This window comes from Herbidospora daliensis, from assembly GCF_001570585.1.
In the GTDB taxonomy this organism is placed as follows: domain Bacteria; phylum Actinomycetota; class Actinomycetes; order Streptosporangiales; family Streptosporangiaceae; genus Herbidospora; species Herbidospora daliensis.
The window spans coordinates 335,275-565,960 of the sequence record NZ_BBXF01000005.1 but is presented as its reverse complement, the minus strand read 5'-3'; the positions used below and the strand labels follow the sequence as shown (position 1 = coordinate 565,960).

The 230,686-nt window shown below is 70.7% G+C and carries 201 protein-coding genes and 1 pseudogene (2 of these 202 running past the window's edge); 112 read left to right on the top strand and 90 right to left on the bottom strand.

All coding sequences use genetic code 11. The annotated features are described in order from the left end of the window. The 4 genes in view from AW274_RS25815 to AW274_RS25800 are tightly spaced (at most 20 nt apart) and all read right to left on the bottom strand, a layout consistent with a single transcriptional unit that may run on beyond the window. Positions 1-890, bottom strand: the 5' portion of a protein-coding gene (locus AW274_RS25815) for a 2-hydroxymuconic semialdehyde dehydrogenase (RefSeq protein WP_062437101.1). It extends 580 nt beyond the left edge of the window; the window shows 890 of its 1,470 coding nt (coding positions 1-890); its start codon is at positions 888-890; its stop codon lies off the left edge, out of view. Positions 891-910: 20 nt separating this feature from the next. Next, positions 911-2,236, bottom strand: a complete 1,326-nt coding sequence (locus tag AW274_RS25810) for an FAD-dependent oxidoreductase (RefSeq protein ID WP_062437099.1) — start codon at positions 2,234-2,236, stop codon at positions 911-913. Continuing rightward, positions 2,233-3,468 carry a kynureninase gene (kynU, locus tag AW274_RS25805; protein ID WP_062437097.1) on the bottom strand — a complete coding sequence of 412 codons (1,236 nt, stop codon included), beginning with the start codon at positions 3,466-3,468 and terminating at the stop codon, positions 2,233-2,235. Before kynU ends, AW274_RS25810 begins: the two co-directional genes overlap by 4 nt. 11 nt (positions 3,469-3,479) lie before the next feature. Further along, the gene (locus tag AW274_RS25800; protein ID WP_062437094.1) at positions 3,480-4,337 is read right to left on the bottom strand and encodes a tryptophan 2,3-dioxygenase; all 858 of its coding nucleotides are present in this window, start codon (positions 4,335-4,337) and stop codon (positions 3,480-3,482) included. A 120-nt stretch (positions 4,338-4,457) separates the two neighbouring features. On the opposite strand from AW274_RS25800, the gene AW274_RS25795 reads away from it, so the two are divergent. Further along, on the top strand, positions 4,458-4,907 hold the full coding sequence (locus tag AW274_RS25795) for an Lrp/AsnC family transcriptional regulator (protein WP_062437092.1): 450 nt from the start codon (positions 4,458-4,460) through the stop codon (positions 4,905-4,907). Here the strand turns inward: AW274_RS25795 and AW274_RS25790 are convergent. The 3 genes from AW274_RS25790 to AW274_RS25780 are packed head-to-tail and all read right to left on the bottom strand — an operon-like array spanning position 4,904 to position 6,788. Next, positions 4,904-5,920: an LLM class flavin-dependent oxidoreductase gene (locus AW274_RS25790; RefSeq protein WP_062437090.1), complete on the bottom strand. Its 1,017-nt coding sequence runs from the start codon at positions 5,918-5,920 to the stop codon at positions 4,904-4,906. The genes AW274_RS25795 and AW274_RS25790 overlap by 4 nt on opposite strands. Next, positions 5,917-6,237: a TIGR04076 family protein gene (locus tag AW274_RS25785; protein ID WP_062437086.1), complete on the bottom strand. Its 321-nt coding sequence runs from the start codon at positions 6,235-6,237 to the stop codon at positions 5,917-5,919. The genes AW274_RS25790 and AW274_RS25785 overlap by 4 nt, the downstream gene beginning before the upstream one ends. A 14-nt stretch (positions 6,238-6,251) precedes the next feature. Then, positions 6,252-6,788: a helix-turn-helix domain-containing protein gene (locus tag AW274_RS25780; RefSeq protein WP_062437084.1), complete on the bottom strand. Its 537-nt coding sequence runs from the start codon at positions 6,786-6,788 to the stop codon at positions 6,252-6,254. Positions 6,789-7,035: 247 nt separating this feature from the next. On the opposite strand from AW274_RS25780, the gene AW274_RS25775 reads away from it, so the two are divergent. The 16 genes from AW274_RS25775 (at position 7,036) to AW274_RS25695 (ending at position 28,450) form a co-directional block, all read left to right on the top strand. Next, positions 7,036-8,622, top strand: a complete 1,587-nt coding sequence (locus AW274_RS25775; protein ID WP_062437082.1) for an ABC transporter substrate-binding protein — start codon at positions 7,036-7,038, stop codon at positions 8,620-8,622. Then, a complete protein-coding gene (locus tag AW274_RS25770; protein WP_083974799.1) occupies positions 8,609-9,691 on the top strand; it encodes an ABC transporter permease in 1,083 nt (360 codons plus the stop codon). The genes AW274_RS25775 and AW274_RS25770 overlap by 14 nt, the downstream gene beginning before the upstream one ends. After that, positions 9,688-10,524, top strand: coding sequence for an ABC transporter permease (locus tag AW274_RS25765; protein ID WP_062437078.1), 837 nt, complete (start codon positions 9,688-9,690; stop codon positions 10,522-10,524). The genes AW274_RS25770 and AW274_RS25765 overlap by 4 nt, the downstream gene beginning before the upstream one ends. Positions 10,525-10,526: 2 nt before the next feature. Next, positions 10,527-11,501 carry an ABC transporter ATP-binding protein gene (locus AW274_RS25760; RefSeq protein ID WP_062437968.1) on the top strand — a complete coding sequence of 325 codons (975 nt, stop codon included), beginning with the start codon at positions 10,527-10,529 and terminating at the stop codon, positions 11,499-11,501. Beyond that, positions 11,498-12,439 (top strand): ABC transporter ATP-binding protein, encoded by a 942-nt coding sequence (locus AW274_RS25755; RefSeq protein ID WP_062437076.1) that lies wholly within the window; start codon positions 11,498-11,500, stop codon positions 12,437-12,439. Before AW274_RS25760 ends, AW274_RS25755 begins: the two co-directional genes overlap by 4 nt. A 3-nt stretch (positions 12,440-12,442) precedes the next feature. Continuing rightward, positions 12,443-14,797 carry a DUF885 family protein gene (locus AW274_RS39545; RefSeq protein WP_198169413.1) on the top strand — a complete coding sequence of 785 codons (2,355 nt, stop codon included), beginning with the start codon at positions 12,443-12,445 and terminating at the stop codon, positions 14,795-14,797. Next, a complete protein-coding gene (locus tag AW274_RS25740) occupies positions 14,794-15,783 on the top strand; it encodes an LLM class flavin-dependent oxidoreductase (protein WP_062437075.1) in 990 nt (329 codons plus the stop codon). Before AW274_RS39545 ends, AW274_RS25740 begins: the two co-directional genes overlap by 4 nt. A gap of 188 nt (positions 15,784-15,971) precedes the next feature. Then, a complete protein-coding gene (locus AW274_RS25735; protein WP_198169412.1) occupies positions 15,972-17,567 on the top strand; it encodes an ABC transporter substrate-binding protein in 1,596 nt (531 codons plus the stop codon). A gap of 1 nt (position 17,568) precedes the next feature. Further along, positions 17,569-18,579 carry an ABC transporter permease gene (locus AW274_RS25730; RefSeq protein WP_062437071.1) on the top strand — a complete coding sequence of 337 codons (1,011 nt, stop codon included), beginning with the start codon at positions 17,569-17,571 and terminating at the stop codon, positions 18,577-18,579. 12 nt (positions 18,580-18,591) lie between these two features. Next, positions 18,592-19,440: an ABC transporter permease gene (locus AW274_RS25725; RefSeq protein WP_062437962.1), complete on the top strand. Its 849-nt coding sequence runs from the start codon at positions 18,592-18,594 to the stop codon at positions 19,438-19,440. A gap of 5 nt (positions 19,441-19,445) precedes the next feature. Further along, positions 19,446-21,449, top strand: coding sequence for an ABC transporter ATP-binding protein (locus AW274_RS25720; protein WP_198169411.1), 2,004 nt, complete (start codon positions 19,446-19,448; stop codon positions 21,447-21,449). Beyond that, positions 21,442-23,484, top strand: a complete 2,043-nt coding sequence (locus AW274_RS25715) for a hydantoinase/oxoprolinase family protein (RefSeq protein ID WP_062437069.1) — start codon at positions 21,442-21,444, stop codon at positions 23,482-23,484. Before AW274_RS25720 ends, AW274_RS25715 begins: the two co-directional genes overlap by 8 nt. Further along, a complete protein-coding gene (locus AW274_RS25710) occupies positions 23,484-25,148 on the top strand; it encodes a hydantoinase B/oxoprolinase family protein (RefSeq protein WP_062437067.1) in 1,665 nt (554 codons plus the stop codon). Before AW274_RS25715 ends, AW274_RS25710 begins: the two co-directional genes overlap by 1 nt. Then, positions 25,141-26,796, top strand: a complete 1,656-nt coding sequence (locus AW274_RS25705) for a hydantoinase B/oxoprolinase family protein (RefSeq protein WP_062437064.1) — start codon at positions 25,141-25,143, stop codon at positions 26,794-26,796. Before AW274_RS25710 ends, AW274_RS25705 begins: the two co-directional genes overlap by 8 nt. Further along, positions 26,793-28,031, top strand: coding sequence for an amidohydrolase family protein (locus AW274_RS25700; protein WP_062437062.1), 1,239 nt, complete (start codon positions 26,793-26,795; stop codon positions 28,029-28,031). Before AW274_RS25705 ends, AW274_RS25700 begins: the two co-directional genes overlap by 4 nt. Beyond that, on the top strand, positions 28,028-28,450 hold the full coding sequence (locus AW274_RS25695; protein WP_198169410.1) for a nuclear transport factor 2 family protein: 423 nt from the start codon (positions 28,028-28,030) through the stop codon (positions 28,448-28,450). Before AW274_RS25700 ends, AW274_RS25695 begins: the two co-directional genes overlap by 4 nt. Positions 28,451-28,461: 11 nt before the next feature. Here AW274_RS25695 and AW274_RS25690 read toward each other — a convergent pair whose 3' ends face one another. Next, the gene (locus tag AW274_RS25690; RefSeq protein WP_062437059.1) at positions 28,462-29,073 is read right to left on the bottom strand and encodes a helix-turn-helix domain-containing protein; all 612 of its coding nucleotides are present in this window, start codon (positions 29,071-29,073) and stop codon (positions 28,462-28,464) included. Between the two features lie 103 nt (positions 29,074-29,176). On the opposite strand from AW274_RS25690, the gene AW274_RS25685 reads away from it, so the two are divergent. After that, complete coding sequence (locus AW274_RS25685) at positions 29,177-29,983, top strand: hypothetical protein (RefSeq protein ID WP_157520720.1); 807 nt, start codon at positions 29,177-29,179, stop codon at positions 29,981-29,983. Here AW274_RS25685 and AW274_RS41500 read toward each other — a convergent pair. Beyond that, positions 29,973-30,554 carry a hypothetical protein gene (locus AW274_RS41500; RefSeq protein ID WP_198169409.1) on the bottom strand — a complete coding sequence of 194 codons (582 nt, stop codon included), beginning with the start codon at positions 30,552-30,554 and terminating at the stop codon, positions 29,973-29,975. The genes AW274_RS25685 and AW274_RS41500 overlap by 11 nt on opposite strands. A 112-nt stretch (positions 30,555-30,666) precedes the next feature. Here AW274_RS41500 and AW274_RS25675 point away from each other — a divergent pair, with 112 nt between their 5' ends. Next, positions 30,667-30,870 carry a hypothetical protein gene (locus AW274_RS25675; protein WP_062339263.1) on the top strand — a complete coding sequence of 68 codons (204 nt, stop codon included), beginning with the start codon at positions 30,667-30,669 and terminating at the stop codon, positions 30,868-30,870. Positions 30,871-30,930: 60 nt separating this feature from the next. Here the strand turns inward: AW274_RS25675 and AW274_RS25670 are convergent, their stop codons facing one another. Continuing rightward, a complete protein-coding gene (locus tag AW274_RS25670; RefSeq protein ID WP_157520719.1) occupies positions 30,931-32,058 on the bottom strand; it encodes an FGLLP motif-containing membrane protein in 1,128 nt (375 codons plus the stop codon). 641 nt (positions 32,059-32,699) lie between these two features. Here AW274_RS25670 and AW274_RS25665 point away from each other — a divergent pair. Then, entirely contained in the window at positions 32,700-33,680 is a 981-nt protein-coding gene (locus AW274_RS25665; protein ID WP_062437052.1) for a hypothetical protein, read from the top strand. On the opposite strand, the gene AW274_RS25660 is transcribed toward AW274_RS25665, so the two are convergent. Beyond that, the gene (locus AW274_RS25660; RefSeq protein ID WP_062437048.1) at positions 33,655-34,140 is read right to left on the bottom strand and encodes a winged helix-turn-helix transcriptional regulator; all 486 of its coding nucleotides are present in this window, start codon (positions 34,138-34,140) and stop codon (positions 33,655-33,657) included. The genes AW274_RS25665 and AW274_RS25660 overlap by 26 nt on opposite strands. Before the next feature lie 76 nt (positions 34,141-34,216). On the opposite strand from AW274_RS25660, the gene AW274_RS25655 reads away from it, so the two are divergent. Both AW274_RS25655 and AW274_RS25650 read left to right on the top strand, forming a co-directional pair. Next, complete coding sequence (locus tag AW274_RS25655; protein ID WP_062437046.1) at positions 34,217-34,807, top strand: dihydrofolate reductase family protein; 591 nt, start codon at positions 34,217-34,219, stop codon at positions 34,805-34,807. Further along, a complete protein-coding gene (locus tag AW274_RS25650; RefSeq protein ID WP_062437044.1) occupies positions 34,807-35,598 on the top strand; it encodes an MBL fold metallo-hydrolase in 792 nt (263 codons plus the stop codon). Before AW274_RS25655 ends, AW274_RS25650 begins: the two co-directional genes overlap by 1 nt. On the opposite strand, the gene AW274_RS25645 is transcribed toward AW274_RS25650, so the two are convergent. After that, positions 35,595-35,990, bottom strand: a complete 396-nt coding sequence (locus AW274_RS25645) for a hypothetical protein (protein ID WP_062437042.1) — start codon at positions 35,988-35,990, stop codon at positions 35,595-35,597. The genes AW274_RS25650 and AW274_RS25645 overlap by 4 nt on opposite strands. Positions 35,991-36,083: 93 nt before the next feature. Here AW274_RS25645 and AW274_RS25640 point away from each other — a divergent pair, with 93 nt between their 5' ends. Further along, positions 36,084-37,160, top strand: coding sequence for a serine hydrolase domain-containing protein (locus tag AW274_RS25640; protein ID WP_062437040.1), 1,077 nt, complete (start codon positions 36,084-36,086; stop codon positions 37,158-37,160). Here the strand turns inward: AW274_RS25640 and AW274_RS25635 are convergent. Then, positions 37,137-37,520: a PPOX class F420-dependent oxidoreductase gene (locus AW274_RS25635; RefSeq protein ID WP_062437038.1), complete on the bottom strand. Its 384-nt coding sequence runs from the start codon at positions 37,518-37,520 to the stop codon at positions 37,137-37,139. The genes AW274_RS25640 and AW274_RS25635 overlap by 24 nt on opposite strands. A gap of 139 nt (positions 37,521-37,659) precedes the next feature. On the opposite strand from AW274_RS25635, the gene AW274_RS25630 reads away from it, so the two are divergent. Continuing rightward, complete coding sequence (locus AW274_RS25630) at positions 37,660-38,109, top strand: winged helix-turn-helix transcriptional regulator (protein WP_062437036.1); 450 nt, start codon at positions 37,660-37,662, stop codon at positions 38,107-38,109. On the opposite strand, the gene AW274_RS25625 is transcribed toward AW274_RS25630, so the two are convergent. After that, positions 38,084-38,737: a maleylpyruvate isomerase family mycothiol-dependent enzyme gene (locus AW274_RS25625; RefSeq protein ID WP_232320369.1), complete on the bottom strand. Its 654-nt coding sequence runs from the start codon at positions 38,735-38,737 to the stop codon at positions 38,084-38,086. The two genes, AW274_RS25630 and AW274_RS25625, sit on opposite strands and share 26 nt — an antisense overlap. Before the next feature lie 55 nt (positions 38,738-38,792). On the opposite strand from AW274_RS25625, the gene AW274_RS25620 reads away from it, so the two are divergent. Continuing rightward, a complete protein-coding gene (locus tag AW274_RS25620) occupies positions 38,793-39,761 on the top strand; it encodes a sigma-70 family RNA polymerase sigma factor (protein WP_062437032.1) in 969 nt (322 codons plus the stop codon). On the opposite strand, the gene AW274_RS25615 is transcribed toward AW274_RS25620, so the two are convergent. Continuing rightward, positions 39,712-40,680 (bottom strand): aldo/keto reductase, encoded by a 969-nt coding sequence (locus AW274_RS25615; protein ID WP_062437030.1) that lies wholly within the window; start codon positions 40,678-40,680, stop codon positions 39,712-39,714. The genes AW274_RS25620 and AW274_RS25615 overlap by 50 nt on opposite strands. Further along, positions 40,677-41,081, bottom strand: a complete 405-nt coding sequence (locus AW274_RS25610; RefSeq protein ID WP_062437028.1) for a MerR family transcriptional regulator — start codon at positions 41,079-41,081, stop codon at positions 40,677-40,679. Before AW274_RS25610 ends, AW274_RS25615 begins: the two co-directional genes overlap by 4 nt. A 75-nt stretch (positions 41,082-41,156) precedes the next feature. Between AW274_RS25610 and AW274_RS25605 the strand changes: the two genes are divergently transcribed. Further along, complete coding sequence (locus AW274_RS25605) at positions 41,157-42,524, top strand: glycosyltransferase family protein (protein ID WP_062437025.1); 1,368 nt, start codon at positions 41,157-41,159, stop codon at positions 42,522-42,524. Here AW274_RS25605 and AW274_RS25600 read toward each other — a convergent pair whose 3' ends face one another. Then, positions 42,525-42,890: a DoxX family protein gene (locus AW274_RS25600; RefSeq protein ID WP_062437023.1), complete on the bottom strand. Its 366-nt coding sequence runs from the start codon at positions 42,888-42,890 to the stop codon at positions 42,525-42,527. Between the two features lie 94 nt (positions 42,891-42,984). Here AW274_RS25600 and AW274_RS25595 point away from each other — a divergent pair, with 94 nt between their 5' ends. Continuing rightward, positions 42,985-43,365, top strand: coding sequence for a winged helix-turn-helix transcriptional regulator (locus AW274_RS25595; RefSeq protein ID WP_062437021.1), 381 nt, complete (start codon positions 42,985-42,987; stop codon positions 43,363-43,365). On the opposite strand, the gene AW274_RS25590 is transcribed toward AW274_RS25595, so the two are convergent. Together AW274_RS25590 and AW274_RS25585 are read right to left on the bottom strand one after the other, a co-directional pair. Continuing rightward, positions 43,350-45,032: a glycoside hydrolase family 6 protein gene (locus tag AW274_RS25590; RefSeq protein WP_062437019.1), complete on the bottom strand. Its 1,683-nt coding sequence runs from the start codon at positions 45,030-45,032 to the stop codon at positions 43,350-43,352. The genes AW274_RS25595 and AW274_RS25590 overlap by 16 nt on opposite strands. A gap of 103 nt (positions 45,033-45,135) precedes the next feature. Next, positions 45,136-46,296 carry an FAD-dependent oxidoreductase gene (locus tag AW274_RS25585; RefSeq protein WP_062437017.1) on the bottom strand — a complete coding sequence of 387 codons (1,161 nt, stop codon included), beginning with the start codon at positions 46,294-46,296 and terminating at the stop codon, positions 45,136-45,138. A gap of 43 nt (positions 46,297-46,339) precedes the next feature. On the opposite strand from AW274_RS25585, the gene AW274_RS25580 reads away from it, so the two are divergent. The 3 genes from AW274_RS25580 (at position 46,340) to AW274_RS25570 (ending at position 49,001) form a co-directional block, all read left to right on the top strand. Beyond that, positions 46,340-46,900 (top strand): PadR family transcriptional regulator, encoded by a 561-nt coding sequence (locus tag AW274_RS25580; RefSeq protein WP_232320367.1) that lies wholly within the window; start codon positions 46,340-46,342, stop codon positions 46,898-46,900. A 26-nt stretch (positions 46,901-46,926) separates the two neighbouring features. Continuing rightward, positions 46,927-48,165 (top strand): NAD(P)/FAD-dependent oxidoreductase, encoded by a 1,239-nt coding sequence (locus AW274_RS25575; RefSeq protein WP_062437014.1) that lies wholly within the window; start codon positions 46,927-46,929, stop codon positions 48,163-48,165. Positions 48,166-48,233: 68 nt separating this feature from the next. Further along, positions 48,234-49,001, top strand: coding sequence for a hypothetical protein (locus AW274_RS25570; RefSeq protein ID WP_062437012.1), 768 nt, complete (start codon positions 48,234-48,236; stop codon positions 48,999-49,001). Between the two features lie 47 nt (positions 49,002-49,048). Here the strand turns inward: AW274_RS25570 and AW274_RS25565 are convergent, their stop codons facing one another. Together AW274_RS25565 and AW274_RS25560 are read right to left on the bottom strand one after the other, a co-directional pair. After that, positions 49,049-50,881, bottom strand: a complete 1,833-nt coding sequence (locus tag AW274_RS25565) for a pectate lyase-like domain-containing protein (protein WP_062437010.1) — start codon at positions 50,879-50,881, stop codon at positions 49,049-49,051. A gap of 91 nt (positions 50,882-50,972) precedes the next feature. Further along, positions 50,973-52,016 carry a LacI family DNA-binding transcriptional regulator gene (locus tag AW274_RS25560; protein WP_062437009.1) on the bottom strand — a complete coding sequence of 348 codons (1,044 nt, stop codon included), beginning with the start codon at positions 52,014-52,016 and terminating at the stop codon, positions 50,973-50,975. A gap of 164 nt (positions 52,017-52,180) precedes the next feature. On the opposite strand from AW274_RS25560, the gene AW274_RS25555 reads away from it, so the two are divergent. Beyond that, positions 52,181-54,502, top strand: a complete 2,322-nt coding sequence (locus tag AW274_RS25555; protein ID WP_198169407.1) for a glycoside hydrolase family 9 protein — start codon at positions 52,181-52,183, stop codon at positions 54,500-54,502. A 323-nt stretch (positions 54,503-54,825) separates the two neighbouring features. Here the strand turns inward: AW274_RS25555 and AW274_RS25550 are convergent, their stop codons facing one another. Beyond that, positions 54,826-56,175: a ricin-type beta-trefoil lectin domain protein gene (locus AW274_RS25550; RefSeq protein WP_062437007.1), complete on the bottom strand. Its 1,350-nt coding sequence runs from the start codon at positions 56,173-56,175 to the stop codon at positions 54,826-54,828. Between the two features lie 554 nt (positions 56,176-56,729). On the opposite strand from AW274_RS25550, the gene AW274_RS25545 reads away from it, so the two are divergent. Beyond that, positions 56,730-57,992 (top strand): FAD-dependent oxidoreductase, encoded by a 1,263-nt coding sequence (locus AW274_RS25545; protein ID WP_198169406.1) that lies wholly within the window; start codon positions 56,730-56,732, stop codon positions 57,990-57,992. Further along, positions 57,985-58,401 (top strand): MarR family winged helix-turn-helix transcriptional regulator, encoded by a 417-nt coding sequence (locus AW274_RS25540; RefSeq protein WP_083974791.1) that lies wholly within the window; start codon positions 57,985-57,987, stop codon positions 58,399-58,401. Before AW274_RS25545 ends, AW274_RS25540 begins: the two co-directional genes overlap by 8 nt. A 397-nt stretch (positions 58,402-58,798) precedes the next feature. Here the strand turns inward: AW274_RS25540 and AW274_RS25535 are convergent, their stop codons facing one another. After that, the gene (locus AW274_RS25535; RefSeq protein WP_232320365.1) at positions 58,799-60,115 is read right to left on the bottom strand and encodes a glycoside hydrolase family 10 protein; all 1,317 of its coding nucleotides are present in this window, start codon (positions 60,113-60,115) and stop codon (positions 58,799-58,801) included. A gap of 836 nt (positions 60,116-60,951) precedes the next feature. Next, complete coding sequence (locus tag AW274_RS25530; RefSeq protein WP_062436998.1) at positions 60,952-61,899, bottom strand: helix-turn-helix transcriptional regulator; 948 nt, start codon at positions 61,897-61,899, stop codon at positions 60,952-60,954. Between the two features lie 141 nt (positions 61,900-62,040). On the opposite strand from AW274_RS25530, the gene AW274_RS25525 reads away from it, so the two are divergent. The 3 genes from AW274_RS25525 to AW274_RS25520 all read left to right on the top strand — a co-directional run bounded on the left by AW274_RS25525 (position 62,041) and on the right by AW274_RS25520 (position 63,753). Beyond that, a complete protein-coding gene (locus tag AW274_RS25525; RefSeq protein ID WP_062436996.1) occupies positions 62,041-62,985 on the top strand; it encodes an alpha/beta fold hydrolase in 945 nt (314 codons plus the stop codon). A gap of 109 nt (positions 62,986-63,094) precedes the next feature. Then, the gene (locus tag AW274_RS40595) at positions 63,095-63,454 is read left to right on the top strand and encodes a hypothetical protein (RefSeq protein ID WP_157520718.1); all 360 of its coding nucleotides are present in this window, start codon (positions 63,095-63,097) and stop codon (positions 63,452-63,454) included. After that, positions 63,451-63,753, top strand: coding sequence for a helix-turn-helix domain-containing protein (locus AW274_RS25520; protein ID WP_232320363.1), 303 nt, complete (start codon positions 63,451-63,453; stop codon positions 63,751-63,753). The genes AW274_RS40595 and AW274_RS25520 overlap by 4 nt, the downstream gene beginning before the upstream one ends. Before the next feature lie 76 nt (positions 63,754-63,829). Here the strand turns inward: AW274_RS25520 and AW274_RS25515 are convergent, their stop codons facing one another. Further along, positions 63,830-64,426 carry a ClpP family protease gene (locus AW274_RS25515; RefSeq protein ID WP_062436992.1) on the bottom strand — a complete coding sequence of 199 codons (597 nt, stop codon included), beginning with the start codon at positions 64,424-64,426 and terminating at the stop codon, positions 63,830-63,832. Further along, positions 64,423-65,049 (bottom strand): ClpP family protease, encoded by a 627-nt coding sequence (locus AW274_RS25510; RefSeq protein WP_062436990.1) that lies wholly within the window; start codon positions 65,047-65,049, stop codon positions 64,423-64,425. Before AW274_RS25510 ends, AW274_RS25515 begins: the two co-directional genes overlap by 4 nt. 1,602 nt (positions 65,050-66,651) lie before the next feature. Between AW274_RS25510 and AW274_RS40585 the strand changes: the two genes are divergently transcribed. Beyond that, the gene (locus tag AW274_RS40585) at positions 66,652-67,227 is read left to right on the top strand and encodes a class I SAM-dependent methyltransferase (RefSeq protein WP_198169405.1); all 576 of its coding nucleotides are present in this window, start codon (positions 66,652-66,654) and stop codon (positions 67,225-67,227) included. 4 nt (positions 67,228-67,231) lie between these two features. On the opposite strand, the gene AW274_RS25500 is transcribed toward AW274_RS40585, so the two are convergent. The 4 genes from AW274_RS25500 to AW274_RS25485 form a co-directional block, all read right to left on the bottom strand. Further along, the gene (locus AW274_RS25500; protein WP_232320361.1) at positions 67,232-68,677 is read right to left on the bottom strand and encodes a sensor histidine kinase; all 1,446 of its coding nucleotides are present in this window, start codon (positions 68,675-68,677) and stop codon (positions 67,232-67,234) included. 156 nt (positions 68,678-68,833) lie between these two features. Next, complete coding sequence (locus AW274_RS25495) at positions 68,834-69,508, bottom strand: DUF2306 domain-containing protein (RefSeq protein ID WP_062436988.1); 675 nt, start codon at positions 69,506-69,508, stop codon at positions 68,834-68,836. Further along, the gene (locus AW274_RS25490; RefSeq protein WP_062436986.1) at positions 69,505-69,897 is read right to left on the bottom strand and encodes an SRPBCC family protein; all 393 of its coding nucleotides are present in this window, start codon (positions 69,895-69,897) and stop codon (positions 69,505-69,507) included. The genes AW274_RS25495 and AW274_RS25490 overlap by 4 nt, the downstream gene beginning before the upstream one ends. 59 nt (positions 69,898-69,956) lie before the next feature. Next, positions 69,957-70,835, bottom strand: a complete 879-nt coding sequence (locus AW274_RS25485) for an AraC family transcriptional regulator (protein ID WP_062436984.1) — start codon at positions 70,833-70,835, stop codon at positions 69,957-69,959. Positions 70,836-70,909: 74 nt separating this feature from the next. Between AW274_RS25485 and AW274_RS25480 the strand changes: the two genes are divergently transcribed. Then, complete coding sequence (locus AW274_RS25480; RefSeq protein ID WP_062436982.1) at positions 70,910-72,097, top strand: cytochrome P450; 1,188 nt, start codon at positions 70,910-70,912, stop codon at positions 72,095-72,097. A gap of 16 nt (positions 72,098-72,113) precedes the next feature. On the opposite strand, the gene AW274_RS25475 is transcribed toward AW274_RS25480, so the two are convergent. Together AW274_RS25475 and AW274_RS25470 are read right to left on the bottom strand one after the other, a co-directional pair. Continuing rightward, on the bottom strand, positions 72,114-73,289 hold the full coding sequence (locus tag AW274_RS25475; protein WP_062436980.1) for a cytochrome P450: 1,176 nt from the start codon (positions 73,287-73,289) through the stop codon (positions 72,114-72,116). 150 nt (positions 73,290-73,439) lie between these two features. After that, positions 73,440-74,030: a TetR/AcrR family transcriptional regulator gene (locus AW274_RS25470; RefSeq protein ID WP_062436978.1), complete on the bottom strand. Its 591-nt coding sequence runs from the start codon at positions 74,028-74,030 to the stop codon at positions 73,440-73,442. A gap of 92 nt (positions 74,031-74,122) precedes the next feature. On the opposite strand from AW274_RS25470, the gene AW274_RS25465 reads away from it, so the two are divergent. Then, positions 74,123-75,547: an FAD-dependent monooxygenase gene (locus AW274_RS25465; RefSeq protein ID WP_062436976.1), complete on the top strand. Its 1,425-nt coding sequence runs from the start codon at positions 74,123-74,125 to the stop codon at positions 75,545-75,547. A 1,075-nt stretch (positions 75,548-76,622) separates the two neighbouring features. After that, complete coding sequence (locus tag AW274_RS25460) at positions 76,623-77,705, top strand: ligand-binding sensor domain-containing protein (RefSeq protein WP_062436974.1); 1,083 nt, start codon at positions 76,623-76,625, stop codon at positions 77,703-77,705. Positions 77,706-77,870: 165 nt separating this feature from the next. On the opposite strand, the gene AW274_RS25455 is transcribed toward AW274_RS25460, so the two are convergent. Continuing rightward, entirely contained in the window at positions 77,871-78,617 is a 747-nt protein-coding gene (locus AW274_RS25455) for a hypothetical protein (protein ID WP_157520717.1), read from the bottom strand. A 59-nt stretch (positions 78,618-78,676) separates the two neighbouring features. On the opposite strand from AW274_RS25455, the gene AW274_RS25450 reads away from it, so the two are divergent. Then, complete coding sequence (locus AW274_RS25450; protein WP_062436969.1) at positions 78,677-79,573, top strand: aminoglycoside phosphotransferase family protein; 897 nt, start codon at positions 78,677-78,679, stop codon at positions 79,571-79,573. A 1,102-nt stretch (positions 79,574-80,675) separates the two neighbouring features. After that, entirely contained in the window at positions 80,676-81,881 is a 1,206-nt protein-coding gene (locus AW274_RS25445; RefSeq protein ID WP_062436966.1) for a cysteine desulfurase-like protein, read from the top strand. Between the two features lie 5 nt (positions 81,882-81,886). On the opposite strand, the gene AW274_RS25440 is transcribed toward AW274_RS25445, so the two are convergent. The 5 genes from AW274_RS25440 to AW274_RS25420 are packed head-to-tail and all read right to left on the bottom strand — an operon-like array spanning position 81,887 to position 86,873. After that, positions 81,887-82,198, bottom strand: a complete 312-nt coding sequence (locus AW274_RS25440) for a hypothetical protein (protein WP_062436963.1) — start codon at positions 82,196-82,198, stop codon at positions 81,887-81,889. A gap of 38 nt (positions 82,199-82,236) precedes the next feature. Further along, positions 82,237-82,680: a GNAT family N-acetyltransferase gene (locus AW274_RS25435; protein WP_062436961.1), complete on the bottom strand. Its 444-nt coding sequence runs from the start codon at positions 82,678-82,680 to the stop codon at positions 82,237-82,239. After that, positions 82,677-83,153 (bottom strand): hypothetical protein, encoded by a 477-nt coding sequence (locus AW274_RS25430; RefSeq protein WP_063813599.1) that lies wholly within the window; start codon positions 83,151-83,153, stop codon positions 82,677-82,679. Before AW274_RS25430 ends, AW274_RS25435 begins: the two co-directional genes overlap by 4 nt. Beyond that, positions 83,143-83,571 (bottom strand): MarR family winged helix-turn-helix transcriptional regulator, encoded by a 429-nt coding sequence (locus AW274_RS25425; protein ID WP_062436955.1) that lies wholly within the window; start codon positions 83,569-83,571, stop codon positions 83,143-83,145. The genes AW274_RS25430 and AW274_RS25425 overlap by 11 nt, the downstream gene beginning before the upstream one ends. Positions 83,572-83,618: 47 nt before the next feature. Beyond that, positions 83,619-86,873, bottom strand: a complete 3,255-nt coding sequence (locus AW274_RS25420; protein ID WP_157520716.1) for a S8 family serine peptidase — start codon at positions 86,871-86,873, stop codon at positions 83,619-83,621. Between the two features lie 90 nt (positions 86,874-86,963). Here AW274_RS25420 and AW274_RS25415 point away from each other — a divergent pair, with 90 nt between their 5' ends. Further along, the gene (locus AW274_RS25415) at positions 86,964-87,941 is read left to right on the top strand and encodes a TrmB family transcriptional regulator (protein ID WP_062436950.1); all 978 of its coding nucleotides are present in this window, start codon (positions 86,964-86,966) and stop codon (positions 87,939-87,941) included. 2 nt (positions 87,942-87,943) lie between these two features. Here the strand turns inward: AW274_RS25415 and AW274_RS25410 are convergent, their stop codons facing one another. The 5 genes from AW274_RS25410 to AW274_RS25390 form a co-directional block, all read right to left on the bottom strand. Then, positions 87,944-88,585 carry a response regulator gene (locus AW274_RS25410; protein WP_062436948.1) on the bottom strand — a complete coding sequence of 214 codons (642 nt, stop codon included), beginning with the start codon at positions 88,583-88,585 and terminating at the stop codon, positions 87,944-87,946. Further along, positions 88,582-89,649, bottom strand: a complete 1,068-nt coding sequence (locus tag AW274_RS25405; protein WP_062436946.1) for a sensor histidine kinase — start codon at positions 89,647-89,649, stop codon at positions 88,582-88,584. The genes AW274_RS25410 and AW274_RS25405 overlap by 4 nt, the downstream gene beginning before the upstream one ends. A gap of 10 nt (positions 89,650-89,659) precedes the next feature. Further along, entirely contained in the window at positions 89,660-90,217 is a 558-nt protein-coding gene (locus tag AW274_RS25400) for a hypothetical protein (protein WP_062436944.1), read from the bottom strand. Positions 90,218-90,317: 100 nt separating this feature from the next. Beyond that, positions 90,318-91,028, bottom strand: a complete 711-nt coding sequence (locus tag AW274_RS25395; RefSeq protein WP_062436942.1) for a DUF6348 family protein — start codon at positions 91,026-91,028, stop codon at positions 90,318-90,320. 176 nt (positions 91,029-91,204) lie between these two features. Continuing rightward, positions 91,205-91,954 (bottom strand): hypothetical protein, encoded by a 750-nt coding sequence (locus AW274_RS25390; RefSeq protein WP_062436939.1) that lies wholly within the window; start codon positions 91,952-91,954, stop codon positions 91,205-91,207. Between the two features lie 260 nt (positions 91,955-92,214). Between AW274_RS25390 and AW274_RS25385 the strand changes: the two genes are divergently transcribed. Further along, a complete protein-coding gene (locus tag AW274_RS25385) occupies positions 92,215-92,679 on the top strand; it encodes a hypothetical protein (protein WP_062436937.1) in 465 nt (154 codons plus the stop codon). Positions 92,680-92,813: 134 nt separating this feature from the next. On the opposite strand, the gene AW274_RS25380 is transcribed toward AW274_RS25385, so the two are convergent. From AW274_RS25380 to AW274_RS41495, 3 genes are all read right to left on the bottom strand, one after another. Continuing rightward, the gene (locus AW274_RS25380; protein ID WP_062436935.1) at positions 92,814-93,770 is read right to left on the bottom strand and encodes a ferritin-like domain-containing protein; all 957 of its coding nucleotides are present in this window, start codon (positions 93,768-93,770) and stop codon (positions 92,814-92,816) included. A 104-nt stretch (positions 93,771-93,874) separates the two neighbouring features. Next, positions 93,875-94,717 (bottom strand): alpha/beta fold hydrolase, encoded by an 843-nt coding sequence (locus AW274_RS25375; RefSeq protein WP_062436933.1) that lies wholly within the window; start codon positions 94,715-94,717, stop codon positions 93,875-93,877. A 136-nt stretch (positions 94,718-94,853) separates the two neighbouring features. Then, on the bottom strand, positions 94,854-95,672 hold the full coding sequence (locus AW274_RS41495; protein WP_062436931.1) for a class I SAM-dependent methyltransferase: 819 nt from the start codon (positions 95,670-95,672) through the stop codon (positions 94,854-94,856). Between the two features lie 163 nt (positions 95,673-95,835). Between AW274_RS41495 and AW274_RS25365 the strand changes: the two genes are divergently transcribed. The 3 genes from AW274_RS25365 to AW274_RS25355 all read left to right on the top strand — a co-directional run bounded on the left by AW274_RS25365 (position 95,836) and on the right by AW274_RS25355 (position 99,562). After that, positions 95,836-96,189: a hypothetical protein gene (locus AW274_RS25365; RefSeq protein ID WP_062436929.1), complete on the top strand. Its 354-nt coding sequence runs from the start codon at positions 95,836-95,838 to the stop codon at positions 96,187-96,189. A 54-nt stretch (positions 96,190-96,243) separates the two neighbouring features. Then, a complete protein-coding gene (locus AW274_RS25360) occupies positions 96,244-98,940 on the top strand; it encodes a helix-turn-helix transcriptional regulator (RefSeq protein WP_157520714.1) in 2,697 nt (898 codons plus the stop codon). 82 nt (positions 98,941-99,022) lie between these two features. Then, on the top strand, positions 99,023-99,562 hold the full coding sequence (locus tag AW274_RS25355; RefSeq protein WP_062436925.1) for a hypothetical protein: 540 nt from the start codon (positions 99,023-99,025) through the stop codon (positions 99,560-99,562). On the opposite strand, the gene AW274_RS25350 is transcribed toward AW274_RS25355, so the two are convergent. The 7 genes from AW274_RS25350 to AW274_RS25320 all read right to left on the bottom strand — a co-directional run bounded on the left by AW274_RS25350 (position 99,541) and on the right by AW274_RS25320 (position 105,051). After that, entirely contained in the window at positions 99,541-100,482 is a 942-nt protein-coding gene (locus AW274_RS25350; protein WP_062436923.1) for a CPBP family intramembrane glutamic endopeptidase, read from the bottom strand. The genes AW274_RS25355 and AW274_RS25350 overlap by 22 nt on opposite strands. Then, positions 100,479-101,042, bottom strand: coding sequence for a DUF3887 domain-containing protein (locus AW274_RS25345; RefSeq protein ID WP_062436921.1), 564 nt, complete (start codon positions 101,040-101,042; stop codon positions 100,479-100,481). Before AW274_RS25345 ends, AW274_RS25350 begins: the two co-directional genes overlap by 4 nt. A 107-nt stretch (positions 101,043-101,149) precedes the next feature. Continuing rightward, a complete protein-coding gene (locus AW274_RS25340; protein WP_062436918.1) occupies positions 101,150-102,268 on the bottom strand; it encodes a hypothetical protein in 1,119 nt (372 codons plus the stop codon). After that, the gene (locus AW274_RS25335; protein WP_062436916.1) at positions 102,265-102,756 is read right to left on the bottom strand and encodes a SigE family RNA polymerase sigma factor; all 492 of its coding nucleotides are present in this window, start codon (positions 102,754-102,756) and stop codon (positions 102,265-102,267) included. Before AW274_RS25335 ends, AW274_RS25340 begins: the two co-directional genes overlap by 4 nt. Before the next feature lie 70 nt (positions 102,757-102,826). Continuing rightward, positions 102,827-103,639: an alpha/beta fold hydrolase gene (locus tag AW274_RS25330; RefSeq protein WP_062437953.1), complete on the bottom strand. Its 813-nt coding sequence runs from the start codon at positions 103,637-103,639 to the stop codon at positions 102,827-102,829. Positions 103,640-103,659: 20 nt separating this feature from the next. Further along, positions 103,660-104,220 (bottom strand): DJ-1/PfpI family protein, encoded by a 561-nt coding sequence (locus AW274_RS25325; protein ID WP_062436914.1) that lies wholly within the window; start codon positions 104,218-104,220, stop codon positions 103,660-103,662. An 87-nt stretch (positions 104,221-104,307) separates the two neighbouring features. Beyond that, on the bottom strand, positions 104,308-105,051 hold the full coding sequence (locus AW274_RS25320) for a GntR family transcriptional regulator (protein WP_062436911.1): 744 nt from the start codon (positions 105,049-105,051) through the stop codon (positions 104,308-104,310). Between the two features lie 390 nt (positions 105,052-105,441). Here AW274_RS25320 and AW274_RS25315 point away from each other — a divergent pair, with 390 nt between their 5' ends. From AW274_RS25315 to AW274_RS25265, 11 genes are all read left to right on the top strand, one after another. Beyond that, positions 105,442-106,839, top strand: coding sequence for an extracellular solute-binding protein (locus tag AW274_RS25315; protein ID WP_062436909.1), 1,398 nt, complete (start codon positions 105,442-105,444; stop codon positions 106,837-106,839). 29 nt (positions 106,840-106,868) lie between these two features. Further along, complete coding sequence (locus AW274_RS25310; RefSeq protein ID WP_063813597.1) at positions 106,869-107,783, top strand: carbohydrate ABC transporter permease; 915 nt, start codon at positions 106,869-106,871, stop codon at positions 107,781-107,783. Beyond that, complete coding sequence (locus tag AW274_RS25305; protein WP_062436905.1) at positions 107,783-108,694, top strand: carbohydrate ABC transporter permease; 912 nt, start codon at positions 107,783-107,785, stop codon at positions 108,692-108,694. The genes AW274_RS25310 and AW274_RS25305 overlap by 1 nt, the downstream gene beginning before the upstream one ends. Then, complete coding sequence (locus AW274_RS25300) at positions 108,694-109,761, top strand: ABC transporter ATP-binding protein (RefSeq protein ID WP_062436903.1); 1,068 nt, start codon at positions 108,694-108,696, stop codon at positions 109,759-109,761. Before AW274_RS25305 ends, AW274_RS25300 begins: the two co-directional genes overlap by 1 nt. Then, positions 109,761-110,837: an ABC transporter ATP-binding protein gene (locus tag AW274_RS25295; RefSeq protein WP_062436901.1), complete on the top strand. Its 1,077-nt coding sequence runs from the start codon at positions 109,761-109,763 to the stop codon at positions 110,835-110,837. Before AW274_RS25300 ends, AW274_RS25295 begins: the two co-directional genes overlap by 1 nt. A 77-nt stretch (positions 110,838-110,914) precedes the next feature. Then, positions 110,915-112,375, top strand: coding sequence for an NAD-dependent succinate-semialdehyde dehydrogenase (locus AW274_RS25290; RefSeq protein ID WP_062436899.1), 1,461 nt, complete (start codon positions 110,915-110,917; stop codon positions 112,373-112,375). Between the two features lie 42 nt (positions 112,376-112,417). Beyond that, positions 112,418-113,653 carry an iron-containing alcohol dehydrogenase gene (locus AW274_RS25285; protein WP_062436897.1) on the top strand — a complete coding sequence of 412 codons (1,236 nt, stop codon included), beginning with the start codon at positions 112,418-112,420 and terminating at the stop codon, positions 113,651-113,653. 304 nt (positions 113,654-113,957) lie between these two features. Next, a complete protein-coding gene (locus AW274_RS41490; RefSeq protein ID WP_062436895.1) occupies positions 113,958-114,497 on the top strand; it encodes an RICIN domain-containing protein in 540 nt (179 codons plus the stop codon). Positions 114,498-114,724: 227 nt separating this feature from the next. After that, positions 114,725-115,981 carry a hypothetical protein gene (locus AW274_RS25275; protein ID WP_157520713.1) on the top strand — a complete coding sequence of 419 codons (1,257 nt, stop codon included), beginning with the start codon at positions 114,725-114,727 and terminating at the stop codon, positions 115,979-115,981. 195 nt (positions 115,982-116,176) lie between these two features. Then, the gene (locus tag AW274_RS25270; RefSeq protein ID WP_269750627.1) at positions 116,177-117,514 is read left to right on the top strand and encodes a substrate-binding domain-containing protein; all 1,338 of its coding nucleotides are present in this window, start codon (positions 116,177-116,179) and stop codon (positions 117,512-117,514) included. Next, complete coding sequence (locus tag AW274_RS25265; RefSeq protein WP_062436891.1) at positions 117,507-118,286, top strand: hypothetical protein; 780 nt, start codon at positions 117,507-117,509, stop codon at positions 118,284-118,286. The genes AW274_RS25270 and AW274_RS25265 overlap by 8 nt, the downstream gene beginning before the upstream one ends. A gap of 27 nt (positions 118,287-118,313) precedes the next feature. Here AW274_RS25265 and AW274_RS25260 read toward each other — a convergent pair whose 3' ends face one another. The 3 genes from AW274_RS25260 to AW274_RS25250 form a co-directional block, all read right to left on the bottom strand. After that, positions 118,314-120,386, bottom strand: coding sequence for a terpene synthase family protein (locus AW274_RS25260; protein ID WP_232320359.1), 2,073 nt, complete (start codon positions 120,384-120,386; stop codon positions 118,314-118,316). A 62-nt stretch (positions 120,387-120,448) separates the two neighbouring features. Then, complete coding sequence (locus AW274_RS25255; protein ID WP_157520712.1) at positions 120,449-121,513, bottom strand: beta propeller repeat protein; 1,065 nt, start codon at positions 121,511-121,513, stop codon at positions 120,449-120,451. A gap of 74 nt (positions 121,514-121,587) precedes the next feature. Beyond that, the gene (locus tag AW274_RS25250) at positions 121,588-122,460 is read right to left on the bottom strand and encodes a GAF domain-containing protein (protein ID WP_157520711.1); all 873 of its coding nucleotides are present in this window, start codon (positions 122,458-122,460) and stop codon (positions 121,588-121,590) included. Between the two features lie 335 nt (positions 122,461-122,795). Here AW274_RS25250 and AW274_RS25245 point away from each other — a divergent pair, with 335 nt between their 5' ends. Further along, entirely contained in the window at positions 122,796-123,983 is a 1,188-nt protein-coding gene (locus tag AW274_RS25245) for an acetamidase/formamidase family protein (RefSeq protein WP_062436884.1), read from the top strand. Between the two features lie 33 nt (positions 123,984-124,016). Here AW274_RS25245 and AW274_RS25240 read toward each other — a convergent pair whose 3' ends face one another. Genes AW274_RS25240 through AW274_RS25225 form a run of 4 tightly spaced genes read right to left on the bottom strand, consistent with a single transcriptional unit; the run spans position 124,017 to position 127,565 of the window. After that, entirely contained in the window at positions 124,017-125,171 is a 1,155-nt protein-coding gene (locus tag AW274_RS25240; RefSeq protein WP_062436883.1) for a GDSL-type esterase/lipase family protein, read from the bottom strand. Next, positions 125,168-125,755: a TetR/AcrR family transcriptional regulator gene (locus AW274_RS25235; RefSeq protein ID WP_062436881.1), complete on the bottom strand. Its 588-nt coding sequence runs from the start codon at positions 125,753-125,755 to the stop codon at positions 125,168-125,170. Before AW274_RS25235 ends, AW274_RS25240 begins: the two co-directional genes overlap by 4 nt. Before the next feature lie 53 nt (positions 125,756-125,808). Beyond that, complete coding sequence (locus AW274_RS25230) at positions 125,809-126,414, bottom strand: response regulator transcription factor (protein WP_062436879.1); 606 nt, start codon at positions 126,412-126,414, stop codon at positions 125,809-125,811. Next, positions 126,411-127,565 carry a sensor histidine kinase gene (locus AW274_RS25225; RefSeq protein ID WP_062436877.1) on the bottom strand — a complete coding sequence of 385 codons (1,155 nt, stop codon included), beginning with the start codon at positions 127,563-127,565 and terminating at the stop codon, positions 126,411-126,413. Before AW274_RS25225 ends, AW274_RS25230 begins: the two co-directional genes overlap by 4 nt. Before the next feature lie 163 nt (positions 127,566-127,728). On the opposite strand from AW274_RS25225, the gene AW274_RS25220 reads away from it, so the two are divergent. Next, positions 127,729-128,298: a hypothetical protein gene (locus AW274_RS25220; RefSeq protein WP_062436875.1), complete on the top strand. Its 570-nt coding sequence runs from the start codon at positions 127,729-127,731 to the stop codon at positions 128,296-128,298. Between the two features lie 600 nt (positions 128,299-128,898). Continuing rightward, positions 128,899-129,228, top strand: coding sequence for a hypothetical protein (locus AW274_RS25215; RefSeq protein ID WP_157520710.1), 330 nt, complete (start codon positions 128,899-128,901; stop codon positions 129,226-129,228). Positions 129,229-129,779: 551 nt separating this feature from the next. Here AW274_RS25215 and AW274_RS42710 read toward each other — a convergent pair. Together AW274_RS42710 and AW274_RS25205 are read right to left on the bottom strand one after the other, a co-directional pair. Beyond that, positions 129,780-131,462 carry a lamin tail domain-containing protein gene (locus AW274_RS42710; protein ID WP_062437951.1) on the bottom strand — a complete coding sequence of 561 codons (1,683 nt, stop codon included), beginning with the start codon at positions 131,460-131,462 and terminating at the stop codon, positions 129,780-129,782. A gap of 414 nt (positions 131,463-131,876) precedes the next feature. Then, complete coding sequence (locus tag AW274_RS25205; RefSeq protein ID WP_083974783.1) at positions 131,877-133,439, bottom strand: helix-turn-helix domain-containing protein; 1,563 nt, start codon at positions 133,437-133,439, stop codon at positions 131,877-131,879. 126 nt (positions 133,440-133,565) lie between these two features. On the opposite strand from AW274_RS25205, the gene AW274_RS25200 reads away from it, so the two are divergent. The 15 genes from AW274_RS25200 to AW274_RS25130 all read left to right on the top strand — a co-directional run bounded on the left by AW274_RS25200 (position 133,566) and on the right by AW274_RS25130 (position 149,679). Then, entirely contained in the window at positions 133,566-135,422 is a 1,857-nt protein-coding gene (locus tag AW274_RS25200) for a siderophore-interacting protein (protein ID WP_062437947.1), read from the top strand. After that, a complete protein-coding gene (locus AW274_RS25195; RefSeq protein ID WP_062436872.1) occupies positions 135,419-136,429 on the top strand; it encodes an ABC transporter substrate-binding protein in 1,011 nt (336 codons plus the stop codon). Before AW274_RS25200 ends, AW274_RS25195 begins: the two co-directional genes overlap by 4 nt. After that, positions 136,426-137,469 carry a FecCD family ABC transporter permease gene (locus AW274_RS25190; RefSeq protein ID WP_232320357.1) on the top strand — a complete coding sequence of 348 codons (1,044 nt, stop codon included), beginning with the start codon at positions 136,426-136,428 and terminating at the stop codon, positions 137,467-137,469. Before AW274_RS25195 ends, AW274_RS25190 begins: the two co-directional genes overlap by 4 nt. Next, entirely contained in the window at positions 137,466-138,515 is a 1,050-nt protein-coding gene (locus AW274_RS25185) for a FecCD family ABC transporter permease (RefSeq protein ID WP_062436870.1), read from the top strand. The genes AW274_RS25190 and AW274_RS25185 overlap by 4 nt, the downstream gene beginning before the upstream one ends. Beyond that, entirely contained in the window at positions 138,512-139,339 is an 828-nt protein-coding gene (locus tag AW274_RS25180; protein ID WP_062436868.1) for an ABC transporter ATP-binding protein, read from the top strand. Before AW274_RS25185 ends, AW274_RS25180 begins: the two co-directional genes overlap by 4 nt. Then, a complete protein-coding gene (locus AW274_RS25175; protein WP_062436866.1) occupies positions 139,332-140,486 on the top strand; it encodes an alpha/beta hydrolase in 1,155 nt (384 codons plus the stop codon). Before AW274_RS25180 ends, AW274_RS25175 begins: the two co-directional genes overlap by 8 nt. Further along, the gene (locus tag AW274_RS25170) at positions 140,483-142,216 is read left to right on the top strand and encodes an ABC transporter ATP-binding protein (protein WP_198169402.1); all 1,734 of its coding nucleotides are present in this window, start codon (positions 140,483-140,485) and stop codon (positions 142,214-142,216) included. The genes AW274_RS25175 and AW274_RS25170 overlap by 4 nt, the downstream gene beginning before the upstream one ends. Next, positions 142,213-143,904, top strand: coding sequence for an ABC transporter ATP-binding protein (locus AW274_RS25165; protein WP_062436862.1), 1,692 nt, complete (start codon positions 142,213-142,215; stop codon positions 143,902-143,904). Before AW274_RS25170 ends, AW274_RS25165 begins: the two co-directional genes overlap by 4 nt. A gap of 82 nt (positions 143,905-143,986) precedes the next feature. Further along, on the top strand, positions 143,987-145,639 hold the full coding sequence (locus AW274_RS41485; protein WP_062436860.1) for an ABC transporter substrate-binding protein: 1,653 nt from the start codon (positions 143,987-143,989) through the stop codon (positions 145,637-145,639). Further along, positions 145,621-146,595, top strand: a complete 975-nt coding sequence (locus AW274_RS41480) for an ABC transporter permease (RefSeq protein ID WP_198169401.1) — start codon at positions 145,621-145,623, stop codon at positions 146,593-146,595. Before AW274_RS41485 ends, AW274_RS41480 begins: the two co-directional genes overlap by 19 nt. Beyond that, on the top strand, positions 146,592-147,431 hold the full coding sequence (locus AW274_RS25150; RefSeq protein WP_062436858.1) for an ABC transporter permease: 840 nt from the start codon (positions 146,592-146,594) through the stop codon (positions 147,429-147,431). Before AW274_RS41480 ends, AW274_RS25150 begins: the two co-directional genes overlap by 4 nt. 7 nt (positions 147,432-147,438) lie before the next feature. Beyond that, positions 147,439-148,233, top strand: coding sequence for an ATP-binding cassette domain-containing protein (locus AW274_RS25145; protein ID WP_062436856.1), 795 nt, complete (start codon positions 147,439-147,441; stop codon positions 148,231-148,233). Next, positions 148,230-148,835 (top strand): ABC transporter ATP-binding protein, encoded by a 606-nt coding sequence (locus AW274_RS25140; RefSeq protein ID WP_062436853.1) that lies wholly within the window; start codon positions 148,230-148,232, stop codon positions 148,833-148,835. The genes AW274_RS25145 and AW274_RS25140 overlap by 4 nt, the downstream gene beginning before the upstream one ends. A 109-nt stretch (positions 148,836-148,944) precedes the next feature. After that, positions 148,945-149,253: an ArsR/SmtB family transcription factor gene (locus AW274_RS25135; protein WP_232320354.1), complete on the top strand. Its 309-nt coding sequence runs from the start codon at positions 148,945-148,947 to the stop codon at positions 149,251-149,253. A 123-nt stretch (positions 149,254-149,376) separates the two neighbouring features. Further along, on the top strand, positions 149,377-149,679 hold the full coding sequence (locus tag AW274_RS25130) for a hypothetical protein (protein WP_062436850.1): 303 nt from the start codon (positions 149,377-149,379) through the stop codon (positions 149,677-149,679). A gap of 335 nt (positions 149,680-150,014) precedes the next feature. Here AW274_RS25130 and AW274_RS25125 read toward each other — a convergent pair whose 3' ends face one another. Next, positions 150,015-150,893 carry a hypothetical protein gene (locus AW274_RS25125; RefSeq protein WP_062436849.1) on the bottom strand — a complete coding sequence of 293 codons (879 nt, stop codon included), beginning with the start codon at positions 150,891-150,893 and terminating at the stop codon, positions 150,015-150,017. A gap of 202 nt (positions 150,894-151,095) precedes the next feature. Continuing rightward, a complete protein-coding gene (locus tag AW274_RS25120) occupies positions 151,096-153,342 on the bottom strand; it encodes a fibronectin type III domain-containing protein (protein WP_157520709.1) in 2,247 nt (748 codons plus the stop codon). Positions 153,343-153,530: 188 nt separating this feature from the next. Here AW274_RS25120 and AW274_RS25115 point away from each other — a divergent pair, with 188 nt between their 5' ends. The 3 genes from AW274_RS25115 to AW274_RS25105 all read left to right on the top strand — a co-directional run bounded on the left by AW274_RS25115 (position 153,531) and on the right by AW274_RS25105 (position 157,217). Further along, complete coding sequence (locus AW274_RS25115; protein WP_198169400.1) at positions 153,531-154,955, top strand: serine hydrolase domain-containing protein; 1,425 nt, start codon at positions 153,531-153,533, stop codon at positions 154,953-154,955. A gap of 24 nt (positions 154,956-154,979) precedes the next feature. After that, a complete protein-coding gene (locus AW274_RS25110; protein ID WP_062437940.1) occupies positions 154,980-155,702 on the top strand; it encodes a MerR family transcriptional regulator in 723 nt (240 codons plus the stop codon). A gap of 123 nt (positions 155,703-155,825) precedes the next feature. Then, positions 155,826-157,217, top strand: coding sequence for a sensor histidine kinase (locus tag AW274_RS25105; protein WP_062436845.1), 1,392 nt, complete (start codon positions 155,826-155,828; stop codon positions 157,215-157,217). A gap of 15 nt (positions 157,218-157,232) precedes the next feature. Here the strand turns inward: AW274_RS25105 and AW274_RS25100 are convergent, their stop codons facing one another. From AW274_RS25100 to AW274_RS25070, 8 genes are all read right to left on the bottom strand, one after another. Next, a complete protein-coding gene (locus AW274_RS25100; protein WP_062436843.1) occupies positions 157,233-158,966 on the bottom strand; it encodes a hypothetical protein in 1,734 nt (577 codons plus the stop codon). Beyond that, a complete protein-coding gene (locus AW274_RS25095) occupies positions 158,959-163,344 on the bottom strand; it encodes a DUF6603 domain-containing protein (protein ID WP_062436841.1) in 4,386 nt (1,461 codons plus the stop codon). Before AW274_RS25095 ends, AW274_RS25100 begins: the two co-directional genes overlap by 8 nt. 2 nt (positions 163,345-163,346) lie before the next feature. Further along, positions 163,347-164,843: a ComEC/Rec2 family competence protein gene (locus AW274_RS25090; RefSeq protein ID WP_062436839.1), complete on the bottom strand. Its 1,497-nt coding sequence runs from the start codon at positions 164,841-164,843 to the stop codon at positions 163,347-163,349. Positions 164,844-164,857: 14 nt separating this feature from the next. Next, positions 164,858-167,212, bottom strand: a complete 2,355-nt coding sequence (locus tag AW274_RS25085; RefSeq protein WP_062436837.1) for a LamG domain-containing protein — start codon at positions 167,210-167,212, stop codon at positions 164,858-164,860. Next, on the bottom strand, positions 167,209-167,394 hold the full coding sequence (locus tag AW274_RS40575; RefSeq protein WP_157520708.1) for a hypothetical protein: 186 nt from the start codon (positions 167,392-167,394) through the stop codon (positions 167,209-167,211). The genes AW274_RS25085 and AW274_RS40575 overlap by 4 nt, the downstream gene beginning before the upstream one ends. Beyond that, positions 167,391-170,726, bottom strand: coding sequence for a hypothetical protein (locus AW274_RS25080; RefSeq protein WP_157520707.1), 3,336 nt, complete (start codon positions 170,724-170,726; stop codon positions 167,391-167,393). Before AW274_RS25080 ends, AW274_RS40575 begins: the two co-directional genes overlap by 4 nt. A 213-nt stretch (positions 170,727-170,939) precedes the next feature. Continuing rightward, positions 170,940-171,587, bottom strand: a complete 648-nt coding sequence (locus AW274_RS25075; protein ID WP_198169399.1) for a response regulator transcription factor — start codon at positions 171,585-171,587, stop codon at positions 170,940-170,942. After that, positions 171,584-173,608 carry a sensor histidine kinase gene (locus AW274_RS25070; RefSeq protein ID WP_062436835.1) on the bottom strand — a complete coding sequence of 675 codons (2,025 nt, stop codon included), beginning with the start codon at positions 173,606-173,608 and terminating at the stop codon, positions 171,584-171,586. The genes AW274_RS25075 and AW274_RS25070 overlap by 4 nt, the downstream gene beginning before the upstream one ends. A gap of 122 nt (positions 173,609-173,730) precedes the next feature. Between AW274_RS25070 and AW274_RS25065 the strand changes: the two genes are divergently transcribed. Beyond that, positions 173,731-174,300, top strand: a complete 570-nt coding sequence (locus tag AW274_RS25065; RefSeq protein WP_062436834.1) for a hypothetical protein — start codon at positions 173,731-173,733, stop codon at positions 174,298-174,300. Positions 174,301-174,345: 45 nt separating this feature from the next. Here AW274_RS25065 and AW274_RS25060 read toward each other — a convergent pair whose 3' ends face one another. After that, positions 174,346-175,947: an FAD-dependent oxidoreductase gene (locus AW274_RS25060; RefSeq protein WP_062436833.1), complete on the bottom strand. Its 1,602-nt coding sequence runs from the start codon at positions 175,945-175,947 to the stop codon at positions 174,346-174,348. Between the two features lie 67 nt (positions 175,948-176,014). Between AW274_RS25060 and AW274_RS25055 the strand changes: the two genes are divergently transcribed. Then, positions 176,015-176,533 (top strand): MarR family winged helix-turn-helix transcriptional regulator, encoded by a 519-nt coding sequence (locus tag AW274_RS25055; protein ID WP_062436831.1) that lies wholly within the window; start codon positions 176,015-176,017, stop codon positions 176,531-176,533. Between the two features lie 104 nt (positions 176,534-176,637). On the opposite strand, the gene AW274_RS25050 is transcribed toward AW274_RS25055, so the two are convergent. The 8 genes from AW274_RS25050 to kduI form a co-directional block, all read right to left on the bottom strand. Further along, complete coding sequence (locus tag AW274_RS25050; protein ID WP_198169397.1) at positions 176,638-180,840, bottom strand: LamG-like jellyroll fold domain-containing protein; 4,203 nt, start codon at positions 180,838-180,840, stop codon at positions 176,638-176,640. A 649-nt stretch (positions 180,841-181,489) separates the two neighbouring features. Further along, the gene (locus tag AW274_RS25045) at positions 181,490-182,986 is read right to left on the bottom strand and encodes an aldehyde dehydrogenase family protein (RefSeq protein WP_062436830.1); all 1,497 of its coding nucleotides are present in this window, start codon (positions 182,984-182,986) and stop codon (positions 181,490-181,492) included. 25 nt (positions 182,987-183,011) lie between these two features. Continuing rightward, on the bottom strand, positions 183,012-183,989 hold the full coding sequence (locus AW274_RS25040; RefSeq protein WP_198169396.1) for an ABC transporter permease: 978 nt from the start codon (positions 183,987-183,989) through the stop codon (positions 183,012-183,014). 14 nt (positions 183,990-184,003) lie between these two features. Continuing rightward, a complete protein-coding gene (locus AW274_RS25035; RefSeq protein ID WP_062436826.1) occupies positions 184,004-185,533 on the bottom strand; it encodes a sugar ABC transporter ATP-binding protein in 1,530 nt (509 codons plus the stop codon). Further along, a complete protein-coding gene (locus AW274_RS25030) occupies positions 185,530-186,426 on the bottom strand; it encodes an ABC transporter permease (RefSeq protein WP_062437936.1) in 897 nt (298 codons plus the stop codon). Before AW274_RS25030 ends, AW274_RS25035 begins: the two co-directional genes overlap by 4 nt. A gap of 101 nt (positions 186,427-186,527) precedes the next feature. Further along, the gene (locus AW274_RS25025) at positions 186,528-187,610 is read right to left on the bottom strand and encodes a sugar ABC transporter substrate-binding protein (protein ID WP_062436824.1); all 1,083 of its coding nucleotides are present in this window, start codon (positions 187,608-187,610) and stop codon (positions 186,528-186,530) included. A gap of 131 nt (positions 187,611-187,741) precedes the next feature. Continuing rightward, positions 187,742-188,497, bottom strand: a complete 756-nt coding sequence (kduD, locus tag AW274_RS25020; RefSeq protein ID WP_062436822.1) for a 2-dehydro-3-deoxy-D-gluconate 5-dehydrogenase KduD — start codon at positions 188,495-188,497, stop codon at positions 187,742-187,744. Further along, entirely contained in the window at positions 188,494-189,309 is an 816-nt protein-coding gene (gene kduI, locus AW274_RS25015) for a 5-dehydro-4-deoxy-D-glucuronate isomerase (RefSeq protein WP_062436821.1), read from the bottom strand. The genes kduD and kduI overlap by 4 nt, the downstream gene beginning before the upstream one ends. A gap of 174 nt (positions 189,310-189,483) precedes the next feature. On the opposite strand from kduI, the gene AW274_RS25010 reads away from it, so the two are divergent. Further along, positions 189,484-190,272 (top strand): IclR family transcriptional regulator, encoded by a 789-nt coding sequence (locus AW274_RS25010; protein WP_062436819.1) that lies wholly within the window; start codon positions 189,484-189,486, stop codon positions 190,270-190,272. A gap of 98 nt (positions 190,273-190,370) precedes the next feature. On the opposite strand, the gene AW274_RS25005 is transcribed toward AW274_RS25010, so the two are convergent. Next, positions 190,371-190,595, bottom strand: a complete 225-nt coding sequence (locus AW274_RS25005; protein WP_062436817.1) for a tautomerase family protein — start codon at positions 190,593-190,595, stop codon at positions 190,371-190,373. Between the two features lie 272 nt (positions 190,596-190,867). Between AW274_RS25005 and AW274_RS25000 the strand changes: the two genes are divergently transcribed. The 4 genes from AW274_RS25000 (at position 190,868) to AW274_RS42145 (ending at position 193,827) form a co-directional block, all read left to right on the top strand. After that, positions 190,868-191,464 (top strand): YcnI family copper-binding membrane protein, encoded by a 597-nt coding sequence (locus AW274_RS25000; protein ID WP_198169392.1) that lies wholly within the window; start codon positions 190,868-190,870, stop codon positions 191,462-191,464. Continuing rightward, positions 191,461-193,137: a copper resistance CopC/CopD family protein gene (locus AW274_RS24995; RefSeq protein WP_083974775.1), complete on the top strand. Its 1,677-nt coding sequence runs from the start codon at positions 191,461-191,463 to the stop codon at positions 193,135-193,137. Before AW274_RS25000 ends, AW274_RS24995 begins: the two co-directional genes overlap by 4 nt. 135 nt (positions 193,138-193,272) lie before the next feature. Beyond that, a complete protein-coding gene (locus AW274_RS42150) occupies positions 193,273-193,575 on the top strand; it encodes an RICIN domain-containing protein (protein ID WP_062436813.1) in 303 nt (100 codons plus the stop codon). 24 nt (positions 193,576-193,599) lie between these two features. Further along, entirely contained in the window at positions 193,600-193,827 is a 228-nt protein-coding gene (locus AW274_RS42145; protein ID WP_269750626.1) for a ricin-type beta-trefoil lectin domain protein, read from the top strand. A 411-nt stretch (positions 193,828-194,238) separates the two neighbouring features. On the opposite strand, the gene AW274_RS24985 is transcribed toward AW274_RS42145, so the two are convergent. Then, positions 194,239-194,985, bottom strand: a complete 747-nt coding sequence (locus AW274_RS24985; protein ID WP_062436811.1) for an SAM-dependent methyltransferase — start codon at positions 194,983-194,985, stop codon at positions 194,239-194,241. A gap of 718 nt (positions 194,986-195,703) precedes the next feature. Here AW274_RS24985 and AW274_RS24980 point away from each other — a divergent pair. The 7 genes from AW274_RS24980 (at position 195,704) to AW274_RS24955 (ending at position 201,992) form a co-directional block, all read left to right on the top strand. Further along, on the top strand, positions 195,704-196,429 hold the full coding sequence (locus AW274_RS24980; RefSeq protein WP_198169391.1) for a DinB family protein: 726 nt from the start codon (positions 195,704-195,706) through the stop codon (positions 196,427-196,429). 415 nt (positions 196,430-196,844) lie between these two features. After that, positions 196,845-197,363: an MmcQ/YjbR family DNA-binding protein gene (locus AW274_RS24975; RefSeq protein ID WP_198169390.1), complete on the top strand. Its 519-nt coding sequence runs from the start codon at positions 196,845-196,847 to the stop codon at positions 197,361-197,363. Between the two features lie 548 nt (positions 197,364-197,911). Next, positions 197,912-198,208: a hypothetical protein gene (locus tag AW274_RS24970; RefSeq protein ID WP_062436805.1), complete on the top strand. Its 297-nt coding sequence runs from the start codon at positions 197,912-197,914 to the stop codon at positions 198,206-198,208. Between the two features lie 78 nt (positions 198,209-198,286). Continuing rightward, positions 198,287-198,466 (top strand): hypothetical protein, encoded by a 180-nt coding sequence (locus AW274_RS40570; RefSeq protein WP_157520706.1) that lies wholly within the window; start codon positions 198,287-198,289, stop codon positions 198,464-198,466. A 355-nt stretch (positions 198,467-198,821) separates the two neighbouring features. Further along, on the top strand, positions 198,822-199,952 hold the full coding sequence (locus tag AW274_RS24965) for an acyl-CoA dehydrogenase family protein (protein ID WP_439648788.1): 1,131 nt from the start codon (positions 198,822-198,824) through the stop codon (positions 199,950-199,952). 13 nt (positions 199,953-199,965) lie between these two features. Then, positions 199,966-200,805 (top strand): phosphate/phosphite/phosphonate ABC transporter substrate-binding protein, encoded by an 840-nt coding sequence (locus AW274_RS24960; RefSeq protein WP_062436803.1) that lies wholly within the window; start codon positions 199,966-199,968, stop codon positions 200,803-200,805. After that, positions 200,802-201,992 carry a ferritin-like domain-containing protein gene (locus AW274_RS24955; RefSeq protein ID WP_062436801.1) on the top strand — a complete coding sequence of 397 codons (1,191 nt, stop codon included), beginning with the start codon at positions 200,802-200,804 and terminating at the stop codon, positions 201,990-201,992. The genes AW274_RS24960 and AW274_RS24955 overlap by 4 nt, the downstream gene beginning before the upstream one ends. Here the strand turns inward: AW274_RS24955 and AW274_RS24950 are convergent. The 5 genes from AW274_RS24950 to AW274_RS24930 form a co-directional block, all read right to left on the bottom strand. Next, the gene (locus AW274_RS24950; protein WP_062436799.1) at positions 201,985-202,440 is read right to left on the bottom strand and encodes a TorD/DmsD family molecular chaperone; all 456 of its coding nucleotides are present in this window, start codon (positions 202,438-202,440) and stop codon (positions 201,985-201,987) included. The two genes, AW274_RS24955 and AW274_RS24950, sit on opposite strands and share 8 nt — an antisense overlap. Further along, entirely contained in the window at positions 202,437-204,932 is a 2,496-nt protein-coding gene (locus AW274_RS24945; RefSeq protein WP_062436797.1) for a molybdopterin-containing oxidoreductase family protein, read from the bottom strand. The genes AW274_RS24950 and AW274_RS24945 overlap by 4 nt, the downstream gene beginning before the upstream one ends. 11 nt (positions 204,933-204,943) lie before the next feature. Further along, positions 204,944-205,744, bottom strand: a complete 801-nt coding sequence (gene nrfD, locus AW274_RS24940; RefSeq protein ID WP_062436795.1) for an NrfD/PsrC family molybdoenzyme membrane anchor subunit — start codon at positions 205,742-205,744, stop codon at positions 204,944-204,946. Further along, on the bottom strand, positions 205,741-206,361 hold the full coding sequence (locus tag AW274_RS24935) for a 4Fe-4S dicluster domain-containing protein (RefSeq protein ID WP_063813593.1): 621 nt from the start codon (positions 206,359-206,361) through the stop codon (positions 205,741-205,743). Before AW274_RS24935 ends, nrfD begins: the two co-directional genes overlap by 4 nt. 99 nt (positions 206,362-206,460) lie before the next feature. Next, complete coding sequence (locus tag AW274_RS24930; RefSeq protein ID WP_062436793.1) at positions 206,461-207,144, bottom strand: ArsR/SmtB family transcription factor; 684 nt, start codon at positions 207,142-207,144, stop codon at positions 206,461-206,463. A 130-nt stretch (positions 207,145-207,274) separates the two neighbouring features. On the opposite strand from AW274_RS24930, the gene AW274_RS24925 reads away from it, so the two are divergent. From AW274_RS24925 to AW274_RS24870, 12 genes are all read left to right on the top strand, one after another. After that, on the top strand, positions 207,275-208,414 hold the full coding sequence (locus AW274_RS24925; RefSeq protein ID WP_062436791.1) for an NAD(P)/FAD-dependent oxidoreductase: 1,140 nt from the start codon (positions 207,275-207,277) through the stop codon (positions 208,412-208,414). A gap of 38 nt (positions 208,415-208,452) precedes the next feature. Further along, entirely contained in the window at positions 208,453-209,184 is a 732-nt protein-coding gene (locus tag AW274_RS24920) for an ArsR/SmtB family transcription factor (RefSeq protein WP_063813591.1), read from the top strand. A gap of 88 nt (positions 209,185-209,272) precedes the next feature. Further along, the gene (locus AW274_RS24915) at positions 209,273-209,608 is read left to right on the top strand and encodes an ArsR/SmtB family transcription factor (RefSeq protein WP_062436787.1); all 336 of its coding nucleotides are present in this window, start codon (positions 209,273-209,275) and stop codon (positions 209,606-209,608) included. Between the two features lie 52 nt (positions 209,609-209,660). After that, positions 209,661-210,122, top strand: coding sequence for an SRPBCC domain-containing protein (locus AW274_RS24910; protein ID WP_062436785.1), 462 nt, complete (start codon positions 209,661-209,663; stop codon positions 210,120-210,122). A 133-nt stretch (positions 210,123-210,255) separates the two neighbouring features. Then, positions 210,256-211,200, top strand: coding sequence for a DUF1702 family protein (locus tag AW274_RS24905; protein WP_062436783.1), 945 nt, complete (start codon positions 210,256-210,258; stop codon positions 211,198-211,200). After that, on the top strand, positions 211,197-213,059 hold the full coding sequence (locus AW274_RS24900) for an FG-GAP repeat domain-containing protein (protein WP_062436781.1): 1,863 nt from the start codon (positions 211,197-211,199) through the stop codon (positions 213,057-213,059). Before AW274_RS24905 ends, AW274_RS24900 begins: the two co-directional genes overlap by 4 nt. Further along, positions 213,056-213,970, top strand: a complete 915-nt coding sequence (locus AW274_RS24895) for a hypothetical protein (protein ID WP_062436779.1) — start codon at positions 213,056-213,058, stop codon at positions 213,968-213,970. Before AW274_RS24900 ends, AW274_RS24895 begins: the two co-directional genes overlap by 4 nt. 4 nt (positions 213,971-213,974) lie before the next feature. Then, positions 213,975-219,362, top strand: a complete 5,388-nt coding sequence (locus AW274_RS24890; protein WP_062436777.1) for a type I polyketide synthase — start codon at positions 213,975-213,977, stop codon at positions 219,360-219,362. After that, positions 219,359-219,799, top strand: coding sequence for an acyl-CoA thioesterase (locus AW274_RS24885; RefSeq protein ID WP_062436776.1), 441 nt, complete (start codon positions 219,359-219,361; stop codon positions 219,797-219,799). The genes AW274_RS24890 and AW274_RS24885 overlap by 4 nt, the downstream gene beginning before the upstream one ends. Then, positions 219,796-220,443, top strand: coding sequence for an NADPH-dependent F420 reductase (locus tag AW274_RS24880; RefSeq protein ID WP_157520703.1), 648 nt, complete (start codon positions 219,796-219,798; stop codon positions 220,441-220,443). Before AW274_RS24885 ends, AW274_RS24880 begins: the two co-directional genes overlap by 4 nt. Further along, positions 220,440-221,381, top strand: a complete 942-nt coding sequence (locus AW274_RS24875; RefSeq protein WP_062436772.1) for a hypothetical protein — start codon at positions 220,440-220,442, stop codon at positions 221,379-221,381. Before AW274_RS24880 ends, AW274_RS24875 begins: the two co-directional genes overlap by 4 nt. Positions 221,382-221,393: 12 nt before the next feature. After that, the gene (locus AW274_RS24870) at positions 221,394-221,933 is read left to right on the top strand and encodes a hypothetical protein (protein WP_062436770.1); all 540 of its coding nucleotides are present in this window, start codon (positions 221,394-221,396) and stop codon (positions 221,931-221,933) included. Positions 221,934-221,938: 5 nt separating this feature from the next. Here AW274_RS24870 and AW274_RS24865 read toward each other — a convergent pair whose 3' ends face one another. After that, the gene (locus tag AW274_RS24865) at positions 221,939-223,327 is read right to left on the bottom strand and encodes an LVIVD repeat-containing protein (RefSeq protein WP_062436769.1); all 1,389 of its coding nucleotides are present in this window, start codon (positions 223,325-223,327) and stop codon (positions 221,939-221,941) included. A 221-nt stretch (positions 223,328-223,548) separates the two neighbouring features. On the opposite strand from AW274_RS24865, the gene AW274_RS24860 reads away from it, so the two are divergent. From AW274_RS24860 to AW274_RS24850, 4 genes and pseudogenes are all read left to right on the top strand, one after another. Beyond that, positions 223,549-224,976 carry a DHA2 family efflux MFS transporter permease subunit gene (locus tag AW274_RS24860; RefSeq protein WP_062436768.1) on the top strand — a complete coding sequence of 476 codons (1,428 nt, stop codon included), beginning with the start codon at positions 223,549-223,551 and terminating at the stop codon, positions 224,974-224,976. Between the two features lie 16 nt (positions 224,977-224,992). Next, positions 224,993-225,340: a VOC family protein gene (locus tag AW274_RS24855; RefSeq protein WP_062436766.1), complete on the top strand. Its 348-nt coding sequence runs from the start codon at positions 224,993-224,995 to the stop codon at positions 225,338-225,340. 7 nt (positions 225,341-225,347) lie between these two features. Further along, positions 225,348-225,602, top strand: a pseudogene (locus tag AW274_RS43045) (ArsR/SmtB family transcription factor); the annotation flags it as partial. A 116-nt stretch (positions 225,603-225,718) separates the two neighbouring features. Next, the gene (locus AW274_RS24850; protein ID WP_062437933.1) at positions 225,719-227,962 is read left to right on the top strand and encodes an ATP-dependent Clp protease ATP-binding subunit; all 2,244 of its coding nucleotides are present in this window, start codon (positions 225,719-225,721) and stop codon (positions 227,960-227,962) included. Here AW274_RS24850 and AW274_RS24845 read toward each other — a convergent pair. Beyond that, the gene (locus AW274_RS24845) at positions 227,949-228,539 is read right to left on the bottom strand and encodes a carboxymuconolactone decarboxylase family protein (protein ID WP_062436764.1); all 591 of its coding nucleotides are present in this window, start codon (positions 228,537-228,539) and stop codon (positions 227,949-227,951) included. The genes AW274_RS24850 and AW274_RS24845 overlap by 14 nt on opposite strands. Positions 228,540-228,618: 79 nt before the next feature. On the opposite strand from AW274_RS24845, the gene AW274_RS24840 reads away from it, so the two are divergent. From AW274_RS24840 to selD, 3 genes are all read left to right on the top strand, one after another. Beyond that, complete coding sequence (locus AW274_RS24840) at positions 228,619-229,278, top strand: winged helix-turn-helix transcriptional regulator (RefSeq protein ID WP_062436762.1); 660 nt, start codon at positions 228,619-228,621, stop codon at positions 229,276-229,278. 165 nt (positions 229,279-229,443) lie between these two features. After that, complete coding sequence (locus tag AW274_RS24835) at positions 229,444-229,995, top strand: carboxymuconolactone decarboxylase family protein (RefSeq protein WP_062436760.1); 552 nt, start codon at positions 229,444-229,446, stop codon at positions 229,993-229,995. An 84-nt stretch (positions 229,996-230,079) separates the two neighbouring features. Next, positions 230,080-230,686, top strand: partial view of a selenide, water dikinase SelD gene (selD, locus tag AW274_RS24830; RefSeq protein WP_062436758.1) — the 5' portion only. The gene runs 455 nt beyond the window's last position; 607 of the gene's 1,062 nt are visible here — the first part of the coding sequence; its start codon is at positions 230,080-230,082; its stop codon lies off the right edge, out of view.

The window sequence follows — 230,686 nt, the reverse complement described above, 5'->3', positions numbered from 1 at the left end:
TAGAGCCGTTCGGTGCACAGGCAGACCTGGCCGCCGTTGGTGAAGCTGGAGCGCACCGAGCCCTCGACGGCGGCGTCGAGGTCGGCGTCGGCGAAGACGAGCCCGGCGTTCTTGCCGCCCAGCTCGAACGACACGGCCTTCACCCCGTCGGCGGCGGCCCGCATGATCGCGCTGCCGGTGGCCGACTCGCCGGTGAAGGTGATCGCGTCGACCTCCGGATGCGTGGTGAGGAACTCGCCCGCCGAGCCGGGCCCGAAGCCGTGGACGACGTTGAACACCCCGTCGGGCACGCCGACCGCCGCCATCACCTCGGCCAGCAGCGTGGCCGAGGCGGGCGTCTCCTCCGACGGCTTGACGATCACGGCGTTGCCGCAGGCCAGCGCCGGGGCGACCTTCCAGGTCAGCAGGAGCAGCGGCAGGTTCCACGGCACGATGACCGCCACCACGCCGACCGGCTTGCGCACGGCGTAGTTGAGCGCCCGCCCGCCGGTGACGAACGACTCGGTGGGGGCGGTGGCGACGATCTCGGCGAAGGCCCGGAAGTTGGCCGCGCCGCGCGGGACGTCCAGCGTCCGCGCCTGCGAGATCGGCTTGCCGGTGTCGGCGACCTCGGCGGTGACCAGGTCGTCGAAGCGCCGGTCGAGCTCGTCGGCGATCGCGTTCAGCATCCTCGCGCGCTCGCGCTCGTCCATCCGGCCCCACGGGCCGCGCATCGCCCGGCGGGCCGCCCGCACCGCCGCGTCGACGGTGTCGGGCCCGGCCTCGGCGACCTCGAAGACGGTCTGCCCGGTGACCGGGCTGACCTTGGGGAACCGCTTCCCGTCGGCGACGAACCGGCCGTCGACGAAGTTGCGCAGCAGCCCCGGTTCACCGGCGGGTCGTCCGGACATCAGGTCCGGCGTCCATGACGTCACGCGCTCCGCCTCCCTCTGAGGATCGCCGCGCCGAGCGCCAGCGCGCCCGCGCCCACGGCCGCCCCGAGCACCCGGTGCTGGCGGCGCACCCGCCGCCACACCTGCGCGTAGGGCACGGTCGAGAAGGACACCAGCTCGTAGCGGGAGACGTACCGGCCGGGCAGCGCCCGCTCCAGCGCGTGCTCCACCTTCTTCTGGAGCTGGAAGACGGGGGAGGCGACCTTGTCGCGCATCTCGACGAAGTTGGCCAGGGCCATCCGGGCGATGGCCTCGGTGTTGTCCCTGCGCCGCTCCTCGTAGAGGGGCAGCGCGCGGGCCCAGTCGCCGCCGGTCTCCTCCAGGCAGCGGTCGAGCTCGACGACGTCCTCGAAGGCGCAGTTGGCGCCCTGCCCGTAGAAGGGCACGATCGCGTGGGCGGCGTCGCCGATCAGCGCGGCGGTGCCGCCGACGTGCCAGGGGGTGCAGCGCACGGTGCCGAGCAGGCCGACGGGGTTGTGCCGGTAGTCCTCGACGAGGGTCGGGGCCAGCTCGATCAGGTCGGGGTAGTGCTCGGCGAAGTGGCGTTCGATCGCCGCCGGGCTGCCGATCGAGGCGAAGCTGCTGGTGCCGCTGTTGGGCCAGAACAGCGTGCAGGTGAACGAGCGGTCGGGGTTGGGCAGCGCGATCATCATGGAGGTGCCGCGCGGCCAGATGTGCAGGGCGTCCGGGGCCAGCGCGAACGCGCCGTCGCGCGGCGGGATGCGCAGCTCCTTGTAGCCGTAGTCGAGGAAGTCGAGGCTCTCGGTCAGCCCGGCGTGCGCGAGCAGCTGGGCCCGCACCGCCGATCCCGCGCCGTCGGCCCCGAGCACCACGGCCGCCCTGGCCTGCCACACGCCATCGGGGGTCTCGTACGTCATCTCGCCCGTGCGCGGGTCGAGGGCGGTCAGCCGGTGGTCGAACACGATGCGCACGCCGGGCTGCTCGGCCGCCGCGGTGAGCAGGGCGTTGTTCAGGGCCGAGCGGCTGATCGAGTTGATCGCCCGCTGCCCGTCGTGGCTGTAGGGCTGGAAGTCGAGCTCGCCCCGCACCGGGTGGATGACCCGCCCGCGCATCGGCAGCGCGTCGGCCATGACCTGCTTGTCGAGCCCGATGCGGCGCAGCGCGTCGAGGCCGCGCTCCGACAGGGCGAGGTTGATCGACCGGCCCCGCTCGACCGTGCCGGTCCGGGGGTCGGGACGCCGTTCGTACAGGGCGACCCGCAGGCCGCGCCGGGCCAGGAAACAGGCGAGCAGGCAGCCGGCCAGACCGGCGCCGACCACCGCTATCTCGTCCGGGTCGCTCATCGGACCTCCTCGATGACGTGCGCGAGGGCGTCGGCCAGACGCCAGCAGTCGTGGTAGGTGCAGTACAGGGGCACCGGGGCGGCCCGGACGATGTCCGGCTCCCGGGCGTCGGTGATGACGCCGAACTCGTGGCGCAGCCGTTTGGCCAGCTCGTGGGCGCTGCCGGGACCGATGCGCAACGACAGCTGGCTGCCCCGCCGGTCGGGGTCGCGCGGGGTGACCAGGGTGACCGGCAGCTCGTCGAGCAGCGACTCCAGGTAGCCGGTCAGGCGGCGGCTCCGGGCCCGCAGCTCGGCCATGCCGACCCGGTCGAAGATCTCCAGGGAGGTGCGGACCGGGCCCATGGCGTAGATCGGCGGGTTGGAGATCTGCCAGGCGTCGGCCGTCGCCGGGGGACGGGAGACCGGCGCCATCTCGAAGCGGGTGGCCGGTTCGGTGCTCCACCAGCCCTCGAACCTCGGCACGGCCGGGTCGCCGAGGTGCCGCTCGTGCACGAACACGCCGCCGAGCGCGCCCGGCCCCGCGTTCAGGTACTTGTACGAGCACCACGCGGCGAAGTCGGGCCCCCACTCGTGCAGCTCCAGCGGGACGTTCCCGGCGGCGTGCGCCAGGTCCCAGCCGACCAGCGCGCCGGCCTCGTGGCCCGCCCGGGTGATCGCCGGGATGTCCATGAGCTCGCCGGTGAGGTAGTTGACCCCGCCGAGCAGCACCAGCGCGACCTCGTGGCCCTCGCGGGCCAGGTAGCTGAGCACGTCGGCGGGGTCGAGCCGGACCACCGTCGCGTCGGGGTCCAGATCGTGGAAGCGGGCCTGGCTGCGGACCGCGTAGCTGTCGGACGGGAAGGCGGTGTCCTCGATGACGATCTTGGTGCGGGTGCCCACGGGCCGGTAGAAGGACACCATCAGCAGGTGCAGGTTGACCGTCAGCGAGTTCATCACCACGGTCTCCGCCGGCAGCGCGCCGACCAGCCGGGCCGCGGTGCCGGTGAGGAACTCGTGGTAGGGGAGCCACGGGCGGGCCGCGTCGAGATGGCCCTCGACGCCGAGCCGGGCCCAGGCGTCGAGGTCGTCGAGCAGGTCGCCCCTGGTCGCCCGGGGCTGCAGGCCCAGCGAGTTGCCGGCCAGGTAGGCGGCCTCGGCGTAGCGGCCGCCCTCGGCCGGGGGGACGTGGAAGAGGTCGCGGTGGCCGGGGTCGGCCGCGTCGCGTTCGAGGGCGTCTGCCTCGGTGAACATCGCCGCGCCTCTCAGACCAGGGTCCTGGCGGACCAGAGTTCGGGGAAGACCACGCGGGCCATGCTGCGGCGCAGCCAGTTGGCCCCGGCGGAGCCGCCGCTGCCGGCCTTCTCGCCCATGGTCCGCTGCACCGCCTTGAGGTGCTGCCAGCGCCAGTCGCCGAAGCCGTCGGCCAGGGCGGTGAGCGCCTCGCCGAGCGCCCACAGGCGGTCGCCGGGGGCGTGCTCCCGGTAGATCTCGACCCAGGCGGCCTCGACGGCCGGATGGCCCTCGTGCTCGATCGTCACGTCGCGGCCGAGCAGGTCGGCGGGGATGCCGAAGCCCTGCCGGGCCAGCGCCGCGATCACGTCGTCCCACAGGCTGGGCTCGCGCAGGGTGGCCTGGAGGGCGGCGTACACCTCGGGCTGGCGGTGGAAGGGCCGCAGCAGCGACGCGCTGCGCAGGCCCAGGAGGAACTCCAGGTGCCGGTACATGGCCGACTGGAAGCCCGACGCCTCGCCCAGCTGGTCGCGGAAGCGGTTGAAGTCGGCCGGGGTCATCCAGTCGAGGCCGCGCCAGGCGGCGTTGAGGCCCTCGACGTCGAGGGTGGCGCGCCTGAGCGGGGCGATCGCGCCCCAGACGTCGTCCTCACGCAGCAGCCGCTGGGCCTCGCGCAGTTCGAAGCAGGTCAGGCCGAAATAGAGCTCCATGATCTGGCTGACCATGAGGAAGGACATCTCGCCGGGGTCCTTGCTGATGGTCTGCTGGAGCGAGTGCAGGGTGTCGGCGTGCACGTACACGTCGTAGGGCAGGCCGTCGGCGAATTCCAGCGTGGGGTTCCCGCCGTTGGCGACGGCCCGGGCCGCGCGGGTGCTGTTCGTGCTCTCCACAAGACCTCATGCTCCACCAATCGGTCATATACCGAGAAGGAGCACTTAAAGGTACTATGCGCCCCTGGCCTGTTGTTTTACGGCCAAACCGCTCAACCGCTTAAAGAACCGAAGGTCGCCATGGACGATATGGATTGGGCGCTGCTGCGCGAGTTGCAGGTCGACGCGCGGTTGTCCTTCAGCGAGTTGTCCCGCCGGGTCCACCTGTCGCCGCCCGCCGTGGCCGAGCGGGTGCGGCGGCTGGAGGAGACCGGCGTCATCTCCGGCTACCACGCCCGGGTCGACCTGACCCGGACCGGCTGGCCGGTGATGGCGATCATCCGGATGTCCTGCTACGGCCCCCGCTGCATGTTGCGCGACCCGTCGGTGGCCGAGTGGCCCGAGGTGCTGGAGATCCACCGCATCACCGGCGACGCCTGCTGCATCCTCAAGGTCGCCGCCGAGACGATGGACGCCTTCGAGCACGTCATCGACCGGCTCGCGCCCTACGGCCAGCCGTCGAGCACGATGGTGCTCTCGACCCCGCTGCCGTGGCACTCGGTCACCCCGCCGCGCACCCGGCCGGCCTAGGAACGCCGCAACGACGGCAGCACCGCCGAGCCCAGCAGCTCCACGCCGCGCCGGTCGCTCAGCCCGTGGGGGGTGCCGAACTCGACCCGGCGCACCCCCGCGTCGATCAGCGCCTGCGCCTGGGCGGCGACGTGGTCGGGGGTGCCCGCGAACGCGAACAGGTCGAGCAGGTCGCCGGGGATGAGCCGGCCCGCCTCCTCGTGGCGTTCGGCGTCGACCAGCTCCTTCACCCGGGTCACCAGGTCGGCCGGGATCTCGACGGTGGGGTCGAGCTCGGCCACGACCGCCAGGTACATGGCCACCTCCGCGCGGGCGCGGGCCCGCGCCGCCGCGCCGTCGGTGTCGACGACCGTGACCGCGCCGAGCACGATCCCGACGTCCTCGGCCGCGCGGCCGGCGGCCTCCGCGCCCGGCCGCAGCCGCTCGCGGATCACCTTCACCATCGCCGGGTTGGCGCTGCCGCCCACCTTGATCTCGTCGGCGACGCGCCCGGCCAGCGCCGCGCCCTTCGCGCCCCACGCGCCCAGCAGCAGCGGCGGGTCGGGGCGGTGGACGGGGTAACGCAGCGTGGTGCCCGGGGCCAGCCGGAACACCCGGCCCTCGTAGCCGTCGGCGTCGCCGCGCAGCAGCCGGTAGACGACCTGCGCCGACTCCTCCAGCGTGGTCAGCGGGCGCGACTGGTCGATGCCTACCGCGCCGAGCCAGGTTCCCCTGGCCAGGCCCAGGTAGGCCCGGCCCTTCGAGGCCAGGTCGAGCGCGGCGATCTGCCCCGCGATCTCGTAGGGCGCGAGGGAGTAGGGGTTGAGGCAGGCCACGCCCAGGCGCACCCGCTCGGTGGCGGCGGCCATCTCCAGCAGCGGGAAGATCGGCGGCTGGAACATCAGGTCGCCGAAGACGGTCAGCACGTCGAAGCCGTGCGCCTCGGCGCTGCGCGCCAGTTCGGCGTAGTCGCCCGCGCCCTTGTCGCTCTGCAGACCGAGGCCGATCTCGACCCTGTCCGTACGGGTGGTCACGTCAGGTCCGCCGAGTTCATCCGCCGCCGGCAGGTGCGCGAGACCTGCATGATCAGGCGCTCCTCCGGGTCGGGGCAGGCGAACAGGGTGTCCTGGGCCAGCCAGTCGCCCGCCGCCAGGTCGCGCTGCTTGGCGGCGAGGAAGGGGAGCACGGAGGCCAGGGCGTACACGCAGAAGTGCTTGCCGTCGGGGAGCTTCAGGTGGGCGCTGTCGGTCAGGTCGAAGTGGTCGCCGACGTTCATCCCGCAGACCGACCGGCCTTCGATGCGTTCGACGGTGACCCGGAGGTCGTAGATCTCCATGTCGGTTTCGTCCATGGGGCCGGTCTCCTTCAAGGAGTCGGGGGGTTTATGGCCAGAACGATCTCCGTCTCGGTGTCGGAGGTGTTCAGGTAGCGGTGGGGGCGGTTGGAGTCGAGCGTCAGGCTCTCGCCGGCGGCGACCGTGTAGACCGACCGCTCGACCTGGACGGTCAGGGTGCCGGACACGACGTACACGCACTCCAGGGACGGGTGGCTCCACAACTCGTCGCTGGAGACCTCGCCGGGCGCCAGCACGGCGTGCAGGACCTCAAGTTGCCCGTTGCCGGGCGTCAGGCGTTCGTAGCGGATCTGGCCGTTGGGCGCGCCGAGGGTGGAGCGCTCACCGGGCCTGCTGATCCACACCGCGGGCGCGGCGGGGTCCTCGAACAACGAGGCGATGGACGCGCCGAACACCCCGGCCAGGCGGCGCAGGGTCGACAGGCTGGGCTCGGTGACGCCCCGCTCGATCTGGCTGAGCAACGTGGGGGAGACGCCGGCCTGCTCGGCCAGGGCCCGCAGGCTCATCCCCCGCTCGGTGCGCAGCTCGTGCAAGCGATCTCCGATCACCCGCGCCGTCCTTCCTACCATCGCACTGTCACGTGCAGGTTAACTACACGCGTGGGCAGCACCGTAGGGCTGCGGGCATTCGCCGTCAACAGACAGTCGTGAGCAGGTGATCAGCGGTGACGACTCTTGACGTGGTCCCTGCCCACGGCCTAGCGTGCGCGGTCAACGTGCAGTAAGGCTGCACGAGAGTCATGACATCGCCCCATATTTCTGAGCGGGCCCCCGTAGCCCGGCCTTGGAGTCCCTCATGAAGATCCGCCGGTCTGCCGGTGCGCTCACCGCCGCAGTGGCGCTGAGCCTGCTCACCGCCTGCGGCGGTGGCAACGCCGCCGCCCCGTCCTCGCCCGGCGGGCAGGGCGGCAAGACGCTGGTCATCGACACCGCGTTCCAGCTCAAGACCACCGACCCGGCCCGCATGTACGAGCCGTCGGGGCTGCTGATCGACCAGACGATCTACGACACGCTGCTCACCTTCAAGGGCGGCGACGTCACCAAGCCGATCCCGGCGCTCGCGGAGTCGTTCACCGCCTCCGACGACGCCAAGACCTACACGTTCAAGCTGCGGCAGGACGCGAAGTTCTCCGACGGCACCCCGCTCACCTCGGCCGACGTCGCCTTCTCGCTCAACCGCGTGAAGAACGTCAAGGGCAACCCGTCGTTCCTGATGGCGGGCCTCACGGTCACCGCGCCCGACCCCGCCACCGTCGTGATCGCCAGCGAGGAGCCGAACACCGCCATCCCGTTCATCCTGCCCAACCCCGCGCTGGGCGTCGTCAACTCGGCCGTCGCCAAGCAGAACGGCGCCACCGACGCCGAGGACGCCGACAAGACCGACACCGCCGAGGCGTTCTTCAACAAGCAGTCGCTCGGCAGCGGCCCGTACGTCCTGGAGAGCTACAGCACCACCTCGCAGGTCGTGCTGAAGGTGAACGAGAAGTACTGGGGCACCAAGCCCGCCTACTCCAAGGTCGTCGTCCGCAACACGCAGGCCAACGTGCAGCGGCTCAACGTCCAGAAGGGCGAGTCGCAGATCGCGGTCGACCTGTCGCCCGAGCAGGCCAAGAACATGGGCGACCTCCAGGTCGTCAACGGCGCCTCGCCGAACGTGTTCTTCCTGTTCAGCAACAACAACCCGGAGATCTCCAAGATCTCCTCCAACCCCAAGTTCCAGGAGGCCGTGCGCTACGGCGTCGACTACCAGGGGCTCGTCGACCTGGCCGGCGAAGGAGCCCTCCAGGCGCCCGGCATCGTCCCGTCGCTCTTCCTCGGCGCGCTCCCGGCCGCCGACGGCGTCAAGCGCGACGTCGCCAAGGCCAAGGCCGCGCTCGCCGAGTCGGGCCTGCAGAACCCGACCGTCAAGCTGAACTACCCGAGCGACGTGCAGGTCAACGGCCTCAACTTCGGCGACCTCGCCGCCCGCGTGCAGGCCAACCTCAAGGAGGTCGGCATCAACGTCGAGCTCGCCCCCGCGTCGGTGCAGACCGCGCTGGAGTCCTACCGGGGCGGCACCGAGGAGATGGGCCTGTGGCAGTGGGGCCCCGACTTCCCCGACCCCAGCAACTACCTCAACTTCCTGCCCGGCCAGCTCGTCGGCCTGCGCGCCGGATGGGCCGAGGGCGCCAACCCCGCACTGGAGGAGCTGGGCGCCAAGGCCCGCACCACCGTCGACGACGCCGCCCGCTCGGCGCTGTACGTCGACATCCAGCACAAGATGAACGAGGGCGGCCCGATCGTGCCGCTGATCCAGCCGGCGCAGATCCTGGTCGCCGCCAAGTCGGTGACCAACCTGCAGTCGAACGCCCTCTGGCTGGTCAACGTCCGTGAGCTCGGCTAAGCCGAAGAGCGGTGCCCCCGGGACGGGTCGCAGGGCGGCCCGTCCCGGCGGGGTGCTGCTGCGGTTCCTGGCCCGGCGGCTGGCGGCCGCCCTGCTGCTGAGCGTGGGCATCACCCTCGTGGCCTTCACCCTGACCCAATTGGTCCCGGGCGATCCCGCCGCCGCCAACCTGGGGCAGTCGGCGATCGGCGACCCGGCGGCGGTGGCCGCGTTCCGCGCCAAGTACGGGCTCGACCAGCCCCTTCCGGTGCAGTATCTGACGTACATCGGCAACGTGGCCCAGGGGAACCTGGGCGTCTCGCAGCAGAGCCACCGGCCGGTGGCCGAGGACCTGGCCGAGTTCGTGCCCGCCACCATCGAGCTCGCGCTGTTCGCGATCGTGTTGTCGCTGGTCGTCGGCGTCGCCCTCGGCGTGATCGCGGCCGTCAACCGCGACCGCTGGCCCGACCAGGTGCTCCGGGTGGTGAGCCTGGGCGGGGTGTCCATGCCCACGTTCTGGGTCGCGCTGGTCGCCTTCTACCTGCTGTCGTTCAAGTTCGACCTGCTGCCCGGCACGGGACGACTCGATCCGGTGCTGAGCCCGCCGCCGTACACGACCGGCTTCTACTCCGTGGACGCGGCGCTGGCCGGGCAGTGGGACGTCATGTGGTCGGCGCTCGGCCACCTGGTGCTGCCCTCGCTGGTGCTGGCCGTCTACACGGTCGGCATGCTGATGCGCTTCAGCCGCGCCTCGGTGCTGGAGATCCTCGGCAACGACTACGTGCGCGCGGCCCGCGCCAAGGGCCTCCCCGAGCGGGTCGTCATCGTGCGCCACGTGCTGCGCCCCGCGATGGTCGCGATCATCACCGTGGCGGGCGTCGCCTTCGGCAGCCTGCTGTCGGGCGCGGTGCTGGTGGAGAAGATCTTCTCCTGGCCCGGCGTCGGCCAGTACGCCTACCGCAGCGCCGTCAACCTCGACCTGCCCGGCATCATGGGCGTCAGCATCGTCGTGGCCGGCGTGTACATCCTCATCAACCTGCTCGTGGACCTGCTGTACGGGGTCATCGACCCGAGGATCAGGCTCACATGACGACTGGATCCCGCACCCCGTGGCGGCAACCCCTGGCCCTGGTCGGCGCGGCCTTCGTCGTGTTGTGGGTGCTGGTCGCGGTGCTCGCCCCCGTGCTGGCCCCCTACGGCCCCGTCGACCAGATCGCCGACAAGCTGCTCGAACCCTCGGCGCAGCACCTGTTCGGCACCGACCAGCTCGGCCGCGACGTGCTCAGCCGCGTCATCTACGGCGCGCAGGTGTCGCTGCCGCTGGCCTTCCTGCTCGTCGCCCTTTCGGCGGTGATCGGCTCGATCGTCGGCGCCGTCGCCGGCTTCTTCGGCGGCTGGGTCGACGGCACCCTCATGCGGCTGGCCGACCTGGTGTTCGCCTTCCCCGGCATCATCCTGGCCATGGCGGTCGCCGCCGCCCTCGGCCCCGAACTGCGCAACGCCGTGCTCGCGGTCGTCGTAGTGTCGTGGCCGTCGTACGCGCGGCTGGTGCGCGGCCTGGTCATGTCGGCCCGCAACTCCGAGTACGTCGCCGCCGGCCGGCTGCTCGGCTCGTCGTCGGTCCGCACGATGATCGTGGACCTGCGGCCGAACGTCGCCGGGCCCGTGCTGGTCATGGCGGCGCTCGACGTCGGCAACGCCGTGCTGCTGCTGTCGGGCCTGTCGTTCCTGGGCCTCGGCGCGCAGCCGCCCATGGCCGAGTGGGGCTCGATGGTGGTGTCCGGCATGGACTACTTCGACCTGTGGTGGTTGTGGCTCTATCCGGGCCTGTCGATCCTCACCGTCGTGCTCGCCTTCAACTTCGTCGGAGACACGCTGCGGGACGCCCTCGATCCGCGCACCGCGCGTGCGATCAGGGGGTGACCGTGGCAACGCTACTGGAGGTCGAGGACCTCACCGTGTGGCTCGCCACCAGGAACGGCCCCCGCAAGGCCGTCGACGGCCTGTCGTTCCGGGTCGACTCCGGCGAGGTGTTCGGCATCGCGGGGGAGAGCGGCAGCGGCAAGACCATGACCGCGATGGCGCTGCTCGGCCTGCTGCCGCACGCCGCCAAGACCAGCGGCCGGGCCGTCTTCGAGGGCCGCGACCTGCTGGCCATGAAGCCGCGCGCCCTGCGTGACGTGCGCGGGCGCAGCATCGCGATGGTGTCGCAGGACCCGTCGACGAGCCTGCACCCGATGCTCAGCATCGAGACCCAGGTGACCGAGCACATGCGCCACCACCTGGGGATCGGCAAGTCGGAGGCGCGCGGGCGGGCGGTCGAGCTGCTGTCGACCGTGCGCATCCCCGACCCCGAGCGGGCGCTGAAGGCGCACCCGGCGCAGTTCTCCGGCGGCATGCGCCAGCGCATCGCCATCGCCGTGGCGCTGGCGTGCGAGCCCCGGCTGCTGCTGGCCGACGAGCCGACGACCGCGCTCGACGTCACCGTGCAGGCGGGCATCCTGCGGCTGCTCGACCGGCTGCGCCGCGAGCGCGACCTGGCCGTCGTGGTGATCACCCACGACCTGGGCGTGATGTCGGCCGTGGCCGACCGCATCTGCGTCATGTACGGCGGCCGCACCGCCGAGGTCGGCCCGCGCGAGACCGTGCTGACCAGGCCCCGGCACCCCTACACGCGGGGCCTGCTCGACGCGCTGCCGCACCCGGAGGGCGGGGCGGCGACGCTGCGGCCGATCACGGGCAGCCCGCCGTCGCTGGGCGCGGTGCCCGACGGGTGCCCGTTCCACCCCCGGTGCGCGTTCGCCGTCGACTCCTGCCGGGAGCGGCGCCCCGAGCCGGTCCTCGTCGAAACCGGGCACCTGTCGGCCTGCCCGCCCGATCCGCTGGGAGGCGCCGCGTGAGCGCGCTGCTGGAGGCGACCGGGGTCGCCGTCGAATACCACCGGACGGGCGCGCCGCCGCTGCGCGCCGTCGACCACGCCGACCTGACCCTCGCCCGGGGCGAGATCCTCGGGCTGGTCGGCGAGTCGGGCTGCGGCAAGTCGACGCTGGGCCGGGCGATCGTCGGCCTCCAGGGCACCACGTCCGGCGAGATCCGCTTCGACGGCCGCCCGGTCGCGCCGCTGGGGCTGCGCCGCCGCCCGGCCGAGCTGCGCGGGCTGCAGATGGTCTTCCAGGATCCGTACGCCTCCCTCAACCCCCGCCGCCTGGTCGGCGACCAGGTGGGCGACGGGTATCTGCTCGGCGGCACGTCCAAGACGGAGGCCCGCCGCCGGGCCGGGGAGCTGCTCGAACGCGTCGGCCTCCCGGCCGACGCGGTGAAGCGCTACCCGCACGAGTTCAGCGGCGGCCAGCGCCAGCGCATCGCCATCGCGCGCACGCTGGCGGCCGAGCCGAGCTGCATCATCGCCGACGAGCCGATCAGCGCGCTCGACGCCTCGGCGCAGGCGTCGGTGGCGAACCTGCTGGTGGAGCTGGTCCGCGAGCTCGACATGGGCCTGGTGTTCATCTCGCACGACCTGTCGGTGGTGCGGCAGATCGCCGACCGCACGGCGGTCATGTACCTGGGGCGGGTCGTCGAGGTCGGGCCGACCCGGCAGGTGTGGTCGGAGCCCGCCCATCCGTACACGAAGGCGCTCATCTCGGCGGTGCCCCGGGCCGACGGCGCGGGTGTGCTGCCGGTCGAGCTGCCGGGAGACGTGCCCGACCCGTCGCGGCCGCCCGGGGGGTGCCGGTTCCATCCGCGCTGCCCGGTGGCGCTGGCGTCGTGCGCGCACGACGACCCGCCGCTGACGATCCTGCGCGACGGCCGTTCGGCCGCCTGCGTGCTGGCCGAATGACTGATGAGAGGACATGAGGTGCTCGCGGAGCTGACCGAGCGGTTCTGGGCCTGGCGGCTGGCCACCACGCCGCGGACGCGCGACGACATCCCCCGGGTGGTCCGGCCCGCCGGGTGGCGGCCGGAGTGGGACGCCCTCACGGTCGAGGAGGACCTGCGGTTCCTGGCCGCGATCGAAAGCGACCTGGCGGCCGTCGCGCCGTCGGCCGACCCGGCGGTCGAGGTGCCGCGCCGGCTGCTCGCCTCGGCGACCGCGCGGGTGCGGTGGGAGCTCGACGTCGTGCGGAGCTGGCGGCGCGACCCCTGGTTCTACCTCGACCAGACGGTCGGCCACGTCTACGACGCGCTGCTGCCGCCCGGCCCGTTCGACGCGGCCCGCAGCGCCGACCTGGTCGAGCGGCTGCGCTGGATCCCCGGCACCCTCGACACCGCCAGGGACAACCTCGACGGCACCGCCACCCGCGAGTTCGCCGAACTCGCCCTGAACGACAGCCGCGAGGTGGCCGACCAGCTCAGGACCGCCGTCGCCCTGCTGCTGCCGCACCTCGACCCGGCCTGCCGCGACGCCGCCGCGAAGGCGGCCGAGGTGGCGGCCGAGGCGCTGGCCGGCTGGCTGGCCTGGCTGACCGAGCGGTTGCCGGGCTTCGCCCCGCACCGGCCCGTCGGCGCGGAGGCGTTCGGCTTCTTCCTGCACCGGGTCGCCCTGCTGCCCTGGTCGACGGCCGAGATCCTCGCCCTGGCCGCCCAGGAGCGCGACCGGGCCGAGGCGTTCGAGCTGTTCGAGCGGGCCAGGTCGGGCCCGCCCGCGTGGCCGGCGCCGCCGGAGAGCGCCGAGGCGCAGAGCGCGGCCGAGCGGGCCGCCGAGCTGGAGGTGCGCGCCTTCTACGAGGAGCGCGGCCTGCTGTCGCAACCGGCGGAGCTGCGGCACTACCGGAACCTGCCCCGGCCCGACTACCTGGAGCCGCTGCGCTGGCTGGGCGTCAGCGACGACCTCACCGACGAGCACCGGCTCGACCAGGACGGCGTCAGCTACGTCCCGGTGCCCGGCCCCGACCTGCCCTACTTCTACAAGGCCAACGCGGCCGACCCGCGCGCCGGGATCATCCACGAGGGCGTGCACTACCAGCAGCTCGCGCTGACCTGGCGGCACCCCGATCCGGCCCACCGCCGGTTCTACGACTCCGTGCCCAACGAGGGCATCGCCTTCTACAACGAGGAGATGATGCTCCAGGCCGGCCTGTTCGAGGACGCGCCGCTCAGCCGGGCCATCGTCTACAACTTCATGCGGCTGCGGGCGATCCGGGTCGAGGTCGACGTGCGCCTGGCGCTCGGCGAGATCGACATCGACGGCGCGGCCCGCATGCTGCACGAGCTCGTGCCGGTCGACCTGGAGACCGCCCGCGAGGAGGCCGCGTTCTTCGCCGCGACCCCGGGCCAGGGGTTGTCGTACCAGGTGGGCAAGGTGCAGGTGACCCGGCTGCTGGCCGACGCCGCCCGGCGCGACCGCGACGGCTTCGACCTGCGCGCCTTCCACGACGCGTTGTGGGCCGACGGCAACGTGCCGCTGGCCGTGCAGCGCCTGCAACTGCTGGGCGACGCGAGTGAACTGGAGAAGGCCGACGCCCTGGCGGGCGACATGCGCGCCTTCGCGGCCGAGCTCCTCGACGCCATCACCTCCGGCGACGTCGCCCGGCTCGACCGCCTGTACGCCGACGACATCCGCGTCTGGCACAACTACGACGGCATCGACCGCGACAAGGTCGAGAGCCTCGACGCGATCCGCCTCATCGACGCCGGGATCGAGGGCTTCCACGCCACCGACGTGCGCGTCGACCCGGTGCCCGGCGGCTACGTGCAGCGCTGCGTCTACCGGGGCCGCGACCGCGACGAGGGCACCGAGATGGCGGTCGACGCGATGATGCGCGTCGAGGTGCGCGACGGCCGGGTCACCCGGATCGAGGAGTACACCGACCCGGCGCAGGGCGGCGTCCCGTCGGTCACCCGGGTCAAGGACGGCTCCGGCTGGGAGGAGCAGGCCGGCTACTCCCGCGCCGCCCGGCAGGGCGACCTCATCGCGGTGAGCGGCACCACGGCCGACGGCCCCGACGCCTACGCCCAGACCCTCGACGCGCTCCGGCGGGGCGTCGCGGCGGTGGAGGCGCTGGGCGGCAGGCGGGAGACCGTGTTCCGCACCCGGCTGCTGCTGACCCCCGACGCCGACTGGGAGCAGGCCGCGCGGGCCCACGCCGAGGTGCTCGGCGACGTGGCCCCCGCCAACAGCACCTACGTGGTCAACGCCCTCATCGGCGAGGGTTTCCTGGTCGAGGTCGAGATCGACGCGAAGGCGGTCCGGGCATGACGTTCTCCCTGCGGGTCAACAACGACCTGGACATCCCGACCCTGGTCGACCTGGCGCAGCGGGCCGAGAAACACGGCTTCGACCAGTTGTGGGTCTCCAACGACCTGTTCCTGCGCTCGGCCCCGGTGCTGCTCGGCTACCTGGCCGCCAAGACCGAGCGCATCAAGCTCGGCGTCGGCATCATGAACCCCTACTCCGTGCACGTCTCGGAGATCGCCATGATGGCCGCGACCATGCGCGAGGCCACCGGCGGCCGGTTCCTGCTCGGGGTCGCCGCCGGGTCGGCCGAGTTCCTCGGCTGGGCCGGGATCGAGCGCCCGCGCCCGCTGTCGCGGACCGCCGAGGCGGTCACGGTGCTGCGCGCCCTGCTCGGCGCGGAGGAGGTCAGGGGAGAGTTGCCCGCGTGGTTCGGGCCGCTGTCGGAGCTGCGCCTGCCGCCGGGCGATCCGGTGCCGGTGTACGTCGGCGCGATGAGCCCCAAGATGCTCCAGATGGCCGGGCGGCTGGCCGACGGCGTGCTGCCGCTGCTCTATCCGCCGGAACACTTCACCACCGCGCGGGCCGAGGTGGCGAAGGGCGCCGAGGAGGCCGGGCGCTCGGTCGACGAGCTCGACGTCCCGGCCTGCTTCTGGGTCTCGACCGGCGGCGACGACGAGCAGGCCCGGCTCGCCATGGCCGCCAAGATCGCCTATTACGGGCCGTCGTTCGCGCCCTACCTGCTGAGCCGGGCCGGGCTCGCGGTCGAGGACTTCGCCCCGATCACGGCCGTGCTGGAGCGCGACGGCCTGGACGCCGCCGCGCGGCTGGTCGACGACCGCATGTTGTCGCTCGGCATCACCGGCGGCACGGCCGACGTGGTCGAGCGGTGCCGCTCGCTGCGCGCGGCCGGGGCGGCCCACCTGTCGTTCGGGCCCCCGCTCGGCCCCGACCTGCGGGAGGCCGTCGAGAAGCTCGGCAGCGAGGTCCTGCCCGCGATTTCGCGTTAACTGAACAGCGATGAACATGCTTCTGCAGGTCAGCGTGGACATGTTTACTCAGATGAAACAGCTTTCCCTCTTGTTCACGGAAGTTTCGCCTTGGTAGAACGGTGTGAGTGCGGGCGATCCCCAGCCCGCGCACACCTGTTCGTGGAAGGCGAGCTATGGCTGGTTCTCCCGCTTTCTCTCGTCGGTCGGTGCTCCAGCTCGGCGGCGGCGTCGCCCTGCTGCTGGCCACCGGCTGCGCCGCCGGCTCGAAGCCCCAGGGCGCGACCGCCCCTTCCGGCACCGCCCCCGCCGCCGCGTCGTCGCTGCGCATCGCCGTCTCCAGCTACCTCAGCAGCTGGGACCAGGACTTCGTCGGTTTCGACCTCACCGCGCTGATGCTCTACAAGAACGTCTACCCCTACCTGATCGACTACGGCGTGACCGACGTGAACGGGGCGCAGATCCTCGACACCACGAACATCACGCCCACGTTCGCCGAGTCCTTCACCCCCAGTGCCGACCAGAAGGTCTGGACCCTCAAGCTGCGCAAGGGCGTGACGTTCGCGAGCGGCAACGAGATGAAGGCCGCCGACGTCAAGTGGTCGAAGGACCGCGCCTTCGCCGCCCAGGCCAACGTGGCCGGCATCTACCGCGTCATCGGCCTCACCGAGCCCGACCAGGTCAAGGTCGTCGACGACTACACCGTCGAGTTCACCCAGGCCTTCCCCAGCGCGCTCACCCCGCAGATCCAGGCCATCTCCCTGTACGTCTTCGACTCCGTCGAAGCCAAGAAGCACGCCACCGACGCCGACCCGTGGGCCAAGGAGTGGTTCGCCAAGAACCCGCCCACCGGCGGTTACTTCAACGTCGAGAAGGCCACCCAGGGCCAGGAGATCGTGCTGGCGGCCAACGCCGGCTACCCCGGCCCCGACCCGGCCAGGACCCCGACGATCCGCGTCTCGGTCGTGCCGGCCGCCTCCAACCAGCGGCTCCAGCTCCAGAACGGCGACATCGACATCGCCCTCGGCGTGAGCAAGCGCGACGTCGCCGACCTGAAGAAGGTCCCGGGCGTCAAGGTCATCTCCGCGCCGAGCAACCAGCAGGTCACCCTCCAGATGTCGGTGACCACCGCCCCGTTCGACGACGTGAACGTGCGCAAGGCGCTGGCGTACGCGGTGCCGTACGAGCAGATCATCGCCAACATCTACGGCGGCGACGCCCGGCCGGCCAAGAGCCCGGTGCCGCTCGACATGCCCGGCTACGACGAGCGCGGCTACCCCTACGCCTACGACCTGGAGAAGGCCAAGGCCGCGCTGGCCGCCGCCGGGAAGACGTCGGTCGCCTCCGAGCTGGTCTTCGAGGCCGACAACGAGGAGCAGCAGCAGCTCGCCGTGCTGGTGCAGAGCGAGGCCCGCAAGGCCGGCATCGAGCTCACGCTCGCCCCGCTCGACCCGGCCACGCTGGCCGAACGCCGCCAGAAGCGCAGCGTGCCGCTCCAGATCACCTCGGGCCAGCTCTGGGTCAACGACGTCGAGTACATGCTCGCCACCAGCCTGGTGAAGGGCGCGAACCTCAACTACTCCAACTACTCCAACCCGGAGATCGAGAAGATCTACGAGGAGTCGCACACCACGGTCGACGCCGCCGCGCGCGGCGAGTTGTGGGCCAAGGTGCAGGACGTCCTGGCCGCCGACGTGCCGTGGGTGGTCGTCTGCCAGCCCAACTTCAACCTGCCCGTGCGCGAGGACGTGGCCGGCTGGGTGCAGCCGATGGACGGCCTGGCCCGCCTGCGGTTCCTGGCGTGACATGAGGATCGTCCGCTTCCTCGTCAGGCGGCTGCTCCAGCTCATCCCGGTGCTGCTCGGAGTGGTCGTCCTGACCTTCCTGCTGGTCCGGGTGCTGCCCGGCGACCCGATCCGGACCATCCTCGGCCCGAACGCCACACCCGAGGACGCCGCCGCCGCGCGGGCCCGCTACGGCCTCGACCAGCCCGTCGTGAAGCAGTTCCTCGACTACCTCGGCGGGCTGGTCACCGGCGACCTCGGCACCTCCATCCAGAGCGGCACCTCGGTCGGCGCGGAGATCGGGCTGCGCATCGGCCCGACCTTCGAACTGGTCGTGCTGGCGCTCGCGGTGGCCCTGGTGGTCGCCGTGCTGCTGGGCGTCTGGTCGGCGCGCCGCGCCGACCGGGCGGGCGACCACGGGGTGCGGCTGCTGGCCCTGGTCGGCAACTCGATGCCGGAGTTCTGGCTCGGGCTGGTGCTGATCCTGGTCGGCTACAGCGTGCTCGGCTGGTTCCCCGCCCCCAGCGGGCGGGTCGACCCCGACACGAACCTGACCCCGCTCACCGGGGCCGACCTGCTCGACGCCGCGCTGACGCTCAACGGCCCGGCGTTCGGGTCGGCGCTGGCGCACCTGATCCTGCCGGTGGCGACGCTGGCGATCGTGGTCGTCGCGCCGCTGCTGCGCAGCGTGCGGGCCTCGGCGCTGGAGGTGCTGCACTCCGAGCCGTACATCGCGGCCACCGCCCACGGCCTGGGCGGGCGCACGCTGCTGCGCGGCTACCTGCTGCGGGCGACGCTGGCCCGGCTGCCGTCGCTGGCCGCGCTGGTGTTCGGCACCTCGATCGGCTCGACCGTGCTGGTCGAGTACGTGTTCTCGTGGCAGGGCTTCGGCCAGTGGGCGCTGCGCGGCCTGCTCTACCGCGACTACCCGGTCGTGCAGGCGTCGGTCCTGGTGATCGCGTTCTGCTACGTCGTGGTCTTCCTCATCGCCGACGTGGCGCAGGCCGCCCTCGACCCGCGCGTGCAGATCTGAGAGGTGGTCGTCATGGCTGAGACCGTCGTCGTCGGCACGGCCCGTCCGGGCCGCTTCGCCACCGTCCTCATCGTCACCGGCTCGGTGATCCTGGCCGTCGTCGCGCTGGCGGCGATCCTCGCGCCGCTGCTCACCGGCTGGGGGCCGACCGAGATCGACCCCCTCGGCACGCTCGTGCCGCCCGGCCCCGGCCACCCGCTCGGCACCGACGCCAACGGCATGGACGTCTGGAGCAGGCTCCTGCACGCCGGCCGCCTCGACCTCGGGATCGCGGTCGCCGGGGTCGCCGTGGCCGTCGTCGCCGGGACCGCGCTCGGCCTGGTCGCCGGTTACCTCGGCGGCTGGGTCGACGACGTGCTGATGCGCGTGGTCGACGTCTTCCAGGCGTTCCCCACCTTCATCCTCGCGCTGGCGGTCGCGGCGCTGGTCGGCAACGGCACCGGCAACCTGATCGCGGTGATCGCGGCGGTGAACGCGCCCGCCTACGCCCGGCTGGTCCGGGCCGAGGTGCGCACCGTGCGCGAGTCGGCGTTCGTGGCCGCGGCCGTCACCTCGGGCGCCTCGACCTTCGGGGTGGTGTGGCGGCACGTGCTGCCCAACAGCCTGACCCCGGTCAGGGTGATCGCGCCGCTGAACGCCGGGTGGGCGATGCTCACCCTCGCCGGGCTCTCGTTCCTCGGGCTGGGCGTGACCGTCCCGGCCGCCGAGTGGGGCGCGATGATCAGCCTCGGCAGCCCCGACGTGGTGGCCGGGCGCTGGTGGACCTCGGTCCCGCCCGGCCTTGTCCTGCTCATTTGCGTGCTCGGCTTCAGCCTCCTCGGCGAGGGCCTCCAGGAGCGCGCCGAAGCGAAGCGGCGGTGAGCCCCGTGGATCCAGACCTGCTCTCGATCGAGGATCTGTCGGTCGTCATCCGCCGGCCCGGCCGCGAGGTGGCCGCGCTCAGCGGCGTCTCGCTGCGGGTCGGCCGGGGCGAGGTGGTCGGCCTGGTGGGGGAGAGCGGCGGCGGCAAGAGCATGGTCGCCCGCTCGATCGTCGGGCTGCTCCCCGGCGGGTCGCACGCCACCGGCGCGGTCCGCTTCGAGGGCGACGACGTGCTCCGCATGGACGCCGGCGCGCTGCGCCGCCACCGGGGGCACGGCGCGGCCATCTGCTTCCAGAACCCGCGCGGCGCGCTGAGCCCGACCCGGACCGTGGGCCGCCAGCTCACCGACCGGCTGACCACCCACCGGCGGCTCACCGAGGCCGAGGCGCGGCAGGCGGCCGAGGAGCAGTTCGCGGCGGTCGGCATCCGCTCGCCGCGGCGGCGGCTGGGCGCCTACCCGCACGAACTGTCGGGCGGCATGGCGCAGCGGGTGATGATCTCGCTGGCCACCGGCTGCGCCCCCGGCCTGCTCATCGCCGACGAGCCCACCACCGGCCTCGACGTGACGCTGACCAAGGAGATCCTGCGCCAGTTCCGGCACGCCGCCGACGCCGACGGCCGGGGCGTGCTGCTCATCTCCCACGATCTGGCCTCCGTCGCCGGGGTGTGCGACCGGGTCGTGGTGCTCTACGCGGGCACCGTGGTGGAGAGCGGCCCGGCCGCGCGGGTGCTGGGGCGGCCCGCCCATCCGTACACGCGGGCGTTGTTGCGGTCGGTGCCCGACGTCGACGGCCGCGCGGTCGTCGCCACCCCGGGCGCGATGCCGCTGCTGACGGCGGCCCCGCGCGAGTGCCCGTTCGCGCCGCGCTGCGCGCACGCCACCGCCGAGTGCACCGCCGACCGGCCCTCTTCGCGTCCGGTGCCCGGGGCCGCCGACGACTGGACGCTGGCCTGTTTCCACCCCCGTACCGACGAACTCGCCGTTTCGGAACCCGCCGAGACGCCCGAGCGGGTGACGGCGGCGGCCGAGACCGTGCTGGAGGTCGACGACGCGCACGTGGTCTACCGCAGCCGCTTCGGCAAAGGCGGTCACGCCGCGCTGCGCGGGGTCAGCCTGCGGGTGGCGGCGGGCGAGACGCTCGGCGTCGTGGGGGAGAGCGGCTGCGGCAAGAGCACCCTCGCCAAGCTGCTGCTCGGCCTGGTGCCGCCCGCGCGCGGCGACGTGAAGGTCGCCGGGGCGCGCATGTCCGACCTGCGCGGGCGTGAGCTGCGCCAGTTGCGGACCCGCGTCCAGATGGTGTTCCAGGACCCGATCGGCTCTCTCAGCCCGCGCCGCACCGTCGCCGACGCCATCGGCGAACCGCTGCGCGCCCTCGGCCTGCCGGCGGCCCAGCGGGCCGAGCGCGTCGAGGCCGTGGTCGACCGGCTGGAGCTCGACCGCTCGATGCTCACCCGCCACCCCCACGAACTCTCCGGCGGGCAGGCGCAGCGGGTGTGCATCGCCCGCGCGCTGGCCGGCGAACCCGACGTGCTCGTCTTCGACGAACCGACCTCGGCGCTCGACGTCACCGTGCAGGCGCAGATCCTCGAAGTGATCGCCGGCGTGGTGCGCGACCCGACGCGGGGCTCGGTCTTCATCTCCCACGACCTGGCCACCGTGCGCGGCTTCGCCGACCGCGTGATCGTGCTCTACCTCGGCCGCATCGTCGAGGAGGGCCCGGTCGAGGAGGTCTTCGGCAACCCCCGCCACCCCTACACCCGGGCGCTGCTGGCGAGCGCGCCCAGCCTCGGCGCCGGCTTCGCCGGCCCGAAGGTGACGCTCACCGACGACCTCGACGACACCGAGGCCGACGCCACGGGGTGCCCGCTGGCCGCGCGCTGCCCGTTCGCCGACGACCGCTGCCGGGCCGAGGAGCAGGAGCTGCGGTCCTACGGGGCCGCCCGCGCGGCCTGCCGCCGGGTGCCCGAGATCCCCGATCTGCTGAAAGGTAGTGACATCCGTGTCTGATCGCACCATCCGGCTGGCCGTCGACATCGGGGGCACCTTCGTCGACGCGATGGAGCTCGACTCGCGCACCGGCCGGGTCAGGTTCCGCAAGGCGTCCACCACCCCGGCGCGGCCGTGGGAGGGGGTGCTCAACGCGATCGAGGCGCTCGGCACCGACCTGTCCCGGGTGGAGCTGTTCATCCACGGCACCACCCTCGGCCTGAACGCCGTGCTGGAGCGCCGGGGCGGTCCGACCGGCATCATCACCAACGAGGGCTTCCGCGACGTCTTCCTCATCGGCCGGGGCAACGTGCCGCCCGACCACATGTACGACTTCCAGTACGAACGCCCGCGGAGCCTGGTCAAGCGCCGCCACACGGCGGGCGTGAAGGGCCGGCTCGACTACCGGGGCCGCGTGGTGGAGGACCTCGACCCCGACAGCGTGCGCGCGGCGGCCCGCACCCTGGTCGAGGAGCACGGCGTGCACGGCATCGCCGTCTGCTTCCTGCACTCCTACCTCAACCCGGCCCACGAGCGGCAGGCGGCCGACCTCATCCGCGAGGCGTATCCGCAGGTCAGCCTGTCACTCTCGACCGACATCGTGCGCGAGTACCGCGAGTACGAACGCACCAGCACCACGGTGCTGGAGGCCTACATCCGGCCCATCTTCGAGAGCTACGTCGACGAGTTGGAGGCCGGGCTGGCCGCGCGCGGCTTCGGCGGCCGGTTCCTCATCATGCGCTCGGGCGGCGGCTCGATGACGTCGGCGGTGGCCAAGACCTCGCCCACGCACACGGTGTTGTCCGGCCCGGCCGGGGGCATCGTCGGCGCGGCCTACCTGGCCGACGCCCTCAAGCGCGACTACCTGCTGACCTTCGACATCGGCGGCACCTCGCTCGACGCGTGCGTCATCGAGCGCGGCTCGGCGGTGGCCGCGTACGAGGCCCAGCTCGAACACTTCCCGCTGCTCATCCCGACGTACGACATCCGCACCATCGGCGCGGGCGGCGGCTCGATCGCCTGGCTCGACCGGGGCCTGCTCAAGGTCGGCCCCGAGAGCGCCGGGGCCGACCCCGGCCCGGTCTCCTACGGCCGGGGCGGCACCCGGCCCACGGTCACCGACGCCGCCGTCGTGCTCGGCTACGTCGACCCCGACCGGTTCCTCGGCGGCGAGATGGGCCTGCACGCCGACGCCGCCCGCGCGGCGCTGGCGGAGCAGATCGCCGGGCCGCTCGGTTTGCCGGTCGAGTCGGCCGCCGCCGGGGTGTTCGACGTGCTGCTGGCCAAGACGGTCGGCGCGGTCCGGCAGATCACCGTGGAGCGCGGCCACGACCCGCGCGTCTTCTCGCTGCTCGCGTTCGGCGGGGCCGGGCCGCTGCTGGCCCCGCTGCTGGCCAGGGAGATGGGCATCCGCGAGGTCGTGGTGCCGTTCGCGCCCTCGGGCTTCTCGGCCTGGGGCATGTTGTCGGCCGACATCGTCGGCGACTTCTCCCGGACCGTCATGGCGACCCTCGACGACCTCGACCTCGCCGACCTGGACGACCGTTTCCGCGAGGTCGAGGCCGAGGCGGTGGCCTCGCTGACGGAGCAGGGCATCCCCGCCGAGCTGGCGATCCTGGAGCGGCAGCTCGAACTGCGCTACCTGGGCCAGGAACACACACTCACCGTCCCGGTCGGCCGCGACCTCGACGCGGAGACCGTCCGGGTCGCGTTCGAGGAGCTGCACCGCGCCCGCTACGGCCACGCGATGGACAACCGGCTCCAGATCCTCAACCTGCGGGTCCGCGGCGTCGGCCGGGCCGACCGCCCCGAACTGACCCGCCCGCCGCGCGGTGAGAAGGCCCCCGTGCCGACGTACCGGCGGGCCTACGACTTCGGCACCCGGGCGCTGACCTCGTTCGCGGTCTACGACCGGGCCGACCTCGCGCCCGGCGACGCCTTCGCCGGTCCGGCCCTGGTCGACGAGGGCACGTCCACGACCGTGGTGCCCAGCGGCCAGCGGGTCGAGGTCGACGAATACGGCCACCTGCTGGTGACCCTCGACGGGGAGGCGTGATGACCACGCTCGACGGCGCGACCGTGGAGGTCGTGCGCAGCTACCTGCTGTCGGCGGCCGAGGAGATGCGCGCCACGCTGGTGCGCACCTCGTTCAACCCGGTGATCTACGAGGTGCACGACTTCGGCATGTCGATGTACGACGCCGGCCTGCGCCTGATCGCCGAGGCCACCGGCCTCACCTTCTTCCTCGGCGCGAACGACTTCGCCCTCCGCAAGGGCGTCGAGTACGTCGGCCGCGACAACCTGCACCCCGGCGACGTGGTGCTGATGAACTATCCGTACTGGAACTCCGCGCACGCCTACGACGCGACCCTGTTCGCGCCGGTCTTCGAGGGCGCCGACCTGGTCGGCTTCCTGTGCGTGCGGGCCCACTGGATGGACCTGGGCGCGAAAGACCCCGGCTACGTGCTCGACTCGACCGACATGCACCAGGAAGGGCTCATCTTCCCCGGGACGAAGGTCGTCTCCCGGGGCGAGCCGGTGCACGAGATCCACGAGCTGATCCGGTTCAACTCGCGCATGCCGAACGAGGTGCTCGGCGACCTGCACGCCCAGATCGCCGCCCTGCGTACCGGCGAACGGCGGTTCCTGGAGATCCTCGCCAAGTTCGGCCGCCCGACCGTCGAGGCCGCCGTCGAGCGCATCATCGCCGACGGGGAGGCGCGCACCCGCGCGGCGCTGGCCGCGCTGCCGCAGGGGTCGTGGACGGCGGTCGACTGGGTCGACGACGACGGCATCACCGACGACCCGGTGAAGATGCAGGTCACCGTCACGATCGACGACGGCGGCTTCACCGTCGACTTCGCCGGGTCGGCCCCGGCGACGGCCGGGCCGATCAACATGCCCTACGGCGCGACCGAGGCGATCTGCAAGGTCGTGCTCAAGTCGCTCACCTCGGCCGACCAGCCGTCGAACGAGGGCACCGTCGCGCCGCTGACGGTGAAGGCCGAGCCGGGCACGCTGTTCCACGCCGTCTACCCGCAGCCGACGTTCACCCTGTGGACCGGCATCGTCGCCGTCGAGCTGATCCTCAAGGCGCTGGCCCAGGGCATGCCCGACCGGCTGGCGGCCTCCTCGGGCGGCGACGTGCCGGGCTTCATGATGGTCGGCGTCCACCCCGACACCGGGAAGTTGTTCGCGGTCAGCAACAACGACCCGGTCGGCTGGGGCGCGACCCCCGGCCACGACGGCATGCACGCCGCCACCCACGTCTCCGGCAGCACCGGCCGCACCACCCCGATCGAGGTGCTGGAGGCCAAGACCGGCATGTTCTTCGAGCGGGTCGAGATCCGCACCGACTCCGGCGGCGCGGGCCGGCACCGGGGCGGCGCGGGCCTGCGGCGGGACATCCGCTTCGTCACCGAGGGCGAGTTCCTGTCGGTGATCAAGAAGACCCGATCCCGCCCGTGGGCGCTCGACGGCGGGCACGAGCCCGACCCCAACCAGGTGATCGTCTTCCCGGGCACCGACCGGGAGGAGCGCGTCAGCACCCGCCGCACCGCCGTGTCGCCGGGCGACCGCGTCACCCTGCTCACCGCGGGCGGCGGCGGCCACGGCGACCCGCGCGACCGCGACCCCGAAGCCGTCCGCGACGACGTCGCCGAGGGGTACGTCTCCCCGCAGGCGGCCCGCGACCTCTACGGAGTGGACGCCGATGACTGACGGCACCACCGTCGAGGTCGTGCGCAGCCACCTGGTCTCGGTCGCCGAGGAGATGCGCGCCACGCTGGTGCGCACCTCGTTCAACCCCGTCATCTACGAGGTGCACGACTTCGGCATCTCGATCTACGACCCCGCGTTGCGCCTGGTCGCCGAGTCGACCGGCCTGAGCCGGTTCCTGGGCGCCAACGACTACTCGATCCGCAAGGGCGTCGAGTACGTCGGCCGCGACAACCTGCACCCCGGCGACGTGGTGCTGCTCAACTATCCGTACTGGAACGCCGCCCACTCCTACGACGCGACCCTGTTCGCCCCCGTCTTCGACGGCGAGCTGATCGGCTTCGTGTGCGTGCGCGCCCACTGGATGGACCTGGGCGCGAAGGACCCGGGCTACGTGCTCGACTCGACCGACATGCACCAGGAAGGCGTCATCTTCCCCGGGACGAAGGTCGTCTCGCGCGGCGAGCCGGTGCACGAGATCCACGAGCTGATCAGGTTCAACTCGCGCATGCCCGACGAGGTGCTCGGCGACCTGCACGCCCAGATCGCCGCCCTGCGCACCGGTGAGCGCCGCCTGGTCGAGCTCGACCGGCGTTACGGCCGTGCCACCGTCGCCGGGGCGATCGACACCGTGATCGCGGTGGCCGAGGCGTCCACCGCCGACGCCCTGGCCGCGCTGCCGCAGGGGTCGTGGACGGCCGAGGACCTGCTCGACGACGACGGCGTCACCGACGACCCCGTGAAGATGCGGGTCACCGTGACCATCGCCGACGGGACCTGCGTCGTCGACTTCGCCGGTTCCTCGCCCGCCGTCGCCGGCCCGGTGAACCTGCCGCTCGGGGCGACCATCGCCACCGCGCGGGTCGCGTTCAAGGCGATCACCACGCCGGGCGAGGCCGCGAACGCGGGCCACTTCACCGCCCTGACCGTGCGGGCCGAGCCCGGCACGCTCTTCCACGCGGTCTACCCGGCGGCCACCTTCACCCAGTGGACCGGCACGGTCGCGCTCGAACTCATCTACAAGGCCCTCGCGCAGGGCATGCCCGACCGGCTGCCCGCCTCCTCGGGCGGCGACGTGCCGGGTTTCATGATGGTGGGCGTCCACCCCGACACCGGGAGGTTGTTCGCGGTCAGCAACAACGAGCCGGTCGGCTGGGGCGGCGCCCCGCACCACGACGGCATCGGCCCGGCCAACCACCTCGCCCAGACCCAGGCCCGCATCACCCCGATCGAGGTGCTGGAGGCCCGGACCGGGATGTTCGTCGAGCGCCTGGAGATCCGCACCGACTCCGGCGGGCCCGGACGGCACCGGGGCGGCCCCGGCCTGCGCCGGGACATCCGCTTCGTCACCGGGGGCGAGTTCCTGTCGGTCGTCAAGAAGACCCGATCGCGCCCGTGGGCGCTCGACGGCGGGCACGAGCCCGAGCCCAACCAGGTGATCGTCTTCCCCGGCACCGACCGGGAGGAGCGGGTGAGCACCCGCCGCACCGCCGTCTCGCCCGGTGATCGCGTCACCGTGCTGACGGCCGGCGGCGGCGGCCACGGCGACCCCCGCGACCGCGACCCGGCCGCCGTCCGCGACGACCTCGCCGAGGGGTACGTCTCCCCGCAGGCGGCCCGTGACCTGTACGAAAGGAAGAACCCTTCATGAACTCGACCGTGCTGACCGGCTGCACGGTGGTCGACGCCCGCGTGCTCGACGGCGTCGGCCCCCTGCGCGACGCGGCGGTGTGGGTGCGCGGCGACCGCATCGCCGCCGTCGGCCCCGCCGGCGACGTCCTGGCCGAGGCCGGGCGAGACCACCGCCGCGTCGACCTGGGCGGCGCCTACCTGACGCCCGGCCTGGCCAACATGCACACCCACCTGTCCCTGTCGCTGCCCGGCCAGGGCGGCGACGCGGTCAAGGGCCTGAGCCCCCACGACCTGGCCTTCTACATGGCCGACGGCGCCCGCCGCACCCTCATGTGCGGGGTCACCACCGTCCGCTGCGTCGCCGAGAAGGACCACGCCGACTTCGCGCTGCGCCGCGCCGTCACCGCCGGCCGCGCGACCGGCCCGCGCATCTTCACCGCCGGACGCGCGCTGGTCTCCACCGGCGGCCACGGCCACGAGGGCACCGACACCCTGGAGTGCGACGGCGCCGACGGCTTCCGCCAGGGGGTGCGCAGCCAGGTCAAGGCCGGGGCCGACCTCATCAAGGTGATGATCTCAGGCGGCATCGCCGGCGAGCACGAGGACATCCACACCCGCCAGCTCTTCACCGACGAGCTGACCGCCGTCATCGAGACCGCGCACGCCTGGGGCCGCAAGGTCACCGCCCACGCGGGCCCCGCCCCCGTCATCGCCGAGGCCGTCGAGCTGGGCCTCGACTGCGTCGAGCACGGCTACCAGCTCACCCCCGAGGTGGTCGCCGCGATGGCCGCCCAGGGCACCGCGCTGGTGCCGACCCTGCTGGTCACCCGCTGCAAGGCGTTCTTCGACGAGCTCGGCGTACCGGAGTGGATGCAGCAGCGCTCGCTCGGCGCGGGCCCCCGCCACCTGGAGAGCTACGCCCTGGCCCTGGCGGCGGGCGTGGAGGTGCTGCTCGGCAGCGACATGCCCCCGTTCTGGGACTTCGAGGGCACCAACGCCACGGTCCGCGAACTGGAGCACATGTCGGACGCCGGCCTCGGCCCCGCCCGCGCCCTCTACGCCGGCACCCTCGGCCCGATCCGCTGGCTCGACGCCGAGGCCGACCTCGGCACCGTCGAGACCGGCAAGTACGCCGACCTCGTCGCCATGGACGCCGACCCGCTGGAGTCGGCGTCGGCGTTCCGCGGCGTGCGCTGGGTGATGTCCGGCGGCCGGATCGTGCGCGACGACCGGAACGGCGGGTCGGCCCTGTGACCGGCTTCGACGTCACCACCCGCGGCACCTCGGCGGCCGACGTCGCCGCCGCCATCGACGACATGTACGACGCCTTCCTGGCGGGCGACCGCCCCCGGTTCGACAGCCACCTCCACCCCGAGGTGACCACCTGGGAGAGCCACCTGCCCGGCCCGCTGCGCACCCGCGCCGAACTCGACGCCTACCGCGCCGAACGGGACGCCGCCGGAGCCCGCCCGTCGCTCGACTCGCTGCGCGCCAGGGAGATGCGGGTGGACGTGTGGGGCGACACCGCCGTGGCCCGTTACGTGCTCGTCGCGGTCGCGCCGGGCGGCCCGCCGGAGCACACCCGGGTCACCGACGTGCTGCGCCGCACGGCCGCGGGCTGGGCCATCGTGCACCACCACGCGGAACTCGTCCGCGATGTTACGTGGGAGTGAACAGGGCCTCGTCAGAACAGCCGGGGGGTGACCACGGACACCACCGTGGTCACCTCGTCGGTGTCGTTGTAGAGCCGGTGCGGCACGCTCGACCGCAGGTGCACGCTGTCTCCCGGCAGCAGCCGGTGCTCGACCCCGTCGACCTCGTAGAGCAGCTCGCCGTGCACCACGTAGGCGAACTCCTCGCCCCGGTGGCCGTAGGACTCCTCGCGCTTCCCGCCCGGCGCGATGTGCACCAGCATCGGCTCCAGCACCAGGTCAGGACCCCGGTCGGAGAGCATGCGGTAGGTGGTCTGGCCCGAGACGTACTGCGTCGCGCCGTCGTCGCGGCGGGTCAGCGTGAAGTGCAGCGGCGGCGCGGCCGGCTCCGACCGGGGCTCCGGATCGTCGGCGCTGAAGAACTCCGGCACCGGCCGGTCGAGCGCCTTGGCCAGGCTGTTGAGCGCGGTCAGCCCGATGGAGGAGACACCCCGCTCGACCTGCGACAGAAACCCGATCGACAGCCCCGACTGGGCGGACAGCCCGCGCAGGGTCAGCCCCCGCTCGGTGCGGAACTGCCGCACCCGCGCGCCGACCAGCACCTGCTGGCCGTCGTCGTCGGCACGCCGCTCACTCCTGGCCACCTGAACTCCCCATGACTCACGACGGAACTGTTCGATGGTATCGAACAATACGAAGGTCGGCTATGTGATCATGCTGTGACCTGGGCTTGTGAGACTTCCCCGGGTGAAGCGAGTGATGGCCGTGACGCTGGTGGCGGCGGGTGCCCTGGTGGCGCCCGCGCAGCCGGCGTCGGCGGCGAATGTCGATCCGATCAGGGCGCTGACGGCGCAGTTCGTCACCGGCAAGGGCGTCAAGCTCAAGACGGTGCTGCAGGTGCGGCCGAAGGGCGGCAAGGGGAGCGTCACCCAGGAGCTGGGCTCGATCCAGTTCGGCCCGAAGGGCCCGATCGCGTCCGACCTCAACGAGAAGACGCGCTACGACAAGGGCTTCTTCGACGACGCCGACAACGACGAACGCGGCGTCCGCAAGGCCGCCGAGACCCCCGGCCGGGTGATCTCCCTGCCGAAGGCCACCTACGTGCAGGGACCGCGCGCCGGACAGGGGCTGCCGGAGGGCAAGTACTGGGTGCGCAAGCGCCCCCTCCCGCCGGTCCCGGCCGGCGTCATCGTCGACGTGTTCGAGCCGAACACGGTCAAGACGCTGATCGCCAAGGCGAGCTCCAACCGCGGCGGCGTGGTGAAGGGCACCACCACGAGCGCGAAGATGGCGGCGCTCTCCCCGGTGTTCCGCAAGCAGTTCGGCCCCGGCGGCAAAAGCGAGAGCGGCCGGATCTCCACGATCGCCTACACGTTCTCCTTCGGCAAGGACGGCCTGATCACCCGCCTCAGCGTCAAGATGCGCACGCCCGTCGGCGGCGGAACCGTCGTCGACTACACCTCCGACACCCGCCTCTACAACTGGGGCACGAAGGTCGCCGTCGTCGCCCCCCGCGCCGAAGCGGTGATCGACGAGAAGGACGTCAAGAGGTGAACGTGAAGACCGTGTCGGAGAACCCCTCCGACGCGGTCCAGACTAGCCTGGCCCGGACATGCGTGGCGTTGCGGACGAAGGTCACCTTCCGCCCGCCGTCGGAGACGGCGGCCCGCGCCCAGCCGTCGAACTTCCGGGTCAGGTGGTGCCGCCACTCGGAGAGGTCCTCGACGGCCACCGCGGCGATCGACTCGGTCGGCGGCTCGCCGTCGGAGCAGTAACGCCCGAAGTTCGCGATCGCCGTGACCGTGCCGCTCTTCTCCTGGAGCTTGATGCTCTGACAGGGATCGGTTTTGGTCTTGTAGACGAGACGTGATCGCGACCACGCGCCCGTCTTCGGATCGAAGTGCTGCTCGAACAGCCCCCGGCCGCTCTCGTAGCGCATCGCGACCCGGCGCCCGTCGGGCAGCGCCAACTCCTCCGAGGGCCGTTCGGGCAGCGCCTCGACGGGCAGCGCCTCGACGGTCGGGGCCGGGGTGACGGCCGGCCGGGCGACGGGCGGGTCGTCGCCGCAGCCCGTCGCGGCCACGAGCAGCGTCAGGCCGACCAGGGCGCCCGCTGCTCGCATCATGCCTTCAGGCTAGCGGTGAACCTTTCAGCCACGACGGGGGACCGGTCCAGGTCACCGTACAAAGGAGATCGGCACGCTGGTCGAGCCGACGCCGGGATGCGACTCTCGCGCCATGCGCAAACTGATGGTCTCCGCACTGCTCGCATTCGGCTTCGTGCTGTCCGTGGGCGCCGCGCCCGCGCAGGCGGCCACACTCCGCAACGTCTACTACTACAACTGGGACTGCAACCGGGTCGGCAACCTCGGCATCACCGAGGGCTGGTGGACGTCCTACCAGTGCGTCCCGGAACACGGCTACTGGTTCCTCTACGCGTAGCCCCGGGCGCCACAGTCGGGCCGCGCACCTGCCAGTGCGTGGCCCCGACCGACACGCGTCTCACCGTGCACGACGGGCCAGGACGGCGCAGACCGCCCAGAACAGCCCGGTGAACAGCAGGAAGGCCCCGAACAACCAGCAGGCTCTGGCCAGTTCGGCGCCGTTGAACGGCTGGGGATCCCTGGTCAGCGCGCTGAACGCGAACCCGCAGCCCGCCACGACGACCACCCCGGCGTACGCCGCCTTACGCCAGCGAAGCAGCTTCGGGCCGTCCATGAAGGCGAGCGGCGTCATCAGGAACAGCACCGCCTGGACTCCGGCGGTCCACACCGTCGCCACCACGAGATCCGTGACGTACAGGCCGATCGTGGCAGGGGTGCCCACGTCGATGGACGACCAGATCACGAACGCTCCGCCGCTGACGACGAGCAGGGACACACAGCCGGTCAGCACCGCCCGGCCCGCGTCGTCGCGGTCGAGTTCCGTGCGCCCCGACGCGAGGAAGACGGCGAACACGCCGTACAGGTAGGCGGGTGAGAACGCCAGCCACCATGACAACCCCGCGCAGACCAGTGCGACGAACAACGCCCCCGGCACCGCCTTGAGCACGCCCGCGCCGTTGCCCTTCTCGCGGTGACGCAACTCGATCGGCACCTCGTAGGCGAGCGTGGTGACGAGGAAGGCGACCGCGTAGGCGGCGACCGACCCGAACAGCTGATCAGGCTGCCTGACGTCGCCGGCCAGGGTGAACAGCACCCCGGCGGCGGTCACCGACCCGAGCAGGAGCAGCGGCCGCGGCAACCGCAGGGGCGGCAGGCTCCACCGCTTCGACCGCAGCCGGTCACGGTGCGTCTCGTACAGCTTGTTGAAGTACTCCGCGGGGAACCCGATGAGCACCATGCCCAGCGCCAGCAGAACGGCCAGCACCACAGCCTGGGCCAAGGCGGCCCAGGTGTAATCGGCCACCGGCCGCAGCCCGGCGGGCAACGGAGCCCTCGGCAGCGGTGAGGTGACCGTTTGCGGGGGAGGGGGCGAGGAGATCTCAGGGCCGGGCGACGGGCTGGGGGAGAGGGCCGGGCGCTCGGTCATGGGCTGGCCGGTCGACACCTGATCGTCGGCGGGTTCGGAAACCGGCGGACTCTGGGTGATCGTCACGGTGCCCGCGGGTGGCGCGGGCGTCGTGGTCACCGGCTCCGGATCCACCTGGCCCGGCGGAACGGAGCCGTCTGGTGGATCCGGGCCCTCTGGTGGATCCGGGCCGTCCGGTGGATCCGGGCTGTCTGGTGGATCCGGGCTGTCCGGGGGATCCGTGACGTTGAAGACGACCGCCTCAACCTGCGGACACAGCTCATTCGTCGGATCGTGCCGGACGGACACCGATAGATCCCCGCTGGGAACGTTCGCGGGCACCTCGAAGGTGGTGATCACGACGTGGGTCTCGTCAGCGGCCCGATACTCGTGCCGCCACTCCCCGGGTAGCTCCGTTTCCCCGAGCATCGCCCGGCCGGGATCGCCGCAGTACTCGCCGGCATCGTGCATGGTGAGTGTGATGACGTCGCCCGCCTGTCCTCGTGGCGGGGTCACCTCCAGATGAGCCGACGGTCCCGGGCTGAGGAATCCGGAGATCGTCAGGGCCAGTGCGACCAGCTGCATACCAGCACGATGACCGTGAGCCCTGCCCGGCCGCCTCGGGGAAATCCCCTGACATTCCGGACAGGCGGGCTCCCGCTGAGACGGTTTCGCCGGCGGCGACATCCACGCCCACGTCAGGAGTGCAGGACCGTCCGTACGCGCCGGCGGGCCAGCGCTCTGTGGGAAGATGCGGACCCGTGAAATCAAAGATCGCGGGGATCGGCGTCGCCGTCCTTGCCTCCGTCGTGGTCGTACCCTTACCCGCCCAGGCCGCCGCCCCCAATCCCGTCGTGGCCGTGAAGCGGCTGCTGGCGCAGAAGCGGACGGCGAAGGTCGTCGAATGGGGCACGGTCATGCTGGGCGGCCGGGGCCGCAAGATCAACAGCATGATGCACCTGTTCGACTACCACTTCGAGCGCAAGGGCTGGCTTCAGCTGGGCCCGGCCGGGGTGGTCGGCTCCCACCTGACCCGCAAGGTCATGTTCAAGCGCGACGGCACGCTCGCCATCGCCAAGGAGGACGCGGCCGGCGGCGACCTCCAGGCGAAGAGCCTGCTGGCGCAGACCTCGCTGCACCGGTCGGTCGCGGCGAACGGGCGCCACTATTCGGCCGGGAGGCTCTACTCCCCGGGCCTGCCCAAGGGGCGGCCGTGGGCCTACCGAGGCAAGGCGGTGAGCGGCGGTGCGTTCTCCGACCAGATCGTGAACATCTTCGAGCCGACGACGCTGCAGCGGCTGCTCTCCGACACCTACGAGAAGAAGTACATCTCCGGCCCGGTGTTCATCGACCCGCTGGGCCGCTCACAGACGAACCTCTATTCGTGGCGGGGCAAGCTCACCTTCGCCGACCTCTACGCGGTCTCGCCGACCTTCCGGGCGCTCGCCCAGGCCAAGCCCGACGAGTCCTACGGCCCGGCGCTGGTGTGGTGGGACCTGCTGACCGACCGGGCCGGGGTGCCGGTGCGGTTCAACATCATGTGGGACACCGCCTACCAGGGCTACTACTCGCTGAAGGAGCGCGCCGAGGGCAGCACGATCACCGACTTCGTCGGCTGGCGGTCGGGCCTTCCCGTCAAGCCGCCCCACTCCACGACGGTGGCGGCGCTGCCGGCTCCGGCCGCCGGGTTGCCGGAGTTCGACGACGTCATGGAGGTCATCCGGGGGCGGCGCCCTCGGTGACGGCCTCCAGGCGGTCGAACGCGCCTGGACCGTCGTGGGGTTTCGGCGGGGCGTCGAGGTGGCGGACGCGGAGTTCGTCCATCAGCTCCTCGACGAACGCCGGGCCGCCCTCCCGGATGAGCCGCTGGCGGTCCCGGAGCGTGTCGTCGCCCGGTCGCCAGTCGAGGCCCCAGTCGCCCAGGGCGCAGATGATCGGCAGCGTCCGGATGCCCGCTTCGGTCAGGCTGTAGCGGGCGCGCTGGCCCCGGGCCGCCGTGCCGCGGGTGAGGAGGCCGGCCTCGACGAGGCGGACGAGGCGGTCGCTGAGGATGTTCGAGGCGATGCCCTCGGACGAGCCGAGGAGCAGCGCGCGGAAGTGGCGGCGGTCGCCGAACATGACGTCGCGCAGCACCAGCAGCGACCACCGGTCGCCGAGCACCTCGACGGCGGCGTTGATCGGGCACCCCGACCGTGGGTCCACGTTTCCCTCCTTGACAGGCGTTTCGCCGTCCCGATAGTAGTTGCAGAATACAAGCACTTTCGGAGAGGAGGAACCGATGGGGCGTTTCGTCTACGCGATGCAGGTCTCCCTCGACCTGCGGATCGAGCAGGTTCCCGGCGACAACGGCGCCGGGGAGTGGCTGCGCATCCACGAGGAGCTGCACCGCGAGGCCAACGAGCGCACGCGGGAGCTCGCGCTGCTGGTCCACGGCCGCGTCTACTACGAGGTCATGGAGGAGTTCTGGCCGCACGCGCACGCCGACGCCTCCCTGCCCGACTACCTGCGCGAATACGGCGAGATCTGGACGTCCAAGCCCAAAGTGCTGGTCTCCCGCACCCGGCGTGGTGCTGGCCACAACACCCGGATCATCGGCGGCGACGACGCGATCGAGCGGCTCGCCGCGCTGCGGGCCGAGACCGACGGCGCCATCGGGGTGGGCGGCGCGGCGCTGGCGACCCAGCTGCTCCGCGCGGGGCTGCTCGACGAGCTGCTGCTCTTCACCCACCCCTCGATCCTCGGCTTCGGCCGGTCGTTGTTCGACGACTACGACCGGCCGGTCGACCTCGACCTGATCGAGCAGCGGTCGTTCCAGCAGGGCGTCACCCTGCACCACTACGCGGTCGTGGACGCCAAGGAGGCGGGCTGATGCTGACCCAGGCCGCCGAGGGGGTGTGGGTCCACGAGAGCGTGTTCGTGCAGACCAACACGATCGTGGTGCGGGGGGACGGCGGCGTGCTGCTCGTCGACCCGGGGCTGACCCGCGCCGAGCTCGACTGTCTCGCGGGCGACCTCGCCGAGCTGGGGCAGCCCGTGGTGGCGGGCTTCTCGACCCATCCCCACTGGGACCACGTGCTCTGGGACGCCCGGTTCGGCGACGTTCCCCGTTACGGCACCGCCCGCTGCGCGGCCGCCATGGAAGAGGAGCTGTCGCACGCGGGCGCGAAGGACGACATCGCCGACCACCTCCTGGAGACGGAGATCGCCGGGCAGGTGCCGCTCGACCTCCTCGGCCTCGTCACCGGCCTTCCTCCCGGCGCCACGCGAATCCCCTGGGACGGTCCCGCCGTCCGGATCGTCGAGCATCAGGCGCACGCGCCCGGCCACGCCGCGCTGCTGATCGAGGACCGTGGTGTGCTGATCGCGGGGGACATGCTGTCCGACGTCCTGATCCCGATGCTGGAGTCCGGCGGCGTCGCCGACTACCTCGCCGCGCTCGACCTGATCGAGGACGTCGCGGGCCAGGCCGGCGTGGTCATCCCGGGCCACGGGTCGGTCGGCGGACCGGGTCAGGCGCGGGAGCGGATCGACCTGGACCGCGCCTACGTGCTCGCGCTGCGCGACGGCCGGGCGCCCGCCGACCCCCGGATCGGCCCGTCGGCCAAGCCGGGCTGGGAGTGGGTGGGCGACGTCCACGAAGGGCAGTTCCGGCAGTTCTAGCCGAGCACCTCCACGACCTCCTCCTCGTCCTGGACGACGGCCACCAGGGCGGCGGCGACCACCGCCCACCAGGGGCGGCGTGGCGGTTCCGGCGGCAGGCCGCCCAGGTCGAGCCGGGTCCGCGCGGCGTTCCACGCCTCGGCCGCCTGCAGGTCGAGGCCGCACCCGAGGACGAACGCGGTGAGCGCCTCCCGGCGGGGCAGCGTGTCGCGCTTGAGCATGCCCGCGGCGGTCGAATAGGGCAGATGGTGACCGGCCCGCTGCGCGTGCAGCTGGATGTCGCGGTAGCTGCGTCCCGACCAGACCTTGAGTCGTCGCAGCTGGGCTGCGAACTCGGCGTCGGTGCGCGCGGCGGCCGGGTCGGGACGGGCCGACTGTCCATCGGGGCTCATAACCCGGCAGTACAACGGACTCGCACGGATCCGCACAAGCCGGAACAGCACAATCGTTGCCCCCGGCGAGCGGGATCGGCCAGCGTCGATCGCATGATCTCTCCCTGGTTGCCCGCCGCCCTCGCCGGCGTCCTGCTGTCTCCGGTCCATCCGGGAATCGACGCGTTCCTCGACCGGACGGTGCCGCACGGCCCCGGCGGCACCGTCGCGGTGGCCCGGCACGGCACGCTCGTGCACTGCGCCGGATTCGGCCTGGCCGACCGTGAGAAGAAGACCCCGGCCGGGTGCGACACGGCCTACGACGTCATGTCGATCACCAAGCAGTTCACCGCCGCCGCGATCATGAAGCTGCAGATGGCGGGAAAGCTGCGCACCACCGACCCGATCTCCGTCCACCTCGGCCGGGTGCCGGCCGACAAACGGCGTATCACCCTGCGCCATCTGCTGACCCACACCTCCGGCCTGACCGACCTCGGCGACGACTACGACCCGGTCGGCCGCGACACCATGGTCCGGCGCGCCCTGGCCTCTCCGTTGCGGTCGGCGCCCGGCGCCGCGTTCCACTACTCCAATCTGGGCTACAGCCTGCTCGCCGCCGTCGTGGAGCGGGTCTCCGGCTCGTCCTACGAACGGTTCCTGGACGACCACCTGTTCGCCCCCGCCGGCATGAGGAGCACCGGCTACGTGCTGCCCCGCTGGGCGCCGGGCCAGATCGCGGTCGAGTACGACCGCCAGGGCAGGCGACAGGGACGGCCCACTGATCACCCGTGGGCGGCCGACGGCCCCCACTGGTACCTGAGGGGCAATGGCGGCATGCTCTCCACCGCCCGCGACCTCTACCGCTGGCACCGCGCGCTGAACGGGGACGTGATCCTGTCGCGCCGGGCCAAGGCGGAGATGTTCCGGGCGCGGGTGCTCGTCGACCGGACGGCGAAGCTCTCCTACGGCTACGGCTGGGGTGTGTTCCCGCGCACCGAGTTCGGCCGGGTCGTCGAGCACGACGGCGGCAACGACTGGTCGTACGGCGACCTCGCCCGCTCTCTCGACAAGGGAACGATGGTCTTTTGGATCACCAACCACGCCTACCGGAAGGGGAGGTGGAACCTGGAGGACCTCAACGGCGCCCTCACGAAGGGTCTGCTCCGCTTAGCCGACGCCGATCCGCTGTAGCTCGGGCTCGATCACGGCCACCACGCGGTCCTGGTCACGGCCGTAGGGCTGCCCGGTGTACTTCAGGGCCAGCCGGTCGATGATCTCCCACCCGGCGTCGCCGTCGATCCACTCGACGACCCGCCCGCGGATGACGACGGGCTCGAACGGGTTGTCGGCGGGCGCGATCGAGATCGCCAGCCGGGGGTCGCGGCGCAGGTTGCGCGCCTTGCGGGACCCCGGGCCGGTGAAGACGACGACGTGGTCGCCGTGGGCGCCGATGAAGACCGGCACGTTGTGCGGCGAGCCGTCGGCCAGGAGGGTGGCGAGGTGGGCGATCGAGGTGCCGTCGAGGACGCGGCGGACGTCGGGGTCGATCATCGGGTCACCTCGTAGCGCAGGTGGCTCAGGCTGGTCGCGTCCGGTCATCTGTCCACGTCCTTTCGGGGTTCCTTGAGGAGACTCTGTAACCGTAACAGCTTAAGTTCCTTCAGGGAACCCCGATGGCTAGGATGGCGGCATGCAACGCACCCAGTTCGGTGAGATGGCCTGCTCCATCGCGCGCACCCTCGACGTCATCGGAGAACCGTGGTCACCGCTGATCCTGCGCGACGTCTGGGTCGGCCTGAACCGCTTCGACCAGCTCCAGGCCGACCTCGGCATCTCCCGCAAGGTGCTGACCGAACGGCTCGGCCACCTCGTCGAGCAGGGCGTGCTCGACCGCCACCCCTACGACAACCGGCCGCGCTACGAGTACCGCCTGACCGCCAAGGGGACCGAGCTGGTCGACCTGCTCATGGTCATGACCGCGTGGGGCGACCGGTGGCTCGCGGGTGAGGCGGGCCCGCCGGTGCTCTACCGCCACCACGCGTGCGGCGAGATCAGCGGCGTCGACCTGCGCTGCGCCCACTGCGGCGAGCCGATGCACGCCGGCGACGTCGACCTCATGCCGGGGCCCGGCGCGCGGTGAACCGGCCGGCGGCGTCCCCTTCGAGGTGACCCGGCGGCAGGCGCCGCCCGCAGACCACCAGCAGCAGGTCCTGGGCCCGGCCGGTGACCGGCGATCCCTCCCCGAGCGTCCAGTCGAGGTCGGTCGCCCGCAGCCGCACGCCGGTGAGGTCGGCGCCGAAGAAGGCGACGTTCCTCGGTGTCATCCCGGCGAAGACCATCGCGATCCGGTCGGGCGGCACGATCCGGCCCAGCCCGAGGGCGACCGTGATGTCGAGGCCGTGGATGACGTCGTGCGACAACGCCCCGGCCGGGCCGCCGCCGGGCGGCGTCCAGGGATGGGCGAGGTTGGCCCGGAGCAGGGCGAGGAGGTCGGCGGCGCTCATGCGGTCGCCGTCGCGGCGGGCCAGCCGGTCGGCCATCCGGTTGAAGCTTCCGCCCGATCGTGCCAGTTCCAGGAGCATGCGCCCGGCCGACTGCCGGAACGGCAGCGTCGTGTGGGCCACCACGTCCCTGACCCGCCACCCGTCGCACAGGGTCGGGGCGTCCCACTGGTCGGGCCGGAGTGCGGCCAGCGTCTCGGCCTGCTCGCGGCGTTCGGCGCGGATCGCCGCGCGTACCGTCTCTTCTGTCGTGTCTGCATTCGTCACACCGGACATACGGACCGGAGGCCGCGAACTCATCGGCCGGCCCTAAAGTCGACGCATGGTGGAACGTCTGGAGCGGCACCGGACCGAGCTCACCGGCTACTGCTACCGGATGCTGGGGTCCGGCTTCGAGGCCGAGGACGCCGTCCAGGAGACCCTCGTCAGGGCCTGGCGGGCCTACGACAGCTACGACGAGCGGCGCGGTTCGTTGCGTGCCTGGCTCTACCGCATCGCCACCAACGTCTGCCTCGACATGCTGCGCGGCGCGCAGCGCCGGGCCCTGGCGATCGACCTCGGCCCGGCCGCGCGGGCGGGCGCGCCGCTGGGGCCGCCGATCGCCGGTGACCGGTGGATCCACCCGATCCCCGACGCCCGCGCCCTCCCGGCGACCGACGACCCCGGCGAACTGGCGGTCCGGCGCGAGACGATCCGCCTGGCGTTCGTCGCCGCCCTCCAGCACCTGCCGGCCCGCCAGCGCGCGGCGCTGATCCTGTGCGACGTCCTGTGCTGGACGGCCAGGGAGACCGCCGACCTGCTCGACACCACCGTCGCCTCGGTCAACAGCGCGTTGCAGCGGGCCCGCGCGACGCTGAGGGCCAGGGCCCCAGAGGAGGCCCGGCCTCGCGACGCCGCCCATCGGGACCTGCTCGACCGCTACTGCGCCGCGTTCGAACGCCACGACGTCGACACCCTGGTGTCGCTGCTGCACGAGGACGTCACGATGTCGATGCCGCCGTTCGCCTGGTGGTTGCGCGGCCGCGACCAGATCCGGCTGGCCCTGTCGGCCCCCGGAGCGTCGTGCGCGGGGGCCCGGTTGCGGCCGGCCGAGGCGAACGGGTCAGCCGCCTTCTGGCAGACCCGCCCGGACGCCGACGGCGTCCATCACCCGTTCGCCCTGGTCGTGCTGGAGGTCGCCGACGGCGCGATCACCGACATCGTGACCTTCCTCGACGCCGAACGGCTGCTTCCGCTGTTCGTCACAGATGGTTCCTGGCCAGACCCGCGGGGGTGTCCCGCGCTCCCGTGACCGCCCCGGCCGGGACCGCCTCGTCGAGCGCCGTGAGCTCCTCGGGGGTGAGGGTGATCGCCATCGCGGCCGCGTTCTCCTCCAGGTAGCGCCGCCGCTTGGTGCCGGGGATGGCGACCGCGCCCTGCGCGGCGACCCAGGCCAGCGAGATCTGCGCGGGCGTCGCGCCCCGGCCGGCCGCCACGGCGGTGACCCGCTCGACCAGGTGCCGGTTGGCGGCGATGTTCTCCGGGCTGAACCAGGGGAGGGTGCGGCGGGCGTCGTCGGCGTCGAGGTCGTCCACCTTGCCGATCGCGCCGCCCAGCAGGCCGCGGCCGATGGGGGAGAAGGCCACCAGGCCGACGCCCAGCTCGTCGAGGACGTCCTTCACCCCGTTGTGCAGCACGTCGGGGGCGAACAGCGACAACTCCGACTGCACCGCCGCGATGGGGTGGGTGGCGTGGGCCCGGCGGATGGTGGCCGGCGCGGCCTCCGACAGGCCCAGGTGGCGCACCTTCCCGGCCGTGACGAGCTCGGCCATCGCGCCGACGGTCTCCTCGATGGGCACGTCCGGGTCGACGCGGTGCAGGTAGTAGAGGTCGATCACGTCGACGTCCAGGTGGCGGAGGGAACGTTCCACCGCGCGGCGCACGTGGGCGGGGCCGCCGTCCATGACCGCGCCGTTCTCGAAATCGAGGGCGAACTTGGTGGCGATGGTGATCTCGTCGCGGCGCGCCCCCAGCGCCCTGGTGATCAGCTTCTCGTTCTCGTAGGGGCCGTAGGCCTCGGCGGTGTCGATGTGGGTGACCCCGAGGTCGACGGCCCGGTTCAGGGTGGCGATGGCCTCGGCCTCGTCGCGGGCGCCGTAGAAGGCGCTCATGCCCATGGCCCCGAGGCCCTGGCGGGAGACGCGGAGTGCGCCGAGACTGACGTCGTTCATGTGGTGACTGCCTCGTAACTGGTGATCTTCGCTTCGATGGCGTGCAGGTGGCGCTGGGTGCGCCGGAGCTCGGCGAGCACGCGTTCCCGGTGCCGGGTCAGCAGCTCCAGGCGTTCTCTCTCGGTGCCCTCGCGGCGGCACAGGTCGGCCATGAGCCGGATGTCGGCGATCGACATGCCGGTCTCGCGGAGCATGACCAGGCCGCCGATCCAGGCCAGGTCGCCCTCGCGGTAGCGCCGGCGGCCGCCGGCGTCACGCGGCGTGGGGTCCAGGAGCAGCCCTTCGCGCTCGTAGTAACGCAGCGCCTCGACGCCGATCCCGGTCGCCCGGGACACCTCGGTGATCGACAGGCCCTCGGGCGGAACCTCCACGGTGACCTCGGGAAGCAGAACCTCGCTCATGCGTCCACAGTGCCACCTGTAGCGCACTACAGGTCAAACGGGTGTACCCGGCCGCCTGGAGGTCAGGGGGACGTCATGGTCATCGTCCGGCGAGAGGTCACCGCGTCCCCCGCAGTCCTGCTCGCGGGGGTGGCGGCGCTCTACTTCACCGCCCAGCTCCTCGTCCCCACTCTCGGCATGGGGATCGGCTGGGACGAGGCGGTCTACGCCTCCCAGTACGCCGCCCACGCCCCGCCCGCCGTCTACTCCGCCCCCCGCGCCCAAGGGGTGCCGCTGCTCGTCGCGCCGATCGTGGCGATCACCGACGAGGTGGTCGTCCTGCGGATCTGGCTGACCCTGGTCTCCTCCGTCGCCCTCTTCGGCGCCTTCGCCGTCTGGTTGCGGGTCAGGAACCACTGGGTCGTGCCGCTGGCCGCCCTGCTGCTGGCCGGGTGCTGGTTGTCGCTCTTCTACGGCAACCAGGCGATGCCCAACCTGTACGTCGCCCTCGGCGCGGTCGCCGCCACCGGCTTCCTGCTGACCGGGAGCCCGCTCGGCCTGGGCGCGTCGATGGTGCTCGTCTCGCTCATGCGGCCCACCGACGCGCTGGTGCTGGCGGCGCCGCTGGTCGCGTACGCCCTGTGGCAGCGGAGGTTCCGGGAGACGGCGGCGCTGGCCGCGGGGCTGGCCGTCGGCTGGGGCCAGTGGGCGGTCGAGGCGGTCGCCCGGTTCGGCGGGGTCGCCGAACGTCTCGGCGCGGCGGGGGAGCACAACGACACCGGGCTGACCAGCACCCTGGGCGACCAGGCCCGAGCGCTCGACGGCCCGGCGTTGTGCCGCTTCGGGGTCGAGTGCGGCGGCGTGCCGCCGGTGCTGCTCGTCTGGTGGATCGCGATCCCGCTGGCGGCGGGCGCCGGGCTCTGGGCGGCCAGGCGCACCGAATGGTTCCGCCCGCTCGTGCTGACGACGGCGACGGCCGTGGCAATGGCGCTGCCCTACTTCTTCTACGTCGACTACGCCGCCCCCCGGTTCCTGCTTCCGGCGTACGCCCTGCTGGCCCTCCCCGTCGCGACCGCCGCCCTGCACGCCCCCCGGCTCGGCCTGGCCGGGGTGACGGCCCACCTGGTCCTCCAGACCGTGGTCGCCGTCGGCCTGTCGTCGGGCGTGCGCGCCGACCGCGACGTCATGAACGCCGCCGCCGAGGAGCTCCGCCCCCGGATCGACGGGCCCTGCGTGATCTACGGACAGGGCGGCGCCCAGCTCGGCTACCTGCTGGGATGCGAGTCGCAGGCCATCGCCCAGCGGTTCGGCGACACCATGCCCCGGCGCGTCGAGGGGTTCCGCGAACGCGGCCACGACGTCATCGTGACCCACCGGGGCGTCCGGCCCCCGGCCTACACCGACGGCTGGGACCGGCAGGACCTGGCCGGGCCGTGGCGGGCCCGGTTCGGCGCGACCCCCTGATCAGAGCCAAATCGTCGCGAGCCAGACCTCGGCCGCCGCGAGCACGATCAGGGTGACGTTCAGCCCGGTCTCCTTGACCTCGCCGCGTGACAGGTGCAGCCCGGTCGCGAGCACCTGGAGCACCGTGAACGCGATCGCGGCGGCCAGCGCCAGGCCGGGCAGAATGCCGGTTGCGGGCGGCAGCACCAGCCCGGCCGCGCCCAGCACCTCCAGCACCCCGATGACCCGGACCATCGGCATCGGGACGGTGTCGACCCAGCCCATCATGGGCCGCAGCCGCTCCTGGCTCTGGAAGACCTTCTTACCACCGGCGTAGAGGTAGAACAGGCCCAGCAGGCCGGCGATGATCCAATAGGCGACGGTCATGGTGTTCCTCTCGTTGGTCGCGCCCGCTCATGATGGGGGAGCGCCGGATGGCGTACAAAAGGAACATCCGTGTGCGTGGTAACCGGGAGTCGCCGTGTCACAGAACGAGAAGACCTGCCTGATCAGGGGAGACGCCGGCCGGACCGTGCGGGCCATCCTCGACCGGATCGGCACCAGGTGGACCCTGCTGATCGTCGCGACCCTGCACGGCCGGCGGCTGCGCTTCACCGAGCTGCAGCAGCACATCCCCGAGATCTCGCAGCGCATGTTGTCGCTGAGCCTGCGCCGGCTCGAACGCGACGGCCTCGTCTCCCGCACGGCCCACGCCGAGGTGCCGCCCCGGGTGGAGTACGAGCTCACGCCCATGGGCCAGACCCTGATCGCCCCGGCGATCACGCTGGCCGAGTGGGCGGTGGAGCACAACCCCGCCATCGAGCGCAGCCAGATCGCCTACGACGGTCAGAGCGGCGGATAGGCGTTCCTGACCAGCGTGCCGAAGTACGACGGCCAGAAGGTCCCGTAGGCCGGACCGCCCGGGGTCGCCCCCGACGGCCGGTAGTTCCCGCTCGGCGGCGTGTAGGTGGGGTCGCACCACCGGTTGACGCCGTCGCTCGCGCCGTCGGACTCGCCGGGCGGCCGGGCCCAGATGAAGGCGTCGACGCCTGCTCTCGGCGCGGCGGCGGGGCGTTCGCCGATGCCCGCGTTGAGCTGGTTGCACCAGTTGTAGCGGTTGATGCGCCGGTCGAGCCGCGACTGGTCGACGTAGGTCGTGACGTCGGTCGAGACGCTCACGGCGGCCGGCCGGGCGCTGCCGCCCCAGCCGTTGCGCGAGGTGTCGATCAGCATGCCGATGTCCGACGGCAGGCCCGCCGCGATGAGGGCGGTGCGCAGGAAGCGGGTGTAGTCGTCCTCGTCGATGTGCGGGTTCCAGTCGACCCACCGGCTCCACAGCAGCGGCACGCCGGAGACCAGCTTGTTCGTGTCGGGGAGGAAGACCTCGTCCACCGGCACGTAGTTGGCGACGTTGGTGACGAACCCGTGCACCCCCGGGGTGCCCTCGACGATCTCGGCGAGCGTCTCGACCAGCGGCGCCGAGACCTCGGTCCACCCGGCCACCGACGAGCGGCCGGCGTCGAGGTAGACGTACACGTTGGGGATCGCCCCGAGGGTCGTGACGGCCTGCTTGAGTCCCGCGACGTACACGCCCGACGTGCGCGCCGCCACGCACGGGGGCTCCTGGGGCCAGCTGAGCATGCTGCCGACGGTCTCCGGCTCGACGAGCGTGACGATCCTGAGCGCGGCGTAGCGCGGGTCGGCCAGGATGGCCGCGACGGGTCCGAGGAACTGGTTCCGGTACGCCGCCAGCCCGTCGGCCGTCAGCTCGAACTCCGCCGTGGGCCACCACGACGCGCAGTCCTTGCCCGGCAGGTCGTTCAGCACGAGCGTCACCACGACGGGATCATTGTTCCCCTGCGACAACGCCTGGACGCGGGCCCGCTCCAGGTGCTGCCGCAACCCCATGCCGCCCCTGATCGACCCGATCGCCGCGACGGAGTCGAGCCACAGGGCGGTCGGCTGGAACGCGACCTTGCGCATCGCGGTGCCGACGTCGCCGCCCGTGGCGGTCGCGGCGGCCTCGACGTTCGCGACGTACTCGGGGTTCAGGTAACCGCGCGAGCCGAGGTAGGGGTTGTCGGCCCGCGAGGGAGCCGGCGACGGTGACGGACTGGGACTGGGGCTGGGGCTCGGCGACGGGCTCGGGCTCGGGGATGGGGTGCCGCCGCAGACGGTGCCGTTGAGGGTGAACTGCGCCGGCGCGGGGTTGCCGGCGACCAGGTTGCCGTTGAAGCCGAGCGTCACCGTCGCGCCGGGCGCGAGCACCCGGTTGTACGGCTCGTTCACCGCCTGGACCCGCGTCCCGGTCTGGCTCCACCGCGCCGACCAGCCGTGCGTGAGCGTCTGCCCGGCGGCGAAGTCGAAGCGCAGCGTCCAGCCGTCGACCCGGTCGCCGGTGTTCTTGAGGGTGAGGCCCGCGGTGAACCCACCCGGCCACGAATTCGCCGTGTACGTCACCACGCAGCCCGGAGCGGCCCAGGCCACCCCCGGCAGCACGACGAACACGAGCAGGACCCCGACAAGCACGCGCAGGAGCCTCATGGCACCCCCCGGACGTGGAGACCGACCCCTGAACGTCACCTCAGAAGCCCCCGCCCCGGCAAGCGGACCCGATGAAACCGCAGGTCAGCTATGAACCTTTCACCGAGTCCTCCCAGGCGATGCGGTGGTCGTACATCCAGTTGAGCGACCCGCGCCTGGCGACCTGCCGCAGCACCACCGGCAGGAAAAGATCGCGGAGGTAGGCGCCGACCGGGCCGGGCGCCTTGCCGTCGCCGTTGCGCTTGCCCTGGGCGACGATGCGCTCCACCCGCGCCCGGCGCAGCCGTTCGTAGGCGGCGAACGCCTCGGGCGTCTCGTGGTCGCGCAGGCACTGGGCCAGCACGACCGCGTCCTCGATCGCCATCGACGCCCCCTGCCCCGACGACGGCGAGGTCGCGTGGGCGGCGTCGCCGACGATCACCATGTGCGAGTTCGACCACCGCGGCACGGTCGGCAGGTCGTAGGTGTTCCAAGCCGGCATCACGTGGGGCGTGGCCGCGATGATGTCGCGCATCGGCCCGACGTCGTCGCGGAACAGGTCCATGAGCGCCGAGGGCGTGACGGCGGCCAGGTCGTCGGCCGTGGGCTCCTTCGGGCTGGCGGGGTTGGCGAACCACCAGACCCCGCCGTCGGGGTGGACGAGATAGCCGAAGAAGCACCGGCGGCCGAAGACGAAGTGGCTGACGCCGGGCCGTCCCGGCACGCGTATGCCCTCGGCGAAGCCGCCCGTGTTGAGCAGCCCCAGGTGCCGGGGCCGGGGCGCGCCCGGGTCGATGATCGTGCGGGTCCGCGACCACAGGCCGTCGGCGCCGACGAGCAGCGCGCCGCCGGCCGTGGTCCCGTCTTCGAACCGCGCCTGTACGCCCCCTCCGGCGACCCCCGCGTCGATCAGCCGTTTGCCGTATTCGACGGTCACGCCCCTGCGCACCGCCTCGTCGCGCAGGGCCCGGTAGAGGTCGCCGCGCCGGAGCGTGCGGCTCGGTTGCGGGATGACGGCCAGTTCGCGGCCCTTGGTGTTGACCATCACCCCCTCGGGGGTGTCCATGCCGAGCCCGGCCACGAGCCCGTGCAGGTCGAGGACCTTCAGCGCCTCCAGCCCGTTCTTGGCGAGGGTCAGGAACGCCCCGACGCCGTCGGAGCCCCGGTCGTACGCCTCGAAGAGCCGGACGCCGAGCCCGGCCTTCCTGAGTGCCATGGCCGTGACCGGCCCCGCGATACCGCCACCGATGATCAATACATCCTTGGTCATACTATGACTATACATAAAATGACTAACAAATACGATGGCCGTCATGACATCGCGGCGATCACCTCTGGCGATGGCGGTGCTCTCACTCGTCGTGGAGACGCCCATGCACGCCTACCGGATGCAGCAACTGATCAAGGAGCGCCACAAGGACGACGTCGTCAACGTCGCGCAGCGCAACAGCGTCTACCAGACGATCGACCGCCTGCGCCGCGACGGCCTGATCGCCGTCCAGACCACGACCCGCGACGAGAACCGCCCCGAGCGCACCGTCTATGAACCCACCGCCGCCGGCCGCGACACGCTCAGGGAGTGGATGCGGGCCATGCTCGCCGATCCCCGCCGCGAGTTCCCGGAGTTCCCGGCCGCCCTCGCCTTCCTCCCGGTGCTGACGATCCCCGAGGCCGTCGAGGCGCTGACCGAACGGCTCACCGCCCTGGAGACCCGGGTGGCCGCCCTCGACGCCGAACTCGCCGACGGGGCGGCCTTCCTGCCCCGGGTGTTCCTGGTGGAGACCGAATACCAGCGGGCGGTGGTGGCGGCCGAGGCCGGATTCGTGCGGCGGCTGCTCGCCGACATCGGCACGGGCGACGTCACCTGGTACTGACCGGCCCCGCCGGGTAGGGCTGGCACATGGCACATCGACAACGGCAAACGGTGATCATCGTCGGCGCGGGGCTGGCCGGGCTGGCCTGCGGGCTGCGGCTGCACCGGTCGGGCGTCCCGGTCACCGTCCTGGAAGCCTCCGACGGGGTGGGCGGCCGGATGCGCACCGACGTCGTCGACGGCTTCCGCCTCGACCGGGGTTTCCAGGTGCTCAACACCGGCTACCCCGAGGTGCCCAGGGTCCTGGACGTCGCCGCCCTGAAGCTGCGCGCCTTCAACTCCGGCATGCTGGTCTACCGCTCCGAGGGCGGCAGGGAGCGGGTCATGCTGCCGTGGAAACACCCGCAGCACGCCCTCACCGGCCTGACCGCCGACCTCGGCACCCTGGTCGACAAGGCGGTCCTGGCCGCGATGACCGGCCGCGACCTGGCCTTCCCCGCCTCGGCGCTGCGGGCGGGCACCGAACGCACCGTGCTCGACGAGCTCCGCCACTGGGGCATGTCACCGGTGATGGTCGAACGGCTGATCCGCCCGTTCCTGGCGGGCGTGCTGCTCGAACGGGAGCTGGAGACGTCCAGCCGGGTCTTCCACCTGATCTGGCGGTCGTTCGCCCGCGGCACCATCGGCGTGCCGGCCCTGGGCATGGGCGAGGCCCCCGCCCAACTGGCGAGCCGCCTGCCCCCGGAGGCCGTGCGCCTGCGCTCGCCCGTGCGATCGGTCGACGGCACGGGCGTGGTCCTCGACGACGGCGCGGAACTGCCCGCCGCCGCCGTCGTGGTGGCCGCCGACCCGAGCACCGCCGCGACGCTGCTCCCGGACGTGCAGGCCCCCGCCATGCGGTCGGTCACCACCTTCTACCACGCGGCCTCCCGGTCCCCGCTCGGCGAGGCGACGCAGGTGATCGACGGCGACGGCGTGCTCGCCGACACCCTGGTCATGACCGACGCCGCCCCCGAATACAGCACCACGGGCGAGGCGTTGATCGCCACGTCGGTGCTGGGCACGGCGGGCGACGACGACGAACCGGGCGTGCGCGACCGGTTGGAGGAGATCTACGGCCCGGAGGTCCGGGGCTGGCGTCACCTGGCCACCTACCCGATCGCCGAGGCGCTGCCGGCGATGCCGCCGCCCATGCCGCTGCGCCGCCGGGTCAGACTGGGGGAGGGCCTGTACGTCTGCGGCGACCACCGCGACACCGGGTCGATCCAGGGGGCACTGGTGTCGGGACGGCGAGCGGCCGACGCGGTCTTGGACGACCTCGGCTGAGTCGACCGTGTTCCTGGCAGCTTGTCAGAGAACGCCGCAGATAGATCACTTCGTGCCAAGATCGGCCGATGCGATCACTCATCCCCGTCGTCTCCGCCGCCGCGCTGCTGCTCGTCGCCGCCCCCGCGCAGGCCGCCGCACCCAAGGACCCCGTCAAGGCGGTCCGGGCCATGCTCCTCCCGGGCAAGGGGGTCACGTTCACCGACGTCACCGACCTGGTGACCCTCGACGACGGCGGTGTCGCCGTTCAGCGGCGCACCGGGGCGCTCATGTTCGGCCGGGGCAAGATCGCCGCCTCCGACATCACCGCCACCTGGGAGAAGGGGCCGCTGGGCGACTCCCACAACGACGGCCGGACGATCCGGATCGGCACCGTCGTCTACAGCTCCGGCGGCGAGTTCAAGGGCAAGCTGCCCAAGGGCAAGCGCTGGTTCAAGCAGGCCAAGAACGGCATGACGGGTGACGCGAACGGCTGGTTCAGCCAGGTCGTGAACGTCGCCGAGCCCGCCACGCTCGCGGCGCTCGTGAAGGCCGGCAAGCGGTCGGGTAACAACTACTCCGGCACGATCACCTTCGCCCGGCTGGCCAAGGTCTCGCCCTGGTTCAAGGCGACCCTGCCCATCCGGTGGGACAAGACCGTGCTGACGTACAAGCTGACCGTCGGCGGCAACGGGCTGCCGCAGAAGCTGGCGACCTCGTTCCCGGCCACCGGCATCTGGGACAGCCCCAGCTGGGAGGGGCGGACCTTCAAGACCGAGACCCGGTACAGGGGCTGGGGCGGCAAGGTCTCGATCAAGGCGCCGGCCGCGAACCAGGTGACCACCAAGACGTCGTAGCGAGGGGGCTCGGGTGGGCCGCTTCCGGCCCACCCGAGCGGGTGGGGCTACGGGGCCGGGTAGTCGGTGATGTACACCGGCGCGCCGACCTTCGTCAGGTCGGCCGCCTCGCCCACGCCGTTGACGACGTGGTCGATGATGCCGGCGCTGAGGTTGACGGTCATGATGTGGTGCAGCTTGATGCCCGGACGGTCCGGCACCTCGAAGCCGTTCTCGGTGTGGATCGACGGGTTGTTCTGGTTGAAGACGTACACGCCGCCGCCGTAGAGCTGGTGTTTCTGGACGCCGTTGCCGACCTTGTAGCCGGCGTAGCCCTCGACGTCGCCGTTCATCCAGTCGGCCTGCGTCGGCGGGTCGTAGGGCAGCTCGTTCTGGTAGAGGATCGTGGTGCCGTTCTCGCCGTTCCAGATCGTGTTGTAGCGCTGGAAGTGCTCGACGAACAGGCCGGTCGCGGTCACGTTGTCGCCGTTGATGATGGCGCCGTTGCGGCCGTCGTTGGTGTTCCACCGTTCGGTGTCGGTGAAGCCCTCGACCCCGTGGTCGGCGCGCCACACCCAGGTGTGGTCGATGAGCACGTTGTCGGTGTTGACCTCAAGGGCGGTGTTGGTGCGGCCGATGTGAGGTCCGCCGACGCGGAAGTACACGTCGGACAGGGTGGTCGGGTTGTCGGCCGGGTTGTTGCTCCGCTTGTCCTTCTTGCCCACCTTCAGCAGGACCTGCGACTTCTTCAGGCCCGCGTCGATGGTCACACCGGCGAAGATCACGCTCGGTACGTCGGCGATCTCGACCGGGGTGGCGGCGTTCACGGCGGTGAGCGTGGCGTGCCCGATGCCGAGCACGACCGTGTTGGCGCGCTTGATGTCGATGCTGCGCTCGACGTCGTACACGCCGGGGGTGAGGAGCAGGTGCTTGCCGGCGGCGAGCGCCTTGTTGATGTCCTTCACCGAGTCCGACGGCTTGGCGACGAAGAAGTCGCTGAGCGGCAGCGTGTACCCGGGGGTCAGGCCGTTCGCCCACGTGATGCCGCGGGAACCCGTGTGCGCCGAGGGCACCCGGACGTTGTAGTCGCCCTGGGCGTCCACGAACAGGTAGGGCTTCTCCCGGCTGATCGGGTTGGTGTCGAGCGTGGTGTACGGCGGGCTCGGGAAGGTGGAGTCGTCGGGGGCGCCGACGGTGCCCGCGAACACCTGGTTCCACACGGCGTTCGACCAGCTGGCGACCTCGCTGTTGCGGGTCAGCCACTGCTGCTGCGATCCGTTGACGACGGCCGGCAGCTTCGAGTCGGCGATGAAGCCGCCGCTCGCGTACTGCGGGCCGGCGGTGCAGTAGTCCATCAGCGACAGGGTGCCGCCGCTGACGTTGAGCCGGCGCATGGAGACCGCCTGGGAGACGGCCCAGAAGTTCGTTCCGGTACGGCAGCCCTCCGAGCCCTTACCGGTGATGTTGATCGACAGGTTGGAGATGGTCCGCCAGAAGTTGGTCAGGGCGATGCAGTTGGTGGGCGTCAGGCAGCGGTTGTAGACCTCGACCTTGCCGTTGATGACGACGTCGGTGGGCGAGGCCCCCAGACCGGCGATCTCGGTGTAGTAGCCGACCTTGAAGTGCAGCGGCTGCTCGGCGGTCCCGTAGGTGCCCGGCTTGAAGAGGTAGGCGTGCCGGGTGGTGCCCATCTCGTTGTCGACCTGCGCGGTGTGCGCCGCGTCCAGGGTCGCCTGGATCGTGCTGAGGGGCATGCCGGGGTCGAAGACGGTGACGTTCGAGCCGAGGTCGGTCACCGGCGCCGCCGCGGTGGCGGCCGGGCCGGTCGTCACGACGGAGGCCGCCAGTAACAGCCCTAATGCGATCAACCTGCCGAGGTACGGCCGGCGGGTGGTCGTCATGGTTCGTTCCTTCCTTGGGGGGCACCACCGATCTTTGAGAGCGCTCTCTTCTAGGTCAAGAGGTTGCGGCCAACTAATGTCACGTCTTTTTTCATCTCATGGGCAAATGGGTCGGCGGAGCGGTGCTGGCGCGCACCTCCAGCCGGGTGGCCAGCTCCACCCGGTCTTCGCCAGGAGCCGCGCCGGCGGCCAGGGCCAGCACCATCCGCGCGGCGGCGGCGCCCATCTTCCGCAGCGGCTGACGCACGGTGGTCATCGGCGGATCGGCCCACTGCGCCAGCGGCAGGTCGTCGAATCCGACGACGCTCAGGTCCTCCGGGACGCGCAGCCCCGCCCGGTGCGCCGCCTGATAGACCCCCAGCGCCTGCAGGTCGTTGGCGGCGAAGACGGCGGTCGGCCGATCGGGCGACGCCAGGAGCGCCGCGGCCTCGGTCCGGCCGCCCTCCACGTACAGCGGGGCGGTGCGCACCAGGCTTGGATCCGGGGGAACGCCGGCCGCGTCCAGCGCCGCGCGGTAGCCGTCGAGGCGGGCCCGGCAGCACATCAGCGTGTCGGGGCCGTTGACCATGGCGATGCGGCGGTGGCCCAGCTCCAGCAGGTGGCGGGTGGCCGACAGGCCGCCGTTCCAGTTCGTCGCCCCCACGGAGGGGACGCCGTGCTCGGGCTCGCCGCGCGGATCGAGGGCGACCAGCGGGATCGAACGGCTGGCCAGGCGGTCGCGCTGCCGCTCGGCGATGTCGGCCGAGACCGCGATGATGCCGAGCGGGCGGCGGGCGAGGGCCTGGTCCGTCCAGCCCTCGTGCGGGGTGCGCCGCCCGCGCATGTCGATCAGCCCCAGGACCAGGCCGTCCGCCTGGGTGACCTCGTCCATCCCCCGGATGAGTTCCAGCGCCCACAGGCTGTCGAGCGACTCGAAGACGACCTCGACGACCGCGCTCGATTCGCCGGTGTCGGGCCGGCGGCGCCAGCCGTGCTCCCTGACCAGGTCCTCGATCCGGCGACGGGTGCTGCTGGCCACCCCGGGATGGCCGTTGATCACCTTGGAGACGGTGGGGGCGGACACGCCGGCCAGCTTCGCGATGTGCGCGAGCGTGACCTCCTGACGGGGACGGGACGCCGCGTGCTGATCGGTCACGCGGTGATTCTACGAACCGGGCGGAAAGTGTCGTGAAATATACAGAATCATTCGCCGGGCACATCGCTGCTAGCTGCACGAAACGCTTTCTTTCATCCTGGCGACTGTCTTCTTCCGGCCCGGGGGTCACAGGATGCGAAGCCCACAGGTTGAGAGGACTCCACGTGAACACCTCAGGCCGGATGCGGCTATCGGCGGCGGCACTGGCCGTCGCGCTGGCCGCGGCATCGATCACCGCGATCGTCACCACCGAGACCGCCAACGCGCTCGCCCGCCCGGCGCTCGGTCAGAACATCAAGGTCAACCAGGTCGCCTACGCGCCCGGCGTCGCCAAGCACGCGACCGTCGTCAGCGGTTCGGGATCGCCGCTGACCTGGAACCTGCTGAACGGCTCCGACCAGGTGGTGGCCAGCGGCACCACCACCGTCTTCGGCGCCGACTCTCCGTCGGGAGACAACGTCCACAAGATCGACTTCTCGTCGTACACCGGGACCGGCGGCAACTTCGTGCTGACGGTGAACAACGAGTCCAGCCACCCCTTCGACATCGGCACGGCCGCCTGGAAGAAGCTGCCCTACGACGCGCTGGCGTTCTTCTACCACCAGCGCAGCGGCATCGCGATCACCTCCCAGCTCGCCGGCGGCGGCCAGTACGCCCGCGCCGCCGGCCACCTGAACGTCGCCCCCAACCAGGGCGACGCCAACGTGCCGTGCCGCAGCGACTGCGGCTACCGGCTGGACGTGCGCGGCGGCTGGTACGACGCCGGCGACCACGGCAAGTACGTGGTCAACGGCGGCATGTCGGCCTGGCAGCTGGTCAACGCCTACGAACGGGCCAGGAACGTCTCCGGCGCCGACCCCACGGCCTTCGCCGACGGCACCATGTCCGTGCCCGAGCGCGGCAACGGGGTGCCCGACATCCTCGACGAGGCCCGCTGGGAGATCGACTTCCTGCTGAAGATGCAGGTCCCCGACGGCCGGCCGCTGGCCGGCATGGCGCACCACAAGATCCACGACACGAACTGGACCGGGCTGCCCCTGCTGCCCGCCCAGGACCCGCAGCCCCGGGTGCTGTCGGCCCCCTCCACCGCCGCCACCCTGAACCTGGCGGCCGCCGCCGCCCAGTGCGCCCGGGTCTGGGCCGCCATCGACTCCGCCTTCGCCGCGCGCTGCCTGACCGCCGCGGAGAAGGCGTACACCGCGGCCAAGGCCAACCCCTCCCGGTTCGCCCCCACCTCCGATGACGTCGGCGGCGGCTCGTACGTCGACAACAAGGTGAGCGACGAGTTCTACTGGGCCGCCGCCGAGTTGTACACCACGACCGGGAAGCAGACCTACCGCAACGACCTGACCTCCTCCTCGTCCTACTACGGGCGCAGCTTCACCAACGAGGGCGCCCAGTGGTCGGAGGTCGGCAGCCTGGGCGACATCACCCTGGCGCTGGTGCCCAACGGGCTCACCTCCTCCATCGGCCAGCAGCTGCGCGCCTCCTTCGTCTCGGCGGCCGACGGCCTGCTGAACGTGATGCGCGGCCAGGGTTACCCGGTGCCCTTCCAGCCCGGCGGCGGCGGGTACATCTGGGGGTCCAACAACCTCATCCTCAACAACGCGGTGCTGCTCGCCCTGGCCCACGACTTCACCGGCGCCGAGCGGTTCCGCGCCGGGGTGTTCGAGACGATGGCCTACGAGTTCGGCCGTAACCCGATGGGCTACTCCTACGTCACCGGATACGGCGACAAGCCCTCCCGCAACGTGCACCACCGGTTCTGGGCCAACCAGCTCGACTCCTCCCTGCCGATCGCACCGCCCGGTTCGCTGGCGGGCGGCCCCAACAGCGGCCTGCAGGACCCCGTCGCCCAGCAGCGCCTCAGCGGCTGCCGGCCGCAGAAGTGCTATCTGGACGACATCGACGCCTGGTCGGTGAACGAGGTCGCCATCAACTGGAACGCCGTCCTGGCCTGGGTGAGTGCGTGGACGGCGGAGAAGGCCGGCCCCGCCACCCCGAGCCCGAGCCCGAGCCCGTCCCCGTCACCCTCGCCGAGCCCGTCTCCGTCACCCTCGCCGAGCCCTTCCCCCAGTCCGTCCCCGTCGCCCTCGCCGAGCCCTTCCCCGAGCCCTTCCCCGTCACCGAGTCCGTCACCGTCACCGAGTCCGTCGCCCAGTCCGTCGCCCAGTTCCGGTAGGGCCTGTGCCGCGACCTACACCCTCGTCAACCAGTGGCCGACCGGCTTCGGAGCCTCCGTCGAGGTCAAGAACACCGGCACCGTCGCGCTGACCGGCTGGACCGTCGCCTGGACGTTCCCCAACGGCCAGACCATCACGCAGTTGTGGAACGGCGCGCACACCACCAGCGGCTCGACCGTCACCGTGGCGAACCTGTCCTGGAACGGCGCGCTGACCCCCAGCGGCACCACGTCCTTCGGGTTCAACGGCGCCTGGAGCGGCGCCAACACGAGCCCCACCGTGATGACCTGTACCGCTCGGTAGGCGCAGCGGCAGGAACCCGGCGCTCCTGGCCTCGATCTCTAGCAGGGCGAGGTCAGGTGCGCCGTCGGCGGTTCTCCCGCTTCTCGGGGCGCTTCTTCGCCCCGACCACTTCGGCCGGCCCCGGATGTTCTGGCCCAGCACAAGCACATCGTCGCCGCGTACACCTTCGAACCACGCAGGGTGGGACTTGGAGCGGCGGCTGCGGGTGCCGGCCCAGATCTACCCCGTGCTCTGTGAGGTCACCGCCGCCCCCGGCACGCTCGCCGGAAAGCGCGTCGGGTCCGGGCGAGATCGCCCGGACCCGACGTCGGTCAGTCAGGTGGTCAGGCTCTGGTCCATCGCTGGGTGGCCTGGCCGTTGCACGAGGCCACGGTCACCGTGGCGGTGTTGCCGGTGCCCGTGACGTTCAGGCACAGGTTGTTGGCGTTGCTGGTGACGGTGCCGTTGGAGTTGAACGTCCACTGCTGGTTGCTGTTGCCGTGACAGTCCCACAGCTGGACGCGGGTGCCCGAGCCGGCGTTCGTGGGGGAGTCGAGGCACTTGCCGAGGGTCTGCAGCCTGCTGGAACCGTAGCTGAACTGCTGGTTGGGGTTGCCGTGGCAGTCGTAGATCTGCAGCAGGGTGCCGTTGGCGCTGGCGCTGTTCGGCGAGTCGACGCAGCGCCCGGCCGCCTCGTTGCGCAGGCGGAAGCTGGTCGAGGGGGTCGGCGTCGGCGTGGGCGTCGGGGTGGCGCTCGGCGACGGGGAAGGGCTGGGCGACGGGTTCGGGTCGGACGTGCTCTGGAACTGGGAGATGAACTTCCAGACCTCGTTCTTGGTCCAGGTCTGCGCGCCGTTCTCGGTGTAGGTCCCGTCGACGGGCGCGGGCGTGTGACCGTTGTCGTAGGCGGCCCAGACGACCGGATATCCGGCCCGGCACCCCGAGTAGGCGGTCACGACGTGGCTGCGGCTGCCGGAGCCCGGCTCGGGCGGGTTCTGGGAGGTGCACCCGTTGTTGCGGACGAACCGGTCCCGCATCGTCCGTCCCTGCGAGATGTTGAGCACGCTGTCGGTGATGCCGTGCAGGCCCATGTAGGCGATGGGCTGGCTGCCGCCGTTGCATCCGCTGAGCTGCCCGCCGGCGAACACCGCGACCGCGCGGAAGACGTTCGCGCGGCTGCACGCCAGGGAGTAGCTCATGGCGCCGCCGTAGCTGAAGCCCATGGCGAACCGCAACGAGGTGTCGACGCAGAGGTCGGCCTCGACCCGCGCCATGATGTCGTCGAAGAGCGTGACGTCCTCGCCGTTGGAGTTGGCCCAGCCGTTGTTGAGGCCCTGCGGCGCGATGAAGATCGCGGTGTTGTTCGACAGCTGCCGCTGCCCGTAGTAGGACCACGACGACCCGCTGCTGCCGCCCGAGTCGACGTCGTTCATGGTGCCGTTCAGCCAGTGGATGCCGAACATCAGGCGGTAGGGGGTGTTGTTGTTGTAGTTCGCCGGAATCCGCAGAATGAACTGCCGGTTCTTTCCGCTCGACTGAATGGTGTGCGTACCGCTGCTCAGCGTCGGCGACTTTCCGCATCCGGACGTTCCGGCCGCGGCGGCGCTGCTGCTGTTCATCGCCAGGTGCGCCGCGAGCAGGACCAGGGCCGCCGCGACCGCCGCAACCCCGCGGATGGACTTATGCTTCGACATTCGCGACTCCCTCCGGCTGCAGGGGCCGGGCCGACGATAAAGACATCGTTTCGCGTTCCTCTCCATTTAGGGGCATCGAATGCCCTCAGCCGCGACACCGGAGTCGAGACTTTTCGGTGTGCCGCTTACAGGCTGTATGGGAGCAATGCAGGGGAGCACATACGACCTGATCAAGGATGTCAAGTTACTTGATACGTCGGGGTGGGCGGCGGAGGGCTTCGGCGTGGCGGCGGGTGGGCTGGCCAGGGGAGGCTCGCGCCGGGTCCTGACGCACAAGATGAAACTTTCGTTGTGAAGGGGTCGATGGCGGGGGAAGCGGGCGCTTCGTCGGAGCGTTTCGAAGACAAAAGTCAGTCGAATTCGGAGCCGGTTCGTTGTTGCTCGCTCCTGCGCTGAAAATTAGGCGGTAACAGGTCTTGTCCTCGGCATTGACCGGGGCCATGGAAGACAATGGGAATCGCAAGTTTGTGCACATGGTCGAGGTCTTCGAGCCCGAGGCCGGGATGCCCATCGATGGGTTGACCATCAAGAACCTGATACCGGGAGGCGGGATCATGAAGGTTGTGGTGATTGGGGCGGGGATGGGTGGGCTGGCGCTGGCTCAGGCGTTGTCCCGCAGGGGGATCGAGGTGGTCGTCCACGAGCGTGACCGGGCGGTGGAGGCCACCGGGGGATATCGCCTGCATCTCGACCATCTGGCCTGCGCCGCGCTGCGGCGTCATCTCGCGCCGCAGCACTATCAGGCGCTGCTGGCCAGCTCCGCCGGGCGGCGGGCGTTCACCCGGTTCGCCGTCGCCGACCACCGGATGCGGCTGCTGTTCGCGGAACCGCAGGACCTGACGGTGGAGACCCTCATGATCGGGCGGGTAACCCTGCGGCGGCTGCTGGCCCACGGCCTGGGTGACTCGTTGCGGCTCGGGTCGGAGTTCACCGGGCACGAGACCCATCCCGACGGCACCGTCACCGCCCACTTCGCCGACGGCGGCACCGAACGCGGCGACCTGCTGGTCGGCGCCGACGGAGTCGGGTCGCGCGTGGCGCAGGCGCTGGCCGGACGGCCGACCTCCTCCCTGGCCGGGGTGAGCGGCATCGCCGGCCGCACCCCCTTGACCGCCGGCACTCGGCCCCTGGTCCCCGCGTTGCTGACGCCCGGCCCCGCGCTGGCGTTCGGTCCCGGCGGCGTGGGCTTGTTCCTGACCGTTCACGACCCCGAATCCGGTACCGCTGCCGACCCCGCGTCGTGCACCGAGGTTGCGGCGATCATCGAGCCGCCCTCGCTGGTCTGGGGTGTGCTGGCTCCCGACGCGGCTTACCCGGGTCGCCCTCGGGAGCTCGACGCCGCCGCGCTGATCGAGCTGACCGGCGCCCTGTTGCGCGGGTGGTGTCCGGACGTCCGCGCGCTGGTGGATGCGGCCGATCCCGGTTCGGTGGCGTTCTTCGGTTTCCACGCGGCCGACCCCGACGCCGACCTCACGCCGTGGCCGGGTGGTGCCGTCACCGCTTTGGGTGACGCCGTTCATGCGATGCCTCCCACGGGAGGCATGGCCGCGGCCACGGCGATCCGGGACGCCGATCTGCTCGCCGAGGAGCTGGCGCTAGTCCAGGACGGGCAGTGCACGATCCCGTCGGCGGTGCACCGCTACCAGCAACGGATGGCCGCCTACGCGGGAGAGGCGGTGCGCACGTCGATCCAGCCGCTGCGATGGATCGAACGGCTCGCCACCCCGACGGGAACCCGCGCCGCCCGGATCGCCCTGCCGGCGTTCGCCGCCGCCGCCCAGCTCGGCCGCGTCTTCACCCGGAGCCGCGATGTCTGATCTACCGCTGTGGGAATTGATCCAGACCTCCTACGTCGTCGCCCGGGGCTTCACCGACGTCTTCGGCACAGTGGGGCTGACGCCGATCCAGTTCGGCGTGCTGGCCTCACTCGCCGACGGCGACGATCTGAGCCAGGCCGAACTCGCCCGCGTGATCATGGTGCGCCCGCAGAGCCTCGGCGAGGTGGCCGTGTCGCTCATGGAGCGTGGCCTCGTCGACCGCGACGGTCCGGGCGGACGCGGTCGCCGCTCGGCCCTGCGGATCACTCCGGCCGGGCGGGAACTCCTTGAACGTGTGCTGCCTGCGGTGGCGGCTTTCAACACGCCGGAGAACATCGGCCTGTCTGGGGAGGACGCCGCCGAGCTGACCCGGATGCTGCGAATCGTCCGCAGCACTTTGTCTCGATGACGTGGCTCGCGCTGTCGTCGCCTGTGGCCGTGGTGCGGGTGAGCTCATCATGCGCGCCGGCCTTTGTCCAACCAGCGCGGGCTGCAACCCGCTCGTTCACGACCTCGCGGCCAAGCGACACGGCGAACACGACCTGAAACCGTCAGCGCCGTTCTCTACCACGCTGGCGCCGGCGTGCGCGAACAGACCGCCTAGGGAGACCCGAGGAACCCTCCGACGAAGAAGACGGCGGGCCTGGTCGTAGGGGCCGACTTCGAGCTTCGCGATGGTGTGCGCACCAATGGCCTTGAACTCGTCAGATGCGGTCACGCTCAAGAGCCTCACCCGTGAGGATCGCCCCGACGACCAGCCTGAGCCTGTGATTAGGTCCTTGTCGGGACGATCCAGATGAGGTCTGTCAGGAACCGGTGCAGGTGGCCGTGGGAGTGGCCGCGGTGCCGCTCGCTGTGAACCCGAAGGTCCTGGAGCCGCCGGCGGAGATCGAGCCGTTGTAGCGGGCGTTCACCACGGTGACGCTGGAACCGGACACGCTCTGGCGGCCGTCCCACAGCCTCCTGATGCTCTGGCCCCCGGGCCAGGTCCACCGCACGGCCCACCCGCTGATCGCCGCACTACCCGCCCGAACGATCACCACCGACTGGAATCCGCCCGGCCACCTGAACATCGTCGTGATTGTCGCCGTGCACCCGCCCGGGACCGGGCTGGGCGTCGGACTCGGCGTCGGACTCGGCGTCGGACTCGGCGTCGGACTCGGCGTCGGAGTAGGGCTCGGCGACGGCGAGAGTCCGTTCAGGGCGTTGAGGACCGCGTCGTAGGCCGGCTTCTTGTCGCCGCCGCTGAACAGCAGCGGACTGTCGCCCGACTTCCAGGAGTCCTGGTCACGCACCCCCCACACGGTGATCCCGGCGCAACGAGCCACCGCGAGGCAGTCGTTCACCACGGCGGCATAGGTCTGCGGGGGAGCGCCCTGAATGTCCAGCTCAGTGATCTGGACGTCCACCCCGAGGGCGGCGAAGCTGGAGATGGTGGTGCGGAAACTGCTGTCATAAGGGTTGCCGCTGCTCAAGTGCGCCTGAAGGCCGACGCAGTCGATCGGCACCCCGCGCTGCTTGAAGTCGCGGACCATGGCGTAGACGGCCTGGGTCTTCGCCCACGACCAGTTCTCGATGTTGTAGTCGTTGTAGCAGAGCCTGGCGGCCGGATCGGCGGCCCGCGCGGTGCGGAAGGCCACCTCGATCCAGTCGTCACCGGTCCGCTGGAAGTTCGAGTCACGCCGCCGACCGGAGTCGCCATCGGCATAGGCCTCGTTGACGACGTCCCAGGCGTAGATCTTGCCCTTGTAGTGGTTCATCACGCCGTTGATGTGATCGACCATCGCCTGCCGCAGGGCGCTGCCCGACAGCGACTGCAACCAGCTCGGCTGCGCGGCGTGCCAGAGCAGCGTGTGGCCGCGCACCCGCTTGCCGTTCTGCACCGCCCAGTCGTAGATCCGGTCCCCGGCGGTGAAGTCGAACCGGCCGCGCGCGGGCTGGGTGGCGTCGAGCTTCATCTCGTTCTCGGGCGTGACCATGGTGAACTCGCGGTTCGCGATGGTCGTGTACTGCGCGTCGCCGAGCCGACCGGCACTGATGGCGGCGCCGAAATACCTGCCGCTCTGCTCGGCGGCCGCCCCGAGCGTACTCGCCGCCGCATCAGCCGGCACCGCAGCGATCACGCCAAGAAGACCGACGGCCGCTACCAGAATTCGCGTATTTCTCAGACGTATGAATGTGCTGCCCATGGCTGTTTCTCCAGAGGGAATCACGGAAACGCGGACAGGCGGGATCGACGCCGCGTCCCGTGATCAGGGAACGCACACCACATGGGCGTCACGGCCTCCTCGCCAAGCACCACACATGGCTTGAGGAAGCCGTCTCGGACAGCCAGTTTGAAAACCTTGTCGAAACATGTCAAGTGTCGAGTGAACGTTTCAAACATAGCCCTCGTGCAGGGCATGATCTTCAGGGCAACGTGGTGGTGCTGGAGCGGTTTCTTTTCTGGACGACGCCAAGCAGGCTCTGATCAGGGAATAGAACTGGCCCATCACCGCCTCGGCGCTGTTCGACCCACCAAGACGGATCCTGCGAGGTGCGCGCTATCTCCCTCACTCGTTCGCAGAGCACCACCAGGCGGCATGGAAGACCGCCTGTGGAACACCTACAAAGTGGCGTGACTGCGCGCCAAGAGGAGCCTGCTGGCCGATTAGACCAGGTCCGGCTCAGTTGGCGGTGGAGTGCTCGATGTGAACACCGGCAAGCGATGCGGTAATCGGAGCTGTCCCGATCCGGAAACTCCATACGTTGGGCCCATTTCCAACCTCGACGGCTGGTCCAAGGGTCCAGAGCCCGCGACTGAGATCCTTTGGCATGGCATTAAGCGCCTGCCTCTGCCGCACCGGGGGATGCTGGATCCGGCTTTCTATCAACGCAAGCCAGACGGCACATTTGGGTGTCACTACAAATGCTTCGTTGAACCGGCTGGCTTTCAAGCACCCAATCCCAAGTTGGAAGGTCAGCCGTATCGCTCGACGAGCGCGTTGCCGATCGCGGCCAAATGGTCCCGTACCCCAGGAGGGTCGGTCACCTCCAGCCATTCGACCAGCCCGGCGAGTTCGCCCGCGAGCGCGTACTCGTTGTAGCCACGGATCACCACCTCGATGCGCCCGTCGGCCGAGGAACCTCCCACCTCGAGCCGAGGCCCGAGCACCATCCGGAGCAGGCTTATCCCGTCGGGCCTGCAGAGCGCCCGCATCTCAAGGGGCGTTCGCCGGCGATCGACCTCGTCAGCGATCTCGCGCCAGCTCTCGGCCAGGTCGAAGTCGTCGGGCCGCTGCACAGGCTCACCGGTCAGGTCAGTGGACGACACCCGGTCGATCCGGAAGGTCCGCCGTCCAGCCTCGGTGCCGGCGACGAGATACCACGACGGACCTTTGGCCACGATGCCCAGCGGATGAACGATCCTCTCCGTTTCGACACCCTTGCCGTCGACGTAACCGAGCCGCACCTGAACACCACGAATCACCGCATTCTGCAGCTCGTCGAGGAAACGAGGCGGCCGGGGCTCGACCCGGCTCGCCCCCCACCGTCGCGGGTCCATGACGAACGACGAAGCCGCCGCCTCGGCCTGCCCCCGGAAGGGCTCCGGCAGCGCATGGACGAGCTTGCGCAGAGCCGCCTTCACAGTCGGCGTCGCAGCCGAAGCGGGCCCAGCGACCATGAACAAGGCGCGGACCTCACTCTCGGTCAAGCCAGACAAGTCGGTGCGAGCACCCCCGATGAGGCGCCAACCACCACCCCGGCCCTGCGTGGAGTAGACGGGCACCCCGGCCATGGCCAGGGCGTCGAGGTCGCGGCGCGCGGTGCGCTCGGAGATCTCCAGCTCTCGGGAGACCTCCGCCGCCGTCACCTGCTCGCGACGCTGGAGCAAAAGGAGGATGGCCACCAGCCGGTCGGTACGCACACCGCCCACGTTTCCACATGAAACCGGTCATGGGGTGACCGGTTTAGGTCGGCAAGATGACTACCTGACCTCACCGATGAGGTCGACCGCCCTTCGGGACCTTCGTCGCCCGATCACCCCGAAAGACAGCGAGGAAATGCAATGTCCAATCCCGTCGACTTTCCCAAGCCCACCCTCATTCAGGTGAACGGGGTGGAACTCGAAGTGTTCGAGGCAGGCCGAGAAAACGCGGGAAAACCCATCGTGCTCTGCCACGGCTGGCCGGAGCACGCCTTCTCCTGGCGTCACCAGATGCCCGTCCTCGCCGCAGCGGGCTACCACGTCATCGTCCCGAACCAGCGGGGTTATGGAAATTCATCCCGCCCGACCGAGGTGACCGACTATGACATCGAACACCTGTCGGGTGACCTCATCGCACTCCTGGATCACTACGGATACGAAGACGCCACCTTCGTCGGTCACGATTGGGGCGCGAACGTCGTCTGGAATCTGACCCAGTTGCATCCGACCCGCGTGAACAAATTGATCAACCTGAGCGTGCCTTACCTGGAGCGCGGAGAACGCCCCTGGGTCGAGTTCCTGGACGAGCTGTTCGGCGACGACATCCACATCGTCCACTTCAACCGACGGCCAGGCGTCGCCGACGCCGTGTTCGACAAGAACACCTTCCAGTTCCTCCGCAACCTCTTCCGGAAGAACGAGCCCCCCAGAGAGCCTCGGCCGGGCATGGCATTGCTCGACCTCGCCCGAGCGGAAACGCCGCTCGGCGATCCCATCATGAGCGACGACGAACTGGCGGTTTTCGTCTCCGCCTTCGAATCGACCGGATTCACGGCGAGCATCAACTGGTACAGAAACCTGGATCGCAACTGGAACCTGCTGGCAGACGTGGACCCGATCATCCACCAGCCCGCACTCATGATCTACGGCGACCGCGACACGGTCGCGAAGTCCGAAAGGCTGACCGAGTTCGTGCCCAATGTGGAAGTGATGAACCTGGACTGCGGCCACTGGATCCAGCAGGAAAGGCCGGAAGAAACCAACCAGGCGATTCTCAAATGGCTGGAACAGCAGGACGCCTCCTAGTCACGCGACCAAACTCGGATCGCCTGAAGCTCTTCAACGTGTTGGGCAGTGTGTAAATCGCTCTTCGACCGAGGCCTGAGCTACCGAAGGCGGCAGGCTGCACAGCAGTGTGGACGATGTCGACGTGCAGGTCGCCGCAGATGATCCGGTTGTCGAGGTCCTTGGCCTCGACAACCGCGGATCCCGTATTTGTCAGGAGCGTCTTGCGCACCGTGTCGCCGGCCTAAGCGCGGATGAAGTTGCGGACCAGCACGTGCTGCTATCCGAGGCGGTCGAGTGGGCCGAGGAGGCGCTCCGGGAGGTCGCAGATGAGGTTGCGGACCACTACGTGCTGCTTTCTCTGCTCCACCCACCCGGCACCTGGGCGGTGTGGTTCCGGTTGTGCTGTGCGCGAAGAGGCCGCGACGGCGGCTCGGTGGCTGTTTATGGTGAGGCATGGCCTCCTCTGTTACGCCGCTGCGGCGGGTGAGCGATCGAAGCGAGCCGGAGCCCGCCCGGGAGCCGCTGTGGCGGGAGGCGCTCGGTGAGTGCCTCCGGGAGATCCGCCACGAGCGTGGTGAGAAGCTGGCCGAGACGGCCCAGCGCGCCGGGGTCTCGCCGCAGTACCTCTCCGAGATGGAACGGGGCCTCAAAGAGCCGTCGAGCGAGATGATCGCCGCGGTCGCCGGGGCGCTGGAGATCACGTTGATCGAGCTGACCTCCGCCGTGACCGAGAATCTGCGGGCGGCGCAGAGCGGCTCCTTGGGAGTCACGCTGCTTGCCGCCTAACCAGACCGCCGGCGCCGCCTGCTGCGGAGGGCCCCGCCAGGTCGAGCGCCCGCAGTCCGCCACGAGGGCCGCGACATCACTTGCGTGAGTGCTCCTCGATGATCTGGTCGAGGAGCCCATACTCCATCGCCGCAGTCGCGGTGAACACCCGGTCGCGGTCGGTGTCGGCACGGAGTGTCTCGACGGTCTGGCCCGTGTGCCGCGACAAGATGCGCTCGATGTCGGCCCGGACCCGCACGACCTCGTCGGCCTGCAGGATCAGGTCGGGGATCGCGCCGCGACCCTGGGCGGCCGGCTGGTGCAGGACCACCCGTGCGTGCGGAAGGGCCGAACGTTTCCCCTCCGCGCCCGCCGCCAAGAGCACCGCGCCCACCGCGATGGCCTGGCCGACACAGGTGGTGGCGACCTTCGGGCGGATGTACCGCATCGTGTCGTAGATCGCGAGCATCGCGCTCGGATCGCCGCCCTCGCAGTTGATGTAGAACTGGATTTCGGCGTCGGGATTGTCGGACTCCAGGAAAATCAATTGCGCGATGAGGGCGTTCGCGACGCCCGCGTCAATGGCCGTGCCCAGATAGACGATTCGCTCCGTGAGTAGATGCGAATAGACGTCGAGAATGCGCTCGCCACGTGAATTGCGGGCGATGACGTTGGGGATGGTGTACGTGCTCATCGGGCCGCTCCTTCGGTGACGCCGAAACCGAGCCGATGCTGGGCGAGTGGCGCGATCTCGCCGAAATCGCTGACGATCGAATCGATGAAGCCGTAGTCGAGGGCCTCCTGCGCCGTATACCAGCGGTCGTGCAGGGAGTCGTCGAAGATGCGCTCCACGGGCTGGCCGGTGTCTTCGGCGATGAGGCCGAGCACCGTGTCGCGGGTGTGGCGCAGGTCGCTGGCCTGCAGTTCGATGTCGACGGCGGTGCCGCCGATGCCGGCCGACCCCTGGTGCATCAGCACCCGGGCGTGCGGCAGAGCGCGACGTTTGCCCCGGGCGCCCGAGGAGAGCAGGAACTGGCCGGCGCTGTAGGCGATGCCCAGCACCAGCGTCGCGACGTCACACGGAATCAGCCGCATGACGTCACGGATCGCCAGCATCGACGGCACGGAACCACCCGGCGAATGGATCCACAATGCGATGTCGGCCGACGGATCCTCCATCGCGAGGGTTATCAATTGCGTGGTGAGAAGAGTGCCGTTGTCGTCGTCGAGAGGACCGTCGAGAACGAGCGTCCGCTGCTCGTAAAGCCTACGCCGCACCTGCACGTCGAACAAAGGGGATTTCGATTCATCGCTCATGCGTCCATCATGTGAGGCCGCCTGCTGCGACATGACCTAATCCGCCTGCGGCGGATCCGCTCAGAGCAGCGTGACCTCATACAGATGAGTGGGTAATCGTTGATGACATGCAGCCACGAACGCAGCGGACGCCGACCCCGTACGGGCACGCCGCTGTCCGCCAACGAACCGGCCCGGCACAGACGCAGCTCGCCGCCACCCGGACCAAACTCCAACGCAGCCGCAACGCCTGGCGCATGCGGCGAGGCTTGGGTGCGAACCCATCAAGATCGCCGCCCGGCAGGTACGCCGCCCGGCAGGTACGGGGTGCAGGCGCAGTGCCATTCGGCGGGGTGATGTGAACATCGGAAGGGGGTAACTCGCTGGAGCTCGAGTTGAGATCTTCGGTTCCTTGCCGTCGCCAAGAGCCCTGTCGCACATCGCCGCACCGACAGGGGGCAGATCCGCTGCTATTCGAGACGGTGCGCGACAACGCTCAGCGGACCAGAGGATGGCCATGGGCGCTCAGGTCTGATGGTCGAGGATGATCCTGGTCCGAGCGACGGCCACATGACTTGTCGGTGGCCTTGGGAGAACCTGGCAACAGGAGCTTCGACCCGCATATGCCAAGGTGGCGGCTGCCGCATGATCTGCCGCCCGGACAAAGGCGGTCTGATGTCCAGTAGACACTTGTACGACGCCATCGGCACCACCTACAACCTGACCCGGCGCACCGAGCCGCGCATCGCCCGGCAGGTCTGGGCCGCACTCGGCGATGCACGAACGGTTCTGAACGTTGGGGCGGGCACCGGGTCCTACGAGCCTCCAAGCTCCGCTGAGCAGAGATCTCGCGCGGCGCTGAAGCTGGCCGGCATCGACTCCCGCGAGCCCCCCGGCCCCGCTGATCAGGCACTTTCCCCGGCCCTGAAGCCAAAAGGTACCGGCCCTCACGAACCTCCAGGCTCTGCTGGGCAGCCGGCACTTCGCGAGGTCCTGAAGCCAGCCGACACTGTGCCTCACCAGTTCGAGGGCTCCACCAAGCAGACTCTTCCCGCATCCCCGAAGTCAGCGGACACTCGATCCTCCAAGCCGCTGCACCCAGAGGACAAAACACTTCGCGCGGTACTGAAGCCAGCCGGTGCCGCCTCTTACGAGGCTCCAAGCTCCGCTGAGCAGGCACCTCACCTCACCCCGAGGCCGTCCAGCACCGGGCCTCACGAGCCGCCGGGTCCCGCTGAGCGGGCATCTCGCCCCGCTCTCACGTCAGCAGGCACCGGGCCTCACGAGCCGCCGGGTCCCGCTGAGCGGGCATCTCGCCCCGCTCTCACGTCAGCAGGCACCGGGCCTCACGAGCCGCCGGGTCCCGCTGAGCGGGCATCTCGCCCCGCTCTCACGTCAGCAGGCACCGGGCCTCACGAGCCGCCAGGCCCCGCTGAGCGGGCATCTCGCCCCGCTCTCACGTCAGCAGGCACCGGGCCTCACGAGCCGCCAGGCCCCGCTGAGCGGGCATCTCGCCCCGCCCTTACGTCAGCAGAAACCGGGCCTTGCAAGCCGTCAGCCCCCGCTGAGCAGGCGATTCGCGCGGCCATAAAGCAAATTGACACCGGACCCCATGATTTCGAGGTGACCGCAGTCGAGCCGTCGGCGGTCATGCGGGCCCAGCGCCCCGCCGGTGCAGCGCCGTGCATCGACGCCACCGCGGAGAACCTCCCCTTCGCGGACCACTCGTTCGACGCGGCGATGGCGTTCGCCACCATCGACCACTGGCCGGATCCGATCGCGGGTCTCCGTGAGATGCGGCGGGTCGCTCGCCGCGTGGTCGTGTTCACCTGCGACCCCAGTGCCGCCGACCTGTTCTGGCTCAATCGCGACTACCTACCTGAGTTCGCCGCCCTCTGGGCAGACCGCCCCTCCCTCAGTGATTTGGCCGAGGCGATCGGGGCGAGAACCGAGCCGGTGCTCGTCCCCTGGGACTGCGTCGACGGGTTCTACCACGCCTTCTGGCGCCGCCCCGAGGCCTACCTCGACGAGCACATCCGCAGTGGCATGTCGATCTGGGCCCGTGTCGGCCCCGAAGTCGAGAACCGGGTGGTGAACGACCTCCGTGCAGATCTCGCATCCGGTCGATGGGCCGAACGCAACGGCCACCTCGCCGGTCTCGACGTGGCCGAGCTGGGGCTGCGTCTGCTCGTCGCTTGAAGGTTCACCAGCGCGACTGCTGCCGGGCCGGGTTCAGCATGCCCTTGGTGATCTGGCCCCGGTCGTTCATGATGACCGCCCTTCTCAGCCAGTCGGGCCATGGGTGACGGTTCGGGCCGTCCGCCGGTGTCGGCACGGTCTGGCTGCGCGTCTCGCGGGTGCCGGGGCACTGGGGGAGGCGGAGGACGAAACGGGCCCCCCGGGGGCTGTCCTCGATGGTCAGGGTGCCTCCGTGGGCGTGGGCGATCTCCCTGGCGATGGCCAGGCCGAGGCCGGTGCCGCCCGAGTCGCGGTCGCGGGCGGCGTCCAGGCGGGTGAAGCGTTCGAAGACGCGTTCGCGGTCGGCGGCGGCCACGCCGTCTCCGTCGTCCAGGACCTCGAGGATCGCGGTGCCGTTCTCGGCGCGGACGGTGACGGTGATGCGGGAGGTGGTGTGGCGTTCGGCGTTGTCGAGGAGGTTGACCAGGACGCGGGAGATGCGCAGGCGGTCGCAGTCGACGCACACGCCCTTCTGGAGGCGGCGGACGATCGTCGTGCCGTGGGTGCGCTGGTCGAGTTCGGCGGCGGCGAGCGCGCTCAGGTCGGTGGGTTCGCCGTTGAGGGGGGCGCCGGCGTCGAGGCGGGCCAGGGCCAGCAGGTCGGTGACGATCGCCTGGAGGCGTTCCACGCCGGCCATGACCTTCGTGGCGACCTCGGGCCAGTCGGACTCCTTGGGGTAGGCGAGGGCCTCGTCCAGGTGGAGCCGCATGGCGGTGATCGGGCTGCGCAGGTCGTGGGAGGCGTCGGAGGTGAAGCGCCGCAGGCGCTCGTAGGCCGCTTCCAGGCGGTCGAGGGTGGCGTTCACCGTCTTGGCCAGGACCGTCACCTCTTCGTAGGTCTTGTACGCGTCGGGGACGGGGACCCGGTGTTCGAGGTGGGCGGCGGTGATGTCGGCGAGTTGCCGCTGGATCGCGGAGACCGGCTCGACGGCCTTGGAGATGTCGCGGAACACCCAGGCGGTGACGGCAGCCGTCATCAGCAGGGACGTGCCGATCGCCAGCAACACGGCGGTGGTGCTGCCGTACCAGGGGACCGTGGGGGTCGCCACGTACAGGGACCAGAGGCCGTCGGGCTGGTCGACGTTGATCGACGCGACGGTGCTGCAGCCCGCCAGTCCGGCCGGCGGGCAGAGGATCTTGGTGGTGCTCAGTTTGCCGTGGGTGGGGTGGAAGGTCGCCATCGGCGGCGCGCCGGTCAGCTGGCTGCTGGCCGCGGCGACGTTGCCGCGGGGGTCCACGACCTGGATCGCCTCGTTGAAGTCATGCGGCAGGACGGGGGGCAGTCGCTCCTGCTGGATCAGGGGTTCGACGTCGTTCCAGGCGGAGAGGCCCTGCTGGAGGGCGCTGTCGCTTTCCTTGCCGCCGACGTACATCAAGAAGAGCAAACTGAGCCCCAGGCACATGAATGCCATGACCACACCTGTGGCTACCGTTCTGCGGGCGCGGTACGACGCCCGTTTCCATCTTCCCATCGATCCTCCCCTCCCTCCACAGGTCAAGGAACCCCGTTGACCAGCCAAAACTTCCCGTCAGCAGGTAAAGCTCGCGGGGAGGGCGGATCGTTTACCTCAGCGCGTCGCCGCGAAAGTCGGCGCTTCCCGGCGCTGTTCGCGGCGAGCCAAGGGGGCCAGCAGACGCTGGACGATGAAATATTCCGCCACCAGGACGTTGCCCAAAATCGACGCCCACACGGAGGCGGTGTAGATCGCCTCGAACCCCAGCGAGGGGGCGACCTGGAGGCCGAGCAGGAAGTAGACACGCAGCGTGACGGCGGCGAACGTCAGCGTGTAGTTGCGGATCATCCAGATCCGGTGCAGCTGCACCTCGCCGCGGAGGATGCACCGGTAGGCCATGGCCACGGTGTACAACCAGGCCGCCACCAGGATGTAGAACGCGACCTGGACGGCGAAGCCGCTGATCGTGATCGCCGCGTTGACCGCGGCCGCGATCGAGGCGACCACGATCGAGATCATGTACACCCGGCCGATAACCCGGTGCAGCTTGGGCCGGCTGATGCGGAGGCGGGTGACGAACTGCAGCGGGCCGAGCGCCAGGGCCAGCCCGCCCGGCAGGGCGTGCACCGCCAGGGACAGGTAGTGCAGCGCCACGTCGGGGTTGAGCGGCAGGGGAGCGCTCTCGGCGTTCCCGGTCAGATAGGGCGGCACCGACCCTACGGCGAAGCCGACCGCCGACAGCGCCATCAGCCCCCATAAGACCCACCATCTGCGGCTGCGGTTCCTCATCGGGTGTCCTTCTCGTGTCGTGGGTGGTCGGGGTACGCGGCGAGGCCGTCGACCATGCGCTGCATGAAGCGGGTCAGGTACCAGGTCCAGAAAGTGGCCGACCACGTGATGGGGGTGCCCCCGCCGGGCGCGGGGGAGAGATCGACGGTGCCCCGGTACGAGCGGAAGGGGCGCCGAGGTAACCGCCGGTCGTCGATCAGCGCGACGATCCGCTTCCGGGAGACGTTCCGGCTGCTGGGGAAGGTCCAGGTGTCGCCGGGGTCGCCGTTCTCCACGTCGGCGGAGTCGATCGGCGACCAACGGGGCCAGGTGGCCGCGTGGACCAATGCCGCGAAGACGGCGTCAGGAGGGGCCTGGGAGTGTGCGGTGACCCCGTAGGAATACGGCATGCGCCCCAACGTAGGAGCTGCCGACCTTGCCGGACATGCGGCCGATTGCGGTCAATCGATCAGTTCTTGCGGTACGCCGACGGGCGTACCCCCATCTGGCGCAGGAAGGCCGACGACAACGCGCCCGGGGAGGCGAACCCGCAGCGCGGGGCGATCTGTTCGAGGCTGAGCGACGTGGTGGTCAGCAGGCGCCGGGCCTGCTCGATCCGTAATCGGGTCAGATAACGGTGGGGCGTCTCGCCGGTCGCCTCCCGGAAGACCCGGACGAAGTGGTACACGCTCAGATGCACCTCGGCGGCGATCGCGGCCAGCGTCAGCGGCCCCGCCAGCCGATCCCGCATGATCGCGATGCTCGCCCGGACGGCGGCGTGCTCAGGGCCGGGCAGCCGCACATATCTGCCGAGGGTCAGCACGTGGGTCGCGAGAAACGCCCCGGCCGACTCGGCGTACAGATCACCCGCGGCCCCGCTGCACGGCAGCGCCCGCAGCAGCTGCTCGACGACCGGATCGCCCGCCCCGACGGCGGCGGCCAGCGCCTCGAAGTCGGGATCCCGGCCGCCCAGCGCCCCGGCGGCGGCGCGGACCGCCGCCGAGGGGACGTGCACCTGGACGGTCCGCAACCGCGACGTCGACCGGTAGTCGAACGAGGTCGCCCGCCCCGGAACCATGAGCTCGATGTGCCCCGGCACCCACCGCCGTTCGACGGGCCGCCCGCCCGCCTGCAGCCGGACGTCGGCGTCGCCCGCCACGCACAACACGATGTGCAGGTCGGAGACCGCGGGCATGGGGAGCTGCTCGGCCCGGGACGCGTGATCGAAGCTCTGCACCAGCAGCGACCGCCAGCCGGCGGTGTCCCAGCTGTTGTACGTGTGCCGCACGTAGGCCGCGGTGTCGAAATCGGCATACGACGAGGTATCGAAGTCAGGCGAATCGAACACGTCGCGAGCCTAGTCGGCGGCGCGAGGGGGTTGCTCGGTGCGCTCAGGGTGTTACGTTCCGTCGGGAGGTTGTGATGACCGCTGAGATCCGCCCAGGTCCGTTGGGCACGCCGTCCCCCGACTACCCTCGCCGCCGCGAGCACGACCCGCTGGGAACGGCCGCGATGCCGAGCGGCGACCACGTGCCGGTGGCCGTGCGGTACGAGGACGTCCGCGTCCTGCTGGCCTCACCCGCGTCCAGCCGGAACCTGCGGTTGCCGGGATTACCCCGGTTCGTCGCCGGTCTCGGCATCGACGACGACCCCGACGCCCTGGTCAACCAGGATCCGCCCGAGCACACCCGCTACCGGCGCATCATGCAGGGCGCCTTCACCCCGCGCCAGGTCGAGCGCTGGCGGCCGAGGATCGTGGAGATCGCCGACCAGCTGATCGACGAGCTCGACGACGAGTTCGACCTGGTGAGCGCGTTCGCGGTGCAGATCCCGTGCCGGGTGATCTGCGAGCTGCTCGGCGTGCCGACGGAGCGGTACGAGCAGTTCCTCGCCTGGACCGACATGTTCCTCACCACGTCCACGGCCGACGAGATGGTGCGCTACCGGGGCTACACCGACTTCATGGCCTACTGCGCCGAACTGGTCGCCGACCACCGCGCGAGGCCGGGCCACGACCTGATCGACCTGCTGGTGGCCGCCCGCGACGAAGACGACCGGCTGACCGAGGGCGAGCTGGTCAACACGGTCTTCTCCCTCATCACCGCCGGGCACGAGACGACCGCCTCGATGATCGCCAAGGGGGTGCTGCGGCTGCTGCTGCATCCGAAAGCCTGGGCCGAGCTGACCGGGAATCCGGAGCTGGCGCCGACCGCGATCGAAGAGGTGCTCCGGTACGACGGACCTCCGGCCAGCGCATTCATGCGCCGAATCACCGACGACCTCGACCTGCCGAGCGGCTGCCCGGTCACGAAGGGCACCGTGGTGTTGCCCGACCTGCTGGCGGCCAACCACGACCCTCAGGCGTTCCCGGACCCCGGCGAGTTCGACATCCACCGGTTCGCCGGGCACACCCCCAACCCCCACGTGGCCTTCGGGTACGGCCCCCACCGCTGCCTGGCCGCCGCCCTGGCCCGCGTCGAGCTGACCGAGGCGATCAGGGCGCTGGCGACCCGGTTGCCCGGCTTGCGCCTGGCCGGGCCGCCGGAGGAGATCCCCTGGACGAACGGGCTGGTGCACCGGCCGGGCCGCCTGCTGGTCAGGCGCGCTTGACCGACGGCACGGCCGGTCACCAGGACACGGGCAGCGAGGTCAGTCCGCCGGTGAGGGTCTTCGGGTCGAAGGTCATCTCTTCCAGGGGCCGGCCGAGCCGCAGGGCCGGGAACCGCTTGACGAGCTGGCCGAAGACCACGCTCAGCTCGATGCGGGCCAGGGGCGCACCGATGCAGTAACGCGCGCCGTGGCCGAAGCTGAGGTGCGGCGCGACTGAGCCGTCGGGGTCGAAACGTTCGGGTTCGGTGTACGCGGCGGGGTCGTGGTTGGCCGCACCCGTGTCCAGCAGGACCAGGTCACCGGTCCGCACCCGCACACCCTCCACGTCGAGGTCGGTGCGGGCGTAGCGCACCAGGCCGCCGCCGCCCAGGCCGAAGCCGCGCAGGATCTCCTCCACGGTGGCGTCGATACGGGCGGGGTCGGCGGCCAGCGCCTCCCACTGGCCGGGGGTCGACATCAGCCACAGCGTGCCCATGCCGATCGCGGTGACGGTGGTCTCGTGGCCGGCGAACAGCAGGGACATGCCCAGCATGGCGGCCTCGTCGTCGTCGACCCCGTCGGCGGCGGCCAGGCGGGAGATCACGTCGGCGTCGGGGTCGCCTTCGGCGCGTTTGCGGGCGACCAGGTCACGGCCGTACCGGAACAGATCGGACAGACCTCGCTCTGAGCGGGCGCGGTCGGTGACGTCGGCGGCGGCCTGGCTCCAGGCGCGGAACCGGTCACGGTCGCCGTAGGGCACGCCGAGGAGTTCGCAGATGACGGCGATCGGCAGCGGCAGGGCCAGCGCGGCGTGCAGGTCGGCGGGGGAGCCGGCCGCCTCCATCTCGTCGAGCAGCGCCGTGGTGAGTTCCTCGATGCGGGGACGCAGGGCGCGCATGCGCTTGGGGGAGAAGTGGGGCTGCAGGAGGGCGCGCATGCGGCGGTGGTCGGCCTGCTCGGTGTCGAAGTTCCCGAACGGGCCGCCGAACAGCGCCGACTCCCCGCTGCGGGAGGCGTGTTCGGGCTGCGGATGGGCGCGGCCGAGGCGGTCGTCGGCGAGCAGGCGGCGTACCTCCTCATAACCGGTGACGAGCCAGGCCGGGTCGCCCACGGCCGTGGTCACCGGGTGGACCGGGCCCTGTTCCTGGAGTTCGCCCAGCTCAGGCGGGCGGCGGAGTGGGCCCGCCGACTTGTCGAACGGCAGCGTGGACATGTGGGCCCCCAGAGAAGCAGACGGTGATTCGTATACCCCCACGTCTAGTACGGTGCCCCGAATCTGGCGGTTGCGAGCAGATCCTCGACGCCGGCTTGGACGACGTCGCCGCCGAGGCGGAACTGACGCGGGCCCGCTTCCGGCGCTTACCTACCGGATTTCCGGCGGCGCGGCCTCGGGGCCGGCCGTCGGCCGGGGGCCGGTCAGGTAGTTCTGCAGGGTCGGGCCGATCCAGGCGACGACCCCGTCCCTGTCCATGGCGGTGACCGGCGGCAGGCGCAGCACGTAACGCGTCAAGGCCAGGCCCAGGACCTGGCTGGCGATCAGCCCCGCGCGGGTGGCGGGCTCGTCGGGCGCGATGGCGAGCACGGCCGGGCCGAGCTGGGTCGCGAAGATCTCCCGCATGCGGTCGGCGGCGGCCTGGTGGGTGACGGCGGCGCGGAGCAGCGCCATGAGGGTCTCGTCGCCGTCCCAGCGGTCGATGACGTGGCCGGCGATCCGCGCGCCGATCTGGTCGGGGGGAGTGCCGGCGAGATCGGGGATGCGCAGGTCGAACTCCGCGGCGGCGGCGAACAGCTTCTCCTTGTTCTCGAAATAGCGCATGACCATGGCGGGGTCGATTCCGGCGCTCGCGGCGATGGCCCGGATGGTGGCGCGTTCGTATCCGTCGCTGGCGAACAGCTCGCGCGCGGCGGCGAGGATCGCCTCCTTGGTGGCGTCCGAGCGGCGTCCCTTGGTCATGTCAACAAGTGTAGGCCAACACGTGTTGACATGCCAGGCGCGGCGGGTTCTACTGATGCCAACAAACGTTGACTCTTCTGAAGGAGGGCGTCATGCCCGACGTGATCGTGGTCGGCGCGGGACCCACCGGCCTGCTGCTGGCGGGTGACCTGGCCGAAGCCGGGATCTCCGTCACGATCCTGGAACGCCGCGACGGCCGGATTTCCAACCTCTCGCGCGCTTTCGGCGTCCACGCCAGAACCCTGGAGCAGCTGGACGCCCGCGGCCTCGCCGACGCCCTGGTCTCCACCGGCGCCACGCTCGGCGAACTGCGGCTGTTCGACCGGGTGACCGTCGACCTCGGCCGCCTGCCCAGCCGATTTCCGTACCTGCTGATCACCCCGCAGTACAACGTGGAGAACCTGCTCCTGGAGCGGGCTCTGGCGGCGGGCGTCGAGATCGTCCACGACGCCGAGGTCGTCGACGTCCGGCAGGACGCCGCCGAGGTCACCGTCACCACTGACGGGAAGACCTACCGCGCCGCCTACGTCGTGGGGGCCGACGGCTTCCACAGCGCGGTGCGCCGGGCGGTCGGCCAGCCCTTCCCCGGCAAGTCGGTCCTGAAGTCGATCATGCTCGCCGACGTGAAGGTCACCGAGCCGCCGGCGGAGATGCTGACCGTCAACGGGGTCGGCGACGCCTTCGCGTTCGTCGCCCCGTTCGGGGACGGCTACTACCGGGTCTTCGCCTGGGACCGCCGCCGCGCCGTCGCCGACGACGAACCGCTCACCCTGGAGGAGGTCCGGGAGGTCACCGAACGCGCGCTGGGCACCGACTTCGGCATGCACGACCCGCGCTGGTTGTCGCGATTCCACAGCGACGAACGGCAGGTGCCCGACTACCGCGTCGGCCGCGTCTTCCTGGCCGGCGACGCCGCCCACGCCCACTCGCCGGCGGGCGGGCAGGGCATGAACACGGGGCTGCAGGACGCGGCCAACCTGAGCTGGAAACTGGCGGCGGTCCTGCACGGGGCGCCTGATGGGCTCCTGGACACGTACCAGACTGAGCGCCACCCGGTCGGGCGGTCGGTGCTGCGCAGCAGCGGCGCCATCATCCGGGGGGCCATGCTCAAATCGCCTATCGGACGGGCTGTCCGCGGGTTCGCGGTACGTCGGGCGCTGGCGGTGCCGAGGATCTTCACCCGGGTCACCGGGCAGATCAGCGGGGTCGGCTACACCTACCCGGCCCCTCGCGGGGCGCACGCGCTGGTCGGCACGCGAGCTCCTGACGTCGCGCTCGCCGACGGGGGGCGGCTGTACGAGGCGCTGCGCGGCGGGCACTTCGTGCTCATCGGCGACTCCGGCACGGGCTTTCGGGATGACCGGGTTCGGGTGGTGGCGCGCCTCAAGACCGGCGGTCCGCTGGTGCTCGTCCGGCCCGACGGGTACGTGGGCTGGGCCGGGACCGAGACGAGCCAGCTCGACCGGGTTCTGTCCGAGTTGGCGGGCACCCCGGCGAGCCGCGGCACGGGGCACTGAATCTCGGGCGGCGAAGACCGGGGTGCTGGGTCTGTACGGTCTGCGGGTGGCCGCCGCCGGTCTGTGAGAACGACCCGGATGGCGCGGCGGTGGCCGGTCCGCGTGACATCGGGGCTGTCGCCGGGTTGGTGCGCCAGCAGATCGTGGCGGTTTTCGGTCGAGTCCGCGGCTCGCGCCCGTACACCGGGAAGCCCGGATCCGGCGGGCGCCTGGGGGAGAAGGGCTGCTGGCGTACACGATCGGGGGGAGCGTGCCCTCCGTGATGGGGCTGACCGATCCCGATCGGCCGGGGGGAGGGGCTGAACGTGGCGTGGTGGACGTTGTTGCCGCATGGAGCCGCCGGATCGGCGCGTGATGATGGCCGAGGCGGCGCTCGGCACGGCGGAGATGCATCAGTGAGACTTACTTTGTAAAGGCGCCCGGTTGGTGCAAAACCCAGGTGGCTCGCAAAAAACCCCGCAACGAGGAACGAGGCTTCTCCTGGCAGGGCCGAGGTGGTCGGTCAGCGCCGCTCGCCTTCGGTCTCCTGCTGAGGTCGATCGAGCGGTACTTGAGCGCCTGGCGCAGCCACTTTCTGTGCTGACCGGTATTGAGTGGGCGACGTCATCCCAGGTGCCGCAGACCGCCTCTCACGCCTTCTGCGCGAGATCCGACATGTCGCCACGCAGGACCCGTCGGAGTTGAGCGGGCGTATCGACACAGGTCGTGAGCCTCCTGCTGGAGCCGGCGCGGGATGAGTCCCGGGCAGGCTCGGAAGGTTCCCGTCATGTCCCCGGCTGCCGTTCACGCGGGTCAGGGTCGGCACGCCAAGCCGGGTGTCGATGGTTGGAGCCTGTTCCTTGGACCAGGTCCTGAGCCATGTGACCAGCGCTGCGATGGTCGCCGTGCCGGAGAGAGTCGTAGCGGGTGGCCACGGCCGGACCTGCTTGAGCCGGTTGACCGCCCCCCGGGATCCGCCATGCTGCTGTCGGGCCGAAGCTGGGAACTCTATAACGGGCACGAGCGATCAGACCCTCGCCGAGCCCGGATGGTCCAGAATGATCAGATCTTTCCGGGGCGACGTGGGGGGTCAATCGTGTGGGCGGTCGTTATGGCGGCGGTGCTGGCGGGCGGCATGGCCGGGGATGCGGCGGTGTGGCGGTGGGCGCCGCTCCCGCCGAAGGCGGGCCATGACGCGTTCGCTCACGTGGCGGCGAGCGGGGCGAAGGACATCTGGGCGGCGACCGGCGCGGGTGCCTTGGTGTCGGGGTCCAACGTGGCCCTGCTCGAACGTTTCGACGGCCGGCGCTGGCGGTCGATGCCCAGGCCGTCTGGGGCTATCACCGCTCTGTCCGCCTCATCGGCGGGTGACGTGTGGGCGCTCACCTCCGGTCGGGCCCATCGCTGGGACGGTAAGCGCTGGCGGGTCATGCGGTCGTTCTCCACCTCGGCTTACGTGCTGCTCGCCGCCGTTCCCGGTGGGGCGTGGTTGTCGGAGCAGGGGAAGCTGAGCCGGTACGACGGCACGCGCTGGCGGTCGGTGCCCGTTCCAGCGGGTCTCGAGGTCGGGGCGGTTCGGGTCCAGGGGCGGGACGTCTGGGTGCTCGGCCGGTACAAGTCGGGCAAGGCCATCTACGACACGATTCAGGGTGGCACCCCCGCCGCGTTGCGCTGGAACGGCCGGGCGCTGGCCAAGGTGCCCGTTTCGGCGCCGGCGAAGATCGGCGTCCATCTCCAGCTCGACGACGTCGTCACGGGCAAGAACGGCGACTTGTGGCTCTCCGGTCATTCGGTGCTCGACGGCGACCGCCTGCCGGTTCTGCAGCGGCGCGGGTCGAAGTGGACGACCCTGACCCCGCCCCGCACTCCCTCGCCGGGGAACATCGAACCCGACGGGAGCGGCGGTGTGTGGTTCGACTACGGCCTCGATGAGCCGCTGTGGCGCAATCGGGCGGGGAAGTGGACGAAGGTCGCCGCTCCCAAGCCGCCCGCCGGCCGCCGCTGGGGTCTGTTCACGAACTTCGGGGCGGCCGTCACGCGGCACATCCCGGGGACGACGCTGCTGGTGAGAGCCGGGGCGACGTCGGTTCCCGCGCCGGGGAACTCCTACAACCCGGAGACGAGCGTGAAGGCCCACGAGTCGGCCGATCGGGTGCTCATGACGGGCCCGCATCGGTGAACATCACGCCGGTGAGATCTTCGGAGACTGTCCAACCGCTGCTGGAGTGGCTCGTTGAGGCCGCCGAGCGCGGCTCGTGACTGGCGGTCCGTCGGTGCTCGTCCGGTCGAACGGGTACGTGGGCCGGGACTGGCACCAGCCGGCTCGGCCGATTTCTGGCGGGAGTCACCAGGGTTTGACCACGGACTTTCTGGGCGGCGCCTTGATCTCGACCCGGGTGTCCCAGTGCTTGTAGAAGGTGGTCAGGTTCACGCTCTCGAAATATCCGGGGGAGCCGGTCATGTCCCAGACGATCGAGGCGGTGAATCGCCGCGGCAGGTCGTCGGGACCGGCCCACAGACGCCATTCGACGCGCCCGCCGACCGAATTAGGGTCGTCTCTGAACCGGACGCCGGCCAAGGTGGTCGCGAAACTCCGCACGTCGACGGAGCCGTCGTACAGGGTCGTCGGCACTCCGTCTATCTCGCCACCGGGCTCACCTGCGGAGGCGTGCAGCTCGACCAGGTCGAGGAAGGCCGCGTTGACGCCGCTGATCATGTCGTCCGCGTAGGTGAAACCTCCGCCGTCGTCGCCGAAGTCCTCCCATTTCGCGGAGCGTGGCTTTCCCGAGAGCGAGGTGGTGCGCTTGTAGCTCTGCAGTCCGATCGTGATGATGCGAATCCGCGCGTCGTCGAGGTACGTGACGTCAGAACGGGCGATCCCCGACCGGTTGAACCGGAAGGCTCCCGCGCTGGTGTGCGTCCTTTTGGCCGAGCCCATCTTCTCGCGCGTCTTCGTGGAGAAGTACACGCCGCCCTTCTTGGCGGAATGACGCAGGACCGCCTGCCTGACGTCGCCGAAGTGCTGATCCGCTTCTACCGGCGACGCCGGGAGGAGTAACGAGGCCGCCACCGCGATTCTCAGTGCGATCATGACGCGATCGTCGATCACCGGTGTCTCGGCGCCGTCACGAGTCAGTACCGTGGCTGCGCATGACCGGCATCGAGATCACCGCAGACCTGGTCCGCGCGCTGCTGCGGGAGCAACATCCCGACCTCGCGGGGCTGGCCGTCAGCGAGGTGGCGGGCGGCTGGGGCAATCAGATGTGGCGTCTCGGCGACGAACTGGTCGTTCGTATGCAGCGGATGGACCTCACCCCGGACTCCCAGCTCAAGGAGCGGCGGTGGTTGCCCGTGCTGGCCCGGCGTCTGCCGCTCCCGGTGCCGGTCCCCGTGCGGTTCGGCGAACCGTGCGAGCGTTTCCCCAAGCACTGGACCGTGATGACGTGGATTCCCGGCGAGCCGCTGGACCACGGCTCGATCAGCCGCGGCGCCCACGCGGCCGACACGCTGGCGGGTTTCCTGCGGGCGCTGCACGTGGCGGCGCCCGCCGAGGCGCCGATCGCCTCGGACCGCGGCGCCCATCCCCGGGACTGCGCGGACGGCTTCGAGCACTTCTTCCAGGCCGTCCCGGACGACCTCGCCGCCGCCGTCCGGGACGTGTGGGACGACGCGGTCGCGGCCCCCGCGTGGGAGGGCCCGCCCGTGTGGGTGCACGGGGACCTGCATCCCGCGAACGTCGTCGTCTCGGACGGAACGCTCTCGGGCGTCATCGACTTCGGCGACCTGTTCGCCGGCGACCCGGCGTGGGACCTCGCCGCCGCGTGGGTGCTGCTGCCCGAGGGCGCGGCCGCACGGTTCTTCGAGACCTACGCGCGTGCCGACGAGGCGACGATCCGGCGCGCCCGTGGGCTGGCCGCCATGAAGAGCCTGTTCCTCCTGCTCATGGGGCGGAACGGAGATCGGGGCCTGCCCGGCGGCAAGCCGAACTGGGGGCCGGTCGGCCGGGCGGCGCTTCAACGTGTCGTCACAGGTCTTCCCGGGCGTTGAGCACGCGGTCGACGTCTGATCTGTCGCGGATGCCGAAGGCCCTGGGGGAGCTCCCACACGTTGACATGGTGGGCGGCTAGAACGCGTCGCCGGTCCTCGAGAACGTCCCGAAAAGGCGAGGGAGGACCTTGCCGGGCGGCGTGGTCAGGCGAGCCGCGAGGCGGGGTCCAGATGACGAAGGCTGTTACACCGGGGACGGCCCGGATCCGGCAGGCGATTGGGGGAGAGGGGCTGCTGACATACAGGATCGGAGAAGAGCGCGGCCTCCGCGCTGCGCGATCCCGACCGGCTGGGATTGGAGGTGATCGAGGTGCCGGAGTTGCGGGCGATGATGGACGAGGGCGCTCGGTATGGCGGGGATGTATCGCTGAGACTTACTTTGTAAAGGCGCTGGGGCGCTGGATCGTTGCAATATTTTTTTACCTGCGAAAAAAACCTGCAACAACGGCGAGGCCCTTCGTCCTGGACGGGGCCAAGCGCCGGTTACGGGGCCTCCGCAGAGGGTGAGCGACGTTGTACTTGAGCGCCTGGCACAGCCACTGCCTGCGCTGACCGGGGGACTGAGCAGGTCGACGTCGTCGCAGGCGCCACAGACGCCTCGAAGGCTTTCTGGACGAGATCCGATGCGTCGCACTCGCGGACCCATCGGAGTTGAGCAGGCGTGTCGATACAGGTCGTGAGCCTCCTGCCAGCCTTAGCGCGGAGTGATTGTCGGCCGGGTGTCAGGCAGGGGTCCCACATCATGTCCCCAAGTGCCGTTCACACGAGTCTGGGTCGGCGGCCCATATCCAGGTGGAAGATCGGTTGCCGTGAGGTGTTCCGCCGGATTTCGATCAGCCTCGCCGGAACCATACAGGTGAGGCCCTGCCATTCGGCGATCAGGCGCATGGCGACCCAAGCCGTCAGTGAGCTCGCCACCACCAGCGCGGCCGACTAGCAGCGCGGCCGACTAGCAGGGCGGTCAGCGTCGCTCATGCGTCGTGGTTGGGGGAAGTCAGCAGCATCGCACTCAAGAGTCGATCGGGCGGTGGTCGGCGTTTGGTCGTCCCGGCGGATTTCGGCCCTTACCGTATGGCGGGGTGACCGGGGAGACTGTGGTGGCATGAGCTTCGACGTTGCGCGGATTCGCGCGTTTTATCCCGCCCTTGCTGACGGTTATGCCTGGTTGGACGCCGCCGCGGGCACCCAGGTACCCCAGCCGGTCATCGACGCCATCGCCGCCGCCTACACGGCGGGCATCGGCAACGCTCACGGCACCTTCCCGGCCAGCGCGCGTTCGGACGAGATCGTGACGCGGGCGCGTGAGGCCGTGGCGGATCTGGTCGGCGGGGACGCGGGTGGTGTGGTGTTCGGTCCGAACATGACCACGTTGACCTACCGGTTCGCCTATGCCCTGGCGAAGGACTGGGGGCCGGACGACGAGATCGTGGTGTCCCGGCTCGACCATGACGCCAACGTGCGGCCGTGGGTGCAGGCCGCCGAGCGGGCCGGGGCCAAGGTCCGGTGGGCGTCGGTCGAGGTGCCGAGCGGGGAGTTGCCGGCTGGGCAGTACGACGAGTTGGTGACCGAGAAGACCAGAATGGTCGCGGTCACCGCTGCGAGCAACATCCTGGGCACCAGGCCCGATGTCCGGCGCATCACCGATCGCGCTCATGCGGTGGGCGCGTTGACCTATGTCGATGGTGTGCACGCCACCCCGCACACCCCGGTCGACATGGTCGCTCTGGGTGCGGACTTCTACGCGACCAGTTCCTACAAGTGGTCGGGGCCGCACATCGGTGCTGTGATCGCCCGTCCGGAGTTGCTCGAACGGCTGTCGCCCGACAAGCTCGCGTCCTCGCCGGCGGAGGTGCCGGATCGGTTCGAGACGGGCACGTTGCCTTTCGCCGATCTGGCGGGGGTGGCCGCGGCGGTCGATCATCTGGCCGGGCTCGACCCAGAGGCGACCGGCAGTCGGCGGGAGCGGCTGCTGGCCTCGATGGCGGCGGTCGAAGCGCATGAGCAGGCCGAGTTCGCCCATCTGCTCAAGGGGCTGTCCGCGTTGCCGGGTGTGGGGCTGGTGGGTTCGCCTGGGCGGCGTACCGCCACGGCGTTCTTCGCCGTCGCGGGGCACACGCCTCGTCAGGTGGCCGAGCATCTGGCCGCCCGCCGGGTCAATGTGTGGGACGGGCACTGCTACGCGTGGGAGCTCACTCAGGCTTTCGGCATCCGGGACGCCGGTTCGGGTGTGCGGGCCGGGTTGGTGCACTACAACGACAGGTCAGACGTCGACCGGCTGCTCGACGCGTTGGCGGAGCTGACCGCCTGACCGGGTCACCAGTCGCGCTCGTCGATCACCTGGTCGGCGGGCGGGACGGTGATCACCGGGGGGAGTCCCCAGTCGCGGTAGCGGGTGTCGTAGCTCCTCCCGAGCTTCGGCTCTCCGCCGCCGAGGAAATCCACGGTCCGGAGCCACCAGTTGCGGCTGACGGAGGCGACACCCAGTTTGCCGAGGGTTACGACGCCTTTGTAGGCGTATCCGCCGGGCACGGCCTTAGGGGTGGCGTTCCGCACGAGCATCCGCGGGTCGAACACGTCGATCGGCTGGCCGGTGTACGCCCGCTCGTAGACGGGATTCGGCTTCATCCGGACCCATGACTTGCCGTCACGGTGCGGCCACGTTGTCAGTGGGGTTGCCAGCGGCAGATCTTCTTCGAGACGAGTCGGGCGCCGATGCGTTCGTAGAACCGTTGGGCCGCCACGTTGGCTTCGGCTACCTCCCATCGGATGACCTTGCCCTTCGCCGCGTCGGCTGCCGCGTGCATCAGTCTCTCTCCGATGCCGTTGCCGCGTTCGGATTCGGCGACGAACAGGTCGTCCAGGGCGAGGTATTCGTCGCCGGACCAGAAGCTCGTGCGTTCCAGCCATGAGACGTAGCCGACGGGCCGGCCGTCGCGTTCGGCGATCAGGTAGACGATCTCCGGGCGGGAGAGCATGCCTTCGAGGTCGGTCACGGTGACGGCGTCGGCCTGGTTCTGGTGGTCGGCCAGGGCCAGGATCAGGTCGCGGACGGTGGAGGCGTCGCCGGCTTGGGCGCGGCGGATCGTGACTGCGGTTGCTTTCCTCATGAGGCGTGGTCGCCGTGGTCGCTGATCTGGGCGTCGAACCAGGCGTGCAGGGCTGTGACCATGGATGCGTCGGTGGTGGTGTAGGTGATCTGGGCGCCGGTGGGGGTTTCGGCGTAGTGGACGTCGACGGCTTGGTGGCCTTGTTCGAGTTGACGTAGGCCGGGCATTTCGCGTCCGTGGATGGAGGCGGGGTCGCCGTAGTCGCCTGCCTCGAAGCGGGTGGCCTCTTCGGTCAGGTGGTCGCGGATGAGGCGGATCTGCTGGGTGTCGTCGGTGTCGTCGGAGACGACGGTCTGGGTGCCGCCGGTCGGTGATTTGGCGAATCGGTGGGTGGTTCTGTCGAGGTCGAACGGCATGACCTGCTGTCCTTTGGCCGCGATCTCGGCCTGCCGGTCGGTGGTGGCGTACACGGCGATCGAGGCGACCGTGAGCACGGTCAGCGCGCCGAGGAGCCACCAGGTTCTAGGTCTCATCCATCGCCTCCGTGAGGATGTTCAGGGCGCGCAGCACGTCGGCGCGGTCGCCCTCGGGGACGCGGTTCAGCACGGCGGAGAAGTGCCGTGCCCGTGCTGCTGCCAGTTGCGCGGCGGCGTTCACGCCCTGGGGGGTGAGTTCGACCAGGACGCCGCGGCCGTCGTCGGGGGCGGGGGTTCGCCGGGCCCAGCCGCGGTTGATGAGCTGGGTGACCAGGCGGCTGGTGGTGCTCTTCTCCAGGCGGAGCCGCTGCGTGAGGTCGCTCTGGCGGAGTGCGCCGTCTCGGGCCAGTTCGCCGAGGGCGTGGGCTTCCGAGACGGGCACGGGTTGTCCGCAGGGGGTCTGGTCGGGCTGGTGGAGGCCGAAGGCCCGGACGAAGCGGGCTACGGCCTCCTGGAGCTCACGATCACCGGACATGGTTCGACGATACAACCATCTGGTTGTGTCATACAACTACATGGGGATCATTTGATCTCGTAGGCCCTGATGACCGTTTCGGCGAAGGTGTTGCCGGCGGCGTCGGCGACCTTCACCCGCAGGGAGGCGAAGCGGCCGCGGGCGGTCGCGGGGTGGCTGGTCTCCGCGGTCCAGGCGTCCTTGCCGGCGGCGTGGACCTTCGCCGGCTGCCAGGTGCGGCCGTCGTCGTAGGAGATCTCGACGGCCGGCGTCTTCACCTTGGGGGCGGGGGCGGCGTCCTGGCGCTGGAGGCGCAGCGGGATGCGCGTCTTGCCGGTGGCGGCGCGGTTGCGGTCGTCCAGGTCGGGGCTGATCTGGACGGACATCAGCGGCAGCAGCTGGCGGGTGCCGGGCTTGGGGGTCTTCGAGCGGAACGTCCACTCGGCGTCCACGCGGGTGGAGAAGCGGGTCATCGCGGGAGCCCGGTCGGCCGTCATGGTGATCCGGTAGTGGCTCTCCTTGGTGTCGGCGGGCACGTCGACGGTGCCGGGCAGGTGGGAGTCGGAGCTGAAGATCTCCTTGCCGTCGCGGTAGAGGGTGGCGCGCGGGTTCTGGTATTCGCCGAAGGAGTAGCGGCCCGGGACGGCGTCCTCGAACTGGCCGGTGGCGAACTGCAGCAGGTCGCCCTCGCGCCAGGAGCCGTTCCCGGGGCTGAGGGAGGCGCCGAAGACGCCGGTGTTCCAGCGGTCGGACGTCTTCTGTCCGGCCCGGAAGGAGGTCATCTGGCCGAAGAAGAACTGGTCGATGTTGTCCCAGGCGTCCAGGGCCTTGTACTGGATGAAGGAGGGGTACCAGGTGGTCTCGCCCGGCGTGAAGTACTCGGTGCGGCGGAACGGCAGCGGGAACGTCGACAACGAGCCGTAGGGCATCCACGCCGCCTCGGTGCCGTACAGGACCGGGAGGGCGAAGCGTTCGCCGTGTTTGCCGTCCTGCTGGGCGGCGTACGTCGAGGTGACCTCGGCGAGGTCGTGGCGGCGCGGGCGGTAGCCGGGGTCGGCCGGGATGCCGGGTTCGGCCTTCATGAGGTGGTACCAGTACGGGCTGGCGTCGTAGCCGTCGCCGTTGGGCTTGGCCCACTGGGTCCAGCGGTAGTAGGCGAATTTCCTGCTCGCGGTGCGTCCCGTCGGGATGGCCTTGACGCCCTCGATCCGGGCGGCGTCGCGGGCGAGGTCGACGTCGACGCCGAAGGGCTGTTTGCCGTCGACGAGCTGGAGCAGGCCGATCATGCCCATGGCGAGCCGGGCGGTGGGTTCCTGGGTCCGGACGTCGACCGGCCGGGCCGCGCGGGCGTCGGCGGCGATGACGCGGTCGGTGTTCAGGGTGAACTCGGGGTCGGCGGCCATCACGAGGGTGCCGTCGTGGTCGAGCATGAGGGTGACGACCGTGTAGCGGTGGCCCTTGGGCAGTTTCAGGTCGAGGCTGCCGCCGGAGACGTCGAGGTTGGTCTGCTCCTGGGCGTCCAGGTCGATGACGCCGGCGAAGGCGGTCGCGGCGGGTTTGCGGTCGGAGCCGGTGAAGGTCAGTTTGACGTGCCGCTTCTCGGGTTCGACCCGCATGCCGATGCCGGTGCGGACCGACACCCCGTCGCCGGTGGCGATGACGGTGCCGCTGTAGCGGCCGACCGCCGAGGCGGCCGCGGCCACCTGGACCTGGGCGGTGCCGTGCGCGGGCACCTGCACCGAGGTGGCGCCGAGCGTGAACGGCGTGACCGTCACGCCGTGCTCGTCCTTGGCGACGACGCTCAGGGTGAGCCGGACGGCGGCGTCGCCCTCGTTGCGGTAGGTGAGGGTGCGTTCGGCGGGCGGCACGGGCAGTTCGAAGTCGCCCATGGTCAGCGAGGCGGGCTCGGTGGTGACCTGCTGGGTCACCGCGCGGGCGACGTCCACGCGGCCCGAACCCTGGACGTAGGCGCCGAGTTCCTCGCCGGGCGCGGTGGAGGCCATGAGGGCGGCCTTGATGCGGTCGGGGGTCCAGCCGGGGTGCTGTCCGGCCAGGATCGCCGCCGCTCCGGTCACGTGGGGCGTGGCCATGGACGTGCCGTTCATCGCCGTGTACGTCTGGCTCCCGGCCAGGGCCGCCACGATGCCGACGCCGGGGGCGACGAGGTCGGGTTTGACCGCGCCGTCGTCGATGCGCGGGCCGGTGCTGCTGAAGTCGGCGACGACGTCGGCGTCGCGGTGGGACGCGCCGACCGACAGCGCCCGGTCGGCGCTGCTGGGCGAGCTGAGCGTCTGCGGGCCGGAGTTGCCGGAGGCGACGACGAACAGGGTGCCGTGTTTCTCCGTCAGGGTGTCGACGGCCTGCTCCAGCGGGTCGTCGCCGGGCGCGTCGGGGCTGCCGAGGCTGAGGTTGGCGACCTTGGCGCCGTTCTCCGCCGCCCACGTCATGGCTTCGATGACGCCGGAGTCGGGGCAGTCGCCGTACTGGTCGCAGACCTTGCCGATCATCAGCTTGGCACCGGGGGCGACGCCGGTGTGGGTGCCGCCGGAGGCGGCGCCGGTGCCCGCGATGGTCGAGGCGACGTGGGTGCCGTGCCCGTTCAGGTCACGGACGTCGGGTTCGGAGGTGAAGTTCGCGGTCGTGGCGACCCGGCCCTTCAGGTCGGGGTGGTCGGGGTCGTAGCCGCTGTCGAGCACGGCCACGCTGACGTCTTTCGCGGTGTGCCCGGCCGCCCACGCCTGGGGCGCGCCGATGTGCGGCACGCTGACGTCCAGGGACAGCCGGGATTTGCCGTCGAGCCAGATCTTCTCGGGCGCGGCGGCGGCCTTGGCCCGGCCGGTCAGCGTCGCCCACAGGGCGCCGGCGGAGGCGCGGGGCTCGCGCTGGGCGATCGCGTTGATGGCGGTCAGCGGGCGTCCGCCGGCGACGCGCAGGCCGGTGACGTCGGCGCCGTAGGTGACGATCAGGGGGAGCGCGGGGGTGGCGGCGTCGTCGTATCCGAGTGCGGCGAGGCGGGTGACGTTGAACAGGCGGGGGTCGAGCCGGCCTTGGGCGAGCAGGGGCATGGCGTCGGCGGGGACGACGCTGAGGCCGTCCTGGCCGCGCCGGTGCACGAAGGTGATCTTCTCCCGGCCGGGGCCGGGCCGGACGTCCAGCTGGGTCTGCTTGCCGGGGAGCGGGCGGAGGGTGACCGTGTCCCCGGTGACGAGGGTGATCGTCTTCGGGGGGACGGATCCTGCGGCGGGGGCCGCCTGGACGGGGGCGGCGGCGGCCGCGACCAGCGCTGATATCACAGCACCGGTGATGAGGGTTCGCTGTAGCACGACAGGATTTCTAACTGTCTGTTAACACTGGTGCCAATGGTGCTCGTGTGGCCTATTGCGGCAGCCGCCGGAAATGGCCATGATCGTCGCATGCTTGAGGTGCTGGGCATCGGCGCGTTCGACGAACGGATCTACCGGGCGGTGCTGGCCTCTCCCGGCATCACGGTGCAGGAGCTCGTGGCCCGGAGCGGCGAGAGTTCGGGTCGCATCCAGTCGTCGCTGACCAGGCTTCAGGCCAAGGGGCTGATCAACCGGTTGTGGGGCCGCTCGCCCCGCTGGACGGCGACCAGCCCGGGGACCGCGATCCGGTCGCTCGTGCGCGGCCTGCAGGGGGAGCTCGACCGCATCACCGACACGGCCGAGGAGCTGGAGACCGCCTTCCGCGCCGTCGGCCAGGACCCCGACGACATCGGCCAGTTCGAGGTGCTGGCCGGTCCGGAGGTGCTCGCCCGGTGGTACCGGCAGGTGCAGCAGGAGGCCAAGGACGAGGTGCTCACCTTCGACCGGCCGCCGTACGTGCTCGACTACCGCAACCCCGTCCAGAGCGACCGGCTGCGCGACGGCGTGCGCTACCGCACCATCTACGCGCCCGAGGCCCTCCAGCACGAGGGCGCGCTCGACCAGCTGGACACGATGCTCCAGGTGGGGGAGGAGGCGCGGGTGCTGCCGGGCCTGCCGTTCAAGATGGTGCTGGCCGACCAGCGGGTGGCGATCATGCCGCTGCACCTTCACCTGCACCAGCCGTTGAGCCGCAGCGTGCTGATCCGGGGTTCCACGATGGTGGTGGCGCTGGTGGAGCTGTTCGAGCGCATGTGGCGCGAGGCGGTGCCGATGTACCCGCAGGCCGCCGCGCCCGTGTCGGCGCCGGAACCGGCCGGGGACCTCGCGCCGGAGGAGCGCCGTCTGCTGGCCCTGCTGGCGGCCGGGCTCAAGGACGACGCGATCGCCCGCCAGTTCGGCACCAGCCCGCGCAGCCTGCGCCGCCGGTTGCGGCACCTGTTCGACGAGCTCAACGCCGAGACCCGGTTCCAGGCGGGCGTCCAGGCCCGGCGGCGGGGCCTGGTCTGAAGTCAGGGCAGCAGGCCGTGGTCACGGGCGTAGACCGCCGCCTGGGTGCGGTCGCGCAGGCCGAGCCGCTGCAGGATGCGCGAGATGTGATTCTTCACCGTGCCCTCGCTGAGGTAGAGCCGGTCGGCGATCTCCCGGTTCGACGCCCCGCCGGCCACCAGCCGCAGCACGTCGAGCTCCCGCGCCGTCAGCGGCACCCGCCCCTCCGGGGCCCGGACGCCGCCCGAGGCCACCAGGCGGGCGGTGACGGCCGGGTCGAGCTGGGTGACGCCGGCGTGCGCGAGCCGCACGGCCGCCGCGAGGTCCCGTACGGGCAGGTCTTTCAGCAGGTAGCCGATGGCGCCGGCGCGCAGCGCCTCCAGGACGTACTCCTCGTCGTCGAACGTCGTCAGCATGACCACGCGGACCTCCGGCGCGCGGTCGCGGAGCGCGGCGACGGCCCGCACCCCGTCCATGCGCGGCATGCGCACGTCCATCAGCACGACGTCGGGCCGCAGCGCGACCGCCCGCTCGACCGCCTCGTGGCCGTCGGCCGCCGTGCCGGCCACGGTGATGCCGGGCTGGACGCCGAGCAGCGACGCGATGGCCTCCCTGATCAGCCCCTGGTCGTCGGCGACCAGCACCCGCACCGGCCGCTCGTTCACGCCGCGCCCCCGCGGGGGACGGTGACGGTGAGCCGGGTGCCCCCGCCGGGCGGCGCGCCGATGTCGAGGCGGCCCCCGGCGAGCTCGACCCGCTCGCGCATGCCGAGCAGCCCGTAGCCCTCGCTCCCGGGCGTGAACCCGCGCCCGTCGTCACTTACCACCAGCTGCGCGGCCCGCCGGTCGAGCGACGCGACGACCGACACGCGCGTGGCGCGGGCGTGCCGGCGGGCGTTCGTGATGCCCTCCTGCGCCGCCCGGTAGAGCGCCCGCAACGCCGCCGGATCGTGGCCGCCCTCGTCGCCGGAGAACTGGAGAACCACATCGGTCTGCCCGTCGACCAGGGCCGACAGCGCCTCTTGGAGGCGGAAGGGCTCGCGCAGGGTGCGCACCGAGCGCCGCACGTCCTCCAGCGCCCGCCGCGCCGAGCCGTGCGCGTCGGCGACCGCCCGGTCGGCCGCCTCGGCGTCGAGGCCGCGGAACGCGGTGGCCTTCTCCAGCAGCACCACGATCGCGGTCAGGTGGTGCCCGAGGTCGTCGTGGACGTCTCGGGCGACCCGGACGCGTTCGGCCGTCGCCGCCGCGGCGGCCAGTTCCCCGCGCGCCCTGCGCTCCTCGACCGCGACCGCCGCCATGGTCACCGCCAGCACCAGCCCCACGCAGAACATCAGCAGGTCGGACACCTGCGCGGCGTCGGCCAGCCAGCGCGGGTCGCGGACCAGCCCGGCCGCCACCAGCACCACGACACAGGCGACGGCGAGCGCCACGGACACCCTCCGCCCGAACGCGAAGTAGGCCGTGAACGGCACCAGCACGAACAGCACCCGCGACAACCCGGCCCCGTCGGCCGAGGCGACCAGCGTGAACAACGCCACCCGCACGACCAGCAGCAGCACCGGGTCGACCCGGTGCTCCCACCGGTCGAGGAGGGTCAGCGCCGCCAGCCCCGCGACGAACGGGACGGGCCGGGTGTCGCCCAGCCCGGCGAGCCAGGCGTACACCCCCGCGAGAAGGACCGCGCCGTAGAGGACCGGCGACACCCACGGCACCGGACGGGACAGGGGCATGTCCGAAAGACTACGGTCGGTCCGCATACCGTCGCACCGACAACGACAACCAGATGAGCGTCACGGCGACCAGGACGTGCAGCAGACTCGTGAACGGGCTGTCGGGCAGCGACGCGCCGGCCGCGAGCGCCGTCAGCGTGACGCCGTAGGCGGCGGCGGGGACCTTCGGGAACACGCCCGCGCGCAGCATCGCGACGGAGAACAGGACCGTACCCGCCACGAACACGGCCGTGCCGGCGAGCAGGACGATCTTCGTGGGGCCGGTGAGGAGTTCCCGCGTGACCGTGCCGTCGAGGAAGAAGACGACCACGTTGAGCGCGAAGGCGATGCCGGCGAACAGGGTGAGGCCGATCAGGTTGACGGCGTAGGCGATCTCGCCGAACCGGCCCGAGACCTCGCTCTGGCGCAGGTGGAAGGCGGTGAGCGCGGGCGGGCCGAACGCGGCGCCGAGGCCGATGACGAGGCTGGTGACCGTCGTCTCGCCGGTGAACGCCTCGACGGCGCCCGGGATGCCGACGGACAGGGCCATGACGACGCCGCAGACGACGCCCAACCGGAGAAGGGACATGGGGGAGGCTCCTTGATCGGGGGATTCCGACGGTAGGAGCGGGGGCGTGTCCGGATAAGTGCCGCCGGTCATGGTGCCGTCACGGGTTCGGCGGCCGTGGTCATGTGCCGCCGTCCTCGCGGTGCACGAGCAGCATGAACGTCCGGGCATAGGACATCCCGTCGGCCGGGCGGGGCCAGCCGAGACCCGCCAGCAGTTGCGAAGCCGCCTCGTGGCGCACCCCGTCGACGCGGACCTCGGCGGTCTCGTCGAGACCGCCCGGGCCGTGGCCGCCCCCGAAGATCACCTTGATGCCGATCAGGTGATCGCGGTCGAACCCGCCGCGCAGAACGGGAGCCAGCGCGGGCAGGAGCACGTTGTCCGCGGCCCAGACCTGCACCGCCAGGTGATCGTCCCCGACGCCCCAGCCGACGACCCCGCCGTGAATGGAGTGCCACCCCGGGAACCCGTCGGGATCGTCGGAGGAGAAGTGCGTGGCCAGGGTGCCGTTCTGCGCCAGCAGTTCGAGCACCGCGCTGCCGGTGGTGTCGAGCCACACGCGGATCGCGCGGGTCACGGCCTCCTCCACGGTCGCGCCGAACCCCCCGACGCAGTCGGTGATCGTGGTGCTCTCAGGCCGGTCGACGTTTAGCACGAAGTCGAGGTCGAGGTGACCCGGGTGATCGGGGTGCGTGTGCCGGAGCACGACGCCCAGGGTGCCGGGGCCCTTGGCCAGCCGGCCCTCGACCTGCCAGGGCTTCCCCATCGCCTCGGACAAGTGGTGGGCCACCATGCCCAGCACGACCTCATCGGACAGGCGCTCGCCGTTCATCGGGTTCTCCGCTCACATCTCGCCGTGATCATCCGACCAGACGGTAACGGACTTCAGGTGAACACCTCAGCACCGACCTCCGGCCGATGAACGACACCGCCATTCCCGTTGGGGGGAACCTGTTCACCGGGCACGTGCGGCGGTCTTATGGTGTTTCGAAGAGGCGCGAGCCACGCCTATCGCGGCGGCTCGGGATAGAACAGGATCAGGTGCTCTTCCCTGGGTGGAGCACCCCGTTTCCAGACGCGCAAATTCCACGACCCGACGCCGACCTCAATGGGTTCCAGATCGGAATCGGCGAGGTTCACCACCCCGGCATCCGCCCGGAACCCCCTTTCGACGACGTCACGCCACCCCTTCGGCCGCCCAGAAGGTTTCGCCCTGAACGTCTTCACAGTCACGCAGACCGCGCCCTTCCTCGTCTCCACCGGAACCGCCGCCACCCCGTGATCGGGTTCCATCCCGGCGGCGTCGACCAGCCGGTACCCCTCGCCGTCGACGAACGCCGCGGCGGTCACCGACGTCCGGCTCCGCACCTGCGGCCACGGGTCTTCGCAGGACCCCGCCACGGAGTACCGCCGGAGGGCTTCCTCCTCCCGGTGCCGCGCGGCCTTCCACACCAGCCGCTCCCCGCCGACGGCGACGGCCGCCTCCGGGCACAGGAACACCAGGCTGACCGCGTCGTCCGCGCCGAAATCCCGGTCCCGGCAGGCCGCCCGCCCGGCCTTCAGGACATACGCGTCGGGCGGCGCCGACCCGTAACGGATCTCCCGCGCCTTGCACAGATACGCCATCTCCCGGTTCTCGGGCCGGGTGTCCCCGTAGGCGCGTTCGACGAACATGATGCAGTCGTCGGCCGTGTTCCGGATCTCCGTCCCGCACCCCGCCGTAAGCAGGATCAGCGCCGCCGCCAGCCCTTTCCTCATAGAACCGCCGATCGTAGCGCTCGCCGCCGTCGAGGGTGAAAAGCCGTTTCTTTTACGGCTCCGCCTCCACGCTCCCGATCCACTCAGGAAGAGAACACCGAAACAGACTCCTCGGCGGCATCAGCCGCCCGGTGTTCGACTCGCCCTCAACGCCGGGCAACAGGCGGGTCCAGCCGCGCGGACGACGGTCTGACACCCGGACTGCGCATGAAATCATTCGCCACATGATCGTTCATTTACCGAGCACGACGTAGGCCGCCATGGATCGCGCGCGGCAACTGGCCGGCGAGGTGCTTCTGTGCCTCTTCCTGGTGCTCCTGGGCACCGGGATCTATTCGATGACGCAACCGTCCGTCGCGTACAACGGAGCCCTGGACTCCGTCTATTCGGACGGATCTCTGGACTCCCTCTATTCGATGGTCAGCTATTACAACGCGCAAGACGGTCTGCTCGCCCAACTGCTCCACGGAGACGTCTCCACGATGTTCCTGGCCGGCACGGTCGTCTGGGCGCTGCTCGGCCGCTACCGCGAAGGCCCCGCCGTGTTCGCGCTCGGCCTGCTGATGCTCCTCGTCTCCAACACGTGGGTGCACCTGGCAGCCGCGCTGGTCGTCGCGGTCATCCTGGTCCGCAGCTCCTGGCAGGAGGCCAGAGTCAACCGGCGCACACCGGGTTTCGTGGCCGCGACCCTGGCCTTCACGGCGTTCCTGGTCGTCGTGATCTGACGGGCGTCATTCGGTGTGAGAAGACCTCCGCCACCGGCAACACCACGTGCTGGACGTCGCCTGGCGCCGCCTCGACTGGGCCGCCGACGTCCTCCAGGCGTCCGACAACGCGGCGGCTCACGCGTCTGGGCCGGCTAGGGAACCCGAGCTGTGGGCACGTAGGCGAAGGCTGGCAGGGCGCCCTGGGCGACCAGGGCCATGGCCTGCGCCTTGACGGCGAACATGGCGGCCACGGCCGAGCCCATCTTCTGGGGGGCGCCGTCGAGGGCCTCGTCCAGGGCCTGGAGCAGGGTGCGGTAGGCCCGGTTGAACTCCTCCGACGAGGCGGTCGTGGTGATCGGGTAGACGCCCGCCGGGTCGACCGTGATCGGGTCGCCCGTCGGGCCGGAGTTCGGCGTGTCGCCGCGCTGGTAGCGGCGGCCCGACTTGAGCTCCACGAAGCGGTAGTAGTGGGCGACCTCGTCGCGTTCGGGGTGGAAGACGTCCTTGTCGCCGTCCCAGACCTCGTCGCGGGCCAGGCCCTCGCCCTGTTCGACGATCTCGTCCAGCGCCGCCAGTCCCGACTCCAGGTCGGTGACCGCGATCAGCCGGCCGGCCGTGTGGCGGAAGTGGCTCGCGCCGATCTGGCGAGCGGGGTCGCCGGTGAAGACGGCCTGCTCGCCCAGCCGGGCGCACAACACGCGCAGGCCGTTCTCGATCGCGGCGTAGAACTGGCCGATCGTGTCGTAGCCTTCCGCCTGCGCCGGGGTGCCTTCGGGCGTGGGCGCTTCGAGGCGCAGGAAGTTCTCCAGCGCCGCCGGGCCGAACGGCTCCAGCGACAACGTCAGGTTGCCGTGGGGCAGCGTGCGCGGGAACGGCTTCATGTTTTCAGGCGTGTCGAGCCGGGGCCGGCCGCCCACGGCGTTCAGCAGGTTGGCGGCCAGCGTGAGGTGCAGCATCTCCTCCGCGAACACGCTCCCGACCACGTCCACCGCCTCGGGGTTGCGTTCCGGGTCGAGGGTGTAGAGCGCGCACAGGTAGGGCGGGAGGGTGGCGTGCTCCAGCTCGACCGCCCACTGCAGGTGCTCTCGCAGCTCATCGAGTGTCTCCATGTGATCGTTTCCCCCTGGTCGTTTCGTCTGTGGACGTCAGCTGGGACAGGGGAGAGCCGCGAGTTGTGACATGGTCTTCGACGTCGTGACCGGCGCGCATCACGTCAGCCGGAGATCTGCCGATGGAGCCAGTCCAGGCCCTCTTCGGCGTGGCCGGCGACGGTGAAATGGCTGTCGTCGGCGCGGAGCCGGAGTTCGGCCGTCGGGCAGTGGGCCGCCAGCCACGTGGCGTGGGAGGCGGGGACGACCCGGTCGGCGGTGCCGTGCAGGAGCAGGACGGGGGCGCTGATCGTGGCCGGGTCGCAGCCCCAGGGGTGGGTGTAGGAGACGTCGTCGTCGACCTGACCGTAGGGGCCGGCGTCCAGGGCCGGCTCGCTCACCTTCCCCAGCCAGCTCCACGGCCCTTCGAAGAAGGCCAGGTCGGCGGCGGTGAACTCGCAGTCGTAGGCGAAACCCGACTCCTCCAGCGCCGCCCGCACCTCGCGGCCCGCCGCCGCCGTTCCCAGGGCGGCCACCCCGGACGGGATCATCCCGGCGAACCAGTCGAGCCCGTCGGCGCCGTAGGGGGCGATGCCGGCCAGGCTCACCACCGCCCGGACCCGATCACCCAGGACGGCGGCGCACCCCAGGGCGTAGGTCCCGCCGCCGGAGTACCCCACGACGGCGAACCGGCCGAGGCCGAGCGCGTCGGCGACGGCTGCCGCGTCGGCGGCGACCGAGGCGACGGTGCGCCCCGGCGCGACGCCCGACCCTCCGTAGCCGGGCCGGTCGAACGACACCCAGCGCAACCCCAGCCTGTCGGCGGCGGCGAAGAGCGGCTCGGGCGGCGCTCCCAGGTTGGGGGTGCCGTGATGCCACAACACCGGCAGCGACTCGTTCGTCGCGGGGCCGGTGTCGTACACGTGCAGCGTGCGGCCCCCGGCCAGCTCGACGTCCAGCTCGATCATGCCGCGATGGTAGCGACCACCACCGTCAGGACCGCGGCGTCGCGGCAGCGAACCGTCCCGAGGCGATCAGGACGACGACGAGCGCGAGCGTCCCAGAGGCCCCGATTCCCGCTGGGTGTGGTGGGCGACGACTCGGTCAGTCGGGCCGGAACGCGGTGACGATCCAGATCGCGGCCTCCAGGCGCACCCCGTCAGGACCGGCGTGCTCGGCGAGGGCGGTTCGCATGTCGCGCAGCGCGGCCTCCCGGTCGGCGTCGGCCACGGCGGCCAGCTGGGCTCGGCCGGGTCCGGTGCCGGCCAGGTATTCGGCCGCGTCGGCGACGTCGGTTCCCACGGGGAGCGGCACTCGTACGCCGTCGAGCCGGACGCGGGCGAACCCGGCCCCGGTCAGCAGGCGCTCGACCACCTCGGGGTCGGATTGGGTGAACATGCGGCGGTCGCGCAGGTCGACGGCGGTGACGGCGTGGCGCATGATCGCCTCGCCGGGGACGGTGAGCCAGGGGTTGACGTCCGGAGGCTGCCAGGTCGCCATGATCAGCCGCCCGCCGGGGACCAGGCCGCCTGCCGTCGCGGCCAGGGCGCGGGCGGGGTCGGCGAAGAACATGGTGCCGAACCGGCTGATCACCGCGTCGAACGGTCCGGGCAGCGGGTGGGTCTCCGCGTCGGCGTGGACGAAACTTGCGTTGGCGACACCGCCCGACTCCTGACGGGCGCGGGCCACCCGCAACATGGGCGCCGAGACGTCCAGACCGGTGGCGGTCCCGCCGGGCGCGACCTGACCCGCGGCGAGAAGCGTGGTGGCTCCGCAGCCGCAGCCGACGTCCAGCACCCGCTCTCCGGGCCGCAGTCGGGCGGCGCCGAACAGCGAGTCGCCGACCGGGGCCAGCACCCGATCGCGCCGGTCGGCGTCGGCGGCCCACCGCTCGCCGTCGTCGTCGTTCCAGATCTGCGCCACCCGTCAACCGTAGCCCAGCCGACCGTTCAGCCGACGGTGCCGGACGACGGTCCCGGAACGGGGCGGCCGGAAGAGCCGCTTCCGATGCCCGGACCCCGGGCTGACCCCGCATCTGTCCGCCCGGAGTCCCGGTCGCGAGCGCTCCTCCGCCGACGTCTCCGCGATGTACCCGGCCGGCACGGTCGTCTGGGCGCTGCTCGGCCGCTACCGCGAGGGCCCCGCCGTGCTCGCGCTCGGCCTGCTGATGGCCCTCGTCTCCAACACGTGGATACACCTGCTCGCCGGGGTGATCATCGCGGTCCTCCTGGTCCGCAGCTCCTGGCAGGAGGCCAGAGCCAACCGGCGCACGTTGGGCTTCGTGGCCATCGTCCGCATATGTCCGATGACCACGGTCGCGGTTCATACGTCCAAGGTGCTGCACCCGGGATGCGATCGTGCCCGGACGATGTCGTTCGTGGCATGGACCGCGGGCCGCTCGCTGGTCGCGCTCGGCCTCCTGGTGGCGGGCAGTGGGTGATCACGTCAGCGATGTGGGGGTAGGGTTCCCGCGCTTTTGCGACACTGTGTGGTTGTGCGGGAACGGAATGTCGCGGCCGAGGTGATTCGTGAGCGACTGGTGGAGGCGCGGGCGGGGCGTGGCGGGGCGGTGTTCGTCCATGGGGATGCGGGGATGGGGAAGAGCTGGTTGCTCGGTCAGGTCGCCGGTGACGGTCTGCGCATCGGGCGGGCTTACGGCTCGCCGATCGCGTCGGGGGTGCCCTTCGACGTGATGACGCAGGCCCTGTCCGGTCTGGGCGTCGACGGGATGTCGGCCGACACGATGGCGGGGCGGTGTTACCGCGTGTGGCATGCGTTGCGGTCCTGGTCCGGTGATCCGGCGGTGCTGGTCATCGACGATCTCCACTGGGCCGACGCCGACTCGCTCACCCTGCTGGCGTTCCTGGGCCGGCGCCTGGGCGCCTGCCGGGTGGCGGTCGTGGCGGGTCTGCGGGCGTGGCCTCCAGCGGCTTTGGACCTCGCGCGTGATCTGGAGGAGAGCGGGTGCGCGCGTACGGTCGAGCTCGAACCCCTGAGCGAGCCCTCGTCGGCCGCCCTGCTGACCCGGCGGTCGGGTCACGAACTGCCGGCCGAGACGGTACGCACGCTGTGGACGATGTGCGCGGGCAACCCGCTGCTCCTGGAGCATGCCGCGGGGTTGCTCACGGCGGGCGCCGACCTGGGCCGGCTGGAACTGCGGCCGCCCGATGTCGCGCGCAGGGAGCTGCTGGTCCGGCGTTTCATCGGGGCGACGCCCGAACAGATGCGGTGTGCGCGGGCGGGCAGCGTCCTGGGGTTGTCCTTCGAGCCGCGGATCGCGGTGGAACTGGCGGGCCTCGATCACGATGAGGGTGACGAGGCCGTCGCGGGGCTTCAGACCGGCCGGCTGGTCCGGGAGGCCTCCGGCGACCGGGTCGAATACGTCCATCCGCTGTTCCAGCAGATCCTGTACGACGAGATGCCGACCTCCACCCGGTCACTGCTGCACACCCGCGCGTTCGACCTGCTGACGCGGCGGGGTTGCCGGGCGGAGGCGGCCGAGCACGCGCTGCGCGGGAACATGGCCGGCGACCGGCGGGCCGTGGCGGTGCTGGAACGGGTGGGCCGTGACGCGCTCGCCGTCGGCGCGACCGAGACCGCCGTACGCTATCTCGCAGGGGCGCATCGCCTGGCGGGAGACCATGCCGGTCCGGGCTTGAGCCTGGCCACCGGGCGGGCCCTCATGGCGGTGGGCAGGGCGGGTGAGGCGGTCGCGATGCTGGGGGCGCTCTCCCGGCACGACGCCACCGACACGGCGACCGCCGCGCAGGCCGCGTGGATGGCCGGACGCGCCGGATACCAGGCAGGTGACCACCGGCAGGCCGAACGTGACCTCGCGCGGGCCGTCGACCTGGCCGGGGACCGGGCCCCGGCGATCGCCGTCGAGGCGCTGCTGGACCACGCCAACTTCCAGCACCTGACCGACGGCAGCCGGGCGCTTCCTCTCGCCGCCCGCGCCCTGGCACGCTGCGCCGGCGTCGATCCGGCTCTGCGCCGCCGCGTCACCTCCATGCACGGGTACATCGCGTTCCTGGGCGCGGACCTCGCCGGACTCGAGGAGGTCACCCGGGCCGCGCGGGAGATCGAGGACGATCCCGCAGCGCAGCTGGCCGACGTCCAGGGCACGTGGGGCGCGCTGAGCAACCACGCCTTCTCCACCAAGTGGGCCGAGCGCTTCACCGAGTGCGAGATGGCGTTCGCCCGGGTCATCGCCGCCGCCGAGCGGGCCGGCGCGATCGGTACGCTGAGCATGCTGTACACCTCCCGCTCCGAGTTCCTGATGCGGGTCGGCCGGCTCCGCGAGGCCGTCGCGAGCGTGGAGCAGGCACGTGCGGTCAAGGACCTGGCTCCGATGTCGGAGCGCTACGTGGCCGCAATGGAGAGCTGGCCCCTGCTGCTGTCGGGTGACCTGGAGGAGTGCGAGCGGCGCTGCGCCCAGGTCGAGCGGAGCGCGTCGAGACTGAGCGACGTCGGCTCCCTGATCGCCATCTGGTACGTCCGGGGCCGCCGCGCCCTGGGCGAAGGCGACCTCGTCACGGCGTGCGCGCAGTTCGACCTGCTCGACGAGACGACGCGGCGCGTCGGCATCCTCGAGCCGTGCCTGGTCCCCTTCGCGCGGGACGCGATGGTGGCGTACACGAGAATCGGACGCCGCGATCGGGCCGAGCGGCTGGTCGCGCGGCTTGAGGAGGTCTCGGCCCGGCTTCCCTGCGTCTGGCCGAGGATCGCGGCCGCGACCGGCCGGGCGCTGCTCGCCGACGACCCCTCGGTGACGGAGGCCGAGTTCGAGACCGCGCTCGCCCTGCACGACACCACCGATCAGCCCTTCGAGAAGGTGGAGACCCAGATCCTGTACGGCGCCTGGCTGCGCCGGACCGGCCGGCCCGCGCGAGCCCGGCCCCTGCTCACCGACGCCGCCGCCACGGCCGCCCGCGCCGGCGCCCGGTGGCTCGCCGACCGGGCGCACGAGGAACTGCGCCGCGCCGACGGCCGCCGCCGGACCACCGACCCCCGGGCGCTGACCCCGGCCGAGGCGCGAACCGCGACGCTGGCCGCGAAGGGGCTGACCAACGCCGAGATCGCCGAGCGGCTGTCGGTCACCGTCAGAACCGTCGAAACCCACTTGAGCAGGGTGTACACGAAGCTGCGGGTGTCCCGGCGCGAGCTCATCCTGCGTGGTCTGACGCCCTAAACATCAGTGGTTCCCGCGATGCCCGCGTGCGTGCCGCGATCCGATCCTGGATACGTCGAACCCACGCCCCTGGAGGTTGCACATGTCACGTCCCCGCAGGTCGTTCGTGGCCGGAGCCGCTCTCACGCTGCTCACCGGGTTGGCCGTGGCCGCCGCCCCGCCGGCCGCCGCCAGTGACCACCGAAGCCTGACCACCTGGTATCACTGGGGTCGGCAGGACAACTTCAGCGCCGCCACCACCACCCAGGACTCCGCCGCCGAAGCCGCCGGATACGAGCTCATCCGGCGCGAGGAGGCCTGGGTGCTCTCCCGCCGGACCGGCGACTCCGCCACGCAGCGACCCCTGTACCTGTATTACAGCAGCGCCCGGGGCGACAACGTGAGCGCCGCCCATCCGGAGACGGTCGCTGCGGCGGTGAGCGCCGGCTACACCTACCAGGGACTGCAGGGCTACGTCTGGACCACCCGGCAGCCGGGCACCGTGCCGCTCTACCAGTACTGGCATCCCGGCCGGGGTGACAACTTCGCCGCGGCCTCGCCGCAGGGCATCGCCGCGGCGGTCGGCGCGGGCTACGTCCGGGTCCGCGTCGAAGGGTACGTCTATCCCGGCACGGCCTTCTGAGAGCCGGCACCACCCGAAGGTCGGTGCGGGTGCCCGGCGGACACGAACTGTCCCGTGGCGACCAGGATGACGACGAGCGCGAGCGGCACGATCCAGCCGCTCCAGCCGAGGATCGTCGCCTGCGTGGTGTCGACGTGCTCGCCGGCCCTCGCGAAGAGGAGATAGGTCCCGCCCGCCCCGTTGAACGCGGCGTGCGCGAGGGCAGCGGGCCACACCGACCCCGACCGCAGCCGCAACCAGCCGAAGACGGCCCCGACCAGGATGCACATCACGACCATCGCCGTCAGGCCGAGCCAGCCCGGCGCGTCGGGGTAGTTGTACCCGAGGAGGATGAGCGGGGCGTGCCACAGGCCCCAGATCACGCCCGAGATCAGCAGGGCCGGCAGCGTGCCGAGCGGCATCAGCTTCGGCAGCAGCCAGCCTCGCCATCCGAGTTCCTCGCCCAGCGCCGGGATGAGGTTGATGAGCGCCGCGAAGGGGAGCGCGGCGACCTGGATGACGACCAGGGCGCCGATCGGGATCGGGATCTCCGCCGCTCCCGCCTGCTGGGCGAGCACCTGCCTGAACGCGGAGAAGTTCACGAAATCGGCCGGGAAGACGCCCAGCAGCGCACCGACCGGGAGCGCCGCCAGGACGAGCGCGATGGACACGCCGATCCCGGCCGCCCCGTAGCCGAGCACCCGGCGGACCGGTCGCAGCGGCCACAGCCCGAGCGTCGCCGGCCCCTGCTGCGGCCGCTCCATGAGGAACACGACGACGAGGGCGGCGATCGCCGGGGTGGTCATCGTGGCGACGGCCACGACGGTGAACCACGGGCTGGCGAGGCCGTCGCCGAACCAGAGCGGCAGCGCGAGCAGCCAGGCGAGCCCGAACGCCACAGCGGTGAACACGCCGATGGATCGCAGATCACGGCCGGTCACGGCGTCTGCCTTTCGAGGATGTGCAGGCCGGCGATGGTGCGGTCGTCGCGGAACGCGATCCGTACCGTGTAGTCGCCCGCTTCCAGCGCGAGCGGCGTGTTCGTGATCGTCAGGTCGCCGGCCCGCACGATCTCGGGCTCTCCGCGCCCCTCGAACGCTCCCGCCAGGCCGACGATCTGCGCCCACGCGGCCGCCAGCGCGTCCTCCGACAATCCGTCGCGCATGCTGGGGTCGAACTGCTCGGTGACCTGCGTCCACTGCCCGGAGGCGAGGGCGTCGATCACCGAAGCGGCCAGTTCGGCGGCGCCGGGGAGCGGCGTGGTGTTCATGGGTTCTCCCGTTCTCGGGTCGATCGGTTTGCCGTAGCGCTGGAACGCCGCCTGCCGGGTCACGCCGAGCGCGTCGCCGATGACCTGCCACGTGGCGCCGCTCTGGCGGGCCTGCTGCACGACGGCGCGCACGACGTCGTCGGCGGCCGCCTGCATGCCCATGGCGTGCCCGATCGAGTCGGCCCAGTCGCCGCCCGTGGTCAGCACCCGTGCGGCGAGGAACGCGTCCATGCGCGCCTTCAACGCCCGCACCGCTTCTGTCAACGCATCTTGCATGCGTAAACCATAGCTTTACAAACAGGCCGTGCGTCAAGAGCGCCTGTACAGATCGGGTGCCGTCAGGGGGCGCCGCCGATGCCCGGGACGGCCGTCGTCCAGAAGCTGTCGCCCTTGTAGGCGCCCAGCTCGCGGGTCTTCCCGGTGCGCACGTCGAGGGCGTAGGCGGTGACGGCCTCGCCCTTCGCGCCGCAGTCGGGGCTGGGGAAGGCCAGCGCGAGGATCTCCCGCCGGTTGAGCCAGGTGCGCAGGTAGACGTTGTGGTCGTCCATCGGCAGGCGGGGGTTCCTGACGGTGGACACGACCTTGCCGGTCCGGGCGTCGAGGCGGACCAGGTCGCCGGGCACGCAGTCGTTGTTCCGGTCCCTCGCGTCTCGCAGGGCGACGACCGTGGTCCCGTCGGCCGAGGCCGCGCCGAACTGGTGGTAACCGTTGAGGGTGACGTCGGTCCGGGCGGTCATGGACGACGTGCTCCACAGATCGGTCATCGTCATCAGCCGGGCCTTGGGGGAGTAGGACGCCAGGACGAGCCGGTTGGCGTCCCGGGAGATCCAGATCGGGTGGAGCCGGTTGGGCAGCAGCCGGGTGCGCTGCTCGGCCATGTCGAACAGCATCGCCGGGTCCTTGAACTCCGGCACCTTCGAGAACGCCACATAGCGGCCGTCGTCGCTGATCACCAGCTTGGCCATCGAGCCCATCTTGGCGAGCGGGATCTTCGCGGGCGCCGCCGTGACCGTGCCGCTGGCCAGGTCGCGGGTGACGATCGTGCCGGCGGCGAGGCTGTAGTAGGCGATGACCCGGCCGTTTCCGGTGATCGCCAGCGGGCCGTTGCGGCCGGGGAGGGCGTCGTCCAGCGCGTACTCCTCCGTGCCGGCCACGAGCCGCCAGCCGGCGCCCCGGCAGTCCTCCGCCATCCCCTCGGCTTCCTTGCAGGGCAGCCGGTACGCCTGGGTCGCCCGCGTCGGCGGCTTCCTCTCGACGGCCGGAGCGGGCTCCTCGCCCCTGTGCAGGAGCCGCACCCCCACCATGACGCCCGCCACGATCACCACGACCATCACGCCCGCGGCCACCGACGTCAGGGCGCGGCGGCGGCGTCCGCGGCCCTCGAAGACCCGGTCGGCCAGGTCGACGTCGGGGGCCTGCTCGGCGATGTCGTCGAGCGCGTCGCGCAACCAGGTCATCGCCGCGCCTCCTCGATGTCGGTGAGAACGCCGGTGAACTCGCGCAGCCGCGCCAACGCGTGATGGGCCTGGCTCTTGACCGTGCCCAGCGAGCAGCCGAGGATCTCGGCGGTCTCCCGCTCGGTACGGTCCTCGTAGTAGCGCAGCACGATCACGGCTCGCTGCCGGGGGGACAACCGCATGAGGGCCCGCTGCACCATCAGCCGGGTCAGCGCGGTGTCCTCGCTCGTATAGGAGCGGTCGGGCGGTTCGGCCCGGGGAATCTCGCGCCGGGGCCGGCGCCGCCAGGAGATGTACTGGTTGACCAGCGCCTTGCGGACATAGGCGTCGGGCTGGTCGAGCCCGCTCCACTTGCCGAGCACCTTGATCAGCACACTCTGCAGCAGGTCCTCCGCCAGATGGGCGTCCCCGGTGAGCAGATAGGCGGTGCGGATCCAGGCCCGCTGATGCTGGCCCACGAACTCCCGGAAGCCCTCGTCTGCTCTCACACCCTCTATCGACGCCACCCGTGCCGCGAAAGGTTGGCCGCGGATTTCCGGCGGCCCGGGAAGGAGAACCTCAGTGTGAGCCGAGGAAGGACGACAGCAGTCGCCTGAACTCGTGCGGGTGCTCGAGCGCCGGCACGTGCCCGCATCGGCCGAACACGTGCAGCCGCACGTCGGCCAGGTGGTCGAGCAGGGGCAGCGCCGTGTCCCTGAGCGGGGTGACCCGGTCTTCCGCGCCGTGGACGAGCAGCACCGGCGCCTGGATCCCGGCCAGCGCCCCCGCCGAGACGGTGAGGTCGTCGGACCAGCGGGCCCGGGGCGGCGGGAACAACCGCGCGAACGCGTCGGCGCCCGCCTCCATCGCGGCCGCGCGGGCGGCGACGGCCTGGTCGGTCACCAGCGCCTGGTCGAGGACGAGACGGCTGAGCATGTCCTGCGCCCCGAGCGGGCCGGCGGGGGCGGCCCAGATCGCGTCGAGGTCGGGGGACAGCGGCGCCCCGGGGGCGCCCATCGTGGCGACCGCCACGACGTGGGTGACCTGCTCGGGGCGCGCGGCGGCCAGCGACAGCGCGACGGCGCCGCCCATGGAGTGGCCGACGACGGCGTACCGCTCGATGCCGAGGGCGTCCATCAGGCCGGCGGCCTGGTCGGTCCACACCTCGAGCCCGCCCCGGGAGCCCACCGGGAGCGGGGTGCGGCCGAAGCCCGCCTGGTCGGGGGCCACCAGGCGGAAGGAGGCGCCCAGCGCCTGGGCGGTGGCGGCCCAGGCGCCGGAGCCCGTCGTACCGGGTCCGGATCCGTGCAGCATCAGCACCGCGGGGCCGGTGCCGGCGTCCATGACCTGGACGGGGGAGCCGCCGACTGTGACGGTCTCAGGTGCCGTCACAGTCGACAGCTCCGGGGTGCTCATGCCGACAGGGACTTGGAGAAGACGTCCATCATCGCCCGGCCGAACTGGGGCATGTCCGGCCAGCCGCGGCAGGAGACCAGGTTTCCGTCGATGACGTCGGGGGCGTCGATGACGGTCGCGCCCGCGTTCTCCATGTCGCCGGTGATGGGCGGGAAGCAGGCCGTCTTGCGGCCCTTCAGCAGCCCGTACACGGCCGGCACCTGCGCGCCGTGGCACACCAGCGCGATGGGGAGGTTGCGCGCGAAGAAGTGCTCGGTGATGCGCCGGACGTCGGCGTCGACCCGGATCCACTCGGGGGCGCGGCCGCCGGGGATGATCAGGGCGTCGTAGCGCTCGACGTCGACCTCGGCCCACGGCACGTCGACCGGCAGCTTGCGGCCGTTCTTCTCGACGTAGGCGTCGGAGTTGGGGTCGAACTCGTGGATGACCAGCTGAACGTCACGCAACGTCCGTGACGAGACGTCGACGTCCCAGCCGCCCTCCTGAACGCGATAGTAGGGATACATGGTGTCGAGCTCTTCGGCGGCGTCGCCGGTCAGAAGCAGCGCTCTGGGCACCTACTTCTCCTCGCATCTGGGACGGGTGAGGTGGATCGGATCCAATCCGATCCGGTTGAGTTAGCATTCCTCGACCCGGCCCGCCCGTCAAGCCTTTGCCGCCATTCCTTGCGAGCCGTCAGCCTCGTCGAACAACCGGCGGAACCGCTCGCCCGACCGCAGGATGTGCCGGCGCATGGCGTAGGCGGCGGCGTCGGGGTCGCGCGCGGCGATGGCGGCCAGCACGTCCTCGTGCTCGGCCATGGCCAGGTGGGTGACCTGCGTGTCGTGCAGCAGCCGGAACAGGTGCACGTGCGTGTGCAGGCGCGCGAGGGCCTCGCGGATGACCTGGTTCTCCGCGCTCAGGGCGACCAGATCGTGGAAGGCGGCGTCACGCAGCCCGAAGGCGCCGTAGGCCATGGGCCCGTCACCCCCTTCCAGCTCCGCCATCTCCTCCAGCATCCGCCGCAGCCCGGCCACCTGTTCGGAGGTGGCGCGCTCGGCGGCCCGGCGCGCCGCCGCCGGTTCCAGGAGCAGCCGCAGTTCGAGCATGTCCTCGAACCGGTGCCGGGTGATCTGCGGCGGGATGCGGTAGCCGGCGTGGGGCACCCGCACCACCAGCCCCTCGGCCTCCATGCGGTTCAGGGCGTCTCGGATCGGCGTCTGCGAAACCCCCAGCTCCCGGGCCAGGACGTCGATCGTGACCCGGGAACCGGGTTCGATCCGCAGCGACATCAGCTGGCCGAGCAGCGTGTCGTACACCTCGTCGGCGAGCCTGCCGCGCGATCTTCCCGGCGGCTTTCCGCCGGTCATGGCCCCATGGCGCCGCGCGATCATCACTTCGTCGTCCATCGTGACGTGAGGTCCTTTCCTTGCGCCTTCGGGAACCTGTTGACATCGGTCGCCACGCTGAGGGATGCTGACGCCCACCTCGGATCGTATAGGAAAGGTGATGGATGCCACCCATCCTTCACCCAAATGCGGAACAGCCCGCCATCGCTCTGCTCGATCAGTTGGAGCTCCCATGAGCATGCTCGACATCCTCCTGGCTGCCCTGCCACCCGGGAACCGGAGGACGTCCCGACTGCTCCCAGCCCCAACACGTCGCGGCGTACTCGTGACGCCGGTCTGCGGGTCAGCCCCTGCGGCAGCCGGCCACACGCCAGAACCACCCAGCCACTGCTCGGCGACGCATGCAGCAAGGCTCTAGAGGTCCCCACCCCCCAGAAAGCAGGCAAGAAGATGCGGTATCCCAAGCGAATAGGACTGCTGGCGACGGCGGTCATGTTGGTGGCCACGACGGTGGTGGCCTGCGGCGGGGACGAGGGCACGAACGCGAGCGCGCCCAAGGCGCCGGCCGACATCCCCGCGCTCACCAACGACCCGTTGACCCTCAGCTTCATCTGGTTCGACTGGCCCCCCGCCAAGGCCCTGGAGGCCTTCGCGAACGCCGAGTACACCAAGCAGCGGTCGAACGTGACCATCAAGGTCAACGTGGTGCCGAACGCCAACTGGCACGACGCGATGTTCACCCAGTTCGCGGCGCGCAAGACCGACTTCGACATCCCCATCCTCGACTCGCAGCACATCGGTGAGGCCGTGACCAACGGCAACATCCTCGACATCACCGACTTCGTCAAGAAGAACATCGAGGTCGACGCCTACAACCCCTACCTCCTGGCGGCCTACGGCCAGTTCCCCCAGGCCGAGACCGGCCAGCGCGACGAGAACGCCAGCCTCTACGGGCTGCCGCTGCTCGGCGACACCTGGACGATGATCTACCGCAAGGACCTGATCGGCGAGACGCCGCCGGCGACCTGGGACGAGATGATCGCGGCCGCCCAGAAGTGCCAGACCGAGAACCCCGGCGTCAGCGGCCTGGCCTTCCACCAGGCCAACGGCTCCGACGCCGCGGCCGTCACCTACAACACGGTCAACGGCGTCTACGGCGGCAACCTCTGGGACTCCAAGTCGCGCAAGATCGAGGGCGTCATCAACGACGCCGCCGGCCAGGAGGCGATGGACGTCCTGGTCAACAAGATGAAGCCGCTGACCGCCGCGGGCTCCGGCAACTGGTTCATCGACGAGGTGAACGCGGCCGTCGCCCAGGGCAAGGCGTGCATCGCGTTCAACTGGATCGCCGCGAGCGGCGGCCTGCTCGACCCCGAGCAGTCGACGCTCGGCAAGACGCGCGAGGAGATCCTCGGCAAGCTCGGCTTCGCCACCCTGCCGAAGCAGAAGACCGACCTGGTGCCGCTCGGCGGCATGGGCATGCACGTGTCCGCCTACTCCTCCCCGGAGAAGCAGGCCGAGGCGCTGAACTTCATGAAGTGGTTCGAGCAGGCCGACGTCCAGAAGAAGTGGGCCGCGGCCGGCGGCGTGCCGGCGCGCACCGACGCCCTGCAGTCGCCGGAGTTCCTCAACGCCGGGCCGTTCAACAAGGTGTACGCCGACTCGGTCTCGCGGATGCGGGACATGTGGAACGTGCCTGAGTACGCGCGTCTCATCGACATCGAGAACACCAACGTGAACGCGGCCCTCAACGGCGCCAAGGACCCGAAGACGGCGCTGAACGACATCGCCAAGGAACAGCAGGCCGTGCTCGACTCCGCCGGCAAAAAGGGCGGCGGCGGACTGTGAGTGACCCCGTCTCTCTGACGGACCACCCGGTGCGGGAGGCGTCCTCGACGCCGCCCGCACCGGGGCGGTCCCGCCACCTGAGCGATCGCTGGCTCACGGTGGCCTTCATCTCGCCCGCATTGCTGCTGCTGCTCGCGATGTCGGTGTTTCCGCTGCTGTGGGCGCTGTACCTGTCGTTCACCGACTACTCGGCCACCCGCGGCGGGCCGGCCACGTTCGTCTGGTTCGAGAACTTCACCGCCATCCTGACGTCGGCGCAGGTCCACATGAGGGCCTTCACGACGCTGCTGTACGTGGTCGGCGCGGTCACCCTGCAGACCGTGCTGGGCTTCTCCATCGCCTACCTGATCTCGCGGCGGGTGCGCGGGCGGGGCGTGCTCACCACGCTCTTCCTGGTCCCGATGATGCTCTCGCCGGTCGTGGTCGGGCTGTTCTGGCGGTTCATGCTCGACGCGCAGTTCGGCGTGATCAACAGCATGCTCGGCTCGCTCGGCCTGGGCCAGGTGGAGTGGCTGACCAAGCAGAACACGGCGCTGATCTCCCTGATCGTCGTCGACACCTGGCAGTGGACGCCGTTCATCATGCTCATCGCGCTCGCCGGCCTCACCGCGGTGCCCAAGTACCTGTACGAGGCCGCCTCGATCGACCGGGCGTCGGAGTGGTTCCGCTTCCGCACCATCACCCTCCCGCTGGTGTGGCCGCTGCTCCTCATCGCGGTGCTGTTCAGGGCCATCGAGGCCTTCCGGCTGTTCGACCTGGTCTACATCCTCACCAGCGGAGGTCCGGGGGTCTCCACCGAGACGTTGTCGTTCCACGTCTACAAGGTCGCGTTCCTGGGCTTCAACACCGGGACCGCCTCGGCGTACGGGATCCTCATGGTCCTCATCGTCATCGTCCTCGCGCAGCTCTACATGCGCTACCTGAACAAGCTCAAGGAGGACTGATGGCCGTCTCTGTCAACGAGGCCGTGTCAGCAGGTCCTGCCCCGGACCAACGGCCCCCCGGGCGCCGCCGTCGCGGCCGGGGCCGCGTCGCGATCGAGGTCGCGGTCCTGGCCGTGCTGGCCGCCGTGATGCTCTTCCCGGTGTTGTGGATGATCGAGACGTCCATCAAGGAGAACCGGGACGTCTACGCGATCCCGGCCAAGTTCTTCGACTTCACGATCACCCTGGACCACTTCAAGGACGTGTTCGTCGCCTCCGGCGGCGGCCCCTCGACCCTGTCGGGCTCGTTCCTGAACTCCGTCATCGTCGCCGGGGTCTCCACGGTGCTGGCCACCGTGCTGGGCGTGCCGGCGGCCTGGGCCTACTCGCGCTTCTCGGTGAAGGCCAAGAAGGACCAGCTGTTCTTCATCCTGTCGACCCGGTTCATGCCGCCCGTCGTGGTCGTGATCCCGATCTTCCTCATGTACCGCCAGGTCGGCCTGTTCGACACCAAGCTCGGCCTGATCCTCATCTACACCGCCTTCAACGTCCCGTTCACGATCTGGATGATGAAGGGCTTCGTCGACGAGGTGCCCGCGGAATACGAGGACGCCGCCATGCTCGACGGCTACACCCGCCTGCAGGCGTTCTGGAAGTTCACCCTTCCGCTGCTCCTGCCCGGCATCGCCGCGACGGCGGTCTTCGCCCTCATCTTCTCGTGGAACGAGTTCGTGTTCGCCATCTTCCTCACCTCCAGCGACGCCGTGCGGACGGCGCCACCCGCCATCGCGGGCCTCATCGGCGGAACCACCGTGGACTGGGGCCTGGTGGCCGCCGCCTCCATCGTGTTCGCCCTGCCGGTGCTCGTCTTCTCCTACCTGGTGCGCAAGCACCTCGTCGCCGGCGTGACCCTCGGGGCGGTGCGACGCTGATGGCGGGCATCGAGGTCACCTCCCTGCACAAGCGCTACCCCGACGGGACGGTCGCGGTCGAGCACGTGGACCTGTCGATCGGCGACGGCGAGCTCTTCGTCATGCTCGGCCCGTCGGGCTGCGGCAAGACGACCACCCTGCGGGCCATCGCCGGCCTGGAGAGGCAGACGTCGGGCGACATCCGCATCGGCGACACGCTGGTCAACGACCTGCCGCCGGCCGAGCGCGACATCGCCATGGTGTTCCAGTTCTACGCGCTCTACCCGCACCTGCGGACCCGCGACAACCTGGCCTTCCCCCTGCGCGCCGAGGGCCTGCCCAAGGCCGAGGTGGAGGAGCGGGTCGGCGAGGCCGCCCGGCTCATGCGGCTCGGCCCGCTGCTGGACCGGCGTCCGCACCGGCTGTCCGGCGGTGAGCAGCAGCGCGTCGCGCTCGCCCGCGCCCTGGTGCGCCGGCCGCGCGCCTTCCTCATGGACGAACCCCTCACCAACCTGGACGCCGAACTCCGCGCCGACATGCGCACGGAGATCAAGCACCTCCAGGGCGAGCTGGGGACGACGATGGTCTACGTCACCCACGACCAGGTCGAGGCCATGTCGCTCGGCCACCGGATCGCCATCCTCAACAAGGGCCGCGTCGAGCAGATCGGCACGCCCCTGGAGGTGTACGACCGTCCGGCGAGCCTGTTCTGCGCCGCCTTCATCGGCTCCCCGCCGATGAACCTGATCGAGGTGGAGCTGGCCGACGGGCACCTGCGCAGCAAGAGCGGCCTGGCCCTCACCCCGCCGCCGAACCTGCCGCGCGACCGTTCCCTGATCGCGGGCGTGCGGCCGGAGGCGCTGGAGGTCACCGAGCCGGGGGCCGAAGGGTCGGTCCCGGGCCGCGTGGTCTCGGCCGAGTGGCTGGGCGACGAGATCATCTACGTGGTCGACCACGGCGACCAGCGCGACGTACGGGTTCGCATGCCCCTCAATGTTCGTTTCGCTGCCGACGCGCCGGTCGGGCTGCGGCACACCGGCGGGCCCCCGCCCGTCTACGACGCGAGCACGGAAGAGCTGGTGGCCTGATGGGAACCGTGTCAGTGCAGGGGCTGAGCAAGTCCTTCGGCAAGGTCCAGGCCCTCGACGGGGTGACGCTGGACGTGCCGGACGGCTCGTTCTTCGTGGTGCTCGGGCCCTCCGGCGCGGGCAAGACGACGACCCTGCGGGCCATCGCCGGCCTGGAGAAGCTCGACGCCGGATCGGTGCACCTCGACGGCAAGGACGCGACCGCCGACCCCCCGGCCGCGCGCGACCTGGCCATGGTCTTCCAGAGTTACGCGCTCTACCCTCGGCTGACGGCGTACGAGAACATCGCCTCGCCGCTGCGGGCCCGCCGCCGCTCGTCGAGCGAGATCGCCGCCGCCGTCGAGAAGATGTCGAACCTGCTGCACATCGAGCGCCTGCTCCAGCGCCGTCCCGCGCAGATGTCCGGCGGTGAGATGCAGCGCGTCGCCCTGGCGCGGGCGCTGGTCCGCAACCCGCGCGCGTTCCTCATGGACGAGCCGCTGACCAACCTCGACCTCAAGCTCCGCGTCGAGATGCGGACCGAGCTCACCCGCATCCACCGCAGCCTCGGCGGCACCTTCATCTACGTGACCAACGACCAGGTCGAGGCCCTGTCGATGGCCGACCAGGTCGCGGTCATCAAGGAGGGGAAGGTGCAGCAGGTCGGCACGCCGACCGAGGTGTACGAGCGGCCGGCCAACAAGTGGGTCGCCGGCTTCGTCGGGAGCCCGTCCATCAGCCTGCTCGCCTGCCACGCGGAGGGCGACCGCCTGGTCGGCAAGGACGGCTGGACGCTGCCGCGCCCCCGCTGGGCCACCGCCGAGGACGGCCGTCCGCTGCTGCTGGGCCTGCGGTCGGAGGACCTGTCCGTCGAGCGGCGCGGCGACGCGTCGTTGTCGGGTGAGCTGTACGGCCTGGAGCCGCTCGGCGACCGGACGCTGGTCGACGTCCAAGTGGGGACGGAGATCATCAAGGTCAAGGCCCGGCCCACCGTCACCGGCACGCCGGGCGAGCGGCTGCAGGTCACGGTCGACCTGGACCGGGCGCACCTGTTCGATGCGGGCACCGGGCTGGCGCTGTCCGAAGCCGGCAGGTAGCCGGGCGGGGGCGGCGACGTCGCCCCGCCCGGCCGCCTCGACCTGTCATCACCGAGAACTTCGCCGGAGGCGACCCCATGAACGACCCCATGAACGTTTTGGCCCCCGAACACCGGCGGCTCCGGATCGGCGACGCCTGGCGCGACGCCTCCAGCGGAGCCACCTTCCCCGTCGAAGACCCGGCCACCGGCAAGACCATCGCCGAGGTGGCGGACGCGAGCGTCGAGGACGGCCTCGCCGCCCTGGACGCGGCGAGCAAGGCGATGGCCGACTGGGCGGCGACGCCGCCGCGCGAACGGTCGGACCTGCTGATGGCGACGTACCGGGCGCTGACCGAGCGCTCCGAGGAGGTCGCCCGGCTGATCACCCTGGAGATGGGCAAGCCGCTCGCCGAGGCCCGCGCGGAGGTGGGCTACGGCGCCGAGTTCTTCCGCTGGTTCGCCGAGGAGGCGGTGCGCGTCGAGGGGCGCTACAACACCGCTCCCCGCGGCGGATACCGCATCCTCACCGTGCCGAAGCCGGTCGGGCCGTGCGTCTTCGTGACGCCGTGGAACTTCCCGCTGGCCATGGGCGCCCGCAAGATCGCCCCCGCGCTGGCGGCGGGCTGCACGACGATCACCAAGCCGGCCGCCCAGACGCCCCTCACCATGTTGTTCCTGGCCCGCATCATGGAAGAGGTCGGCGTTCCCCCGGGCGTCGTCAACGTCGTGACGACCAAACGCTCCGGCCAGGTGGTCTCGGCGCTGCTGGCCGACCGCCGGACCCGCAAGCTCTCCTTCACCGGCTCCACCGAGGTCGGGCGCGTGCTGCTGCGGCAGGCGGCCGACAACGTGCTGCGCACCTCCATGGAACTGGGCGGCAACGCGGCCCTGATCGTGTGCGCCGACGCCGACCTGGACGTCGCGGTCGACGGCGCCATGGTGGCCAAGATGCGCAACATCGGGGAGTCCTGCATCGCCGCCAACCGCATCTACGTCGAGGAGCCGGTCCGCGAGGAGTTCACCGCCCGCTTCGCCGCGCGGATGGCCGCGCTCTCGGTCGGCCACGGCCTCGACGACGGCGTGGACGTCGGCGCGCTGATCGACGAGCCCTCGGTCGCCAAGATCGACGAACTCGTCGCCGACGCGGTCGAGCGGGGCGCCCGGGTCGTGGTCGGCGGGCAGCGCCCGGAGGGGCCGGGTCACTTCTACCCCCCCACCGTGCTCGTCGACGTGCCGGAGGACGCCCGGATGCTGGAGGAGGAGATCTTCGGCCCGGTGGCGCCGATCATCTCGTTCACCTCCGACGACGAGGTGCTCGCGAAGGCCAACGACACCGAGCACGGCCTGGTCGGCTACGTCTTCACCCGCGACCTCCAGCGCGCGCTCCGGTACGCCGAGGGCCTGGAGACCGGCATGGTCGGCGTCAACCGCGGCCTCATCTCCGACCCGTCTGCTCCGTTCGGAGGCGTGAAGCAGTCGGGCATCGGCAAGGAGGGCTCGCACGAGGGCATCCTCGAGTACCTCGACGTCACCTACGCGGCCATCGACCTCCCGTGACCGTCCTCCACATCACCGCCGACGTTCCAGAGAGGCCCTGACATGCTTGAGACCGTCCGCGGACCACGCCAGCTGATCGTGGGCGAAGGCGTCGCGCAGAACATCCCGCGCGTGGTGGCCGAGTGCGGCTCGCGCGTCCTGGTCGTGACCGACCGCGTCCTGCTGGGCCAGCCGGGCGTGGCCGGGATCGTGGCCGCCGTGCGGGAGAAGGTCGAGGTCGTCGGGGTGTTCGCCGACGCGACGCCGGACGTGCCGCTTTCCGACGTCGCCCTGGCCGTCTCGGTCGCCGCGGAGGTGGACGCCGACGTCATCCTCGCCATCGGCGGCGGCACCGTGATCGACCTCGCCAAGATCGTCGGCGTCATCCGCCGCCACGGCGGCACCCCGCGCGACTACTACGGCGAGGCGAAGGTCCCCGGCCCGACGATCCCCCTGGTCGCGGTCCCGACGACGTCGGGCACCGGTTCGGAGCTCACCCCCGTCTCGGTGCTGACCGACCCCGACCGGGCGCTGAAGGTGGGCGTCTCCAGCGTCCACATCGTGCCCGACTTCGCCATCGTCGACCCCGAACTCACCTACAGCTGCCCCGCGACCGTCACCGCCTACTCCGGCATCGACGCGTTCTGCCACGCGGTCGAGAGCTACACCGCCCGCCCCCGCCCCCACGGCCCCCGCGACCCGGTCGAACAGGTCTTCCTCGGCCGCAACCCGATCACCGACCACTACGCCCTCCAGGCCGCGGAACGCATCGCCCGCAGCCTGCCCCACGTGGTCAGGAACGGCAGCGACAAGACCGCGCGCGCGGACATGTCGTACGGCTCGATGCTGGCCGGAATCGCCTTCTCCCACGCGGGCAACGGGGCGCCGCACGCCCTCCAGTACCCGATCGGCGCCGCCACCCACACGCCCCATGGATTGGGCGTCGGCCTGCTTCTTCCCTACGCGCTGGACGCGGCCAGGGACGCCATCGACGACCGGCTGGCCATCCTGGCCGGGGTGTGCGGGCTTGACGTGACCGACGCCACGGACGCCGAAGCGGCGGACGTGTTCCTGACGTGGCTGGACAAGCTGCTCGCCGACATCGGCATTCCCCGGACGCTGGCGGACATCGGGGTGGATCGTGGAGACCTGCCACGGTTCGCGGAGATGGCGAGCGGGGTGACCCGGTTGATCCAGAACCATCCTGGGCCGACCGATACGGCCAGCTTGACGGCGATCCTCGAAGCGGCGTGGACGGGGGATCGGAGCCGGCGCGTGCTGACTCCGGAGCAGCGGTAGTCACCGGCCTATGGAGTGCCTGCGGCGCAGGCTGTCCCATGGTCTCGGAACCGCGGCGTGCGACTCCGAGAACCTCAGCTCCAGGCCGATCCACCTAGACCGCCTTCAGTGCGCGCTCGAAGTCCTGACGTCCCGGCCATGGCGACACAGACATGGATCACCACCGGGGCGACCCGCGGCCTCGGGCGTGCACTGGCCCCAGGCCGCCCTGCCAGGCTTGCGCCATCTGCGGCTATACCAGGCCTATACCGCTCTTTCGCATGCTTGGCGCCCGACATGGGACAGCACAGCCGAAGGAGAACGAATGCGCATCAAGAAGATCCTCACGGTGGCGGTGGCGGGGCTCACGCTGTTCGCGGGGCTGCCGATCGGGCCCGCCTCAGCCGACCTCCGGGGGGTGTACGTGAGCGTTATGAGGGCGCCCGGCATGGAGAACCGGCTGGTGATCGATCTCCCGGTCCCGTTCCAGGGAGACGGGGTGCGGCCCGAGTTGTGGCCGCTGACTGGAGGGGACACGCAGTACTGGGCGATCGTCCGGACCGACACCACCTCGGACTTCGCCGGCATCTACGAGCTGCGCAACTACGGCTCCAACAGGTGCCTGGACATGGCGATCGACGGGTCGATCGGGAACGGCACCCGGGTTCAGCAATGGCGCTGCAGCGGCGGCAGGAACCAGCGGTGGGTCGCTCGGCCCCAGGTGACCGGGGACCCGTGGGTCAAGCTCGTCAACCTGCAGGGCAACCTCTGCCTGGACGCCGTCGGCGCGAGCTACCGCGCGGGGACGAAGCTGCAGGTCTGGCAGTGCACCGGCGGCTGGAACCAGCGCTTCAACATCAGCTGAATGCCGGGCCCGCTCCCACCCGGCGTCGGTGAACCAGCCGGTGGGCGCGGGCCACAACCCGGCCAGGTATCGGGTGATCCGGCCGCATACCGGGTAAATGCCATTTCGAATTAAGCGGCGATCAATCATTCCCCCGCCCAGCCGAGCAGCCGCCAAGTAATCTGCTCCCGCATTAAGTCGCAAAGAGGCGCGATATGCGTTAATGGCTGTTGTTTGGGGGATTCGCCATGTGCAGCATGCTCCGCGGTGAGTCGCGGGCATCGGATTCCGGAGACGCGGGTCACGAACCCGCGCTGGACGTCCCTCCGCCGCCGCGGCCCTACTACCTGCGGCGGAACTTCCTGATCAGGCTCGCCGCCCTCGCCGCGCTCCCGCTGACCGGCGCGGCCACGCTCGTCCGCGAGGAGAAGTGGGCGCTGCCCCTGAGCCGGGTCGAGGTGATCAGCGGCAAATTGGCGTCCAAGAAGGAGTTTCTCGAAGACCTGACGGTCCAGCGGATCCTGATGAAACACGGCATCCGGCTCGACCTGACGAGCGCCTCCTCCCGCGCGATCGCGGTGAACTCGCTCGACGGCTTCGACTTCGCCTTTCTCTCGGGCCAGCCCGCCGCGACGATGATCGTGGAGAAGCGCCAGGCGCGGCGTCTCCAGGCCGATCCGTACAGTCCCTTTCTCAGCCCGATCGTGCTGGCGACGTTCCGCGACTACGCCGAGACCCTGCGGGACAACGGGATCGCCCGGCTGCTGGACGGCAGCGACTCCCTCTACTACGAAGTCGACCTCAAGGCGTTCATCGACCTGACCCGGTCGGGCCGCAGCTGGAACGACCTCGGCATCACCCGATACGGCCCAGCGAACGGGAACAGGGTGCTCGCCAACACGCCCGACGTGTGCGGGAGCAACTCGGGCGGCACCTACCTCGGCATGATCGCCTACGTGGTGAACGGCAACCGGGTCGTCCAGACCGAGGCCGAGGCCGACGCCGTGGCCGAGAAGATCAAACCGTTGCTGACCGAGCAGGGCCTGCCCTCGCTGGAGATCTTCGAGATCTACATCGGCCCCGACGGACGGCAACGAGGGCCGATCGTCGTCGTCTACGAGCATCAGTACTTCACCTACCAGCTCGATCGGCGGGCCCGGTCGGCGGACGTGGACCGGGAACGGGTGCTGATGTATCCCCAGCACGGCTACCTCACCCTCCCGCAGCTGGTCGCGCTGACGCCCGCGGGAAAACGGCTCGGCGACCTGCTCGTCAACGATCCCGAGCTGCGTGCCCGCGCCGCCGAACTCGGATTCCGTCTCTACCCCCGGCACGGCGTCGGGCCCGGCGCCGAGCTGCGGGACCTGCTGGAGCAGCAGGGCATCCCGACCCCCGTCATGGCCGGGTCGGACGACAGCCAGGCCCGCCTTCCCCGGCTGCCCCTCCTCGAGCGGATGATCGTCAAGATCGGCTGCCCCGAGAGCGCCGAGACCGGCGAGCAGTGAGGGCACGACTCCGCCTCGCCCGCGCCCTGTGCGGGGTGCTCCTCGGCTCCGCCGCCTGCACCTGGAGCGCCCAGCCGCCCGTCAGGCTCACCGTTCTGGCGGCGGCCGAACTCGCCGACCTGGCGCCCCTGCTCGACGACCTCCGCCGGGACACCGGCGTCGAGCTCACGATGGACTACCGGGGCCCCCGGCGACCTGCTCGATCCCGGGCAGGTCCCGTACGACCTGGCGTGGCCGTCGTCCGACCGGTATTTCCGCATCCGTCTGAAGGACGCGGGCTTCCGCGGCGATCCTCCCCTGAGCACCCGCATCGTGGTCTCACCCGTCGTCGTCGGCCTGACCCCGCGCGCCGCCGCCAGGCTGCGTCCACCTGATGGGCGCGCACCCACCTGGGCCGACCTCGCCGACGCCGCCGCGCAGGGGCGCTTCACCTTCGCGATGGCCGACCCGAAGACGAGCGGCAGCGGGCTGGCCGCGCTCGTCGGAGTGGCGACCGCCGCCGCCGGAACAGGGGCGGCCCTCCGCCCCGAGGACGTCACCTGCGACCGGCTGCGCGGCTTCTTCACCGGCCACACCATCAGCGGGCCGGCCTCCGGCGACGTGGTCGAACAGTTCGTCCTGGAGCAGGAGCGGACCGACGGCCTGATCGCCCACGAATCCACGCTGCTGTCGCTGAACGCCGCCGGGCGGCTCGGGGCGCCGCTCGAACTGGTCTATCCCCGCGACGGCACCGTGATGTCCGACTACCCGCTGCTGCTGCTGAACCCGGCCCGCCGCGCCGCCTACGACAAGGTGGTGGCCTGGCTGAAGACCGAGCGCGCACAGCAGAAGATCATGCGGCAGACGCTGCGCCGCCCGCTCTCCCCGCACATCGAGCGGGACCCGCGGCTGGCCGCCTCCCTCGGCAACGCGGTCTACTTCCCCGACCAGGCGAAGGTCCTGGACGCCCTCCTCACCAACTACGACACACCCGGGCGCCCCAGGCTCGTTCTGCTCCTCGACTTCTCCGGTTCCATGGCCGGGAGCAGGATCAAGGCGCTGAAGTCGGCCGTCATCGGCCTGGGCGGCGCCGACCGGTCGTCGAGCGGCCGCTTCGCCCGGTTCACCCAGGACGAGGACGTCACGGTCCTGCGCTTCGGCGGCCGCGTCCTCGACGAGCGGACCTTCGCCGTCGGCACCCCACGCGGCAGAGACGCACTCCTCCGCCACCTCGCGTCGCGCGACTTCGACGACCGGACCGCGATCTGGTCGTCCCTCGACGCCGCCTACACCCGGGCGGCGCGCCTGCTGAAGGACGGCGACAGGGTCTCCGTCGTGCTGATGACCGACGGCCGCAACAACGCCGGCATCTCCGCGACGGCCTTCCTGCACCGCCGCCGCCAGGCGGCCGTCCCCACCTTCACCATCGCCTTCGGCGCCGCCGACCGCGCCGACCTCCGCCGCGTGGCGAAGGCGACCGGCGGCCGGGCCCTCGACGGCGCTGACCGCCCTTCCCTGCTCGCAGCCCTCAAGGAGATCCGTGGGTGTGACTGACGACCTGTGGATGAGCGTCCATCTGGGCTGGATGCTTCTCTGGACGGCCACCTTCTGCTGGTCGTCGGCGATGGCGGTGTATCTGTTCCGCGTCCACCGGCGCGAACGTCGTCGGCGATCCGTCCGCGACGTCGACCTCTACTCCTGCGTCTACCTCGACACCCGGCAGGTCATGGCCGTCCACGGGACCGGCCGTGCCGGCCGGCGGCGGGTGGGAAGCGCGGCGATCACCAGGATCCGCACGTTCGCCGTGAACCTGGGGGTGGCGCCCCTCCCCGGCCTGACGGCCGGAGTGTCGGCCGGGGGGACCACCACCCGCGAATACGGCAAGGAGGAGGAACCCGGCGCCACTCCCCAGGCGGAGGAAGCCCCCGCCCGGGAGAACGCGGTCAACGTGCTGGGCGCGGTCGTGACACGCTTGGAGAAACACCGCCGCCTGATTCAGGTCGACCTCGACGACAAGACCATCACTCCCGGCAGCGTCGTCGCCGAGGCGTTCGGGGTCGACGGCAGGGCGCCCGCCACGTTGCGGCTCAGCAGCCTCCGCGGCTACTACGTCTGGATCACCGGCGACTTCGAATCCACCGGCCGAGCCGACCGGCACCTGACCTTCGCGGCCCCCTACGCCGGTGACGCCCGGGTGCACATCGGCTTCATCCCGGCGGAAACGCAGGAGCCGCCCCCGCGCGTGCACGCCTGCCTGGGCAAGGTCGACGCCTGGAACGCCCAGACCCGCACCCTGGTGATCCACCCGATGGCCGTCTTCCGCTGACCCTGCGGTGCGTAAGCCTTCTTCTCGTTACGGCTCCGCCGGCGGGCGCGCGTTCAGGGCGGAGGTGCCCAGCCCGGTCGGTCCGGCCGGGCGCGGCGGGCGGTAGCGGCCTGACCGGTGGTGCCAGTCGAGGGCGGCGGCCATGGAGGCGCGCAGCCGGTCGACGTGCGCGCCGACCGCGTGCCGGACGTCGTCGGCGACGCCGAGGTCGTCGAGGAGGCCGGGGAGTTCCTCGGCGGCGAGGTGCTCGAACTGGGTGATCCTGGCCGCCATCAGGTCGCCGACCACGCCCGCGGCCTGGCGGTGGTCGCAGCCGAGGAACCTCTCGACGATCGCGACGCCGTTGCACAGTTCGCCGTCGCGCCCGGTCTCCTTGGCGTAGGAGAACAGGTCGTTGCACAACGTGACGTAGTCGACGGCCGCGCTCTCCAGCGACGACACGGTCGGCGTGGCGAACACCGCGTCGTCGGGCCGGGAGGGGCCCGTCAGGCCGCCGAAGGCGTGGCGGCGCATCTCGATGTAGTCGACCGGGTCGGGCAGCCGGTTCTGCAGGGTGGTGGTCAGTTCCCACATGAACACCGAGACGAGGTCGAGCACCCGGCTCCGGACCGGCTGCCCGGTCCGCCGCCACAGGTCGGACAGGCCGGCCTCCACCGGGTTCTCCGGCGCCGGGATCGGCGTCCCCGGCGTCGGCGGCATGAAGGCGGGCAGCCGTTCTTGCAGCCGCCGGGCCCCGGGCAGGTCGCCCGCGTGGAGGAAGACCCGCACCCAGTAGTCGTCGGCGTAGGCGGCCCAGGTCGCCCAGTCGGTCGACAGGCACAACGCCCGTTCGTCCAGATCGGGGCCGGCGCCCGCCGCGAAGGAGGCGATGTCCGCCGCCCGTACACCCGGCTCGCTCCACAGGCCGCGCGCCGGGTGCCGGGGGAGCGGGCCGTAGAACCCCATCTGGCCGCACCAGCGGGCCGAGTGGTCGCGGGCCCGGCCCAGGTGCGGGTTGAGCCGCAGGCGGCCGGGCAGGTCGGGGCGTGGCAGCGGGGTCGGCGCTGACGCCGGGACCCGGGCGTAGGCCCTCAGCCGGGTCAGGCCCAGGGAGGAGGCCGAGGGCCGTGACGGACCCGAGCCGTTGCCCCGGTTGGAGGCGGTGTGCCACTCGTAGTCGCCGGCCAGCCAGTCTTGCAGGCCCCGGACGTAGGCGACGACCCGCAGCCGTTCGCCCGGGTCGAGGGCGTGCTCCTCCATCATCGGGCCGACCTCGGTCAGCGCGGTGTGCTCGAACTGGTGCAGCCGCGAGCTCAGCAGGTCGTTGGTGGCGTCGGCGGCGCGCTGGGCGCCGTACCCGAAGAAGCGCTCGAAGACCAGCACGCAGTTCGACAACTCGCCCTCGTCGTGGATCTCCCGCTCGTAGGAGACGATGTCGTTGTGCAGGGCCGCGGCGTCGGCGAAACAGTCGGCCAGCACCCGCATCGGCCGCGCCGCCGCGACCCGGGCGGGCAGTTCGGCGTCGAGGGAGTGCTCGATCAGGTCGGCCGCCCAGGGCGCGCCGCTGACCCGGCGGCGCCGCTCCAAGTATTCGATCGGGTTGGCCACCCGCCCGTCGGCGATGTTGGCCAGCTCCCACCGGCACTCCTCCAGCGCCACCCGGGTGCTGCGGGCGAACCGCGCGCCCCACTCCGGCGACCGCGCCCCGACGGTGCGCCCCCACAGGTCGGCCAGCCCCCGCTGCACGGGATCGCCCGGCTCCGGCATCGGCTCGCCCGCCGGCGGCATGAAGGCGCGCAGGCCGAGCACGTAGGCGCGCGCGCCGGTCTGGTCGAGGGACTTCTTGAACGCGTGCAGGAAGAAGTCGTCGTAGAAGAAGAGCCACACGTACCAGTCGGTGACCAGCTCCAGCATCTCGGCGCCGCAGTCGGGGTGGCTGGAGGCGCACATCCGGGCGAAGTCGGCGCCGTCCCAATCGTGCTCGCTCCACACTCCCGAGCCCGCCAGCAGGCCCATGTCCCGGGCCCAGGCGGTGGTGTGCGCGCGCGCCCGTTCCAGGTGCGGGTTCATCCGGGCCCTGTACGGCATGTAGAAGTCGGGAGTGACGAAGGATGCTCTCACGCGCCCAATGTAAACGCAGAGTAATGCCGCGAATACTCGAAACCCGCGTGGACGGATCACCGTCAGCTTCTGCGGTAGGTGGTGATCGACTCGGAGTCGCCGTGGAGAACGTTGACCACCATCCACAACCGCTTCGTGCCGGGGATACGCTCGATCTCGGCCCGCAGGGCGCTCCAGCTCTCCGGGGGCCTCTCCCGCGTCCAGGTCCGGCCGTCCCAGTGCAGGACGAAGACGCCGCCGGGCCGGTCGGTGCCCGACTGAATGGGTTCGGTGCCCGCGAACCAGACGTCGTCGGGGCCGAACGCGGTCACGCTGTGCAGGTGCCCGATCGCCTGCGGGATGGTGGGCTGCCGCCATGACCGGCCGTCCCAGTGGAGCAGCAGCGGCTTTCCGTCCGCGCCGCCGACAGCCCAGACGTCGTCGGGCGCGATCTGCATGATCCGGTTGAGCGTGCCTCGCGGCAGGGTGAGCGCCACCTCGTATTCGCCGTCGCGCCCGTGCCAGACGACGGGTTGCTCCGGGGTCCGCCAGCCGACGATCCAGGTGTGCCGGCCGCCTGTGTCCAGCGAGGTCAGCACGATCTCCTCGCCGCCGAGTTTCGCCTCGGTGACGAAGGCGGCGCCGTTCCAGGTCAGCACCGCGTTCCTGGTGAGCACGGCCACCCGGCGGCCGTCCATGGCGACGTCCTGCCCATAGGTGGGAAGCGGGTGCCGCCGCCACGCCTGCCCGTTCCAGTGCTGGGCGAACGGCCCGTCGAAGTTGCCGCCGCCGATCATCCAGGCGTCGCGCGGGCCTTGGGAGTCGACGGCGGAATTGCCGCCCGAGGCGTTCTCCATCGGCACCCGCCGCCACTGCGACCCGTCCCAGGCGCGCATCGACGTGGCCACGCTGTCCTCCCAGCCGGTGTACCCGACCGCCCACGCCAGGTCGGGACCGGCCGCGCTCACGTCGTACAGTCCCCGCTCCCACCGGTCGTCGCTGGGCAGGCCGGGGACGCGGACCCACTCCTCGGAAACGACCTCGGCGGCCGGGGTGGACGCGGGAGCGGACGTCGGCGCCGGGACGGGCTGGGCGGTGCAACCCAACGTGATCAGACAGGCGGCCAGCGTCGTCACCCGCGATCTCATGGCTGGGAATTGTACGACTTCGTGAACTACGGGCAGATCGCCGTCAGACGCGGTGGACCCAGGTGGTCATCGCGCTAAGCGCCGGTGAACCAGACTTCTACCGCGATGCCGGTGGAATCGCTCATCGGCTGGGCCAGGAGTGTCGCGACGCGGCCGTCGGAGAGGGTGACGTCCACCAGCGCTTCTCGGCCTTGTGCGACCAGCCGCACGGCGGCGTCCTCCAGGGCGAGCCGGTCGTGGCGGGACAGGTCCCGGGGCGCGGTATCCGGTACGGCTCCGGAGCTCTTCGCCTGGAGGAACTCCTCCATCAGGGCACGCTCGTGGTCGCTGCTCAGGTCGAGCAGCCGTTGCTCGACGCCGGCGGCCGACTGGAGGGCCAGGGCTGTCATCGCCTCGCTCGCCCTGTCGGTCGGGCAGGTGATGCTGATGACGCCGGCCAGGCGCCCGCTGAGCGGGTTCCGGATCGGGGTGGCCACGGCGGTGAGCCCGTGGAGGTCGGCCGAGAAGTGCTCGTTGCCGGAGACCCGGCAGGTTCGCCGTTCCACCAGCGCTGAGCCGAAGGCCGTCGTGCCGATGTCGGGTTCGGCGTAGCTGAAGCCGGGTGCGGCGCCGACCGCGTCCAGGATCCTGCCCTGGGATTTCTCACCCACGTTGCGCAGGAACACCACGCCTGCCGCATCGCCCAGGAACATGCCCACGGGGGTGCCCGCGACGGCGGTGCGCAGCTGCTCGAACACGGGCCGGGCCGCGCGTACGAGTTCGCAGTCGAAGTCCAGGTCGTTGGACAGGCGTGGGCGGGCGGTGTCGGGGGTGAGTCCCGCCGCCTGACACCGCTGCCATGAGTGCAGGATCGGAGCGCGGACGTCGCCGCCTGCGAGTCTTCCGTCCAGGAACCGCTCCAAGATCTCGTCGGCGGGCTGCTGTCTCGCGTCCAAGACACCTGCCATTCGACTCGCTCCCAAAGCTCCCTCCCACTGAGCCCAGGATGCCCACGATAGCGACAAACAGCACGATTATTCTCACGAGGGGGCAAAGGGTAAGCGATTTCCGCTTGAAGGGCGGACCTTTGGTCGAGATGGGCAGATCGTCCTTGAGTGCACGGGATTTTCATGACCTTTATGCGACCGAAACACCACCTGGTCACTGTGGAGCCAGCCCTCGATGATCATGTCCGAGCCCCGGAGAGCTCTGACAGGGATGGGAGTCCACCATTTCCGCCAACCACTGGAGCTCGGCGAGTCGCCGCAGCCTGCTGGCCGCCGGTCTGGCCGCGACGTTCGCGGTGACCCTCCCCACCCCCGCCCACGCATCGCCCGGCGACAGGGGCGGCCACGGCCACCCCAAGCCTGGACGGTGGGATCACCACCTCAAGTCCACCCCCGACAAACTGCACTGGGGCGGGTTCCCGATCGGCTGGGCACCCGGCCTGACGATGAGATCGGGCCAGACCGTCCGCGTCGACACCCTCTCCCACCAGGGCTTCACCAACCCGGCTATCCACCCCCACGACTACTTCGGCGCTTTCGGCGTCAAGCCGAAGGAGATCCTGGCCGACGGGCTGGCGTTCTGGCAGACCCTGCCCGAACGCGAGGCGGCGGGCAGACGCTACGGCGGTCACGTGCTCACCGGCCCGATCTACGTCGATGGGGCCGAGCCCGGCGACACCCTCGCGATCGACATCCTCGGCATCGACACCCGGGTGCCCTACGGGTTCAACAACACCGCCCCAACCGGCGGCGTCATGGCCACGTTCTATCCCGGCTGGCGTGAGGGCGACCAGGGCCTCGACATCCCGGCCGACATCCCGCCCGGCCTGCCGGCGGGGGTCTGGCCCGACGTCCGGACCCACCTCTACCGCACCGGCACGCACCGGGGCGAGGAGGTCGTCTTCTTCTCCGACGGCATCATCATCCCGACCCGCAAGTTCATGGGCATCATCGCGGTGGCCTCGCCGACGGGCGAGTTCATCGGCAACACCGAGACCGAGCCGCCGCCCGCGACCGGCGTACAGAACTCGACGCCTCCCGGCAGGTTCGGCGGCAACATGGACGTCCGGGATCTCAACGTCGGCACGACGCTCTACCTGCCGGTCTTCCAGCCCGGAGGGCAGATCTTCATCGGCGACCCGCACAGCTGCCAGGGCGACGGCGAGGTCAGCGGCACCGCGGTGGAACACTCCTTGTCCGGTACGTTCCGCGTCACCCTGATCAAGAAGGTGGCGACCGAACTGCCGTGGGCCGAGAACGACGACCACTGGATCATGATGGGCATCCACTGGGACCTCGACCGGGCGATGCGGATCGCGGTGGAGAAGACCGTCGACTTCCTCGTCACCACGCAGGGGCTGACGGTGCCGAAGGCCTATTCGTTCGCGTCGATCGCCGTCAACTACCACAACGCGGAGGTGGTCGACCGGACGCAGGTGGTGACGGGGCACATCCCGAAGGACGTCTTCAAACGCCGCCGCTGATCTGACCCGCGGGACGCCGCCCCGGGCCGGTCCTCACCGTGGTGAGACGAAGGGACCTCCCGGGGCGAAGGCGTAGTCGGCGAACCGGCGGCCGATGAGCTGGTGCGTGGCGGTGTCGGGGTGGAGCGCGTCGGGGAGGGGGTGCTCGGCGACGTCCACCTCCCCATAGAGCGCGGTCCCGTCGAGGTAGTGGAGGTTCGGGTCGTCGCCACGCCGCTCGACCAGGGAGGCGAGCGCGTCGCGGATCACCCCGAGCGTGAGGCGTCCCAGGTCACGGTCTCCTGGCCGGCCGGTCGCGGTGAAGCGGACCTGGTCGGTGCCCAGCGTCGCCGGGTCGACGGCTCCGGGTCCCGGGGTGTCCTCGTGGATGGGACACAGGATGGGGGAGATCAGCAGCAGCGGTGTGTCGGGGTGCCCGTCGCGGATGGTGTCGAGGAAGCCGTGGACGGCCGGGACGAAGGCCCGCAACCGCATGGCGTCGAGGTTCACGACGTTGATTCCGAGTTTGACGCTGATCAGGTCTGCCGCTGAGTCACGGATGACGCGGGCGGTGAACGGGTCGACCAGCGCGCTTCCGCCGAGGCCGAGGTTGCGCAGCTCGACGCCGGCGCGCCGGGCCGCGACGACGGGCCAGATCTGGGTGGGGCCGCTCGCGTTCGAGCCGTGGCTGATCGAGCTGCCGTGGTGCACCCACAACGGGCTCGTCGCGTCGTCGGGACGGACGGGCTCGTCCGTGCGCAACTCGACGAGCTCAAGCCCTTCGTTGTGCGGCAGCCAGATCTCGACGGCCTTGTCACCAGGGCCCAGCCGCGGGAACGACACCGACTGCGAGGGACCCGGCCGGAACTGCGTCGCCCCGGTTTGGAGGTCGACCTCGACGAGATCGCCGTCGGCCAGTCGCACCTCGGCGAGGAGTTCTCCGTCGACGACGAGATCGATCCCTCCGCGCGGCCGATCAGCGCCCCGATAGGCGACCCGGGTGGGATGCACGACCAGTTCGATCGTCCGCGCCATGGTCGTGAACGCGAGACGGGCGCCCGAGGGCTGCGCCTCCATCATCGACAGCTGCGGATCCGGGAACTGATCGCGCACCCATCCGGGCAGCCGGTGGAGGCGGACGCCTCGCGGGGTGCGTTCAAGCTCGGCGATCCCCCGGACGAGCCGGTCGTCGAAGGTGGTGGTGATCATGGTTGTTCTCCTTCGGGGGGCGCGGGCCAGGCCCGCAGAGCGGCGTCGAGCGCGCCGATGATCCGATGCCAGGAGACGGCGGCGGACGGCAGGCTGTGAGAGAAGCCGCCGTTGCGCTCGATGCTGAGATAGCCGTTGATGGTGCTGCCGATGAACCGCACGGCGTGGACGTGCTCGCTTTCCGGCAGCGGATAGCCGCGGAGGACCGCGGCGGTGAGGGCGACGATGTCGCGCGCGCCCGCCGACCGGGCCGCTTCCTCGCCCGCGGGGCGCTGCAATGCCTCCCAGCGGCCCGGCGACTCGCGCGCGTAGTCGCGATGCGCGTCGGCCAGCGCCTCGAGGGCCGACCGTCCGGCCCGGCCCGCCACGGCGACCGACACCCGGCTCGCCAGTTCGGTGAGGGCGAGGACCGTCACGCCCTCCAGCAGCGCGTCGCGGTCCTTCACGTGCGAATACAGGCTGGGGCTCCGTACGCCGAGCCGGCGGGCGACGGCGGACAGGGTGACCGAGTCGAATCCCGTCGTGTCCGCGAGGTCCGCGGCCGCCTCGACGATCGAGGCCACCGTCAAAGGGGCTGCCTTCATGCCGTCATCATATGCCTAACACCATTAGGCGATGACCTAGATCCAGTAGGCCGTCAGATCCAGCCTTCCTCCCAGGCGCGGTGGGCGGCGGCGTGGCGGGAGCCGACGTCCAATTTGCTCATGGCCGCCGACAGGTAGTTGCGGACCGTGCCGGGCGCGAGGTGCACCTGGGCGGCGATCTCCCCGATCGACGCGCCGGTACGGCAGGCACGCAGCACGTCGAGTTCGCGGTCGGTGAGCGGGCAGGGGCCTTCGGTCAGGGCGGAGGCGGCGATGTCGGCGTCGATGTACCGCCGGCCCGCGGCGACGTCACGGATGATCTCGGCGAGCCGGGACGCCGACGTGGTCTTGGGCACGAACCCGCTGACGCCGGCCGCCAGGGCGCGACGCAGCACCCCCGGCCGCGCGTGCCGGGTGACCAGGACGACCCGGGTGCCGGGCAGCGCGGCCATGATCTGCGCGGCGGCGTGCAATCCGTCGGCAGGCGGCATCTCCAGGTCGAGCACGGCGATGTCGGGGCGGTGCTCGACGGCCAGCCGAACCGCGTCGGTCGACGTGGCGGCCTCGGCCGCCACGGTGAGGTCGGGTTCCAGCCCGAGCAGCGCGGCCAGGGCGGTCCGCAGCAGTTCCTCGTCGTCGGCGATCAGCAGCCGGATCATCGTGCCTCCGCGCCCGCGCCGACCGGCAGGCAGGCGGTCACGACGAAGCTTCCGTGGTCGTGCTCCCAGGTCAGCTCGCCGCCGGCGGCCCGCAGCCGGTCGGCCAGGGTGCGCAGCCCGGTGCCCGACCCCGCGCCGGGCGGGCCGGTCGTGCCGTCGTTCCGGACCCGTAATCGGGCCAGGCCGTCGGTGAGGCGGTAGTCGACCTCGGCGGCGCTCGCGCGGCTGTGGCGCAGCACGTTGGTGGTGGCCTCGCGCACGACCAGACCGAGCAGGTGCCGGTCGGCGTCGGGGAGCGGCGCGGGCTCGACGTTCATCTGGACCCGGATGTCTGCAGCGGCGAGCACCCGGCCCGCGTTGGCCAGTTCCGCGTCGAGCGTCGTACGGCGGTATCCCTGCACGACGGCCCGCGTGTCCGAGAGCGCGTCGGTGGCGAGCCGCTGCACCTCCAGCATCTCCGCCGTCGCGCGGGCCGGGTCGGCCGCCGCCAGCCGCGCGGCCAGTTCGCTCTTGCGCGCGATCACCTGGAGGTGGTGGCCCTGGATGTCGTGCAGGTCGGCGGCGAAGCGCAGCCGTTCCCGGGTGACCGCCAGCTCCCCGTCGAGGCGGCGCGCGGCGTTCAGCCGTTCCGCGATGTCCCACGCCCACAACGACCCGAGCGTGACCCAGGCGCTGAACGCGACCAGTCCCGGCGGGAACAGCACCGCGCGCACCGGATCGTCGCCCCCCGCGAGCGCGCCCGGCACGGCCGCGGCGGCCATCGCCACGGCGATCAGCGCCCACCGGCGCGGCGACGGCAGGAACGTCGCGGCGATCGACACCGTCATCGCCGGGGCCAGCGCCCACAGTGCGTCGTCCCGCACGGCCAGCAGGACGCCGGCGAGCGTGGCCGTACCGGCGGCACTCACGGCCGTCCACGCCACGGGCGGGGCGGGGTCGGACGCCAGCCGGTGGTTCAGCAGCACCACGCAGCACCCGGCCGTCACGACGAGCGCGACGCCGCCCGCACCCCTGGCCCAGACCGGTACGCCGGAGGCCAGGAGCCCCGCGCCGACCACGCTGACCAGGAAGAACGCGCTGGAGCCCGCGAGGCTCCACCGGGTGTAGCGCCGGAGTGCCGCCGTCTCGCCGTCGAGCCCGTGGTCGCGCACACGGTCATTGTGTCAGCACGCCATGCCGCGGGCCGGTTCATGACAGTTGTCATGAAATCGAGTGACAAAGCCATGCGCACGCCTGCGGTTCCGGCACTACTGGCGGCTGCCTCCGGCGGCCAGGCTGAGCGCAGTCACGTGCCACCCCACCTGGAGGAACCCCATGGCGAGCAGGCCCCAAGGACGCGGGCACCGGTTCAACCGGCTGCTCGACCGCTGGCCCACGGCGCTGGCGCTGGCCCTTTCCGCCGCGACCTTCGGCGGCACCGAGTCGGCCGAGGGGGTGGCGTCGTTCGCGTCGATCCTGGTGCTCCTGCCGTTGCTGTACCTGGTGGTCGCCAAACTGGAGGCGCGCCGGGCGACCTGGCCGCTGCTCGTGGCCGGGATCGCCCTTGTGGTCGTGCTGCGTGCGCTCGACCTGGTCGCACCGGCGGCGGTGTTCTCCGCCCTCGCGCTGATCGTCCTGCTCTGGAGCGTCGTGGACGGGCACCTCTTCCGATCAGGGACGTTGCAGGTGCAGGCGCTGGGCATGCTCGCCTTCGGCGCGCTGGGGCTGATCGGGCTGGCCGTGCATCCTGATCTGGCCCGCTACCTGGTGGCGGCCGGATGGTTCTTCCACGGCGTCTGGGACTTCGTCCACCTCCGGCGGGACAAGGTGGTGGCCCGGTCCTTCGCCGAATGGTGCGGCGTCATCGACGTCGTGATCGCCATTGAGTTGATCTTCAAGTGGTAGGCCGGCGCCTGGGTGGGCCGTGCACCGCGAGTGGCAACATCGCGGTGCAGCGGTCGACGTGCCTCGCGTGCCAGAAGAGATCAACCCGCTCTGCCCTGCGCGAAGGACCTTAGATAAAGCGGCCGTGCAACCGTCGGTATCGGAAATTGGTGCGCTGGTAGCCTTCTCGCCGCTTGGGCTGCGGCCGGTGATTCGGCGACGGCTTGCTCTCCCGCGCCGTCGCGATCCTGGCCTTCCTCGAAGCCGGCGCTCATCATCGGCGCGGTGTGCGGGTCCTTGGCTCGACACGGGGAACGGACCAGAAGGGCTGCCTGTCGGCTCGACTCCTGGCATTCGTGCTTCCGGCCGCGCCCCGGCGCGAACGGGCAACGGAGATGGCGCGTTTGATCATTGACCCTTTCGTGACGACTTTCAAGACTCGGAGAGTCAGGCACTGCTTCCGACGGGAGGTCGAAACACATGTTCCGGCGATTGTTCGTCGTTGTGACGATCTTGGCGACATGCCTGGTCGCCATGCCTCAGGCCGCTCATGCCCAGTCCTGGAAGAACTACAGAATCACCGACACGTGGCACTGCAAGCCGGATGCGTCCAACACGTGGATGATCACGCTCACCGTCTGCACCGTGATCAACGGAACCCTCGCCCAGGGGGTCGTGATCGTCTCGAACAACACCCAGGAATGGTTGTCCGTCCAGGCGAACGTCCGGGCCTACTCCCGGGGCTCCGAAGTAAGGAACTCCTCTGATTGGTGTGACTGGGCCAACCTCGGATTGGGCAGCTCGGCGTGCTTCGGCCCCACTTTCAGCCTGCCCTGCACAGCGAACGTCCAGGGTTACGCGAATGTGGGCTACAGCTACGCCTCGGAGGGCTCGCCCGTCGACTACCGCGAGGCGTTCGCGGCGACGAACCAGATGTGCATCACCACCTGAAACGACGGCGGCCGGTCGCCGTGGCTGTGCAGTCGAAGGGCAGCCACACCCGGAACCACGGCGGCTGACCGCCTCCAGACCACCAGCCAGCCCAGCTGCCGGTGGGCGCGATCAATTACTTCGATCAACTGGTGAAGTTCAGCGGCGGACGGACACGGGTGATCGATGAGTCGGCGGCTCTGCCGATGACGTACAGGAAACCGGAGATTCGCGCCCCGGGGTGGCCTCATGTCGCCCGTGTCCGGCGGCACATGGGCGCTGCTCAACGGCACGTCGATGGCCTCGCCGCGTCACCCGCGAACGCCCGCGTCACCTCCTCGTCGGGCCCTTGGCCGCGTACACCGCCAGCGCCCGCGCGTAGTCGCGCAGGTAGTGCGAGTACCTCGCCAACCTGGTCGCACCTCGCCAACCTGGTCGCACTGCTGCCGGCAGCCACGTCGATCCGCACGACGGTGCCACACCACCACCGGGGCCTGCGCGGATCGGGCCAGGAGTTCGGCGCTCTCAGGACGATCGGCGTCGCCCGCGACCGGAGCCTGTAAGCGTGCGGGTCAGTACGCCGCTCCATTGGCGCGACGGCCGGGCGAGCTGGACAACGAGCTGACGGCGGTGTGCTTGACCCAGGCGCCGGTCGCCGAGCCGTCAGGGCTGCGGTTGATCGAGACCCCGTCGGAGTTCGCCAGGCTCGACGAGTAGGTCATCGACTGGACCGTCGTCCCGGTCGAGTCCCGCAGGATCACCTGGTCGCCGCTGTTGGACAGGTTGAGGTCACCCGTGCTCGCGGCCACCCCCGCGACGCCGCTGGGGATCGCGGAGCCCGCGCCGAACACGGTGATCGCCTTGCCGGGCTGGAGCGTCGTGCCGGAAACGAAGGTGTGCCGCGCCGCCGACCCGTCCCGGAGGGTCCAACCGGCGAGGCTGATCGCCGTGCCGCCCGTGTTCACGAGTTCGACGGCCTCGCTGGCGGTGCTGCTGCCCGGCTCGTTGGCCAGCACCTCGTTGATCATGATGTTGGCCGCTCCGCCGCCACCGGTGGTGACGTTCTTGGTGGTGGTGTGGGTGGCGCCGTCGTCGTCGGTCACGGTCAGCGAGACCGGGTAGGTTCCGGCCGACGCGTAGGTCACGGCCGGGTTGGCGGCCGTCGAGGTCTGGCCGTTGCCGAAGGTCCAGCCACGGCTCACGACGGTGCCGTCGGAGTCGGTGCTGCCATCGGTGAACGTGCAGCTGAGAGCGGTGCAGGAGTGCGTGAACGACGCCGTGGGCGGCTGGTTCGAGCCGCCGCTGCCGCCGATGACGAAGTCGTAGCGGGCGAACACCGGGTAGTGGTCGCTGGTCGTCGACGCGTAGTTCGGGATGTAGGCCTGGGGCTGGAACGCCTTCGCCGAACCGGCGACGTACTTCGCCTGCACCTCGTTGGTGATGAGCTGGTGGTCGATGAAGTCCGGGTAGCCCGCCGTCGACGACACGCCCGCCAGCGACAGGGCCCGCGTCGGGAACGTGTAGCGCGCGGTGTCGCTCACGAAGTTGGCGTAGGGCGACGCCTTCCCGGACGTGATGGAGGTGTCGACGTCGTCGTTCCAGTCGCCGATGACGAAGACGTTCTGGGTGGGATGGGTCGAGTCGATGTACGACTTGAGCGCCTGCGACGCGGGGCTGCGCAGGTTCCACGCGGACTGGTCGGACCCGGCCTTGGCGTGCAGGACGATGAAGACGAGGTCACGCGTGACCCCGTCGAACGTGCCGCGCAACGTGAACTCCACCGGCGGCCGGCCGGCGAAGTTGCTGTTCTGGCTGGTCAGGATGACCTTCGCGCTCACCAGAGTCGCCATGCCGGCGCGCCAGACGAGGGCGACCTTCTGCTCGGCGTTGCTGAAGTCCGAGTAGTACTGCGCGCCGTTCGTCACCCGCGAGTCGTTGGCGAGCACTCCGGTGTATCCGGGCAGGCCGGCCACGAGCGTGTTGAACGCCGAGGCGCTGACGATTTCGCCCAGGCCCCACACGTCCATGCCGGCGCCCGCCATGAGGTCGCGGGCGTTCTGCTGCTGAAGCGCCTCGTTGGTCGGCCCGTTTCCGGTCGCGCCGAACCATTCGATGTTCCAGTTTCCGACGTCGAGCTGCGTCGCCGATCCCTGCGACGGAATCGTGGCGGCGTTCGCCGTGGGGGCGGTGGTGAGCGTGGCCATTGACATGGTGGCGGCCAGAGCCCCCGTGAGCGCGCGGAGCCTGAGATTCATCGGCAGGAGACCTTCCGGGTCGAGGTGCGGGGACGGGCCCGCGACCATGCTGACGGCGGGCTCACGGAAGTGTCATCAAATGCGCACAGCGGTTATCGCAAACGTGTGGCCACGTGAGGGTGAACATTCGACAGCGGGGCCGATTGACGTGTGGAATGTCGAATCAATGCCAATATGGACGCCGAAATTCTGTCACTCGCGCCCATCATCAGAGGTAGTGGAGTGATCCGGGCGGCCCACGATTCTGGTGTGGTCGCGCCAGCAGTTTCGCGTTCAATGAAATGGCGCCGCAGAAATACAATTCTTTCGCGCCTTTGGGGATCCCCCCGAACGAATTGTTTTCGCGGCGCCGAGAACGCAGAACTCAAGACCCTGACGACCGGCGCGGCACGGCTCCCGCGCGATCAGGAGGTGTCACTGGTTCCGTTCGGACTCGCGCTCCTGGTATTCGCGCGGCGACACCCCGTGGAAACGGGAGAAGGCCGCGCTGAACGTGGGCAGGTGGGCGTATCCGATCCGGCGGGCGACGGTGCTGGGCATGGCGCCCCCGGCGAGGAGGTCGCGGGCGATGCGCATGCGGGCGGCATAACGCCAGCGGCCCAGTGTCATGCCCGTCTCGTCGCGGAAGGCGCGGTGGATCTCGGCGTCGACGTCGTGCGTCCCGCCGGGTTCGCCGATGCGGCGCAGGCACTCCATCGCCACCGCGCGGGCGTGCGGGTCGACGGGCATCGGGACCGACAGTGCTCGCTGCGTGGCGACCTGTTCGGCGAACAGGTCGAGGATGTGGCGGGGGTCGTGGTCGTCGGGGCGCAGGGCGGACCGGGCGCTGATGGAGCAGAACATCAGGTAGTCGTCCCACGCCGGTGAGAACCGTACTTGCAGCGGCGTTGTCAGCTGGAGGTCGCCGGTGCTCGCGTTGCCCAGGGGCAGGGAGACGGAGTTCTCGCGGAGGCCGGTGACGTGGTCGGTTTCCGCGGGGATCCAGGTCGCGACTCCGCGCTCCCGCTCGTAGCGGTGGTCGCCGATGTCCAGGTAGCCGCTGCCGCGGTACATCCAGCTGAGGACGTGGACGTCGTTGGTGTGCGGCGGCGTGCTGGCCGGGGGCAGCATCTCGGGCGCGGCGGGGGTGTCCGTCTTGCGCATCATCCGGATCAGGTCGTCGGCCTGCCGTGCCGCCGCGGCTTGTTGCGTCGGGCCACCGGCGCCGGGTCGGGCCGCCAGCTCCCGTGCGAACTCGTGGGGGGTCAGTCCGAACCGTCCCTTGAAGGCCCGGGTGAGGCCGTTGCGGCTGGCGAAGCCCACTCGGGTGGTCACCTGGTCGAGGTCGTAACCGGCGGCGAGGAACTCCACGGCGGCGGCGAGCCGGCAGAGCAGCCGCCACCGCTCGAACGTGAGCCCGGTGTCGGCGACGAAGTCACGGCGCAGGGTGCGCGGGCTGGAGAGCACCCGTGAGGCCCATTGCTCGACCGTGAGGTCGAGCGCGGGGTCGCGACGAAGTTCGTCGGCGACCGCTCTGGCGCCGCGGGTTCGCGGCATCGCCGCCGGGGCGAACCCCTCTGAGCTCGCATGCGAGCCGGGACGCCGGAGGAGCCGCTCGATCGCCTCGGGGGAGTAGCCTCGGCCGCTGAACGGGGTGACCTGCAGGTTGAACAGCTGGATCAACCAGTCGTGCCAGCCGCCGGGAACGTTGAACCGCGTCAGGTCCGACGATCCCCAAGCGCCGACGTCGGGGAACAGCGGGAAGGCGACGGTGCCCGGCTCGGTGGTGATCGACCGCTCCGCCCAGCCGTCGGCGGGGATCCAGGCGCCTTCGCCGGGGTTGAGGTGGAGCGCCGGCCCGTCGTCGAGGCGTACGTGGGCCGTGCCGGTGCGGACCCAGAGCAGCAGCGGTCGAACGGGCGTATCGACCGAACCCCACCGCGCGGCCGGGATCGGCGGCGGGTCACCGGCGCCTGCGGGGAACGACGGAGGCACCATGTCCTAACCATACGGCAGTCTGCGCACACCAAACCTAGTAAGGTGTGCCTAACCTTACCAGTGCGTGCCCTCCTGACGCCGGTGCGCGGCCTCTGTCCTCGAAACGACCGGAAGGTGCGGTTCCGCATGCCCAAGACCTCGCGCCGGCTCACCGTGCATCCGCCGACCCTGCGCCAGGTCGAGGTGGTCCGGACGGTCGACGTCACCCCGGGGATGCGGCGGGTCACGCTGGGCGGCGAACAGCTGCGTGCGTTCACCACCGCCGACGGCTTGGTGCGGCCGGCCTTCACGTCCTCGGGCTTCGACGACGACCTCGCCGTCTACTTCCCCTACCCGGGCCGGCCCGACCCGGTGCTGCCGGTCCAGGGCGCGGCCAAGCTGATCGTGCCCAAGGATCCGCGACCGCTGTCGAGGGCCTACACGGTTCGCCGATGGGACCCCGAGGCCGGCGAGCTGGACGTCGACTTCGTGAAGCACGGCGTCGGCGCCGGCACGACCTGGGCCTATCGCGCCCAGCCGGGGGACCTGATCCACCTCAGCGGCCCGAGCACGTCCAAGGACTTCCCGGCCGGCGCCGACTGGCTGCTCGTGGCGGGCGACGACACCGCGCTGCCCGCGATCGGCCGCCTGCTCGACGAACTCCCGCCCGACGCGCGGGCGCAGGTGTTCATCGAGATCGCCGAAGACGCATACCGTCAGGAACTGCGCGAACTGCCCGGGGTGGACGTGACCTGGGTCCGCCCCGGCTCGCTCACCGAGGCCGTCCGGGGCGCGGAGTGGTGGCCGGGCCAGGTGTTCGCGTGGCTGGCCGGTGAGCACACGGCCGTCCGGGACATCCGCCGGCACCTGGTCGAAGACCGCGGCGTGCCCAAGGAGGACGTCGACTTCGCCGGCTACTGGCGTCGCTCCGCGGTCGTCGCCCTCGAAGCCGACGGGGCGGTGCCCGACCCGGAGAAGACGGTCACCCCGTTCCAGCGGCTCCACGACCTGACCGAGCTCGTCGCGCCGGTCGCGATCCGCACCGCCGTCGAGCTGGGCGTTCCCGATCTGCTCTCGCGCGGCGTGACCGGCGTGACCGAGCTGGCCGCCAAGGCCGGCGCCGACGAACGCGCGCTGGGCAAGCTGCTGCGCTATCTGCGCACCCTGGACGTGGTGACCGAGCCGGAACCGGGTCACTACGCCCTGACGCCGGTCGGCGACGTGCTCACTCTCGACTTCATCGCCGACCGGCTCCACTCCGCCGGGGTGGTCGGCCGCGAGACGCTCGGGATCCACGGCCTCACGGAGTCGGTCCGCACCGGCCGGGCCGCCTACGCCTCGGTCACCGGCCAGACCTTCGCCGACGTACGGGCCGAGCAGGACTACGAAGACCGTCACCTGGAGCGCCTGGCGAAGTTCCAGCCCGCGCTCGCGGGACCGATCGCCGCATCCGGCCTGCTCGCCGGGGTCGGGCACCTGGTGATCCACTCCGGTGGCGCGGGCGCCCACGCCCGTGAGTACGTCGCGGCCCACGAAGACCTGCGCGTGACGATCTGCGCCCTGCCCGCCCAGGCCGACTGGCTGCGCCGCGACCTGCCCGCCACGATCCCCGACGAGCGGCAACGCGCGCGGGTCGGCGTGCTGGAGCAGTCGGTCTTCGAGCCGAGCCCGGCGGCCGACGCGGTGCTCGTCAGCCGTGCCTTCAAGACCCTGCCCGACGCCGACGCCGCCCACGCGCTACGCCGGGCGGCCGAGAACCTCGTCCCCGGCGGCCGGGTGCTGCTGATCGAGGACGTCTTCGACGTCGACGCCCTCGACGAGCACGACGGCGAGGAAGACCTGATCGCCCTGGCCAGCCACGGCTCCGGCCTGCGCACCGCGGCGGAGCTGGACGCCGTCATCGCGCGGGCCGGCCTCACGCGCGGGTCCGCGCACACCGTCGGGCTGGGCGTCACCGTCCACGAACTCCTCCCCTCCACCCCGAGAAGAAGAGAACACCCATGAACAACACCCCCGTGATGCGGCGCGGCGCGGCCCTCGCCGCCGCGCTGATGAGCGCGTCGCTCGTCCTCACCGCCTGCGGCGGCGACGGTGACGGCACCGGCGTCCAGGCCGCCGAGACCCGGAGCGCCGAGCCCGCCGGGACGCGCAGCGTCAAGGCGGAGAACGGCACCATCGAGGTGCCCGCCGACCCCCAGCGGATCGTCACGATCGGCAACACCAACCTCCCCTTCATCGATCTGGGCGGCAAGCCCGTCGGCGTCACCGAGGTGTCCGACTCCGACCTCGCCGCGCTGCCGCAGGACCAGAAGGCCGTGTACGAGGCGGCCGAGGTCGTCGGCAGCAACGGCGGCGAGGTGGACCTCGAGAAACTCGCCGCCCTCAAGCCGGACCTGATCCTGGTCCAGTTCCACTCCAGCGACTGGGACAAGGTCGGCGAGCGGCTCGAGGCGATCGCCCCGACCGTGCTCTGGGGGCTCGACACCGAGTGGAAGGCGTTCGCCGACGCCATCGCGGAGGCCGGCGACGTCGCCGACGCGCTCAGCCGGCAGAAGGCGGAGTTCACGGAGAAGGTCGCCAAGATCCAGTCGACCTACGGCAAGGTCATCGGCGGCACCTCGTTCGTCGACGTCTCCCGGGGCGACTGGAACGATCCCGGCACCTTCTACATCGCGGACATCGGCTGCTCCGAGATCGCCCGCGACGACATCGGCCTGGACCTCCCCGAGGCGGCCGAGGGCAAGGACCCCCTGGCCTACGAGTCGCTGCCGTTCGAGCAGATCGGCGAGCTGTCCACGTACGACGTGATCACCTACCCGGTCGACGCCGAGGGCAAGCCGACGGCGTCCTTCGTGCCGGTGACCGAGACCAACACCTGGAAGGCGCTGCCCGCCGTGACCTCCGGTCGTGCGCTGGGACTCTTCTGCCCCGGCAACAACTCCTACGGGCCCGTCATCCGTTACCTGGACTCGCTCGACAGCGCGCTGGCGACCCTCCCAGCCGCGAAGTGACAACCCTCACCCTGCGGCGGGACGGTCCGGGCGCCAAGACGGCGCCCGGACCGCGTCGTCGCCTGCTCGGACTGGTCGTCGCGCTGGCGGCGCTGGCGGCCCTGCTGGTGCTGAGCGTCATGATCGGGTCGACGTCGATCGCGCCGTCGGCGGTGTGGGACGCGCTGGTCCGCTCCTCGGACGGCATCGACCAGTTCGCCGTCCGCGACTTCCGGCTGCCGCGCACGATCGTGGGCCTGGTCGTCGGCGTCGCGCTCGGCCTGTCGGGCGCGTTGATCCAGGCGCTCACCCGCAACCCCCTGGCCGATCCGGGCGTCCTGGGCGTCCACGCCGGTGCGTCCTTCGCGGTGACGGTCGCCGTGGGGCTGCTCGGCGTCCGCGAGGCGCAGGGTTACATGTGGTTCGCGTTCGCGGGCGCGCTGGTCGTCACGCTGCTGGTGCTCGCCCTCGGGTCGACCCGGCGGGGCTCCTCGCCGGTGGTCATGGTGCTCGCCGGGGTCTGCGTCGGCGCCGTGCTCGGCGGCGCCAGGGAGGCGCTCCAGCTGACCGACCCGGACGCCTTCGACATGATGCGCTACTGGAACGCCGGGTCGATCGTGGGCCGCCCGCTCGAGGTCCTGTGGCCGATCCTGCCGTTCTTCGCGGTGGCGGTCATTTTGGCCTTCGTGGTGTCGGGGCCGCTCAACGCGCTGGCGCTGGGCGACGAGGTGGCGGCCGCCCAGGGGGTCGGGCTGGCGCGCACCCGCGTGCTCGCGGTGATCGCGCTCACCCTCCTGGCCGGTGGCGCCACCGCGATCGCCGGGCCCATCGCGTTCGTCGGGCTCATGGTGCCGCACGTGGCCCGATGGATCGTCGGCCCGGACCAGCGCTGGATCTTCGCCTACAGCATCCTGCTCGCCCCGAGCCTGCTGCTGGTCTCCGACATCCTCGGCCGCGTCGTGATGAGACCCAGCGAGATCCCCGTGGGCGTCGTCACCGCCTTCGTCGGCGCGCCCGTCCTCGTCGCGCTGGTGCGGCGGAGGAAGGCGAGCGGACTGTGAGCGCGCACGTGGACTTCGGACGGCGGGCGCTGGTGCTGCGGCGCGGGCGGATCGCGGTACGGCTCCCGTTCCGCCCGCTCGTCGTCTGCGCGGTGCTCGCGGTCGCGATCGCCGGCATGGCGGTGCTCGCGCTGATGACCGGCTCGTACCAGCTCACCCCCGGGCAGGTGCTCTCCGCGCTGACCGGCCGGGAGACGGGCATCGTCCACGACGTCGTGGTCGACTGGCGGTTGCCCCGGGTGGCGGCGGCGCTGGTGTTCGGCGCGGCGCTGGGGGTGAGCGGGGCGATCTTCCAGTCGCTGTTGCGCAACCCGCTGGCCGAACCCGGCGTCATCGGGTTCTCGCAGGGCTCCTACACCGGCGCGCTGATCGTGATCCTGCTCGTCGACGGCACCTACACACAGTTGGTCGGCGGGGCGCTGCTGGGCGGGATGGCCACCGCCGTCGCCGTGTACGTGCTGGCCCACCGGCGCGGGGTGCAGGGGTTCCGGCTGATCGTCGTCGGCATCGGCGTCTCGGCGATGCTCGAGTCGCTCAACACCTGGCTGATCATCAAGGCCGACCTCGACGAGGCCATGTCCGCGGCCGCGTGGGGCGCCGGGTCGCTCAACGGCGTGTCCTGGGACCGGGTCGTCATCGGCGGCGCCTGCATCGCCGTGCTCCTCCTGCTCGCCGGGGTGGCGAACCGGCCGATGCGGCAGATGGAGCTGGGTGACGACGCGGCCGCCTCGCACGGGATACGGGTCGCGCCCGTCCGCCTCGGCCTGATCCTGGTCGGCGTGGCGCTGACGGCGACGGTCACGGCCGCGTCGGGGCCGATCGCGTTCATCTCGCTGGTCGCCCCGCAGATCGCCCGCCGGCTCGCCCGCACCGCCGGGATCACCCTCGCCCCCGCCGCCCTCGTCGGCGCGCTGCTGTGCCTGGCGTCGGACCACCTCGCCCAGCACGTCGCCCCCACCCCGCTGCCGGTCGGCGTCATCACCGTCGTGCTCGGCGGCGGCTACCTCGCCTACCTGCTGTTCACCGAAGTCAGGAGACGCCCATGAGCGCGACCCCGTCCGCCGCGCGCCTGCGGGTGGAGTCGGCGACGATCGGCTACGACAAGCGGACCATCTCCGAGCACCTCTCGGTGGAGATCCCCGACGAGTCGTTCACGGTCATCGTCGGCCCGAACGCGTGCGGCAAGTCCACCCTGCTGCGCGGCCTGGCCCGGCTGCTGAAGCCGTCGGCAGGGCAGGTCGTGCTCGACGGCGCCGACATCAACTCGTACAAGACCAAAGAGGTGGCGCGGCGGGTCGGGCTGCTGCCGCAGAGCTCGATCGCGCCCGACGGGATCACCGTCGCCGACCTGGTGGCCCGGGGGCGGTACCCGCACCAGGGGTTCCTGCGGCAGTGGACCGACGACGACGAGCGGGCCGTGCTCAGGGCGATGCGCCAGACCTCGGTCACCGACCTGTCCGGGCGCCTGGTCGACGAGCTGTCGGGCGGGCAGCGCCAGCGGGTGTGGGTGGCGATGGCGCTCGCGCAGCACACCGGCATCATGCTGCTCGACGAACCGACCACCTTCCTCGACATCACCCACCAGATCGAGCTGATGGAGCTGTTCACCGACCTGCACCAGGTCGGCCACACCCTGGTCGCCGTCCTGCACGACCTGAACCACGCCGCCCGCTACGGCACCCACCTGATCGCCATGAAGGACGGCGCCGTGGTCGCCGAGGGCGCCCCCGACCAGGTCGTCACGGCCGAACTGGTCGAGGAGGTGTTCGGGCTGCGCTGCCTGGTGGTGCCCGATCCGGTGGCCGGCAGCCCCCAGGTGGTGCCGCTCGGCCGCGATCGGACCCGACGGGAGAGCACGACACATGCTTGATGACCTGTTCGCCGAGAAGCCGTCGACCCCGGAGGAGTTCCGACGGCTTCTGGAGCAGCGGGGCGCGCCGCTCGTCGAGCGGGTTTCCGCCGACGAGGTGGAGGTGACGTTCGTCGACGAACCGGGCGACGACACGACGGTCACCCTCTCGGTGGTGATCGGCCCCCGGATCGGCTTCAACCCGATCGACCGGGAGTTCACCCCCGTGGCGGGCACGCCCTTCCACGTCCTCACCCTGCGCATGCGTTCCGACCTGCGCTTCTCGTACGTGTTCCGGCGATCTGGGCGGCAGGTTCCCGACCCGTTCAACCCGCCGCCGAGGTTCTCGGAGTGCTCGGTCGAACGGTTCTCCGGGGCCTCGGTGGCGGTGCTGCCCGACGCGGCGCCGCTGCCCTGGCTCGACGAGGCAGAGGCGCGGCCGGCTCCGGCGGTGGAGGCCGCCGTACTGGCGAGCGAACTCCTGGGCGACGAACGCCGCATCTGGGTCTCGATGCCCCCGGGGAAGTTCCCGGACCAGAGCGTGCTGCCCTTCGTGATCCACCTGGACGGCACACCCGGCCACAGCGCGCCGAGTGTCCGTGACGCCCTGGTCCGGGCCGGGCTGATCCGGCCGTGCGTGGTCGTCCTCGTCGAACAGCCCGCTGCGCGGCGCGACCACGAGCTCCTCTGCAACCCGGCGTTCTCCCGGATGCTCGTCCACGAGCTGCTGCCGTGGTTGCGCCACCGGTATCCGCTCTCGCGGAACCCCGGTGACGTCGCGCTGGCCGGGGAGAGCTTCGGCGGTCTGTGCGCCGGCTGGACCGCGCTCCACCACCCTGCGGCGTTCGGCAACGCCATCCTCCAGTCGCCGTCGTGCGGCTACCACCCCGACCTCACGTGGGGCACCGGGGCCGGTGAGCTGCTGCGCCGCACCCCCGTGCCGACGCTGATCGCCGACTGCCTGGCCGCCGAAACGGCGCCGATCCGCGTCTTCCACGATGCCGGTGAGCTGGAGGGTTCCAGCACCCACAGCCGCTGGCTCGACCACGTGCTCACCACCAAGGGCTACGACACCCTCTACCGGGAGTTCGCCGGCGGACACGACTACGCGTGGTGGCGAGGACTCTTCGCCGACGCCCTCCTCTGGTGCTTCCGGAGCGAGGCATGAGGAACGCCGCGCGCGACCCCGCAGGACTGGGGCGAGGACCGCTGACCCGCCGGCTGCCGGTGCTCCTGCTCGACCCCGCCGAGCCGCCCGCTGCCCGGCCGTTCCCGTCAGGCCCGGGGATCACCTCTGGCCGGTTCCTGCTGCGCGTGATCTTCTCGGTACGCCGGGTCAGCGTGCCCGCGATGCTGTTGTCGATCGTGTGGCAGGTGGGCGAGTCAGCGGTTCCCGTGGTGATGGGACTCGCGATCGACCGGGCCCTGGCGACCGGAGACGCGGGACAGCTGGTCCTGTGGATCGGCGTGCTGGTGGCCCTGTACACCGCGCTGACGTCGGCGGCCAGGATCTCGCTGCGGCTGACCGCCTACGCGGTGCAGGTGGTGCAGCACCGGCTCCGCGCCACCCTCTCGACGGGCGTGCTGCACCCGGTCGGCGGCGCCGCCCGCGCGCCGGACGGCCGCGTGGTCTCGGTGATGACGAACGACGTCGCGCGCCTGTCGAACGCGGTGATCCTGACGATCATCCCGGTCTCGCGGATCACGGCCATCGTGTTCATCGCGGCGTCGCTGCTGGCGACGCACTGGCTGCTCGGACTCGTGGTGCTGCTCGGGGCGCCCGCCGCGGTCTGGACGATGGGCCTGCTCAGCGAGCGGCTCTCCCGGGACACCCGCGAATACCAGGAGCTGCTGGCCGCCACGGTCGGACAGGCCACCGACCTGGTCGCCGGCTACCGGGTGATCAAGGGGATGCGCGCCGAGGCCGAAGCCGGCGACCGGTACCGGCGGGCCAGCCAGGAGACCCTCGCCAGCGCGAGGCGCAACGCGGGCCTGCTGGGCAGGTTCCTCGTGGGCTCGGGCGTGGTCAGCGGCACCTTCGTCGCCGGGGTGCTGGGGCTGGCGGGCTGGTTCGCCGTGGACGGCCGGCTCAGCATCGGCGGGCTGATCACCGCCGTCGGCCTCACCCAGGCGCTGCTGCCGCAGATCCAGGCGATCGCGAGCACGTCCATCCCCAACCTCGCCGGCGCCCGCGCCGCGTCCGCGCGCGTCCTCGACCTGCTGCGGGACAGTGCCACACCGACGGCCGGGCCCGATGACGCGACCCCGCGGGAGGTCGCCGCGCTGCCGGAACTGGACGTGGTCGTGCCGACCGTCTCCGGACCCGGCGCGCGGATCCGGGTCGGGCCCGGCGAGTTCGTGGGCGTGCGCGCCGACGACCCGACCGCCGCCCGCGTCGTCGAGGCGCTGCTCGACCCGCACGCCGGGGGAGGCGTAGAGACGCGGCTCGACGGGATCGCGGCGCGGGAGCTGTCCCCGGCCGACTACCGCTCCCGGGTGACCGTCGCGCCGCACCGCACCACGCTGTTCAGCGGCACCCTCCGCGACAACCTCGCCGTGACCGCGGCCGCGACCGAGCGGATCGACGCCGCGGTGCGGGCCGCCGCCTGCGACGACTTCGCGACCGACCTCGACGCCCCGGTCGGCGAGGGCGGCAACCGGCTCTCGGGCGGCCAGCGCCAGCGGGTCGCCCTCGCCCGCGCCCTGGCGAGCGACGCGCCGGTGCTCGTGCTGCACGACCCGACCACCGCCGTCGACTCGGTCACCGAGCACACGATCGCCGGCCGGTTGCGCGGTGTCCGGGCGGGCCGCTCGACCCTGCTGATCGCCTCGGCCCCGGCGCTGCTCGCCGCCTGCGACCGCGTCGTCGAGCTGCCCGACTCGATGGGGGCCCGGTGAGCGGGCTGCCGGTCGCGAACGGCCGTGAGACGGTCGGGGAGGTGTGGCGGCTCAGCCGCGGGTACCGGCTGCGGCTCGCCGCGACCGGGGTGCTGGGGATTCTCAGCACCGGCGTCGACCTGGTCGTGCCCTGGGCGATCGGGTTCCTCGTCGACCGCGTGCAGGCCGGCACCGCCGACCTCGCCACGGTGCTGACGGTCACGGTCGTCATGGCGCTCGCGGCGGTCCTCGGCAGCGCGGGCACCGCGCTGACGATCGTGCTGGCCACCCGCGTCTACCACGCCGTCCTCGCCGCGCTGCGCGAACGGCTCGTGGGCCACGCGATGACGCTGCCCCAGCACCTCGTCGAACGCGCCGGCACCGGCGACCTGATCTCGCGGTCGAGCGACGACGTCACCGCGGTCGCCGACGCCGCCCCCGCCGTGATCCCGGTGCTCACCGTCACCGCCTTCACCATCGTCGTGTCGCTGGGCGGGCTCGCGGCACTCGAATGGCCCTACGCGGCCGCCTTCGCCGTCGTGCTGCCGGTGTACGTGCTGGCGGTGCGGTGGTACCTGCGCACCGGACCGGGGGTCTACCGCGCCGAGCGCACGGCGATGAGCGCGCGTGCCCAGCAGATCCTGGAGTCCCAGCGCGGCCACGCCACCGTGCTCGGCTTCGGGCTCGCCGAGCGACGGCACCGGGCGGTGATGACGGACTCGTGGCGCGTCGCGCGGCAGTCGCTCCGCGCGCGCACCGTGCTGAGCATGCTCAACGGCCGGCTCAACCTGGGGGAGTGCCTGAGCCTGGCCGCCGTGCTCGTCGTCGGCTTCGTCCTCGTCGACCACGGCGCGTCGACCGTCGGCGGCGCCACCACCGCGATGCTGCTCGTGCTGCGCCTGCTCGGACCGGTCAACCAGCTGCTGCTGGTCGTCGACACCCTCCAGTCGGCCCTCGCGTCGCTGAGCCGCATGATCGGGGTCGTCATCACCATCCCCTTCGACGCGCCGGGCGCGCAGACCGCGAGCACGGCAGTACGGCTCGACGGGATCTCGTTCCGGTACGGCGAGGGGCCGCGGGTGCTCGACGACGTCACCCTCGACATCCCATCTGGTCAGCACGTGGCCGTCGTCGGCGTGTCCGGGGCGGGCAAGACCACGCTCGCCGGCGTGGTCGCCGGCACCCACCTGCCCGAGGCCGGCACGGTGACCCGCCCCGGCCGTACCGCGATGATCACCCAGGAGGTGCACGTCTTCGCGGGCAGCCTGCGCGACAACCTCACCCTCGCCGCCCCCGCCGCCACCGACCACGATCTCCTCGCGGCGCTGGAAGCCGCCGGCGCCGCGTCGATCCTCGACCGGCTGGACACCCAGGTAGGCGCCGGGGGACAGCCGCTCACCGACGCGCAGGCGCAGCAGCTCGCCCTCGCCCGCCTGCTGCTCACCGACGCCGACCTGGTGATCCTCGACGAAGCGACCGCCGAGGCCGGCTCCGCCTACGCCGGACAACTCGACCGCGCCGCCGACGCCGTCCTCGCGGGGCGCACCGCGGTCGTGGTCGCGCACCGTCTTTCCCAGGCGGCGGCCTGCGACCGGATCTTGGTGATGGAGCACGGCCGGATCATCGAGGCCGGCACCCACGAGGAACTGGTCGACGCCGGTGGGGTGTACGCCGGGTTGTGGACGGCCTGGGAGGCGGCTCAGCCGTAGGGTCACGCGAGAATTGAAAATGATTACCGTTACTATTCTCGCGTACACCCCTTCCAGAACGTTCAGGAACAGAGGTCCCCCCTTGCCTCACGATGACGAAACCTCCCCCAAGAAGCCCCGCCGTGCCTGGCCGGTCGCCGTGGCCGTCGTCGCGGTCGTCGCGGTCGTCGCCGGTGTGGTGACCTGGCGGGGTCAGTCCGGGGATCAGGCTCGAAGCCGGAGCGCCGAACTCGTCGTCGCGGTCGGCGACGTGTCCGGCGGCGAATTCGATCCGCTGAAGGGCTGGGGTTCCCGGCCCGCGCAGATCCGGCTGATCCACAGCTCCCTGCTGGCCGTCGACGCGAACGTCGACTTCGTGGGCGACCTCGCCGCGGCGTACTCCGTCAGCGACGACGCCTTGACCTGGAGCTTCACCCTTCGCGACGACGCCCGCTGGTCCAACGGCGAGCCGGTCACCACGCAGGACGTGATCTTCACCTACGACACGCTGAAGAAGGACGGCACCCGCTTCGACCTGAGCTTCCTCGACCGGATGGAGGCCCGCGACGACTCCCGCGTCGACTTCCACCTGAAGGAGCCCCGGTCGACCTTCGTCAGCCAGCTCTCGGACATCCCGATCCTGCCCGCGAAGCACTACGGCACTGAGTACTCCGCCGACCCGATCGGCTCCGGCCCCTACGTCGTCGCCGACTACCAGACGGGCCAGCAGCTCATCCTGGAGGCCAACCCGTACTGGTACGGCCAGAAGCCGGAGTTCACCAAGCTCACCTTCCTCTTCCTGGGCGAGGACGCGGCCCTGGCCGCCGCCCGCGCCGGGACCGTCGACATCGTGTACGCCCCGCCCGCGTCCGCCGGGCAGCACATCGACGGCATGGACCTGCGAAGTTTCGAGACCGTCGACTCCCGGGCGTTGACGCTGCCCACGCTGCCGTCCGGCGGCAAGGGCAAGATCCGGACCAACGAGGTCTCGGTCGGCGACGACGTGACGGCCGACCCGGCGATCAGGAAGGCGCTGAACATCGGCCTCGACCGTGAGGAGATCGTCCAGATCGTGCTCCAGGGCCACGGCCGGCCCGCCTACAGCCTCGTCGACGGCCTTCCCTGGTTCAACGACCAGGTCGCGTTCGCGGACGGCCGGACCGAGGACGCCAAGCGTGTGCTCGCCGACGCCGGATGGAGCGACGCCGACGGCGACGGCACCGTCGAGAAGGACGGGCGCGCCGCCGCGTTCACCCTGCTCTACCCGTCGGACGACCGGCTCCGCAGCGACCTCGCGCTGACGGTGGCCGAACAGGCGCGGGCGCTCGGCATCGCGATCACCACCAAGGGCAGCACCTGGGACGGCATCTACCTCGACGGCAAGGCCAACGCCGTGACCTGGGGCGGCGGGCGCCACCACCCGCACCAGCTCTACGAGATGTACTCCTCGAAGGTCATCGACACCGGCTACAACAACATGCCGCAGTACACCAACACCACGGTCGACGGCTACCTCGACCAGGCGCTGTCGGCGACCACCCAGGACGAGGCGAACACGTTCTGGAAGCGGGCCCAGTGGGACGGCCAGACCGGGTTCGCGGGGGAGGACGGCGACGCCCCGATCATCTGGCTGGTCCGGCTCGACCACCTCTACTTCGTGCGTGCCGGGCTGGACCTCGGCGACCAGCCGATCCAGGGCCACGGACACGAGTGGGCGCTGTTCAACACCCTCGTCCAGTGGCACTGGGCGAACTGACCGTGCTCCGCCTGCTCCGGCTGGCGACCCTGCTGGCGGGGGTCTCGGCGCTGGCCTTCACCCTCGTCCACGCCTCGCCGATCGACCCGATCCAGGCCTACGTCGGCGCGGACGTAGGTCTCACCGACGAGCAGTACACGAGGCTCCGGGAACACTGGGGCCTCGACCGCTCGCCCGTCGAGCAGTATCTGGCCTGGGCCGGTTCGATCCTCCAGGGGGACCTCGGCGTCTCGACGCTCTACAAGGTGCCCGTGAGCGACGTCATCGCCACCCGCTTCGGCGCCTCGCTGGCGCTCATGGGCGTGGCCTGGTTGTCGTCGGGGGTGCTCGGCTACGCGCTGGGAGTGGTCGCCGCCACCCGTCGCGGGCGGTTCGTGGACCGGGTGGTCTCGTGGTACAGCTACACGCTCTCGGCGACCCCCACGTTCTGGCTCGGCATCGTCTTCCTGGTCGTGTTCTCCGTCTGGCTCGGCTGGTTCCCGGTGGGGCTGGCCGGGCCGTACGGAGTCCCGTCGGACGAGGTCGGCTTCACCGCGCGTGTCCACCACTTCGTGCTGCCGGCGCTGACGTTGTCGGCGGTCGGGGTCGCGAACATCGCGATGCACACGCGGGAGAAGATGACCGACGTCCTGAACAGCGACTACGTCGCCTTCGCCCGCGCCAGGGGCGAGAGTCCCGGCCAGATCCTGCGCAACCACGGCTTCCGCAACTCCGCGGCGCCGGCGGTGACCCTTCAGTTCGCGTACTTCTCAGAGCTCTTCGGAGGTTCGGTGCTGGCCGAGACGGTGTTCTCCTATCCGGGTCTCGGCTCGACCCTGACCGAGGCCGCGCTCGGCGGCGACGTTCCGCTGCTTCTCGGCATCGTGCTGATCAGCGCGGTGTTCGTCTTCGCCGGGAACACGATCGCCGACGTCGTCAACGCCGCGCTCGACCCGCGGGTCAGGAGCCGGACATGACCGTGTCCGCCGCTCGCCGGCCGCGCGGACGACGGGACCTGCTGGTCTCGCTCGCCGTGGTGGTCGTCGTGGTCGCCTGCGTCGTCGCGGGCGGGCTTCTCCTGGACCCGGCCCAGATCCGGCCGAACGCCGGTCCTCCGTCGTCGCCGCCCGGCCTCCGGCACCTGTTCGGGACCGATCACCTCGGCCGGGACATGTTCACCAGAACGGTGCACGGGCTCGGGCTCTCGCTGGCCATCGGCGTGCTCACCGCCGCCGTCGGCACGGTGATCTCGGCGGTGCTGGGCGTCTGCGCCGCGCTCTTCGGCAGATGGGTGGACGGCCTGATCTCCTGGATCATCGACCTGGCCATCGGCATCCCGCACCTCATCTTCATGATCCTGCTGGCCTTCGTGGTCGGCGGCGGCGTCCCCGGCATCGTCCTGGGCATCGCCCTCACCCACTGGATGTCGCTGGCGCTGCTGGTCAGAGCCGACGTACGGCAGATCAGGGGCGCGGAGTTCCTGCTCGTGTCGCGCGGGCTCGGGAGATCTCCGCTGTTCATCGCCTGGCGGCAGGTGACGCCGCTGATCCTGCCGCAGCTCCTGGTGGGGTTCGTCCTGATGTTCCCGCACGTGATCCTGCACGAGGCGGCGCTCACGTTCCTCGGATTCGGGTTCTCCCCGCAGACCCCGGCGATCGGCATCCTGCTGTCGGAGGGCATGCCGCACATCTCCAGCGGGATGTGGTGGCTCGCGGTCTTCCCCGGCGTCACGCTCCTGCTGGTCGTGCTCGCCGTCGCCCGCCTGGGCGACCGCATCCGGACCGTCCTCGATCCCGCCACGGCACACGCATGAGGCCCACATGAGCGAACCGATCCTGAGCATCTCCGGCCTCGACGTCAGTTTCGTCCAGTACGCCAGAGGGCTGCGCACCCGGACGGTCACCGGCATCACGGGCCTGGACCTGGAGGTCGCCGAAGGGGAGATCCTGGCGGTCCTCGGCGCGAGCGGGTCGGGCAAGACCCTGCTCGCCCAGGCCATCCTGGGCATCCTGCCGCACAACGCGCGGACCGGCGGCGACATCGTGTTCCGGGGCTCGCGCCTGAGCCCGGCCCGGCGCGAGCGCCTGCTCGGCCGGGAGATCTCCTACATCCCGCAGTCGGTGACCAGCCTCGATCCGCTGATGCCGGTCGGCGCCCAGGTGCGGATCGGCCTCGATCCGGCGGTCGCGGAGCACGAGCGCCGCCGCCTGTTCGCCCGCTACGACCTCCCGGACCAGGTGGCCGGACTTCATCCGCACCAGCTCTCCGGCGGGATGCTCAGACGGGTGCTGTTCGCGACCGGCGTCCGGGACACCGTCCGGCTGCTCATCGCCGACGAGCCCACGCCGGGCCTGCACGCCGAAGCCGTGGCCGAGGTGCTCGGCCATCTGCGCGAACTCGCGGCCGAGGGAGTGGCCGTGCTGCTCATCACCCACGACATCAACGCGGCCGTCTCGGTGGCCCGGCGGGTGGCGGTCATGAACCAGGGCCACCTGGTGACCGTGGAGGCCGCCGACGCCTTCACCGGCGACGGGGAACGGCTGCGCCACCCCTTCGCCCGCGACCTGTGGCGCGCGTTGCCCCAGAACCGGTTCTCGCCAGGAGGCACCGAATGACACTCGTAGTGGACGCCCTCGGCTTCGGCTACCCCGGTGGAGCGCCGCTGTTCCGCGACGCCGAGTTCCGGGTGGACGCCGGCTCCGTGGTCGGCGTCACCGGCCCGAGCGGCGCCGGCAAGTCGACGTTCGGCGCGCTGCTGGCCGGTGACCTCCGGCCAAGGTCAGGCGTGATCACGGTCGACGGTGCGCCGCTGCCCCTGCGCGGGTTCCGTCCGGTGCAGCTCATCCACCAGCACCCGGAACACGCGGTCAACCGCACGTGGCGGATGCGCGCGGTGCTCCGCGAGTCGCACGCGGTGCCGCAGGAGACCCTCGACCAGCTCGGGATCGAACCCGGATGGCTAGACCGCCGACCCGGCGAACTGTCGGGCGGCGAACTCCAGCGCTTCTGCATCGCGCGAGCGCTCCACCCCGCCACCCGGTACCTCGTCGCCGACGAGATGACGGCCATGTTCGACGCGATCACCCAGGCGACGATCTGGCATCGGCTGCTGGCGATCGTCCGGGAACGGGGCCTGGGCATGGTGGTCATCAGCCACGAGCCGGCCCTGCTCGACCGGGTCTGCGACGAGCAGGTCGCGGTGGAGACCTTGCGGTGACCCCCAGGGCGAACGGAGCCGCGCAGTGACTCTGATCTACCGCGAACTGGTTCATCTCTCGAAATGGCGGGGATGAGCCCAGCTCATTCTCATATGCTAATTTATGCATGTGAATCAGGTTCCGGATGACGACGGATCCGCCCAGGCGCTCGGCAAGGCCAGTGAACTACTGCGATCCCTCGCTTCGCCCATCCGTCTGGGAATCGTCCGCGAACTGTCGGCGGGAGACCGGCGCGTCCACGAACTCGTCGACGCGTTGGGAGTCAGCCAGCCGCTGGTCTCCCAGCATCTGCGGGTGTTGCGCGGCGCCCGCATCGTCGCCGCCCACCGGATGGCCCGCGAGGTCGAATACTCCCTGGTCGACGAGCACGTGGCCCACATCGTTCTGGACGCGATCCGGCACGTCGCCGAAGCGTGATCGGCGCCGGCCGGTCGGCACAAATCTTCGAACACGCCAACATGCATAAGTTGCCATATGGCAACGCTGTAATACCGTCGAAGGGATAGATCAACTCGTCATGGCATAGGGGAAGTGGCTGACATGTCCACCACGGCAGAGCATCCGACGCACACCGACCACCCGCACACGCACGGAGACGGCTGCGGTCACGTCGCGCTCCCGCACGACGGCCACGTCGACTACGTCCACGACACTCACATGCATCGCCCGCACGGCGACCACTTCGACGAATGCACCGTGGCCGGCCACACGGTCCACGAGAACCACGATCACCAGCACGGCTCCGACTGCGGCCACGTCGCCGTTCCGCATGACGGCCACACCGACTACGTACACGACGGCCACCGCCACGCCAGCCACGAGGGTCACTGGGACGAGCACTGACCGCCACGGCGGGCCGGGTTCCGAGGAGTCCGGCTCGTCGGATGTGAGCAGGTGTCGTCGTCGACCGTTTCGCGGCCTCTCGACCCTCGTCGCGGGAAGGCGAAAGTGTTCGCCGCCGCAGTTCAGAGTTGACGTCACGCGGGATCGGCGGGGTCGCGACGCTGCCGCAGGCGCGGGGGAGCGAGCTGGCGGCGGATGTCGAACACCGTAGCGCGGCCCTTCGAGGATCACCTCACGGTCGCGGGGAAGCAGATGCTCTCCGCCGCCGAAGGCGAAGATTCGCGAAACGACGGAGCCCTTCCGTGAAAAGAAGTGCTCCGCGTTTCCGCATGGGGTCAGCCCGGCGGTAGGGCACCGTTCTTGGCGACTGGCAGGGCCAGCTGGCCGGAGCCGGTCAGAACGGCCTGCTCCTGCGGGAGCCCGGCCAGGACGGGGTTGATGTGCCGCAGGGTCAGCGAGACCTGAAGTGTGGCGGCGACGTCGAGGTCGAACTTCTCCAGGTCGATCCAGCGGATGATGCCGAGGATCTGGTTGGGGATGACGTCGCCGGCCTTCTGTACGGGAACGCAGAGTTGCCGGGCGGGGCCGATTCTGACCGGGTGGTCCGGGATCTGCGGGACCAGCACGGGGTTGAGCTGGCGCAGGCTGATCTGCGCACCCATCGGGGTGTTGGGGAAGACGCCGTAGCACTTCAGGTCGATGTGCCGGACGAGTGCCAGCACGTCGGCCGGCGGGACCACGTTGTTCTTGATCACCGGCACGCAGAGTTGCTGCGGGCCGCCCATCGAGACCTGGGTGGGCGGGAAGTTCTGGAACAGCGGGTTGAGGTGGCCGAGCACCAGTCCGATGCCCACGTTGCTGCCGGAGATCCGGTAACAGGCCAGGTCGATGAACCTGATGAAGTCGAGCGCGGGCGGCGGCGGCTGCTGGTCGTTCTTGGCGACCGGGACGCACAACTGGTCACGCGGGCCGAGCGTGACGATCTCGGCGGGCAGGTTGGCGAGCACCGGGTTGATGTGCCGCAGCATGAGCGTGGTGGGCGGCGGCTGGTAGGAGTTGGTCTTGAAGCATTCCAGGTCGAGGTACGCCGTCAGCATCTTCGGGCTCGGCAGCGCGACCGCGGCGGTGGCGGGCGGCACGCCGAGGAATGCCAGGGCGAGGACGGCGGCTCCGGCGGAGGTGATCCGCCGCAGCACCGACTTCCTACGGTCCATTGCGGCTCCAGAATCGAGGGGTCAGGCCTCTTCGACCCCGAGTGTGAGCCGCTCCGGACGCACTTTCAATTTGCCGTGACAGCTCGAAATGCCGAAAGCGCTCGAGAAATTCAGCAGCCCACCGGTTCCCTGCGGGGGAGTTCGGACATCCGGTAGGCCCCCGGACCGGTTCGGCGCCGGGGGCCCGCGCTGTGCCGGCAGATCAGTTCGCCTGACCGCCGATGGCCTCGGCGTCGTCATGGCCGATGATGAAGCCCGTGGACCAGGCCAGTTCCACCCTCGGTGGGGCCGGCGGCGCCGTCGGGCTCGGGCTGGGACTCGGGTTGGGGCCGGGGACGGGGTACACGCGGAAGATCCTGATGTCGCCGATCTCGCAGCGTGCGGGGTCATGTGACCAGACCTGGCCAGGCGCGATGGTGCCGAGGTCCTTCACCGGGTTGCTGAACCGGTCGAAGAGCCGGGCGAGAAGCATCCGGTCGCCGGTGTTGGTCACGATGACCTTGCTCGCCGCCTTGAAGGGCGCGTTCTGGAGGATCTGCCTCGTTTCGGTGTCGGGAGAGCCGGTGGGGCCGTGGGCGACAAGGGTGTAGGTGACGTTGCCGTCGTTGGCGCCGACGGCGAGTGTGTCCTCCCACAGGTCGGTGTTCTGCTGGGTGAGGGTCTTCAGCACGACGCCGTTCCGCTTGATCTCGAGTTTCGTGGCGCCGGTGACCTTCCAGGTGACCTCGACGTCCTTCGGGTCGCAGATGTCGATCACTCGATAGTTGGTGGTGAACGACTCGATCTCGGGTTCGACGTTGCCCGCCGTGGCCTCGGCGTAGGTCCCGGACTCCTGGTAGTCGGGGTGGTAGGGCGTCACGCGGAACAGATACTTGATGCCGGGCTTGAGGCCGGAGAAGGTGTGGGTCATGGTGCCGCCGCGCCCTTGGCTCGCGGGGATCTCGGTGTGCTCGGGCACGTCGCCATGGCCGCCGACCCGGATGCGGTAGAGCTTGTAGATCTCTTCGCGGTCGGTGTTGTCCGTCCACTGCCACGTGATCGACGTGTCGGTCTGGGCGACGATCTTCATGTCGGTCGGGTGGGGCAGGTTGACGTCCTTGGTCCTCAGGCACCATGTGGTCTCGGTCTGACTGGGGCGATGGTTGTAAGCGGTGACGCGAAAGCAGTAGGCCGTCGCCTGCTTCAGGCCCGTGAACTGCTTGGACGGCGACTCGACCGCCATCTCCGAACCGGCCTCCACCCACTGCTCGGAGGCGGCTTCCCGCACGGCGTACCTGTACCCCTCGGCGTTCCCGACCGGCTTCCACCAGAACGTCGCGGTGGTCGTGGTGACGTCCTGCTTGACCCACTGCGGTTCGGCGGTCACCGGGGCCGCGATCAGGTAATCCCGGCAGCCGAGTTCCTTGTCGGCGACCGTCCCGGCGGCCAGGTTCCGGGCTCTGACACACACGGTCCGCCGGCCCGTGTCGAAGACGCCGCCCCGGGGCACGACGAAGTCGAAGCCGTGGTGGTAGCCGTATTCGGGCAGGTCACGGCCGACCTCCTCGCGATACTGGTTCGCCACGGCGGTGTGCACGACCTTTCCGTCGGCCACGACGTCGACCGTCACCGGGCTGGTCTTGGCGTCGTCGTCGACGACCCATCCGACGAGCCGCAGATCCACACCGGTACGGATCGACTCATCGAGCGAGCCCCACGGCAGGTGCCGCACCGAGTAGGGCCTGCACCCGCTGTCGACGTGGGCGCCCGGACCCTTGTTGATGAAGACCAGGCAGACACGATGGTCTCCGTCGGCCGGATCCGCCGGCAGCAGGGCGTCGAACCCGTGGTGGTTCCCGTAGCCGGAATTGTCGTCCCCGACGTCGGTGCGCAGCGTGCCGGCCGTGATCGAGCCCAGGAACTTGGTCGTGTCGTACACGTCGATCTGCACCGGTGCGGTGGAGTCGGGATCGATGACCCAGCCCTTCACCCGCAGCTTGTCACCCTCACGGGTCACCGACTCCCAGGCCCCGAACGGGTCGACCTTGATCGTCTTGTTGACGCAGCCGACCTTCTTGTGCACCCCGGCGCCGATGTTGCGCACCGTCGCGCACACCTGACCGCCGGCCCGAGGCGGGACGAGCCCGTCGAACTTCCGCGACCGGCTCTGGTTGGCCGTCACGCTGCCGACCTTGACGCCGTCGACGGAGATGTCGACGGTGACCACCGCGGTCGGGTCGCTGGGGTCGTAGGCCGTACCGATGACCTGGATCCCGTTGATCTGGCGGATCACCGCGGTGAGGCCGCCGACAGGGTCGTGGGATCCCGGCTCCTCCGGGTCGCCGGTGCAGATCGGGCGGGTGTCGCCTTCCCTGCAGCCCGGATCCGCGGCGGCGGGCGTGCCGCCGGTCACCACCAGGTGCGTGAGTATCAGGGCAAGGGATAGGACCGTCCTGGTCAATCGCCGCACAGAAGCTCCTCCTCGGGTCGGGTGCGGGGCGGAGCAGGACCCCGCCCCTGACTCGAAGATCGTTTCTGATGCGCCTTGGGTCTCGGTTGCGCCTCGTTCCGCGCGTCTTGGGCCTCGGTTGCAATTCAGTGGTCGGCTGGTGCGCGGGCTTGACCCTGCCCCAGGGTCAACGTCCGACGATGCTCCGCATGGACACCAACGCACCGCACACCCTCGAAGCCTGGATCCGCGAGCAGATCATCGCCTTCTGCGAGTCCGCCGACGTGCCCGGATTCGTGGCCGGCGTCTTCCACCGCGGCGAGCAGATCGTCGTCGCCCACGGCACCGCGAACGTCGCCACCGGCGCGCCGATGCGCGAAGACACCGGCTTCCTGTTCGGCTCCGTCACCAAGGTCATGACCACCACGCTGGTCCTCCAGCAGGTCGACCGCGGACTGCTGGACCTCGACGCGCCGGTGGTGACGTACCTTCCCGGCTTCGCCCTGACCGAGCCGGGCGCGGCCGACAAGATCCTGGTCCGGCACCTGATCTCGCACACCAACGGCATCGACGCGGACCTGTACTTCCCCGACGCCCGGGGCCGCCACGCCCTGGAGACCTACGTCGACGGCCTGGCGAGCAGCTGCGGCACCCTGTTCGCACCCGGCGAGCAGCTCAGCTACTCCAACGGCGGGATGATCGTCGCGGGCCGCCTGCTGGAAGTGGTGACCGGCAGGTCCTTCAACGACCTGCTCGAACGCGACGTCTACGCGGCCGTCGGCATGACCGACTCCGGCACGTCAGCCGAGCAGGCCATCCTGCGCAGCACGGCCGTCGGCCACTTCCCGGACCCCCAGACCATGGCGGCCACGCCCACCACCATGTTCACGCTGCCCGACACGTGGGGGCCGGCGGGCGGCACGCCGATCGGCACGATCGCCGACCTGCTCGCCTTCGGACGCACCCACCTCGCCGGCGGGGTGTCTCCCTCGGGCGCCCGCGTCCTGTCGGCCGGGTCGACCGCGCTGATGCAGCAGGTCTGGCACGACATGGCGACCCCGAACGTTCCGCCGATGGGCCTGGGCTGGGTGCGGTACCCCTTCGGCGACACGACCGTGCTCGCCATGTCGGGCGCGTCGCCCGGCGGCGTGTCCATCCTGTGCGTCGTACCCGAACACGACCTGGTCTTCACCGCCTTCGGCAACACCCCGGGGGCGATCATGCTGCACGACCAGCTGCTCCAGTGGCTCCTGAGCGAGCAACTGGGTGTCGAGATCCCGGCGCTGGTCACCGAGGTCGAGCAGGACGTCGACCTCACCCCCTACGTGGGCACCTACCGCTCCGACCAGCTCCGCGTCGACGTCGCCATCGTCGAGGGCCGGCTTGAGGAACGGACGACCTACGAACCGGCGGACGAGACGCAGAAGCAGATCTTCACCGCCTTCGCCGGCGGCGTGACCTCCGCCCCGCCGCAGCGCTACGTGCCGATCAGGCCCGGTCTGTTCGCGCCCGCCGGATATCCGCTGGAGGCCTTCGACGGATACCTGCGGCTGCTGCTCGTCTCCTATCACGACGTCCACGACGGTCACGCGCGCTTCCGCAACGGCGGTGGCCGCCTGACCCGGCGGGCCTGACCACCAGGTGGAAGGATGTTCGGCATGCTCACGATTGGCCAGCTCGCGGACTACGCCGGAGTGACCGTCAAAGCCATTCGCCACTATCACGAGCGCGGTCTGCTCGCCGAACCGGAGCGCGACACCTCCGGTTACCGGCGCTACGGCGCCCAGGACGCCGTCGACCTCGTCAAGATCAGAACCCTGGCCTCGGCGGGCGTGCCGCTGTCCCGCGTCAAAGACCTCCTCGACGCCGATCCGGACGCGCTCACGGCGGCCATCGCCGAGATCGACCGCACTCTCCAAGACCGCATCGCGCGACTGCGGCGGACCTGCGACCAGCTCGCCCAGTTGCGCGGCGGCGACCGGCTCTTCGTTTCGCCGGAGGTCGCCGACCACCTCGACCACCTGCGCGAACTCGGTGTCAGCGAACGCCAGCTGCGCCTGGAGCGGGACGGCTGGATCATCATGCGGACCGCTTCGCCCGAGGACGCCTTCGTGTGGATCACCGAAAGACGCGAGCTCCTGACCGATCCCGAGTTCCGCGCCCTCTACCTCGAACACGACCTCGCCTACGACTGGTCACCGGACGATCCCCGCCTGCCCGCCCTCGCCGACCGCACCCGGAAGTGGTTCACCGGGCACCACGGCCGATCCGAGACGCGGCCCGTCCACAACCCGGCCATCGCACGACTGGCCGCACGATCTCAGCCGGGAGCCACCTCTCCCGCCTGGAACCGGCTGGCCGACCTCATGAAAGGCGATTAGCCGGGTGTCCAAGAGGTTGCCCTGTCAGTTTTGACGCGATTTTCCCCCGCCTATGCCAGGGCCCCGCCGGTGCGTGAACACCCGGCTGCGTGCCGTGTGGTCGACTGGCCAGGGGGCTGGTATATGGACACGTGGCGGCATCTTTCGATCACGAAGCGGATCACGCTGCTCGCCGGCGTGCTCGCAGTGCTGCTCTCGACGCTGCTGGTCGTGACGGTCATGGCCGCGTTCCACCGGTACGCCACCGACTCGCTGAAGAACGAGCTCTCCGCCGCCGGCGGGCACCTGATCACGCTGGTCGAGCGCGGGGAGGCGGTCACGTCGGTCGTCGCCAGCTCGGACCGCGAGGTGCAGATCGTCGACTCCGGAGGCGCGGTGGTGGCGTCGACCCCGCAACTGAGCGGCCGGCCGGTCATCACCTCCTTCCCGATGGACGGCAGGACGATGTTCTCCTCCGTCGTCTGCGGCGGAGCCTTCAAGCCGGGAGAGTGCAATCTGGTGGTCGCCCAAAAGGTGCAGCAGGGAAGCCGGGACTGGATCGTCTACGTCGCGTCCCCGGCGATCCCGCTGTATGTGGTCCCATCGCTGGCGGCCACCGTGGTGGGCGCCGCGGCGGTGCTGGCCGCGGCCGTCACGTTCCTGGCCTACCGGGTCGTCGCCAACTCCCTGCGTCCCGTCAGCCGCATCCAGGGTGAGCTCGACCGGATGAGCGACCTCACCCTCGACCGCAGGGTCCCCGTACCCCAGAGCAGGGACGAGATCCACGACTTGGCGGAGACCGTCAACCGCACGCTCGCCCGCCTGCAGGCCGCCATGGCGCAGCAGCGCCACTTCACCTGCGACGCCTCCCACGAGCTGCGCACGCCCATCGCCGCGATCCAGGCGGAGGTCGAGGACGCCCTCTACGCGCCGGGGGAGACCGACGTCCCGACCCTGGGCGCCACGATCCTGCGCAGTCTCTGCCGGCTGCGGGTGATCATCGACGACCTGCTGATCATCGCGCGGCTGGAGTCCGAACACGCCGTCGCGCGCGAACCGACGGACCTTTCCTGTCTGGTGGCCGCCGAGCGTGAACGGCGGGATCGCACCAGCGCCAAGACCGTCGAGTCCCGGCTCGAACCCGGCGTGATGGTGATGGGCGACCGTGCCGCGCTCTCGCGTCTGCTGGCCAATCTGGTCGACAACGCCGAGCGGTACGCCGCCACCACCGTGGCCCTCCAAGTTCGGCGCCTGCCCGTCGGCAGGCATGACCTCCACCGGTTCCCGCAGGGTGTCGCGATGCTGGAGGTGCTCGACGACGGGCCGGGCATCGCGGTGGAGAAACGGGAACTGGTCTTCCAGCGGTTCGCCCGGCTGGACACCGCACGCGACCGGGGCGCCGGCGGCACCGGGCTCGGCCTGGCGATCGCCCGGCAGATCGCCGCCGTCCACGGCGGCACCCTGCACGTCGAGGACGCCGGCACGGGCGCTCGCCTCGTCCTCCGTCTCCCCGCCCTCTGCACGCGGGAGTCCTGACGGACCGCGTCACTCTCAGGCAGGGGTCGTGAAGGTCACCCGTTCGGCTGTCTCCAGCATCTGGCGGGCGAACGCCGCCGGTCCGAATCCGCTTTTCACGTTGAGTTTCGCGGCCATCTTGGCGGCCAGCGCGGCCAGCGGCACGGTTCCGGTCGTGCCGAGAGGCACCGGGTCGGTGGAGCCCGCGGCGCCACGCAGGGCCCGGACGACCTTGCCGGTCCCGCCCGACTCGACGGCGAAGTGCTGCTGTTCGGGTTTCTGGTGCAGGTCGAGCCGGGTCAGCACGCCGTCGAACAGCACCAGCAGCACGTTCGGCGACAGCGTGTCACGGCGGACCGGCTCCAGCCGTTTCCCGCCGGCGTCGTAGCCGTCGATCAGCAGGCCCGGATAGCCGCTGACGATCGACGACCGGATCAGCGCCCCGGTCAGCCGCGCGGGCGTCACCGGCGGCCCCGTCGCGGCGTCGCGTTCGGCGTCGGCGGCGGTGACCCGGCCGATGCTGTACGCCCCGTCGACCAGGCACCGCACCCACTCCTGGTCCACGTCGACGAAGCGCAGCGACTCCAGCGGCAGCAGCCGTTCGTCGGGGATCAGATAGGTGAACGGCACCGTCGCCAGGGTCGTCAGATCGGCCATCCATTCGGCGATTTCCTGCGGCGGGGCGTCGTCGACGGACGGAACCTTCAGCGGATAGCCGGCGCCGGCCCCCACCGGACGGTCGCGGCGGCGTTTCCAGGTCAGCAGCGTGGTCGCCAGGCCGTCGTCGCGCAGCGCCAGCAGGCGGCCGAGCTGCCAGGCCGCCGCGTAGGTCAGGTCGAACATGCCCTCAGCCTTGGCGTAGCGCAGCAGGCCGTCGGCCGAGCGGACCGGCGGGCTCGACGCCATCGGGCCGCCGACCACCGGGCCGTCGGCGAAGGGGCCGCGATACCAGGAGACCGTCTTCCCGCCGCCGCGCAGGCGATGCCGTACCGGAACGAGCCCCCGGGACAGAAAGGCGTCGGCGGCGGTGCCGCCCGTCGGCGGCAGCCGGAACCCGCCGCTGTTCCCGGCCAGGTCGTGGACGCGGGCCGCGAACGAGTGGTCGGTGTCGAGGACGGTGAACTTCCAGCTCGCCAGCGACACCAGCCGGACCGGCTTTGCGCCCGAGGTCGAGGCCAGGGTGCCGTAGGAGAACCTGTTCTCCATCGAGACCAGGTGGGCCACGCAGGGCTCCCCGGCCGGCGGCAGCCGGCTGCCGATCACCACGGCCGCGTCGGGGCCGTCGCCCGACCGCACGTGGGCGGTGAACGGCAGGTCGGCGGCGGCCGGGAGGATCGAGGTCAGCAGCGTGCGCGGCACGTCGATCACGGTCACCTGGTCGGCCGGCTTCTCGGCGCCCTCCAGGGTGACGCCGAGCGTGCTCGCCGCCACGACCTGGGGGGTCGGGCGGTCGGACCCGGCGAACAGCAGCACCATCAGCCAGGGGCCGGGGGTGCCCGGGCCGAGGGTGCGCTGCCAGGGCACGGTCGCGCCGTCGAGCACGACATGGGGGAGGGTCTGCGAATAGTCGCCGGTCGCGCCGTCGGGCGGGTAGACCGCCCGGACCGCCGAGGGCGGGAAGGCGAGCCGTTCTCCGGCCACGCTGAAGCTGCGGACGAGAGCGGGGGCGAGGTTGGTGTCGAGGGAGAGGCTCTGGTCGACGGTGATGCTGTAGTCGCCTGACTCCAGGGCGGGGGTCTGGTTGTCGTACAGGACGATGTCGTCACTCATGGTAGTCCAGGAAGGGGATCTCGGCGTATGAGGCGAAGTCGAAGCCGGTGAAGTCGATTTCGGGGTCGGTGAGCACGGCGGCGGCGACGGACCGCCGGGTGGCCGCGACGGCCGGGTCGACGATGGCCTGGCCGAGCTTGCCGGCTCGGCTCATGACGAGGGCGGTGTCGGCGTCCTGCCAGGTCAGGGTGCTTTCCGTGTACGTCGCCTCGCCGGCCGCCAGAACGGAGCCCGCCAGCGTGACCGACGCCCCGTTCTGGTGGGGCTTGGGGGCGATGTGGAACCCCGTCACCAGCGGGGCCGTCAGTTCGGGGCGGTGCACCGAGACCGCCGGGTCGGTGCCCCACAAGGCCGACGGCAGCGCCTTGGTGATCGGCGTGAAGACGAAGTCGCTCTCCGCGCTGAACCCGTCGCGCGAGATGCGGACGCGGTGCGTCGACGTGATGCCCGTTCTGATGCCCGAGGGCGCCACGCCGAACGCGCCGCCCGTGGTCGGCACCACGGTCGCGTTGGCTTTCGCGACGGTCGAGGGGACCACGCAGTCGGTGGTGAGTTCGAGCGTCGCCGGGTCGACGACGCCCAGGTCGGCGCCGCTGCCCGGGCCGGTGGCGCCGGCCCTGACCGCGATCGACAACTTGTCGGCCGGGAGCAGCGTCGTCTTGAACTGGGCCCACGGGATCGTGGTGTCGGTCTTCGGGTTGCTAGCGCCGAAGGGGATCGTGAACGAGATGACCTTGATGTCGACCTTGGCGGTGCCGGCGAACTCCGGCCCCCACAGGTGCACGTCGGCGTCCACGTGGGCGTTGACGGTGTGGGTGCCGAAGAACTTGTAGGTGTAGCTCGCGCCGACGTTGATCCGGAACCGGGCGTCGTAGTGGTAGGGCTGCCAGGCGATCAGGAAGTCCATCGAGGCGTCGAACCAGGCCCGCAGGTTCCCGTCGTGGTAGTCGATCGAGATGGCCCCGCCCGCCATCAGCGCCGACGGCGTCAGCGCGTAGTAGGCGCCGCCGCGGATCGACAGATGGTCGTCGACCTGCCAGGTGAACCCGACCCTGGGCACCAGCGGATAGTGCGCGGGTCTGCCGTACGCCGGGTGATAGCCGCCCACGGTCAGTACGAAGTCGCCGTCGTGCGGCCCGCCGAACCAGCTGGTGAAGGCCAGCCCACCGGTCAGATGGCAGGCCCGTGACAGCAGGAACGAGTTCGGTGTGAGCTGCGCGATCAGGGAGAAGTAGCCGTCGCTGGGCGCGAAGGTGGCCTTCAACGCCAGTTGCAGCTCCGCGATCGGCGTGGTGTCCGCCCGCGTCGTGTCGGCCACGGGCAGCACCAGCGTCGACAGCCCGAGCACGTCGACCTCGAACCTCCCGCCGAACGAGACAGCGGCCAGCAGGAACGAGTCGATCATCTTGAACGTGGAGAACCGGATCCCGGCCACCACGAACCCGTCGCCTTCCGACGGGGTGATGTAGGGCTCCAGCGCCTTCATCTCCGCCGCCAGCGTGCCCGGCGGCCGGGTGCCCAGCGCCTCCTGCACCAGCGGGAAGGTCGCGATCCCGGTCACGTCGGGCAGGGTCAGCCGCCGGTTGTAGCCGAACCCGGCGGCCAGCCCGGTGACGAAGAAGAAGGGCGGCCCGCCGAACGCGTGGTCGAGCACGGCGTACACGAACAGAGAAGGGCCTGACGGCAGCTGGGCGTAGGAGCCGATCGCGCCGAGCGTCAGGTCCTCGGTGGCGATGACGGCCCGGCCGCTGTAGGCCGGATAGGTGACGTCGTCGTAGACAAGGGTCCCCTTCAGGAACGCCCCGCTGACGCTGACCGGCCCTTCCGTGTACGCGACCCCGAGGCCCTTCAGGTCGAACGACGGCGCCTGGACCGGCAGGGTCAGCGGCACCGAGGCTTGGAGCCCGTCGAGCGACAGCGACAGCCCGCCGACGCTGATCGACCCGTCCACCAGCACGCCCACGACCGGCGGCTTGCCGGCGTCGTGGGCGTAGGCGAGGCCGACCCGCTCGACGTGGACGGGGCCCAGGCCGCGCTGGACGGCGTACCAGACGGCGTTCTGGCCTCCCGGGCTCTGGGCCGGCGGCGGGTTCGGCAGGACGGGGGCGGGTTCGCCGTCGCTGACCGGCAGGGCGACGGGGTTCTCCAGCGGGCCCAGCAGGAGGGTGCCGTCGAGCGCGAAGCCGGCGGCCATGTCGCGAGGCGGGAAGGGGTGGACGCCCTGCGGCAGGATGCCGTTGAGACTCGCGATGTCGGCGGAGGGCATCGCGCCGGTGGCGGCGACGATCCGCAGCGGGTCGAACCCCATCTTGCGGTCGCCGGTCAGGTGGGGGCCGACCAGGGGCAGGCCCGACAGGTCGATCGTGGCCTTCAGATCGACGCTGAAGACGTACGCGCTCCCCATGGCGAACACGACGTCCGCGACGTCGACCGAGATCCCGGCGGGGATGAACCGCGCCGCCGAGGGCGACAGGCCGGAGATCAGGGTGCGCAGGTCGGGCAGCGGGCCGGAGGTGTGGACGTAGCTGGCGGTCAGCAGGTCGACGCCGTGGTCCTCCAGGAAGTGCACGTCGAACTCGTAGGCGTCGTCACCGGCGATGGCGGTCAGGCTGCCGCCGTAGCTGTGCGCGCCGGTGTCGATCGCGACCGCGATGTCGACCTCGATCGTGTCGACGGGGAAGCTGGCCTCCGCGGTGACGATCAGCTGGTCGGACCCGGTGGAGAAGGAGGCCGCGAGGTTCTGGACGACGAGGTCCTCGACGGGTTTCGGCAGGGTCGGCGGCCCGCCGAGATCGCGGGCGACGCTCTCGACGAGCTCGCCGACGGCGACCCGCTGACCGTAGCCGGACTCGCCGCTGAACACCCAGCCGGTGGCGGAGTCGTAGGAGGCCGAGACCAGGATCGCGATGGTGTGGACCACGAACGTGGCCTTGGCGACGAACGCGGTGCCGGAGGCGTCGCGGTCGATGGTGAACCAGACGTCGGTGAGCGCCACCGGCCCGATCTGCCAGAGGTCCCGTAACTCGACCACGCCGTGGTAGGCGAGGGCGCGCCCGCTGCCCGGCGTGACCACCTGGAGGTTGAACTTCGGCACCGTCAGGTCGGGCAGGTCGCCGGAGTCGCCGGTGAAGTGCTCGTAGACTTCGGCGATCTTCAGTGGCGGGTCGCCGTCGCGCAGGCCGCCGGACAGAAGCGCACCGGACAGGTCGGCGGTGAGCTCCAGGGTGCCGGAGTCACCGATGCCGAGCAGCCCCGACACCGCGCCCGAGACCGTGGGCCCGGTCATGATGCCGGCGAGCCCGACGTTCAGGTCGATCGCCTGGAGCGTGAGCAGGTCGGGCACGATGGGCCAGTCGACGTCCGACTGGAGGGCGAAGGAGACGAAGTCGAGCCCCAGCGACGGGCTGGTCGTCACCCGGGTGGTGAGGCCGGTCAGCCGGACCGTCAGATCCTTGCCGAGGTCGACGGGCACCGTCAGCGACGGCCGCTGCATGATGGACCTGATGGTGTTCAGGGACAGCGGCAGGCCCCGGTCTCCGTCGCCGGGCGGCCGGTCGTCGTCGTCGGGGCCCTTGAACTGCGCGCTCAGGGTCAGGCCGGAGCCGAGGTCGCGGGTGCGCGCGGTGATGAGCACGTCTCCGAACGCGTCGCCGTTCGCCGGGCTGACCAGGCCCTCGAAGACGATCTCGCAGATGACGACCAGGGCGGCCATCTCGTAGTTGAACGTCGGCATCGCCGTGAGCTGGTAGCGCAGCGACGACACCGAGAACATGGAGCCGAGCTGGATCTCCCCGTCGTCGGGGCCGGAGATCACGATGATGGGGACGGTCTGGGCGGGTGAGCTCCGCAGGGCGGGCAGCGACGTCGTGTCGATCGAGCCCTCCAGCGTGTGCGCGCCGACGTTGGGCATCAGCAGGTCGAGCAGCGCCGTCGCGGTGCCGGTCTCCAGCGTGCCGGTGAACGACATCAGCACGTCGCCGGGGTCGGGGGCCGACGCGACGACGTCGGGGCCCCAGTCGAGCACGAAGGCGGGCCGGTCGATCACCAGGTCGTCGAAGTAGGTGCGGGCCAAAGAGGGGAAGGCGGTGCCGAACCGCCAGGACCGGTCACCGACGCCCTCCAGCCGCAGGGTCGCGACCTGGCCGGAGACGCCGAACTCCGCGGTGACCTCCATTCCGGTGAACGGGCCGGTGACGCCGGTGCCCGTCACCGTCACGCCGTCGCCGTCGCCGCGTCTGCGGTCGATGTCGACGACGAGGCGGCCGTCGGGCAGGAACCGGCCGAACAGAGCCGTCAGGTCGGGGGAGCCGAGCGCCGACACCGCCAGGTCCAGGCGCCCGCCGTAGGGGATCAGCGAGTCGAGTTCCTCGGGAGTCATGGCTATCTGCCCGCCTCGTTGAGATACACGACCTGCTTGGTGTCTTTGTCGATCTTGAAACACTGGGTCAGGTTCGTGCCCGTGGTGTAGATCGGGACCGCGGCCGAGGCCAGGGGGGTGCGGAAGTAGAAGTTGCCCGCGCCGGTGTACCACATGGCGACGTCGTGGGCCGTGGCCGTGCGCCCGGCCGTCTTCTGCGCGTTCCGGTACCGGGAGATGATCTTCGCCTTGGGCAGCGAGTCCTTCTCGACCTTGTAGCCCGTGCTGACGACCACGTACTGGGCGTTCGTCGCCGTGACGAACTTGTGGTGGGAGGAGGTGACGCTGCCGTGGTGGCCCACCTGGAGGATCGCCAGGTTCTTGATGCGCTCGCTTTCCACCGTCCGGTTGGTGCGCTTGAAGCGGATGTACTGCTCGGTGCTGGTCGTGGCGTCGCCGCAGACCAGGATCCTCTTGTCGAAGACCTCGATGAGGGTGACCACGCTGCCGCGGTTGGTGTAGTCGCTGGGGTCGTTCCGGTAGTTGTAGAGGACCCCGGCCGCCAGGAGCGTGATGGTGCAGTTCGGCTCCGTGTGGATGACGTATCCGCCCTCCGCGTCGAGCTTGTTGACGGTGGGCGTCAGCGTGCTCGTCACGTCGGTGTCGTTCACCTTGGACATGATCGTCTCGGTGATGCCCTTCAGATTGGCCTCCTCGGTGGGGCTCTCGACCGTGTCGATCTCGAAGTTGTCCGTGTCGATGTCGCCCTTGGCCGTCGCGCCCGCCGTCGATTTCTTGACCGCCTCGCCCTTGCCCGGGGCGGGCCGGGTCACGACGTGCAGGAGCCGGACCCGGCGGGTCAGCGACGGGTTGTGCCCCATGCGCGCCAGCAGCCAGGCCGACAGGTTGTTCTTGTCGATCTGGAGGTTGTAGGCCGTGGAATCGTCGCTGTGGTACAGGACGCCGATGTCGAGGTAGGTGTTGGTCTTCACACGGGTCTCGGGGTCGACGAGCGTGCCCGTGAGGAGGCCCTGGTCGATCTGGTTGTAGTGGTCGGTGTTGGGGTGCGTGAAGACGAGGTAGTCGAGCTGCTTGGCCTTGGCCAGGTGGCGCGGGTGGTGGATCACGCCTCTGATGCGATCCAGATACGACTTGGTCTGGGCCTTGTCCTTGTTCTTGTCCGGATCCTTGTCGGGGTCGTAGGGCTCCCGGCTCGACTCGGTGGCGTCGGAGCCACAGTCGATCATGAGGGTGGCCCCTCCGGGGGTGCTGACGATCGCGCAGTCGCCCTGGCCCATCTGGATGAAGGAGATGTAGAAGTTGCCGTCTCCGCACTCGCCCGGGACCGAGAGGCTGCGGCCCTCCATCATCCGCGCCAGCCGCTTCGTCTCCTCCTCGGCGTCGTCGGCTGCGCGCTTCGTCTTGGCCTTCTTCACCGCGGCTTCGTGAGAGGCCCTGGCCTCGGTCTCCTCCCTCAGCCGGTCGCCTTCGGACTTGCGTTTCCTGTTCGGGTCTGGCATCGCGGCTCCCCCCGTCAGCTCGTCACCGGCGTGAGCCGGAACTGCTGTCTCGTCTGGTTCACGTTGGGCAGCTCCAAGCCGATCACGGTGTAGGAGTTGCCCACGGTCGGGATGCTGGACGGTGCGGCCGTCAGCCTGGTCGTGTCGTTGTAGAGGCCGACCTTGAGCTGCCCGGCGGCCAGTCGCGCCAGCACCTGGAGCTGCGCGGCGGTCACCTGCGACAGCAGCCGGAGCTGGTCGGCGGTGAGCGAGGCGTCGCCCAGCTTCAGCGCGGTGCCGTTGAACGTCGCGGCGTAGACGTCGACCGGGGTGGTCGAGTCGTTGCCCGAGACGAAGTGGAAACCGTCGGCGCGGCCCTGGAGCTGCTGCCAGAACTTCCTCGACTGGTGGAACCGGATCGTCGGGTAGATCTCGGCGTCCATGTCCTCCTGGAGCAGCTCCAGGAAGATCTTCCGGCCGCTGCCTCCACTGGCCGCCGTGCGCCGGAGCTGGACCTGGAGTTCGTCGGCGACCGAGACCAGCTTGGCGGTCGGGGACACGTCGTTCGTGCCCGTCGCGCCGACGATCACCCGATTGCCCGAGGGGTTCAGGGCCAGCACCGAGGTGCCGCCCGACTGGAGCCACCCGTGGTCGGCGCCGTAGCCGATCTTCAGGGATCCGGCCGCCGGCGGGCCGATGACCAGCGAGCCGTTCGTGGTGGGGAGGCGGGTCTGGTCGACGACGTGCAGGCGGGCGGCCGGGGCCAGGGTGCCGACGCCCGCGTTGGACCCGCTGAAGGCGAGCGGCCGGCGCTCGGCCTCCAGGGTCCGCGAGCCGTCGCGGTAGCCGGGGATGTTCTCCCAGCCGACCACGATCCCGGCCCGGCCCGGGTCGCCCAGGCCGACGATGCCCGACACGGTGAAGGTGATGGCCTTGCCCGGCGCCAGGTTCAGGTCGGCGGCCGGATAGAGCGTCCACGACGCGCGGGTGTCGAGGTCGTGGCTCTCCTGGCCCCACGACGAGGAGGCGCCGGGGGTGGCCACGGCGACCGCGACGCCGTCGGCGCTGCCGGCCAGGGCCCAGTCGTTGCCGTTCGCGCCGATGTCGAAGGTCACGGTGAACAGGGCGCCGGCCTTGTCGGGGCCGCCGCCGGGCAGGGTGATCGTGTTGGTGGTGGAGGTGTTGGCGACGTACAGGATCAGAGTGCTCGGGGTCGCGCCGTCGTTCAGGACCGTGTTGCCGTTGGCGAAGCCGGCGGCGAGCGGGATGTCGGGGCGGCCTCGGTGGTTGACGACGTCGAGGAACTGCAGGCGGCTGCCCACCAGGCCGTCGGTCTGGTTCGCATAGCGCATCCGCTGGTAGTCGAACTCGATGCGGGTGCCCCGGCTGCCCCCGGCCGGGTCGGCGCTCAGGCCGGTCAGCGGGATGTCGATCCAGTTGCCCGGCGCGAGCGGCGCGACGGCGGTCTTGGCCACGACGTAGACGGCCGTGCCGTCGGCGGCGGCCGTCGCCGCCCAGTTGGGCGAGCCCGACCCGACCTTCGGCGGCGTGCTGAGCACGTCGGGCCGGAACCGGATGGCCACGTGGTTGTTGCCCGAGCTCGGCACGCCGCCGACGTTCTGGAACTCGATGTTCTGCCGGGAGCTGTTGGTCAGCCGGAGCGTCATCGGCTGGCCCGACGGGTCGTTGTCGATGAACAGCACCGGCTGCTCGTCGAGGTTGAGCAGCTCCAGGTCCATCGGGTGGGCCCGGACGAACGCGGCCAGCGTCGAGGAGTCCTCGGCCAGGTCGCGGGCGATCTCGGCGGGCGTCAGCGCGCCGTCGTAACCACGCAGGTGGGCATAGCGGCCGGCGGTGTAGACGCGGGTGTCGATGTCGCCGCCGAGCACGAGCGGGTTGGGGTCGTTCGCGTCGCGGGTCCCCGGGTAGTCCCACTCGTCGGCCAGTTCGCCGTCGACGTAGATCTGGGCCGTGCCGCCGTCGTTGGTGACGGCGATGTGCTGCCAGGTGTCCCACTGGACCAGCCCGGCCGGGGTGGTGTGGGCGTTGCCGGCGCTCTGCTGGGTGACGAACCGGTGCTCGACCGAACCGTCGGCGTTGAGGTTGACGACGACGTCCACGCTGTTGCGCCGGTTGAGGAGCGGCGTGCTCGCGCCCGCGGGCTTGGCCGTCCTGACCCACACCTCGAAGGTGTACGTCCTGACGTTCATGCCGGGGCCGACCACGTACTGGTTGGCCGTGGTGAAATTCAGGGCGCTGCCGAACTGCTCGTCGGGGACGGCCTTGGCCGTCCCGGAAGCCGTGCCGGTTCTGCCGTTGCCCGAGGCGTCGTAGAGCGACTGGCCGACCACCTCGTCCATCGGCCAGTGCATCAGCGGATTGGCGGTCACTCCGGCTCCTTGGGGGACAACACGCTGCTGGCCTGCTCGTGCAGCTTGCCGATCAGTTCGTAGACGCGGACGTAGGGGAGGTTGCCGAGAGCTTCGAGGACGACGTTGAGCTCCCCGAGCGTCAGGCTCAGCGGGATCTCCTTCTCCTCGTGCTTCACCAGCGGGTTCACAGGCGGGTTCACAGGGCCTCGTTCCTGGGGTCGGGGCGCAGCGTCAGCCAGCCCTCGCGCGCGGTCAGGGCGGCCGGGAAGTGGGCGTCGATCGCCGAGGCGTCCAGCGGGAGGGTGAGGTCCTTCTCCCGCCACGACCAGAGGCGGCCGGGCACGTCCGGCACCGGCAGCCCGATGCGGTCGGCGTCGCTCAGCACGGGCGCGGTGAAGACGTCGAGCTCCATCGCGTCGAGCGCCGCCGAATACTGCGCCGGGGTCAGCGTGGCCGCCGCCACCGGCAGCACCCCACTGACCGCGTGCACGCCGCCGCGCGGGTCGACCAGCAACGCCATCCGGGTGGCCGGCATGTCGATCGACTGCGGGATGGTCGCAGTCGCCTGGAAGTCGCCGGTGGGCTGCCCCTCCTCGTCGAGGAACCAGAGCCCGGCCAGGCCGTCGCCCCATCGGCCGGGATGGCCGAGCCGCACCGGGAAGAGCACGTCGGTGACCGCGTTGGTCTCCCGGCCGAACCGCCGCATGTCCTCGCGGAAGACGTTCCAGTCCTGGTGGACGGCCGGCAGCCCCCGGATCTGGAGGTCGAGTTCCGCCCGTACGAGAGCCAGCGGCCGCACGGTCAGCAGGGCGCCCGCCGGGGTGTCGTTCTCGGGGTCGATCGAGGCCAGCGACGCGGTCAGCCCGGTCAGGGCGGCCGCGATCGCGGCCGGTCCGCCCGCCCGCAGCTTCAGCACGATCGCCCGCAGCGTCGGATCGGCGATGTCGGCCGGGTCGTCGGCCGGGCTGCCGGGAAGGGGGGTCCAGCCGCCGCCGACCGCGCTCAGCTCGCCGAGCCCGGCGCCGTCGGCGGCGTGGATCGCCAGCGCGTCGTCGAGGTCGGCCGGGACGATCCAGCCGCAGACCGGCGACATGCCGGGCAGGTCGCCCGCCTCGTCGTCACGTGTGGCGTTGAGCAGGTGGAACCGCAGCCGGGCGGCCTGCGCCAGCCGGGGCGCCATGGCCACCCACGCCGGGTGGTCCGGCACCCGGAGCCGCTCGGTCGTGCCCGTCGGGTCGGTCGCGACCTCGTGGGTCAGCCCGAAGTTGTCGACCAGCCGCAGCCGGAGCAGCCGCAACGCGCCGGCCCTGATCGGGTTGAAGTCGGTCAGCGGCCGTGGCGACGACCGGGTCTCCTCGCCCACCGCCGCGGCGACCTGCGCGGCGAACCGCTGGTAGGCGGGGTAGCCGAGCGGGTCGGCGATCGGGAGCTGGCGTACCAGCCGCCGCATGATCAGCGCGTCGTTGAACCCGCCGAGCGACTGCGCCAGGTTGGAGCCCTCGGTGGCGGCCAGGTGCCGGTAGACCTGGATCAGGGTCAGCAGCCGGGGTTCGGCGTCGTCGAGACCGGCGTACCAGGACAGGACCGGTTCCGGCGCCTCGGCGAACGCGTCGGGGCCGAGCGGCGGGTGACCGTCGTTGTACGACGTCAGCACCGCCCCCGCCAGATATCCGAGCACCCGCTCCGACAACACCGGCCGCGCTCCCGACGACAGGACCGTCGTGCCGGCGTAGACGTTGGCGCCCTTGTCGAGCAGCCCGTTCCTCGACACCAGGTCGGCCTCGCCCGGCGGCAGGTCGTAGCCGTTGAGGATGAAGGACACGTCGTAGTCGCGCTGGTCGGCGGCCAGGTTGTCGCCGGCGGCGATCGGGAAGAACTCGGCCTCCCACTGGAGGAGCACCGGATGCCACGGGTCGGTCGTCCACCGCTGCGCGGGAAACGTGTCGTCCAGTCCGGTCCGCACGGTCGTCAGCGCGGCGGGCGTCGCCGGATCGGGCACGTCCACGACGGCGCACTCCAGCGTGCCGTCGGCGCCGTGGCGGTCGGTCGGGGTCGCGGCCGGGCCGGTGAACAGCACGACCGGCTCGCGGGGCCGCCACCAGACGGGGGCCGGGGCCCGGTCGACCACGAACGCGGTCTTCGCCGTCGCGGCCTGGGTGTTGAGCGGGATGAGCGCGGAGGTCAGGTTCTTGATCGCGGCGGCCAGCACGTGGGCCCGGGTGGCGCCGGTCCCGGTGGGCGGGAAGACGCCGGTCCGGTCGGACTGGATCGTGATCGCGGTGATCTGGCGCTGGAGGTAGAACGCCGCCTCGTCCGGGTCGGGGTAGTCGTCGCGGGTGGCGTCGTCGGGATAGGCGCAGATCAGGTACTTGTGCCAGTCGGCGAACAGGCGGTCGCGGAGGCTGGCCAGGGTGTCGCACGCCTCGTCGTAGTCCTGCTGCGCCTGGTTCAGCGCGTCGAGCAGGTCGGCGACCTGACCGGTGAGCGAGAGGGCCTCGCGGGCCTGCTTCTGGGCGGGGGTGGCGCCGTCGTTGTCGTCCTGGCGGCGGACCGTCCAGCGCAGCCCGGCGGGGGCCGGATCGAAACCGGCGGTGTGCCGGACTTCGGCGAGCCGGGTCTCCAGGTCGGTGCTCCGCGACTCCAGGTCGCTCGCGAAGGCGATGGCCTCCAGGAGGTTCTCGATCCCGTCGGGGTCGTCGCCGCCGATGATCGGGCCGAGCGAGGCGGCCAGCGCCTCGGTGGGGCTGTTGCCGATGTAGACGCCGGTGTCCGCGTTCGCCAGCAGGGGGTTCGCGGTGTCGTCGCCGGGGTCGAAGGTCAGTTTGGCGTAGCAGAACAGGCGGGTCGGTGTGCCCGATGGAACGCTCCAATCGGTGGGCGTCCTGCGGAGGGCCACCGGGTCCTGGGCCGTGTTCGCGTACCAGCCGATGACGTCGTAACTCACGCCGTTCGGCGGTTCGGTGTGGTCGGGGTCGTAGAAGCCGAAGACGCTGTGGCAGTTCGGGTAGAACGCGGCGAAGACCGGGTCGCCGTGGCCGACCGCGGTCAGCTCCGGAAGGTGTTCGCCGCCGGTCACGGGCCACTGGTCGAACCTCACCTGGCGGCCGAGGCGGCGGTAGGGCCGGTCGCCTCCGGCGTCCGGATAGACGGTGCCGCCGCCGTCCTCGTCGGAGAGGTGGTCGCTCTCGACCACCCACTGGCCGTCGACGGTCCCGTTGGTCGCCCGGGTCACCAGCCAGCGGTTGGGGACCACCGGGACCTGGGTCTCGCCGTCGTCGTCCTGGGTCAGCCGGGTCAGCGCGTCGGGCAGCGCCCAGTGGAGGTGGAGGCCGGCCTTCAGGCGGAAGTGCCGGTCGTCGAAGGGCGACGACAGGATCGCGCCGCCGAGGTAGGGGCGGTCGCCGTGGTGGTCACGGCCGTCGGGCCCGACGTAGGGAAGAAGCGTGAAGTCGGCTTCCGGGCCGACGGCGTCCTGGTCGGTGGGCAGGCAGATGGCGTCCAGGTGGATGGGCACCACGAGAGCGATTGCCATGCGGGAGAGATCCCATCATGTCGTGATCATCGAGTCATTCGTAGGGAGGTTATATCGGGATATCAAGATTCGCCTAGAGTCGTTTGGAACGTTTTCGAGAGCCACATATGTAAAATTAAGGGGATAAAAGGCGGCGTGTAATTGTTTCTGCAACTACCTGAATGCATGGCCGAAAAGGATGATTGCTCCGATCATTGTCCGAAATCTCGGCGCCTACGGCTGACGGCCCAGACCCGCTTCCCTGGCCTGGACGATGGCCTGCGCCCGGTCGGCGACCCGGAGTTTGGCGAACACGTTCGACACGTTGTTGCGGACCGTCTTGGGGGCCAGGAACAGGCGCTCGGCGATCTGCCGGTTCGACAGTCCGGCCGCGATCAGTTCGAGCACCTCCCGCTCGCGGGCGGTGAGCTGCGGGAACGGCTCCGCCTCGGGGACGACGGGCAGACGGGCGAAGAACCGGGTCACCCGTGAGGCCAGCGCGGGGCCGAAGATGACCTCGCCGCTCGCGACCGCCTTGATGGCCCGCAGGATCTCGGTCTGGTCGGCGCCCTTGACCAGGTAGCCCCGGGCGCCCGCGCGCATCGCGGCGAACACGGTCTCGTCGTCGTCGTGCATCGTCAGCACCAGCACGCCGATCTCCGAGGTCTCCGCGACGATTCTCTGCGTCGCCGTCACACCGTCCATGACGGGCATGCCGAGGTCCATCACGACCACCTCCGGGCGCAGGCCGAGGGCCTTCTCGACCGCCTCCCTGCCGTCGGCGGCGGTGGCGACCACGTCGACCTCGCCGGTCGAGGCGAGCAGCATGCGCAGCCCGTCGCGGTAGACGGGATGGTCGTCGGCGATCAGCACCCGGGTCACGCGGGCACCGCCAGCGGCAGGACCGCGTGGACCCGCGTCCCGGTGGCGCCGGCGGTGACGGTGCACCGGCCGCCCAGTTCCTCGGCGCGTTCGCGCATGGTCAGCAGGCCCACTCCCGGCACGCCCCCCGTCTGTCCCGCACGGCCCAGTCCGCGCCCGTCGTCGACGATCTCCACCTCAAGTGTCCCGCCGGTCGCGATCAGCCGCACGTCGCAGCGGCCCGCCCGCGCGTGGCGGGTCACGTTCACCATCGCCTCGCAGCCGATCCGGTAAGCCGCCACCTCGGCCGCCGCCGGGAGCCTGGTCAGGTCTCCCGCCGTCGTGACCACGATCGACAACGACCCCTCGCCGAACCGTTCGGCCGCGTGGCGGAGGGCTCCCGCGAGGCCGAACTGGTCGAGCGCCGGCGGGCGCAGGTCGTGGACGAGCCTGCGCACGTCGGCCAGGACCGTCGACAGGTCGCCGCGCACCTGGCCCAGCGCTTCGCGGGCCAGCGCCGGGTCGCGCTCCATCAGGTTCCCGGCCGCCTCGACCTTCAGCGCCGCCGCCGCCAGCGTCGGGCCCAGACCGTCGTGGAGGTCGCGGCGCAGCCGCCTGCGTTCCTCCTCGACCCCGCCGACCAGGCGTTCACGACTCTGCTGCAACTCCTCGGTGAGCGCGGTGGCCCGCACGGCCGCCGCCGCCTGTCTCACCACGTCGGCGAGCAGACGCTGGTCGGCCTCGGCCAGCCGGGCCCCGGCCCGGGGGACGAGGGTCAGCCGGCCGATCTCCACGTCGCGGTAGGCGAACGGCAGCACGACCACCCCGTCGTCGCGCCTGGCGCCGTGTTCGACGGCCACCACTCCGCCGCCGGAGCGGTCGAGCTCGACACGTACATAAGGAGACCGGAACGCCGACGCGACCGCCGAGGCGACCGCGAGCAGCAGTTCCTCGGGGCCCGCGCTCTCCTCCAGGCGGCGGGCCAGCGCCGACACCACGTCGTAGGGCTCGCCGCGCAGCAGCCCGCCGACGCGCTTCTGGATCCACGACCGCAGCGGCGCGTAGAGCACGGCCACCACGCCCGCCGCCAGGACGGCCGCCATCGGCTCCTCGACCAGGGCGCTCATGCCCGCGAAGATCGCCACGTCGACGCCGACGACGGCGGCGGCCAGCGCGCCGTAGACCAGCGTCCAGCCGAGGACCGGGTCGATGTCGTAGAGCCGGTAGCGGCCGACCGCGATCAGCACCGCCGCCGCCAGCGCGACGGTCCCCGCCACGAACACCACGTCGGCGGGCAGCCAGCCGGCCACCAGGGGAGCGGCCAGCAGCACCACGTTGAGCAGCCCGGCCAGCAGCATCCACCGCAACTGCGCCCGCCGCTCACGGCCCGCCCCGCCGAACCGGACGGCGAACGCCGCCACGGCCACCACCAGCGTCACCACGATCAGCACCGGCGCGAGGCCGACCAGCGACCGCCACACGTCGTCGGGCAGGTCGACCAGCGGCGGGTCGAGACCGGGCCACGGGCCGCCCGGCTCGATGACATGCCACGGGACGGTCAGGAAGACCAGCACCGCGAACCCGGTCCCGCCCAAGCTCAGCCAGGCCGGACGCCGCCAGCGGGCCGACGGCAGCCTGCCGTCGGGAAAGAACAGCAGGACCAGCGGCGGCACCAGATTCATCAACGGCCCCAGCCGCGCCCCCGCGTAGAAAGCCGGCGCGGTGAGCGGCAGCGCCCCGCCGTGGCGGGTCAGCGAATAGGCCGCCCACGCCGCCCCCAGCCCGTTGAGCGCGCTGACCAGCCCGCCCCCGAGCAGGACCCACGTCATCGCGTGGCGCGGCAGCCGCAGCGCCAGCACCGCCCCCGCGAGCGCCAGCGCCACCGCCGGCACGGTCGACGACCACGGCGAAAACGAGATCGGCCCCGGCCGGGTCACCGCCCCCGTCGCGATCTCGGCCCACGTCGTCGGCACGGCCGCGATCAGGCAGAACGCCGCGATCGCGAGCGCGGCGAGGGTGGAACGCGAGACGGAGGACAACATCCGGACAGCGTGGCACAGCTCCGGATCCGCCCGGCAGGGACCGGCGCCCCGACCAGGTCGGGACATTTCTCCGGTCTCCGCTCCCTGGGCGCCCGGGACGCCCGGCCGGAACGGTGGCCTGCATGGAAACCACCCTCACCACACCGGTCCGCACGTCGGGCCTGCTGCTCGCCTTCGGCGCCACCGCCTGGGCGATCGGCACGTTCATCGTCGGCGACGACATCTACCAGGGCATCCAGACCCTCGACACGGTCACCGGCATGCTCTTCGTCGTCGGCGTCTTCGCCTGGATCCTGACGGTGTCGAAGCAACGCCTCGCGGGCGACGGGGTGGCGCGCTTCATCCCGTACACGCTGATGGTCACCCTGCCCTGCGCGTTCCTGCTGAACGCCCTCTCCTTCGGCTACGCCAGGCACGAGGACTTCCCGCTCTGGCTGGCGATCCTCGACGCGAGCTGGCCGCTCAGCCAGCTGCTCCTGCTGGTGCTCGGCGTCGTGATGGCCGCCGGGAAGCGGCTCGACGGGGCGCTGCGCTGGCTGCCGCTGCTGGCCGGCATGTGGTTCCCGGTCACGATGGCCGCCTCGATCCTCGGCGGCGACACCGTCAGCACGATCGTCAGCGGCATCTGGCTGATCGGCACCTTCGGGGTGCTGGGCGTCCTCGTCGCCGCCCGGCCCCACCTCCTCCGTTAGAACTTGCGGCCGTAGAGACGCCCTGGCCGACGGGGATGTGCCGTGTCATCGAGCGATCCGCGCGAGTGCCCGATCGAGTTCGGCAGAGCCCCGGCCGCGGGCGGCGACGTGTCCGTCGGGACGCACCAGCAGCCATCCGGTCGTTTCGGCAGCGGGCTGCGCACAGCGCAGCCCGAGTTGTTCGGCGGCCAGCCCGTCGACGGGGTGGACCGCGGGGGTCGGCCAGGCCTTACTCCGCCAGACGTCCAGTGACCCAGCCGCCGTTTCGGTCATGGCGACCAGCAGGGTCCAGCCGGGCTCGCGCAGTGCGGCCAGCACGGGCTGCCAGCTGGGATCCCGGGCATCGGCCCGCCGCACCTGGGCGAGGCGCTGCCCGGGCCGGGGCCCGGTGCGGGTGGTGTCGCCGTCGTGCACGGTCAGCGGGCTGGTCGGATAGGCGATCGCGAGCCCGGACATGCCGCCCAGAAAACCCTGGTTGACAGCGTGGAACAGCGGCGGCAGGGCGCGCAGGGTCGCGAAGACCGCCGGCAGGTGCTGATCCACGGTGGAGTTGCGAAGGTTGACGAGTGCGGTGGCCATCTGTGTGGTGGACAGCAGCGCCTGCCCGACCGGCACCCGCTCGGCGCTGTAGCTGTCGAGCAGCGCCGCTGCTCGTTCGACGGACAGTTCGCCGCGCGTCGCGGCGGCGAGTTTCCACGCGAGGTTGACCGCGTCCTGCAGACCGGTGTTCAGGCCCTGCCCGGAGGCCGGCGAGTGCACGTGGGCGGCGTCCCCCACCAGGAAGCATCGAGAGGGCCGTCCGACACCGGCGCGGGACTGCATGACGGGCACCGCGCGCTGCTGGATGGTGAACACCGATACCCACGACGGGGTGGCGACGGTGACTTCGCGGCCCAGCCCGCGGCTGAGTTTTCCGGCGAACCGTTCGGCCACGGCGCCGAGATCGCCGTCGTAGGCGACGTCGACGGTGTCGAGCAGCCGCCACCGTCTGTCCCCGACGAGCGGGAAGATCATGACGGTCTTGCCGTCGGCGCGGATCCATCGGATCCGGTCGTGCTCAAGCGGCTCGGCGAAGTCGAGTTCGGCGTCGGCGATCAGCCAGGTCTCGCTCGATTCGCCGGTCAGGCGCACACCGAGCTGGTCGCGTACCACGCTGTGCCCGCCGTCGGCGCCGACCAGCCACGCCACCTGACCTTCTTCGAGCGTGCCGTCGGCATGCCGCAGCCGCACCGTGACCGCTTCCGGGTTCTCGGCGAGTTCGATCAGCCGCGCCCCCCACTCGACGCTCACCCCGTGTGCCGCGAGCGCCTCGCGAAGCAGCTCCTCCGTGATCACCTGGTCCAGGAACCACACCTGGTCGAAGCGGGTCGCCTGGGTCGTGAACGTCGCGTCCATGCTGGCCAGCTCGGCACCGTCGGCGTAGAAGGCGATTCCTCGGCCCGACACCGCACGCGCTTCGAAAGCCTCATAGAGCCCGACCTGATCAAGCACCTCGATGGTGCGGGCGTGGATCGCCGCCGCCCTGCTCGTGGTCGCAGGGCCGTCAGCGGCGTCGATCAGCCGCACCGGAACCCCCCGGCGGACCAGCTCGTAGGCGGTCATCAGTCCCGTCGGACCGGCTCCCGCCACCAAGACGCCATCCGTCATCCGTTGCCCCCTCCAGCGGTAACCGTCAACTCAATTGACGGTTAGAGTAGGTGTCGAAGGAGGCGCCATGCAACCCGAACCCCGCCCTCACCCGGACGGCCCGCTTTCGAACGACGACGTCTGGCCGGCGACAGCGGCGCGGCCGCCGCTGGCAGTGCTGTTGCGCGACGGCTTCCGGTGGTTCACCGACCGACTCAACGCCACGGCCGTCGAGGACGGTGAACCTCCCATCAGCGCCGCCGCCGCAATGGTCGTCTCCTACCTGCGCCCCGAAGGCAGCCGACCCGCTGAGATCGCCCGCGCCATGGGCGTCAGCCGCCAGCACATCCACACCATTTCTCGTGAACTCACCGACGCCGGAATCCTGGCCGTTCTGCCCGATCCCGACTCCAGGCGCGACCGCCTGCTCGTCCCCACCCCCGCCGGAGAACAGCGCCGCCGTCGCGCACTGGTTCACTTGGCAAGCCTTGAGGAGGAGCTCGCCCAGCGTCTCGATCCCGGCGAATTCGGTCAGCTTCGTGAGCTTCTCACCCGGCTGTGGAGCCTTTCCGCTGAAGATCTCCCGTCCCGCGCCGAGCAGAGGTGACCCGCTCTCGAACGGGGGTCCACCAGCACGGCTGATGACCGCCCACGACTTGGGCCCCGGGAATTTCCCGGAGCCCAAGTGTGTGTCCTACCAGGACGGCGCGCTCATCGGCGACCCGCGTGCAGCTGCGTCACCTGCTCCGCGCTGAGCTCGTAACCGTACAGACGGAAGTCGTCGATCAGGCCGTCGAACCGTGAGTCGCCCCAGCTCGTCCCGCCGATGAAGTTGGCCGTGGTGTTGCCGCCCACGCCCACGTCACCGATGCTGATGGTGAAATCGGTACGGGTGGCCTGAAGGACACCGTTGAAGTAGATCTTCCCGGTCGAGCCGTTCTGCGTGAACGTCACGTGCGTCCACGCGTTGAGCGGCAGATCCTTGCCCGCTCCCAGCAGGAGCCGTTCCTGTGTGGCCACCCCAGGCGCCTTGAAGGTGGCCCCGAACCCGGTGGTTCCGCCGCTCGTGGCCGACTGGAGCAGGAAGAACGTGTCCGTGCTGCTGCCGATCTGGACCAGCGGCACCCAGCTCGGCAGCGTGTCCGGGCGTGCCCAGAAGGACACGGTGAACTGATTGGTCAGCCCTGCCTCGATGTTGTCGGGCAGCCGGACCTCGTTGCCCGAGGTCGCCGCACCGCCGGGCAGGTTCACCGCGGCACCGTAACGGCCGGCCGTGTTCCACGACGTCGTGCCCAGCAACGTCGCCGCCCCGATCGACGACTTCGCGCCGGTGTTCCCGGCGGTGGTGCCCGCGCCCTCGTCGAAGGTGTACCGGACCGAGACGCCTTCGTTGTACATCCCCGCGACGTCCGCCGCGGTCAATGCGGAGGTGTACAACCGGACATCGTCGATCAGACCGTCGAACGCCGCGTCGGGATATCCGTTGCGGCCCAGCCAGTTGTCGGCCGTCGGGCCGACTTCGGTCATTCCGACGGTCAGGTCGGTACGCGTCGCGACGACCTGTCCGTTGAGGTACAGCGTGCCGATCGGGCCCTGGCGGGTGAAGGCGACGTGGTTCCACTGGTTGGCGGCCACGTCCTGTGCCGGGCTGGCGTAGACCCTCTCCTCGGGGCCGGTCTTGCCCTTGAAGGTGACGGCGAGCCCGGTGCTCCCGCTCGCCTGGGTCTGCATCTGGATCTGGTAGTAGCTTCCGGCCGAGCCGAGCCCGTCACCGATGTGGAACAAGCCGGTCCAGTTGTTCTTCACATCGGGGCGCACCCAGAGCGCCGTGGAGAAGTTCGCCGCGCCCTGGAGCAGGTTGTCGGGCAGATCGACGGCGTTGGCGGTGCTGCCGCCGGGCAGGTTGACCGCCTTGCCGAGCACGCCGTTGGCAGACCAGCCGGTGGTTCCCGTCAGGACGGCGGCCCCGGCCGAGCCCGCCGTGCCGGTGTTGGCGACGGTCGTGCCCGTCCCCTCTTCGAACTCGTACCGGATCGGGACACCGGTGGCCGGCGGTGGCGGGTTGTCGCCCACGATCACCAGGTCGTCGATCATCAGGCCGCCGGCGGTGCCTCTCAGGGTGAGCACCTGGGAAGCCGTCGCGGCGGTGAAGGTGGCGGCGTACGTGCCGTAGGCGGCGGTCGACGGCAGGGCCGTCGTGGCGGTGAGTGTCGCGTTCAGGCTGCCGATCGACAGTGTTCCCGTCGCCGCGGCGCTCCCGGACGTTCGGGCGTCGCGTGCGTAACGCAGCGAGATCCGGTAGGTGCTTCCAGGGGTGAGATCGCTGACCGTGCGGCTGACAGTGCCGGAGCCGCCCAGAGCCAGCTGGTATCCCGTGTAGCCGAGGCCACCCTGACCGGTGGCGTTGCCGCGCACCAGCTGGACCTGGCTCGCCACTGCCCAGGGCACCATCCGGGAGTTGCCGGGGGCGACGTCGACGGTGGCCGGGGGGTTGTTGGTACGCCACTCCGCGGGCAGCCGCGGGTACTCGAACTGGTCGACCACCCGCGGGTTCAGCTGGGTCATGACCACCGAGGGGTCGATCTTCACGATCTTCGCGACCGATGGGGTGCCGGTGTTGTCCCAGATGAACAGCATGTACGAACCGGGCGGTGCGTAGTTGCCGTTGAGCGGCGCGGTGATGTTCACCGTGCCACCGGACTGGCTGAAGGCGAGGTCCTGGAAATTCTGGTCGTTGTTGAACCCGTGCGTCACGGAACCGTTGCGGACCAGCGTGACCCGGGAGACGGTGCCGGTCGCCGTGATCGGGAAGGCGCCGTTGTAGCCGATCTTCTGTGGTGCGGCGCTGATCACCGGTCGCGGGGCGGCCTGGTTGCCGTTGAACAGGTATCCCGGCGAGTAGTACTCCACGTCGGTGTAGTTGCGCGGACCGGGAGTACCGCCGCCGCCGACCATCACGCGGCCGTCGGGCAGGAGCAGGGCCGTGGAGTGGTAGAGCCGGGCCCGCTCCTGGGGGATGATGACCTCGGTCCAGTTGCCGGTGACCGGGTCCCAGATTTCGGGGTTGGTGACGTACCCGCCGTTGCCGTTGTTCTCCCGGCCGCCCCCGGTGACCAGCACCCTGCCGTCGGGCAGGAGCGTCGAGGTCGCCCAGTGGCGCTGGTACTTCATCGGCTGGGTCGCGGTGACGACCGGGTTGGCGGTGCCGCCGGTGATGTCGACGACGAAGCCGGCGCGAGCGCCATCCGGGCCGCCGCCATTGGCCCACCAGCCGCCGCCGACCTGGAGGATCTTGCCGGGGCGGAACATCGTGGCGGTGGAGGTGGCGCCGACCGGGTTGCCGTTGGCGCCCTGGTTGGCGATGCCTGACGGCAGGGTGCCGCGGAGGGTCAGTTGGCCGGTGCCGCCGTTGCCGGCGGGGTTCAGCTCGAACATCTGCGTGCCGCTGATGTTGAACAGCGTCCCGGTCGTCGGGGCGACGAACGCACGCGGGTACCACCAGCGGTTCTCGTCCGCGCCCGCGTGGTCGTTGCCGCCGTCGCCGTAGGCGGCCGGGCTTCTGGCGCCGTCGAGCTTCTTCCAGCCCGAGCCCTGCTCCGGGGTGTAGATCTCCGGAGTGAGGACCCCGCGCCCGCCGGGCCCGCCGGTGAGGCTGCCACCCTGAACGACGACGTCTCCGTTGGGCATCGTGGTGCCCGTCGGGTACCACCGGGGGAAGTTCATGGGCGCCTCGTTCTGCAGCCCGTTGTTGGTGGAGTAGCTCGTGACGCCGATCGCGCCGTCGTTGGGCGCGTTGCCGCCCATGCCGTCATCGCCGCCGACCGTCATGGTGGAGTGGTCGTGCGGGCTCTGCACCTGCATGGCGCAGAACAGATCGGTGTACGTGGTGTTCGGGAGGATGCCGCTGCGCAGGTTCGCCAGCGTGCGCGGGGTGGCCGGATCCCAGATGTCGACCTCCATCTGGCCGCCCTGGGTGACCGCGTCGTTGCCGGTCCAGTCGTAAGGCGTGGTGTCGTTCCCCCAGCCGCCGACGCTCCCGAACGACTGCACCCTGCCGTCGGAGGTCAGCGCCATGTTGATCGGAACCAGCGGCCAGGGCGTCACGCCGCTCCAGGCGCCGGCCTGGTCCTTGACCGGCGGCGAACAGTCCGCGGCCAGCAGTTTGGCGGCGTAGGCCAGACCGTTCTTCATCTGAGCGCGCATGTACGCCTCGGAATAGGCGGTGCCCTCGTGCCCCATGGACGTATACCAGGACCGGCCGGAGTCGATCTGCTGGCACCAGGTGACCGGGTGCATGGTGCCCTGCCGGCCCATGCCGTACGAGGTTTCGTCAGCCTCGATCAGGGTGCGCACCCAGGGAGCCGGGTTGACGACCCAGTCGTACCACTCGTCGCTGCGGGTGACGCTGGTCGTCACGCCCTGCGTGAGCGGGTGGCCGGTGTCCTTCACGAACACGCGGCCCGGCCGGACCCCGGGATTCTCCGGGTGCCCTTCGGAAACGGCGCCGACGAGGCGGGCGTAGAACGGGTTGACGTCGTGCTCGCTCTCACCGACCGACCATCCGGTGTAGTGCAGGCCCATGAAGCCGCCGCCACCGCGGATGTAGCTCTCGAGCGCGGCGCGCTGGGCCGCGTTGAACAGCACGCCACCGGTTTGGGCGAAGACCACGGTGTCGCGAACGGCGAGGTTGGCGGTGGTGAAAGCCGCCGGGTCGTCGGTCTCCTGGATGTCGACCGGCTGGCCGTATTGGGTGCCGAGCTGGGCGGCCAGGTCGCGCACGGCCTGCCGCGCCTGCACATTCGAGGCGTGGAAATTGGGCTTGTAGAACAGCAGGATGCTGAGCCGCCCGTCGTCGTCGGGGGCGGCGAGGGCTGGGGTGGCGGGGGCCACCAACCCGGCGACGGCCACCAGCACTGCGACGAACGCCGCGGTGGCCCGGCCGGATAAGCCTCTGGACAGTCGGCCGAAACGAGGGGAGAGGTGGGAACGGGCAGACCTGAGGGGCGCTTTCATAGGGATCCCTTGGGGCTGGCTGGGGGGTGGGGGAGGAGTACGAACCAACCACGGCGCCCTGACGGTATGTCGCACGGAATGCAGCGTCAAGAACTACGTCCACCCACATGAATCGATCTGTCGATCGATTCGCATATGTGAAACGCATCTATGAAAATGCTCAGCCTCGGCCCTGTATGGAGTTCGGGCCTGCCAAATAGCCGGCGGGTAGCCAGGCCCGTCATTGCCTGATGCGCCGGCGAAGCCATGCGGGAGGGCCGGATCGGCCGACGGCCGGAGTGGTTCGTGCCAGGTCGGCGCCTGGCGGGCCGAGGTGCCGCGGCTGCCGGTTGCAGACCGGCTGGGACGGCGATCGCGGAAAGCCACGGGAACAGGTGACCGTTCCGCGCCGCCGCCGTCCGTAACCGGTAGCGCTCCTGGTCGCATCGCAGCAGCACGTGCGCCACTGCCACGACCACCGCCTCGGCCGAGGTCGGCACTGGTGGTCGTTTAGCTGGACGTCGGCCCGCCGGATCGATTCCGGGGGCCTACCTCGCCGGCGGCCGGGTTCTCATCGCAGCTCGGCGATGACGGTCTTCAGCTCGGTGTAGTCGTCCAGGCCGAAGGACCCGAGCTCGCGTCCCCAGCCCGACTGCTTGAAGCCGCCGCGAGGGAGCGTGACATCGTCCGCGTGCCACGTGTTGAGCCACACGGTGCCGGCCCGCAGGCGGGCGCCGACGCGGTGCGCCGTGCCGATGTCCCTCGACCAGACACCCGCGGCGAGCCCGTAGACCGTGTTGTTCGCCGCCGCGACCACCTCGTCCTCGGTGTCGAAGGGAAGCGCCGTCACGACCGGGCCGAAGATCTCGTCGGTCTGCACCGCCATCTGCTCGTTCACCGAGGTGATGAGCGTCGGCGACACGAAGAAGCCGCGATCGCCGACGGCGTCGGCGCTTCCCGCGTTCAGCACGGCGCCTTCCTTCAGCGCGCCACGGATGTAGCCCAGCACCTTCTCGTGCTGCTCCCGGGAGACGAGCGGCCCCATCTGCGAGGCCGGGTCGAAGCCGTCGCCCACTCTGATCGCGCGCGCGGCCGCGGCCACTCCTTCGACGACCTGGTTGAAGACACCACGCTGGACGTAGAGGCGCGACCCGTTGACGCAGCACTGCCCCTCGTTGAAGTAACCGCCGAGCACGGCGCCGGCGATGGCGGCGTCGAGGTCCGCGTCGTCGAAGACGATGTTGGGAGCCTTGCCGCCGAGCTCGAGGGAGACCTTCTTGAGGTTGCCCGAAGCCGCGGCCGCGATCTTCTTGCCGACTTCGGTGCTGCCGGTGAACGCGACCTTGTCGACACCAGGGTGGTCGACCAGCGCGGCCCCGGTGTCACCGAAGCCGGGCAGGATGTTCACGACACCGGCAGGCACGCCTGCCTCCAGCAGGAGCTCACCGAGGCGCAGCGCCGTCAGCGGCGTCTGCTCGGCCGGCTTGAGGATGACGGTGTTGCCCGCGGTGATGGCCGGGACGATCTTGAAGCAGGCCATCAGCAGGGGGAAGTTCCACGGCACGATGCCCGCGACGACGCCGACCGCCTCGCGGCGGGTGTACGCGTGGAACTCGCGCCCCGGCACGGACATCGGGATGGTCGTGCCCTCCATCTTGGTCGCCCAGCCCGCGAAGTAACGGAAGAGCTCAGCGGAGACGGCCACGTCACCGTCCCGGGCCGCTTCGACGCGCTTCCCGTTGTCGAGCGCTTCCAGCTGGGCGAACTCGTCGCGATGGGCATCGATGAGGTCGCCGATGCGCCACAGCAGATGGGAGCGGTCACGCGGGGTCATTCTCGACCACGGGGACGGGGACTCGAACGCCGTGCGAGCGGCCACGACCGCGCGATCCACGTCCGCGGCGGACGCCTGCGCGACCTCGACGAGCAACTCCTCGGTCGACGGGTTGACGGCGGCAAACGTTCTCCCGTCCTTCGCGTCCACCCATTCGCCGCCGATGAGCAACCGCTTGGGCGAGGAGAGGAACGATCGGACGGCTGGCAGGAGCAGGGAGTTCTCGTGGGACATGACGGCCTTCCATAGACAGGCGGGACTACTTGATGATCGACACTTTCGACCAGTCGAGGGTGAGGGTGACGGCGATGACGATGATGACGCCGTAGAGGATCTGTTCGTAGGCGGACGGCACCCCGACGATCGGCAGCCCGACCCGGAGCAGCGTCACGACCAACGCGCCGGCCAGGCTCCGCCACACGCTGCCGTGGCCGCCGGTGATGGCGGTGCCGCCGACGACGATCGCCGCGACCGCCGGCAGCAGAAGGTTGTCGGCCATCGTGGGACCGCCGCTGAACTGGCGCGAGACCAGCATGATCGCGGCGAACCCGGCGCCGGCGCCGGAGACGACGAACGCGCCGATCTTGACCAGGTCAACCGGTGTGCCGGCCAGCCGCGCGGCTGATTCGGAGTACCCCGTAGCCGAGATCCAGCTGCGCAGCGGGGTGAGCCTCAGCGCCAAGGCGATCAGAGCGACCACGACGAGGGCCATCACGAAGGACATCGGCACGTAGCCGCCGACGTACAGCTCGAGCCACTTGACCGTCGAGTCGTCCACCACCCGCACGGTGCCGGCGCCGGAAACGACGAGGGCGACGGCGGACAGGATGCTCATCCCGCCCAGGGTGACGATGAAAGACGGTATCCGGAGCAGAACATGCGCCACCCCCTGCACCGCGCCGATGGACGCCGCGGCGAGGATGACCGCGGGTGTGGCCAGGCCACCGAGATGCGGCAGCCAGAGGGCCAGCAGGACGGTCGAAAGCGAGGCCACCGCCGCGATCGACAGATCGATCCCTCCGCAGAGGACGATCAGCGTCGCCGCCGCGGCGAGCACGATGAGGGGCGCGGCCGTACGCGCCACCGCGGTCAGGCTCCGCTGCGTCAGGAAGCCCGGATCGGCGATGGCCAGGGCGACCACGAGCGCCAGCAGGGCGATGAGCGGCATGAATCCGGTGAGCCGCCGGCCCAGGCGAGGGCCGCCATCACCGGTTGCGGCCTCGGCGGCCGGCTTCAAGGCGACGGGAGTGCTCATACCATCTCTTTCACAAGGTCCAGAGGGCTCGGCTTGCCGCCGGCCGGGCAGGCGACCTCGGAAACGACCCGTCCGTCGTTCATGACGAGGATTCGGTCGGCCATGCCGATGGCCTCCTCGAGGCTGTCGGCCAGCAGCACGGTGGCGACCCCGCTCGCCGCGAGCTCACGCATCAGCCGGTACACCTCCGAGCGGGCGCCGATGTCCAGGCCGCGCGTCGGATGGTCCAGCAGAAGCAGGCGGATGTCGCCGTCCACCAGCCAGCGGGCCAGGACGACCTTCTGCTGGTTGCCGCCGGACAGCCGCTGAATGGGGGTGTCACGACCTGGTGTGCGAATGCACAGCCGGTCGATCCAGCGGTCCACCACGGCGGCCTGTTTCCCGGGTGCCACGAAGGGGCCCGCGCACCGGGACCGCTGCTTGGCCAGGGTCATGTTCTCGGCCACCGACATCGGACCGACCATGCCTTCCGTCTTGCGTTCGGCCGGAACGTAGCCGATGCCGGCGGCGCACGCGGCGCGCGTACCGGAAATATTGATCTTCTTGCCGTCCATCCGGATCTCGCCGGCGGTGACCGGCTCGGCGCCGAACAGCGCGCGGCAGACGTCCTCCCGGCCGGATCCGTGGACACCGACGATCGCCACGATCTCTCCTGCCGCGACGTCCAGGTCGACGTCCTGGAACGACGTGCCCGACAGCCCGCGTACGGTCAGCCGAGGTCGCTCGGACTCGACGACGGCCGCGGCGTTCTCGTGGTAATGATCGTCCGACCCGGTGGACCCGATCATCATCCGGTGCAGCTCGCGGGGGACGGCTCCGGCCGCGGCGAGCTCGCCGACCGACTGGCCGTTGCGCAGCACCGCCACGCGGTCGCACACCTCCAGCACCTCGTCGAGGCGATGGGAGACGAAGACGACCGAGGCGAATTCGCGCAGGCGGCGGATCTGCGCGAACAGGGTCTCGATCTCCTTGGCCTCCAACACCGACGTCGGCTCGTCCAGGACGATCACCGGTGGGTGCTGACTCCGCTGCTCGATGCGCAGCACCTTCGCGATCTCGACCATCTGCCGGTCGGCGAAGGAGAGCGCGTCAGTGCGGACCAGAGGGTCGATGTTCGAGCCGATCTTGTCGAGCTGCTCCTGGGCCAGGCGGCGCATGGCATCCCAGCGATAGACGCCCCGGCGCACTCCCGGCCCCTCCCCGCCAAGGAGGATGTTCTCCGCCGCGGTCAGGTTCGGCACCAGCGACTGCTCCTGGAACACCATCCCGATGCCGTGATCGGCGGCATCGACGACGCTGCGCAGCTTGACCGCTTCGCCGCGGACCCGGATCTCACCGGCGTCGGGGACGACGAGACCGACCAGCGCTTTGAGCAAAGTGGACTTGCCGGCCCCGTTCTCACCGACCAGACCGAGGACTTCGTGCTGGCGGACGACCAGGTCGACGCCGTCAAGAGCCGTCACCCCCGGATAGTGCTTGACGAGGCCGCGGACCTCCAACGCTGGTGTCGAGGCTGGGACGCTCACTTGACCACCTGGTTTCTTCGACGCTGAGGGATGACTGCGGCCGCCACCGCGGCCACGACGATGAGCCCCTCGACACCACCCTGCCAATACGGGCTGACCCCGATCTGCACCAGACCGTTCGTGAGCACCACGACGAGCAGGACGCCCACCGCGGAGTGCAGGACGCCGCCCCGGCCCCCGGTGAGCAGCGTCCCGCCGACGACGGCGGCGGTGATGGCGGAGAAGTCGTATCCACTGCCGGCCTGGACGAGACCGGCCCCGAGCTGGCTGGTCACCATGACTCCGGCGAGCCCGTAGAAGGCGCCGGCCACGGCGAAGACCGCGACTTTGTAGGGCTTCACCCGGACGCCAGAAAGCGCGAGCACTTCCTCGGCGCCGCCGATCGCGAAGGCGTACCGGCCGAGCCGGGTGTAGCGCTGGAGCAGCCAGCCCACCAGGATGCACGTGGCGGCGATCCAGGTGAGATAGGACAGTCCCAGGAAGCGCTCGATCGCCCAGCCCTTGAGCATGGCGTCGGAGACGTTGGGCTGGACGCCGGCGAACATGAGGGTGGCCACGCCGAGCCCCGCGGCCGACACCCCCAGGGTCGCCATGAACGAAGGCACCTTCAGCAGGACCAGGGCGAGCCCGCTCAGGCAGCCGAACGCGCAGCCCAGCAAGACGGCGACCCCGATCCCGAGAAGTCCGAGGTCGTTGTCGTTGCGATTGTTGGCTACCAGGAGCGACACCGTCAGAGCGGAGGCGCCCATCACGCCGGCGGCCGAGAGGTCGATGGACCCCATCAGCAGCACGAACGTGATGCCACAGGTGACGACAGCGAGTACCGCGGCGGCGTCCACCATGTTCTGCACGTTCTCGATGCTGCGGAACCGCGGGCTCAGGACCGCGAACATCAAGAAGGTGACGGCCAGGGCGACCGGTGGACCGGCGTCTCGTAACGACGCGCCTCGCCGGAAGATGCGGCGAGGCGCAGAAACGACCTCGGACGCCGAGGTCACGTCAAGGCCCCCGCCACCCGCTTGAAGACGTTGCCGCACTCGAAGTCGGACGGGTTCGTCTTCGGCTGCGCGAAGTCGGCGGCGTTCTCCTTGGTCACGAGGAACTGCTCGGCGAAGAAGGCGCGATTGGCGGCGGGCAGGTCCTTCACCGCGAGCTTGCCGGTGGCCACGCAGAAGCCGATCGCCAGGCCGATCCCGCCCTGCCAGGTGCCGTCACTGGAGACGGTGGCGGTCATCGATCCGTCCTGTACGGCTTTGACCGCGTCCGGAACGGCGTCGATGCCGACGACCGCCACCTGTCCGGCCCTGCCTGCCTGCTGGAGTGCTTCCAGCGCGCCGAGTGCCATGTCGTCGTTGGCGGTCCAGATGCCCTTGACCTTGTCGCCGTGTTTGGTGAGCAGTGTCTGGGTCACCGTCCGCGCCTCGGCCCGCGAGAAGTTGGCGGTCTGCTGATCGAGCAGTTCCACGCCCGGATTCTTCGTGAGCGACTCCTGAAGACCGGCGAACCGGTCCTTCGCGGCCGCGGTGTCGAGCACGCCCTGCAGCGCGATGATGCCGCCCTGTCCGCCGATCGCCGTGGCGAGCGCGTCACCGATCTGCCGGCCCGACTCGACGCCGTTGTAGGTGATGTGGCTGATCCACGTCTTGTAGTCGGCCGGCTTCAGGTCGGCCGGCTTGTTCCACTGGGTGACGAGGAAGGCGCCGGCCGTGTCGGCGCCCTTGACGATCGGCGCGGTGTCGGAGTCGCCGTTGGGCAGCACGTTCATGACCAGGCACTTGGTGTCGCCGGCGAGGAGCTGGCTGATCTGCTCCTGCTGCTTGGTGGAGTCGCCGCCGTAGGTGAGGCGCTGCTGGGTGAGGCCGACCGTCTTGGCGAACTCGTCGCCGCCGGTGAGCCATGAGGCCTCGTACGGGTTGGACTCGTTGCGAACCTGACCGACGAGTTTGACGTCAGCCGGCTGGCAGCCGCCCGCGTCGGCGGAGCCGCCGCCTCCGGCCGCCTGTTCGCTGCAGCCGGTCAGGGCGGCCGCGAGCGAGAGACTCAGTAAAACCACGGTGGGACGAGTAGTGATCTTCACGGTTGATCCTTGATCTCTTCGGCGCCGGGGGGAGCCGGCGGGGGGCGCGACGGGAAGAGAAACCTGCCGATGGGGGACCGATGCGACAGGTGTTGTCGTGTTGTGCGGGTGGGGCAGGCTGGAAGCCGGCGTCAGCGGGCCATCCAGCCTCCGTCGACGACCAGGACATGGCCGTTGACGTAGTCGGCGGCGGCGGAGCTGAGGAAGACCGCCGCTCCGGAGATGTCGGATGCGTCTCCCCAGCGACCAGCGGGGATGCGCTCGACGATGGACCGGGATCGATCCGCGTCCGCGCGCAGCGCGGTCGTGTTGTCAGTGACCATGTAGCCGGGCGCGATGGCGTTGACCTGCACACCGAGCCCTGCCCACTCGTTGGCCAGAGCCTTGGTGACGCCGGCGACGCCGTGCTTGCCGGCGGCGTACGACGCCACGCGAATCCCGCCCTGGAAGGACAGCAGGCTGGCGATGTTGACGATCTTTCCCTGCCCGCGCTCGGTCATCGGGCGCCCGAACGCCTGACACAGGAAGAACAGGCCGGTCAAGTTCACGTCCAGGACGCGATTCCACGACTCCTGGCTGACGTCCACCGAGTTCTCGCGGTCGATGACGCCGGCGTTGTTGATCAGGATGTCGACCTGACGATCGCGGTTCACCTCCGCGGCCACGCGCCCGATGGCGTCGTGGTCGCCGACGTCGAGGTCCACCACCTCCACCCCACGGCCGAGGTCGGCGATCTGGTCCCGCGTGGCCGCCTGGCTTTCCCTTCGGCCCAGGAGGACCAGGTCGGCCCCGGCCTGGGCGAGCCCCACGGCGATGGCGCTTCCCAGCCCCCGGCCAGCGCCGGTCACCACGGCGCGGCGGCCGGTCAGATCGAACGGCGATCTCACAGGTCCTCCAGCGGCACCGGCGTGAGATCGGTGTACTGGTTGTTCTCGCCGCCCATGGCCCAGATGAAGGCGTATGAGCCGGTGCCGGCCCCGGAGTGGATCGACCACGGCGGCGAGATGACGGCCTCGCGGTTGCGCACGATGAGGTGACGAGAGGCGCCGGGCGGCCCCATCAAGTGGAAGACCAGGTCCTCTTCGTCGAGATCGACGTACATGTAGACCTCGGTGCGCCGGTCGTGAAGGTGCGGCGGGAAGGTGTTCCAGACCGACCCTTCGGCGATGACGGTCACACCGAACTGGAGGACCGACGTCTGCAGCTCCTGGCCCCAGGCGTACCGGTAGAGGCTGCGTTCGCTCGCGCCTTGCGGCGTGCCCAGCTGCACCGGGTCGACCGCCGAGTGGCTCAGCAACGTCGTGGGGTACGCCGCATGCGCCGGAGCGGACACGAAGTAGAACGCGGCGTCAGGACCGGCGAAGACGACCTTGTTGCCACGGCCGACGAACAGCCCGTCGAGATGGCGGAGTTCGAACTTCTCCCCGTTGACCAGCACATGACCGGGCTGACCGACGTTCACGACGCCAAGTTCGCGGCCGGCCAGGTGCGACGGCGTGCCGAGGACGTCCCAGGCCGGGAGTTCGAGCTGACCGTCGGCGGGAACCGCTCCGCCGACGACCAGCCGGTCGTCGTGGGTGTACACCGCGTGCACCTCGCCGGGGCGGAACAGGCGGTCCACGAGGAAGTTCTTTCGCAGGTCCGCGTTCGTGGCCGTCTCCACGCCGGACGGCGAGGCGGAGTACCTAACCTCGATCAAGTCCTTCTCCTTATGTGAACCAAGTTCCGCTATGTGAACTGAGCGCGACGGTATCTGTGGCCCTGATCACGAGTCAAGGGATCGAAGTCAGTCCTTATATGTGAACTGTGGTTTATTGGTATCTGCCGGGTGCATGCACCATGATTTGATTGATCACTTGAGAAGGAGGCCTTGGTGGGCGCGGACAAGACGGTCAACGGCAGCTCTGCCACCTCGCAGGTCAAGTCCGCTGCACGCGTCCTCGACATCCTGGACGACATCGCCACCCACGGAGAGGGCACCCAGCTGCAGCTGGGCACGCGCCTCGGCATCCCCAAGAGCAGCCTGCACGCGCTCCTGCGCACCATGTGCGCTCGCGGCTGGCTGGACACCGATCAGACGGGCAGCATCTACCGGCTCGGGGTGCACACCCTGACCGTCAGCTCGGCCTACATCGACAGCGATCCGGTCCTGACGCGCGCCGGAGCCGTGATGGACGAGATCGCCGCGGCCACCGAGGAGACGGTGCACCTGGGCCGGCTGGAAGGCGCCGAGATCATCTACACGGCGAAGCGCGAGTCCAAGCACCCGTTGCGCATGTACTCGGCCGTCGGCCGCCGGCTTCCCGCCTACAGCACAGCCCTTGGCCGGGCGATGCTCGCGGAGATGCCCGAAGACGTCCGCGATTCGCTGGTCCCGCAACAGATCAAGGCCATAACCACGCAGACGGTCACGGACCGGGACGCCCTGCTGGCGATCATCGACAAGGCCGCCCGGGTCGGGTACGCCGAGGAGAGCGAGGAGTCCTGCCTGGGCGTGCGCTGCTTCGGCGTGGCGCTGCCGTTCTCCCGCCGATCGGTTGACGCGCTGAGCGTCGCCGTCCCGATCAGCCGCCTCAAGCACGGCCAGGAGGACCTCATCATCGAGACCCTGCTGAGCGTGAAGGCCCGCCTGTCGGCGATGAGCGACAAGCTGGTCGGTTGACCCGGTCGCACTCGTCGCCGTAAAACGACGCTGGGGCTGACCCTCCCGCAGGTCAGCCCCACACCAACGCTCAGCCGTGACGCACCCGAACGGCGGCGTCAGCCCTGGTTCAGCTGCGCCAGCACGCCGGCCCGGCTCGCGTCCTCGCTGGCGAGCACACCTCCGTTGGCCACGTCGTCGGCCGTGATCTCGGTGAAGACCATGCGGACATCCTGCCGGCGGGCTCCGAGGATCTCGACGGCGTGGTCGGCCACGGCTCGGGCAAAGGCCTTGCGTTGCTCCAGCGACCGGCCCGCGAGTAGTTCGACGGTGATGTTGGGCATGACGTCTCCCTCTGTCCAGCATGCGGGCTTCAGTTCACTAATGTGAACGAACGTTACATCGCAGCACATGGTGACGCAATGCGAGCCTCGTGAGTTCACATACTTGACATAGGTTCGGCATGTTGGTCGAATCGGGGCGACCCCCGGATCGGCGAACCCCTCGCATACGGAGCAACACCGGCGAGCCGACTCGTCCTTTGGCGCGAGGATGCGACATGCGGCGCAATGACATCGGATCTGCCCGAACGGCTCATACGAGGGTGCGGCGCCTCATGTACGCCGGCGTCGCCGCGCTCATCGTCGTCCTGGTCGGCATCCCGTCTCCGGCGAGCGCCCACGTGACCGTCACGCCTTCCACAACCGCGGCCGGTGCTCATGCCGTGCTCCAGTTCAGCGTCGGGCACGGCTGCGCGAAGTCGGCCACCACCAAGATCGCCATTCAGCTTCCGGCGCAGATCACCTCGGTGGCCCCCACCCGGGCAGCGGGGTGGACGATCGTGCAACAGGTCGCGTCAGTCACGTACAGTGCGGAGATCCCGCTGCCGGACGGCTACCGCGAGGTCTTCGAAATCGCCGTCACCCTGCCTGAGGCCAAGGGCACCACGCTCGTCTTCCCGACCATTCAAACCTGCGAGCGCGGCGAAGCCGCCTGGACAGAGGTTCCACAAGACGGGCAGGACGTCGGCGAGCTCGAGCAGCCCGCTCCCAGCTTCGTCGTCTCCGAACCCGCCGTCGACCCGCACCACCACGCGAGTGCTCAGCCCCAATCGGGAGGGGGCGGCGTCTTGACGTTCGCCGCGCTGACGCTCGGCGTACTCGGCTCAGTCCTCGGCGGCGCGGCGCTCGTTCGACAGCGCCACCTGACATGATCCACCGGCGGGCCGGGCGAATCCAGGCGGCAGTGGTGCTCATCCTGGCCTTCGTCCCCGCGCTGCTGCTCAGCTTCCCTCAGCCGGCGCACGCGCACGCGCACCTCATCAGCACAGATCCGGCACAGGGGGCGGTCCTGCAGACCGCGCCGGGCCGGGTCCTGTTCACCTTCGACGAGGCGGTACGCGGTGTGCCGGGCGGGGTCCAGGTCTTCGGCTCGAAAGGTGAGCTGGTCGCGGCCAAGCCCGAGGTCAAGGGCGCCGAGCTCGACGTCGTCTTCCCGGCACCGCTGGGCAACGGCACGACCGTGATCACCTGGCGGGTCGTCTCAACGGACGGCCATCCGATCAGCGGCGCCCTCACGTTCTCCGTCGGCGCGCCGACCACTGTCGTCACCCCGCCTTCGAACGGCTCGAGCGCCATCCCCGAGGTCTCCTGGCCGCTGACTCTGGCCCGTGTGGTGGGCTACATCGGCCTTCTTCTCGCCACCGGACTCGTCGCCTTCGCCGTCATGTTCCTACCTGCGGAGTCCTACGCCGACCGTCCTCGCCGCCGCGTCACCGTCTCGGCGCGGGCCGCCGCGGCCGTCGCCGCCGGAGCGTGGCTCACCGCGTTGCCGATCACCGCGCTCTACCTGCTCGGCGGTGGGGCGGGCCTGCTCCTCGAAGGTGCGACGTGGTCGTCGCTGCCGCTGACCGAGTACGCCGTCGCCACGACCGTCGCCGCTGGACTCGCGCTGGCCGTGGCACTGCTCCGGCACGGGCCGACGTCGCGACGGCGTCGCCTCGCGGCGGTCGCGGCGGCCTCGATCGCGGCCACGGCTCCCGCCCTGGTGGGGCACACACGCGCGGCGAGCCCCGAACTCCTCGTCATCGGCGCGGACGCACTGCACCTCCTGGCGGGCAGCATCTGGCTCGGCGGAATCACCGGTCTGGTGCTCACCTTGCCGACCCTCTCCGGCCGTGGCGCCGCCGCGGCCGAGGTGCTCACCCGGTTCTCCACCACGGCCGCCGGCGTCCTCGTGGCTCTGGTGGCCACCGGATCCCTCCTCGTGTGGCGAATTCTCGGTTCCTGGCCGACGCCGGCCGGCAGCGACTACGGCCGGCTGGTGCTGGCCAAGATCGCCATAGTGCTGACAGCCCTCGCGATCGCGGCGTGGAACAGATGGTCGCTCCTGCCGCGGCTCAAGCAGGCATCGAACACCACCAGCCGGCAAGGGCTCTCCCGGCGGGTCGTGCGCGCCACCGCGGTCGAGGGGGCGGTCCTTGCCGTCGCACTGCTCTTGACCGGCGTTCTCGTCGACACGAGTCCCGATGGAGACCCCGCGCCAGTGGGCGCGCAAGCGGAGTCCAACCCCGGCACCCACACCACGACACTGGGCGACATCACGGTGCAGGCTTCCCTCACCCCGCTCGCCCGCGGTCCCAGCACCCTCACCCTTCGGCTGCGCTCCGCCAGCGGTCAACCCGCCGAGGGCGTGGCTCCGCCGGTGATACGCCTGACCTCTGACACGACGACGCTGGGCGCCGTCCCGCTGACGCAGGTGTCAGCGGGCTTCTACACCGCGCAGGTCATGCTCCCGGTACCGGGAACGTGGCGGATGCAGGTGTCCCTGCGCGTCACCCAGTTCGCCAATCCCGTGGCGGAGCTGAAGTTCGTCGTCAACGGCTGATCGACTTCAGCCAACCTGGGTTCTCCGCACGGCCTTCGTCGTTGCTGTCCTTCTCGGTCAGTGGTTGCGACTGCCAGCACGGGACAAGGACAACACCGTTCTGTACGCCACGGTGCTGGGCTGGCCGGCGGCCGGATGGACCTGTCGAACCTGAGCAAGACGGAACTCATCGGCAACACCGCCGGCACCTACGTCAACCTGCCCACCCGCACCCAGGACTCCTCCGGTCTGCGCATCACCATGCCGAGTCAGCCCTACTCGGCGGTGGCCTACGTCGTGAAGCTGACCTTCAACGGGCCGATGAAGACCTCCGCCGTCACGAGCGGCCCGTGGCGCAACCTCAACGCCGGCCGGTGCCTGGACGTCCCCAACGTCTCCCAGGCCAACGGCGCGGCGGTCCACCTGTGGGACTGCATCTCCGGTCAGGCCAACCAGTAGTGGACGACGACCTCCGCCCGTGAGCTGCGGGTCTACGGCAACAAGTGCCTGGACGCCAGCGGGCAGGGCACCGCCGACGGCACCTCGGTCGTCATCTGGGACCGCAACGGCGGAAACAACCAGAAGTGGACCCTCAACACCGACGGCAGCATCGCCGGTGTGCAGTCAGGCAAATGCCTGGACGCCAACGGCACCAGGGTCATCCTGTGGAGCTGCCACGGAGGCAACAACCAGAAGTGGCTCCGGCCCTGACCCTGCGGCCGTCCGGCGCGCCGCCGAGCGGATCGCGCACGTGCAGGTGCGCGGCCCCGACAGAGGCGCGCCGGGCGCCGACCGCTTCGCCAGGCCCGCCTTCGCCACCGCGGCGATCCTCGCGATGGGCCCGCGGCATGGGGGAGCATCTGCCCAGACCCCTGCCGAGGTCAGGCCCGCACACTCGCCGGTCTCTCTTCGGGCAGGCCGGGAGGGGTGCGAAAGGGTCGTTCAGCGAAGTCCTCCCGGGCCTGCGCCTTCAACAACGGATCCTCACCTTCTAGAACCAGCCCTTGGGCATCCGTCCTCGTCCACGTCCTCGGCCTTCTGATCAACGCCGGTTGTTTAAGCCGTCGGAGGCCCTTGCGGGGCCTGGAGGCAGGCCCTCCAGGCCCCGCAGGGGAGGGGGCATCAGCGCTTCATGAGGGCGAAGACCCCCCAGCTCAGATATTCACGCCCGTAACGGGCGTAGTGAAGGGGCTCGGTGTTGAGTTCCTCCCGTACTTCGGGGGCGAGTTCGTCGTCCGGGTTCTGGTCGAGCCAGCGTCGCAGGTTGAGCCACTGGGCTGCGGCGTAGCGGTCCCAGCTGTCCTGATCGGCCAGCATCATCTCCACGACGTCGTACCCCAGCTCCTGGAACTGCCCGATCAGTTCAGAGAGGAGCACGAAATCCGCGATGGAGGTGGCGTGGCACGCCTTGGCGATGTCCTCGTCCGGAGGGGTCCGCCGCCAGAACGGGTGGCCGATCAACATCAGTCCGCCGGGACGCAGGCTGCGGTCGAGCAGCTCGATCGTTCCGGCGACGCCGTCGCCGATCCACGTGGCGCCGACACAGGCGGCCAGGTCGACCGGCTGGTCCGCGACATGACCGGCGGCGTCACCGTGGACGAACTCGACTCGGTCGGCGACGCCGAGTTCGGCGGCGCGGGCCTGGGCACGCGCGGTGAAGACCGTGCTGATGTCGACCCCGGTGCCCATGATCCCGTGGTCACGCGCCCAGGTGCACAACAGCTCACCAGAGCCGCTGGCCAGGTCGAGCGCCCGTGTCCCGGCGGCGAGGTGGAGCGAGGCGCCCAAGGCGGCGAGTTTGTCCGCCGTCAGCGGGTTGTGGATCCGGTGGCTGCTCTCACGGATGGTGAAGATACGGGGAAGGTCCATGACCGTTCCTTTCCGTCATGCCTTGAAGCGGGGATCGTTCGAGGGCACGCAGCCTTGCACGGCGCCGGGAGAGAGCCGTCTTCGACGTCGGCGCGCACGGCGCATTCGGATACGAAGTGTGGGGCCCTTGGGCGACAGGCGAAGGTCAGCGTGAGGCCCGGGAGGTGTGGATGATCCGGGCGCCGCGCACAGCGGGCGTTTCCACGACAGTCATCAACACGCCTCCTTCCGGCGACCACCGTAACACCCCTTTCGCGAACGCGGTCGTCTCCCGGAAGGGCCGGGACGCCGTTTCCCGAGGCGGCAGGTCGCTGCTGCTGGTGGCGGAGTGCGGGCCTGAGGACGGCGAGCGTGATGCGTAGAAGGTCGGCCGGCACCCGGACGGCACGAGGAGCCCACTGGGCGACAGCCGTCTGCAACCACTGTTCGAGCGCCCCGCGACACCCGTGCGGTGTGCGGTTCGCCTGGCACGACCACGCGTCGAAGTGGTTGCCGGAGGTGATGGTGCCGCCGGTCTTCTTGGACAGCAGCCAGATCAGCATCAGTGCTGATCAGCGGCATATCCAACCCAAACTTCTTCAGTGCTACCGGGACCCCTTTATCGGCGACAGGACACTGGAACCATGATCAATGTTCGCGAGAGCCGACCGCACCATGGGATGGAGGTCGCGGGGTCAGGGAGGCTGGTTTGTCAGTGCTCGTCCCTAGCATGCGGAGCATGAGCATGAAGCGGTATGTCGACGAGGACCTGCACGGTGCAGAGTTCCGCGAGTGCGATCTGACCGGGGCACGACTGATCGGCGTCGTCATGCAGGACGCCGTGATCGACGGGCTTATCACCAACCTCGTGGTGAACGGGGTCGAGGTCACCGAGTACGTCGAGGCAGAGCTCGACCGGCGTAATCCGGTGCGGCTGCTGATCCGCTCCGAGGACCCTGCCGATCTGCGCGAGGCAGCGCGTCAGCTCCATTCCGGCTGGGCCGCCACGATCGAGCGAATCCGTCGTACGCCCGGCATCGAGCGCCGCAGCGTGAACGACGAGTGGTCGGCCGTGCAGACGATGCGCCACCTGGTCTTCGTCCACGACTCGTGGTTCCGCCGCTGCTGCCTGGGCTCGACGGAGCTGTTCACGCCGATGGGCATCGGGACGACCGTCGAGCCCTACCGTGGAGCGCACGGACTTGACCTCTCGCTCGATCCGTCCCTCGACGAGATCGTGAGCGTGCGTGACGCACAGGCCGCCGAGCTCGAGGCCTGGCTCGACAAGGTCACCGCTGAGCAGCTCGCCGGGCGAGCGCCGGTGCCCGACGACGATGTCTGGCCGCCGTACGCCCGGGGCCGCTCGGTGCGGCAGTGCCTCGGCACGGTGCTCAACGAGACCTTCGAGCACCACCGTTTCTGCATCCGCGACCTCGACCTGATCGAGGCACAGGACGCCGAGTAGGACCGGCTACGGACTCACGCGGCACTTCTCGAGCATCCGGCGGGCCTGAGCTAGGTGCGGGAGGGCGGCGAGATCGTAGAGGTGCGCCGCCCTGGAGGTCGGCGATGCGGTCCATCAGCGCGGTCGAATCCCGCGAACAACGACTTCGCCCAACCGTGCCCGCGGTCACATGCCACCAACAACCGCTTGGGTTCTCGAGCGACTTCGCTGCTCAGTGGTCTGCAGCGCTGTAAGACCGATCTCGGCCGCTGTCGAGTGGCGTTTCAAGAGGCCGCCACGCGCCTCACCCGGGTTCTAAGGTCATGGCGAGTGGCGTTCGCTCAGGTGTTGATCAAGTCAGATCACTGAAGGTCTCCGCCGCCTGCCTCAGGGTCTTGAGCGTTCCGGCTGTTCAGCGGTTGATGATCGGTAAGGCATGTCAGGCAAGTGGGTCAGCCGCCAGGACGACGTCGACGTGGTTCAGGCTCATGCACGAGAGCACCGACAATTCTGGGAGACGCCGATGCCGGACAACCCCGACGTGCCGGACGACGTCCTCGACCGCCTCCGCGCGCTGTGCCTCGCACTCCCCGGCGTCTATGAGGAACAGGCCTGGGTCGGCACCCGCTGGCTGGTCCGCAAGAAGACCTTCGCCCACGTACTCGGCATCAGCGACGAGTACCCGGCCGCCTACACCCGCGACGCGCCGTTCGTCGGGGATGCCACCATCCTGACCTTCCGCTCCGACGGTGCCGAGCTCGCCGCGCTCGTCGGCACCGGCCACCCGTTCTACAAACCGAGGTGGCACCCGCAGGTCGTGGGCATGGTGATCGAACCGGACGCGGACTGGGACGAGATCGCCGAGCTGCTCGTCGAGAGCTACTGCCTGCGGGCGCCGAAGAAGCTGGCGGGACAGGTTCCCCGGCCAGGTCCCGCAGCCGGCGGACCGGGCTGAACCACAGGAACAGCGGGCACACCAGCGTCAGCAAGCACGCCACCCACAGCGCACCACGCGAACCGATGGCCGCCGCGATCTCGCCACCCAGCAGCGCGCCGAACGGGATCGCGCCCCAGGACACGAACCGCACGGTCGCGACCACCCGCGACAGCAGCTCGGGCGGGCTCACCACCTGGCGGTGTGTTCGTCTTCGCAGCCGAGGCTTGGATCCGCACCACTTCGGGTGGTCCATGGGTGAGATCGACCTGGTAGCCGCAGCCTGTGCCGCCGTCAACGCGGTCGTGCCGGGCTAGGTCGAGCAGCTCGTCGATCTCCTGATCGGTCAGCGACTCATAGCCGGGGATCACGACCCTGTACTTGATGGTGCGGTGCCGGCCCTCCTCGCCCGGGTCGAACCCGGGGGGCAGGTAGCGCAGGAACTTCGGCTGGGTGCGGGTGTTGACCACCGTCGGCGGCACCCCTGCAGGCTGCACCACGACAGGAACTCCCGACCGTCCCCATGATCGCGTTCGCGGTGCCCTCGCTGCGAACACCCCGTTGGGGTCATGGCGGGTGACCTGCCAGCGTGCGGCCGGCAGAGGCGAGGCGCTGCCGGCCTGGGCCCGGTCGCGCCGCCGGACGCAGGTGGCCAGTTCGGCCTTGAGATCGCGGTCTCGTCGTTGCTGCAGGCGGCGCAGGGAGGGCGGCCGGTCCAGTTCGTCGCTGGTTTCGGGGAGCAGTTCGATGGCCGGGCGGAGGTGGGTCAACGTGGTGTAGAGACTGTCGGACTGGGCGCGTTCGTCTTTGAGTGTGAGGCTGCGGCCGTCGACGGCGGCCAGGATCTCCTCGACGCCTTCCTATAAACGGACGGCGAGCAGGAGCATCTTGCGCTCCCACTGGGGTGCCGCCCGGCGGTCGTCGCCGGAAGGATCGTGGAACGGGTGAGCTCTGCGGGCGGCCCGGTGCGGCCCGAGAGTGTGCTCGGTTTCGATCAGCAGGAGCAGGTTGCCGAAGACATCGGCGGTCAGGAAGCGTTCAGCGATCCAGGCAAGGGTGACGCAGGCTGCGGCCAGAGCGACACGGTGAGCGTGCGGCGGCACTTGTGGCCCGCCGGAGCCTGACAAGCGGGGCAACCGAGGGAAGCGGGCACATCGCTCGCCATCGCCCGCCGGACAGAACGGGGCAACCCCGCAAACGCGGGTGTGGCGACGGAATTGGCTTGCCGACCCGGATGGTCTCCAGACATCCATGATCACCGGCCACATTCGCCGTGTCGGCGACCTGTGAAATCTAAAGTCTTTTAGAATTCCCAGAATTCTTTAAGGTGGCCCAAGTGAAAGTGAGAATTATTCATTCTAGCCGTTTGAACTGCAATGATGCTTCCGACAGTTGACGCTAACGCTTGCCGTGCGTACGCTCGCCATGTCGCCTCGCAATTTCGCGCGAGATTATTGACTTCTTTCACGCACATCGAAAGTGGTGAATGGTCATGTCCATCGATCACGCCGCCCTGGATGCCGTCGTCCAAGACACCATCGCCCCCAGGCCGCCGAAACGGACCGTTCCGGAACCTTCCCGAGAGCGAGCATCGACGCCCTCGCCAAGGCCGGATTGCTCGGCCTGATCAGCGCCGAGGAGGTCGGCGGCCGGGGGCAGGACATGAAGGCCGCCGCCGAGGTGATCGAGCGGGTGGCGGGGGTGTGCGGGTCGACCGCGATGGTCCTGCTGATGCACTACGCCGCCACGGCGCTCATCGAAGCCCACGGCGACAAGGCCACTCGCGAGGCCATCGCCGGCAACGGCCACCTCACCACGCTGGCCTTCTCCGAGACCGGTTCCCGCAGTCACTTCTGGGCACCGCTGGGCACGGCCGAGGCCGACGGCGAGCAGGTGCGGCTCGACTCCGACAAGAGCTGGGTCACCGCCGCCGGCGAGGCCGACAGTTACGTGTGGTCCAGCCGTCCGCTGGCCGCCGACGGGCCGATGACCATCTGGCTGGTGGCCAGTGACGCGGCCGGGCTCGATGTCGGCGGGCCCTTCGACGGGTTCGGGTTACGGGGCAACGCCTCCAACCCGGTCAAGGGCAAGGGCGTGACGGTGTCCCGCTCGGCGATGCTCGGCGCCGACGGCGAGGGACTCAACCAGGCGCTCGCCTCGGCGCTGCCGTTCTTCCTGGTGCTGAACGCCTCGTTCTCGCTTGGCCTGATGGAGGCGCTGGTCGCCAAGGCCCACGACCATCTCGTCGGCGCCCGGCTCGACCATCTCGGGCAGTCGCTGGCCGACCAGCCGCAGCTGCGCGCCTCCTTCGCGCAACTGCGCACCCGCACCGACACCGTGCGCACCTTCCGGGACGACACCCTCGCCGCGCTCGGCTCCGGGCGCGCGGACGCGACTTTGCGGGTGCTGCAGGTCAAGGCCGTGGCCGGGGAGGCGGCGGCGGAGGTCGCCGACGGCGTGATGCGCGTGTGCGGCGGGTCGGCCTTCCGCAAGTCCACCGGGGTGGAGCGGCTCTTTCGCGACTCGCTGGCCGCGCGGGTGATGGCGCCCACGACCGAGGCCCTGCACGACTTCGTCGGACGGGCCACGCTCGGCCTGCCGCTGTTCTAGGAAGGCGCGCGCGATGACGCTTCTCATGGGTGCGGTGGCCTACGACCCCAAGGTGGTCACCATCTGGGGCGGCTTCCGGTCGTGGCTGAACGACAACGGGCTGCCCTTCGACTTCGTCCTCTACTCCCAGTACGAGCGCCAGGCCGAAGACCTGGCTGAGGGCCGGATCGACGCCGCCTGGAACTCGCCGCTGGCATGGATCCGCAGCAGACGGCTCGCGGAGGCGCGCGGTCGCACGCTGACCCCGCTGGTCATGCGTGACACCGACCGCGATCTGACCTCGCTGATCGTCGTACGGGCCGACTCGCCCTTCAAGGACGTGGCCGATCTCAAGGGTGAGACCGTCGCGGTCGGGGCGGTCGACTCGCCGCAGGCCACGCTGCTGCCGCTGTCCTACCTGGCCTCCCGGGACGTGCCGGTGAACGTGCGGCGCTTCGACGTCGGGGTGGGGCTGCACGGTGACCACATCGGCGGGGAGCGTGATGCGGCCCGTGCACTGATCGCGGGTTCGGTCGCCGCCGCGTGCATGATCGACTCCAACCACCTGCTGTTCGGCAAGGAGGGCACGCTGCCCGCCGGGTCGACCCGGATCATCGGGCAGACCGCGCCCTTCGACCACTGCAACATGACCCTGGGCGAGACCGTCTCCGACACCACCCGGGCCGACTTCGCCGAACTGCTGCTGTCCATGTCGTACACCGACCCGAAGGTCCGGCCGCTGTTCGACCTGGAGGGGCTGACCCGCTGGGAGCCCGGGCGCACCAGCGGCTATCCGGCGCTGGAGAGGGCCGTCGACGAGACCGGTTTCTACGACGCGGCCGGGGCCGTCACCGCCGCCGACTACCGGCCATGATCGTCGACCTGGGCGATCTGGGCTTCGAGCAGGGCGCCCACATCCTGCTGCAACGGGCCCTGGGCCCGCTGCGGCCGGGTGACGAGGTGGGCGTCGCGGGCCTGGACCCGGCGCTGGCCATGCACGTGGAGGTGTGGTGCCGGGCGAAGGGGCACCACACACGCCGGGCCGACGACAACGACGAAGGGGTGCGGGTCTGGGTCACCCGGGGCCGCGCCGACCTCGATCGATGGATGCACGCCGAACGCGCCGGCGGTCCCTCTCCGCTGCGGATCGTCGACGCGCCTCCGGCTCACTGGGGGCTGGCGGCCCGGGGCGCGCTGGTCGAGCCGGGCGGGCCGCCGATCGCCGCCGACCTGGCCTCGCGGGAACTCGTCTGGGCTGATCTGGCTCCGACGCTGTACGCCAACGCCGCGGCCTCGCAGTGGGACCCGGCCACCGCCATCGCCTGGGACGCCACCGTCGATCTCGCACCCGAGATCGAGCGCGCGGTCGTGCAGGTCATGACGTTCCTGGTGGAGAACGAGCAGGCCGCGCTGGTCGTCCCGGCGCGGCTGCTGGCCCGCATCCACCCGCACTTCCGCGAGGTGCTGCAACTGCTGGCCGTCCAGGCCGCCGACGAGGCCCGCCACGTCGAGGTCTTCACCCGGCGGGCGCTGCTGACAGGCGGCGAGATGGGCACCTCCTCGGTCAGCGGCCGGGAGTCGCTGGCCACGCTGCTGCGCGAACCCGACTTCTCAATGGCGTCGTTCCTGCTGTCGGTGCTCGGCGAGGGCAGCTTCCTCAACCTGCTGACCTTCATCGACCGCAACGCCCCCGACCCGGTGACCCGCCAGGTCGCCCGCATGGCACGCCAGGACGAGGCCCGCCATGTCGCCTTCGGTGTCGCCCACCTTCAGCACCAGGGCAACCTCGACCGGACCTTGCTGGGGCGGTTGCGGGGGGCGATCGAGCAGCGGCACGAGACGCTCATCTCCAGCGCGGGGCTGAACCAGGACGTCTTCGACGCGCTGGTCGTGCTCGCAGCGGGGGAGTGGACCCCGGCCGGCATCAGGCGCGGTTACGCCGCCGTACAGGACCTTCAGGCCGAGATGGACGAGGGACGTCAGCACCGGCTGGTGCGGCTGGGCTTCCCCCACGACGAGGCCGCCGAGTTGTCGGCCCTGCACACGCGCAACTTCATGTGAGCTCCTCGCGGCACCACCGCGCGGCCGACACGTAGGGCTCCAGGCGCGCCGACTCCTCCAGCAGGCGCAGGTAGCCGGGCGCCCACGGCCGCAGGTGGTCGTCCAACAGTTCCGCCGCGACCGGTCCGTCGCCGAGGTGATGGAGCAGGGCCAACTCCACCCCGAGGTGGTCGAGGGCGAGCACGGCGAAGCCCGGGGGCACCACCACGTCGAGCCCGTGCCGGGCGGCGAAGTCCTTCAGCCGCCGCTCGGCACGTCCACCGACCATCGGCTCGCCCCGCTGGACCGACGCGTACGGCGGGCACACCGGGCGCGGCCCGACGAACAGGCGGCAGAACTCCGCCGACAACTCCTCCAGCGGTTCGGGACACCCGAGCGCCTCCCGCAACGGCGCGTCGATCTCCGTGCTGACCAGCCGCGACGTGAGCAGCAGGACGTCGGCGTTCACGCGGTGCCCTCGATCCGGCGGACGGTGACCATCGTGTCGTGGTAGGCCTGCTGTCCCGACACCGGGTCGGGGTAGATCGGCAGGATGTCGTTCTGGGCCACGCTCAGCGAGCCCGCCCACCAGACCCGGCCGTGGTCGGGCGGCTCGTGGCCGGGCAGCACGGCGCGGTCGCGGCCGTTGGAGGCGACCGGGCCGCCGGTGGTCCGGCCGGCGTTGTGGGCGATCGCGATGACCTGAGGGTGGACGCCCTCAGTGAGGTGGACGCGGGTGCGCAGCGATCCCACCCGAGAGCCGTCGCCCCGGGGCACCTGCGGATCAATTGGGCGGTAGCTCGTCACCTCGATCCAGTCGCCGTGGACCAGGCCGAGCCGGGCCGCCGTGGCGGGGTTCAGCCACGCCGGGTTGGTGTGCGAGATCTCCTGGAGCCACTTCGACTGCATGGTGCGGTGGGCGTTGTGCACGTTCCACTTGAAGCTGATCATGATGAGCCTGCCCTGGGCGAGTTGCTCCCGGTGGCCGGGGATGGGCTCGTACACCGGCAGCGGGGAGATCTCCCGGTCGGCCTCGCGGCCCCGGTCGGCGACGAACCCGCTGTGCACCTCGACCTTCCGTGAGGGGGTGCCGAATCCGCGCCGGGCGACCCCGTCGACCATGACGCCGATCGGGCCCTCCGCGTTGTGGATCACCCCGTCCTCGGTACGGGTGCCTTCGAGATCTTCGGGGGTGAGCTCCTTCTCGTACGGGAGATAGTTGGGCTTCTTGGCCGGGTCGACGTAGACGCCGGCGGTCCGCATGTGGCCGAAGCCGCCGGGCACGGGGGCGAAGTAGCGTTCGAAGTACTCCTCCTGCGTGGCCCACGGGAAGTACTCCTCCATGCCGCCGCCGATCCGCCGGGCCAGCTCGGGGAAGATCTCGCGCAGGTCCTTCGACTCGCCCAGCGGCGCGACGACGGGCTGGCGCAGGCCGACGTAGTCGACCAGGCCCTGGGGCGGGCGGGAGTCGATGTCCCACCGTTCCAGGTAGGTCGTCCACGGGAGCACGATGTCGGCCAGGTTCGAGGTCTCCGAGGCCATCACGTCGAGGCAGACGTGGAAGGGCACGAGGTCCTCGTCGGCCAGCACCTCGCGCACCAGGTTCGCCTCCGGCCAGGCCCACGCCTGGTCGCAGTTGTAGGTCATCAGCGCCGAGATCTGCTGCCGCCGTTCCTTGATCCACAGGTAGACGATCTCGCCGACCCGCATCTTGTTGCCCTGCCAGGCGTTGGCCAGCGGCCAGTCCTTCGCCTCGGCGATGAGGCTGCGCGCGGTCGGCTTGGGCGCGATCGGGCCCGGCTCGGGCAGCGCCTTCTTGTCCCAGGCGCTCATGGGGTGCCAGCACCAGCCGCCCTCCTTGCCCATGTTGCCGACCAGAGCGTTGAGCACGGTGATGGCGCGGTCGTTGTGGAACCCGTTGCGGTGGGCGGCCGAGCCGCGGTTGCAGATCGTGGTGCAGCGCGGCGCGGCCGCGGCGAACTCGCGGGCGATACGCCGAATCGCCTCGGCCGGCACGCCGCTCTCGGCCTCGGCCAGTTCGGGGGTGTACGCGGCGACGTGCTCGGCGTACTTCTCGGCCGGGTAGTTGGTCCACCGGTCGAACCAGTCGCGGTCCCACAGCTCCTCGGCGCAGATCACGTGGGAGATGGCCAGGGCGATCAGGCCGTCGGTGCCGGGGCGGACGGGGTGCCACTCGTCCGACAGGGCGGCGGTGTTCGACAACCGCGCGTCGAAGGTGACGATCTTCGCGCCGCGTTCCCGGGCCCGCATCATGCGGATCGCGACCGGGATGTGGCCCTGGTGGGCCTCGGCCCAGTTGCTGCCGAAGTTGAGGATGTAGCGGCTGTTCTCGAAGTCGCCGAGATCCCAGTCGGAGTCGCCGATCGTGCTCAGGATCGCGGCCCGCCGGTTCAGGGAGCACAGGGCGCGGTGGTTGAACGCCGACGGGGTGCCGAAGGCGTCGAGGAACCGGGCCACGATGTCGGTGGAGCGGTTGCGGCCCTGCTGGAAGGCGAACTCCTCCGGACGGCCGCTCTCGCGGATCGCGCGCAGCCGGTCGGCGATTTCCGTGTACGCCTCCTCCCACGTGATGCGCTTCCACTTGCCCTCGCCACGGCGGCCGACCCGCTTGAGCGGGTAGAGCAGGCGGTTGGGGTCGTACAGGACGGAAGGACCGGCCACGCCTTTCGCGCAGACCGACCCCTGGCTGTTGGGGTCGGCGGGGTTGCCCTCAATGGTGAGCAGCCGACCGTCCCTGACGTTGGCGATGATGCCGCAGGCGGTCGTGCACATCTGGCACATCGAGGCGACCCGGCGCACCGCGCCGGTCGTCTGGCCGGTGGGGCCGGGTGAGGCGCTCAGCTGGTGCACGACCTCGATGCCGCCCAGACCGGCGGCGCCCGCTCCGGCGACGACGGCGGCCCGCAGCAGGTCGCGCCGGGTCAGCGTCCAGGTGGACATGGGCGTTCCTCCTACGAGCCGACGGCGAACAGCAGGTATCGGGTGGCCGCCGCACCGGCGAGCACGGCGACCGCGCAGAGCGCCGTCACCACCCGGTTGCGCGGCAGCGCCAGCAACCCGATGACGGGCAGCACCAGCCCGGCCCCGACGGCGAGCCCCCAGAACAGCGGCGCCATCGCGCCGGTCGTGAGCTCGGCCAGCAACTCCCGGTCGCCGGGCCGCCCGGCCAGCGCGAGCGCTTCGACGGCGAGGGCGACGGCCGACGCCGCCAGCAGCCCGAGCAGCGCGGTGCGCCCGTCGCCCCCGAGCAGCACGACGACGGCGGCGCCCATCAAAAGCGCGGTGAGCAGGAACAACACGCCAGAGCTCCCGGCCAGGGGAGAGGCCCAGGAGCGGGCCAGCAGCGCGGCGGGGTAGAGCGCGAGCGCGAAACTGACGGCCAGGAGCAACCCGGCCACGACCTTGGTGGTACGCGGCATCGGCGCACCGGGCGGTCTGCGACGCTCCATGGCGAAGACGACGAGCAGGAGCAGCAGGATCTTCAGAGCGATCAGCTTGGCCCCCCACGAGATGGGGGAGGCGAGGTTGTCGAAGCGGACCAGCATCAGATGGAACCGTTCGGGCCGGCCGAGATCGACCACCAGCAGCACGCTGATCGCCACCAGGGCCGCCAGCGCGCCCCACGCCCCGGCCCGCTCCAGCCGCGCCGCCGCGCCCGACCTGCCGACCCACCACGTCATCAGCGTCAGCCCCGTGGGCAGACCGACCAGGACGACGTAGGCCGCCAGCAGCGGACCCCACGCGAGGGTCACGACGGCTCGCCGGACAGGTCGGCGGTCGTGTCGACCTGCACGCCCTGGTCGGCTATCAGCGGAAGCGCGCTCTTCGGGTCGATGTAGAGGACCCGCGGGCGGGTGCCCTCGTCCTCCTTCCAGACAGTGACGTCGTCGGCGGCCGAGGCCCGGCGGGAGATCTCGCTGCCCGGGTCGTCGAGGTCGCCGAAGACGCGGCAGTTCGTCGGGCAGGCGTCCACGCAGGCGGGTTGCCGCCCTTCGGCGGTCCGGTGGTCGCAGAAGGTGCACTTGGCGGCCGTGCCCCGGTCCTCGTCGACGTAGATCGCGTCATAGGGGCAGGCGGCCATGCACGCCCGGTTGAGGTTGCAGTCGCCGTCCTCGATCGTCACCTGGCCGTCGTCGAGTCGGACGACCGCGCCCGTCGGGCACGCGTTGAGGCAGGGCGCGTCCTCGCAGTGGTTGCACAACACCGGGATGAAATGGCGGGTGACCTTGGGATAGGCGCCCTCCTCGACGTATTTGACGGTGTCGCGGAAGTTTCCGAGCGGGACGTCGAACTCTGCCTTGCAGGCGACCGAGCAGGCGTGGCAGCCGATGCAGGTGCGCAGGTCGATGAGCATGCCGAGGCGGGCCATGGAACCCCTCGCGGTATTCGGACAGCGGTGCCCCGGAGAGTAAATCGGGATTTTTCTCCCGGTCAACAACCGATGTCGTCGGCCCAGCTCGGCGCTTGTTCACGAATCCTTTTGAATGTTTGACTCCTCCTTTTCGACGGGGAGTCCGGCGACCTGCCACTCGAGCATTCCCTCGTTCAGCCGGGCCGCGGGAATGCCATGGGCCTTCAGCACGCGGACCGCCTCCGGGGCGAAGACGCAGTAGGCCCCCCGGCAGTAGGCGACCACGTCGGCCTCGGGCGGCAACTCGCTGAGCCGGTCGGGCAGCTCGTCGATGGGGATGCAGACGGCGCCGGGGATGTGACCCGCGTCGTATTCGCCCTGCGGGCGGACGTCCAGGATCGTGACACGGCCGGTCTCGGCGCGTCGCAGCAGTTCGTCGCGGGTCACCTCCTCGGTCTGCTCGCCGAGGTAGGCGACGACGGCGACCTGGACGTCGGCCAGCCGGGTGGCCGCCACATCGCGCAACCGGGCATAGAGATCGACCACGTCATTGCCCGCCAGGCGGTAGAGGACCCGCTGGCCGTCGCGCCTGGTGGCGACCAACCCGCCGTGGCGGAGGGTCTGCAGGTGCGCCGACGTGCTCGTGACCCCCATCCCCGCGGTGTTCGCCAGGGCCTCCACGCTCTGCTCCCGCTGTGCGAGCAGGTCAAGCAGCTCGAGCCGTTTGCCATGACTCAGGGCTTTACCGACGCGGGCGATCTGGTCGAAAAGGGAGGCTTTTCTCTCGCTGTCTCCGACCATATAATCCTCCAATGAGCAATGGATTAATGGATGCATGGAGGATTATAGCTTTCCGAAGGACGCCTGTCCTGTAGTTCCGACTGGTCAGAGCCGCACCGAAAAGATCGATTCGATTCAACGGGAGCACACCATGACCAAGATCGTCATCGTCCTGGGGGCCGGAGCCGGTGGCCTCACCGTCGCCGAGGCCCTCCGCGAACGGCTGCCCGCCCACGATCGTGTCCTGCTGGTAGACCGTTCCTTCGACGGAGTCTTAGGACTGTCACTGCTGTGGGTCATGCGCGGCTGGCGCACACCCGAACGGGTCCGCGTCCGCCCCACCCCCGAGTCCCTGCCCGGCGTGGAAATGATCAGAGCGTCGGTCCAGCGGGTCGACGTGGAGGCCCGGCGGGTGCACACCGACGCCGGGATCCTCGACTGTGACGCGCTGGTGGTCGCCCTGGGCGCCGACCTGGACGCGGGAGCCGTACCGGGACTGGCCGAGGCCCTCGACAGCGGGCGAGCCGGAGAGTTCTACACCCTGAACGGCGCCGCCGCGATGCGGGAGAAGCTGACCGCCTTACAGAACGGCCGGCTGGCCGTGCTGGTCGCCGGGGTGCCCTTCAAATGCCCCGCCGCGCCGTTCGAGGGCGCTCTGCTCGCCGCCGACCTGCTGACCGAAACAGGGGCACGCGACCGGGTGACCATCGACGTGTTCACCCCCGACCCGCTCCCCATGCCGGTCGCCGGGCCGGCCGTCGGCCAGGCACTGGTCGGCATGCTCACCCAAGCGGGCATCGGCTTCCACGGGCAGCACACGATCGAGTCCGTCGGCGACGGCGAACTCCTCTTCGCGGGCGGCGCCCGAGAACGATATGACCTGCTGGCGGTCGTCCCGCCGCACCGGCCACCGGCGGCGCTGGGCGGATGGCTCCCCGTCGCCCCGCGCACGTTCGCGGCCGAGACGGCGGGGGTGTGGGCGATCGGCGATGCCAGCGCCCTGATCCTGCCGAACGGCAAGCCGCTGCCCAAAGCCGCGGTGTTCGCCGAGGGCGCCGCCGACGTCGTGGCCGACGGCGTCGCCCGGCACCTCGGCTATCAGGCCCCCGAGCCGTGGTTCGACGGGATGGGTTCCTGCTACATCGAACTCGGCGACCGGGTCGCGGCCAAGGGCGAAGGCGACTTCCTGCGTGACCCCGCCCCCGAGGTGACCCTCTTCGACCCGTCACCGCTGTTCCACGAGGAGAAGGCCGACCAGGAAGGCAACTGGCTCAAGCGCTGGAACGCGTGAACATCCCTCCAGCACATGACGGGAAAGGCAAGGTAGACATGACCACCGACAACGTGACCACGGTGCTCGCCGAGTTCGCCCGAGTCGCCAAGGCGATGGCGAATCCCGTCCGGCTCCACCTGCTCGACCTGCTCTCCCAGGCCGAGCGCAACGTCGAAGACCTGGCGACCGCCGCGGGGGTGCCGATCGGCAACACCTCCGCCCAGCTCAAGGTCCTGCGGGACGCGGGGCTGGTGTGCAGCCGCCGGGACGGCACGCGTATCTATTACCGTCTGGCCGGTGACGACGTGGCCTCTTTATATGCCAGCCTGCGCCAGGTGACCCGGCGACGCTCACCCGAGCAGGAGAGTCCCCGCGTGGTCCCCCTCCGGGCGGCCGCCTCCGATGCCACGATCACCCGTGAGGAACTGCTGCGCCGCCGAGGGGACGGCCGGACCCTGTTGATCGACGTTCGTCCGGCAGTCGAGTACGTCGCCGCCCACATCCCGGGCGCCGTCTCCATCCCCGTCGAGGATCTGCGCACCAGAGTGGAGGAACTGCCGGTCGGCGCCGAGATCGTCGTCTACTGCCGCAGCTCCCACTGTCTGCTTGCCCGGGAGGCGTTGTGGCTGCTCAAGTCACATGGCCGATGTGGGCGAAGGCTGGAGGAGGGCATGCTCGAATGGCGCCTTCAGCGCCTTCCCCTGGCCTCCGGCCGTCCCAAGCCTCGCCGCCAGCTGCCGGTGACCCCGGTACGCGAGCGGGAGCACACGGCCGTACGTGGGGCCTGACCTCGATGTGAAAGTTGACGCTAACGAAAGGGGGTGCCTACTCTCGTAAGCATTCAGGGGTCTCGCCCCCTGGCTAGGATCTGACTTCATGAACGGTGACGTGGACGAGGTACTGCGGGCCATCGCTGAGCCCCGCAGGCGGGCGATCCTGCGTCTGGTCGCCACCGAGGAACTTCCCGCCGGCCGGATCGCCGAGCATTTCGAGGTGACCCGCTCGGCCGTCTCCCAGCACCTGCAGATCCTCAAGGACGCGGGCCTGGTCCTGGAACGGCGCGACGGCACCAAGCGGATCTACCGGGCCAGCGAAGACGCGCTGGCCCAGCTCCGCGAGGTGGTCGAGTCGTTGTGGCGCGAGAGCATGGCGCGGGCCCGCGACTCGGTCGAAGGCGGCGACGCCTTGCGCGATGAGCAGGTGGCGGGCTGACCGGTCTGGCAGACTTGCCCCTGTCCGTCCGCCGCACGCAGGGGTAGCGCCGATGACCAGCCCGGCCGAGACCAACGTCGAACCCATCCGCCATGCGGTCAACGTCGAGGCCGACCAGTCGCGGACGTTCAGCACCTTCACCCGCGAGCTGGCCACCTGGTGGCCCGTCGAGGCGATCGCGATCGAGCCCGGACGTGTGCGCGACGTCTGCGTCGAGGAGCGTGTGGGCGGGCGTATTTACGAAATTCTCGACGACGGCCAGGAACGCGACTGGGGTCACATTCTCCAGTGGGATCCGCCGAATATGGTGACGTTCACATGGGAGGTAATTAAAACCCCCACGCTCACCGAGGTCGAGTTGCTGTTCAAGCCGCTGGGGCCGGCCCTGACACGGGTCGAGATGACCCACCGGGGCTGGGAGAACCTCACCTCGCTGCTGATGGAGTCCTACCTGGCACATCAGTCCGGCTGGGCATTCATTCTGAGCCGCTTCGAGGCGCAGGTCAACGGCTGAATCGGCGTCCAGCTATTCAATAGATCCTTTTAGAATTTGTTTGCGCACGTCGCAGACTTTCTGTCGAATCGTCGGTTGACACCTCTTTTCGCGATGTTATTTGTTGCCTTCTGTGGCAACGTCGCATTCCCTGGTGAGATCGGCACTCCGCCGTCCGCTCACCCTCCGGCCCGAAGAACTTGATCTCGGCGCGCGGGGGTTCCGGCTCGCGGACCCGGCGGTCCGGCCGGTCCTCGACTCGGTGGTCGCCGCCTTCGCCACCGGGTACAACGGGATGCTCTCCCGCGATCCGGGCGACCTCGGCGTAGACAGGCTGGGCGCGCGGGTCCGCGGCTTCGCCTACGAAGGCGCCGCGATGAGCGCCGTCATCCTCGACCTGGTCACCGTGAGCGGTGGCCGTCGCATCCGCGAACTCGACCGGGTGACGGGCGGGCGCTACGTCCACCTGCTGCTGGTCGGGGCAGGGTGGGCCTACGCCCGGCTGCGATTACGGCCGTGGCGCGGGGTGCGGTTCGGGCCGCCGGTGCTGCGCTGGCTGGCTTGGGACGGCTGGGGTTTCCACCAGGCGTTCTTCCATCCCGCCGCGGTCTTCGGCAGCGGCTGGATCGAGGCCCGCGTACCGGAGGACTGCCGCCCCATCAGGGACCAGGGGGCGGGCCGGGCGTTGTGGTTCTACGCCGGAGCCGAACCCGCCCGCATCGCCGAGGTGATCGAGGGACTTCCCGAACACCGCCGCGCCGATCTGTGGGCGGGCATCGGGCTGGCGGCGGCCTACACGGGGGCGCAGTCGCCGGAGGCGCTGCACCGCCTGGTCGCAGCGGGTGGGGAGCACGCCGCAGAACTGGCTCAGGGGGCGGCCTTCGCCGCCAAAGCGCATCTGCTGTCGGGCGTCGTCACCGACGAGACCGCCGCCGCCGTGAAGATCCTGACCGGCGTGGACGTCCCCGCGGCGGCGCAGTGGACCGACGACGCGCTGGCCGCGCTCACCGGCCGCCCCGACACCCCCGAAACCTACGAAGCCTGGCGGGCCGGTGTCCGGGACGCCTGGTCCTCCACCCTGGGAGAGGTGACACGGTGACGTCCCCGATCAAAAGACGCCTGGTACAGGTCGTCGCGGTCGTCCTGATCGTGGCCGGCTGGCAGGTGGCCCGCCAGCCCGCCGCCGCACCCGCGACGGCCGACGCCCTGGCCGGCCGCTTCGCCTTCCAGCGGCTCCCGCTGAACGAAGCGGCGACGGAACGCTCCATCCGCGTCGTGGCGCCCGCCTACAAGAGGATCGATCACTGGATCTCCTCGCTCGGAGGCGCGGTCGCGCTGGCCGACACCGACGCCAACGGCCGTCCCGACGACGTCTGCCTGGTCGACCCGCGCGACGACTCGGTCCGTCTGTCGCCGGTGCCGGGAACCGGCAGTAGGTACCCCGCCCGCGTCCTGACGGCGGGCCCGCTGCCCTACAACGCCACCATGGCGCCGATGGGCTGCGTGCCCGGCGACTACAACGACGACGGCCGCACCGACCTGCTCGTCTACTTCTGGGGTCGCAGCCCCATCCTGCACCTCAACTCCGGCACCGGTTTCACCCCGACGGAGATGATCCGGCCGTACGAGGTCTGGAACACCAACGCCATCTCGCTGGCCGATTTCGACGGCGACGGCCGGACCGACGTCGCGATCGGCAACTACTTCCCCGACGGCGCGCGCATCCTCGACCCGACGGCGGTGCAGTTCGGGATCCAGATGCAGGACTCGATGTCGCGCGCCTACAACGCCGGACGCAACCGGATCCTGCTCGCTCAGGGCCAAGGCCGCTTCGACGAGGCCGCCGGGGCGTTCGACGCCGAAATGGGCGACGGCTGGACCCTCGCCATGGGCGCCCAGGACCTCGACGCCGACGGCCGCCCCGACCTGTACGTCGCCAACGACTTCGGCCCCGACCGCCTGCTGCGCAACATCTCCACACCGGGCGCCCCGCGCTTCGAGCTCATGGAAGGGGTGCGCCACTTCACCACCCCCAAGTCCAAGGCCCTCGGGTGGGACTCCTTCAAGGGCATGGGCGTCGCGTTCGGCGACCTCAACGCCGACGAGGTGCCCGACATGGTGGTCAGCAACATCACCCAGAACTACGGCCTGCACGAGAGCAACTTCGCCTGGCTCAGCACCGACGGGGTCGCCTTCAAGGCCGAGGGCACCGCCTCCTACGACGACCACAGCGAACAGATCGGCATCTCCCGCTCCGGCTGGGGCTGGGACGTGAAGATGGGCGACTTCGCCGGAACGGGCGACCTGCAGATCGTCCAGGCCACCGGCTTCATCAGGGGCGAGACCAACCGCTGGCCGGAGCTGCAGGAACTGGCCATGACCAACGACGCCCTGCTGGTGGATCCGGCCATGTGGCCGCGTTTCCAGATCACCGACGACCTGTCGGGCAGCGACCCCGACCGCTTCTTCGTCCGCGGCGCGGACGGCCGCTTCCACGACCTGGGCGGCCGGCTCGGCCTGGACGACGGCGGCCCCACCCGCGGCATCGCGCTGGCCGACGTCGACCACGACGGACGCCTCGACTACGCCATCGGCAACCAGTGGCGGCAGTCGCACTTCTACCGCAACACCAGGACCACCGACCTGCCCCATCTCGGGCTCACGCTGACCCGCCCGGCCACCTGCCAGGGCACCCTCACCGCGACACCGGCGATCGGCGCCGCGGTGCGGCTGCGCTCCGGCGCGGCCGGGGTCACCAGCGGCCAGGTGTACCCGGCCGCAGGTCACGCCGGGGTCTCCTCGCCCGAGTTGCTGTTCGGGCTCTCCGGCCAGGCCGCCGACGTCACCCTCACCTGGCGCGACGCCTGTGGAGTCCGGCACAGCGCCGACACGCGGCTGACCTCCGGATGGCACACGGTCCTGCTCGGCAACGACGGAACCGTCAAGGAGACCCGATGAAAGACCCCCGCGTCATCGCGCTGCGCCGCTTCGCGATCTCGATCACGGCGTTCAACATCCTCGGCCACGCCGTGCTCGGCTTCGAGCAGGCCTACGTCACGCCGCTGGCGGCGCTGGCCGCCGCCTACATCCTGGAGATCGGGCTGGAGTGGCTGGACGCCGCGGCGACCGGGCGCACGCCCAAGTTCCGGGGCGGCGGCTTCAAGGGGCTGGTCACCTTCCTGCTGCCGGCCCACATCACCGGACTGGCCTGCGCGATGCTCCTGTACGCCAACGACCGCATCGCCCCGGTGATCTTCGCGGTGATCGTGGCGATCGCGTCCAAGTACCTGATCCGGATCCGGCTCCACGGCAAGTTCCGGCACGTGCTCAACCCGTCGAACTTCGGCATCGTCGTGGTGCTGATCGTGTTCCCGTGGGTGAGCATCGCGCCTCCCTACCATTTCACCGAGTGGATCAGCGGGCCGCTCGACTGGGTGCTGCCCGCGTTCATCCTGATCTCCGGCACGGTCATCAACGCCATGCTCACCAAGAAGATCCCGCTCATCCTCGGCTGGGTCCTCGGCTTCGCCGCCCAGGCGGTGATCCGGACCGGCATCGACGGCACGGCCACGGCGACCGCGCTGACCGTCATGACCGGCACCGCGTTCATCCTGTTCACCAACTACATGATCACCGACCCGGGCACGACCCCGGTCAAACCCGCCAACCAGGTCGCCTTCGGCGTCGCGACGGCCGCGGTCTACGGGCTGCTGGTGCACGTCCACATCGCCTTCGGCCTGTTCTTCGCCCTGGTCATCGTGTGCGCCCTGCGGGGTGCGGCACTCGGAGTGATCTCGCTGCGCGCCCGCGCCGCCACCCCCGCCGAGGAACCCGCGCCCCAGCTCGTCGCCGCCGCCAACAGGACGTGATCCCGTGTACGACCACGCCACCATCGCCATCGTCGGCGCCGCCTGCCGCTACCCCGGCGCCGACGACCCGGCCCAGCTCTGGGAGTCGGTACTCTCCCGGCGGCGCTCCTTCCGCCCCATCCCGCCGGGACGGCTGAACCTGGCCGACTACGCCGGCGACCGCGACGGCACCTACGCCAAATTCGCGGCCGTCCTGGAGGGCTGGAGTTTCGACCGGGCCCGGTTCCGCATCCCGGGGCCGGTCCACCGGGTCACCGACACCACCCACTGGCTCGCCCTGGAGGTGGCCGCCGACGCGCTGGCGTCCGCCGGATACCCCGACGGGGCCGGGCTGGAGCGCGACCGGGTCGGCGTGGTCGTGGGCAATACCATGAACGGCGAGTTCAGCCGCGCCAACGGACTGCGGCTGCGCTGGCCCTACGTCCGCAGGGTGATGCAGCAGGCGCTGACGGAGGAGGGCTGGGAGGCGCCCGAGCTGGCCCGCTTCCTGGCCACCGTCGAGCACCGCTTCAAACAGCCCTTCCCCGAGCCCAACGACGAGAGCCTGGCGGGCGGGCTGGCCAACACCATCGCGGGGCGCGTCTGCAACCACTTCGACTTCCACGGCGGCGGCTACACCGTTGACGGCGCCTGCGCCTCGTCCCTGCTGTCGGTCATCACGGCGGGGAACACGCTGCGTTCCGGCGCGGCCGACGTCGTGATCGCCGGGGGCGTCGATCTCAGCCTCGACCCGTTCGAACTGGTCGGCTTCGCCCGGACGGGCGCGATCGCGACCGACGCCATGCGCATCTACGACGAGCACCCGACCGGGTTCTGGCCCGGCGAGGGCTGCGGCATGGTCGTTTTGATGCGGGCGCAGGACGCGCTGGCCGAAGGCCGGGCGCCGCTCGCGCTCATCCGCGACTGGGGCGTGTCCTCCGACGGCAGGGGCGGCATCACCCGCCCGGAACAGGCGGGCCAGGTGCTCGCCGTACGGCGGGCCTACGAACGCCTCGGGTACGGCCCCGAGGACGTCGCCCTGTTCGAGGGCCACGGCACCGGCACCGCCGTCGGCGACGCCGTGGAGATCGCCACCCTCGTCGAGGCGCAGCGCGGCAGGCGGACCACGATCCCGGCCGCGCTCGGCTCGATCAAGGCCAACATCGGGCACACCAAGGCCGCCGCCGGGCTGGCCGGGCTGCTCAAGGCCGCCATGGCGCTGCACCGGCAGGTGCTCCCGCCCACCACGGGCTGCGAGAGCCCGCACCCCGGCCTCCGGGCCGAGGGCGCGCCGCTGCGGGTGTTGTCGGAGGCCGAATCGTGGCCGGACGGAGAACCGCTGCGCGCTGGGGTCAGCGCCATGGGGTTCGGGGGCATCAACACCCATCTGGTCCTGGAGTCGGCCACCTCCGCCCGGCGGGCGGCGCTGACCCCGCGCGAGCAGGTGCTCGCCCGGCGTCCGCCGACTCACGAACTCGTCCTGTTCGGAGCGGACAGCCCCGAGGAACTGCGCCGCGTGCTCGACCGGGCCGTCGCCGCGTCCGCGACGATGGCGATGAGCGAACTGTCCGACCTCGCCGCCAGTCACCTCCCCGCCGACCGGCCCGCCTTCCGGGCCGCCCTGGTCGCCGCCGATCCTGCGCAACTCGGTGACCGGGCCCGGCGGGCGCTGGCCGCGCTCGACGGGGGCTTCACGGTCTTCCCCGGCGGCGCGGTGGGCGCCGGCCCGGCTGGCCGGGCTGGTCTGCTGTTCACCGGCCAGGGCGCGGGCATCCCGGCCGGCCCCGGGGCGCTCGGCGGGTTCGATCCCGAACTGGCGGCCTACTTCGACGGCGTCGACGACACCGTCGACACGGCCGTGGTGCAGCCGTCGGTGGTGCGGGCCTCCATCGCCGGTTTGCGCTGGCTGACCTCGCTCGGCGTCACCGCCCACGGCGCCGTGGGCCACAGCCTGGGGGAGATCACCGCGCTGCACTGGGCCGGCGCTCTCACCGAGGACCAGGCCGTCGACCTGGCCGCCGCCCGCGGCAAGATCATGAAAACCCACGGTGCCCCCGGCACCGGGATGGTGTCGGTCATGGCCGACCGGGACCTTGCCGACGCGCTGATCGCGGGCACCGGCCTGGTGGTCGCCGCCGAACACGGCACCTCCCACGTGGTCGCCGGTCCCGACGCGGAGCTCGCCGCGCTGCTGACACGTTGCCGGACGCGGGGGATCACCGCGCGGCCGCTGCGGGTCAGTCACGCCTTCCACTCACCGGCCTTCACCGAGGCCGAGCCGGTGCTGGCCGAACACCTGCGCGGCCTGAACTTCGGTCCGGTACGCGGCAGCGTGCACTCCACCGTGCTCGGCACCTTGCTGACCTCGCAGACCGACCTGGCGGAGCTGCTGACCACCCAGCTCACCGCGCCGGTGAAGTTCGCCGACGCGGTCGTCTCCCTGGCCGAGGACTGCGACCTGCTGATCGAGGTCGGTCCGGGACACTCCCTCACCACGCTGGCCACCACGCTGACGCCGCGGCCCGTGGTCGCGATGGACGTCGGAGGCGAGCCGGCCGCCGCGCCGCTGCAGGCCGCCGCCGCGCTCTACGCGCTCGGCCTGCTCACCGACCCCCGGCCGCTGTCCGCCCATCGTTCGCACCGGCCCTTCGACCTGTGGCGGGAGCCGCTGTTCCTGGAGAACCCGTGCGAACAGGCGCCGCATCTGGAGGCGGGATACGAGCCGATCGCCGCCGAGGCCGTCCCGGAGACTCGGACGGCGTCCGGTGACGTGCCGGCGACCGTGCGGGAACTGGTGGCCGGGCTGCTGGAGCTTCCCGTCGACGCCGTCGGCCAGGACGACCGGCTGCTCAGCGACCTGCACCTGAACTCGCTGCGGGTCGTGCAGCTCGCGGGGGAGGCGGCCGCCGTGCTGGGCCGGGCTGTGCCCGCCGAGCCGCTGATGTCGGCCGACGTGTCGGTGGCCGAACTCGCCGCGCTGATCGCCGCGCTGCCCACCGCCGACGAGACCGAGCCGCCGCTCGCCGGGGTCGCGAGCTGGCACCGGCTGCTCACCGAGCACACCGAGCCCGTCGAACTGGCGGTCGCCGACCGTCCCCACGCCTGGCGGATCAGCGGCCGGGGCCCGTTGCGGGACGCCTTGGAACCCTCGCTCCAGTCGGGAGGCGACGCCGAACTCGTCTTCCTCCCCGAGGACCCTTCGGACGAGGACGTCGCGGCGCTGGTCGAGGCCGCCCGTACCGGATCGCCGCTCACGGTCGTCGACCACGGCGACACCGCCTCGGGCTTCCTCGCCTCGGTGCGCGCCGAACACCCCGACCGGTGGCTGCGCTGGATCTCCGCCGCCGACGCCGAATCGGTCGCGACCGTGCTCGCGGCCCCGTTCGACGGCCCTGTCGAGGTAGTCGCCGATGGCGGTGTCGGCGTCCCGGTCTTCCGCCCCGCCGGGGCCGGAACCGGCGGAACGCCGCTGACCCCGGATGACGTGGTGCTGGTGACGGGCGGCGGGAAGGGCATCGGGTTCCGCTCCGCCCTCGCGGTCGGCGACGCCTACGGCTGCCGCCTGCTGCTGCTCGGGCGCGCCGACCCGTCCGCCGACGAGGAGTTACGCGCCAACCTGGCACTCCTCACCGAGAACCGCATCCGGTACGCCTATCTCCAGGCCGACCTCGCCGATCCGGTGGCCGTGGCGGAGGCGATCGGCGAACCGGTCACCGCGATCATCCACAGCGGGGGCGTCAACGAACCCAAACGCTTCGCCGAGCTCACCGACGACGACCTCGCCCGGCACGCCGCCGCCAAGTACCACGGCCTGAAGAACGTCCTGGCCGCCGTCGACCTGTCCCGGCTGCGCCATGTGGTCACCTTCGGATCGGTCATCGGCCGGTTCGGCCTCCCCGGCGAAGCCCACTACGCCCTGGCCAACGGCCGCATGCGCGAACTCGCCCGCGTCCTGGCGCGGCGGGTGCCGCACTGCCGGGTTCGCAACGTCGACTGGACGGCCTGGTCGGGCGCCGGCATGGGCGAGCGCCTCGACGTGCTCGACGGCCTGCGCCGGGCGGGGGTCGACCCCCTCCCGGCCGATCGAGGCGTGGAACTGCTCCATGAGGTGCTCACGGCCGATAATTCCACCCTCCTGGCGACCGGGCGGCTGCCGCAACTCGACCGTCCCGGCGACCCGGCGGGATCGTTGCTCACCCGGACCCGGCTGCACGTCCCCGGCGTCGAACTGGTCGCCGAGGCCGACCTGGCGCTGGACACCCACCCCCAGCTGAGGGACCACCTCATCGACGGGCTGGCCGTGCTGCCCGCCGTGGTCGCGCTGGAGCTGATGGCCGAGGCCGCCGCGACGCTCACCGGGCACCCGGTCACGTCCCTCGGTACGGCCCGCTTCGACCGGCCGGTCATCGTCCCGGACGACGGGGTGCGAACGGTCCGCGTCTGCGCGCTGGCCGGCCCGGACGGGGTCCGCGTGGTGCTGCGCAGCGACGAGAGCGGCTACGCCGCCGAGCACTTCACCGCCGTCGCCGGAACCACCCGGGAGCCGATCGAGCCTCTGCACCGGGTCTCGGAACTGCCGCCGCACGACGGCGCCGACCTCTACGGCCCGATCTTCTTCCACGGCCCCGCCTTCCAGCGGGTACGCCGTTACGACCACCTGGAGGCCACCGCCTGCGTCGCCGTCGTGGACGCCGGGCCGCGCTGGTCTCCGGAGGGCACGCAATTGGGCGACCCCACCTTCACCGACGCCACCATCCACGCGCTCCAGGTCTGCGTGCCCGGCCGTCGCCTGCTGCCGGTCGGCTGCGAGGCGATCACCGTGCACGACCCCGGCCCCCACCCGGCGGAACTGCGCCTGTCGGCGACAGAACATCACCGCGACGGAGCCGAGCACGTCTACGACGTCTCGGTCCACGACGACCAGGACCGGCCCGTGCTGAGCTGGCACCGGTTGCGGCTACGCGACATCGGCCCGCTCGAACCCGAAGGCGGCTGGCCCGCCGTCCTGCTCGGCCCCCTGGTCGAACGCGGGCTGGAGAGCCTGCTCCCCGACGTCAACGTCAAGGTCGAGACAGGCCCCGGCCTCGACCTGGAGGTCACCGGCGCGGCCACGCTCGGCTGCGCCCTGGACCACGTGGCCCTCGACGAGGAGGAGCCGCCAGGGGAGCCCCATCCGATCACACGGCTCACCGGCGAGCCCGCCGCCTTCACGCACGCGCGGTTGCGCACGGTCCGTTCCTGTCTGGTCTCGGCGGGCGACACCGGCGGGGTGCCGCTCACCGTCTCAGGGGTCTTCGAGCAGGGATGGGTTCTGCTGCGCGGCGGGCCGCACCGGATCGCCTCGGCGATCGTGCGCATCGGCGGTGATCCTCGGCCGGTGGCCGTGGCCGTCCTTGTGAAGGGATCACCGTGAACCCCCACTTCGCCTACGAACACCTGGTGACCTTCGCCGACACCAACCTCGTCGGCAACGTCTACTTCGCCAACTACGTCGCCTGGCAGGGCGCCTGCCGGGAACGCTTCCTGGCCGACCACGCGCCTGGAGTGCTGCGCAACCTCTACTCCGACCTCGCGCTGGTCACCGTGTCGTGCTCGTGCGAGTACTTCGCCGAGTTGCAGGCCTTCGACCTGGTGTCGATCCGGATGACGCTGCGCAGCATCGACCTCAACCGGATCGTCATGGGCTTCGACTACTTCCGCGTCGGCAACGGCCCCGGCCAGCTCGTCGCCCGCGGCGCGCAGACGGTCGCCTGCATGCAGCGCGTCGACGGCGACCTCATCGCCATCGACGTCCCCCAGGAGCTCTACCAGGCGCTGGACGCGTACGCCGTGCCGGGAAGCCGGCGGTGAGGGGGGAGCCCGTCGGGGTCGTCGGGTGCGGTTCGATGGGCGCCGCCATCGCCGGGCTGCTGCACCGCAACGGCCATCCGCTCCTCCTGGCGGGCGGGCCGCGCCGGACCGGCGCCCTGCTGGCCGCCACGCTGCCCGGCTCCGTCGCCGCCGACCTGGCCACGGTCGCCGCGAGGGCGCCGATCGTGTTCCTGGCCACCCGGCTGCGGGTGACCTGCCAGGTCATCGCCCCGCTGACCGCACGCGAACTGGCCGGCCGCGTCGTCGTGGACGTCTCCAACCCCGACCCCGGCGACATGCCGGAGGGCGGGCCACGCTCGTCGGCCGAACTGGTCGCCGACGCCTTCCGCAAGAGCGCCGTCGTCAAAGCGCTGAACTGCGTCTCGGCCCGGCGGCTCAGCCTGGTAAGGCCCGGTGACGACCTCACCGTGCCGATCGCGGGCGACCACCCGGCCGCCAAGGACGCGGTGACCGCGCTGCTCGGCGGCACCGGCCTGACCATCCTCGACGCCGGACCGCTGTCGGCCAGCACCTGGATCGAGTCGCTGGCCGCCTTCTTACGTCACCTCGGCACCGAGCAGGGCCTCGGCGACTCCGTCGGGTTCCGGCTCACCACCCCCCACCAGAAAGGACGGCCCACGTGACGGCCACCCAGCCCCGCTCCACCGCGCCACCGCGGACCGACGTCCCCGACCATCGGGGTCGGATCGTGCTGTTCAGCTTTCTCGGCGGCTTCGCCCTGACCGTGCTCTGGTCGGCGCCCTTCGTCGACAAGGTCATCGGCGAGAACGTCACCAGCGCGATCATCGGCCACGAGGCCACTGGAGCGCCCATCGCCGGCATCCTGTCGGGCGTGCTGTTCGCCTTCGCCAGCGGCCTCGGCGGCACCTTCACCGCCTGTAACATCGCCGCTCTGGGCGCGGTCGCGCCCATGCTCGGCGAACGCCGCTCCATCAAGGGCCGCATCACCCAGGCGCTCGTGCCGCTCGGCTGGCTGGTCGCCGCGATGGCGGTCGTCTCGGCTCTGTACGGGGTCGTGGTCGCCTTCTTCGGCACGCACATGCCGCAGTACTCCACCGTCACCGTCGCCTCCGGGCAGCTCGCGCCGCGCCTGATCCAGTCGCTGGTCGTGTTCGGCGTCCTCGGGCTGGTCATGATCTACCTCGGGCTGGCGGCGCTGCACCTGGTGCCCGACCCGCTGGCGAAGGTCTCGGCCCGATTCCCGCACGCCCGGTCGCTGGTCATGGGCGTGCTGATCGGCCTGTTCCTCATCGGCCGCCCCTTCGGCCTCTACCGGCAACTGTTCCGCGACGTCGCCGACAGCGGCAACCCCCTCTACGGCGCGCTGTCGTTCCTCACCCAGTCGCTGGGCAACATCGTCGTGCTCGCGGTGCTGTTCCTGCTGCTCGCGGTCGCCACCGGCGGGCGGGTCCAGCGCTGGCTCACCTCCAAGCCCGGCCGGGTCGCCGTGGTGGCCGGGTCGGCGCTACTGGTCGCGGGGGTCTTCACCTTCCTCTACTGGGACGTCCGGCTGCTCGCCCGCACCGGCGTCATCTGGTTCCCCACCATCACCTGGTACTGACGGAGAAACGCCATGCGTTCCTGGGCCATCAACAACCGCTACCACCACATCGCACTGTGGATCTATCTCCTCATCGTCGTGGCGCACTGGGCCGAGCACATCACCCAGGCGATCCAGATCTACGCCCTCGGCTGGCCGCTGCACGAGGCCCGGGGCGTCCTCGGCGTGCCGTTCCCGTGGCTGGTCCACTCCGAGTGGATGCACTACGGGTACGCCTTCCTCATGCTCATCGGGCTGATCCTGCTGCGGCCCGGCTTCACCGGCCGGGCCAAGACCTGGTGGACCATCTCCCTCGCCATCCAGGCCTGGCACCACTTCGAGCACCTGCTGCTGCTCATCCAGGCGCTCTCCGGGTCGTACATCGCCGGCAAGGCGGTGCCGACCAGCCTGATCCAGCTGCTCATCCCGCGCGTCGAGCTGCACCTGTTCTACAACACCATCGTCTTCGTCCCGATGGTGGTGGCCATGGTGCTGCACATGCGGCCGCGGCCGGAGGAACGGGCGGCGATGGACTGTAAGTGCGCCGCCCGCTCCCTCGTCACGACCCGCTGAGCGGGTCATGCCTTCCTGGCGTACTGGGTCTGCGCGTTGAGTTCTTTGAGCTTCACGTCCTTGGCCGACCGGAGGCCGGGGTCGGTCAGATCCAGTACGTCCAGGCCCTTCTGGGTGTCGGTGGCGTAGACGTAGCCGTTGTAGTAGTAGGCCGACCACGCGCCGCCGAGCATGAGCTGCTTGTCCGACAGCGGCGGCCGGTCGAAGTAGGCGATCTCCTTGGGCCGGCGCGGGTCGGTGAACTCCCAGACCGACACGCCGCCCTGGTACCACGCCTGCACCATGACGTCACGCCCGGCGACCGGCACCAGGGAGCCGTAGTGGGCCACGCAGTTCTCCGTCGGTCCCTGCTCGCGGGGGATCTTGTAGTAGCTCTGCTTGACCAGCCTGCGCTTCTCGATCGTGTAGACGGCGTTGGCGCCCTTCTCCGCGCCGACCATCTTGTTGCAGGTGGGGGCCATGCCGCCGCCGAGTTCGTCAGTGAAGACGACCTTGTCGCCCTTGTCGTTGAACAGCGCGGAGTGCCAGAAGGCGAAGTTCTCCACGTCGCGTTCGGTGTCGATCACCCGGGGCCTGAGCCGGTCGGAGATGTCGATCAGGATGCCGTCGCCCATGCACGCCCCGGCCATCAGGTCCTTGGCCGGGTAGGCGGCCAGGTCGTGGCAGCCGCTGGTCGGGAACCAGGTGGCGCCTTCGTCGGCCGGGTTGCCGCCGCCGGGGAACAGCACCGGCTGGGCGGCGATCTTCGCCTTCTCGGACGACTTGACCGGGACCTTCACGATCGCGATGCCGTTGTGCGGGGGCTGGCAGGTGGGGTTGGTCGGGGCGGGGCCGTAGGAGGAGACGTACAGGAAGACCGAGTCCTTGTCCCTGCCTTCGCCGGGCACCAGCGTGTTGGTGTGCGAGCCGCAGGGGGTGCGCACCGCTCCGACGTAGCGCGGGTTCGACTTGTCCTTGATGTCGAAGATCTTGATTCCCTCCCACGCCTCCGGGTCGGTCGGCGAGGCGGGCGTGCTCTTGCACGTGTCGTCGCTCCGGGGGTCGTCGGTCGACAGGAACAGCAGGTCGCCGTGGACGGACAGGTCGTTCTGCGCGCCGGGGCACAGGACCTGGCTGACGAGCTTGGGGGCGGTGGGGGTGCGGATGTCGTACACGACGAAGCCCTCGAAGTTGCCGGCGATCGCGTGATCGCCGGTGAAGACGAGGTCGGTCATCGGGGCCATCGGCGCGGCGAACGGGCCGGGCTTGGGGATGTTGGCCACCTGCTTGACATTCGGACTGCTAAGCACCGCGTCGGGCGCGGGGGAGGGCGCGGCGACGCCGGGTGTGCTGCCGAAGGTGAGGGCGAGGACGGCCAGCGCGCCGCCCACGCGTAAGGGGGTTCTCCGGTTCATGACTTCCAGTGGAGTACTTTATAAATATATAGTCAATATCGTTCGATGAGAGATTCCATGGAAGCCGGACTCGTCACTTCGGGGCCATCCGCCCATCTTCGAGTGACAGTTGACGCTTTCGGAAGCAGCCACTAACGTTTAAAACCATACAGTGATCTTCCGCCGGGCGTGGAGCGCGCGAGGCGCTGCCCGGTCCTTCCCCCTGTCTGGTTGGAGTGACCATGACCGACGTCTCCTCGCAGTTCCCCAAGGATCGCCAACGATGGACGCTCATCCTGGCCTCGTTCGCGTCCTTCATGGTCGGCCTCGACGTCCTCGTCGTGACCACCGCTCTGCCGACGCTGCACGAGGAGCTCGGCGCCGGCGTCGCCGGGCTCGGCTGGACCGTCAACGCCTACGAGCTGGGCTTCGCGGCGTTCATACTGACCGGCGCCGCGCTCGGTGACCGGTTCGGACGGCGCAACCTGTTCGTCGCGGGCATCGCGATCTTCACGCTGGCCTCGGCCGTCTGCGCGCTCAGCACCACCATCGAGACCCTGATCGCGGCCCGCGCCGTCCAGGGCATCGGCGGCGGCATCGCCATCGCGCTGGCGCTGGCGGTCATCACCGACGCCACCCCGCCGCAGGAACGCGGCGCCGCCTTCGGCATCTGGGGCGCCATCTCCGGTGTCGCGGTCGCCGCCGGGCCGCTGGTCGGCGGCCTGGTCATCCAGGGATTCGCCTGGCAGTGGATCTTCTGGCTGAACGTGCCCGTCGGCATCGCCCTGATCCTGCTCAGCATGGCGCGCATCGCCGACACCCGGGGCGCCGTACGCGGCATCGACGTCGTCGGCCTGATCCTGTCGACGCTCGGCGTGTTCGGCATCGCGCAGTCGCTGATCCGGGGCGGTGACGTCGGCTGGACCGAGCCGACCATCCTCATCGGGTTCATCGGCGGCTTCGTCGCGCTGGCCCTGTTCGTCTACTGGCAGACCAAGACGCCCAGCCCGATGATGCCGATCGGCATGTTCGCCAACCTGAGCTTCACCGGCGGCTGCATCGCGGGCTTCGTGCTCGCCGCGGCCCTGTACGGCAACGGCTTCGTGTTCGCCCAGTACCTCCAGCTCGCTGAGGGCAACTCGCCGCTCGGCGTGGGCCTGCGCATGCTGCCCTGGGTCGGCCTGGCCATCATCGTCTCCCCGATCGCCGGGAAGCTGGCCGACCAGATGGGCGAGCGCCCGCTGGTCATCATCGGCCTGCTCCTGCACGCCATCGGCTTCGGCGCGATCGCCTTCATGGCCGACGCGGGCACCGGCTACGGCCCGATGATCTTCCCGCTGCTGCTGGCCGGCATCGGCGTCTCCATCGCCTTCCCGACCGTCGCCTCCGCCGTGATGCGCTCGGTCAACCCGATGGAGGCGGGCATCGCGGCCGGCGTCAGCAACACCGTCCGGCAGGTCGGCGCGGTCTTCGGCGTCGCCGCCGCAGCCGCGACCTTCACCGCGACCGGCGGCTACGGCAGCGCCGAGAGCTTCGTCGACGGCTTCACCCCGGCCACGATCGTGCTCACCGTCATCACCCTGGTCGGGGTCGCGGCCGCCTTCATCATCAAGCGGCCCGAGTTCGACATGGCGCCGTCCCCCGAGCCTTCCCCCATCCGCGAAAACTAACGAGAAGGGACACATCATGGGTAACCCCATCGCCTGGTTCGACCTCACCTCCAAGAACGCGGGCGTCTCCCGCAGCTTCTACTCCGAGGTCTTCGGCTGGAAGATCGACGTCGACCCCGACATGGGCTACGGCATGGTCGACACCGGCTCCTCCGAGGGCATCCCCGGCGGCATCGGCGAGAACCCCGAGGCCGCCCCCGCCCTGGTCGTCTACCTCGTCGTCGACGACGCCGAGGAGACCCTCAAGCAGATCGAGGCCAACGGCGGCCAGCGCGACGTGCCGCCCTACGAGATCCCGGGCATCGGCACCATGGCCACCTTCAAGGACCCCGACGGGATCACCGTCGGCCTGTGGCAGCGCTGAGCCGACCATGACCGCCGATGAGATGGGCGAACCGCCCCCGGACGAGGAACTCGACATGGTCCTTCGGGCCATCGCCGACCCCACCCGCCGGGCGATCCTGCATCTCATCGCGTCCACGGAACTGCCGGCCGGGCGGATCGCGGAGCACTTCGCGGTCACCCGGTCGGCGGTCTCCCAGCACCTGAAGGTCCTGCGCGAGGCCGGCCTCGTGGTCGAACGCCGCCAGGGCACCCGACGCCTCTACCGGGCCAGCCAGAGCACCCTGGCCAAGCTGCGCGCCTTCCTGGAGGACATCTGGTGGGCGGGCTTCGCCCGGGCCCGGGTCGAGGCGGAAGACCGGGATCCAAAAAAAAATGACTCCATGACGGGGTGGCGACGATGGTGGACCGGCTCAGCGCACGCGCGCGCAAGGCGGTCGTCCTGGCACAGGAAGAGGCCAGGATGTTCAACCGCAACACCATCGGCACCGAACATCTGCTGCTCGGCCTGGTCCAGGCCGGAGGGATCGCCGGGGCGGTCTTCCACGAGATGCGGGTCGAACTCGACCTCGTCCACGAGCAGATCGAGATCGTCGTCGGGGCGGGGCCCGTGTTCACGCCGGGTCCGATCCCGCTCGGGGAGCCCGCGGCCCGGCTGATGGCCCGCGCCACCGAGGAGGCCCGCCGCCTCGGCGAGGACACCGTCGACACCGAGCACATGCTGCTCGGCCTGCTCGCCGACGAGAACGACCCCGCCGTCGCCGTGCTGCACGGCCTGTCGGTCGACCCGGTCCGCGTCCGCGAACGCGTCTACGAACTGCTCGACCAGGTCCCGGAGCCGATCCGCGCCGCCACCGGCCCGGTGCGCTCGGTCGACCTGCTGCTGTCGCGGTTCGGCCGCAGCCTCACCGACGCCGCCCGCTCCGGCGACCTCGATCCCGTCGTCGGACGCGACCACGAACTCGACCGGCTGGTGCAGGTGCTGCTGCGGCGGACCAAGAACAGCCCCCTGCTGATCGGCGAGCCAGGAGTCGGCAAGACCGTCCTGGTCGAGGCGCTCGCCCAGCGGGTGGTCGCCGGGACGGTGCCGGAGGAACTGCTCGGCAAGCGCCTGTATGCGCTGGACCTCGGCTCGATGATCGCGGGCGCCCGGGAACGCGGCGTCTTCGAGGAACGCCTGCGCACGATCCTGGCCGAGGCCCGCACCGACGGCGAGGTCATCCTCTTCGTCGACGAGATCCACGCCCTGGTGGGCGCGGGGGACCGGGCCGGGGCGCTGGACGCCGCCGCCATCGTGAAACCCCTGCTGGCCCGCGGCGAACTGCGCGTCATCGGGGCCACCACCCCGGAGGAGTACCGCAGGTACTTCGCCGGCGACGTCACCATGGACCGCCGCTTCCAGCCGATCACCCTGGAGGCGCCCAGCGTCGCCGCCACCATCGAGATCCTCAAGGGCCTGCGCCCCCACTACGAGGCCCATCACCGAGTCGTCGTCACCGACGCCGCGCTGGTGGCCGCCGCCCGCATGACCGACCGCTACGTCACCGGCCGCGCGCTGCCCGACAAGGCCATCGACGCCATCGACGAGGCCGGCGCGCTGGCCCGGGTGCGCTCACTGGCGGGCGGCCACGCCCCCGACAAGGTCGACGAGGACCTGGTCGCCGAGGTGCTGGCCGCCATGACCGGCATCCCGCTCGAACGGCTGACCACCGAAGACCTGCTCCGGCTGCGCAACCTCGAAAACGAGCTGCGCGCCCGCGTCGTGGGCCAGGACGCCGCCATCGCCTCCCTGGGTTCGGCCATCCGCCGCTCGCGCGCGGGTGTCGCCGACCCTGACCGCCCGATCGGCTCCTTCCTGTTCGCCGGCCCTTCGGGCGTGGGCAAGAGCGAGCTGGCCAGAGCCCTGGCGGGCGTGCTGTTCGGCGCCGACGACGCCCTGATCCAGGTCGACATGAGCGAGTACGCCGAACCCCACTCCGTCTCCCGCCTCATCGGCGCCCCGCCCGGCTACGCCGGGTTCGAGGACGGCGGGCAGCTCACCAAGCAGGTTCGGCGCAAGCCGTTCAGCGTGGTGCTGTTCGACGAGATCGAGAAGGCCCATCCCGACGTGCTCGACGTGCTGCTCCAGCTCGTCGAAGAAGGGCGGCTGACCTCCGGAGACGGGCGTACCGTGACCTTCACCAGCGCGGTGGTCATCCTCACCACCAACCTGGGGGCGCGCGAGGCGGCCCGGCAGACCTCGGGGTTCGTCAGCGAGCGGATGACCGGGACCCTCGTCCACAACGAACTGCGGCGGTATCTGCGGCCCGAGTTCCTCAACCGGCTCGACGACGTCGTCGTCTTCGCCCGGCTCGGCCACGCCGAACTGCTGCGCATCGTCGACATGGCCGTCGACGACCTGTCCCAGCGCCTCTATGAAAGCGCGGGTGTACGGCTTCAGGTGACCGCCCCCGCCAAGGAGTTCCTGGCCAAGCTGGGGAACGACCCGGCCATGGGCGCCCGGCCCCTGCGCGGAACCGTCCGGCGCGAGCTCGACGACACCCTGTCGGCGCAGGTGCTGAGCGGGCGGCTCACCGCCGGGCGGACGGTGCTGTTCGGAGTGAGCGACGGGGAACACCCGTCGCTCACCTTCACCGTCCTGTAGCCGGTTCGAACTCGGCTAGCTGCCCCAACGAGACCAGGCCGGCCGCGCTCACCATGCGGGTCACCCAGTTGAACTGGCAGGCCGTCCAGAGCGCCTCCAGGATCTGCGCGTCGCTCCAGCCGCAGGCGCGGGCCTTCGCGAAGTCGGCCTCCGTGACGCGGTGGGACTCGTCGGTGATCCGCTTGGCCAGCCGCAGCAGCTCGCGCACCGGTTCGGGCAGATCCATCCGCTCCACCTCCGCCACCGACAGGCTCGCCTTCAGCGCGGTGTCGGCGCCCAGCAGATCGAGGAAGAGCACGTGCGCGTCGACGCAGTAGCGGCAGGAGACCTCGCGCGCCACGTACGCCGCGATGAGCTCCTTGACGTCGCGGGGCAGCTCTCCCTCGTCGAAGACCGAGCGGTAGCCGTCCCAGAACACCTTGAGAAATCGTGAGCGAGTGCTGACGAGCTTGAAGACGTCGGGCACCAGCCCGAGCCCGAAGTGATCGCGGATCTCGCCGTAGAGTTCGGCGACATCGCCGGTGGCGGCGGCCTCGGTGACGATCGGGACGTTGACGCCGGGAGAGCCGGGGGTCATGCGCGCTCCTCAGGGTTGCCGGGACAACTTACATATTCTATGTATAATTAAAGTAACCAGGCGAAGCAAGGAGGCTGCCATGGGTCACGTCCGGCGTAACTACGGCCAGTACTGCGGGCTGGCGGCGGCCCTCGACGTCATCGGCGAGCGCTGGACGCTGCTCATCGTCCGGGAACTGCTGCTGGGCCCGCGCCGCTACGGCGAGCTGCTGGAGGAACTGCCCGGCATCGGCACCAACCTGCTCGCCGAACGCCTCAAGGTGCTTCACGAACTGGGGGTCGTCACCCGCCCGCAGACCCGCGACCAGGGCTACGCGCTGACCGACCTCGGCCGGGAGCTGCGCGAACCGGTGCTCTCGATGGCGCGCTGGGGCCTCCACTTCATCGACGCGCCGGCCGACGACGTCGAGGTCCGCGCCCACTGGGGCTTCCTCGCGGTGCAGGCGATGATCGACCCCGACCGGGCCACCGACATCGACGAGTCCTACGAGTTCCGCGTCGACGACGTGGTCTTCCACATCGCCGTCACCGACGGCAAGCCGGTCGCGCTCGACGGCCCGGCCGACGGGGAGCCCGCCGTGGTGGCCCGCACCGACGCGCGCACCTTCGTCGAGATCGGCGCCAAGCGGCTGACCCCGTTCGAGGCGCTGGCCTCCGGGAGACTCCAGCTCAACGGCGACACCGACGCCATCGTGCGCTCCAGCGTCCTGCTCGGACTGATGGCGTCGCCGATCGGCTGAGCTTGACATCCATGTAGCGGTCATCGACAGAATCCGATCTCAAGGATCAAGCGGCTCATATTGACTATATAAACTTAAAGTCCTCTACTGGGAAGAGTCGGGTCGAAACCTGACGCTCGTCCGGCGGCTCCGCGGGCGTACTCGCCATTTCCAGAGGAGAGATCAATGCCGCACATCGCCATGTCCCCCGAGCTTGCCCCCGGCACGCCCGGTCTGTTCCAGTACCGTCCGGAGACGGGGCGCCCCCTCGGTGAGCTCGCCGAGACGCTGCTGCGCAGCCCCCACTCGCTGGGGCGTGGGGACCGCGAGCTCATCGCGACCTACGTGTCGGTGCTCAACCACTGCAAGTTCTGCAGCTCCACCCACTCGGAGGTCAGCGCCGCCCAGATCGACGGCGGCCGGGCCCTGGTCGACAAGGTCCTCGACGACGTCGACAGCGCCCCGATCTCGCCCAAGCTCCGCGCCCTGATCAAGATCGCCGGCGCGACCGTCGAAGGCGGCCACGCCGTCACCGCCGAGCTGGTCGACGCGGCCCGGCAGGCCGGCGCCACCGACACCGAGATCCACGACTCGGTGCTCATCTCGGCGGCGTTCTGCATGTTCAACCGCTACTGCGACGGGCTGGCGGCCATCGTCCCGGATGACCCGCGAGCCTACGCCGGCATGGCCCAGATGATCATCAACGACGGCTACCGGATGTGCGCCACCGGCCACTGACGGCCACCAGGCGGTGGTCCCGGCGGCGCCCAGCCGCCGGGACCGGCCGCCCCGCTCCGCCGACGCACGTCCGGGAAGGGCCCCATGAGGGAAAACACCACCGTCCGACTGACCACGTTGTCACCCGGCGCCGGATGCGCCTGCAAACTGCCGCAGGCGTCACTCGAAACGCTCATGACCAGCCTCAACGGGTTCGGCGCCCAAGCCGCCGACGACCTGCTGGTGGGCCTGCCCGAGGGCGACGACGCAGCGGTGCTGCGCCTGGGCGACGGCCAGGCACTCATCTTGACCACCGACTTCTTCACCCCCGTCCTCGACGACCCCTACGACTGGGGCCGCGTCGCCGCGGCCAACGCCCTGTCCGACGTGTACGCCATGGGCGGCCGCCCCGTCGCCGCGCTCAACCTGGCCGCCTGGCCGGGCGACGGCCTGCCGCTCGACCTGCTGGCCGACGTCATGCGCGGCGCCGCCACCAAGGCCGCCGAGGGCGGCTGCGCCGTGGTCGGCGGCCACACCATCGCCGACCCCGTCCCGAAATACGGCATGGCCGTCATCGGCCTGGCCGACCCCGACCACCTGATGACGATCGACCAGGTGCGCCCCGGCGACCTGCTCGTGCTGACCAAACCATTGGGCACCGGCGTCATCGTCACCGCCCTCAAACAGGACGCCGCCGACCCCGCCACCCTCG

What these genes read in the sequence shown, in the direction of transcription:
- AW274_RS25380 (WP_062436935.1), bottom strand. Translation starts at nt 93,770, where the DNA reads ATGGAGACACTCGATGAGCTGCGAGAGCACCTGCAGTGGGCGGTCGAG.
- AW274_RS25645 (WP_062437042.1), bottom strand. Translation starts at nt 35,990, where the DNA reads ATGAGCCCCGATGGACAGTCGGCCCGTCCCGACCCGGCCGCCGCGCGC.
- AW274_RS25795 (WP_062437092.1), top strand. Translation starts at nt 4,458, where the DNA reads ATGGACGATATGGATTGGGCGCTGCTGCGCGAGTTGCAGGTCGACGCG.
- AW274_RS24850 (WP_062437933.1), top strand. Translation starts at nt 225,719, where the DNA reads ATGGTGGACCGGCTCAGCGCACGCGCGCGCAAGGCGGTCGTCCTGGCA.
- AW274_RS25605 (WP_062437025.1), top strand. Translation starts at nt 41,157, where the DNA reads ATGGTCATCGTCCGGCGAGAGGTCACCGCGTCCCCCGCAGTCCTGCTC.
- AW274_RS25285 (WP_062436897.1), top strand. Translation starts at nt 112,418, where the DNA reads ATGCTTGAGACCGTCCGCGGACCACGCCAGCTGATCGTGGGCGAAGGC.
- AW274_RS25545 (WP_198169406.1), top strand. Translation starts at nt 56,730, where the DNA reads ATGAAGGTTGTGGTGATTGGGGCGGGGATGGGTGGGCTGGCGCTGGCT.
- AW274_RS24975 (WP_198169390.1), top strand. Translation starts at nt 196,845, where the DNA reads ATGTCAGGCAAGTGGGTCAGCCGCCAGGACGACGTCGACGTGGTTCAG.
- AW274_RS25230 (WP_062436879.1), bottom strand. Translation starts at nt 126,414, where the DNA reads ATGATCCGGCTGCTGATCGCCGACGACGAGGAACTGCTGCGGACCGCC.
- AW274_RS25295 (WP_062436901.1), top strand. Translation starts at nt 109,761, where the DNA reads ATGGGAACCGTGTCAGTGCAGGGGCTGAGCAAGTCCTTCGGCAAGGTC.
- AW274_RS25640 (WP_062437040.1), top strand. Translation starts at nt 36,084, where the DNA reads ATGATCTCTCCCTGGTTGCCCGCCGCCCTCGCCGGCGTCCTGCTGTCT.
- AW274_RS25610 (WP_062437028.1), bottom strand. Translation starts at nt 41,081, where the DNA reads ATGAGCGAGGTTCTGCTTCCCGAGGTCACCGTGGAGGTTCCGCCCGAG.
- AW274_RS25455 (WP_157520717.1), bottom strand. Translation starts at nt 78,617, where the DNA reads ATGATCGCACTGAGAATCGCGGTGGCGGCCTCGTTACTCCTCCCGGCG.
- AW274_RS25425 (WP_062436955.1), bottom strand. Translation starts at nt 83,571, where the DNA reads ATGTCCGGTGATCGTGAGCTCCAGGAGGCCGTAGCCCGCTTCGTCCGG.
- AW274_RS24895 (WP_062436779.1), top strand. Translation starts at nt 213,056, where the DNA reads ATGAAAGACCCCCGCGTCATCGCGCTGCGCCGCTTCGCGATCTCGATC.
- AW274_RS25765 (WP_062437078.1), top strand. Translation starts at nt 9,688, where the DNA reads ATGACGACTGGATCCCGCACCCCGTGGCGGCAACCCCTGGCCCTGGTC.
- AW274_RS24925 (WP_062436791.1), top strand. Translation starts at nt 207,275, where the DNA reads ATGACCAAGATCGTCATCGTCCTGGGGGCCGGAGCCGGTGGCCTCACC.
- AW274_RS25290 (WP_062436899.1), top strand. Translation starts at nt 110,915, where the DNA reads ATGAACGACCCCATGAACGTTTTGGCCCCCGAACACCGGCGGCTCCGG.
- AW274_RS41500 (WP_198169409.1), bottom strand. Translation starts at nt 30,554, where the DNA reads ATGATGCGAGCAGCGGGCGCCCTGGTCGGCCTGACGCTGCTCGTGGCC.
- AW274_RS25515 (WP_062436992.1), bottom strand. Translation starts at nt 64,426, where the DNA reads ATGAGCACGTACACCATCCCCAACGTCATCGCCCGCAATTCACGTGGC.
- AW274_RS42150 (WP_062436813.1), top strand. Translation starts at nt 193,273, where the DNA reads ATGGACCTGTCGAACCTGAGCAAGACGGAACTCATCGGCAACACCGCC.
- AW274_RS25170 (WP_198169402.1), top strand. Translation starts at nt 140,483, where the DNA reads ATGAGGAACGCCGCGCGCGACCCCGCAGGACTGGGGCGAGGACCGCTG.
- AW274_RS25580 (WP_232320367.1), top strand. Translation starts at nt 46,340, where the DNA reads ATGACATCGCGGCGATCACCTCTGGCGATGGCGGTGCTCTCACTCGTC.
- AW274_RS25525 (WP_062436996.1), top strand. Translation starts at nt 62,041, where the DNA reads ATGTCCAATCCCGTCGACTTTCCCAAGCCCACCCTCATTCAGGTGAAC.
- AW274_RS25070 (WP_062436835.1), bottom strand. Translation starts at nt 173,608, where the DNA reads ATGTTGTCCTCCGTCTCGCGTTCCACCCTCGCCGCGCTCGCGATCGCG.
- AW274_RS25740 (WP_062437075.1), top strand. Translation starts at nt 14,794, where the DNA reads ATGACGTTCTCCCTGCGGGTCAACAACGACCTGGACATCCCGACCCTG.
- AW274_RS24930 (WP_062436793.1), bottom strand. Translation starts at nt 207,144, where the DNA reads ATGGTCGGAGACAGCGAGAGAAAAGCCTCCCTTTTCGACCAGATCGCC.
- AW274_RS24865 (WP_062436769.1), bottom strand. Translation starts at nt 223,327, where the DNA reads ATGAACCGGAGAACCCCCTTACGCGTGGGCGGCGCGCTGGCCGTCCTC.
- AW274_RS25725 (WP_062437962.1), top strand. Translation starts at nt 18,592, where the DNA reads ATGGCTGAGACCGTCGTCGTCGGCACGGCCCGTCCGGGCCGCTTCGCC.
- AW274_RS25405 (WP_062436946.1), bottom strand. Translation starts at nt 89,649, where the DNA reads ATGCCCCTGTCCCGTCCGGTGCCGTGGGTGTCGCCGGTCCTCTACGGC.
- AW274_RS25400 (WP_062436944.1), bottom strand. Translation starts at nt 90,217, where the DNA reads ATGTCCCTTCTCCGGTTGGGCGTCGTCTGCGGCGTCGTCATGGCCCTG.
- AW274_RS25175 (WP_062436866.1), top strand. Translation starts at nt 139,332, where the DNA reads ATGCTTGATGACCTGTTCGCCGAGAAGCCGTCGACCCCGGAGGAGTTC.
- AW274_RS25115 (WP_198169400.1), top strand. Translation starts at nt 153,531, where the DNA reads ATGGACACCAACGCACCGCACACCCTCGAAGCCTGGATCCGCGAGCAG.
- AW274_RS25375 (WP_062436933.1), bottom strand. Translation starts at nt 94,717, where the DNA reads ATGATCGAGCTGGACGTCGAGCTGGCCGGGGGCCGCACGCTGCACGTG.
- AW274_RS25630 (WP_062437036.1), top strand. Translation starts at nt 37,660, where the DNA reads ATGCAACGCACCCAGTTCGGTGAGATGGCCTGCTCCATCGCGCGCACC.
- AW274_RS25305 (WP_062436905.1), top strand. Translation starts at nt 107,783, where the DNA reads ATGGCCGTCTCTGTCAACGAGGCCGTGTCAGCAGGTCCTGCCCCGGAC.
- AW274_RS24960 (WP_062436803.1), top strand. Translation starts at nt 199,966, where the DNA reads ATGACGCTTCTCATGGGTGCGGTGGCCTACGACCCCAAGGTGGTCACC.
- AW274_RS25125 (WP_062436849.1), bottom strand. Translation starts at nt 150,893, where the DNA reads ATGGACCGTAGGAAGTCGGTGCTGCGGCGGATCACCTCCGCCGGAGCC.
- AW274_RS25095 (WP_062436841.1), bottom strand. Translation starts at nt 163,344, where the DNA reads ATGACTCCCGAGGAACTCGACTCGCTGATCCCCTACGGCGGGCGCCTG.
- AW274_RS25495 (WP_062436988.1), bottom strand. Translation starts at nt 69,508, where the DNA reads ATGAGGAACCGCAGCCGCAGATGGTGGGTCTTATGGGGGCTGATGGCG.
- AW274_RS25480 (WP_062436982.1), top strand. Translation starts at nt 70,910, where the DNA reads ATGACCGCTGAGATCCGCCCAGGTCCGTTGGGCACGCCGTCCCCCGAC.
- AW274_RS25365 (WP_062436929.1), top strand. Translation starts at nt 95,836, where the DNA reads ATGTACCCGGCCGGCACGGTCGTCTGGGCGCTGCTCGGCCGCTACCGC.
- AW274_RS25140 (WP_062436853.1), top strand. Translation starts at nt 148,230, where the DNA reads ATGACACTCGTAGTGGACGCCCTCGGCTTCGGCTACCCCGGTGGAGCG.
- AW274_RS25205 (WP_083974783.1), bottom strand. Translation starts at nt 133,439, where the DNA reads ATGGTGCCTCCGTCGTTCCCCGCAGGCGCCGGTGACCCGCCGCCGATC.
- AW274_RS25435 (WP_062436961.1), bottom strand. Translation starts at nt 82,680, where the DNA reads ATGAGGAAAGCAACCGCAGTCACGATCCGCCGCGCCCAAGCCGGCGAC.
- AW274_RS25300 (WP_062436903.1), top strand. Translation starts at nt 108,694, where the DNA reads ATGGCGGGCATCGAGGTCACCTCCCTGCACAAGCGCTACCCCGACGGG.
- AW274_RS24995 (WP_083974775.1), top strand. Translation starts at nt 191,461, where the DNA reads ATGATCCACCGGCGGGCCGGGCGAATCCAGGCGGCAGTGGTGCTCATC.
- AW274_RS25180 (WP_062436868.1), top strand. Translation starts at nt 138,512, where the DNA reads ATGAGCGCGACCCCGTCCGCCGCGCGCCTGCGGGTGGAGTCGGCGACG.
- AW274_RS24840 (WP_062436762.1), top strand. Translation starts at nt 228,619, where the DNA reads ATGGGTCACGTCCGGCGTAACTACGGCCAGTACTGCGGGCTGGCGGCG.
- AW274_RS25430 (WP_063813599.1), bottom strand. Translation starts at nt 83,153, where the DNA reads ATGAGACCTAGAACCTGGTGGCTCCTCGGCGCGCTGACCGTGCTCACG.
- AW274_RS25440 (WP_062436963.1), bottom strand. Translation starts at nt 82,198, where the DNA reads ATGAAGCCGAATCCCGTCTACGAGCGGGCGTACACCGGCCAGCCGATC.
- AW274_RS25700 (WP_062437062.1), top strand. Translation starts at nt 26,793, where the DNA reads ATGAACTCGACCGTGCTGACCGGCTGCACGGTGGTCGACGCCCGCGTG.
- AW274_RS25775 (WP_062437082.1), top strand. Translation starts at nt 7,036, where the DNA reads ATGAAGATCCGCCGGTCTGCCGGTGCGCTCACCGCCGCAGTGGCGCTG.
- AW274_RS25055 (WP_062436831.1), top strand. Translation starts at nt 176,015, where the DNA reads ATGCAACCCGAACCCCGCCCTCACCCGGACGGCCCGCTTTCGAACGAC.
- AW274_RS24955 (WP_062436801.1), top strand. Translation starts at nt 200,802, where the DNA reads ATGATCGTCGACCTGGGCGATCTGGGCTTCGAGCAGGGCGCCCACATC.
- AW274_RS25565 (WP_062437010.1), bottom strand. Translation starts at nt 50,881, where the DNA reads ATGACGACCACCCGCCGGCCGTACCTCGGCAGGTTGATCGCATTAGGG.
- AW274_RS25345 (WP_062436921.1), bottom strand. Translation starts at nt 101,042, where the DNA reads ATGGACGCGTTCCTCGCCGCACGGGTGCTGACCACGGGCGGCGACTGG.
- AW274_RS25005 (WP_062436817.1), bottom strand. Translation starts at nt 190,595, where the DNA reads ATGCCCAACATCACCGTCGAACTACTCGCGGGCCGGTCGCTGGAGCAA.
- AW274_RS25585 (WP_062437017.1), bottom strand. Translation starts at nt 46,296, where the DNA reads ATGACCAAGGATGTATTGATCATCGGTGGCGGTATCGCGGGGCCGGTC.
- AW274_RS42710 (WP_062437951.1), bottom strand. Translation starts at nt 131,462, where the DNA reads ATGAATCTCAGGCTCCGCGCGCTCACGGGGGCTCTGGCCGCCACCATG.
- AW274_RS25130 (WP_062436850.1), top strand. Translation starts at nt 149,377, where the DNA reads ATGTCCACCACGGCAGAGCATCCGACGCACACCGACCACCCGCACACG.
- kynU (WP_062437097.1), bottom strand. Translation starts at nt 3,468, where the DNA reads ATGTTCACCGAGGCAGACGCCCTCGAACGCGACGCGGCCGACCCCGGC.
- AW274_RS25475 (WP_062436980.1), bottom strand. Translation starts at nt 73,289, where the DNA reads ATGTCCACGCTGCCGTTCGACAAGTCGGCGGGCCCACTCCGCCGCCCG.
- AW274_RS25080 (WP_157520707.1), bottom strand. Translation starts at nt 170,726, where the DNA reads ATGGCAATCGCTCTCGTGGTGCCCATCCACCTGGACGCCATCTGCCTG.
- AW274_RS25000 (WP_198169392.1), top strand. Translation starts at nt 190,868, where the DNA reads ATGTACGCCGGCGTCGCCGCGCTCATCGTCGTCCTGGTCGGCATCCCG.
- AW274_RS25255 (WP_157520712.1), bottom strand. Translation starts at nt 121,513, where the DNA reads ATGAGATCGCGGGTGACGACGCTGGCCGCCTGTCTGATCACGTTGGGT.
- AW274_RS25390 (WP_062436939.1), bottom strand. Translation starts at nt 91,954, where the DNA reads ATGAGGAAAGGGCTGGCGGCGGCGCTGATCCTGCTTACGGCGGGGTGC.
- AW274_RS25395 (WP_062436942.1), bottom strand. Translation starts at nt 91,028, where the DNA reads ATGAACGGCGAGCGCCTGTCCGATGAGGTCGTGCTGGGCATGGTGGCC.
- AW274_RS25200 (WP_062437947.1), top strand. Translation starts at nt 133,566, where the DNA reads ATGCCCAAGACCTCGCGCCGGCTCACCGTGCATCCGCCGACCCTGCGC.
- AW274_RS25635 (WP_062437038.1), bottom strand. Translation starts at nt 37,520, where the DNA reads ATGATCGACCCCGACGTCCGCCGCGTCCTCGACGGCACCTCGATCGCC.
- AW274_RS25415 (WP_062436950.1), top strand. Translation starts at nt 86,964, where the DNA reads ATGCTTGAGGTGCTGGGCATCGGCGCGTTCGACGAACGGATCTACCGG.
- AW274_RS25145 (WP_062436856.1), top strand. Translation starts at nt 147,439, where the DNA reads ATGAGCGAACCGATCCTGAGCATCTCCGGCCTCGACGTCAGTTTCGTC.
- AW274_RS25060 (WP_062436833.1), bottom strand. Translation starts at nt 175,947, where the DNA reads ATGACGGATGGCGTCTTGGTGGCGGGAGCCGGTCCGACGGGACTGATG.
- AW274_RS25655 (WP_062437046.1), top strand. Translation starts at nt 34,217, where the DNA reads ATGGGGCGTTTCGTCTACGCGATGCAGGTCTCCCTCGACCTGCGGATC.
- AW274_RS24910 (WP_062436785.1), top strand. Translation starts at nt 209,661, where the DNA reads ATGACCAGCCCGGCCGAGACCAACGTCGAACCCATCCGCCATGCGGTC.
- AW274_RS25240 (WP_062436883.1), bottom strand. Translation starts at nt 125,171, where the DNA reads ATGATCACCACCACCTTCGACGACCGGCTCGTCCGGGGGATCGCCGAG.
- AW274_RS25490 (WP_062436986.1), bottom strand. Translation starts at nt 69,897, where the DNA reads ATGCCGTATTCCTACGGGGTCACCGCACACTCCCAGGCCCCTCCTGAC.
- AW274_RS25575 (WP_062437014.1), top strand. Translation starts at nt 46,927, where the DNA reads ATGGCACATCGACAACGGCAAACGGTGATCATCGTCGGCGCGGGGCTG.
- AW274_RS25620 (WP_062437032.1), top strand. Translation starts at nt 38,793, where the DNA reads ATGGTGGAACGTCTGGAGCGGCACCGGACCGAGCTCACCGGCTACTGC.
- AW274_RS24945 (WP_062436797.1), bottom strand. Translation starts at nt 204,932, where the DNA reads ATGTCCACCTGGACGCTGACCCGGCGCGACCTGCTGCGGGCCGCCGTC.
- AW274_RS24835 (WP_062436760.1), top strand. Translation starts at nt 229,444, where the DNA reads ATGCCGCACATCGCCATGTCCCCCGAGCTTGCCCCCGGCACGCCCGGT.
- AW274_RS25570 (WP_062437012.1), top strand. Translation starts at nt 48,234, where the DNA reads ATGCGATCACTCATCCCCGTCGTCTCCGCCGCCGCGCTGCTGCTCGTC.
- AW274_RS25065 (WP_062436834.1), top strand. Translation starts at nt 173,731, where the DNA reads ATGGAAACCACCCTCACCACACCGGTCCGCACGTCGGGCCTGCTGCTC.
- AW274_RS25110 (WP_062437940.1), top strand. Translation starts at nt 154,980, where the DNA reads ATGCTCACGATTGGCCAGCTCGCGGACTACGCCGGAGTGACCGTCAAA.
- AW274_RS24855 (WP_062436766.1), top strand. Translation starts at nt 224,993, where the DNA reads ATGGGTAACCCCATCGCCTGGTTCGACCTCACCTCCAAGAACGCGGGC.
- AW274_RS25650 (WP_062437044.1), top strand. Translation starts at nt 34,807, where the DNA reads ATGCTGACCCAGGCCGCCGAGGGGGTGTGGGTCCACGAGAGCGTGTTC.
- AW274_RS25470 (WP_062436978.1), bottom strand. Translation starts at nt 74,030, where the DNA reads ATGACCAAGGGACGCCGCTCGGACGCCACCAAGGAGGCGATCCTCGCC.
- AW274_RS25315 (WP_062436909.1), top strand. Translation starts at nt 105,442, where the DNA reads ATGCGGTATCCCAAGCGAATAGGACTGCTGGCGACGGCGGTCATGTTG.
- AW274_RS24980 (WP_198169391.1), top strand. Translation starts at nt 195,704, where the DNA reads ATGAGCATGAAGCGGTATGTCGACGAGGACCTGCACGGTGCAGAGTTC.
- AW274_RS25810 (WP_062437099.1), bottom strand. Translation starts at nt 2,236, where the DNA reads ATGAGCGACCCGGACGAGATAGCGGTGGTCGGCGCCGGTCTGGCCGGC.
- AW274_RS24915 (WP_062436787.1), top strand. Translation starts at nt 209,273, where the DNA reads ATGAACGGTGACGTGGACGAGGTACTGCGGGCCATCGCTGAGCCCCGC.
- AW274_RS24920 (WP_063813591.1), top strand. Translation starts at nt 208,453, where the DNA reads ATGACCACCGACAACGTGACCACGGTGCTCGCCGAGTTCGCCCGAGTC.
- AW274_RS25340 (WP_062436918.1), bottom strand. Translation starts at nt 102,268, where the DNA reads ATGACCTGGTTGCGCGACGCGCTCGACGACATCGCCGAGCAGGCCCCC.
- AW274_RS25785 (WP_062437086.1), bottom strand. Translation starts at nt 6,237, where the DNA reads ATGGACGAAACCGACATGGAGATCTACGACCTCCGGGTCACCGTCGAA.
- AW274_RS25220 (WP_062436875.1), top strand. Translation starts at nt 127,729, where the DNA reads ATGGCGAGCAGGCCCCAAGGACGCGGGCACCGGTTCAACCGGCTGCTC.
- AW274_RS25600 (WP_062437023.1), bottom strand. Translation starts at nt 42,890, where the DNA reads ATGACCGTCGCCTATTGGATCATCGCCGGCCTGCTGGGCCTGTTCTAC.
- AW274_RS25215 (WP_157520710.1), top strand. Translation starts at nt 128,899, where the DNA reads ATGATCACGCTCACCGTCTGCACCGTGATCAACGGAACCCTCGCCCAG.
- AW274_RS25195 (WP_062436872.1), top strand. Translation starts at nt 135,419, where the DNA reads ATGAACAACACCCCCGTGATGCGGCGCGGCGCGGCCCTCGCCGCCGCG.
- AW274_RS25355 (WP_062436925.1), top strand. Translation starts at nt 99,023, where the DNA reads ATGTCACGTCCCCGCAGGTCGTTCGTGGCCGGAGCCGCTCTCACGCTG.
- AW274_RS41490 (WP_062436895.1), top strand. Translation starts at nt 113,958, where the DNA reads ATGCGCATCAAGAAGATCCTCACGGTGGCGGTGGCGGGGCTCACGCTG.
- AW274_RS25320 (WP_062436911.1), bottom strand. Translation starts at nt 105,051, where the DNA reads ATGGACGACGAAGTGATGATCGCGCGGCGCCATGGGGCCATGACCGGC.
- AW274_RS25150 (WP_062436858.1), top strand. Translation starts at nt 146,592, where the DNA reads ATGACCGTGTCCGCCGCTCGCCGGCCGCGCGGACGACGGGACCTGCTG.
- AW274_RS25500 (WP_232320361.1), bottom strand. Translation starts at nt 68,677, where the DNA reads ATGGCATTCATGTGCCTGGGGCTCAGTTTGCTCTTCTTGATGTACGTC.
- AW274_RS25250 (WP_157520711.1), bottom strand. Translation starts at nt 122,460, where the DNA reads ATGGCAGGTGTCTTGGACGCGAGACAGCAGCCCGCCGACGAGATCTTG.
- AW274_RS39545 (WP_198169413.1), top strand. Translation starts at nt 12,443, where the DNA reads ATGAGAGGACATGAGGTGCTCGCGGAGCTGACCGAGCGGTTCTGGGCC.
- AW274_RS25385 (WP_062436937.1), top strand. Translation starts at nt 92,215, where the DNA reads ATGGATCGCGCGCGGCAACTGGCCGGCGAGGTGCTTCTGTGCCTCTTC.
- AW274_RS25615 (WP_062437030.1), bottom strand. Translation starts at nt 40,680, where the DNA reads ATGAACGACGTCAGTCTCGGCGCACTCCGCGTCTCCCGCCAGGGCCTC.
- AW274_RS25465 (WP_062436976.1), top strand. Translation starts at nt 74,123, where the DNA reads ATGCCCGACGTGATCGTGGTCGGCGCGGGACCCACCGGCCTGCTGCTG.
- AW274_RS25100 (WP_062436843.1), bottom strand. Translation starts at nt 158,966, where the DNA reads ATGAGTGACGACATCGTCCTGTACGACAACCAGACCCCCGCCCTGGAG.
- AW274_RS25235 (WP_062436881.1), bottom strand. Translation starts at nt 125,755, where the DNA reads ATGAAGGCAGCCCCTTTGACGGTGGCCTCGATCGTCGAGGCGGCCGCG.
- AW274_RS25045 (WP_062436830.1), bottom strand. Translation starts at nt 182,986, where the DNA reads ATGTCCCACGAGAACTCCCTGCTCCTGCCAGCCGTCCGATCGTTCCTC.
- AW274_RS24845 (WP_062436764.1), bottom strand. Translation starts at nt 228,539, where the DNA reads ATGACCCCCGGCTCTCCCGGCGTCAACGTCCCGATCGTCACCGAGGCC.
- AW274_RS25710 (WP_062437067.1), top strand. Translation starts at nt 23,484, where the DNA reads ATGACCACGCTCGACGGCGCGACCGTGGAGGTCGTGCGCAGCTACCTG.
- AW274_RS25510 (WP_062436990.1), bottom strand. Translation starts at nt 65,049, where the DNA reads ATGAGCGATGAATCGAAATCCCCTTTGTTCGACGTGCAGGTGCGGCGT.
- AW274_RS25105 (WP_062436845.1), top strand. Translation starts at nt 155,826, where the DNA reads ATGGACACGTGGCGGCATCTTTCGATCACGAAGCGGATCACGCTGCTC.
- AW274_RS25275 (WP_157520713.1), top strand. Translation starts at nt 114,725, where the DNA reads ATGTGCAGCATGCTCCGCGGTGAGTCGCGGGCATCGGATTCCGGAGAC.
- AW274_RS25675 (WP_062339263.1), top strand. Translation starts at nt 30,667, where the DNA reads ATGCGCAAACTGATGGTCTCCGCACTGCTCGCATTCGGCTTCGTGCTG.
- AW274_RS24970 (WP_062436805.1), top strand. Translation starts at nt 197,912, where the DNA reads ATGGCGGGTGACCTGCCAGCGTGCGGCCGGCAGAGGCGAGGCGCTGCC.
- AW274_RS25030 (WP_062437936.1), bottom strand. Translation starts at nt 186,426, where the DNA reads ATGTTCGCGGTCCTGAGCCCGCGGTTCCGCAGCATCGAGAACGTGCAG.
- AW274_RS25730 (WP_062437071.1), top strand. Translation starts at nt 17,569, where the DNA reads ATGAGGATCGTCCGCTTCCTCGTCAGGCGGCTGCTCCAGCTCATCCCG.
- AW274_RS25550 (WP_062437007.1), bottom strand. Translation starts at nt 56,175, where the DNA reads ATGTCGAAGCATAAGTCCATCCGCGGGGTTGCGGCGGTCGCGGCGGCC.
- AW274_RS24870 (WP_062436770.1), top strand. Translation starts at nt 221,394, where the DNA reads ATGCGTTCCTGGGCCATCAACAACCGCTACCACCACATCGCACTGTGG.
- AW274_RS25540 (WP_083974791.1), top strand. Translation starts at nt 57,985, where the DNA reads ATGTCTGATCTACCGCTGTGGGAATTGATCCAGACCTCCTACGTCGTC.
- AW274_RS25705 (WP_062437064.1), top strand. Translation starts at nt 25,141, where the DNA reads ATGACTGACGGCACCACCGTCGAGGTCGTGCGCAGCCACCTGGTCTCG.
- AW274_RS24985 (WP_062436811.1), bottom strand. Translation starts at nt 194,985, where the DNA reads ATGGACCTTCCCCGTATCTTCACCATCCGTGAGAGCAGCCACCGGATC.
- AW274_RS24935 (WP_063813593.1), bottom strand. Translation starts at nt 206,361, where the DNA reads ATGGCCCGCCTCGGCATGCTCATCGACCTGCGCACCTGCATCGGCTGC.
- AW274_RS25450 (WP_062436969.1), top strand. Translation starts at nt 78,677, where the DNA reads ATGACCGGCATCGAGATCACCGCAGACCTGGTCCGCGCGCTGCTGCGG.
- AW274_RS24860 (WP_062436768.1), top strand. Translation starts at nt 223,549, where the DNA reads ATGACCGACGTCTCCTCGCAGTTCCCCAAGGATCGCCAACGATGGACG.
- AW274_RS25090 (WP_062436839.1), bottom strand. Translation starts at nt 164,843, where the DNA reads ATGCCAGACCCGAACAGGAAACGCAAGTCCGAAGGCGACCGGCTGAGG.
- AW274_RS25445 (WP_062436966.1), top strand. Translation starts at nt 80,676, where the DNA reads ATGAGCTTCGACGTTGCGCGGATTCGCGCGTTTTATCCCGCCCTTGCT.